The 230,686-nt window shown below is 39.8% G+C and carries 196 protein-coding genes, 6 tRNA genes, 1 pseudogene and 1 riboswitch (2 of these 204 cut by a window edge); of the genes and pseudogenes, 105 read left to right on the top strand and 98 right to left on the bottom strand.

Features of this window, described 5'->3' with window-relative positions:
• Positions 1-720, bottom strand: partial view of a siderophore-interacting protein gene (locus tag FH971_RS11800; protein WP_140234424.1) — the 5' portion only. It extends 72 nt beyond the left edge of the window; the window shows 720 of its 792 coding nt (coding positions 1-720); its start codon is at positions 718-720; the stop codon falls past the left edge of the window.
• 200 nt (positions 721-920) lie between these two features.
• Here FH971_RS11800 and FH971_RS11795 point away from each other — a divergent pair, with 200 nt between their 5' ends.
• Complete coding sequence (locus FH971_RS11795) at positions 921-1,352, top strand: MarR family winged helix-turn-helix transcriptional regulator (RefSeq protein WP_137226830.1); 432 nt, start codon at positions 921-923, stop codon at positions 1,350-1,352.
• Between the two features lie 73 nt (positions 1,353-1,425).
• Here the strand turns inward: FH971_RS11795 and FH971_RS11790 are convergent, their stop codons facing one another.
• Positions 1,426-1,935, bottom strand: a complete 510-nt coding sequence (locus tag FH971_RS11790; protein WP_137226831.1) for a DUF2062 domain-containing protein — start codon at positions 1,933-1,935, stop codon at positions 1,426-1,428.
• Between the two features lie 31 nt (positions 1,936-1,966).
• Here FH971_RS11790 and FH971_RS11785 point away from each other — a divergent pair, with 31 nt between their 5' ends.
• The 5 genes from FH971_RS11785 to FH971_RS11765 all read left to right on the top strand — a co-directional run bounded on the left by FH971_RS11785 (position 1,967) and on the right by FH971_RS11765 (position 8,499).
• Positions 1,967-4,462, top strand: coding sequence for a DNA internalization-related competence protein ComEC/Rec2 (locus tag FH971_RS11785; RefSeq protein WP_140234423.1), 2,496 nt, complete (start codon positions 1,967-1,969; stop codon positions 4,460-4,462).
• 37 nt (positions 4,463-4,499) lie between these two features.
• Entirely contained in the window at positions 4,500-6,302 is a 1,803-nt protein-coding gene (gene msbA, locus FH971_RS11780; RefSeq protein ID WP_137226833.1) for a lipid A export permease/ATP-binding protein MsbA, read from the top strand.
• A 16-nt stretch (positions 6,303-6,318) separates the two neighbouring features.
• Positions 6,319-7,326, top strand: a complete 1,008-nt coding sequence (gene lpxK, locus FH971_RS11775; RefSeq protein WP_140234422.1) for a tetraacyldisaccharide 4'-kinase — start codon at positions 6,319-6,321, stop codon at positions 7,324-7,326.
• A complete protein-coding gene (locus FH971_RS11770; RefSeq protein ID WP_137226835.1) occupies positions 7,316-7,492 on the top strand; it encodes a Trm112 family protein in 177 nt (58 codons plus the stop codon). The genes lpxK and FH971_RS11770 overlap by 11 nt, the downstream gene beginning before the upstream one ends.
• 275 nt (positions 7,493-7,767) lie before the next feature.
• On the top strand, positions 7,768-8,499 hold the full coding sequence (locus tag FH971_RS11765; RefSeq protein WP_140234421.1) for a BUD32 family EKC/KEOPS complex subunit: 732 nt from the start codon (positions 7,768-7,770) through the stop codon (positions 8,497-8,499).
• 113 nt (positions 8,500-8,612) lie between these two features.
• Here FH971_RS11765 and FH971_RS11760 read toward each other — a convergent pair whose 3' ends face one another.
• The 5 genes from FH971_RS11760 to FH971_RS11740 all read right to left on the bottom strand — a co-directional run bounded on the left by FH971_RS11760 (position 8,613) and on the right by FH971_RS11740 (position 18,779).
• Positions 8,613-9,494, bottom strand: coding sequence for an MBL fold metallo-hydrolase (locus FH971_RS11760; RefSeq protein WP_140234420.1), 882 nt, complete (start codon positions 9,492-9,494; stop codon positions 8,613-8,615).
• A gap of 143 nt (positions 9,495-9,637) precedes the next feature.
• Positions 9,638-12,712 carry an efflux RND transporter permease subunit gene (locus tag FH971_RS11755; RefSeq protein ID WP_140234419.1) on the bottom strand — a complete coding sequence of 1,025 codons (3,075 nt, stop codon included), beginning with the start codon at positions 12,710-12,712 and terminating at the stop codon, positions 9,638-9,640.
• The gene (locus FH971_RS11750) at positions 12,709-15,960 is read right to left on the bottom strand and encodes an efflux RND transporter permease subunit (protein ID WP_140234418.1); all 3,252 of its coding nucleotides are present in this window, start codon (positions 15,958-15,960) and stop codon (positions 12,709-12,711) included. The genes FH971_RS11755 and FH971_RS11750 overlap by 4 nt, the downstream gene beginning before the upstream one ends.
• Before the next feature lie 12 nt (positions 15,961-15,972).
• Positions 15,973-17,046, bottom strand: coding sequence for an efflux RND transporter periplasmic adaptor subunit (locus tag FH971_RS11745; RefSeq protein ID WP_137226840.1), 1,074 nt, complete (start codon positions 17,044-17,046; stop codon positions 15,973-15,975).
• A 446-nt stretch (positions 17,047-17,492) separates the two neighbouring features.
• A complete protein-coding gene (locus tag FH971_RS11740; protein ID WP_137226841.1) occupies positions 17,493-18,779 on the bottom strand; it encodes a citrate synthase in 1,287 nt (428 codons plus the stop codon).
• A 411-nt stretch (positions 18,780-19,190) separates the two neighbouring features.
• On the opposite strand from FH971_RS11740, the gene sdhC reads away from it, so the two are divergent.
• The 9 genes from sdhC (at position 19,191) to FH971_RS11695 (ending at position 29,777) form a co-directional block, all read left to right on the top strand.
• Positions 19,191-19,586: a succinate dehydrogenase cytochrome b556 subunit gene (gene sdhC, locus FH971_RS11735; protein WP_140234417.1), complete on the top strand. Its 396-nt coding sequence runs from the start codon at positions 19,191-19,193 to the stop codon at positions 19,584-19,586.
• Positions 19,580-19,927, top strand: coding sequence for a succinate dehydrogenase, hydrophobic membrane anchor protein (sdhD, locus tag FH971_RS11730; RefSeq protein WP_137226843.1), 348 nt, complete (start codon positions 19,580-19,582; stop codon positions 19,925-19,927). The genes sdhC and sdhD overlap by 7 nt, the downstream gene beginning before the upstream one ends.
• Positions 19,928-21,694 (top strand): succinate dehydrogenase flavoprotein subunit, encoded by a 1,767-nt coding sequence (gene sdhA / locus FH971_RS11725; RefSeq protein ID WP_140234416.1) that lies wholly within the window; start codon positions 19,928-19,930, stop codon positions 21,692-21,694.
• 15 nt (positions 21,695-21,709) lie between these two features.
• Positions 21,710-22,417 (top strand): succinate dehydrogenase iron-sulfur subunit, encoded by a 708-nt coding sequence (locus FH971_RS11720; protein ID WP_137226845.1) that lies wholly within the window; start codon positions 21,710-21,712, stop codon positions 22,415-22,417.
• A 201-nt stretch (positions 22,418-22,618) separates the two neighbouring features.
• Complete coding sequence (gene sucA / locus FH971_RS11715) at positions 22,619-25,441, top strand: 2-oxoglutarate dehydrogenase E1 component (RefSeq protein ID WP_137226846.1); 2,823 nt, start codon at positions 22,619-22,621, stop codon at positions 25,439-25,441.
• Positions 25,442-25,469: 28 nt separating this feature from the next.
• Positions 25,470-26,663: a 2-oxoglutarate dehydrogenase complex dihydrolipoyllysine-residue succinyltransferase gene (odhB, locus tag FH971_RS11710; protein WP_137226847.1), complete on the top strand. Its 1,194-nt coding sequence runs from the start codon at positions 25,470-25,472 to the stop codon at positions 26,661-26,663.
• A gap of 76 nt (positions 26,664-26,739) precedes the next feature.
• The gene (sucC, locus tag FH971_RS11705) at positions 26,740-27,906 is read left to right on the top strand and encodes an ADP-forming succinate--CoA ligase subunit beta (RefSeq protein ID WP_137226848.1); all 1,167 of its coding nucleotides are present in this window, start codon (positions 26,740-26,742) and stop codon (positions 27,904-27,906) included.
• Entirely contained in the window at positions 27,907-28,779 is an 873-nt protein-coding gene (gene sucD / locus FH971_RS11700; RefSeq protein ID WP_137226849.1) for a succinate--CoA ligase subunit alpha, read from the top strand.
• Between the two features lie 71 nt (positions 28,780-28,850).
• A complete protein-coding gene (locus FH971_RS11695) occupies positions 28,851-29,777 on the top strand; it encodes an AEC family transporter (RefSeq protein WP_140234415.1) in 927 nt (308 codons plus the stop codon).
• Between the two features lie 88 nt (positions 29,778-29,865).
• Here the strand turns inward: FH971_RS11695 and fur are convergent, their stop codons facing one another.
• Positions 29,866-30,297: a ferric iron uptake transcriptional regulator gene (gene fur, locus FH971_RS11690; protein WP_137227469.1), complete on the bottom strand. Its 432-nt coding sequence runs from the start codon at positions 30,295-30,297 to the stop codon at positions 29,866-29,868.
• Between the two features lie 352 nt (positions 30,298-30,649).
• Between fur and cobB the strand changes: the two genes are divergently transcribed.
• Positions 30,650-31,381 (top strand): Sir2 family NAD+-dependent deacetylase, encoded by a 732-nt coding sequence (gene cobB, locus FH971_RS11685; RefSeq protein ID WP_137226851.1) that lies wholly within the window; start codon positions 30,650-30,652, stop codon positions 31,379-31,381.
• Positions 31,382-31,424: 43 nt separating this feature from the next.
• Positions 31,425-31,850, top strand: coding sequence for an AAA family ATPase (locus tag FH971_RS11680; RefSeq protein ID WP_140235581.1), 426 nt, complete (start codon positions 31,425-31,427; stop codon positions 31,848-31,850).
• Positions 31,851-31,909: 59 nt separating this feature from the next.
• Here the strand turns inward: FH971_RS11680 and FH971_RS11675 are convergent.
• The 9 genes and pseudogenes from FH971_RS11675 to ggt form a co-directional block, all read right to left on the bottom strand.
• A pseudogene (locus FH971_RS11675) lies at positions 31,910-32,563 on the bottom strand (2',3'-cyclic-nucleotide 2'-phosphodiesterase); the annotation flags it as partial.
• Positions 32,564-32,771: 208 nt separating this feature from the next.
• Entirely contained in the window at positions 32,772-34,082 is a 1,311-nt protein-coding gene (locus tag FH971_RS11670) for a cytochrome c (protein WP_140234414.1), read from the bottom strand.
• 11 nt (positions 34,083-34,093) lie between these two features.
• Entirely contained in the window at positions 34,094-35,866 is a 1,773-nt protein-coding gene (locus FH971_RS11665) for a GMC family oxidoreductase (protein ID WP_140234413.1), read from the bottom strand.
• Positions 35,867-35,868: 2 nt separating this feature from the next.
• The gene (locus tag FH971_RS11660; RefSeq protein WP_206194419.1) at positions 35,869-36,582 is read right to left on the bottom strand and encodes a gluconate 2-dehydrogenase subunit 3 family protein; all 714 of its coding nucleotides are present in this window, start codon (positions 36,580-36,582) and stop codon (positions 35,869-35,871) included.
• A gap of 1,234 nt (positions 36,583-37,816) precedes the next feature.
• On the bottom strand, positions 37,817-39,994 hold the full coding sequence (locus tag FH971_RS11655) for a M3 family metallopeptidase (RefSeq protein ID WP_140234412.1): 2,178 nt from the start codon (positions 39,992-39,994) through the stop codon (positions 37,817-37,819).
• Positions 39,995-40,198: 204 nt separating this feature from the next.
• Positions 40,199-40,594: a type 2 periplasmic-binding domain-containing protein gene (locus FH971_RS11650; RefSeq protein WP_140234411.1), complete on the bottom strand. Its 396-nt coding sequence runs from the start codon at positions 40,592-40,594 to the stop codon at positions 40,199-40,201.
• An 11-nt stretch (positions 40,595-40,605) separates the two neighbouring features.
• Entirely contained in the window at positions 40,606-41,829 is a 1,224-nt protein-coding gene (locus tag FH971_RS11645) for a porin family protein (protein ID WP_140234410.1), read from the bottom strand.
• Positions 41,830-41,906: 77 nt separating this feature from the next.
• On the bottom strand, positions 41,907-43,523 hold the full coding sequence (locus FH971_RS11640) for a methyl-accepting chemotaxis protein (RefSeq protein WP_140234409.1): 1,617 nt from the start codon (positions 43,521-43,523) through the stop codon (positions 41,907-41,909).
• A gap of 440 nt (positions 43,524-43,963) precedes the next feature.
• Positions 43,964-45,715, bottom strand: a complete 1,752-nt coding sequence (ggt, locus tag FH971_RS11635; RefSeq protein ID WP_140234408.1) for a gamma-glutamyltransferase — start codon at positions 45,713-45,715, stop codon at positions 43,964-43,966.
• Between the two features lie 112 nt (positions 45,716-45,827).
• On the opposite strand from ggt, the gene FH971_RS11630 reads away from it, so the two are divergent.
• Positions 45,828-47,012, top strand: a complete 1,185-nt coding sequence (locus FH971_RS11630; RefSeq protein ID WP_140234407.1) for a GNAT family N-acetyltransferase — start codon at positions 45,828-45,830, stop codon at positions 47,010-47,012.
• 36 nt (positions 47,013-47,048) lie between these two features.
• On the opposite strand, the gene FH971_RS11625 is transcribed toward FH971_RS11630, so the two are convergent.
• From FH971_RS11625 to FH971_RS11615, 3 genes are all read right to left on the bottom strand, one after another.
• Positions 47,049-47,666, bottom strand: coding sequence for a LysE family translocator (locus FH971_RS11625; RefSeq protein WP_137226857.1), 618 nt, complete (start codon positions 47,664-47,666; stop codon positions 47,049-47,051).
• A gap of 103 nt (positions 47,667-47,769) precedes the next feature.
• Positions 47,770-48,810 carry a 4-hydroxyphenylpyruvate dioxygenase gene (gene hppD, locus FH971_RS11620; RefSeq protein ID WP_137226858.1) on the bottom strand — a complete coding sequence of 347 codons (1,041 nt, stop codon included), beginning with the start codon at positions 48,808-48,810 and terminating at the stop codon, positions 47,770-47,772.
• 71 nt (positions 48,811-48,881) lie between these two features.
• Positions 48,882-50,042 (bottom strand): homogentisate 1,2-dioxygenase, encoded by a 1,161-nt coding sequence (locus tag FH971_RS11615; RefSeq protein ID WP_140234406.1) that lies wholly within the window; start codon positions 50,040-50,042, stop codon positions 48,882-48,884.
• A 218-nt stretch (positions 50,043-50,260) separates the two neighbouring features.
• Between FH971_RS11615 and FH971_RS11610 the strand changes: the two genes are divergently transcribed.
• Together FH971_RS11610 and FH971_RS11605 are read left to right on the top strand one after the other, a co-directional pair.
• Positions 50,261-51,190 (top strand): LysR family transcriptional regulator, encoded by a 930-nt coding sequence (locus FH971_RS11610; RefSeq protein WP_140234405.1) that lies wholly within the window; start codon positions 50,261-50,263, stop codon positions 51,188-51,190.
• A gap of 116 nt (positions 51,191-51,306) precedes the next feature.
• Entirely contained in the window at positions 51,307-52,095 is a 789-nt protein-coding gene (locus FH971_RS11605; protein ID WP_137226861.1) for a TIGR00266 family protein, read from the top strand.
• 110 nt (positions 52,096-52,205) lie between these two features.
• Here FH971_RS11605 and FH971_RS11600 read toward each other — a convergent pair whose 3' ends face one another.
• A complete protein-coding gene (locus FH971_RS11600; protein WP_137226862.1) occupies positions 52,206-52,619 on the bottom strand; it encodes a YccF domain-containing protein in 414 nt (137 codons plus the stop codon).
• Positions 52,620-52,816: 197 nt separating this feature from the next.
• Here FH971_RS11600 and FH971_RS11595 point away from each other — a divergent pair, with 197 nt between their 5' ends.
• Positions 52,817-53,794, top strand: coding sequence for a 1-aminocyclopropane-1-carboxylate deaminase/D-cysteine desulfhydrase (locus tag FH971_RS11595; RefSeq protein ID WP_140234404.1), 978 nt, complete (start codon positions 52,817-52,819; stop codon positions 53,792-53,794).
• Positions 53,795-54,032: 238 nt separating this feature from the next.
• Here the strand turns inward: FH971_RS11595 and FH971_RS20405 are convergent, their stop codons facing one another.
• The 4 genes from FH971_RS20405 to FH971_RS11580 form a co-directional block, all read right to left on the bottom strand.
• Positions 54,033-54,206 carry a hypothetical protein gene (locus FH971_RS20405; protein ID WP_167496011.1) on the bottom strand — a complete coding sequence of 58 codons (174 nt, stop codon included), beginning with the start codon at positions 54,204-54,206 and terminating at the stop codon, positions 54,033-54,035.
• A gap of 708 nt (positions 54,207-54,914) precedes the next feature.
• Entirely contained in the window at positions 54,915-55,610 is a 696-nt protein-coding gene (locus tag FH971_RS11590; protein WP_140234403.1) for a ChrR family anti-sigma-E factor, read from the bottom strand.
• Positions 55,603-56,265: a sigma-70 family RNA polymerase sigma factor gene (locus FH971_RS11585; protein ID WP_140234402.1), complete on the bottom strand. Its 663-nt coding sequence runs from the start codon at positions 56,263-56,265 to the stop codon at positions 55,603-55,605. Before FH971_RS11585 ends, FH971_RS11590 begins: the two co-directional genes overlap by 8 nt.
• Positions 56,266-56,434: 169 nt before the next feature.
• Complete coding sequence (locus FH971_RS11580) at positions 56,435-57,025, bottom strand: LON peptidase substrate-binding domain-containing protein (protein WP_137226866.1); 591 nt, start codon at positions 57,023-57,025, stop codon at positions 56,435-56,437.
• 495 nt (positions 57,026-57,520) lie between these two features.
• Between FH971_RS11580 and FH971_RS11575 the strand changes: the two genes are divergently transcribed.
• Complete coding sequence (locus tag FH971_RS11575; protein WP_137226867.1) at positions 57,521-58,462, top strand: chemotaxis protein CheV; 942 nt, start codon at positions 57,521-57,523, stop codon at positions 58,460-58,462.
• A 14-nt stretch (positions 58,463-58,476) separates the two neighbouring features.
• Here the strand turns inward: FH971_RS11575 and FH971_RS11570 are convergent, their stop codons facing one another.
• Positions 58,477-59,139, bottom strand: coding sequence for a hypothetical protein (locus FH971_RS11570; RefSeq protein WP_137226868.1), 663 nt, complete (start codon positions 59,137-59,139; stop codon positions 58,477-58,479).
• Between the two features lie 69 nt (positions 59,140-59,208).
• Positions 59,209-59,568, bottom strand: coding sequence for a DUF2750 domain-containing protein (locus FH971_RS11565; RefSeq protein WP_137226869.1), 360 nt, complete (start codon positions 59,566-59,568; stop codon positions 59,209-59,211).
• Positions 59,569-59,808: 240 nt separating this feature from the next.
• On the opposite strand from FH971_RS11565, the gene FH971_RS11560 reads away from it, so the two are divergent.
• From FH971_RS11560 to FH971_RS11540, 5 genes are all read left to right on the top strand, one after another.
• On the top strand, positions 59,809-61,110 hold the full coding sequence (locus FH971_RS11560) for a lytic murein transglycosylase (protein ID WP_140234401.1): 1,302 nt from the start codon (positions 59,809-59,811) through the stop codon (positions 61,108-61,110).
• 86 nt (positions 61,111-61,196) lie between these two features.
• Positions 61,197-61,679 carry an FKBP-type peptidyl-prolyl cis-trans isomerase gene (locus FH971_RS11555; protein ID WP_137226871.1) on the top strand — a complete coding sequence of 161 codons (483 nt, stop codon included), beginning with the start codon at positions 61,197-61,199 and terminating at the stop codon, positions 61,677-61,679.
• 104 nt (positions 61,680-61,783) lie between these two features.
• Positions 61,784-62,011: a DUF3389 domain-containing protein gene (locus FH971_RS11550; protein ID WP_140234400.1), complete on the top strand. Its 228-nt coding sequence runs from the start codon at positions 61,784-61,786 to the stop codon at positions 62,009-62,011.
• 191 nt (positions 62,012-62,202) lie between these two features.
• Complete coding sequence (locus FH971_RS11545) at positions 62,203-62,871, top strand: alpha/beta hydrolase (protein WP_137226873.1); 669 nt, start codon at positions 62,203-62,205, stop codon at positions 62,869-62,871.
• A 492-nt stretch (positions 62,872-63,363) separates the two neighbouring features.
• A complete protein-coding gene (locus FH971_RS11540; protein WP_167496010.1) occupies positions 63,364-65,286 on the top strand; it encodes a bifunctional metallophosphatase/5'-nucleotidase in 1,923 nt (640 codons plus the stop codon).
• A 132-nt stretch (positions 65,287-65,418) separates the two neighbouring features.
• Here the strand turns inward: FH971_RS11540 and FH971_RS11535 are convergent, their stop codons facing one another.
• The 7 genes from FH971_RS11535 to FH971_RS11505 all read right to left on the bottom strand — a co-directional run bounded on the left by FH971_RS11535 (position 65,419) and on the right by FH971_RS11505 (position 70,099).
• Positions 65,419-66,264: a D-hexose-6-phosphate mutarotase gene (locus FH971_RS11535; protein ID WP_140234398.1), complete on the bottom strand. Its 846-nt coding sequence runs from the start codon at positions 66,262-66,264 to the stop codon at positions 65,419-65,421.
• 251 nt (positions 66,265-66,515) lie between these two features.
• The gene (locus FH971_RS11530; RefSeq protein ID WP_140234397.1) at positions 66,516-67,124 is read right to left on the bottom strand and encodes a DUF938 domain-containing protein; all 609 of its coding nucleotides are present in this window, start codon (positions 67,122-67,124) and stop codon (positions 66,516-66,518) included.
• Positions 67,124-67,786 (bottom strand): response regulator transcription factor, encoded by a 663-nt coding sequence (locus FH971_RS11525; RefSeq protein WP_137226877.1) that lies wholly within the window; start codon positions 67,784-67,786, stop codon positions 67,124-67,126. The genes FH971_RS11530 and FH971_RS11525 overlap by 1 nt, the downstream gene beginning before the upstream one ends.
• A gap of 182 nt (positions 67,787-67,968) precedes the next feature.
• Positions 67,969-68,406 carry an acyl-CoA thioesterase gene (locus FH971_RS11520; protein ID WP_140234396.1) on the bottom strand — a complete coding sequence of 146 codons (438 nt, stop codon included), beginning with the start codon at positions 68,404-68,406 and terminating at the stop codon, positions 67,969-67,971.
• Positions 68,407-68,540: 134 nt separating this feature from the next.
• Positions 68,541-68,804: a Rho-binding antiterminator gene (locus FH971_RS11515; RefSeq protein WP_140234395.1), complete on the bottom strand. Its 264-nt coding sequence runs from the start codon at positions 68,802-68,804 to the stop codon at positions 68,541-68,543.
• A gap of 18 nt (positions 68,805-68,822) precedes the next feature.
• Complete coding sequence (locus FH971_RS11510; protein ID WP_137226880.1) at positions 68,823-69,353, bottom strand: SixA phosphatase family protein; 531 nt, start codon at positions 69,351-69,353, stop codon at positions 68,823-68,825.
• Positions 69,354-69,358: 5 nt separating this feature from the next.
• The gene (locus FH971_RS11505; RefSeq protein WP_140234394.1) at positions 69,359-70,099 is read right to left on the bottom strand and encodes an SIMPL domain-containing protein; all 741 of its coding nucleotides are present in this window, start codon (positions 70,097-70,099) and stop codon (positions 69,359-69,361) included.
• A gap of 294 nt (positions 70,100-70,393) precedes the next feature.
• On the opposite strand from FH971_RS11505, the gene FH971_RS11500 reads away from it, so the two are divergent.
• On the top strand, positions 70,394-71,623 hold the full coding sequence (locus FH971_RS11500; protein WP_137226882.1) for an HD-GYP domain-containing protein: 1,230 nt from the start codon (positions 70,394-70,396) through the stop codon (positions 71,621-71,623).
• 126 nt (positions 71,624-71,749) lie between these two features.
• On the opposite strand, the gene FH971_RS11495 is transcribed toward FH971_RS11500, so the two are convergent.
• Together FH971_RS11495 and ppsR are read right to left on the bottom strand one after the other, a co-directional pair.
• Entirely contained in the window at positions 71,750-72,817 is a 1,068-nt protein-coding gene (locus FH971_RS11495; RefSeq protein ID WP_140234393.1) for a 3-deoxy-7-phosphoheptulonate synthase, read from the bottom strand.
• Positions 72,818-73,011: 194 nt separating this feature from the next.
• Complete coding sequence (ppsR, locus tag FH971_RS11490; protein ID WP_137226884.1) at positions 73,012-73,824, bottom strand: posphoenolpyruvate synthetase regulatory kinase/phosphorylase PpsR; 813 nt, start codon at positions 73,822-73,824, stop codon at positions 73,012-73,014.
• Positions 73,825-73,950: 126 nt separating this feature from the next.
• Between ppsR and ppsA the strand changes: the two genes are divergently transcribed.
• The 7 genes from ppsA (at position 73,951) to FH971_RS11455 (ending at position 84,463) form a co-directional block, all read left to right on the top strand.
• Positions 73,951-76,320 (top strand): phosphoenolpyruvate synthase, encoded by a 2,370-nt coding sequence (gene ppsA, locus FH971_RS11485; RefSeq protein WP_137227472.1) that lies wholly within the window; start codon positions 73,951-73,953, stop codon positions 76,318-76,320.
• Positions 76,321-76,449: 129 nt separating this feature from the next.
• On the top strand, positions 76,450-79,497 hold the full coding sequence (gene ydiJ, locus FH971_RS11480; protein WP_140234392.1) for a D-2-hydroxyglutarate dehydrogenase YdiJ: 3,048 nt from the start codon (positions 76,450-76,452) through the stop codon (positions 79,495-79,497).
• Between the two features lie 11 nt (positions 79,498-79,508).
• Positions 79,509-79,961, top strand: a complete 453-nt coding sequence (locus FH971_RS11475) for a DUF1285 domain-containing protein (protein WP_140234391.1) — start codon at positions 79,509-79,511, stop codon at positions 79,959-79,961.
• Positions 79,962-80,108: 147 nt separating this feature from the next.
• Positions 80,109-80,528, top strand: coding sequence for a MarR family winged helix-turn-helix transcriptional regulator (locus FH971_RS11470; protein ID WP_140234390.1), 420 nt, complete (start codon positions 80,109-80,111; stop codon positions 80,526-80,528).
• Positions 80,529-80,982: 454 nt separating this feature from the next.
• Positions 80,983-81,252: a DUF211 domain-containing protein gene (locus FH971_RS11465; protein ID WP_140234389.1), complete on the top strand. Its 270-nt coding sequence runs from the start codon at positions 80,983-80,985 to the stop codon at positions 81,250-81,252.
• 6 nt (positions 81,253-81,258) lie between these two features.
• Positions 81,259-81,843, top strand: a complete 585-nt coding sequence (locus FH971_RS11460) for a VIT1/CCC1 transporter family protein (protein ID WP_137226889.1) — start codon at positions 81,259-81,261, stop codon at positions 81,841-81,843.
• A gap of 1 nt (position 81,844) precedes the next feature.
• Positions 81,845-84,463 (top strand): cation-translocating P-type ATPase, encoded by a 2,619-nt coding sequence (locus FH971_RS11455; protein ID WP_140234388.1) that lies wholly within the window; start codon positions 81,845-81,847, stop codon positions 84,461-84,463.
• Positions 84,464-84,465: 2 nt separating this feature from the next.
• Here FH971_RS11455 and FH971_RS11450 read toward each other — a convergent pair whose 3' ends face one another.
• Positions 84,466-84,915 carry a hypothetical protein gene (locus tag FH971_RS11450; RefSeq protein ID WP_140234387.1) on the bottom strand — a complete coding sequence of 150 codons (450 nt, stop codon included), beginning with the start codon at positions 84,913-84,915 and terminating at the stop codon, positions 84,466-84,468.
• A gap of 977 nt (positions 84,916-85,892) precedes the next feature.
• On the opposite strand from FH971_RS11450, the gene FH971_RS11445 reads away from it, so the two are divergent.
• The 3 genes from FH971_RS11445 to FH971_RS11435 all read left to right on the top strand — a co-directional run bounded on the left by FH971_RS11445 (position 85,893) and on the right by FH971_RS11435 (position 87,471).
• Positions 85,893-86,246: a hypothetical protein gene (locus FH971_RS11445; RefSeq protein ID WP_140234386.1), complete on the top strand. Its 354-nt coding sequence runs from the start codon at positions 85,893-85,895 to the stop codon at positions 86,244-86,246.
• Between the two features lie 209 nt (positions 86,247-86,455).
• Positions 86,456-86,761: a hypothetical protein gene (locus FH971_RS11440; RefSeq protein ID WP_140234385.1), complete on the top strand. Its 306-nt coding sequence runs from the start codon at positions 86,456-86,458 to the stop codon at positions 86,759-86,761.
• A gap of 305 nt (positions 86,762-87,066) precedes the next feature.
• Entirely contained in the window at positions 87,067-87,471 is a 405-nt protein-coding gene (locus FH971_RS11435) for an NUDIX hydrolase (protein ID WP_140234384.1), read from the top strand.
• Here the strand turns inward: FH971_RS11435 and FH971_RS11430 are convergent.
• Both FH971_RS11430 and FH971_RS11425 read right to left on the bottom strand, forming a co-directional pair.
• Positions 87,433-88,455 (bottom strand): Gfo/Idh/MocA family protein, encoded by a 1,023-nt coding sequence (locus FH971_RS11430; protein ID WP_140234383.1) that lies wholly within the window; start codon positions 88,453-88,455, stop codon positions 87,433-87,435. The two genes, FH971_RS11435 and FH971_RS11430, sit on opposite strands and share 39 nt — an antisense overlap.
• Before the next feature lie 3 nt (positions 88,456-88,458).
• Positions 88,459-88,773, bottom strand: coding sequence for a putative quinol monooxygenase (locus FH971_RS11425; protein ID WP_240778291.1), 315 nt, complete (start codon positions 88,771-88,773; stop codon positions 88,459-88,461).
• A gap of 129 nt (positions 88,774-88,902) precedes the next feature.
• Between FH971_RS11425 and FH971_RS11420 the strand changes: the two genes are divergently transcribed.
• Positions 88,903-89,772, top strand: a complete 870-nt coding sequence (locus FH971_RS11420) for a LysR family transcriptional regulator (protein ID WP_140234382.1) — start codon at positions 88,903-88,905, stop codon at positions 89,770-89,772.
• A 29-nt stretch (positions 89,773-89,801) separates the two neighbouring features.
• Here the strand turns inward: FH971_RS11420 and FH971_RS11415 are convergent, their stop codons facing one another.
• Genes FH971_RS11415 through FH971_RS11400 form a run of 4 tightly spaced genes read right to left on the bottom strand, consistent with a single transcriptional unit; the run spans position 89,802 to position 92,092 of the window.
• A complete protein-coding gene (locus FH971_RS11415) occupies positions 89,802-90,206 on the bottom strand; it encodes a CBS domain-containing protein (RefSeq protein WP_140234381.1) in 405 nt (134 codons plus the stop codon).
• Positions 90,203-90,553: a P-II family nitrogen regulator gene (locus tag FH971_RS11410; RefSeq protein ID WP_137226896.1), complete on the bottom strand. Its 351-nt coding sequence runs from the start codon at positions 90,551-90,553 to the stop codon at positions 90,203-90,205. The genes FH971_RS11415 and FH971_RS11410 overlap by 4 nt, the downstream gene beginning before the upstream one ends.
• Positions 90,554-90,556: 3 nt before the next feature.
• The gene (locus FH971_RS11405) at positions 90,557-91,309 is read right to left on the bottom strand and encodes a DUF1538 domain-containing protein (RefSeq protein ID WP_137227475.1); all 753 of its coding nucleotides are present in this window, start codon (positions 91,307-91,309) and stop codon (positions 90,557-90,559) included.
• A gap of 45 nt (positions 91,310-91,354) precedes the next feature.
• The gene (locus FH971_RS11400; RefSeq protein WP_140234380.1) at positions 91,355-92,092 is read right to left on the bottom strand and encodes a DUF1538 domain-containing protein; all 738 of its coding nucleotides are present in this window, start codon (positions 92,090-92,092) and stop codon (positions 91,355-91,357) included.
• A 247-nt stretch (positions 92,093-92,339) separates the two neighbouring features.
• On the opposite strand from FH971_RS11400, the gene FH971_RS11395 reads away from it, so the two are divergent.
• Positions 92,340-93,443, top strand: a complete 1,104-nt coding sequence (locus tag FH971_RS11395) for an energy transducer TonB (RefSeq protein ID WP_140234379.1) — start codon at positions 92,340-92,342, stop codon at positions 93,441-93,443.
• A 19-nt stretch (positions 93,444-93,462) separates the two neighbouring features.
• On the opposite strand, the gene FH971_RS11390 is transcribed toward FH971_RS11395, so the two are convergent.
• The 6 genes from FH971_RS11390 to FH971_RS11365 form a co-directional block, all read right to left on the bottom strand.
• Positions 93,463-93,807, bottom strand: a complete 345-nt coding sequence (locus tag FH971_RS11390; protein WP_137226899.1) for a hypothetical protein — start codon at positions 93,805-93,807, stop codon at positions 93,463-93,465.
• Between the two features lie 472 nt (positions 93,808-94,279).
• On the bottom strand, positions 94,280-95,740 hold the full coding sequence (focA, locus tag FH971_RS11385) for a formate transporter FocA (RefSeq protein ID WP_140234378.1): 1,461 nt from the start codon (positions 95,738-95,740) through the stop codon (positions 94,280-94,282).
• 498 nt (positions 95,741-96,238) lie between these two features.
• Positions 96,239-96,643 (bottom strand): CBS domain-containing protein, encoded by a 405-nt coding sequence (locus FH971_RS11380; RefSeq protein ID WP_167496094.1) that lies wholly within the window; start codon positions 96,641-96,643, stop codon positions 96,239-96,241.
• 163 nt (positions 96,644-96,806) lie between these two features.
• Positions 96,807-98,546 (bottom strand): bifunctional ornithine lipid synthase OlsF, encoded by a 1,740-nt coding sequence (gene olsF, locus FH971_RS11375; RefSeq protein WP_140234376.1) that lies wholly within the window; start codon positions 98,544-98,546, stop codon positions 96,807-96,809.
• 13 nt (positions 98,547-98,559) lie between these two features.
• Positions 98,560-99,462 (bottom strand): UDP-2,3-diacylglucosamine diphosphatase, encoded by a 903-nt coding sequence (locus tag FH971_RS11370; RefSeq protein WP_140234375.1) that lies wholly within the window; start codon positions 99,460-99,462, stop codon positions 98,560-98,562.
• Positions 99,463-99,654: 192 nt separating this feature from the next.
• The gene (locus tag FH971_RS11365; protein WP_137226904.1) at positions 99,655-100,686 is read right to left on the bottom strand and encodes a Leu/Phe/Val dehydrogenase; all 1,032 of its coding nucleotides are present in this window, start codon (positions 100,684-100,686) and stop codon (positions 99,655-99,657) included.
• Positions 100,687-100,968: 282 nt separating this feature from the next.
• Between FH971_RS11365 and FH971_RS11360 the strand changes: the two genes are divergently transcribed.
• Positions 100,969-101,409 carry a DUF4826 family protein gene (locus FH971_RS11360; RefSeq protein ID WP_137226905.1) on the top strand — a complete coding sequence of 147 codons (441 nt, stop codon included), beginning with the start codon at positions 100,969-100,971 and terminating at the stop codon, positions 101,407-101,409.
• A 127-nt stretch (positions 101,410-101,536) separates the two neighbouring features.
• Here FH971_RS11360 and FH971_RS11355 read toward each other — a convergent pair whose 3' ends face one another.
• From FH971_RS11355 to FH971_RS11330, 6 genes are all read right to left on the bottom strand, one after another.
• A complete protein-coding gene (locus FH971_RS11355) occupies positions 101,537-102,679 on the bottom strand; it encodes a ribosomal protein uL16 3-hydroxylase (protein ID WP_140235578.1) in 1,143 nt (380 codons plus the stop codon).
• Between the two features lie 93 nt (positions 102,680-102,772).
• Positions 102,773-104,143 carry an adenylosuccinate lyase gene (purB, locus tag FH971_RS11350; protein ID WP_137226906.1) on the bottom strand — a complete coding sequence of 457 codons (1,371 nt, stop codon included), beginning with the start codon at positions 104,141-104,143 and terminating at the stop codon, positions 102,773-102,775.
• A gap of 39 nt (positions 104,144-104,182) precedes the next feature.
• Positions 104,183-104,815: a high frequency lysogenization protein HflD gene (gene hflD / locus FH971_RS11345; protein ID WP_276611776.1), complete on the bottom strand. Its 633-nt coding sequence runs from the start codon at positions 104,813-104,815 to the stop codon at positions 104,183-104,185.
• A gap of 3 nt (positions 104,816-104,818) precedes the next feature.
• Positions 104,819-105,937, bottom strand: coding sequence for a tRNA 2-thiouridine(34) synthase MnmA (gene mnmA, locus FH971_RS11340; protein ID WP_140234374.1), 1,119 nt, complete (start codon positions 105,935-105,937; stop codon positions 104,819-104,821).
• 234 nt (positions 105,938-106,171) lie between these two features.
• Entirely contained in the window at positions 106,172-106,645 is a 474-nt protein-coding gene (locus FH971_RS11335; protein ID WP_140234373.1) for an NUDIX hydrolase, read from the bottom strand.
• Positions 106,646-106,678: 33 nt separating this feature from the next.
• A complete protein-coding gene (locus tag FH971_RS11330; protein ID WP_140234372.1) occupies positions 106,679-107,350 on the bottom strand; it encodes a pseudouridine synthase in 672 nt (223 codons plus the stop codon).
• 380 nt (positions 107,351-107,730) lie between these two features.
• On the opposite strand from FH971_RS11330, the gene FH971_RS11325 reads away from it, so the two are divergent.
• The gene (locus FH971_RS11325) at positions 107,731-109,956 is read left to right on the top strand and encodes an NADP-dependent isocitrate dehydrogenase (protein WP_140234371.1); all 2,226 of its coding nucleotides are present in this window, start codon (positions 107,731-107,733) and stop codon (positions 109,954-109,956) included.
• A gap of 157 nt (positions 109,957-110,113) precedes the next feature.
• Here FH971_RS11325 and cspD read toward each other — a convergent pair whose 3' ends face one another.
• A complete protein-coding gene (gene cspD, locus FH971_RS11320) occupies positions 110,114-110,320 on the bottom strand; it encodes a cold shock domain-containing protein CspD (RefSeq protein ID WP_137226911.1) in 207 nt (68 codons plus the stop codon).
• A 196-nt stretch (positions 110,321-110,516) separates the two neighbouring features.
• Between cspD and clpS the strand changes: the two genes are divergently transcribed.
• Positions 110,517-110,825 carry an ATP-dependent Clp protease adapter ClpS gene (gene clpS, locus FH971_RS11315; protein ID WP_137226912.1) on the top strand — a complete coding sequence of 103 codons (309 nt, stop codon included), beginning with the start codon at positions 110,517-110,519 and terminating at the stop codon, positions 110,823-110,825.
• A 42-nt stretch (positions 110,826-110,867) separates the two neighbouring features.
• A complete protein-coding gene (clpA, locus tag FH971_RS11310; protein ID WP_137226913.1) occupies positions 110,868-113,126 on the top strand; it encodes an ATP-dependent Clp protease ATP-binding subunit ClpA in 2,259 nt (752 codons plus the stop codon).
• 376 nt (positions 113,127-113,502) lie between these two features.
• Here the strand turns inward: clpA and infA are convergent, their stop codons facing one another.
• The 3 genes from infA to aat all read right to left on the bottom strand — a co-directional run bounded on the left by infA (position 113,503) and on the right by aat (position 115,214).
• Positions 113,503-113,721, bottom strand: coding sequence for a translation initiation factor IF-1 (gene infA / locus FH971_RS11305; protein WP_011496276.1), 219 nt, complete (start codon positions 113,719-113,721; stop codon positions 113,503-113,505).
• A 76-nt stretch (positions 113,722-113,797) separates the two neighbouring features.
• Entirely contained in the window at positions 113,798-114,517 is a 720-nt protein-coding gene (locus FH971_RS11300) for an arginyltransferase (RefSeq protein ID WP_137226914.1), read from the bottom strand.
• A complete protein-coding gene (gene aat / locus FH971_RS11295) occupies positions 114,507-115,214 on the bottom strand; it encodes a leucyl/phenylalanyl-tRNA--protein transferase (RefSeq protein ID WP_140234370.1) in 708 nt (235 codons plus the stop codon). Before aat ends, FH971_RS11300 begins: the two co-directional genes overlap by 11 nt.
• Before the next feature lie 51 nt (positions 115,215-115,265).
• On the opposite strand from aat, the gene FH971_RS11290 reads away from it, so the two are divergent.
• A complete protein-coding gene (locus FH971_RS11290; RefSeq protein ID WP_240778289.1) occupies positions 115,266-115,754 on the top strand; it encodes an outer membrane lipoprotein in 489 nt (162 codons plus the stop codon).
• A 97-nt stretch (positions 115,755-115,851) separates the two neighbouring features.
• On the opposite strand, the gene FH971_RS11285 is transcribed toward FH971_RS11290, so the two are convergent.
• The gene (locus tag FH971_RS11285) at positions 115,852-116,193 is read right to left on the bottom strand and encodes a hypothetical protein (RefSeq protein WP_140234369.1); all 342 of its coding nucleotides are present in this window, start codon (positions 116,191-116,193) and stop codon (positions 115,852-115,854) included.
• A 397-nt stretch (positions 116,194-116,590) separates the two neighbouring features.
• Between FH971_RS11285 and FH971_RS11280 the strand changes: the two genes are divergently transcribed.
• Complete coding sequence (locus FH971_RS11280) at positions 116,591-117,343, top strand: Nif3-like dinuclear metal center hexameric protein (protein WP_167496093.1); 753 nt, start codon at positions 116,591-116,593, stop codon at positions 117,341-117,343.
• A gap of 135 nt (positions 117,344-117,478) precedes the next feature.
• Complete coding sequence (locus tag FH971_RS11275; RefSeq protein WP_140234367.1) at positions 117,479-119,386, top strand: cation:proton antiporter domain-containing protein; 1,908 nt, start codon at positions 117,479-117,481, stop codon at positions 119,384-119,386.
• A gap of 126 nt (positions 119,387-119,512) precedes the next feature.
• Here the strand turns inward: FH971_RS11275 and metG are convergent, their stop codons facing one another.
• Positions 119,513-121,564 carry a methionine--tRNA ligase gene (metG, locus tag FH971_RS11270; protein ID WP_140234366.1) on the bottom strand — a complete coding sequence of 684 codons (2,052 nt, stop codon included), beginning with the start codon at positions 121,562-121,564 and terminating at the stop codon, positions 119,513-119,515.
• Positions 121,565-121,720: 156 nt separating this feature from the next.
• Between metG and apbC the strand changes: the two genes are divergently transcribed.
• The 9 genes from apbC to FH971_RS11225 are packed head-to-tail and all read left to right on the top strand — an operon-like array spanning position 121,721 to position 128,816.
• Positions 121,721-122,836, top strand: coding sequence for an iron-sulfur cluster carrier protein ApbC (gene apbC, locus FH971_RS11265; RefSeq protein ID WP_137226919.1), 1,116 nt, complete (start codon positions 121,721-121,723; stop codon positions 122,834-122,836).
• Between the two features lie 10 nt (positions 122,837-122,846).
• Positions 122,847-123,485 (top strand): uridine kinase, encoded by a 639-nt coding sequence (udk, locus tag FH971_RS11260; protein ID WP_140234365.1) that lies wholly within the window; start codon positions 122,847-122,849, stop codon positions 123,483-123,485.
• A 23-nt stretch (positions 123,486-123,508) separates the two neighbouring features.
• Positions 123,509-124,093 (top strand): dCTP deaminase, encoded by a 585-nt coding sequence (dcd, locus tag FH971_RS11255; RefSeq protein ID WP_137226921.1) that lies wholly within the window; start codon positions 123,509-123,511, stop codon positions 124,091-124,093.
• The gene (gene pabC / locus FH971_RS11250; protein ID WP_140234364.1) at positions 124,093-124,926 is read left to right on the top strand and encodes an aminodeoxychorismate lyase; all 834 of its coding nucleotides are present in this window, start codon (positions 124,093-124,095) and stop codon (positions 124,924-124,926) included. The genes dcd and pabC overlap by 1 nt, the downstream gene beginning before the upstream one ends.
• Positions 124,927-124,931: 5 nt before the next feature.
• The gene (mltG, locus tag FH971_RS11245) at positions 124,932-125,936 is read left to right on the top strand and encodes an endolytic transglycosylase MltG (RefSeq protein WP_167496092.1); all 1,005 of its coding nucleotides are present in this window, start codon (positions 124,932-124,934) and stop codon (positions 125,934-125,936) included.
• A complete protein-coding gene (tmk, locus tag FH971_RS11240) occupies positions 125,933-126,580 on the top strand; it encodes a dTMP kinase (protein WP_140234362.1) in 648 nt (215 codons plus the stop codon). The genes mltG and tmk overlap by 4 nt, the downstream gene beginning before the upstream one ends.
• A gap of 27 nt (positions 126,581-126,607) precedes the next feature.
• A complete protein-coding gene (holB, locus tag FH971_RS11235; protein WP_140234361.1) occupies positions 126,608-127,591 on the top strand; it encodes a DNA polymerase III subunit delta' in 984 nt (327 codons plus the stop codon).
• Between the two features lie 55 nt (positions 127,592-127,646).
• Positions 127,647-127,973, top strand: coding sequence for a PilZ domain-containing protein (locus FH971_RS11230; protein ID WP_140234360.1), 327 nt, complete (start codon positions 127,647-127,649; stop codon positions 127,971-127,973).
• 54 nt (positions 127,974-128,027) lie between these two features.
• Complete coding sequence (locus FH971_RS11225; RefSeq protein WP_140234359.1) at positions 128,028-128,816, top strand: TatD family hydrolase; 789 nt, start codon at positions 128,028-128,030, stop codon at positions 128,814-128,816.
• Positions 128,817-129,140: 324 nt separating this feature from the next.
• On the opposite strand, the gene rsmF is transcribed toward FH971_RS11225, so the two are convergent.
• Positions 129,141-130,592 carry a 16S rRNA (cytosine(1407)-C(5))-methyltransferase RsmF gene (gene rsmF / locus FH971_RS11220; RefSeq protein WP_140234358.1) on the bottom strand — a complete coding sequence of 484 codons (1,452 nt, stop codon included), beginning with the start codon at positions 130,590-130,592 and terminating at the stop codon, positions 129,141-129,143.
• A 123-nt stretch (positions 130,593-130,715) separates the two neighbouring features.
• On the opposite strand from rsmF, the gene FH971_RS11215 reads away from it, so the two are divergent.
• The gene (locus FH971_RS11215) at positions 130,716-131,942 is read left to right on the top strand and encodes a nucleoside recognition domain-containing protein (RefSeq protein ID WP_140234357.1); all 1,227 of its coding nucleotides are present in this window, start codon (positions 130,716-130,718) and stop codon (positions 131,940-131,942) included.
• Between the two features lie 124 nt (positions 131,943-132,066).
• Positions 132,067-132,675: a hypothetical protein gene (locus tag FH971_RS11210; protein ID WP_240778288.1), complete on the top strand. Its 609-nt coding sequence runs from the start codon at positions 132,067-132,069 to the stop codon at positions 132,673-132,675.
• A 122-nt stretch (positions 132,676-132,797) separates the two neighbouring features.
• Here FH971_RS11210 and FH971_RS11205 read toward each other — a convergent pair whose 3' ends face one another.
• From FH971_RS11205 to FH971_RS11195, 3 genes are all read right to left on the bottom strand, one after another.
• Positions 132,798-135,449, bottom strand: coding sequence for a PqiB family protein (locus tag FH971_RS11205; protein ID WP_140234356.1), 2,652 nt, complete (start codon positions 135,447-135,449; stop codon positions 132,798-132,800).
• On the bottom strand, positions 135,436-136,032 hold the full coding sequence (locus FH971_RS11200) for a paraquat-inducible protein A (protein WP_137227481.1): 597 nt from the start codon (positions 136,030-136,032) through the stop codon (positions 135,436-135,438). The genes FH971_RS11205 and FH971_RS11200 overlap by 14 nt, the downstream gene beginning before the upstream one ends.
• Before the next feature lie 109 nt (positions 136,033-136,141).
• Entirely contained in the window at positions 136,142-136,768 is a 627-nt protein-coding gene (locus FH971_RS11195; RefSeq protein ID WP_137226931.1) for a paraquat-inducible protein A, read from the bottom strand.
• Between the two features lie 213 nt (positions 136,769-136,981).
• Here FH971_RS11195 and FH971_RS11190 point away from each other — a divergent pair, with 213 nt between their 5' ends.
• The 13 genes from FH971_RS11190 (at position 136,982) to FH971_RS11130 (ending at position 157,863) form a co-directional block, all read left to right on the top strand.
• Positions 136,982-137,275, top strand: a complete 294-nt coding sequence (locus FH971_RS11190) for a YebG family protein (protein WP_140234355.1) — start codon at positions 136,982-136,984, stop codon at positions 137,273-137,275.
• A 50-nt stretch (positions 137,276-137,325) separates the two neighbouring features.
• Positions 137,326-137,784, top strand: coding sequence for a GAF domain-containing protein (locus tag FH971_RS11185; protein WP_140234354.1), 459 nt, complete (start codon positions 137,326-137,328; stop codon positions 137,782-137,784).
• Between the two features lie 278 nt (positions 137,785-138,062).
• Entirely contained in the window at positions 138,063-138,674 is a 612-nt protein-coding gene (proQ, locus tag FH971_RS11180) for an RNA chaperone ProQ (protein ID WP_140234353.1), read from the top strand.
• Between the two features lie 21 nt (positions 138,675-138,695).
• Entirely contained in the window at positions 138,696-140,747 is a 2,052-nt protein-coding gene (gene prc, locus FH971_RS11175; protein ID WP_167496009.1) for a carboxy terminal-processing peptidase, read from the top strand.
• A 129-nt stretch (positions 140,748-140,876) separates the two neighbouring features.
• Entirely contained in the window at positions 140,877-143,438 is a 2,562-nt protein-coding gene (gene pepN, locus FH971_RS11170; protein ID WP_140234351.1) for an aminopeptidase N, read from the top strand.
• A 90-nt stretch (positions 143,439-143,528) separates the two neighbouring features.
• The gene (locus FH971_RS11165) at positions 143,529-143,744 is read left to right on the top strand and encodes a DUF2835 domain-containing protein (protein WP_137226937.1); all 216 of its coding nucleotides are present in this window, start codon (positions 143,529-143,531) and stop codon (positions 143,742-143,744) included.
• A 316-nt stretch (positions 143,745-144,060) separates the two neighbouring features.
• A complete protein-coding gene (locus FH971_RS11160) occupies positions 144,061-146,109 on the top strand; it encodes a DUF1302 domain-containing protein (protein WP_140234350.1) in 2,049 nt (682 codons plus the stop codon).
• 13 nt (positions 146,110-146,122) lie between these two features.
• Complete coding sequence (locus tag FH971_RS11155) at positions 146,123-147,487, top strand: DUF1329 domain-containing protein (protein WP_140234349.1); 1,365 nt, start codon at positions 146,123-146,125, stop codon at positions 147,485-147,487.
• 55 nt (positions 147,488-147,542) lie between these two features.
• Complete coding sequence (locus FH971_RS11150) at positions 147,543-148,553, top strand: WD40/YVTN/BNR-like repeat-containing protein (RefSeq protein ID WP_140234348.1); 1,011 nt, start codon at positions 147,543-147,545, stop codon at positions 148,551-148,553.
• A 49-nt stretch (positions 148,554-148,602) separates the two neighbouring features.
• A complete protein-coding gene (locus FH971_RS11145) occupies positions 148,603-150,909 on the top strand; it encodes an efflux RND transporter permease subunit (protein ID WP_140234347.1) in 2,307 nt (768 codons plus the stop codon).
• Positions 150,910-151,235: 326 nt separating this feature from the next.
• Positions 151,236-156,080 carry an NAD-glutamate dehydrogenase gene (locus FH971_RS11140; RefSeq protein WP_140234346.1) on the top strand — a complete coding sequence of 1,615 codons (4,845 nt, stop codon included), beginning with the start codon at positions 151,236-151,238 and terminating at the stop codon, positions 156,078-156,080.
• Positions 156,081-156,141: 61 nt separating this feature from the next.
• Complete coding sequence (gene pyrD / locus FH971_RS11135) at positions 156,142-157,161, top strand: quinone-dependent dihydroorotate dehydrogenase (protein WP_140234345.1); 1,020 nt, start codon at positions 156,142-156,144, stop codon at positions 157,159-157,161.
• A 168-nt stretch (positions 157,162-157,329) separates the two neighbouring features.
• A complete protein-coding gene (locus FH971_RS11130) occupies positions 157,330-157,863 on the top strand; it encodes a cell division protein ZapC (protein ID WP_140234344.1) in 534 nt (177 codons plus the stop codon).
• A 364-nt stretch (positions 157,864-158,227) separates the two neighbouring features.
• On the opposite strand, the gene FH971_RS11125 is transcribed toward FH971_RS11130, so the two are convergent.
• Positions 158,228-158,545: a hypothetical protein gene (locus FH971_RS11125; protein WP_137226945.1), complete on the bottom strand. Its 318-nt coding sequence runs from the start codon at positions 158,543-158,545 to the stop codon at positions 158,228-158,230.
• Between the two features lie 210 nt (positions 158,546-158,755).
• Between FH971_RS11125 and FH971_RS11120 the strand changes: the two genes are divergently transcribed.
• The gene (locus FH971_RS11120; protein ID WP_140234343.1) at positions 158,756-159,250 is read left to right on the top strand and encodes a putative 4-hydroxy-4-methyl-2-oxoglutarate aldolase; all 495 of its coding nucleotides are present in this window, start codon (positions 158,756-158,758) and stop codon (positions 159,248-159,250) included.
• Positions 159,251-159,275: 25 nt separating this feature from the next.
• Positions 159,276-161,093, top strand: coding sequence for an AsmA family protein (locus tag FH971_RS11115; protein ID WP_140234342.1), 1,818 nt, complete (start codon positions 159,276-159,278; stop codon positions 161,091-161,093).
• Positions 161,094-161,415: 322 nt separating this feature from the next.
• Here FH971_RS11115 and FH971_RS11110 read toward each other — a convergent pair whose 3' ends face one another.
• Both FH971_RS11110 and gloB read right to left on the bottom strand, forming a co-directional pair.
• The gene (locus tag FH971_RS11110) at positions 161,416-162,969 is read right to left on the bottom strand and encodes a lytic transglycosylase (RefSeq protein WP_140234341.1); all 1,554 of its coding nucleotides are present in this window, start codon (positions 162,967-162,969) and stop codon (positions 161,416-161,418) included.
• A 145-nt stretch (positions 162,970-163,114) separates the two neighbouring features.
• The gene (gene gloB / locus FH971_RS11105) at positions 163,115-163,894 is read right to left on the bottom strand and encodes a hydroxyacylglutathione hydrolase (protein WP_140234340.1); all 780 of its coding nucleotides are present in this window, start codon (positions 163,892-163,894) and stop codon (positions 163,115-163,117) included.
• 172 nt (positions 163,895-164,066) lie between these two features.
• Between gloB and FH971_RS11100 the strand changes: the two genes are divergently transcribed.
• On the top strand, positions 164,067-164,846 hold the full coding sequence (locus FH971_RS11100; RefSeq protein WP_140234339.1) for a class I SAM-dependent methyltransferase: 780 nt from the start codon (positions 164,067-164,069) through the stop codon (positions 164,844-164,846).
• Positions 164,847-164,897: 51 nt separating this feature from the next.
• On the opposite strand, the gene rnhA is transcribed toward FH971_RS11100, so the two are convergent.
• A complete protein-coding gene (rnhA, locus tag FH971_RS11095) occupies positions 164,898-165,371 on the bottom strand; it encodes a ribonuclease HI (RefSeq protein ID WP_140234338.1) in 474 nt (157 codons plus the stop codon).
• 77 nt (positions 165,372-165,448) lie between these two features.
• Between rnhA and dnaQ the strand changes: the two genes are divergently transcribed.
• The 3 genes from dnaQ (at position 165,449) to FH971_RS11080 (ending at position 167,902) form a co-directional block, all read left to right on the top strand.
• The gene (gene dnaQ, locus FH971_RS11090) at positions 165,449-166,177 is read left to right on the top strand and encodes a DNA polymerase III subunit epsilon (protein ID WP_140234337.1); all 729 of its coding nucleotides are present in this window, start codon (positions 165,449-165,451) and stop codon (positions 166,175-166,177) included.
• Positions 166,178-166,187: 10 nt separating this feature from the next.
• Entirely contained in the window at positions 166,188-167,534 is a 1,347-nt protein-coding gene (locus FH971_RS11085; RefSeq protein ID WP_140234336.1) for a TIGR03503 family protein, read from the top strand.
• A 291-nt stretch (positions 167,535-167,825) separates the two neighbouring features.
• Positions 167,826-167,902, top strand: a tRNA-Asp gene (locus FH971_RS11080).
• Between the two features lie 342 nt (positions 167,903-168,244).
• Here FH971_RS11080 and FH971_RS11075 read toward each other — a convergent pair.
• Complete coding sequence (locus tag FH971_RS11075; RefSeq protein ID WP_140234335.1) at positions 168,245-170,389, bottom strand: TonB-dependent receptor plug domain-containing protein; 2,145 nt, start codon at positions 170,387-170,389, stop codon at positions 168,245-168,247.
• Between the two features lie 257 nt (positions 170,390-170,646).
• Positions 170,647-170,746: riboswitch (TPP riboswitch) on the top strand.
• A 206-nt stretch (positions 170,747-170,952) separates the two neighbouring features.
• On the opposite strand from FH971_RS11075, the gene thiC reads away from it, so the two are divergent.
• From thiC to FH971_RS11035, 8 genes are all read left to right on the top strand, one after another.
• The gene (gene thiC, locus FH971_RS11070; RefSeq protein WP_140234334.1) at positions 170,953-172,953 is read left to right on the top strand and encodes a phosphomethylpyrimidine synthase ThiC; all 2,001 of its coding nucleotides are present in this window, start codon (positions 170,953-170,955) and stop codon (positions 172,951-172,953) included.
• Between the two features lie 5 nt (positions 172,954-172,958).
• Positions 172,959-174,638: a bifunctional hydroxymethylpyrimidine kinase/phosphomethylpyrimidine kinase gene (locus FH971_RS11065; RefSeq protein WP_140234333.1), complete on the top strand. Its 1,680-nt coding sequence runs from the start codon at positions 172,959-172,961 to the stop codon at positions 174,636-174,638.
• Complete coding sequence (locus FH971_RS11060) at positions 174,635-175,447, top strand: HesA/MoeB/ThiF family protein (RefSeq protein ID WP_167496008.1); 813 nt, start codon at positions 174,635-174,637, stop codon at positions 175,445-175,447. The genes FH971_RS11065 and FH971_RS11060 overlap by 4 nt, the downstream gene beginning before the upstream one ends.
• Positions 175,434-175,661, top strand: a complete 228-nt coding sequence (gene thiS, locus FH971_RS11055; protein WP_140234331.1) for a sulfur carrier protein ThiS — start codon at positions 175,434-175,436, stop codon at positions 175,659-175,661. Before FH971_RS11060 ends, thiS begins: the two co-directional genes overlap by 14 nt.
• A 2-nt stretch (positions 175,662-175,663) precedes the next feature.
• Positions 175,664-176,473 carry a thiazole synthase gene (locus tag FH971_RS11050; RefSeq protein WP_140234330.1) on the top strand — a complete coding sequence of 270 codons (810 nt, stop codon included), beginning with the start codon at positions 175,664-175,666 and terminating at the stop codon, positions 176,471-176,473.
• Between the two features lies 1 nt (position 176,474).
• Positions 176,475-177,590, top strand: a complete 1,116-nt coding sequence (gene thiH, locus FH971_RS11045) for a 2-iminoacetate synthase ThiH (protein ID WP_140234329.1) — start codon at positions 176,475-176,477, stop codon at positions 177,588-177,590.
• Positions 177,591-177,666: 76 nt separating this feature from the next.
• Positions 177,667-177,954: a chemotaxis protein gene (locus tag FH971_RS11040; RefSeq protein ID WP_140234328.1), complete on the top strand. Its 288-nt coding sequence runs from the start codon at positions 177,667-177,669 to the stop codon at positions 177,952-177,954.
• Between the two features lie 2 nt (positions 177,955-177,956).
• The gene (locus FH971_RS11035; RefSeq protein WP_140234327.1) at positions 177,957-179,198 is read left to right on the top strand and encodes a putative metalloprotease CJM1_0395 family protein; all 1,242 of its coding nucleotides are present in this window, start codon (positions 177,957-177,959) and stop codon (positions 179,196-179,198) included.
• A gap of 230 nt (positions 179,199-179,428) precedes the next feature.
• Here the strand turns inward: FH971_RS11035 and FH971_RS11030 are convergent, their stop codons facing one another.
• From FH971_RS11030 to cmoA, 8 genes are all read right to left on the bottom strand, one after another.
• Positions 179,429-180,328: a LysR family transcriptional regulator gene (locus tag FH971_RS11030; RefSeq protein WP_137226963.1), complete on the bottom strand. Its 900-nt coding sequence runs from the start codon at positions 180,326-180,328 to the stop codon at positions 179,429-179,431.
• Positions 180,329-180,431: 103 nt separating this feature from the next.
• On the bottom strand, positions 180,432-181,562 hold the full coding sequence (locus tag FH971_RS11025) for a DUF3541 domain-containing protein (protein WP_140234326.1): 1,131 nt from the start codon (positions 181,560-181,562) through the stop codon (positions 180,432-180,434).
• Positions 181,540-183,351 carry a hypothetical protein gene (locus tag FH971_RS11020; RefSeq protein ID WP_140234325.1) on the bottom strand — a complete coding sequence of 604 codons (1,812 nt, stop codon included), beginning with the start codon at positions 183,349-183,351 and terminating at the stop codon, positions 181,540-181,542. Before FH971_RS11020 ends, FH971_RS11025 begins: the two co-directional genes overlap by 23 nt.
• On the bottom strand, positions 183,314-184,270 hold the full coding sequence (locus FH971_RS11015) for an alpha-L-glutamate ligase-like protein (RefSeq protein ID WP_137226966.1): 957 nt from the start codon (positions 184,268-184,270) through the stop codon (positions 183,314-183,316). Before FH971_RS11015 ends, FH971_RS11020 begins: the two co-directional genes overlap by 38 nt.
• Positions 184,270-185,778, bottom strand: coding sequence for a UUP1 family membrane protein (locus tag FH971_RS11010; protein ID WP_137226967.1), 1,509 nt, complete (start codon positions 185,776-185,778; stop codon positions 184,270-184,272). The genes FH971_RS11015 and FH971_RS11010 overlap by 1 nt, the downstream gene beginning before the upstream one ends.
• An 8-nt stretch (positions 185,779-185,786) precedes the next feature.
• The gene (locus FH971_RS11005; protein WP_140234324.1) at positions 185,787-186,557 is read right to left on the bottom strand and encodes an ATP-dependent zinc protease family protein; all 771 of its coding nucleotides are present in this window, start codon (positions 186,555-186,557) and stop codon (positions 185,787-185,789) included.
• A gap of 25 nt (positions 186,558-186,582) precedes the next feature.
• The gene (gene cmoB, locus FH971_RS11000; protein WP_140234323.1) at positions 186,583-187,575 is read right to left on the bottom strand and encodes a tRNA 5-methoxyuridine(34)/uridine 5-oxyacetic acid(34) synthase CmoB; all 993 of its coding nucleotides are present in this window, start codon (positions 187,573-187,575) and stop codon (positions 186,583-186,585) included.
• Positions 187,572-188,303 (bottom strand): carboxy-S-adenosyl-L-methionine synthase CmoA, encoded by a 732-nt coding sequence (cmoA, locus tag FH971_RS10995; RefSeq protein WP_140234322.1) that lies wholly within the window; start codon positions 188,301-188,303, stop codon positions 187,572-187,574. Before cmoA ends, cmoB begins: the two co-directional genes overlap by 4 nt.
• 448 nt (positions 188,304-188,751) lie before the next feature.
• On the opposite strand from cmoA, the gene FH971_RS10990 reads away from it, so the two are divergent.
• From FH971_RS10990 to ruvB, 6 genes are all read left to right on the top strand, one after another.
• Complete coding sequence (locus tag FH971_RS10990) at positions 188,752-191,577, top strand: transporter substrate-binding domain-containing protein (RefSeq protein ID WP_140234321.1); 2,826 nt, start codon at positions 188,752-188,754, stop codon at positions 191,575-191,577.
• A gap of 170 nt (positions 191,578-191,747) precedes the next feature.
• Positions 191,748-193,523 (top strand): aspartate--tRNA ligase, encoded by a 1,776-nt coding sequence (aspS, locus tag FH971_RS10985; protein WP_140234320.1) that lies wholly within the window; start codon positions 191,748-191,750, stop codon positions 193,521-193,523.
• A gap of 124 nt (positions 193,524-193,647) precedes the next feature.
• Positions 193,648-194,400, top strand: a complete 753-nt coding sequence (locus FH971_RS10980; RefSeq protein WP_137226973.1) for a YebC/PmpR family DNA-binding transcriptional regulator — start codon at positions 193,648-193,650, stop codon at positions 194,398-194,400.
• Positions 194,401-194,407: 7 nt separating this feature from the next.
• The gene (ruvC, locus tag FH971_RS10975) at positions 194,408-194,929 is read left to right on the top strand and encodes a crossover junction endodeoxyribonuclease RuvC (protein ID WP_101087026.1); all 522 of its coding nucleotides are present in this window, start codon (positions 194,408-194,410) and stop codon (positions 194,927-194,929) included.
• Positions 194,926-195,543 carry a Holliday junction branch migration protein RuvA gene (ruvA, locus tag FH971_RS10970; protein ID WP_137226974.1) on the top strand — a complete coding sequence of 206 codons (618 nt, stop codon included), beginning with the start codon at positions 194,926-194,928 and terminating at the stop codon, positions 195,541-195,543. Before ruvC ends, ruvA begins: the two co-directional genes overlap by 4 nt.
• 32 nt (positions 195,544-195,575) lie before the next feature.
• Positions 195,576-196,580, top strand: a complete 1,005-nt coding sequence (gene ruvB, locus FH971_RS10965; protein ID WP_140234319.1) for a Holliday junction branch migration DNA helicase RuvB — start codon at positions 195,576-195,578, stop codon at positions 196,578-196,580.
• A 160-nt stretch (positions 196,581-196,740) separates the two neighbouring features.
• Here ruvB and gloA read toward each other — a convergent pair whose 3' ends face one another.
• The 5 genes from gloA to FH971_RS10945 all read right to left on the bottom strand — a co-directional run bounded on the left by gloA (position 196,741) and on the right by FH971_RS10945 (position 201,528).
• Positions 196,741-197,151, bottom strand: coding sequence for a lactoylglutathione lyase (gene gloA / locus FH971_RS10960; protein ID WP_140234318.1), 411 nt, complete (start codon positions 197,149-197,151; stop codon positions 196,741-196,743).
• 777 nt (positions 197,152-197,928) lie between these two features.
• On the bottom strand, positions 197,929-198,207 hold the full coding sequence (locus tag FH971_RS10955) for a hypothetical protein (RefSeq protein WP_140234317.1): 279 nt from the start codon (positions 198,205-198,207) through the stop codon (positions 197,929-197,931).
• A 239-nt stretch (positions 198,208-198,446) separates the two neighbouring features.
• Positions 198,447-199,079, bottom strand: coding sequence for an ATP-binding protein (locus FH971_RS20465; RefSeq protein ID WP_206194418.1), 633 nt, complete (start codon positions 199,077-199,079; stop codon positions 198,447-198,449).
• A 47-nt stretch (positions 199,080-199,126) separates the two neighbouring features.
• The gene (locus FH971_RS20460; RefSeq protein WP_206194417.1) at positions 199,127-200,266 is read right to left on the bottom strand and encodes a helicase HerA domain-containing protein; all 1,140 of its coding nucleotides are present in this window, start codon (positions 200,264-200,266) and stop codon (positions 199,127-199,129) included.
• Positions 200,263-201,528: an SIR2 family anti-phage-associated protein gene (locus FH971_RS10945; RefSeq protein ID WP_140234316.1), complete on the bottom strand. Its 1,266-nt coding sequence runs from the start codon at positions 201,526-201,528 to the stop codon at positions 200,263-200,265. The genes FH971_RS20460 and FH971_RS10945 overlap by 4 nt, the downstream gene beginning before the upstream one ends.
• Before the next feature lie 321 nt (positions 201,529-201,849).
• On the opposite strand from FH971_RS10945, the gene FH971_RS10940 reads away from it, so the two are divergent.
• The 4 genes from FH971_RS10940 (at position 201,850) to FH971_RS10920 (ending at position 205,987) form a co-directional block, all read left to right on the top strand.
• Entirely contained in the window at positions 201,850-202,638 is a 789-nt protein-coding gene (locus FH971_RS10940) for a hypothetical protein (RefSeq protein WP_140234315.1), read from the top strand.
• A gap of 1,001 nt (positions 202,639-203,639) precedes the next feature.
• A complete protein-coding gene (locus tag FH971_RS10930) occupies positions 203,640-204,509 on the top strand; it encodes a DUF2971 domain-containing protein (RefSeq protein WP_140234314.1) in 870 nt (289 codons plus the stop codon).
• 142 nt (positions 204,510-204,651) lie between these two features.
• Positions 204,652-205,290, top strand: coding sequence for a hypothetical protein (locus FH971_RS10925; RefSeq protein WP_140234313.1), 639 nt, complete (start codon positions 204,652-204,654; stop codon positions 205,288-205,290).
• The gene (locus tag FH971_RS10920; RefSeq protein ID WP_140234312.1) at positions 205,280-205,987 is read left to right on the top strand and encodes a class I SAM-dependent methyltransferase; all 708 of its coding nucleotides are present in this window, start codon (positions 205,280-205,282) and stop codon (positions 205,985-205,987) included. The genes FH971_RS10925 and FH971_RS10920 overlap by 11 nt, the downstream gene beginning before the upstream one ends.
• A 196-nt stretch (positions 205,988-206,183) precedes the next feature.
• Here the strand turns inward: FH971_RS10920 and FH971_RS10915 are convergent, their stop codons facing one another.
• Entirely contained in the window at positions 206,184-206,660 is a 477-nt protein-coding gene (locus tag FH971_RS10915) for a hypothetical protein (RefSeq protein ID WP_140234311.1), read from the bottom strand.
• 1,289 nt (positions 206,661-207,949) lie between these two features.
• Between FH971_RS10915 and FH971_RS10910 the strand changes: the two genes are divergently transcribed.
• The 8 genes from FH971_RS10910 (at position 207,950) to FH971_RS10870 (ending at position 215,545) form a co-directional block, all read left to right on the top strand.
• Positions 207,950-208,750: an FRG domain-containing protein gene (locus tag FH971_RS10910; RefSeq protein ID WP_240778498.1), complete on the top strand. Its 801-nt coding sequence runs from the start codon at positions 207,950-207,952 to the stop codon at positions 208,748-208,750.
• A gap of 507 nt (positions 208,751-209,257) precedes the next feature.
• A complete protein-coding gene (locus FH971_RS10905; protein WP_140234309.1) occupies positions 209,258-209,941 on the top strand; it encodes a hypothetical protein in 684 nt (227 codons plus the stop codon).
• A gap of 578 nt (positions 209,942-210,519) precedes the next feature.
• On the top strand, positions 210,520-210,924 hold the full coding sequence (locus FH971_RS10900; RefSeq protein WP_140234308.1) for a hypothetical protein: 405 nt from the start codon (positions 210,520-210,522) through the stop codon (positions 210,922-210,924).
• Between the two features lie 89 nt (positions 210,925-211,013).
• Positions 211,014-211,763 carry a DUF4145 domain-containing protein gene (locus FH971_RS10895; RefSeq protein WP_140234307.1) on the top strand — a complete coding sequence of 250 codons (750 nt, stop codon included), beginning with the start codon at positions 211,014-211,016 and terminating at the stop codon, positions 211,761-211,763.
• Positions 211,764-212,156: 393 nt separating this feature from the next.
• Positions 212,157-213,008: a hypothetical protein gene (locus FH971_RS10890; protein WP_140234306.1), complete on the top strand. Its 852-nt coding sequence runs from the start codon at positions 212,157-212,159 to the stop codon at positions 213,006-213,008.
• 101 nt (positions 213,009-213,109) lie between these two features.
• On the top strand, positions 213,110-213,610 hold the full coding sequence (locus tag FH971_RS10885) for a hypothetical protein (RefSeq protein WP_140234305.1): 501 nt from the start codon (positions 213,110-213,112) through the stop codon (positions 213,608-213,610).
• Positions 213,611-214,184: 574 nt separating this feature from the next.
• Positions 214,185-215,216, top strand: coding sequence for a glycosaminoglycan attachment site (locus FH971_RS10875; RefSeq protein ID WP_240778285.1), 1,032 nt, complete (start codon positions 214,185-214,187; stop codon positions 215,214-215,216).
• A gap of 83 nt (positions 215,217-215,299) precedes the next feature.
• Positions 215,300-215,545: a hypothetical protein gene (locus FH971_RS10870; protein WP_140234304.1), complete on the top strand. Its 246-nt coding sequence runs from the start codon at positions 215,300-215,302 to the stop codon at positions 215,543-215,545.
• A gap of 294 nt (positions 215,546-215,839) precedes the next feature.
• Here FH971_RS10870 and nth read toward each other — a convergent pair whose 3' ends face one another.
• The 13 genes from nth to FH971_RS10805 form a co-directional block, all read right to left on the bottom strand.
• Positions 215,840-216,466 carry an endonuclease III gene (nth, locus tag FH971_RS10865; protein ID WP_140234303.1) on the bottom strand — a complete coding sequence of 209 codons (627 nt, stop codon included), beginning with the start codon at positions 216,464-216,466 and terminating at the stop codon, positions 215,840-215,842.
• Between the two features lie 51 nt (positions 216,467-216,517).
• Complete coding sequence (locus FH971_RS10860; protein ID WP_137226978.1) at positions 216,518-217,213, bottom strand: electron transport complex subunit E; 696 nt, start codon at positions 217,211-217,213, stop codon at positions 216,518-216,520.
• Positions 217,206-217,829 carry an electron transport complex subunit RsxG gene (gene rsxG / locus FH971_RS10855; RefSeq protein ID WP_167496091.1) on the bottom strand — a complete coding sequence of 208 codons (624 nt, stop codon included), beginning with the start codon at positions 217,827-217,829 and terminating at the stop codon, positions 217,206-217,208. Before rsxG ends, FH971_RS10860 begins: the two co-directional genes overlap by 8 nt.
• A 26-nt stretch (positions 217,830-217,855) precedes the next feature.
• Positions 217,856-218,908 (bottom strand): electron transport complex subunit RsxD, encoded by a 1,053-nt coding sequence (gene rsxD / locus FH971_RS10850; RefSeq protein ID WP_140234301.1) that lies wholly within the window; start codon positions 218,906-218,908, stop codon positions 217,856-217,858.
• 2 nt (positions 218,909-218,910) lie between these two features.
• Positions 218,911-221,454 carry an electron transport complex subunit RsxC gene (gene rsxC / locus FH971_RS10845; protein ID WP_140234300.1) on the bottom strand — a complete coding sequence of 848 codons (2,544 nt, stop codon included), beginning with the start codon at positions 221,452-221,454 and terminating at the stop codon, positions 218,911-218,913.
• Positions 221,448-222,026 (bottom strand): electron transport complex subunit RsxB, encoded by a 579-nt coding sequence (rsxB, locus tag FH971_RS10840; RefSeq protein ID WP_140235572.1) that lies wholly within the window; start codon positions 222,024-222,026, stop codon positions 221,448-221,450. The genes rsxC and rsxB overlap by 7 nt, the downstream gene beginning before the upstream one ends.
• 2 nt (positions 222,027-222,028) lie before the next feature.
• On the bottom strand, positions 222,029-222,607 hold the full coding sequence (gene rsxA / locus FH971_RS10835; RefSeq protein ID WP_137227484.1) for an electron transport complex subunit RsxA: 579 nt from the start codon (positions 222,605-222,607) through the stop codon (positions 222,029-222,031).
• A gap of 140 nt (positions 222,608-222,747) precedes the next feature.
• On the bottom strand, positions 222,748-224,646 hold the full coding sequence (locus FH971_RS10830) for an EAL domain-containing protein (RefSeq protein WP_140234299.1): 1,899 nt from the start codon (positions 224,644-224,646) through the stop codon (positions 222,748-222,750).
• Between the two features lie 288 nt (positions 224,647-224,934).
• Positions 224,935-225,010 (bottom strand) — tRNA-Asn (locus tag FH971_RS10825).
• Between the two features lie 33 nt (positions 225,011-225,043).
• Positions 225,044-225,119: transfer RNA gene (locus FH971_RS10820), tRNA-Asn, on the bottom strand.
• Positions 225,120-225,147: 28 nt separating this feature from the next.
• Positions 225,148-225,223: transfer RNA gene (locus tag FH971_RS10815), tRNA-Asn, on the bottom strand.
• Between the two features lie 23 nt (positions 225,224-225,246).
• A tRNA-Asn gene (locus tag FH971_RS10810) sits at positions 225,247-225,322 on the bottom strand.
• A 32-nt stretch (positions 225,323-225,354) separates the two neighbouring features.
• Positions 225,355-225,430: transfer RNA gene (locus tag FH971_RS10805), tRNA-Asn, on the bottom strand.
• 1,335 nt (positions 225,431-226,765) lie between these two features.
• Here FH971_RS10805 and uvrB point away from each other — a divergent pair.
• The gene (uvrB, locus tag FH971_RS10800; RefSeq protein ID WP_137226983.1) at positions 226,766-228,787 is read left to right on the top strand and encodes an excinuclease ABC subunit UvrB; all 2,022 of its coding nucleotides are present in this window, start codon (positions 226,766-226,768) and stop codon (positions 228,785-228,787) included.
• Positions 228,788-229,066: 279 nt separating this feature from the next.
• Positions 229,067-230,026 (top strand): Gfo/Idh/MocA family protein, encoded by a 960-nt coding sequence (locus FH971_RS10795; RefSeq protein WP_140234298.1) that lies wholly within the window; start codon positions 229,067-229,069, stop codon positions 230,024-230,026.
• A gap of 145 nt (positions 230,027-230,171) precedes the next feature.
• Here the strand turns inward: FH971_RS10795 and FH971_RS10790 are convergent, their stop codons facing one another.
• Positions 230,172-230,686, bottom strand: partial view of a peroxiredoxin-like family protein gene (locus tag FH971_RS10790; protein WP_140234297.1) — the 3' portion only. It continues 136 nt past the right edge of the window; 515 of the gene's 651 nt are visible here — the last part of the coding sequence; its start codon lies off the right edge, out of view — the gene reads right to left on this strand; the stop codon is at positions 230,172-230,174.

Below are 230,686 nucleotides of genomic sequence, written 5' to 3'. Positions count from 1 at the left end.
ACTGATAGCGCTTAACGCTAACGACTGCTGTTCTATGAGGTGTTGCTTCACTAATCTAACTTGCGATGCTTCTAAGCCTATAAATACTTGTGTCTGTGCTGTTAAGTCCTCAAGATGTTTTATTCTATCAAGTAGCCAAGCAGCTTGTTGTTCTGCGGTTGTATTTGTCTTTACCACTAGCCATTGAATTTGTATTAGTGGATGTGGCGCCAATAATTGTTTCTCTCGTTCACTATTCACTAACATTATAATGTAACCCGTTGTTGTTAACGAAAGTCGGTTAATTATTCCATTGACTGCATTAATTGAGGTTGAGTCACCCAATAATAGATAGTTATTAGCATCGAATTTATTCATTTTGAGTAGTCCTGGCCCCGCAATGGCAAGCAAATCTCCAATATTAGCTGATTTAGCCCAATCAGTGGCTGGCCCATGATGTTTGTTAATGACAAAATCTAAGCTGAGTTGTTTGTGAATAGGATCAAATTCTCTAATCGTATATGATCGTTTAATGGCAGCGTTAGGGCCATTGAATGTCATATTTTCTGCCGATGAACCGGGTCGTGGCAATAGCACTTTCACATGAGCCCCTTGTTTATCGGCAGGGAAATCGCTTAACTGCTCGCCACTTAACACCAATCTACGAAGATAAGGGCTGATTTCGATGATGTCACTGATATAAGTTAATCTAGGTGGTTTTTTTTCTTTTGGGCTATTCATGATAACTGGCCTATCGTTGGGTGTCGCAAATAGTTGAGATTAAGTTTTGGGTATGTAGTGATTGTGTTAACATTGTCTTTGGTTGATAATATCAACTATATTGATAATTGTTGATAAAGTCAACTAGTTTGTATTGTTGCCGCTCTCTTTAACCTGATGCCGTTGTTGGTGAGGTATTTAAATGAGCTTGAGGATGTCTTATGTCTGAAAATATTAAAGAGCCACTGTTTAATTTATTGCACAGTGTAAAACGTTCATTGCGACAAGCTATTGATAGTGAAGGGTTTGGTTTAACACCTTTACACATGCGCGTGTTGAAACTCATTGCTAGCCAAGATAAAGAATATACAGCAAATGATATAGTGCAGAAAACCTTGATTGATAAGGCGCAATTGGCGCGATTAATCAAAGAACTGATTCAGTTGGAATATGTTGTAAAGATAAATAATCCACATGATAAACGCAGTTATTTTTTAGGATTAAGTCCTGCAGGTTCTGACGTTGTTACGGTTTTGTCTGCGGCAGAATCTCGCGTTAATGAAATAATGAAAAGCGGATTAACAGACCAAGAGATTGCAGATTTTTCTCGTTTGGCAAAGTTGATGGCAAAAAATTTAAATCGACATCTGTAAGTGATAAAAATATAACCCATAAAAAAGTCACGAGAGTGACTTTTTTATAATAAATGAATCAATTTGTTGAACGTTATTGGCCTTTACGTTTTTGCCATTTAAATAGAATTGAATAACGCCACATGCTTTTTATGACAATAAAGCCAATCAATGCACTAATAATACCTAACGCAATGCAACCAACGAGGAAGGGCGGACCTATAGTTGATAACGAAGCTTCAATCCATGCCCAGCTGGCTTCAAATTGAAATGCCTGTGCTTTATGCCCGAGGATTTTAGTGCCTAATAAATATGCACCATAAAACATAATGGGCATGGTTAGCGGATTAGTTATCCACACTAGTGCCACTGCAACGGGAAGATTTACGTTAAACAGTATTGCCAGTCCAGCAGCAGCTACCATTTGAAATGGCATCGGTAGCCACGCCACAAATAGTCCAACCGCAAATGCCCCAGGGGCCGATTTACGATTTAACGCCCAAAGATTAGGCTTGTGTAATAGCGTGCCAAACACCCGTAAATACTTATGATTACGGAGTGTTTCTGGTTTTGGCATATATTTTTGTATAAATTTTTTTGGCATATTTGTCGATTAATGTCTTAACTAATTCATTATGAATCGATTTATCTATGGCTTTTGCGCCTGTTCTTTATCAGCGATGTTGTGGCCTTCGCTGGCACCTATGTGGTGTGTGCCTATTTTATTCTTAGTTATGCTTGTTTGCATTCGCAAAGGGCCGCTTATGGCTGGTTGTTTATTCGCAGTCATTTGGCTTAGCCTGTTGTTTCATAGCTTATATATGCATCAATATGCTGAAAAGTCGCAACAAATCGAGTTTAAGGCGCAGATAGTATCACTAGTTAGCCAAAACAGCGACTGGATTAGTTTTGATGTGCGCGTTATTGCCGAACCAAAGCAAGACGCTTTTTTTGAGACGTTGGCGCTTAACAATGTGCAGCGATATTACCGATTAACATGGCAAAAGCCAGATAAAATTGTGATCGGCCAAATATGGCAATTTAGTGCGAAGTTGAAAGGGATCACAAGCATCCAAAACCAAGGAGGTTTTAATCAACAAAAGTACTTCATTAGTAGGCACATTATTGCTAAAGGTCGAATTAAGCAAGCTGAGTTGATTAGCAATAGTGTGTCTATGCGCCAACAAGTCATGCTTGTGTCATCGCCGATACTGTCACAATTTTCTCAGGGCGACATTTTACAAGCGTTAATCTTTGGCGATAAAAGCATGTTAACCGCGCAGCGTTGGCAACAATTACGCCAGACAGGAGCAGGGCATTTAGTTGCTATTTCAGGTTTACACTTATCGGTCGTCTTTGGTTTATTTTACGCCATAATGATTGGATTGAGCCGTTATGCTTTTTCTTGGCAACATTTAGGTAAAATACAACTCGCGATGTTGATTGCGGCACTATTTACGTTGGGTTATGGCTATTTATCTGGTTTTGCTATTGCTACACAACGTGCGTTATTGATGCTATTTTTATTGCTGATATTTAGTTTTATAAAACAATTTAGCCATCATTGGGATCGGCTGGCATATGCCTTATTTTTTGTACTATTAGTCGACCCTTTCGCATCACTTGGTGCAGGATTATGGTTATCGTTTTGCGCATTGATGATCATTTTATTATCGGTTAAGTCCGATGTCACTGAGCAACAGGCAATCTTGGATGCAGATTATACCCATCAAAGCATTGATTCCCTCCAACCCCATAACGCAAAATTTTGGGTAAATAAATTCAAGTTAATAAAAAATAAAATACTCCGTGGACTGAGTGTATTGTGGGCTATTCAATGGCGTTTAGCGCTATTACTTGGTGTATTGCAGGGCATATTGTTTGGTGGGATCTCCCCTCATAGTATTTGGCTCAATATGCTGTTAGTTCCCTGGTTTAGTTTGGTGGTTATTCCGTTAACCATGCTGAGCTTCTGCATTTGGTTGGTGGCTTTGTCTGTTATGTTGTTAGCGGGAGTTGATGCTGGGGCACATCAAAATATTGGCCTGATGATATTTCAATGGGCCAATTTAAGTCTGGAGCCATTTGGATGGTTATTACAGCTGAGTGATCACTTGCCCCTAAAACAACTGGTGTTGACAGAACAAGAACTGGCAGGGTTATTATTTTTTATTTTGGCGACCATGTTATTGATGTTGCGCGGCTATGTACCTAACAAGCTTAGATCTGTTTATCGTTTAATCGTCGTTATTTTGGTGTTACCGATTATCATGGTGAAGCTAGTCGCTCATGATCTTTTACCTACGCCTAAGTCGACATTACGCTCAACACCTTGGCAGCTGCATGTGATTGATGTAGCTCAAGGTATGGCCGTGGTTTTACAGCAAGGACGGCACGGTGTTATTTACGATACTGGCGCAGCATATGGAGATTTTAGCTATGCGCAACGCGCTATACTGCCATTTTTGGCTAGTCGAGGTATTCGTTATATTGATTTTATTGTGATAAGCCATGATGATAATGATCATGCTGGTGGATTGAATGTGTTATTGAAGCAATTTCCGCAGGCGGTATTGATAGCTGATTTCCCTATGGCTGCATCGACCTTGTCAGGTTTATCACGACCCGTGAAAACTTGTGACGGTCAGTTAAACTGGCGTGGGGTACAATTAGGTTTTATCAGTAACCAGTTAACGACAAATAGTAATGATAATAACCGTTCATGTGTTGTTAAATTGTTTGATGGTCAATCATCGGTATTGTTAACCGGCGATATTGAAGCCCCAAGAGAACATATGTTACTGATGGATAATGCTAATATTCAGGCCGATATCTTATTGGTTCCGCACCACGGTAGCCGAACTTCATCTACAGCGGAGTTTATCGATAGCGTTAATCCTCAATTAGCCATTTTTACTGCTGGCTTTTCTAATCAATACGGTTTTCCTAAGTCAGATATTGTGGATAGGTATCAACTTCATGGCAGCAACATTTTACAGACGGGCCATGTTGGCCAAATTAGCATCAGCTTTACTTCTGACGGCTATAAAGTCGCCACTTATCGTCAACAAATTGCCCCATTTTGGTACAACCGTTTGTTTAGATTTGGTGAGTCACTTAAAGCAGAGTAGAATATCATTTATGTTTGTTAGTTAAGTATTGGATTCAATGTCAGCATCACCTAAAAATGAAATGTGGGTCGTTTTCAAACGTTTGATGACCTATGTCGTACCAATGAAAACCATGTTTATTATGGCTGTACTAGGTCTTATCACCTATGGTGCTGTAGATGCGGCGTTTATTGCATTTATTAAACCATTTATCGACGAGGGATTTAGCCAAACACCGACAATAGTTGCGGGTGTCGACTTGCCGACTCATGGTGGTTTTAACGCCAACAAAGACATTATGTTAATGGCTCCAATTGCGGTCATTCTGATGTTCAGCTTACGTGGCGTGGCTAACTTTGTATCGACTTATTGCGTGTCGTATATGAGTGCACAACTCATTATGGATATGCGCCAACAAGTGTTTGAGCATTATCTGCGATTACCCGTGAGTTATATCGACCGTGAAAATAGCGGTAATTTGATTTCGCGCGTTACGTTTGATACGGAGCAAATAGCCCGTGCATCTGGTAGTGCGTTAATTTCAATTGTCCGTGACAGCATGACAGCCATCGGTATGTTAGGCATTATGTTTTATTATTCTTGGAAACTATCATTATGCATATTGGTAATAGGCCCAATAATGGGAATAGTGATCAGTATTGTTAGTAAGCGCTTTCGTAAAGTGTCTAAACAGATTCAATCTGCAATGGGTGGGGTGACTGCTACTACTGAGCAGATGATTAAGGGACATAAAAACGTATTAGTGTTTGGTGGCCAAAAAACAGAGGTTGATCGTTTCTTCCAAGTTAACGATCGTAATCGCTACCAAAATATGAAGCTTGCAGTCGCACAGTCAGTTAGCCAGCCGCTTATTATGGTAATTGGTTCGTTCGCATTGGCATTTGTACTGTATGCAGCCACTTGGGATAGCATGAAAACTGATTTAACGGCTGGTACATTTGCAGCTATTTTAGGTGCCATGCTAGCTATGTTGCAACCGATTAAAAACTTAACTCGAGTTAATGCTGAATTTCAACGCGGTATAGCAGCTTGCACAACAGTTTTTGAATTATTAGATACCGCGCCAGAACCCGATAATGGTGAGTTTAGTATTGACCGAGTACAAGGTAAGTTGACCTTTGATAATGTCACCTTTACCTATCCTGGCCAAGAAAAGCCCGCTTTAAATGGGATTGACTTTGAGGTTAAGCCGGGTAAAACCGTCGCACTCGTTGGACGTTCTGGTTCTGGGAAATCGACTATCGCCAGTCTGATCACCCGCTTTTATGGTAATTTATCAACCGGTGACATTCGTCTTGATGACACCAGTATTTATGACTATCAGCTTAAATCATTACGTAATCAAGTCGCGTTAGTGTCGCAACAAGTGACCCTGTTCAATGACACCATTGCCAATAACATTTCTTATGCCTATCCAGGTGACGTCACACGAGAGCAGATTATCCATGCCGCTGAATTAGCTTATGCGATGGAATTTATCGAAACCTTACCAGAAGGACTAGATACTCAAGTTGGCGAAAATGGCGTGTTGCTTTCTGGCGGTCAACGTCAACGTATTGCTATTGCTCGCGCCATGCTCCGTGATGCACCGGTATTAATTTTAGATGAAGCAACTTCGGCTCTGGATACCGAATCAGAAAAAGCGATTCAAAAAGGCTTAGATAATCTGCGTCATAATCGTACTTCGATTGTGATTGCCCATCGCTTATCAACCATAGAAAGTGCTGATGAAATTTTGGTTATTGATCAAGGGAAAATTGTTGAACGCGGTAATCACAGTGAGTTAATCGCTCAAGCAGGTATTTACGCTAATCTTTATCAAATGCAGTTCAGTCAATAATGATTAGGTGTTTGTGATGCAACAGCTTATTCATCGCATTTGGTACCAAGGTCATCAAGCCAAGTGGTTCTTATTACCTTTGTCTGGATTGTTTTGGTTAATATCCACGATTAGGCGAGCCCTATTTAATTACGGATTTAAGCACGCACAAGTGTTGCCTGTACCCGTAATTGTTGTTGGTAATATAACGGCGGGTGGGAGTGGTAAAACGCCCGCGGTGATTTATTTAATCGAGTTATTGCGCCAACATGGTTATAAACCAGGTGTGATAAGTCGAGGTTATGGGGTTAATATTGATGGCGTTGCTGCCGTTAATATTAATGCAAAAGCCAGTGATGTAGGTGACGAGCCTGCAATGATTGTTGCTCGTACTCAAGTACCTATGGTTGTAGGCAGTAAAAGAATAGCGGCTGCACAAACGTTATTAGCAGACTTTGATGTTGATGTGATTATCAGTGATGATGGTTTACAACATTATGCGCTAGGACGCGATATTGAAATAGCACTCGTTGATGGTGAACGGCGTTATGGAAATCACTGCTTGTTACCCGCAGGTCCCTTGAGAGAGGGGTTATGGCGGTTAAATTCAGTTGATTTCGTGATAAACAATGGCGGGCCTGCTCTGAACGGTGAAGTGCTGATGACACTAGAGCCAGCTGCACTTTGTCAGGTTGATAGCAACCTACACGATGAATTTAGTCAACAGCACAGTGTCGTGGCTATGGCGGGCATTGGTAATCCGCAACGTTTCTTTAATAGTATTAGCCAGTTAGGTTATAAAGTAGTACAAACAATTGAATTTACAGACCATCAAGCTTTTGACCCAAAGCAATTAAATGAGTTATCTGTGCAGCATTCATTATTAATGACTGAAAAAGATGCGGTTAAATGTCGCGATTTTGCACAATCAAACTGGTGGTATTTACCTGTAAATGCGAAGCTTAACTCAGAATTTGATCACGCAATGTTGAGCCGATTACAACAAGTGGCTCAAACTAAAAAAGGATTGTCTCATGGCATTTGATAGAAAATTACTCGAAATTGTGGCCTGCCCAGTATGTAAAGGAAAGCTAGAATACGACAAAGAATCACAACAGTTGATCTGTAAGTTTGATAAGTTAGCTTACCCAATTACTGAAGGCATACCAGTATTATTGGAAAATCGCGCTACGGCACTGGTGATAGAGTAACTTATTTATCGCTTTTTTGAGTAGAGATGACTAAGCGCCCGGAAGGGCGTTTTTTTGTTGGTCAATATTTAAAAAGTGAATGTTATTGCAATTAATATCAGCGGTGAAAAATGTATCTTTTGTGTTTTTAGATTGTATAAAAGGTATGTATAGATTTGCTATTGAAGGCTATAAATTCATAAATAAGCATTAAAAAACATTAATTTAATTGAATGTTTTAAAACTGAGGAAGATAATTTAGCAATCAGTAATAGTAAGTTGTTGAGTAGGTTTTTATGGCTGAAAATGATAGCTTTCAACAATGTGTAGCGAGTGTCTTTCGCGAGCATCGTGGCGAGCGAGTGGTGTCATTTGAGTTTCAGGGGAAACGTTATTGGTTGAAACAAGTTGAACAGCTTGCCGGTGCAATGCGTTTGTTAAAGCAAAACTCTGCGGAGGCACTAAATAAAGAAATTGGGGTGTTAAACACCTTAAGTCATTTAGGTGCTCCTGTGCCTGCCGTTGTTGATTTTGGCGACGGTTATATGGTGGTCGAGGATGCTGGTGAGACCATTAATCATCTTCTTGAACATACAAATGAAATTTTGTGGCAACCAATTTTAAACGATGCCAGTGCTGCGTTGGCTAAACTTCACAGTATGCAGCTTGCTCATGGTCGTCCTGCATTGCGAGATATTAGCTGGCAAGCCGGTGAGGTGAAGTTTATTGATTTTGAAGCGAATCAACAACACAAATCTGTTGTTTCTCAACAAGTTCGTGATTTGTTAGTCTTTATCCATAGCTTATATCGTTACATTGGCCCTAAGAATAGTGCGATTAATCTAGCTATTGATTGTTATCGTAAAGCCGGTGGAGAAATGATATGGCAAAAAGCCAAGCAGTTTTTAGCTTCTTGGCAATGGTTATATTATTTCGCTAGACCATTTCGTGACATTGGTGGAAAAGATTTGAAGCCAGTATATTGGGTATTATGGCATTTCAGACAGGCGCCTTTGATACTGGCATAGTGGCTGTTCTGTCTTTAATTATGTTGATGTTTATACAAAAAGCTTGCTTAGAACAGCAAGCTTTTATATGTAAGTTGACAGTGATATTTATTTTACCGAGATAGGTTAGCCATTTAAGTTTTTGTGGATAGGTCTTGATATAAGGTTTCAATCCATTTGTCTGCAGAGATAAATCCCCAAGCCCAATTAGCGTATTTTGCTGGCACGCCCTGTTTTTTGATGGTAGCTAAATCATGGCCCATTTCTATTTCACCACGCATCCAATTAATACTGTCATCAAGCATATGCTTAAATTTTAACAGTGCATTTTTATCGGCTAACGCGCCATGACCGGGTATCACTTTAGTCTTATTGTCTAAACGGTCGAGTATTAAACTAACATTTTCTCGGTAACCCGTCACAGAACCTCCCGCCGCTAAATCAATGTACGGAAAGCGGTCTTTAAAGTATAAATCGCCCATGTGAATGATATTTGCTTTCTCCCACATTACAACACTGTCTCCGTCGGTATGGCCGGGGCCTAGGTGGATAACTTCTAAAGTATCGTGATTGAAATGTATTGAGATGTTTTCTTCAAAAGTGATAACAGGCAGTGCTGAGGTGGGCGTACTGTTATCTTCACTAAGACGTTTGAGCACATTATGATGGGCTAGGATTGTACCTTGCTCGCCAAAATGAGCATTACCACCAGTATGATCACCATGGTAATGAGTATTCACTATGTATTTCGGTACACCGGGTTGAATTTGATTGAGGGCGGCAGTAATTTTATCGGCTAATGGTGCAAATTGGTCATCGATGATCAATATACCGTCGTCCCCTGCAGAAACACCAATATTGCCACCGGCACCCATAAACATATAAGTATTATTATCTAGTTTTTTCGAGGTGATAGTAACATCACTCATGGTGTCATCTGCCACTAAAACGTTGCTGAAAGCCAACATTGCAAAAGCACTTAATCCAATAATTTTTCGTTGGAATCTCAGTTTCATGTTTGTCCCTTTTATTTACTGTCTTAGCGAGCTAGTTGTTATCAATACTACTAATTCAACGTATTAGATCACATAGCTGTTAAGGCTTTGTGATAGCTTGTCGTTAACGCAATAGCTAATGTAGTCGCATTATTCTAAGACGATTAACGATTAGTATTAGTCCAAGGTAGCAGTTTTTGAGCAAAAGTGTTGGCTAAGCCTAATCGAATAGCTGCCTTATGCCTCATTAAGTAAAGAGCTTGGTAGCACAATGGCACTAAATACAAACTGGTTACCGTTGAAAAAGTTAACCCACCAATGATCGCAATGGCCATTGGTGAATAAGGTGGTCCACCACCACCTATTTGGGTGTCTCCCATGGCTAACGGAACTAAGCCTAACACTGTTGTTGCAACTGTCATTAATACTGGACGCAAACGGGTAATACACACGGTGACAATAGTGTCGCTTAGCTTATCTAAATCCGGAGTCATTTGGTTGATTTGATCAACCAACACAATACCATTATTCACCACAATACCCATTAAAATAAGTATGCCAATCATAGACATTACCGACATCGGCGTACCTGTTAACCACAGTGCCCAAAATACACCAGTTATGGAGAACATGATCGAGGTAATGATAGCTGTTGGTAAAAGCAGTGATTCAAATAATGCCGCCATAACAATATAAATCATCGCAATGGCTAAGATCATATTCACCGCCATGATTGACTGGTCTTCATCTTGACGTTCAAACCCACCCCGAAGCGAATAGCCGTATCCATTTGGAAAGTTTACTGAATCCATTACTTGAGTTATTTTGGTTTGTGCTTCTTCTGTGGTGAAGTTTTCTAAGTTTGCACCGATTGATAAAGCTGTTTGGCGATTAAAATGTCGAATGGTATCAAAACGTGGAACCACGGTTGCTTCAGCTAAACTGTCTAGGGTATAAACTCGGTCACCTTGACGAATAATCGGTAGTTGCTTAAGTTTTTCCAGCGATTTTTGCCAGCTTTTGTCATAGGCCAGTTCGATACGTAATTCGCCGCTAAGATCATGACGAAATGAACGTAGTTGTGAACCTCTTAAAGCAATTGCAATGTTCGATGCTATATCACTTAAGGTCAAATCCAGTCTGGCAGCCATTTCTCGGTTAATGACGACAATAACTTCCTGTTGTGAACCATTTACTTCAGAACGTACATCGACTAGGCCTTCTATATCTTCGAGTAGTGGCATCACTTGCTCACTGATACGAATTAATTCGGTTGTTGAGCGTCCAGTTAACGTCACACGAATACCGTTATTTTCGTTGCCCCAACCAAATTGTGGCGTAGCAATCGAAAACTTAGGAAAGCCTTCACGGATCATTTTCTTTAACTCACCAATGTCTATTGGGATGTCTTTTTGCAATAAAATGGTTGATTGTGCATCTTGTGGGGCGTAGTAACTGTAAACCGCATCAATATAAAACTTGTCTTTATTGCTGTATAAATACGTTTCCATGCTATTAATCATGGCTTCAGTGACCGCTAGATTATGGCGACCTTCTAGCTGGTAATTAATGTATAAACGGTCATTACCTTCACCATCACCTTGATCTTGTTGCACCATGCTTAATGGCAATGCTGTAGATACCAATATCATCAAAGCGATGATACCAGAACGTTTCGGCCGGGTTAAAATCCAGGTGAGGCTGCGTTGATAAAAACGCCCTAAGTGATTATTGCCATTAGCGGCTTTCACTTCAAAATGAAAGTGATTAAGCATAAGTGGAATAAGGGTTTTTGCAACTAACAATGAAGCCGCCAGCGAAATACAAATGGCGACAGCAACGTGTTCTAAAAAGATGGTCAGTTGAACTTTAACACCAAAAATATTGGGTAAAAATACAATGGCGGTGGTTAATGTGCCTGCTAACACTGCCAATGAAACTTTTTCTACGCCGGTTAACACGGCTTGTTGGTTGGCTTTTAGCTGGCAAGTGTCGTCAATGTGTGCTGCTTGTTTCTCTTGCAGTACGCTTTCGGTCACCACCACCGCATTGTCAATCAACATGCCGACTGCTAATAGTAGTCCCATCATCGACAAAATATTTAAGCTGTAGCCTAAAAAGTACATACCAGCCAATGTCATACATAATGAAATCGGCACAGATGAGATAACCACTAAGGTCATTTTAAGGTTACGTAAAAAAAGATACAGCACGCCAAATGACAATACCGCACCCATTAAGCCAGACAGTAGTAAGTCTTTTAATGACGATTTAACACCATAGGCTTGATCTTCCATGATAAACAGTTTGATGCCATTAAATTGCTGATCTTGCTTAACCTGTTCGATAACGTTTAATACTCGATCAGACACCTCCACTAAATTAGCACCAGACTCTTTAAATACGTCAATGCCCACTGCATATTTTTGGTCTAAATGTCGTCCTTCTATTTTCTCGGGCAGGGCATAATTCACCATCGCAATATCTTGCAGGCGAATACCTGGCACTATGACCAAATTGTTAATATCATCGAGACTGGTAAATTCGCCTTTGGGTGATACTTGATACACTCTTGAGTTTTCTCTAAGGGTGCCTGCACTGATGACGAAGTTTTCAGCCAGCAAACGCGTGCGTAGATCGAGACTATTAAGGTTTGAAGCTATTAATTTATCGGCATCAAGCCGGATTTCAATCTGCTTTTGTTCAACGCCATAAAGGGTGACTTTTGATATGCCATCAACGCGTTCAAGTGGCTTACGCAATTGTTTGTCTAATAAATCAAATGCATTAGAGAGTTCACGCTCGCTTGATATGCGAATGGTCAGAACCGGCATATCGGCGGTAGAAAACTGTTGGATCATCACGCGTTCGACATCTTTTGGTAATAAATGTCTTACCGAGTCGATTTTCTCACGTGCTTCAAGACTTTTGGTGGCAACGTCTTGACCCCATTTCATGTTGAGTCGAATAAAAGCACCGTCTTGGGTTGAATCTGAACGCACCTCTTCAATACCACTCATGGTGGCAAGTGATTCTTCCAGAACTTTAGTGATATCCCGTTCAACTTCTGCAGGACTGGAGCCTTTATACGGAACTTGCACCACAATTTGTGGAATATCAATCCCTGGAAACATTTCTAATGGCAACATTCGACTGGCCGCCATACCAAATAACATGATGGCCAAGAAAAACATACAGGTGGTGACAGGGCGCTTTATCGCCAGTTGAGTTATGTTCATGCTGGCGTCTCCGCAGTATTAAGCTCAACGTCGCTTTGGATATATTGTTTACGATCAAATAACGCATATAAAGCAGGGATAACTAACAATGTAAGCAAGGTTGACATGCTTAAACCGAAAATCACAGTAATCGCCATTGGCGCACGAACTTCACTGCCATCGCCAATCCCTATTGCCATGGGCAATAAACCTAAAGTAGTGGTTAGGGTTGTCATCATGATAGGACGTAAACGAGATTGCGCAGCATCATTAATCGCAGTTAGCTTATCCTTGCCTTCTTGGCGTAATTGATTAATACGGTCAACTAATACAATCGCATTGTTGACCACAATACCTGCCAGCATAATTAAGCCTATAAATACCACCACACTTAAATGGGTTCCGGTAATAAATAAACCAATAATGCTGCCTGCAACGGCCATAGGCACTGCAATTAAAATTAACAGTGGATGTAACAATGACTCAAACTGACTGGCCATCACTAAATATACTAAGAAGATAGCTAGAACCAAGGCTATTTTTAACGAATCAAATGATTGTTCCATTTCTTCATTTTGACCGCCAAATCTGGCCTGTATCGAACTCGGGAACTGCTGTTTAGTCAGTATTTGTTGTGCTTGAAGCACCGCTTCACTTAAATCACCGTATGCCAAATTAGACGACACAATAGCGACTCGCTGTTGACTGATACGATTAATCGCTGAAGGACCCATTTGCAAATCTATTGTGGCGATAGCACTTAATGGGATCGGTTGGGCGCTATTGGGATTAATAATTAACGATTCAATGTCGCTGATCTGATCGCGTTCGCTTAACTCACTGCGCACCAAAATATCCACTTTACGATCACGTACCGTAAACTGGCTGGCAATAGTCCCACCTACGCGTTGGGCTATACGGTTAGCGACTGTCGGCGCATCCATTCCTAGCGCTGCTAAACGGGCATGATCAAAGCGAATACTGATCTCTGGTTGGCCATCACGTAAGCTAGTATTGATGTCACTAAAACGGTCAGACTCAGACAAGGCATTAACCAATTGGTCTGCGCTTTGTTTGAGTTGAGCTAAATCATAACCTGATAATTCAATTTCAAGTGGGGTTTTAAAACTGAATAACTCAGGATGTTCAATTTTAGCTTCTAGTTCAGGAATGTTTCTTGCTGTGTTTCGCAATACCTGACTAACAACGTTAAAGGCTAAAGGGTCTGCGAGTACCACTTGTAATCGGCCCCAGTTTTCACCGCCGCGAGCGGTATCTGATGTCATTAATCCACCGCTACCCGCTTGGCTATAAGCATGTTTCACATCTTCACGGTCTTTAATCGACAGCGCTAGTTTTTGTAATACGGCATCAGTTTCACTGACTTCGGTGCCTGGTGGTAATAAAATTTCGACATAAAACTCACCTTGATTCATCGGCGGGATTAACTCGACACCTAACTTAGGCAGTAAACTGCTTGAGGCTAGGGTCACCATTAGTGCTAACACAATGGTGAGTACTTGGTGGCGTAGGGCGTGATGTAACACTCGGAAATAAATTGATTCTACGATGCGATATAAGTAGTTAAAGCCAGCACAGATGGGTTTGAGTAACAGCCCAAATACACTACTTATAAAACGGCTAATGACAATAATTGCGGTTAACAATCCTGAAGGTAAATAGCTAAACAAGAGTTTAAAGGGAAAACTCAGCACTGCCAGTAAGTAATAAGCTATTTTTCCTTTGCGACTTGTTGGTTTAGGCTTTTGGGTCACTTCAACCGGTTGCGGCAGGCTAGTAAAACCTTGACGTGATGCCAACATGGGAATGGCTGTTAAAGCGACAAATAATGAGGCGAGTAGGGCGAACGTGACAGTGAGAGCTTGGTCGGAAAATAAGGCTCCAGCAATGCCATCGACAAACACTAAAGGTACAAATACTGCCAGCGTGGTAAGTGTAGATGCAAAAATGGCACCAGAGACCTCTTTACATCCAGTGACGGCTGCCTCAACTTTACTCATGCCTTGAGCTTTATAACGGTCTATGTTTTCTAAAACCACAATGGCATTGTCGACCAATAAACCAATCGCTAACGCAATACCGCCTAGTGACATAATGTTTAAACTGATATCAGCAAAATACATCATATTAAAGGTGGCAATAACCGAGAAGGGAATCGAGATAGAAATAATCAAGGTGGCAATAATATCCCGTAAAAATAGGTAAATCACCAGCATTGCCAGTAAGCTACCAAATAACGCTGCAGAAGTTACCTCATTCACTGCACTTTCAATAAACTCAGATTGGTCATAAATAACTTTTAATTTATTACCTTCATTAGCTTGGTTGATTTTTTCAAGTTCAGAGCGTAGCTTTTGCGCAACAGCAACGGTATTGGCGTCGCCTTCTTTGTATATTGCTAGCTCAATCGATTCTACCTGGCCGATACGAGTAATATCACTGCGTTCTTTGTAGGCATCACTAATCACCGCAATATCAGATAATCTGACTAAGGTTTGGCCATCTCGGTAGATAATGACTTGACCTAACTCATCGAGTGAGTTGAATTGATTTAAGGTTCTGACCAAGTATTCTTTATCACCCTGAATCACTTTACCTGCTGAAAGGTTGATATTTTCTTCATTGATTCGACGCTTAACCTGGTCGGCATTAAGATTCAATTGGCTTAGTTTTTGTTGATTTAATTCAATGTGAACTTCTTGCTCCAACCCACCGGATAACCTTACGGCAGCAACACCGGATAAGGCTTCTAAACGTCGTTTTAACTCTTCATCTGCAAAGGTTCGCATTTGCTTTAATTGTTCCGCATCGGCATTGGGTACAGAAAAAGCTAAGCGCATGATGGGATCAAGATTGGGGTTAAAACGCAGTAATAATGGTTTATTAATGTCTAAGGGAAGTTCGATAGTGTCGATTTTTTCACGTACTTCAAGGCTTGCCATATCCATGTTGGTGCCCCATTCAAACTCGAGCACAACATCAGACATGCCAGAACGTGAAATTGAACTGATTTTCCGGAGTCCTTTTACCACCCCTACAGCTTCTTCAATAGGTTTTGATACCAGCTGTTCAATTTCAACCGGAGCGGCACCGTCATAGGCTGTGCGTATTGTCACGCTGGGATAGCTTAAGTCTGGTAACAATTTTACCGCGAGGCGAGAAAACCCTACCATGCCAAAAAGCATTACAGCTAACATGAACATCCATACAGTGACGGGGCGTTTAACTGAAGTGTTAATTATTGACATTATCCCGCTCCGTTATCGAATAGCTGCGAAGCTAAGTGGGGTAATAATTTCCACTAATGATTGATCTTTGAGATTTTGTTGGCCACGGATGACAATTTGTTCACCATCTTCCACACCCGATAAAATTTCAACCGTGTTATTTTCACGGTAGCCCAAGGTGACTTCACGTCGTTGTGCTTTGGTGTCTTTAATGACATACAAAGCCTGGGTGTTGTCTTGGTTGATTAATGCGTTATAAGGCACGGTAAGTACATCAAGGTGGGTGTCGTATTTAAGTTCAACCCGAGTAAACATGCCTGCTTTTAATGTTGCATCTTGATTGGGTACTGCTAGTGTTACTTTAAACGTACCACTTTGAGCATCCACTATTGGACTGATGCGTAACACGTTAGCGTTAATAATTTTGGCGTTTGCAGTTTGATGTTGTTGAATAATACTGGCTTGCTGACCAACTCGTAAACTCGCAAGCTGTTGTTCTGGTAGGTGTAATATACCGTGAAGTTGGTCTTGGTTAACGACATAAAATAGCTCTTGGAACTCTTTGGCCATATTGCCTGTTTTAACATAGCGTTCAGCAACAACACCATTAATGGGTGAGGTTATTTGGCTTTCTTTAACTTGTAGCTCTGCTAAATCTCGTTGTGCCTTGGCTGCTTGTAAATTAAATTCGAGTTTGGCCATAGCATCTTGGCTAATAAACTCTTTGTTATTCATTTTGTTTAAACGATTTAATTCTTGCTGAATAATCTGCACTTCGGCTTCTGAACGATTGAAATCATAGCGTTGACGCTTGGCATCAATTACCGCAAGTATTTGCCCCTTGGTAACCCGATCGCCTTCCTCAACGTTAATTGTTTCGATTATCCCTGCGATGCGGCTCATCACATGTGACTCTTCTGGAGCCTCGAGAGTTGCTGTCGTGCTGTAAAAAGAGGATACATTGCCTGTAGTGACCAGTGCGGTTTCAACTGGGATAGCAAATTTTTCATCTTCTTTTACTTGCTCTGTTTCGTCACCACAACCGCTAAGTGCTGCTATACAAAATAAAGGAATTGCCATTTTTTTTATGTTGATGAACCTGTCCATGGGAGTACCTGCCAATTATTATTTTTTGAATTAAATGACGCTAATGTACTTAGTGTTATATTTAAGCAGTTAAACGTCACGTTATCATTTGTAATCAATGTTAATTACTCACCATATAGCATTAACCATGCCATGTTAAATACATGTTATACAGCAATGATTTATGTTGGCTTAATGTTTGGTGTTAGTGAGTTTGGTAATGTTAAATTAGTTAAAATGGTTAACTTATGGTGTGATTGGTTATTCCTGCATGATGGGTTATGAAAAAGATTTAATAACACGATCAATAAAAAAGTAAATTAATTAGGGAATAAGAGGTAGAACGACTTCGAGGCTATGGTTGCATGCTAGTAGTAAGTGTATTTAATTCAATGGGGACAAATGAATGGGCTTAAAATACAAAAAAAGCGCCTTTCGGCGCTTTTTTATCACATTAATCAAAACGATTAACGTTTATCAAGACTCACAAATTCACGTGCCGATTCACCAGTGTATAACTGACGTGGACGGCTGATTTTATGGCCTGGTTGATCTAACATTTCTTTCCAATGTGAAATCCAACCAACAGTACGTGACAATGCAAATAGCACAGTAAACATACTGGTAGGGATACCAATGGCTTTCATGATGATACCAGAGTAGAAATCAACGTTCGGGTATAGCTTCTTAGAGATAAAGTATTCATCTTCAAGGGCGATACGCTCAAGTTCCATTGCTACATCTAATAATGGATCAACCACTTTAAGTTCTTTAAGCACGTCATGACACGTTTCACGCATCACTTTAGCGCGTGGGTCGAAGTTTTTGTAAACTCGATGACCAAAGCCCATTAAGCGGAATGGATCGTTTTTGTCTTTCGCTTTCTCGATAAACTCAGGAATGCGATCAACGCTGCCGATTTCTTCTAGCATTTGCAGACAAGCTTCGTTAGCACCACCATGAGCTGGGCCCCACAACGAAGCTATACCCGCTGCAATACATGCAAATGGATTAGCGCCTGATGAACCTGCTAAACGTACTGTTGATGTTGATGCATTTTGCTCATGATCAGCATGCAGTACAAAAATACGGTCCATTGCTTGTTCAATCACTGGGTTGACCTTGTACTCTTCACACGGAGTAGCAAACATCATCGACAAGAAGTTACCTGCATAACTTAAATTGTTACGTGGGTAAATAAATGGCTGCCCCATTGAATATTTGTAGCACATTGCAGCAATGGTCGGCATTTTAGACACTAAGCGATAAGCTGCAATTTCTCTGTGCTCTGGATTGTTAACATCTAGAGAGTCTTGATAGAAAGCAGATAATGCACCTGTTACACCACATAGCATTGCCATTGGGTGTGCATCACGACGAAATCCTCTGAAGAAGAAAGCAATTTGCTCATTAACCATAGTGTGTTGTTTCACTGTGGTGACAAATTGTTCGTAATCGACTTTAGACGGTAATTCACCGTAAAGAAGCAAGTAGCATAAATCTAAGTATGTCGATTCAGTTGCAAGTTGCTCAATTGGATACCCACGATGTAACAAGATACCTTTATCACCATCGATATAAGTAATTGCTGACTCACAAGATGCAGTAGCTAGAAAGCCTGGGTCGAAGGTAAAATACCCTTTTTTTCCAAGTTTACTGATGTCGATAACATCAAAACCTTCAGTACCTTTTTTAATAGGTAGGTCGATTGAATCGTTTCCTGGTAACTCTAATTTGGCTATATTATCAGCCATACCCCGTTCTCCTTACTTCATTCTTTATATGAGTGCGGCATGTTAAGCGGTCATTACTTTACAGTGGATCGGGATCACATTTCAATTTAAATAAGCGTTTAAATTTGTTAGACCATGGTATATGTCCTCTGAAAACCGCTCTGCGCTTGGATTAGAATAAAAAAAACACTAAAAAAACTTATTTTGCATAATGTGAGGTTTGTATTTGACAATTCCCACGAGTATACTTGCCTGCGTCCCTAATGGCGACGAGCGTCACAGTTTGGAAATGATTAAATTATAAACTAATTGTTGTTTTCTCAACTGTTTTAGGCGTTAAGAGCAGTCTATTTTTTGTTTAGAGAATGCTTTGCTATATGCAAATTATTAATGGTTAAGCAAAGAATAGATTTATAACAAAAATAAGGCTCAATGGAGCTGAGTGAGCAGAACGTGAAAAAGCAAAGACCTGTCCATCTAGACCTGCAGACGATTCGCTTTCCTGCGACAGCGATCGCGTCAATACTGCACCGCATCTCCGGTGTGATCATGCTATTTGCTATTGGTATCCTTCTTTGGTTGTTAAATTCGACTTTAACATCAGCAGATGGTTTCGCTAGCGTACAATCCTTGTTCGATAGTTTCGTGATGAAGTTCATCCTTTGGGGAATTCTAACTGCGTTGGGTTATCACTTATTAGGTGGCATACGCCATTTGGTAATGGATACTGGTCGTTGGGAAGAGTTAGCTTCAGGTACTGCATCAGCTAAGGCTACTTTTGCTATAGCAGCGGCCTTTTCAATCATAGCGGGGATTTGGGTATGGTAATAAATGCATCAAGTTTTGGACGCAGTGGTGTTCATGACTATATTCTATTACGCGCAAGTGCAGTGATTCTCGCTTGTTATACTATTTTCATAGTTGGCTTTATCGCGTGTAGTGCCCCATTAACTTTTGAAATTTGGAGTGGTTTGTATAGCTCACTTCCGATGAAAGTCTTTACCCTAATAACCTTGCTTGCTTTACTTATTCATGCATGGATTGGTGTATGGCAAGTATTGACTGATTATGTCAAAAATACTGCATTACGCGGGGTTTTACAGTTTACCTTTGTTTTGATCGCATTAAGTTATGCTGCATCAGGCATTGTAATAATGTGGGGTGTTTAAGTGAGTATTCCAGTACGCGAATTTGATGCAATCGTAATCGGCGCCGGCGGTGCGGGTATGCGAGCAGCATTACAGATTTCTAAAGAAGGTAAGAGCTGTGCGCTTTTATCTAAAGTGTTTCCAACTCGTTCACATACCGTTTCTGCTCAAGGTGGTATCACCGTAGCATTAGGTAACGCGCACGAAGATCATTGGGAACAACATATGTACGATACGGTTAAAGGTTCCGATTTTATCGGTGACCAAGAAGCCATTGAGTTTATGTGTCAAACCGGTCCTGAAGCCATTATCGAACTTGAGCAAATGGGATTACCTTTTTCTCGTTTCGAAGACGGCACTATCTATCAACGTCCTTTTGGTGGCCAATCAAGAAACTTTGGTGGCGAGCAAGCAGCACGTACTGCAGCAGCAGCTGACCGTACAGGACATGCACTGCTTCATTGTTTATATCAACAAAACGTTAAACATAAAACTGACGTTTATTCTGAGTGGTATGCCTTAGATTTGGTTAAAAACGATGATGGCGTGGTTGTTGGTTGTACTGCAATTGAAATTGAAACAGGCGATATTGTTTATTTCAAAGCCAAAGCAACAATTCTAGCAACAGGTGGAGCAGGGCGTATTTATGCTTCTACCACTAACGCTCATATCAATACTGGTGACGGTGTGGGTATGGCGGCACGTGCTGGTGTTCAGTTACAAGATATGGAAATGTGGCAGTTCCACCCTACGGGTATTGCTGGCGCAGGTGTTTTGGTTACTGAAGGTTGTCGTGGTGAAGGTGGATATCTTCTAAACAAAGACGGCGAGCGTTTCATGGAACGTTATGCACCAAACGCGAAAGATTTAGCATCACGTGACGTGGTTGCACGTTCAATGATGACTGAAATTCGTGAAGGTCGTGGTTTAGACGGTCCATTAGGTCCGTATTTGTTGCTGAAGCTTGATCATTTAGGCAAAGAGACCCTAGAAGCTCGTCTTCCTGGTGTTTGTGAATTGTCACGTACCTTTGCTCATATCGATCCAGCCGATGGTCCAATCCCTGTATTACCAACGTGTCACTATATGATGGGCGGATTACCGACTAAAGTGAGTGGTCAAGTTATTCGTAAGAATGATGATGGCACTGAAGAAGATGTATTAGGTTTGTTTGCTGTCGGTGAGATTGCTTGTGTATCCGTACATGGAGCGAACCGTTTAGGTGGTAACTCACTGCTTGATTTAGTGGTATTTGGACGTGCTGCAGGTCAGCATTTAGGTAAAGCGTTAGATGCAACACCTGATCCAAAAGCAGCATCAGACGAAGACATTAGTGCTTCACTTGCTCGTCTTAATCGTTGGGAAAGCAACAAAGACGGTGAAGACCCTACGGTTATCCGTAAAGATCTTCAATTGTGTATGCAGTTAAATTTCTCTGTTTTCCGTAGTGGCGAAGCCATGGCAGAAGGTTTAGAACAGCTTCAAGCGATTCAAAAACGCCTTGAAAATGCTAAGTTATCTGATAATTCTACCGAATTTAATACTCAACGTATTGAGTGTTTAGAATTAGATAACTTAATGGCAACTGCGCTCGCAACAGCTTATGCCGCTAACTTCCGTACAGAAAGCCGTGGTGCGCATTCTCGTGAAGATTATTTAGAACGTGATGATGAAAATTGGTTATGTCATAGCTTGTTTAATCCAGTGACTAAAGCGATGAGCAAACGCGATGTCAACATGTCACCTAAATTACGTGAAGCGTTTCCACCGATAAAACGGACCTACTAGGCAGGAGTTGCAAAGATGAAATTAACATTTGCATTGTATCGTTACAATCCTGATGTAGATACCAAGCCTTACATGAAGGATTTCACCCTGGAAGTGCCTGATGGCTCTGACATGATGGTGCTGGATGCGTTAATTAAACTGAAAGAACAAGACCCAACGCTTGCGTTCCGTCGTTCATGCCGTGAAGGTGTGTGTGGTTCTGACGGTGTTAACATGAATGGTAAAAATGGATTAGCGTGTATCACGCCATTATCGACCTTTAAAGGGAAGAAAATTGAAATCCGTCCTTTACCAGGAATGCCAGTAGTTCGTGATTTGGTCGTTGACCTCACTCAGTTCTACAAGCAATACGAAAAAATTAAGCCTTATCTGATCAATGATGAAAAGGCGCCTGTTCGCGAACATTTACAATCACCTGAAGAGCGTGCTCATTTAGATGGTTTATATGAATGTATTTTGTGTGCATGTTGTTCTACCGCTTGTCCATCTTTCTGGTGGAATCCGGATAAGTTTATCGGTCCAGCTGGTTTATTACATGCTTATCGTTTCTTGATTGACAGCCGCGATACGGCAACTGAGGAGCGTTTATCTGAACTAGATGATGCTTACAGTGTGTTCCGTTGTCATGGCATTATGAACTGTGTTGATGTTTGTCCTAAAGGATTAAACCCAACTAAAGCGATTGGTCATATCAAGTCAATGTTACTTAAGCGAGCCGTATAATGCATAAAGAAGAGCAAAATAGTCTGACTTATTAGCTCTGTTGAGAGTCATCTTCATTATGGAGATGGCTCTTTTGTGTATTTATGCAATACCTCCTGACATTATCTTGTTAAGATAATGTCAGTCTACGTGTGATGTAACTTAAGTTACTCACTGTTATGTTTATGGCTAGTACGTGTATCAAGTTTGAAAGGAATAACAATGCACCAAGGCATCATGAAAGCCTGGCTCGAGTCGTCATATTTAAGTGGTTCGAACTCGACCTACGTAGAAGAGATGTATGAAGCCTATCAAGAAGATCCACAGTCAGTGTCTGCTGATTGGCAGGTCGTTTTTGATAATCTCCCTCCGGTTAATGGTACTTCAGTAGATGTACCCGAAACTGCCCACTCTAAAGTTCGTGACTATTTCCGTAGCTTAGCCCTAGAAGGTCGCTTAAAAAACGCTAACAGCGTCAGCGATCCAGAGCTAGATGCGAAACAAGTTAAAGTCCTGCAATTGATCAATGCCCATCGTTTTCGTGGCCATCAAAATGCCAATTTAGATCCATTAGGATTGTGGAAACGTGAAGTTGTTCAGGAGCTCGACCCTGCTTATCACGGCTTAACCGCTGAAGACATGCAGCGTCAGTTTAATACTGGTTCATTCGCCTTGGGCGGAGAGACCATGAAGTTGGCTGATATTATTCATGCATTAAAGAGCACTTATTGTGGCTCAATTGGTGCTGAATACATGCATATCACTGATACCGATGAAAAACGTTGGATCCAGCAACGTCTTGAGCCGACATTAGGTAAAGCCAATTATGATAAAAACGTTAAAAAGCGAATTCTTGAAGGGTTAAATGCGGCAGAAGGTATCGAAAAATACCTAGGTGCTAAATTCCCTGGAGCTAAACGTTTTTCATTAGAAGGTGGTGATGCGCTTGTTCCTATGATGCGCGAAATCATTTATCGTGCTGGCGAAGCAGGTACTAAAGAAATCGTTGTAGGTATGGCTCACCGTGGTCGTTTAAACTTACTTATTAACGTGCTAGGTAAACGTCCTGCTGAACTGTTTGATGAGTTTGCGGGTAAACACGCCGACATCCATGGTTCTGGTGACGTTAAATATCATCAAGGTTTCTCATCTGATTTTGAAACACCAGGCGGCAATGTTCATTTAGCCTTAGCCTTTAACCCATCTCACTTAGAAATTGTTAATCCTGTGGTCATTGGCTCTGTGCGTGCGCGTCAAGACCGTCGTGGTTGTAAAGATGGTCTTCAGGTAATGCCTATTACCATTCATGGTGACTCTGCTATTACCGGGCAAGGTATTGTGCAAGAGACATTTAACATGTCTCAAACACGTGGTTTTAGTGTGGGCGGTAGCATTCGAATTGTTATCAACAACCAAGTCGGTTTTACCACATCTAATCATGCTGATACACGTTCAACTGAATACTGTACTGACATTGCTAAGATGGTTCAGGCGCCGATTTTCCACGTCAATGCTGACGATCCGGAAGCAGTTGCGTTTATATCTCAACTTGCCGTGGATTACCGGAATGAGTTTAATCGTGATGTGGTCGTTGATTTAGTGTGTTATCGCCGTCATGGTCATAATGAAGCTGATGAACCTAGCGCTACACAGCCGCTAATGTACGCTAAAATCAAAAAACACCCTACGCCACGTAAAATCTATGCCGATAAATTAATCGCTGAAAATAGTATTCCAGCCGATGAAGTGACTGGTTTGATTAATCATTATCGTGATGCATTAGATGCTGGTGATTGTGTGGTGAAAGAATGGCGTCCTATGACGTTGCACACCGTTGACTGGACACCGTATCTTAATCGCGAATGGGATGAAGAATACGCTGGTTCAATGTCTATGGAGCGCTTACAGAATTTAGCCAATAAGTTGGTTGATATTCCTGAAAGCCACACATTACAGTCACGTGTTGCTAAAATTTGTGCTGATCGCGCCTCTATGGCGGCAGGAGAGAAATTATTAGACTGGGGTTTTGCTGAAACCTTGGCTTATGCTTCTATCCTTGAAGACCAAAAACGCGTACGTATTACTGGTCAAGACTCTGGTCGCGGCACATTCTTCCATCGTCATGCTGTGTTGCATAACCAAAATGACGGTACTACCTATTTACCTTTGCGTAATGTGGCAGATGAACAAGGGCCAATTGATATTATTGACTCAGTATTATCAGAAGCCTCTGTATTAGCGTTTGAATACGGTTACGCAACTGCAGAACCGGGTGGATTAACCATTTGGGAAGCGCAGTTTGGTGACTTTGTTAACTGTGCTCAAGTAGTGATTGACCAGTTCTTATCATCTGGTGAGCAAAAGTGGGGCCGTTTATGCGGTTTGACTATGCTGTTACCTCATGGTTATGAAGGTCAAGGCCCTGAACATTCAAGTGCACGTTTAGAGCGCTTCTTGCAATTATGTGCTAACCACAACATGCAAGTGTGCGTGCCATCAACTCCGGCGCAGGTTTATCACATGTTGCGCCGTCAAGTTGTTCGCCCTATGCGTCGTCCATTAGTGGTCATGTCGCCTAAGTCTTTACTTCGTCATCCATTGGCTGTGTCTAGCCTAGAAGAGCTTGCTGAAGGGACTTTCCAAAATATCATTGGTGAGATTGATACTTTAGATGCCAGCCAAGTGGACCGCGTTGTATTTTGTAGCGGTAAGGTTTATTTCGAGTTACTCGAAAAACGTCGCAAAGAAAATGTCACCAACGTTGCCATTGTACGTGTTGAGCAGCTGTATCCGTTCCCTGATGTGGAACTGCGTGCAGCATTAGCAACATATCAACATGTTACTGATTTTGTTTGGTGTCAGGAAGAGCCGCAAAACCAAGGTGCATGGTACTGTAGTCAACATCATTTCTGGGCTAATATTCCTGCAGGTGCTCAATTAACTTATGCCGGTCGTGAAGCTTCTGCTGCACCAGCATGTGGTTATCCTGGGTTGCACGTACAGCAGCAAGAATCATTAGTAAATAGCGCATTAAAACTGTCGTAATAGATAATTTATATAAGGGAAGCTTTCCATGAGTATCGAAATTAAGGTACCCGTATTACCAGAATCTGTTGCTGATGCAACTATTGCTACTTGGCATGTTAAACCTGGTGAGCAGGTGACTCGCGATCAAAACTTAGTTGATATCGAGACTGACAAAGTTGTATTAGAAGTGGTTGCGCCAGAAGACGGTTCAATCTCTGAATTGTTATTCCAAGAAGGTGACACCGTCTTAGGTGAACAAGTTATTGCTAACTTTGTTCCTGGTGTTGTGTCTGGCCAAGAAGTGACTAAAGCTGAAGCATCAGCGCCTTCTGCTGCTGCCTCTGACGCTTCTACTGATGAATCTAATGATGCATTAAGCCCATCAGTTCGTCGTGTTATTGCTGAACATAATCTTGATGCCAGTAAAATTAAAGGCACTGGTATTGGTGGACGTGTGACCAAGGATGATGTTGATGCATTCCTTAAGTCAGCACCAGCGAAAACAGCTGCGCCAGTTGCACCTGTAGCGCCATTAGAAGGCCGTAGTGAGAAGCGTGTGCCAATGTCACGTCTTCGTAAAACCATTGCAACACGTCTTTTAGAAGCGAAAAATTCTACGGCTATGTTGACGACGTTTAACGAAGTCAACATGAAGCCAATTATGGATATTCGCAAACAGTATCAAGAAGTTTTTGAAAAACGTCATGGTATTCGTTTAGGCTTTATGTCTTTCTATATCAAAGCCGTGACAGAAGCGTTAAAACGCTTCCCAGATGTTAACGCATCTATTGATGGTGATGAGATTGTTTATCATAACTATTTCGATATCAGTTTTGCCGTATCAACACCTCGTGGGCTGGTAACACCTGTCTTACATGATACTGATACCATGAGCTTGGCTCAAATTGAAAAAGCAGTTCGTGAATTAGCCATCAAAGGTCGTGACGGTAAATTGTCTGTTGCAGACATGACTGGCGGTAACTTCACTGTGACTAACGGTGGTGTTTTCGGCTCACTAATGTCGACGCCAATTTTGAACCTGCCACAAAGCGCAATTTTAGGCATGCATGCCATTAAAGATCGCCCTATGGCAGTTAATGGTCAGGTTGTTATTCAGCCTATGATGTACCTAGCACTCTCTTACGATCACCGTATTGTTGATGGTCGTGAGTCAGTTGGCTTCTTAGTTGCTATTAAAGACTTCTTAGAAGATCCAACTCGTCTACTACTTGATTTATAAGACAGTAGATAAACCCCTCGTCGCTGGCTCAATATGAGCCAGTTGGATTTGATTTGAAGTATATGGATAGATCATCATGAATTTGCATGAGTATCAGGCAAAATCTTTATTTGCCGAATATGGTTTACCAGTCTCTGAAGGCTTTGCATGTGATACTGCTCAAGAAGCAGTTGAAGCAGCTGGTCACATTGGCGGAAATTTATGGGTTGTTAAGTGTCAAGTACACGCTGGCGGCCGTGGTAAAGCAGGTGGCGTAAAAGTTACCGGTAGTAAAGACGAAATTAGAGCATTCGCTGAACATTGGCTAGGCAAAAATTTAGTAACATACCAAACTGATGCTAAAGGTCAGCCAGTTGCTAAAATTCTTGTTGAAAGCTGCACTGACATCGCCAATGAATTGTACTTAGGTGCAGTTGTTGATCGTAGTAGTCGTCGCATTGTGTTTATGGCGTCGACTGAAGGTGGGGTAGAAATTGAAAAAGTGGCTGAAGAAACGCCAGAACTTATTCATACCGCTATCATTGATCCGTTAACAGGTCCTCAGGCTTTTCAAGCTCGTGACCTTGGTTTCAAGTTAGGTTTAAACCCAACTCAAATGAAGCAGTTTACCAAGATCTTTATGGGTTTAGCGAACATGTTCACTAATTATGATTTCGCATTATTAGAAATCAACCCACTTGTTATCACAACTGAAGGTAACCTTCATTGTTTAGATGGCAAGATTAGTATTGATGGTAACGCGTTATTCCGTCAACCAAAAATCAAAGCGATGCATGACCCATCACAAGATGATGCTCGTGAAGCGCATGCTGCTAAATTTGAATTAAACTATGTTGCTTTAGACGGTAACGTAGGTTGTATGGTTAACGGTGCCGGCCTAGCAATGGGTACAATGGACATCGTAAACTTACATGGTGGCAAGCCAGCAAACTTCTTGGACGTTGGCGGTGGGGCAACTAAAGAACGTGTTGCTGAAGCCTTTAAAATCATTCTTTCTGACAGCAATGTTAAAGCAGTATTAGTTAACATCTTCGGTGGTATCGTACGTTGCGATATGATCGCTGAAGGTATTATCGGTGCGGTTAAAGAAGTTGGCGTTAAAGTTCCAGTGGTTGTTCGTCTTGAAGGTACTAACGCCGAATTAGGTCGTGAAGTATTGGCTAAGTCTGGTCTTGATATCATCGCGGCTTCAAGTCTAACTGACGCGGCTGAACAAGTTGTTAAAGCTGCGGAGGGCAAATAAATGTCTGTTTTAATTAATAAAGATACCAAGGTGATCTGTCAAGGTTTCACTGGTGGTCAGGGTACTTTTCACTCTGAACAGGCGATTGCTTATGGCACGCAAATGGTTGGTGGTGTTTCTCCTGGAAAAGGTGGTCAAACTCACCTAGGTCTTCCAGTATTCAACACTGTTAAAGATGCCGTAGCTGAAACAGGTGCAACTGCAACTGTAATCTATGTACCTGCACCTTTTTGTAAAGACGCTATCCTTGAAGCAATCGATGCAGGCCTTGAGCTAATCGTTTGTATCACTGAAGGTATTCCTACACTTGATATGCTTCAAGTGAAAGTGAAGCTTGAAGAAACTGGCGTTCGCATGATCGGTCCTAACTGTCCAGGTGTTATCACTCCTGGTGAATGTAAGATTGGTATTATGCCTGGTCACATTCACAAGCCTGGTAAAGTCGGTATTGTTTCTCGTTCTGGTACATTAACGTACGAAGCGGTTAAGCAAACTACTGATGAAGGTTTCGGCCAATCTACTTGTGTAGGTATCGGTGGCGACCCAATTCCTGGTACTAACTTCATCGACGTATTGGAAATGTTCCAAAACGATCCACAAACAGAAGCGATTGTAATGATCGGTGAAATTGGTGGTAATGCTGAAGAAGAAGCGGCTGAATATATCAAAGCACACGTGACTAAGCCTGTGGTTTCTTACATTGCTGGTGTTACTGCACCAGAAGGTAAGCGTATGGGCCATGCTGGCGCTATTATCGCTGGTGGTAAAGGTACTGCTGCTGATAAGTTTGCTGCTTTAGAAGCTGCTGGTGTAACTACTGTTCGCTCTTTAGCTGACATTGGTAAAGCATTACGTACTAAAACTGGCTGGTAATTAATTACCTTGCTAGATAAAAGGCGCTTAGGCGCCTTTTTTATTACCTTTTTACATGAGTTTGATTATTTATGGCCATCATGAGTATCATTTTTCCAATCATTTTTATGGTGGCTTTAGGCTATTTATTAACTTGGAAAGGCTTTTTTACTAAAGAGCACATTGCCGGAATTAGCAAATTCACTTTTTTTGTCTGCATCCCTGCTTTTTTATTTACTAATATGCTGGCGGCACCACTAGCGCAAAGTATCGATTTATATTCATTAGTGGCTTTTTACCTCCCTGTGTTGGTGATATTTACGTTGGGTTATCAACTTAATCACTACTTCAGCCCTAGTGATCAGCAAACACGTGATGCTAGTGCGGTTTTCGCCTTAGGGTGCAGTTATTCCAATACGGTTTTAGTTGGGTTGCCCATTATTACCGCTTCGTTAGGTGAGGCGATGATTGGGCCTGTATTGATGATCATTACTTTTCATAGCGCATGTTTGTTCGCGTTAACGTTTGTTTTAGCGGCTCGGGCGGAACAACAAGGGTTTTCTTGGCGTCGCTTTACGCGCTCTATGGTATTAAATCCAGTGGTGTTAAGTATTGGGCTTGGCATCATCGCTAATGGGTTAAGCATTGATTTAGGCAAACAACTTGATGATGGGTTAGCGCTATTAGCTAAGCCTGCTCTGGCATGTGCATTATTTGTACTCGGTGCCAACCTCAGTTTCTATCGAGTAGGTGAAAGTTGGCGCTTAGCATTAATGGCCAGTTGTATAAAAATTTTATTGTTACCCGCCTTTGTTTACGTAATGGCTGCAGTGGTATTTCAACTTTCGGCACAAAATACGGCTATGTTGGTGTTATTGAGTGCTTCACCGTTAGGTATCAACGCTTATTTCATTGCAACTGAGATTAAACAGCATGAATCAACTTTAGGTAGCACAGTGGTATTATCAACATTACTATCTGTATTGAGCTTTAGCTTATGGATTACTTGGTTGGTATAAGGTATCGAATTCGTGTAAACAGGTATTTGAACCAATAAAAAACCAGCATATACGCTGGTTTTTTGTTGATTAACATCTCGGGAGAGATTTATTCATCTGCATGGTCGCAAGTATCGTTAGTGCAGTGACCATAAAGATACAAACTATGGTGAGTGAGTTTAATATTATGACGCATCGCAATTTCATCTTGGCGACGTTCAATCACATCATCAGTAAATTCAATCACTTTGTCACAGGTTAAACACACCAAATGGTCATGGTGTTGCTGTGTTGACATTTCAAACACCGCTTTACCACTTTCAAAATGATGGCGATTTAAAATGCCTGCATCATCGAATTGGTTCAGTACTCTATATACGGTAGCAAGGCCAATTTCTTCACCTATTTCGAGTAATTTTTTATATAAGTCTTCCGCACTGATGTGCTGATTTTCTGGTTCTTGCATCAGTTCTAGAATTTTAACTCGCGGCAGGGTTATTTTTAATCCGGCTTTTTTGAGCGCTTGATTTCCATCTGTCATTGCTAATCTCTTGATTGCAGAACCCATCGGTTCATCGGTGGATAATGTAAGCATTATATGTCTTGAATTTAAAAACATAAACCTCTTAAGGCGCTTAATCAACTTATATACAGAATATTTAGTAAAACACGCACTTATGTTGATATTATTTGCGATATATCACTAAAAGGTATTCAATAAACTTACTTATACTAAGGGATTATTGCACCACTTAGGTAATAATATATGATCAATTGGCTAGACCATATGTCCATTTGGGGAATTAATTGACAAATGTGCTCGATGATCTTGTACGATAAAGAGATATATTTACAGAATAAAAGCGGTGTTTAATAACAATAAAGGACATAACATGTACCGGCGAATAGTGGTACTGACCGGCGCGGGGATTTCTGCTGAGTCAGGGATTAAAACATTTCGAGATCAACATGGATTATGGGAAGAACATCATATTGAAGATGTTGCAACACCCGAGGGATATGCTCGAGATATCGATTTTGTTGAACGATTCTATAATACACGTTTGGAGCAATTAAATGGTGGTGACGTTGCCCCTAATGCTGCGCATGTTGCTTTAGCTAAACTCGAAGCTGAATTTGATGGTGAATTGTTAGTCATTACTCAAAATGTCGACGATTTACACGAACGAGCAGGCTCGCTGCGTCTCTTACATATGCATGGTGAACTTGCCAAAGGGCGTTGCCCACAATCATTACAAACTTTTGTGTTACGAGAACCTTTTGGTGTCGATAATTGCTGTACGTGTTGTATTCCGGCAAAACGTTTACGACCTCATATTGTTTGGTTTGGTGAGATGCCATTTGGTATGGATAGAATTCATGATGCATTAGACCACTGTGATTTGTTTATTGCCATTGGCACATCTGGGACCGTATATCCAGCTGCCGGTTTTGTCGATGCAGCTAATCACCATGGCGCGCAAACTGTAGAGGTTAATTTAGTCGAAGCCGATAGGCACAGTCAGTTCCAATACCATTTAACCGGTAAAGCAGGGGAGATTGTCCCACAATTAGTAGAACAAATTTTGGCAGGCAAGGTGATAGGCAGTGACAAACCAGACTAGTCATTCAACATGTGATACTAATAATCCGAAAGTGGCGATCATTATGCGTGGCCTGCCAGGCAGTGGTAAGTCACATTGGGTGGAGCATTATATTGATTCATTAGGCGCAGACTTGTCGATTCATATTCGTCAGCACGGTTACTTTTCAACTGATTTTTATTTTTTTCATCAAGGTGAGTATCGGTTCAATCCGCAAAAACTTCCTCGATATCACCAAGCTAATTTAACGGCTTTTATTGTGGCATTAGCCCGTAGTGAACCTGTAGTGATTTGCGATAATACTAATGTTGCTAAGTGGGAGTTTATGGCTTATGAAGCTGCGGCTCGAGCGTTAGGTTATCAAGTTAGAGTGGTGTTAGTGGGTCAGCCTAAAAATGCTGAACATCAACAATTGTGTGCATTACGAAACCAACATCAGGTGCCCCTAGAACATATTCAAAAGATGGGTCATTTGTTTGAGTTAGATTAGTCGCTAAAGATATAAAAAAAGGCGCATAAAGCGCCTTTTTGAATTTAGTCCGCGAGTAATTACTTCGCAGCAACAGGTGTAGTTAGATCGATGCTATAAATTGCAAAGCCAGCTATAACATCTGCCGTTGTAGGCAACTTAACCATTTTACGTTGTTGATTATCAGCAACAAACTGATCAGCAACAGCACTATCTTGAGTTTCAAAACGAATATCTAATGCAACAGTGGCATTGTCTATAGTTTTAAAATCCCAGTTGTAATCAGCTGTTGGATCAACCATTGCGTCATATCCACCGGTTGCATTAGGTTGTGATTCTGCAGTGATATAAGCAGATAGTGCATCTCGGTTAGTGTCTGGAAGTTCAAGCACTACGTGGTCAGAGCCCGTAACCGCAAATGAGCCACCAAAGGCACGGTAGTTATTTGATGCGACTACAAAAGACATCGTCGCTAACTCTTCACCCGTAATAACCGTTCCATCAGCCGAGGTATATGCTAAGTCGACAATGCGATTGGCATCAGCGTCAACCACTTCACAATTGCGATCAAACTTAGTCGGTTGAGTGTCATCAATTTTGTAAGTTAAGCCGTCAATAACGTCAAAGTTATAGGTTGGATGACCAGTGCGGTTAATCAGGTTTTGTGGTGCACTGACGCTTGGGTCAATTTGATTAAATTGATTAGCAGAACATTCTAACCAATTTTTTAAATCAACAGCGATTAAGATGCTTCAACATTTAATAAGTGAATCACAAACATCCTATTAAATAAGTGGGGATCCTTCAGAATTTGACCCACTTATTGTTAAGGTAAATCTACAACAAAAGAAAGGTTTATATTTATCAGATAGAAATGGAGTAGCAGGTTTAAAATTAACGTTTAAAAACCATACTACCCATAACTTTTGTTAATATGAATTATCAATAAACTTGAGGTGCACTTTTATTTAATACTTCACTGGAGATTGTTTGCCTTATTTCTTTAACCTCATCAGCGTCAACTTTTGTTGCATTATTTCTCCATGATTGACGAACAAATGTCGCCAATGTCGCAACTTCCTTATCGTTTAACCGCCAACCAAAGCCGGGCATTTCGATTGCTTCAGGGGCATTCGTTGTTGAGGGTAATCGTGCGCCCGCTAAGATGATATGAATTAACCCATCTGGATTTTCTGCATTCACCAAAGAATTGTCATCAAGTTGTGGGAAAACATGTGGGGCACCCGCACCATCAGTAAAGTGGCATGCATTACAATTATCTAAATACAATCGTGCACCGGAGTTAATATCAACCTTAGCGGAATTAAGTAACTTTGTGGTGTTTCCTGGGGCAGAAGTGTCTTCGCTTTTTGCACTCTTCTGGCCTGATTGACTTTTTAAATAAATTGCCATGGCGTGCAAATCATCTTTAGTTAAGTGACTTAAACTATATTGAATAACATCGGTCATTTCACCTGCTACTGCTGAATAATAATTTCGTCCAGTGCTAAAGTAATCCATTAGATCTTGTACAGACCAATGTTCTAAATTGGTGTTGTTTCCTGCACGCAAGCTTGGAGCATGCCAAATACCAATATCTGCACCAGATAAGAAGCTTTTATTAGCATGGTCGTAAGATTTTTCCTGATAGATAATGCCCCTTGGTGTGTGACAACTACCACAATGACCTAACCCTTGAACTAAGTAAGCCCCACGGTTGTGTTCTTCCGATTGTTTAGGATCAGCCACAAATGCGCCATCATCTGTCGCTACCCAATCCCAAAAACGGATCCCCCAACGTTGATTAAAAGGAAAGCTTAGAGATGTTTCTGTCGCTTCAACATCGACAGCTTTAACCCCATGCATGAAATACGCATACATGGCTTTAGTATCTTCATCAGTTATTTTTTGATAACTAGGATAAGGCATTGCAGGGTATAAAAAAGCACCGTCTGCACGAATACCGTGCCGCAAAGATTGTTCAAATTCTTCGTATGTGTAATTACCGATCCCGGCCGTTTTACTTGGGGTTATATTGGTGGAGTAAATGGGACCAAAAGGGCTGTCAACGGCTCTTCCGCCAGCAAATTTTTCACCATTTTCACTGGTATGGCAAGCAACACAGTCGCCAGCATTAGATAAATATTCCCCTTTTTTAATGAGATCCTGCTGTAAATCTTGAGCCATAGACGTACTACTATAACTCCCCATTGCTATTGCCAAGCTTAGTAATGAGAATAATGATAACTTCATGTTCACTGCTCCTATACTTGTACCAATGGGCCAGGGTTAGGTAAATATTTTTCTCGAATTGCCTTTGCAGACCAATAGGTTAACGCACCGACTAACCCTGTTGGGTTATATTGAATGTTTTGCGGGAACGCACTGGATCCCATGACAAATACATTATGTACATCCCAACTTTGTAGGTAGCGATTTAATACGCTCGTTGCTGGATCCGTACCCATAACAGCGCCGCCAACATTATGAGTGGTTTGATAAGGACGGACATCGTATTCAGACCCAAAGTCTTTAAAACTATAATCTACATGATCAGGCTTCATAACCTCGACGATACCTTCAATTTGTTTTTTCATAAATTGAGTCATGCGGATATCATTTTCTTTCCAATTAAAAGTCATCGATAACATTGGCAAGCCATGTTTATCTTTATAGGTTGGATCCAAACTTAAATAACAATCTCTATATGACATATTGGAACCGTGTGTTCCTATCGTCATAGTATGACCATAATTAGCTTTAACGGCCTTTTTCCAATCAGCTCCCCAGCTCGGAGTTCCTGAGGGCAAAGGCATATTTCTAATCGGCTGGCCGTTTGTCATTGCGGCAAAAATATACGAACCACCAATGAAACCTTCTTTTTTAAAATCAATTTGATTGGTACCAAAATCATCTATTACGGTAGCATTGCCACCCGCACCAATAAATGGATTAAAGTTTTTGTCTTTAAAAAATAACGTTGCTCCACCTACCATTTGATAAGCGTAATTACGTCCAACGACTCCTGTATTACTGACAGGGTCGTAAGGTTTACCTATCTCAGATAATAATAATAAACGGACATTGTGATAAGCGTAACTACCAACAATGACTAAATTGGCGGGTTGAAAGACTTCGTCACCATTGGGATCAATATAAGTAACGCCAGTTGCTTTTTTACCAGAACTGTCTTTATTGATTTTGATCACCTCACACCCAGTTCGGTATGAGAAATTTTTACGTTGCTTTAATGCACCTAACACACAAGTTTGAGGAGAGGCTTTTGAGTTGTTAATACACCCATAACGTTCACAGAATCCACAATAGTTACAAGGGCCTAATTGCATTCCATAAGGGTTTTTATAGGCTTCCGATGCGTTCGCAGCAGGCAGAGGGAATGGGTGAAAACCTTTTATTTTAGCTGCATTTTCAAAAACAGTATCATTGAGGGTTCGTTGTAATGGGGGAAGCGGAAAAGGTGCTTGTCTAGGGCCTTCAAATATGTTGCCTCCGGGTTGTATTTCACCTTTGATGTTACCCGCTGTACCTGACACACCCAAAATCTTTTCAAAGAAATCAAAATGAGGCTCTAATTCCTCATAGGAGACTCCAAAATCCTGAATTGTCATATCTTCAGGAATAATATCGGCACCAAATTTCTCTTCTACATAACTGCGTAAACGTAATTCTTCTGGCATTGGTCGCCAAGTATGACCATTCCAGTGAGTTCCGGCCCCACCAACGCCATTACCAGGTAAAAAGGAGCCTAACTGACGATAAGGTACGGCAACATCTTGAGATGAGTGGCGAACGGTTACTGTGCTGTCAGCAGGGGCTGACATCAATTTATAACGTACTCCATAAGTCAATTCATCTGCCATTTGAGGATAAGCAAAATCGGGTACAGTATTTTGATCTTTACCACGTTCAAGAGCGAGTACCTCTAGACCCGCTTCAGTCATTTCCATTCCCATAATTGAACTTGTCCAACCAAGTCCTACTAGTACAACATCTACAGGTTTATTTTGACGAGTCATATTTATCCCCTCTCTCCTTCAATACTTACAGGTCCAAGTGGGTATTCAACATTAGGGTAAGCTACCCATTCTTTGAATGAGGCTCTAGCCCCTGGAAAACCAATCATTTTCCAACTCGCTAAATTTTTATTGCCGCTATGAATAGGATCTGCAAAGTAGCCTTCTTTGGTATTCTGTAATAAGAAAGAGAAAAACTGCATTGAGCTAAGATCAGAAAATTGAATTTCACCTAATTGTAACTGACTAAGCACCATGTCTTTTTCACTGTCTGATAGTTCTGCAAAGGATTTTTGATAGGTTTGATGGCAGTAATCTTCTGTTGCTTTAATCCCTTGTCTGTAGGTTTGCGCAGGTGTAAGAGATGATTGATAGCCCATTTCTGGTTTAGCAGATAAAAATGGCGGTTGCATATACCAATCTAGAGCGTTACCGAATCTCCCTTGCATTTGCTTGTCAATAAATACCGGAACATTAGTGTCTAAAGCACCGGGTCCAGTAGCATCTGCAGGTATAAGGCGATCGGTTGCTGCTAGGATGAATGCCCATTCATTAGCAGAAAAGTAGCTTGGTTTATATTCCCCTAAATCAATATCTAAAGGTTGAGCAAGGGTTGGTATAACTAGATTCGGGGCCATAGCGACTACTGAAATAGCGATTGTCGCTTCTTTTAAAAATTTTCTTCTGGAGTTGTTTAGAGTTTTTTTTATATTCATCATCTTTCCTAAATAGATAACGTACCAATATAGATACCGTACCAATATAGAACACTATATTTACTATATAGAACACTATATTTACTATATAGAATAATAAATATAGTGTTTTCAATCAGTATACGAAATCAGGCTAAGCTAATAAATACATTAATGAGTTAATATGATTATTCTCGATTAATAATTATTTAACTGAGTGCTTTTGTAAATTCCCGGTGTTATTTAATTCATCTATGTAACAAAAGTAATAATATTTATAAATTATTTAACATTATTAATGTACCAGTTAGTTTTTGCCATTAGCTATAACGTTGATAAAATTATAAATTAAAGAATAAACTGATATTTAAAGATAATCACGGAAGTGTCAGAATGTAAACTTAACTGTAATTTAAATAGTTAAGCTGGCGTACATATGAGTAACCTATTGTTTTTGTGAAGATCTAACGCTGCTCAGTACCTTCACTGTTAATTAGATTAGCGTGAAGACTGTTCGTGTTTATCATTTTTGTTACTCATTAGAAACTTAATTTCATAAGATATAACTTTTATTAATATAAAGAAGTTGTTTTATTTTAATCTGATTATCATATCATTTTTGTCGCTAGTTAAGTTAACCTATTCCCACTTATATTTTTGAAACCTTTAATAAGTTGGCCTAGAGAAAGTTTATTCTACTTTTTAAAGGGTGTCCCATTTTCTTTGTGGATATGCGGAGTCAGGCCCCGAGGCGAATTCTTTTCATTTAAGCCTCTTACGCAATGTTAGCATTCCTTACCTATATTAATAACAAAATGAAAAAATTCGTATTATAAGCATAATTAATGAATCAATTGTGGTGAAGCCCTAAATATACTTATTCAAACAATTATCTGGTCATTCAACGGGAGTTCTGCGCCTTTTGGGCCAGTAATCCCAATCTCATTAAATATCTGGTCAGTTCAGAGTCACTCAGGTTTTTCAATTCAAGGCGCCTCAAACTGAAAAACTGAGTCTGTTTGCACAATTAACCAGCATCAAAGATGATGGGTGACAAGGGGATTGTTTTAATGAATATTAAATGTGTGATTTTTCAGTAGAAGCGGACTGCTATATGCAAAATTTATTCGTTGTGATAAATATCGTTAAATGTAAATTGTCTTTTAAAGAGGAAATTTTTAACTTTAATGATAAAAAAATTCGCAATGCTACAAAAGCCATCACGAATAATATTGTAAAAAAGAGTTAAGTCAAAATATTAAGACTTGTCTTTTAATAAACCTCTGCTGCGTAACAGTGGTTCTATGCCGGCTTCTTTTCCTCTAAATTGTTTATACAACAACATAGGGTCTGCACTGCCACCTTTGGATAAAATATTGTCACGGAACTTTTGTGCGGTTTCAGGATCAAATATGCCATTTTCTTTGAAGGCTTCGAAGGCGTCGGCCCCGAGAATATCAGACCACAGATAGCTATAGTATCCAGCCGAATAACCGCCTGCAAAAATATGTGAAAAGTAAGTACTACGATAACGGGGTGCTATTTCATTAATCAATCCCATTTTGTTTAATGAGGCCATTTCAAACTTGGCCGCATCACGAACGTTGCTATCTTGCAGCGAATGCCAATCAAGATCTAAATAGGTTGCCGCCATGTATTCAACCGTGGAAAATCCTTGGTTGAATTGGCTTGCAGCTTGAATTTTTTCAATCAATGACTGTGGTATTACTTCACCCGTTTGGTAGTGTTTAGCAAATTGGGCCAACACTTCTGGTTGCGTCATCCAGTTTTCCATTACTTGTGAAGGAAACTCAACATAGTCGCGGGGCACAGCGGTACCAGATTGTGAGCGATATTCCACATCTGACAACATGCCATGTAAGGCATGGCCAAATTCATGGAACAGGGTACTTGCTTCATCAAAGGTTAATAACGCAGGTTCGTTTCCGGCAGGGCGTGGAAAGTTAAGTACATTAACGACAATGGGTTTTGATTCAACATCGTTCATATTATATTGACGGCGGTACGAGTTCATCCATGCGCCACCGCGTTTACTTTGACGGACAAAATAGTCCCCCATAAATACCGCCATCAAACTACCATCTTTATCGTATATTTCCCAGGTGCGAACGTCTGGGTGGTATTTGGGCAAATCTGTACGTTCTTTTACGGTAATACCATATAAACGATTAGCAGTGTAAAACACGCCTTTTAATGTACTTTCAAGTGAAAAGTAAGGCTTGGTTTGTTGCTCATTAAAACTGTATTTTGCCACTCGAATTTTATCTGAATAGTACCACCAATCCCATGCTTCTATGGCGAAGCCTGCACCTTGAGCATCGACAAGTGCTTGCATATCGGCCACTTCATTTTTAGCTTGATTTAATGCAGCTGGCCACACTTTATCTAATAAGCCATAAACATTTTCTGGGGTCTTAGCTGTACGTTCTTCTAACACAAAATGAGCATGAGATTGGTAACCCATAAGTTTAGCTCGTTGCGCTCGTAATGAGGCAATTTTAGCGAGAACTTTTTTGTTATCGAATTCATTATTGTTATTGGCTTTAGAAACATACGCTTTGTAAAGTGTTTCACGCAACTGTCTATTATCTGCATAGGTCAAAAAAGGGGTTATTGACGGACGATGCGGAGTAAAAATCCATTTACCAGGATGGCCAAGTCTAGTTGCTTTGCGTGCTGCAGTGTCAATCACATCTTGTGGTAGGCCAGATAAATCATCTTGGTTATCGATGATAAGTTGAAAGTCATTGGTTTCGGCTAATACATTGTCGCCGAATGTTAGACTTAGCTTACCAATTTGTTCATTTAAGCTTCGAAGTTTCAGTTTATCATCTGCAGATAAATTGGCGCCGCCGCGGGTAAATGATTTGTATGTATCGTCGAGTAACTTAGCTTGTGCAGTATTAAGCGGCAAGTTATCACGTTGCTCATAAACGGCTTTAACTCGTTTAAACAGCTTATCATTAAGATAAATATCATCTTGTGATGATGAAAGCTTGGGTGAAATCTGCTTGGATATTGCCTGTAATGCGTCGTTGGTGTCTGCACCCGTTAAATTAAAGAAGACGTTGGCCACTCGAGTTAATAAGTCCCCTGAAAACTCCATCGCTTCAATCGTATTGGCAAAGGTTGGCGTTTGTGGATTGTTGGCAATAGCACTAATTTGTTGTTGTAGTTCGGCTATGCCGGCTTCAAAAGCGGGAAGATAATCGTCTGTAGTGATGTTTGCAAAATCAGGTATTTCGAAAAATGTACCATAAGGTTTAAAAAATGGATTGTCAGCATGTTGTTGTTTTATTTGCGCAGCAGATAAATTCATCGCGGTGGTTTGTTCTGTCGTTTGGGAAGAACAGGCGCTTAAAGCAAATACAATGGCAATGCTGGCGAAAAGTGGTTTAAGGGATGAGCCCTTCATAATTTTTCCTTTTTTTTTAAGCCTTTTAGTCACAATAAAGCGGCTATTAAACGAACTTAATTTTTAATGTATATTTCCAGGATAAATTCTACCTATTTTTATTCACTATTTTGTGATTAGTTTGTAACAAAAAAAGCCGAGCAACCATTAGGTTGCTCGACTGATTAATAATACATTTATTGGTGTAATTAACACCGCATTATATTATGGCTTTAAAATGACCTTTACCGAAGCATCGACATCTGCCTCATCAATATAGCCAATAGCATTTGGATTAGTCGCAATTGCAGATTTCATTGCGCTTGCACCAGTAACAGTCGCTGGTGGAGTACCTTTACCAGTAAAAACTTGTTTAGACCAAAATGCTTTGAGCTGTGCATCTGACTTACCAGTGACAGCTTGATGAAATTCACTGCGAGTAGGATTACCTTCTTCTAATTCGTAAACTACGACTGAAGAATCACCTTTGCCTAAAAAGGCTTTTTTAGCATCATTTGCTGATAAATCACTAGCAGCAGGATTGCCAATTACAACGACAGCCGCATTAGCTGATACAACAGCTGATAGGCTTATAGCTAAAACAGTTAATAACTTCTTCATTGCTATACTCCTTAAAATACTGCATCGAATTTAACGGTGTAAACTAAGGTGTCATCATAGGCAAATTGGCCAGTAGATGAATCGTAGCCATTTGAACTTAGGCCCCCAGAAGTATCACCAAAGTCATCAGCGTAAGTGAGATCAAATTTAATCGCGACGTTATCGATAGCGTCCCAACGTAAACCTAAACTATATGCCGTACGTTCAACATTAAAGGCAATCATTTGTGTTGCGGCAGCAGTAGATAACGGTAAACGTTCATCATTGTCTTGTGTTTTGGTATAGGCAACAGTTACGTAAGGAGTAAATGCTTTAATACGGTAACCTAAAGTTAAATAACCTGAGTCGGTATCTGGAAAGGCATTATCAATTTCTTGGCGAGTCCATTCAGTTATTGCAATGACTTCACCATTGTCGTAACTTGCGCCAACACCAACGAATGATGCCGTTTCATCATCAAGTTCTAACACAGTGTAGTTAGCTTGAGTGATTACATTCGGTGCCAAAGTTACATCAACTTCATCGACAACAGGCCCATCTATCTGTGCTTGAGCATATACTGCACGTAGAGTCCAAGTTTCATCAGTCCAACTTACGTTAGCACCCATAAGGTTACTTAGTTCAACTGCTGAGTTTTTAATATCTGACTCACCACCAAAGGCTTGCATGGTTAATGTTGAGTCATCGTATTCAACATCGTATGACACACCAGCACCTGTATATGAAGAAAATGGGATTGAGCCATATACTTCTACTGGAGGACGGGAAAAGAGTTGTGCATAACCAACATCTAAATAGTCAGAATACATAAATAAAGGCACGCGTAATTTACCCGCGCGCACTTTAACACCGTTTTCGAAACGATGAGAAAGATATGCCCACTCAGCCTCAACTTCCCAATCGTATTGACCGCGCATCATTAACTGTAATACAGCTTGAGTGCTGTCAGTAATGTTAAAAGTGCCTTGAAAACCTAATTTACTGTCTTGATTGAAATCAGCACTAGTATCGGCTCCGTTGTAGCCAGCATCATTATCAGAGCTAATATAAGCTCCGCTAATAAAGCCATTAAAATTGAATTTATCGGCTAAATTGGCGTTTTGTTGCGACTGCAAAGTTTGTACTTGTTGCTCGAGTTTAGCTATTTTAGCATCAGCAGCTTCATCCGCTATCGCTAGGCTAGGGATCATAGCCATCGAAACAGCAACAGATAATACTTTTACATTAAATTGCATGGTGTTACTCCTTTATCATCATTCATACGCCCTTTGGGCTTATATTTTTGTTTTCGGTACTGCATTTACAATCAATCTCATACCTTAAATTGATTTGTAATTGATTGTAGCCTTTCACTTATATTTTGGATATCAACACTAATACCCCCCATATCAGCGGTTGTCGCCCTGACTTTTTGTGCACCACTTTCCATTTCGGTCACATATTGCTGGATCAAAACAGAAGTATTGTGTTGCTCTTCAGTAGCGGTGGCAATTTGGTCGTTTACTTCTGATATCGCACTCACTTTATGTGTAATACTTGTAAGGGCATCACCTGCCATAGAGGTTGATTTAACACCTTTATCCGCAGTTTTAATGCCTCGTTGCATAGCATCAACAGCTTGCTTTGAGGTCGTGGTTAATTCTTTAAGTACTTTTTGTATTTCTTGTGTCGATGTTTGTGTGCGAGAAGCTAATGTTCTTACTTCATCAGCAACTACGGCAAATCCACGACCATGTTCACCCGCTCTAGCTGCTTCAATGGCCGCATTTAAAGCCAATAAATTTGTTTGGTCTGCAATGCTGCTTATGCTCCCCAAAATATCGTTTACTTTATGGGTAAAAGCATCTAATTGGTTCACCACAACGGCTGTTGTTTGCACTTCATCAGCCAACTCTTTGATGGTATTTACCGCATCATTGACGATGACAAACCCTTTTTTTGCTTCTGTGTTGGCATTCTCTGCTTCCAATGCAGCACTCGATGCGTATTCAGCTATATGAGTCACACTGACAAACATTTCTTTCATAGCATGAGAAATCTGTTCGATAGCCGCATTTTGCTGAGTCACATTGACTTCACTTTGTTGACTGCCGTTAAGTAATGCACTGGCTACTTCATTTAAATGTTCTGTCGTGTGCTTAGTATCGGCAAAGGAAGATTGAAGTTTAGTAATAAATTGATTAAACCAATAAACAAGGTCAGCTATTTCATCTTTACCTTGGTATTTAATTCGTGAACGTAAGTCTCCTTCGCCTTCCGAAATGTTTCGTAATGACTGTGTCACATTGTCGATGGTACTGATAATAGATCGATTGACTAAAAGGCCCACGGCAATCATCACAACCGTAGCCACAATACCAATTAGCATTACACTGTTTTCTGCTTGTTCAGTACTGGCGATAGTGGTTTGTATTTGTTGTTCAAACTGCTTAGCTAATTCTTGTTTCTTTTGTGCAAATTGTTTTACTAAGGTTTGGTAGCGTTTAGCGTTATCAGCGGCTTGGATTTTTATTTTATTGAAATCGACATCATCTTTAATAAACTCAGCTGCTAGGCTTCTGGCATTATCATAATAAAGTGTAATATCGCGAACCCATTGTTGGGTATTATTAGCTTCAGTTGGCAGTAATATGGCTAACTCATTTAAGTTATCGGTAATTTTTTTAACCATCGTTTTCGCAACGTCTAAACTGTCTTCTTCACCAGTGGTTATTGCTGACTGAATTGTCTGATCTAATTGCAGTAATAACCCTTGGTTTATGGTCGCGAAATTAAGGGCTGGATATAACTGAGTTTGAAGTCCATTTAATCGTTGTGCATTATCTTCCCCTGTTTGATGGTTGATTATTAATGAAATAATAAATGACACAATAGCGACAAGTGTTAGTAGGGCAATTCTATGCCTGATTTTAAAATTAATTAGTTGCATGGGTCCTTTATTTATTTAAGTGTTGAATATTGATTATAATAACAGCTTCAATAATTACATAAAATTATTAATTATTACTTAATAGTGAATTAACTTAATCAAAGGGGTAATTATTCTGACAGTAAATATTTAAAAAACTAGCGCTGCGTTTTAAACAAAAAAATATCATTTGTCTTATTAGATTTTTTGCATGCAACCTCTTGATTTGCAGTTTATTATAAATCGATTATTTATTTTTAAATTCCGATTGATAATCTTGAACGTTTATTTGGTATTGTTACTCACAAGGTTTATACAAAATAATTCTTATTATAAAAAATTGATTTTAAATATCGATATCGGAAAAATAATAATTAAATTGTATGAATTATAAACAATAATGATAACGACTTTAGATAAATAAAAATCGTTATCATTCTATAATTGGCCGTTTACGAAGGTTAGTAGCCGATAGCAGCAGAACCTGAACGTCTTGGATCTGAAGCGCCAAAAAGGCCTTGTTCGGTCATCATTATTGATTGGGTACTACCAATGGCGTTTTGGACTTTAACTTTATGTCCTTTGGCTTCAAGTAATGAAATAGTATCTTGATTTAATGTGTGTTCTACCCAGATAAAATCAGGTAACCATTGATGATGCATTCGTGCCGCGGCTGTTGCTTCTGCAATATTGAGATGATGGTCGATAACATTCATAATCATTTGCAAAGTGATATTAATAATTCGCGAACCACCTGGACTACCTGTAACAATATATGGTTTGCCATCTTTCATTACCATAGTCGGACTCATTGAACTAAGAGGGCGCTTATTTCCTTCTACAGCATTAGCGTCACCACCAATTAAGCCGTAACCATTGGGGGTGCCGGGTTTAGCCGAAAAGTCGTCCATTTCATTATTTAATAAAATGCCAGTACCTTTAGCGACTAAGCCAGAACCATAACTGAAATTAAGGGTATAAGTGTTAGCAACTGCATTACCCCATTTATCGATAATCGAAAAGTGGGTGGTTTGATCGCTCTCATATGGTACCAGATTTCCAGGTTTGATTTCACTACTTGGTGTGGTTTTATTGATGGCGATTTTACTGGCAATATCTTTAGCATATTGTTTACTAATCAATTGTTTAACTGGCACGGTAACAAAATCTGGGTCACCTAAATACTCACTTCGATCTGCATAGGCATATTTCATTGTTTCGGCCATAAGATGCAAAGTGTTTGCGGTATTGTGGCCTAATTTATCAATGGGAAATTGCTCAAGTACATTGAGCATTTCGATAATATGAATACCACCTGAAGATGGCGGCGGCATCGATACCACTTCATAGCCTCGATAATTACCCCGTACCGGTTCGCGCTCAACGACTTTGTAGTTAGCTAAGTCTGTTAAACTCATTATGCCGCCAGCATTGTTAACTGCAGTCACTATTTTTTCAGCCGTTTCACCTTGATAAAACCCTTTACTGCCTTTTTGTGCAATTAACGATAATGAATGCGCTAATTCTGGCTGTTTAAGGATTTCATTAACTTGATAATCGCTTCCATCGGCATGATAGAAAACCTCTGCAGAACTAGGCCATTGGGTGATGCGTGGCTTAAGGCCACTAAGAGAATTTGACAAATCTGAGGTGACCGAAATACCATTTTTAGCTAATGTCATCGCAGGGGCGATAACTTGTTTCATGCTCATGGTGCCATATTGTGTTAACGCAAGCTCCATTCCCATGACGGTACCCGGAACGCCGACGGCTAAACCATGTTCACGGCTCAGTTTCTCTACGGCATTGCCTTGTTCATCAAGGAAGATATCTTTGTGTGCTTTAGCTGGTGCAGTTTCTCGGTAATCGATAGCAATGGTTTTATTTTGCTCGGCTAAATGCACTAGCATAAAACCACCTCCGCCAATATTACCCGCTCGAGGTAAGGTTACTGCTAGTGCGTATGCTACCGCTACGGCTGCATCGACTGCGTTACCACCTTGTTTTAAAATATCTACGCCAATTTGACTGGCTAATGCTTCTTGGCTTGAAACCATGCCATGCTTAGCATAGATTGGCTGAGCCGTTGCTGTTTCGCTGAAGATTGAAGTTTCATTTGCTTGGCTGTCAGCAATATGAAGCGCAGGATAACAAAGCGTGAGTGTTAATGCGGTGCTCAATAAAAGCGGTGTTAATTTAGGGAATCGTGTCACGATCAATCCTTGGTGTGTATTGAGAAGATACTTTGATAGAACATGCCACATGATAGCAATAATTGGTATGAGTTTTAACGCTTGAGTGTTAATTATTATAGGGTAGGTGTGGGTGGAACAAACACAAACGCAAGTGTATCAATATAAATTTGTTGATAGTATTAGCAATATAGATCTTTCAGTATGGAATACCTTTTTCGGGTCATCTCATCCTTTTACCCGGCATGAATATTTATCTGCTCTGGAAATGAGTCGCTGTGTTAGTGCTGAAACGGGCTGGACATCGATGCACCTTATGGTGATGGATGGTGATAATATTATTGCATTGATGCCCTTGTACCTTAAAAGTCATTCTTGGGGTGAATATGTTTTTGATTGGGCTTGGGCTGAAGCATATGAACGCCATAATATAGGCTATTACCCCAAGCTTGTGAGTAGTGTACCTTTCACTCCCACTTCTGGGCGGCGTATTGGCATTGACCCAAGATTACCAAAACACGATCAGCAATCCTTGATTGACGGTATTCAAACCTATCTATCACAAACTGTCGTAAAATATGGTTGGTCATCTTGGCATTGTTTATTTACCAATACCGAGCAACATCGACAGTTTGCACAAGCAGGGGTAATGGAGCGTGTTGGTTGTCAGTTTCATTGGCATAATCAAAATTATGCCGATTTTAATGACTTTCTGAGTACATTAACGTCACGTAAACGTAAAAATATTACTAAAGAGCGAATTTCTGCAAGGCAACAACTACAATTTCGATTTATTGATGGCGATAAGGCAAGTGCAGAGCAGTGGCAGAATTTTGTACGTTGTTATCAAAATACTTATTTAAAGCGGTCTGGTCATAAAGGGTATTTGTCGGCAGCATTCTTTGAGCAAATTGCAGCAACTATGGGCTCAATGATACGACTATTATTGATTGAAAATAGTGACGCACAATTAGTGGCATCTGCATTATATTTTGTTTCAGACACACATTTATATGGTCGCTATTGGGGAGCGTTAACTGAATGTGACCATGTCCATTTTGAAGCATGTTATTACCAAGGCATTGAGTTCGCTATCGCTAATCAATTAAGCGTTTTTGATGCGGGTGCACAAGGCGAACATAAAGTAGCGCGAGGATTTCGCCCGGTTAAAACTACCTCAAGTCATTTTATTGCTCATGAAGGCTTTAATGATGCTATCGGTGATTTTTGTAAACAAGAACAATCTCATAACGACATTTATATGCAACAAATGTGTGAACAACTACCGTATAAGTCAATTGATAATACAAAAACATAATATGGAGCAATTTACACATCCATTGCTCTTTAAGGGTTAGCTTAGTGCTAACCAAATACCAACCAAAATCATCAAGCTTCCGGCAATACGATTCATCCAGCGGATATTATCGCCACGGCTTAAAAATAACCGTAAGCTTTTACCGCCGCTAGCATAAGCCAGCATAGACACACTTTCGGTGATCATTATTATACCAAGCAAAACGGCGAGTTGTGGCCCGACGGCATTATCGACATTTATAAATGGTGGTAATAACGAAATCATAAAAGCCCACCCTTTAGGGTTGGCAATCGCGGTAATAAATCCTTGGCTGATTAAACTCATGCGGCTGGTTTTTACTTCAAGGCCAGTAATGATGGCCATTTTGCCTTTTGCGCGCCACATATTAATGCCAATGTAACCAAGGTATGCGCCACCTACCCATTTAAGAATATCAAAAACCTGTGGGTAATTTAGCATAATGCTGGCAACCCCAAGTACTGCTGCAATAGCGACCAAGGCCACGCCAACTAATTCGCCTAACATCATCCACAATGTTCTACGGACACCAATGCTCATGCCCAGGGTCATGGCTAATGTCATGCACATACCGGGGGTGATAGACACAAAAAAGAACGTTGGAATAAACACGGCGAGAACGGCGTAATCTGGCATTGGAAAGGTCTTTGATTAGAATGTAGATGGCAGAGTGTAAAGGCCTAAAATGATAAAAACCAGCATTTTGCTGGTTTTTCTGTATCACTTCGTGTCTATAAAATTACAGCACGCCGCGTTTCATTTGGTCGCGTTCAATCGATTCAAATAACGCAGTAAAGTTACCTTCGCCAAAGCCAAGGTTGTTTTTACGTTGAATGATTTCAATGAAGATTGGACCAAAAAGGTTTTTTGTGAAAATTTGCAATAAATATCCATCTTCATCACCATCAACCAAAATCTGGTGATGTTTGATACGGTCGTGATCTTCGGTCACCTGTGGCAACTTCTCGAAAATGGTGTCGTAATATTCTGGAATAATATCTAGAGTTTTGATTGACGTACCTTCCATTGCATCGAGTGAGGCCACAATATCACGACTTCTAAATGCGAGATGTTGAACGCCAGGGCCATTGTATTCGCCTAAGTATTCATCAATCTGATTTTTGTCATTGCCTTTACCTTCATTAATGGGGATACAGAAGCTGCCATCCGGTGAACGTAGTGCATAAGATACCAATGCGGTTTGTGCGCCGCTGATATCGAAATAACGCACTTCGGTAAAACCAAAAATGTCTTTATAAAAGTTAGCCCATTTTTCCATAGTGCCTTTGTAGACATTATTGGTTAAATGGTCGACTTCCATAAAGCCTTTCTCTGGCGTTACGATAGGTAGCTCTAAATCAACAAAGTCAGTTTGATAGATATTGTTTTGTTCACCAAAAATGTCAATAAAATAAATTAAGCTATCGCCGATACCGTAAATAGCTGGGTAGGGCATGTCTTTATTAGCATCATCGGCTGGTTTTGCACCACGGGCTACCGCTTCTTTAAAAGCAAACTGTGCATCCTCAACACGCCAGCCCATTGAACAAATAGCTGGACCATGAGATTTGGCAAATTCTGCAGAAAACCCTGCACGGCCTTTATTCAAAAGAAAGTTAATGTCGTTTTGTTTGTAGTAAACAATGTCATTATTTTTGGCTTTTTTTAACATCGAAAAGCCAAAATCGATGAATACTTGATGCATGTATTCAGTATCTGGACTAGCAAATTCTGTGAATTCAATGCCTAACAGGCCCAGTGGATTTAGTTCGCTTGCCATGTTGTTTTCCTTTATTTTTATGTCAACACGCCATCACTCTTAGGTGACTTGGGTTAGTTATAAATGTGGTCTTAGTTTTCTAACCAAGAGCGGTTGTAATCATTACTCATGCAATTTTTGACATGAGTGGTTAAATTCAGTGGGGCGAAGGTATCAACCATCACCGCATATTCGTATGTTTCGGTTTTGCCGATAGAGGCTTCTGTGCGACCAGGTTGAGGCCCATGCGGCACACCTTTTTGGTGTAATGTCATGTAGCCCGCTTCAATACCTGTTCTGCTCATAAAGTCACCATCGACGTAATACAGCACTTCATCGCTGTCGATGTTGTTGTGGTAATAAGGTGCAGGTATCGATTTAGGATGAAAATCGTATGGGCGTGGAACAAAGTTACAAATGACAAAATTGTGTGCAGTAAACACTAAATGCTCAGACGGTGGTAAATGAATTTTGCCAACTTTTGGCGCGTATTCACTGATGTTAAATGCCCAAGGATAGACGCAACCATCCCAGCCTACTAAGTCAAATGGATGCCATTGCAGTGTCATTTTTTGATAGCGCTCACCAAATTTACACATTAACGGAAACTCACCTTTTTCAACCACGGCATCAACCAAAGTTGGCGTACGAATGTCTCGTTCACAGTAAGGTGCGGATTCAAGCATTTGGCCGTATTCGTTTCTGAAATGCTTTGGCACTTCGACCATTGAAGATGATTCAATAACAAACAAGCGTACATTTTGATAATCGGTAAATTTAAGTTGGTACGTGGTCCCGCGTGGAATAATTAAGTAATCCCATTTATTGGTTTCAATGACACCGTATTCACTCAATAATTGGCCTTCACCCTCGTGAATAAACACCACTTCGTCAGCATAGGCATTTCGATAAAATTCATTGGTGTCTTCAGTCACCTTAGCCGTGTACATGGCGACATCATTATTGAAAAATATTTTATTTCGGGCGCTAAAAAAGTTGCCTTGGCAGTCGGCTTGGCGAGAGTCTAATTTGTAATTTTGAATTAAAGAGTCTTGCCATTGCTCACCATGAGATAACGAGTAAGGTTGAACGTCTATCGCTTTGGTTGGCATATTATGATGATATTTATTGGAATAAATATTGGAAAAACCATGGGTTGAAAATAATTCTTCACGGTACAACTCGCCATTGTCTTTTTCGAAGGCAATGTGGCGTTTGGTCGGGATTTGACCTTGCTTAACATAGAATGGCATGTGATTGTCCTATGGTGAATCGACTGCGAATGTCGTGGCGTTTATGTTATTTATTGTTATGGCCTAATCGCATTAGGTAACCAATATGTGATCTAACTAACAATTTAGTGGTAAAGATCAACAAAAAAAAGAATAATAAATAACTCAACTTAATCAATTTTTTAGATAGTTGTGTTAACTTTACGTTTGTGTATTGATAATGAGACAGCGGAAATTTTATGCGGATAGATATAGATGCCTTTAATGTATTGCAAGTGCTTGTTGAAGAAGGAAGTTTTTCAAAAGCTTCAGAGCGATTACACAAGGCACAATCGGCGGTAAGCTATCAGGTAAAAAAACTGGAACAACATCTCGGCGTGACATTATTTAATCGAGATCATTATCGAGCAGAATTAACACCGGAAGGTAAGGTGATTTTGGCTGAAGGACAACGCTTATTACAGCATTTAGCCAATATTGAACATCTTGCAAGTCGCTTTAGTCAGGGGTGGGAACCTAAGCTTGAGTTAGTGATAGACGGTGCTTTGCCGATGGAACCAATTATGACCGCCCTTAAGCGAATGTCTGAACATAATATTCCTACTAAAATTCAACTCAATATGGAGTTTTTAGGCGGAGTGCAACATCGCTTTGAGCGTGAGCAAGCAGACTTAATGTTAGTCAAAGATTACCGTACTGGCCCCTCGTATCATCCTAAAGCTCTGCCAAGCATTACCAGTGTGCTGGTGGCATCATCACAACATCCATTAAGTCAGTTAAAAGCCATTAGTTTGCCTGAGTTACAGCATCATGTTGAGTTAACCATTGAAGACTCATCTCCAGGTAAACGTGACCGAGATGAAATGCAATTCGGTGGAGACAAAGTATTCTATCTTTCAGGTTTTATTATGAAGAAAAATGCGTTGTTAAAAGGATTAGGTTTTGGCTGGATGCCTGATTTTTTAATCTCCGAAGAGCTAGCCATTGGAGAATTAATCGCAATCGATTTTATTGGCGGCAACCGATTTAGTTTTACGCCACAATTAGTATCAACTTTAGAGCGTCCGCTTGGACGAGCAGGGCAGTTGTTTACCGAACTGATTTTAGAAGAGTTTGCACAATATCAACAGCAACAACAATCAGGATTAAGTGGTGCTGGATTGGGTTAACATTGCCTGCTAAAGCAACTATTTAACCGAATACAACAACGACTTCAATCGCGTTTACTCCAATTGGTTGTTGTCGTTATTAGCGTCATTATTATATTTATTTGAAGGAGCAAAAGATGACCAAAAAATGTCACGAAGTAGATTACGAAATCATTGGTTCAAGTATGCAACTAGTGGAAGTGGAACTCGACCCCAATGAGTCGGTGATTGCAGAAGCGGGTGCGATGACTTATATCGAAGAAGATATTTGTTTTGAAGCCAAAATGGGTGATGGATCTGAGCCTGAATCTGGTTTTTTTGGCAAGTTACTTGGCGCCGGTAAACGGGCTATTTCGGGTGAAGGCATTTTTATGACTCACTTTAGTAATGAAGGTCAACTTAAACGCAAAGTGGCATTTGCCGCGCCATTCCCTGGTACCATTTTGGCAATTGATTTATCCGAGCATCAAGGCGAACTTATCTGCCAAAAAGACAGCTTTTTAGCGGCTGCATTGGGTACTCAAGTTAGTATGAAATTTAATAAACGTTTAGGTACTGGTTTTTTTGGTGGTGAAGGTTTTATTTTGCAAAGCTTAAAAGGTGACGGTATGGCGTTTGTCCATGCAGGCGGCACTTTAATTAAAAAAGAGCTTCGGGGTGAAACATTGCGGGTCGACACTGGTTGCTTAGTGGGTTTTACCCCAGGAATAGATTATGACATTCAACGTGCAGGTTCATTAAAATCAATGGTTTTTGGCGGCGAAGGTTTGTTTCTTGCGACCTTACAAGGCCATGGTACGGTGTGGTTACAAAGCTTACCGTTTTCTCGAATGGCTGACAGAATTATTGCTCATGCACCTTCTAGTGGCGGTAAAGACCAAGGTGAAGGTTCTGTCCTTGGCGGCATAGGCCGAATGATTAACTAATTTTATTTTGCCATAGCGAAGACATTAAGAATTAGTTTTTAATAAAAAAGCCGACAACATAAAGTTGTCGGCTTTTTTATAAGATTTACATTATAAGATTAACACTATTCTTAATAGGTCGGTTTGGCAATAACGGTTTGACCAATAGGGGTTAAACTTAATAAGGCCAGCTTCATGTGTTGTATCGCAAAAGGAATACCTATAATGGTGATAAAGCAAGCCAATGCATGCACTAAGTGACCAATGGCCAACCAGATCCCAAAGAATAAAAACCACACAATGTTACCCACTAAGCCCAATGTACCCGTGCCAATGTCTTCTTCACCAGAAACGTGTTTACGGTTAACTGTTTCTTGTCCAAATGGCCAAAAAGCCAATTCGCCAATAACAAAACATGCACGACCAAATGGGATACCTATGATACTAATAAAGCATAATGCTCCTACAAACCACCAAGCGAGGCCCATAACAAATCCGCCCATTAAAAACCAAGCAATATTAAAGATTAAGCGTAAAAGTGACATTTTCATTCCTATCAGTAGTCAATATTGATTAATATATAGCGATATCCATGCCATGTTTTTAAGATATTGATTTTATGCATTAAAGTATGGTTTTACCTACTCGATTTTCTTTGGTAGTTATCATTAATACAAATGAATCGATGAAATTTGTCATTTTTTAGTTAAAATGCTCATATTACAGTTGATTGAGACAATGCATGTTTTCGATAAGCCCAGTACAGCCAATGAACTTTGGCAGACAGATTATCTATGTCAAACGGGATGATTTATTACATCCTGATTTTAGTGGTAATAAAGCACGTAAGTTTTATCATTTTTTACATCATGATTACTCACATGTTACTCAGTTAGTGGCTTCTGGATCAGCGCAGGCTAATTCATTATATTCAATGTCAGTACTTGCTAATCAGCAGGGCTGGACGTTTAATTATTATGTTAGTCATATCAGTGATTTCTTATTGCAAAACCCACAGGGTAATTATGCTGCCGCGATACAAAATGGCGCTAATATTATTGATATTGGAAATTTGGCTTATGCAGAAAATCTTGCTGGTATGCATTTAAACGATGCGATGAACTATATTGTGTCATCAGATCCCATCTACGCTGATAAAAAGCATTTATTGTATATTCCAGAAGGTGGACGTTGTCAGTATGCTGAAACTGGGATCGCGCAACTGGCTGCTGAAATAATTCAATGGGCACAAGAACAACAGAAAAATAAGCTAATGGTATTTTTACCGTCTGGTACGGGGACTACTGCAGCATATTTAAATAAGCAATTAATTCAACAGCTCGCTCAATTATCAATAGTGGATGTATTTACTATAGAGGTCATAACTTGCAGTACTGTCGGGGGTGATGAATATTTACGTCAACAATTCTCAGAGTTAGTTGACGAAATATATTATCCAAAAATTATTAATGATGGTCATAAATATCATTTTGGAAAATTATCACGACGTTGTTTTGATATGTGGGAAACAGTATGTCAGTCAGGAATTGAATTTGAATTATTGTACGATCCCGTTGGATTTTTAGTGTTACAACATTATTTAAATGAGAATGCTAACAGCGCAACAGAAATTTTATATATACATCAGGGTGGGGTGTTAGGAAATAAAACAATGTTACCTAGATACCAACGAAAGTTTTCTCGGATAGTACAAACTTAGAATGAATGTTGGAAAGGTACACTACTTTTAAGTGGTTGATAAATTTGTGTTTAAGGTGTGTTTAAGGTGTTTTTGAGGTGTTATTTGAGAGTTAATACTGAGGAATTATTTAAGATTATGTTGATGAGTAAATTCATTTTACTCTGTTTTAATAAACATCCGGTAATTGAGAGGAGAATACCGAGAAATGAGTTTATTAAATAACAGAGTAAATGATTAACGCAAAGCGTTAGGGATCTTACTTATTGGCAGAGATTAACCATTTCATGAAGTTGATTGCTTCAATGCGCTTTGAAAATGTTTTTTTGTTTTTACCAAGGCTGTCGGTAAAAGCAATTGAGTTTTTATTTGACGAAATAGAATTAACTGGAAAGTTAACTGAAATATCGTGTCCATTCATGTTGTATGACATTGGTCACACTCCTTCTTGTATATTCACCATTTGGTGAGAAAATTGTTCAATAAAATATCCTTGGCATTTTTTAGTGTTGCAAAAGATTAATGTTTCGAGATTTAACTTAACCTATCTTTTACTCACTAATCAAGTGTTGTGATGTAAATAGTTGATTAAGGTTTATTTTATGTTAGCAACATTGATGTTACTTCATAACCTTAAGATACTTGATACACACTGAGCACTTAATTTTGTAAGTTGAACATAGTTTTATGACAGCAAGATTACGTGGGTATAACTTAAATCACCAACATAATTAATTGAAAATCAAAAACGATGTACAGAAGCTTGTCTTGGGTTTATTTACGAAGTGAAGTTGAGCAGACTTACAGGTAGGTAACCAAAATTAACAAGAAAACTAAATCTGTGTGGATAATATACTGAGTGTTTGCATATGGCAATAGTCTTTTTCAAATTTTAAGCAAATAAATACTGTTTTAGATCAAAATATGTCTCGGTGTGATTCATATCACTAATAAAGACAGTCAATCGGGATGCTATTTATGCACATACAGAGTAAAAAATTAACACGGATGATGAAGTCTTGATCATCCGTGCTCAAAGGTCATGGGTTAACGCTATAAGCTATGCCAACGACTCAATTAATCAACCAGTTCTAATTCGTCAATACTTAACTGCAATTTATTACGTTAATTAAGCTAATGGCTAATACAGTAAATCGCCAATTGGATTGAGTAACTTACTGAATCCTTTAGTGAAGTATAAAGGCGCATCAACTATGGTGTAACACAAACACCCTTCAAGTGTTTTAGGTGAATGTTGATGCTCTTTATCAAGCAACATAAAATCACCAGGTTTATAAGTGTTATAACAATCACTGAATTCTCCAGCGAGTAGCAAGGTGAGTTCAGCCCCTTTGTGGGTATGTTCAGGAATTTCACCATTGGCAGCTATGTGTAACAAGCTTGCTCTTGCTTGTGGTTCTCCTGTATCGAGTCTTAAACGACTGACTTTGCCAATACCTTGCCACGATGCATTAATTTGTTTGCGAAATACCCGAGGTAGCGGGTAATGCTGACCTTTGATATTGACACTGTTATCTTTACTTTTTTCTTCACTATGTTTATCTGTATTAGGTTGCTCAATGTCTAACGTATCTAGGGTTGAACTCAATAATTGATTAAGTAATGCATCTAATTGGAGATCATTAATGTTGTCTGATTCAGGCATTGTGACCGAGTCAAATTGTTGTACAGACATCGCAATGGTCATCTGATCAAGTTGCTGTTGGCAATGTGAGCAAAATTCGGCGTGGGCAGAAATCGCAATCGACATTGATAACGGCAATTCACCTTTTGCATGGAGAGACAGCAGATGCTGATCTGGGTGGTAATTAATCATAGTGTTTCTCCATAAAGCTTTTTAATTTTTCCAAACCTAGTCTAAGTCGAGACTTAACCGTGCCAATAGGAATATCAAGTTTGTCTGCTAATTCTTGTTGCGTTAGCTCTTGCATGTAAATACCTTGTACTACTTGGCGTTGTAGTGGTGGTAATTCTTTTACGTGTTGCAATAATGTCGAGGATAGTAAGAAATCATCATCTTTGTTTTCAGCTTCATCAGACTCAAATAATGGCCAAATATCATCACCAAATGAATCTTCGCGGTTATGTTGTACTTTACGAAGCATGTCAAAACATTGATTACGCATAATGGTAAATACCCAAGTACTTACCGCGGCTTTATCGGCATTGTAAAGGTGTGCTTTGGTCCAAACTCGTGTCATCGTCTCTTGAACTAAATCTACGGCTAAACCTTGCTGGCTTAGGCGCTGAACGCCAAAAGAATTAATTTTGGGGCCAAAATGCGAAAAAAGTTTTGCAAAAGATGTTTTGCATCGATGGTTAGCCACTTGCATCATTAATGCTGCAAGTTCATCTGCCATTGGATTAGGTTCTTTTGATTTCATAGCACCGTTTCGTTTAATTAGGGATCTTTGTGCAAGATGACCCTTATCATAACGATTTTGTGCGCTTTGTAATTGAACATTTTCCATTATTTCACTCGCATTCAATAAATAAGTCATTGAGCATAAGTAATTTTGTCATTTATGCCGTGGCTAATCTCTGCTAAAACCTGATCTAAATTCTTTTAAAAAATAGTTAAAACAAGTTCGATTGGTTAGTTTATACGTGACATTCTTGTGTTCGGATCACTGCTGAGTATTATTTTATAATATCGATTAACAATGATTTAGCTAATTGATGGTCATGACTATTTATACACTGGTATTTTTCTTTTGAACTCAATGGGATAATTTCAAGCCAACGCTGACATACCCAAGAAATATCATTAAAGTTTTCTTCAGTATAATGAGCGAGGTGTTGTGGATATTGTTGTAAAATTTGCTTCAATGTATTGCTAAGCACCTTATCTTTTTTATGCTCAATTGATGCTATTTGTGACTGCGATGTTTGTGGTTCAATGATATCGCTCGGCCAAGTGTCGATTAAACTAACGTCAGCACGCTTTAAACCGTCTGGTTCTATGGTGATTTGATCAATAGTGAAAGCTTGTTGCCCCTGAACACTGATACCGAGTAAACCGTCTTCAAGCGTTTCAAAGTCAATAATTTTAGTCAGTGTGCCTATGGGTAAAATGGTTTTATTATCGTCGGCCAACATGCATAAACCAAATCCAGTATCACTTTTGAGTGATTCAGACACCAATCGTTTGTATCTAGGTTCAAAAATACGTAATTGAGTATATCCCTGTGGTAATAAGCAGATGGTTAAAGGAAATAGTGGGATAAGCATAACTGCCTCTGTATGAATGTAATCAAATAATCTGAAGTGTTATACGTTCACAAGCGGATTATCGATCACCTTGTGCTGCAGTCTATACACCCAAAATCAGATTTTCAGGATCTACAACCCAAACAGATAATCTGATCATATCGTTGTCAGTTTCAGCATTAATGACAGCTGTTGTTGGCAATTTCCTTCTGTATAGATCGTAACCTGGAATGTTGAGTATTTTATCAATTAGCTGCTTAAGTGTTGTTTTGATAAGAGAGTTGAACCAATTGGAGTCTCTATCCTTGTAGAAGCAAAACAAATACACAGATGTGTAAAAATATATGTAAAGTGCTATTTTGCTGACTATTTTGCTGACTATTTTGCTGATATTTTTATTTTTTGTGGCATAAGTCTTGGTTCGACACTGATAATTAATATTTTTTTAGTATAATCAGCTTTATTATTGTCAATACAGCTTTGATATTGCTGGTTTGTTTTAGGTGGAACTCATTCATGAGAAAAGTACTCGATACGGTTGATCAAAGAACTAAGTTAGTGGGCGAGAATCGTTTAGAACTATTGTTATTTCGCATTAACTCAACCCAGTTGTTTGCCATTAATGTATTTAAGGTAAAAGAAGTGGTTAAGTTACCGCCGTTAAGTTCCTTACCAGGCAGTAATCATAATATCTATGGTGTGGCTAATATTCGCGGCATATCAATTCCAGTAATCAATTTACGAGAAGCAATAGGCTTTTCGCCGATGCCTGTAACAGAAGACAGTAACTTGATTATTACCGAATACAATCGCAGCGTGCAGGGTTTTCTAGTCGGTAAAGTCGAGAATATTGTTAATATGACGTGGAGCGATATTATGCCGCCACCTAAATCGGCTGGAGGGCATAATTATTTAACGGCGATAACTCGTATTGAAGAAGAAGGACAAGCACGGTTAGTGTCTATCATTGATGTTGAAAAAGTGTTAGCAGAAATCATTGATTATGATGTGAAGATATCTGATGGTGTACTTGATGAATCACTTATCTCTTATATGCCTGGTCGTAAAATCCTCATCGTTGATGACTCTTCCACTGCTCGCAAACAAGTCAGAGACACATTGAGTCAGCTTGGACTTGAAATTATTGAAGCATCTGATGGGTTGCAAGCATTACGATTATTGCAATCGTGGGCAGATGAAGGCCGAGATGTTACAGATGAATTATTAATGATGATTACCGATGCTGAAATGCCAGAAATGGATGGCTATAAGCTGACATCAGAAGTACGTCATGACCCTCGAATGGCGAAGCTATATATTACTCTCAATACCTCTTTAAGTGGAAGTTTCAATCAAGCAATGGTGGAAAAGGTTGGTTGTGATAAATTTATCTCTAAATTCCAACCTGATTTATTAGTGGGTGTAGTCCAAGAGCGTTTGCGTACTATTCTTGGCTAGACGTTGCTGAGTTTTTAGGGCTTTTCTTGGTCCATATCTTCGATTAGCTCATCAAGAATTTGTCGCTGATGCCCAGGAGTAATACCGATATTGATCCGAGCTATTTTTACGGCATGACCAAATTTTGCTTTGCCGAGTAAGGTAATCAACCGCTGTAAAAAACCACTGTCTAAAGACAATGTTTGGCTATAGTGACTAATGGCTTTTGTTAATGAAGTAAACAAAATACCGTCAAATTCAAAACCAGTTTGATATTGACTGACATCGCCTGCTATTTCGCCCTCGAGTAATACTCCATCAAGACTGAGAGGCCATCCCTGTGCATTGATTCTGCCTTGGGCTATTTGATACATCATCCAAGCACTTTTTTTGAAACCACCAAAAATCATACAATCAAATTCTGACTCTTCGAGTTCTTGTTTGGTCCAGTTAATGCCAATGGCTAAGTCTTTACGATATAGATGCATTAAATTGTCTTTGACCGCATCTCGACAATCCCAAATAGAGGTCAGCAGATTCTTTTTGGCTAACATATGGCATTCTTTACAAGCAGGAATACCTAAAGAGGGATGGGGGGTATGAGTCATTCTATAGTAATCAAAAATATGATTACTGGGTTCGTTACAAAACCAACATATGTGGCGTTTGTCAAAAGGAATATCAATCAGTGTAGGCATAGGCACTATAATATCAAAAAGCTGTTCAATGGCTGAACAGCTTAAGTAGTAAGATCAAATTAGTAATGATTATTCTTTTTCGAAATCAACTAATTCTTTGGCTAATACGATAGGATCAACCTCTTGGCATTCTTGATCAGCTTCCCAATCAACGCCAATTAATACGCCATCATCATTTAAATCACTTACCCAGTATTCTAAAAAGTCGGTGAGTGTAATCGTCACCGCTTTGTAGTCAGCCCATTCATCAGTGCAGTGGCTTGTTGCAGCTGCTTCGCTTGACCAAAGTGGCATAACATCAGTTTCTTCAAATTCAGATGAGTCGCATACAACCCAACCTTCACCAGTTTCATCCTGTAAGCCCCATAAGACTTGGTGTTGTTTTACGTTTTCGATAAAGCTTGTTGGTGCTGCTGTCTGTTCAGTCATGATAAATCGCTTAAATGAGTGAGAATTAGTTTCATTATACGGACTCAATGAATAAGGAAAAGGCTTAATTAATGACAATTTTGTTTAATAAGATTTTAGCTGGGTAATTTAGCAGCATTTTTATTTTTAATGATGTATTTAGCATAAATAAACAGGGATTAATGTTACTAGCTCTTGTTTCCTGATGGGCGATGAGTCACGATATTCATCATTCATTTTGTCTTAATTAAGTGTTGTTTCATGACCAGAAAAAGCCGTGTTGCTGTATTTGTTGCTTCAATCATTTTATCTTGCACGGTGTTGAGTGCTTGTGCTGCTTCGGCGGCTCCTGCGACATCAACCCCTACAACGACTCTAACATCAACGCCGATACCCAAGGCTGCTGCTTTGGTCAAGATCGCCGACCCCATAATACCGACAGAAAGTTTTGCCCAATGTGTGGTGCGATTACAACAAAAAGCCAGGGATGCAGGGATTTCACAACACATTATAGATACTACGGTAGCAAACTTAAAATATGTCCCTCGAGTCATTGAGCTAGATAATCAACAGCCAGAGTTTACCACCACTTTTGGGGATTACTTTGATAAACGTGTGACCCCTTGGCGAGTCGAGCAAGGCCGAAAATTAATGGCTAAACATCATCAATTGCTAAGCCAATTAACCAAAGAATATGGCGTTCCTGGTCAGTATATTGTTGCTTTTTGGGGGCTTGAAACTAATTTTGGTGGTTACAAAGGCAGTATGCCAGTACTTAATTCACTTGCTACTTTGGCGTGCGACCCACGCAGAAGTGATTATTTTACTGGAGAACTATTACAAGCATTAAAATTGAAACAACAATACCAATTTGCTGACAGTAAAATGGTTGGTTCTTGGGCTGGCGCTATGGGCCACACTCAATTTATGCCAACTAACTATCGAAAATATGCCGTTGATGGTGATGGTGATGGTATTGCCGATTTATGGAACAGTGAGGTGGATGCATTAACCTCAGCAGCAAATTTTCTACAACACTTAGGTTGGAAAGCGGATGAACGGTGGGGGCGTGAAGTACTGTTGCCTGCTCATTATTCATTTGCTTATTTAGGCGGTAAGCAACCGTTGCCATTAGTGAAATGGCGTGAGCTGGATATAAAGAAATCCAATGGGCAACCACTTTCTACACCAGACATGCAGGCGGCATTGTATTTACCTGCTGGGCATACCGGACCTGCTTTCTTAGGATATGACAACTTTAACGTGATCATGCGTTGGAATCGTTCAGAATTTTATGCCATTGCAGTAGGGCATTTAGCCGACCGAATCAACGGTGGTGCAGCACTCACTCGTGCGGTACCTAAACAACCAAGATTAAGCCGGGAAATAGTAACGCAATTACAACAAAAGCTAAATAATGCAGGATTTGATGTAGGTAAGCCAGATGGTATTTTGGGCCGTAATTCAGTGTTAGGTTTACAAGCCTTTCAAAAGCAAAATGGGCTTATTGCAGACGGTTTCCCCGATCAACAAACATTTACTGCGTTAGGTATCAAACTATGATGCTCTCTAGTTAATGGGTACTTTTTTGTGGATGCATAAGCAGGCTTTTGTTAAGCTTCGGCAAATTTTTGAGTTAAGGAACAATAATGAGCATTAAAGACGATATGATAGTGCAGTTTAATTACACGCTACGTGATGAAAAAGGCGATGTGATTGAATCAAATGAAGGTCGTGAGCCGATTGCATATTTGCATGGTCATGACAACATGATGCCTGGTATCGAAGCTGCTATTAATGGTAAAGAAATCGGCGACAAGTTTACCATTACTCCTCCAGCAGCCGACACCTATGGTGAACGTCAAGCTGACGCTGAACAACGCGTATCAGTGAAACATCTTGTGGGCGCAAAGGTATGGAAACCTGGCATGGCAGCCGTTGTGAATACTGAGGAAGGCCAACGTCAAGTCACCATCATCAAAGTGGGTAAATTTATGGCAACGGTAGATGTTAATCATCCTCTATCGGGTCGTGAGTTAACATTCGATATTGAAGTTGTCGGTGCTCGTGATGCCTCTGATGAAGAAATTGCCCATGGTCATGCCCATGGTGCAGGCGGTCATCACCACTAATCTGTTTGATTGAACGACGGTTAATATTAATTAGAGCCGTAGTTTAGTTGATGTGTAAATCCCAAGTTTATACTTGGGATTTTTTGTTTCTATAGTGAGTTATTATGGTTATCGATTTTTCATTGGGTAAAATTATTGTCACTGTTCATGAGATTCAGTGCCGATTTCATGATAGTCAATTGGTGCTTGCTGCATCAGTGGATGATATTAGTTGTTTTCATCAAGGTTTAGTGGTTGTTGCAGATGCTGGCACAGTAAGATGGAGCCTCAAGCTTGATAATCCGGAGCAATTAGAAGCGTTACTTGATGTCACAGGGATACATGCACAATAACTGTTTGTATTAAGTTTATATGAACCAACCAATCTAACAAAGTATATTTAGGCTATAACCGTGCTAATCAAATAAAAGGCCATTAAATTAGGTTTTTTGTTTGGTTAAAGAGCGTGAATAGTTCGATGTTAAAAATCAATTAACGTAAGATAACCAATAATATTGTTACTGTATTGATAGGATTGATGAATATGTCTACTCCGTTAGAAAAAATAGTGGTTGAACCACAATTAGCTGCTACTTCTTGTGTGATTTGGTTACATGGCTTAGGTGATTCTGGCGCGGGTTTTGCCCCTGTTGTGCCAGCATTAGGCCTCAATAGCCAGCATAGTATTCGCTTTATATTTCCCCACGCACCAGAACAAGCGGTGACAATAAATGGCGGTTTTGTGATGCGGTCATGGTATGACATTAAAAGCATGGATTTGCATGACCGTGCAGATCTACAAGGTGTTATGGCCTCAGAAAAAGCAATCCAGCAGTTAATTCTTGAACAAATAAACAGTGGTATCCCTGCAAATAAAATTATTTTGGCTGGGTTTAGCCAAGGTGGAGTCATGAGTTTGTTCACTGGATTGCGTTTTGATCAACAGCTTGCAGGCATCATGGCGCTTTCTTGTTATTTACCCGGTGGTGACAAATTACCTGAGCATCTTGCAGAGGCCAATCGTACGACGCCAATATTACAACATCACGGTGAGCAAGATGATGTTGTGCCGTTATATGCAGGCAAAATGGCAAATGATGCCCTCAATGCAGCGGGTTACAGTACCATTTGGAAAACCTTTCCGATGGCGCACAGTGTTTTACCTAATCAATTGACCGAAATAGGTCAATGGTTACAGCAAGTATTACGTTGATGTTAATTTAATGGCTGTTGGTAAAGCTTTTGTTGTTTTACTTAGAAAACAATCAGCCTTTTGGGTGCTTTAAGTAAATATCTATATAAATTTAATGGTTTAGTTGTTTAAATTCCGCTAAACCATTTTTTTAGTAGTTTAAACCTCACCCTGAACGTGTCACTGTTTTTAAATAAAGATAATGCGTGTTGTAACTGCTTGTTAGTATTAAATTAAATGTCACATTTTGTTATAAATTCGTCACATATCCCCGCTATATTTTGCTATTATCTAGCCGGTAAAAATGAGAGTCTCTAATTTTCGGGATAATGTTTGCAGTTGCTTATGGTTAATTTAGATCATGGTTTTGTTGATACAGTGTCTTTGTTTTTTTGTATTAAACCTCCTTCTTTAACCAAAAACTATTTTATCTCAAACAAATAATTAAACTCGAAAGTAAAGCTGATTCATATCAAGCAAAAATAATAAATTATCTAAATAATGGGGTCTTACATGAACAAAACGATGTATAAAGGTTTACTGGCAACGGCTATTATTGTTGCATTAACAGGCTGCAACAGTAGTGATGATGATGCTACCGTTAACATTGACACGTTTAACTTACGCATTGCACATATCAACGATACTCATTCGAGTTTTGATCCAACATCATTAGATTTTACCGCCCAAGTTAATTCTGAAGATATGAGTATTAACACTGATGTTGGTGGTTATCCACGTGTTGCTACAGCATTAAACAATGCTAGAACGATGGCTGCTGATGAAAATAAGCCTTTCCTCGCTTTACACGGTGGTGACGCTTTCCAGGGTTCACTTTATTTTAACGTCTTAAAAGGTGCTGGAAATGCCACTTTATTGCGTGAAATGAACCTTGATGCAATGACGATTGGTAACCACGAGTTTGACCTTGGTGATGGTCCGTTGATTGAATTTGTTAATAAGGTTAACTTTCCTCTTCTCGCTGCTAACTTAGATACTAGTGCAGACTCTCAAATGTCTGGTGTGACTAATATTAAGCCTTACATTATTAAAGAATACGGTGACGTTAAAGTTGGTATTTTCGGTTTAGTATTAGAAGACATGAAGTCGATTTCTTCTCCAGGTGAAGATTTAGTTTTCAATGGTGAAGTGGTAACTGCTCAAGCCACAGTTGATGCGTTAAATGAGATGGGCGTGGATAAAGTTGTGATGGTAAGTCACATCGGCTTAGATAGAGATATCCGCATTGCTGAAAGTGTTAACGGTGTAGACGTCATTGTTGGTGGTCACTCTCATACGCTATTAGGTGACTTCACTAATATTGGTAGAGGCATGGGTTCAAGCATTGCAAGTTATGCAGAGATGATTACTAATCCTAACGGCACTTCTAAAACATGTATCGTACAAGCTGGCGAGGTTGCTCAAGCTGTTGGCCAAGCAGATATTACTTTTGAAGATGGTGATGTGACAGTTTGTCAAGGTAATAACACCCTGTTAATTGGCGATAACTTTACGCACGAATATGTCGAGGATACAAGTGAGTCATTGACTGAAGCTGATCAAAGTGCTGTAGAAGCCTTTGTTGCTGAGCAAGATAATATTGCCATTACTGAAGAAGATGCTTTACTGCGCAGTATTATCGATATCGACTACAAACCACTTATTGAACAGTTTGAAGGTAAAGTGATCGGTCAAGTATTTGATGCCAACGATCCAGTTGATACTGGTATGTTAGATCATGTGCGCCAGCCAGGTGTTAAACGTAACGGCGCTTCATTACCGGTTACGGGATCAGAAGCAGGTGCCCATGTTGCAGCATCTATGGTTTGGAAGCTAAATCAACATGGTTATGGTGTTGATATGGCTATTACAAACACTGGTGGTGTGCGTAATGATATTAAAAATGATGAAAATGGTGATTTAACTGCAGGTTATATTATTGGTTCACTTTTATATTTCAGTAATGAGTTAGCTATTGTTGAGTTGAAAGGTAGCGATGTGACTCAACTGCTAGAAGATACCATTAATTACTCATTGACTACTTCTTCAGGTTCATTCCCAACATTTGCTAATGTGGAATTTACTTTCAATGGTAAAGCCGTTGCTGGTGAACAAATTGAAGACTTACATATATGCCCTAACGGTGTAGCTGCTGGTAGTTGTACCGATATTGATCCTGATATGACTTACAAGATTTCTACCAATGCTTATATTGCTGGTGGTAAAGATGGTTATGATATTTTTGACACTAAGAAGCTTTCTCCTGTTATTAAGTCTGGCTTTATTGATAACGAATCTATGATTGAATATGTAGAAGCGTTAACTCTGGCTGGACAGAAATTAGAAGAAATCCCAACAGGTTTAACTTTCATTGCACCAACTAGCTTTGAAGCTAATCTTGATAATCCAGTGTTTAAACCAGAAGATAATCAATAATATAAAATCATGTAAAACTTGAAATGGATTAATTAAAAATTAATCTTAGAAAGTGACAAAGGCAGCTTAGGCTGCCTTTTCTATGGTTGTGTTTTATCGTTATGACTGCGTATATCACTCGATTAAGTGTTTTTATTTCCAGCCAATATGAGTTGTTAATGTATGGCTTTGCCCTGGAGCCATTACCACACAGTCTTCCCGCACATTAGCTGCTTCTAAGCACACCATGGTTAAGTAATCTTCAGCGTTAAACCGAGATAAACGCGTTGATTTTTCAATCCAAGGATTCCATAACACCGAAGATTGGCTGTTTTCACGGCTAACCACAATAGTGCCATTGGGTGTATGTAACTCCTGAGTATGACCTAATTGGGTATACACTCTATCAGTCTCTTGCTTAAAAGTGATTACATCATCATGTTGTTTGAAAGGGCCTTCACCAAATTCAATGTATGCAGAGTCACTAAAACCACTGACGTTAAGTTGGTGAATATCTTCGATGGGGAAGTAGCTGTGTAATGCTTGGGTAAGCTTTATGTCATAATCTGCGTTGTTAGTATTCACTATGCTTACCGATAAGCTTTCGCCTAAGGTAAATAACACTTTTATTTGGCTATCGTGAGGCCAATAATTCTTATCGATTTCACTGGCAGGTAGAGTGAAAATTAAATCAACGAGTTCATTACGCATATTAACGGATTCAAGCACCCAAATTTTATTGCGGGCAAAACCATGTTGTGGAAATCCTTTGGTATCACTCATGCCAAACCAAGGCCAGCAGATGGGTATTCCACCTCTAATGCCATTACCCGGTTGGTAATCATCGGCACTTGACACCCATAACAGCGGTGCTTTACCTACAGGAGTAAATTGATCTATTTGCGCCCCCTGCATAAAAATTCTAGCTTGGCAGAGTGCTGTATCTATATCGACATAATCAAGACCATTGGGATGTCTTTTAGTGGTAACCGAACCCATAATGTGTGTCCTTGTGTATTTTAATTCCAGTCATTAGCTTATAAATTTTGGATCGAGTCTGTCACTCATCAAATGGATACTGTTCGATGGGTTGACCCAAGCTTTGGTAATAAAATTATTGTTAAATGGTTTGAGTGAGGCCGTACTAGCCGTACTAACTGTATTGCATCACTGGTAATCAATAAACTGTTAGTGTGACATTATCTTGTTAGCAATATAAATTGCAGTTTGAACAATATTTAGATTTGAGATCACTTAATAAAATGCAACATACGATTATTGGCGGGCATAGCAATATCTTCTTGGAGTGTTAATCCTTGCTGCTGTGCTAAGTGACAAATCCATTCAATATCACGGATGCTACTTTGTGGATTATTTTGTTGCAGCCATAAATTGAATTGTCGATTGCTGTCACTGGTAAATTGACCTTGGTAATTAAATGGGCCATAAATCACTAACGAGCCTGAATTAACCAACACACTCCCGACACCAGTAAAAAAGGCTTCCACCATTGCTTGACTCATAATATGCAGAGTATTAGCACTGAATATAGCATCAACGTTCGATGTTAGTAGTGGCCACTGCTGGGTCACATCAAGAGAGATTGCTTGTTGTAGATTGGGTGAGGCTTGCAAATTGAGCCGAGTTTGCAATGTATCTAAATAATGTAGTTGATCGCTTGGTTGCCAACGCACATGAGGAAGGTTTTTTGCGAAATAGACACTGTGCTGCCCTGTGCCACTGCCTATTTCAAGAATATGTTGCCTATTGTTCAGCCACTGTATCAACAGGGTTAAAATAGGCTGTTTATTATTTTCACATGCTTGTGAAAAAGGCAGTTGTTCTAGTGTTTGAGGCATTAAGATATATCGATTCTATCCATTTCGAGTTGTTGTAATGCTATCACCGCTTGAGTACGATTGCGAACACCAAGCTTACGAAATATTGCAGTTGCATGCGCTTTGATGGTGGCTTCAGAAACACCAAAGTCATACGCAATTTGCTTGTTGAGTAACCCTTCTGCGAACATTTGTAATACTCGATATTGTTGCGGCGTTAAATCGGTCAGTCGACTGGCCATTTGGTCCGATGGATCATCTGGGATAGGAACGACTTGAGTCCCTTTTGGTAACCAAATATCACCATATAACACGGCATTTAATGCTTCTCCCAATACTTCCATGGAGGCAGATTTAGGAATAAATCCACTGCTACCGTAATGTACCGCACGGCTTATTGTATTAATGTCCTCATGGGCTGAGATCACCACTACTGGGATGTCAGGGTAATGTGTACGAAGGTGGATAAGGGTAGAGTAACCGTGAGACCCCGGCATTTGTAGATCAAGCAGAATTAAATCAAAAACTATCTCTTTTTGATCAATAACACGTTGCAGCGCTTCTGCACTATCAGCCTCAAACCATTGAGTTTTTTCAAAGGTATTACTCAATGCCAATCTTAAAGCATTACGGAATAATGGGTGATCGTCGGCAATGATGATATTTAAATTTTCAAGCTTCATGGCATTTTTTATTCTATGTTGCACGCGAAGATAAATTTAATGTAACAGAAAAGTAATCGAGTGTTCTATGGCTTTATGTCATATTATTAATGATATTGAACAAAAACAGCAAAACTATAGACTTTAGTCGAATAAATAACAAAACAATGCAGCCTAATGACTGCATTTATATGGGATTAGTTCTAGCCGTGTGGCCATACCTGAACGGGATTTCTCTCTTCGTCTACAGCAACAAAAGTAAATACCCCACGAATTGCATGTTCGCGATGATCTTTATACATGTCTTCGACATATATATTAACTTCAACTTTTAATGAGGTATTTCCCACATGGATAACATTAGCGATAAGCTCTGCTAAGCTGCCAGCGGGTATCGCTTTTTTAAAATCAATGCGATCAGAACTGACCGTGACTAAGGCCTTACGACAAAAACGAGTGGCGGCGATAAAAGCGGTTTCGTCCATCCACGCTAACGCATCACCACCAAACAAGGTGTTATGGTGATTAGTGTTAGAGGGGAAAATAGCTTTGATAACTCGCGCTTCTGATTGAGCAATGCGTGCTGCTATATCATCAGGGAAATCAGTTTGGGTTTGTGCTGGATTTAGAGCAAGGGACATACAACTACCTAGTGTTATGCAAATTAACAAGGAATAAAGCGAAAAATGCTGCGCATTGTAATGTATTGGACTAAGGGGTGTCGAATATTAGTGCGCCAAAGTGGATATTTTTATTTTGTTTGATCCAATAAGGACTAAGTGAGTATTAAATGGTCAAATTTGGCTTTGTCACTCAGTACATCTATGCGGGTTATGTCAGGTAGAATAACAATGAGTGGTTGTTGGATGTCACTTACTCCAACGATGGCTTCGTATCTTTGATTGTTGTTATTCACTAAGGTTGTAGCACTAAATTTGCCAATAAATACATCACCAGAGTGTAATGTCAGTTTTACCCGATATTGATACAGGCACAGTAATTCAATGTAGTCATAGTGCGTGCATTTTATCGGGTTCATCAGTTTGCCTCGGTATCATTAATAACGCAGTAATACTGTTGATACCATACGGTTATTACCATCAACCGTGACAATATAGAGACGATCGAATTCGTTGTTATCATCAATCGGAGGTTGTTTATCTCCACCAAGCATTTCAACCAATTCGGTGGTGGTATTACTATGGCCGACGACTAAAATGTGTCCTTGTTCGTTAAGTAATGTCGTTGCTACCGCTTTTAAATCTCGTGGGTCATATATGTTTGGTTCTGCATGTTGAGCTTGAGCAACCGCAAGTGCAGTTTCGCGTGTGCGTTTATAATCGGTGGTATAAACCTTGGATAAAAGTGTGCTTGATAATACTTTTGCTAATCTAACGGCTCTAAGTTGACCTTGAGCGGTTAAACCTGGGTTGTCACCCTCAAGTTTTTCAGTGTGTCGAACTAGATAAAACACTTTGTCAGCACCTACTTTCTTAATAGATTCAGGGCTGATGTCATTCGGTTGTGCCATCAGCATAGCGCTGAATAGTGCCAATATGGGTAACAAGACTTTGGTTATGGTTTTCATTAATGTTAATCCGCTAAATAATATTCAATGGTAGATACGACACGTACACGCTTAATATAAGGTGTATTTTTATCACGATTATTAATACTAAATTGGCCTTGAGTGGCTTTCTTTATTTTACCCAGTCGACTTTGTGAATCCTTGGCAAATTTGTTTGCGACAAGGCGTGCATTAGTGGTGGATTCTTCAATCATGTCAGGTTTAACATCATTTAATCGACTGAAAATATACTCAACTTGAGTATCATAGTTACTTTGAGTGAAGACAATCCCCATTTTACCGAGTTCAGTTAACAGGGGCATCGCATTGCGTACCTTGTCAATGTCATTAGAATACACTGTGATGGTTTGTGATCCTGTGTAGCGTAATGTGACCGGTTGGTTGCCACCATATTGTTGGGCCAATTTATCTGTAATTGTTGGTGCGGTAAGAGTGATTTCTTTTGGGTTGATATGCTGTTTGGTTAAAAAATTCACTACTTGGGTGTTTTGTGCATCCAGCTGTTTATAGAGTTCATCAAGATTATTATTCGCCGCAGTAAATTGAATCGGCCAGATAACAACATCGGCAGGATATTCGTTTTCTGCTAAACCTTTTACCGTGACACTACGGTCGAGTAATTTGTATTCAATGATGGCTTGTTTCAGCAATAAGCCTAATGCACCTAACCCTATCGCTAACAGTAAACCTGCGATGATCGTGCTTTTATTTAAACCAGATGAGGCAGGGGGTAAAGACGCTTGCATTTAATATCCTTATTTTAATAAGTCATTGATTAAATTAAAACAAGATTAAACCTATTTTGATACTGTGACAGTATTAATTTTATATAATACTAATCTCTGATAATCATACTCAATCACTCCATATATATTAAGTGACTATCATAATTTAACAATGGGCCTATGTTGAATTTATGGATTATTTTTAATTCTTATTTTGCTAGTTCACCGTTATACAACAATACTTAACATACGCTTATTATTTTACTGCTCTATATACCAATATTGCAATTAAGGATGATTAACTAAGGAAAGGTTATGTCAGCTTCGTTAGCGGCTCAAATTATTCAACACGATCTAGATGATAGCTTACCTTTGTGGCGAAAAGTCATCTTCCAACGCTTGTTTGGTGTATTAGCGCTGTTATGCATACCTGTTTATATCACCAGTGTGTATCTGTGCATTACAGAAGGTATTTGGTATATGGCAGTGTTTGACACTGCCGCATACGGTGTCTTGCTGATTATTTTGTTGTTCCCCAAAATGACAGATAAAAGCCGGTATGTCATTGGTTGTTACTTAACTTTTTTTATTGGCGCCGCATTCTTAGTGGCTATTGGCCCGTCTGGAGCTGGTTTTTTTTGGTTGTTTGTTTTTCCTCCATTAGCCAGTATTTTACTCGGAGAAAGGTGGGCTTTGTTTGCACAGTTTGTTAATGCATTATTGCTTATAGGTATGGGGATAGCGTTCCACTTTAGGTTGCTTAATTGGCCTGAAATTCATAGTTTTTCGACATTAATTTGGTATGTGGTGGTGATTAACTTTGTGGTGACTAATGCCATCGTCACTCAATCGACTTCGTATTTACTCGGTAAGTTAAGTCATTCGTTGCAGTCGACATTAGCGTCTAGGCAGGCGACAGTGATTGGCTTAGCAAAGCTGGCAGAGTATCGAGATAACGATACTGGGGCTCATCTAATTAGAATGCAACAATATGCCAATATGCTAGCAAGGCAAAGATTAGATGAACAACAAGTGCCAAGTGAATTAACTGAAGCTTTTATTCATGAAATTAGTCTGTCATCTATTTTGCATGATATTGGTAAAGTGGGGATCGCGGATCATATTTTATTAAAACCTGGTCGATTAACCCCTGAAGAGTTTGATCAAATAAAAGCACATCCGGTAATTGGTGCAAAAGTGATAGACAGTTTGCTGGCCTTTGCACCGCAATGCGAATTTTTGTTGATGGGACGAGATATTGCTGGAGGTCATCATGAAAAATGGGATGGCAGTGGCTACCCGAAAGGGTTGAAAGGCGAGTCTATCCCTTTGTCTGCCAGAATTGTGGCACTGGTGGATGTATACGATGCGCTAACATCACCACGTTGTTACAAAAGACCCTTTTCCCACGACGAAGCCATCAAGATTATTATTGATGGACGGGGCTGTCATTTTGATCCGGCTTTAGTCGACAGCTTTATGGTAATTGAGCAACAATTTGCAGAACTGGCACAATTATCACTTTTAGCCCATGAGCAAAAGTAGCATGTTAAATGAGTGAATGTGTCAGAATGAGGTGATGTGAGTATGTAACAAGTATTATCTTGATATACACAATAATGCCAGCCTATTTTTAGGCTGGCATTATTGTGTAACCGTTTTATATATTAATTACGATTTAGCAAGCAATGTTTGGCGTTCTTTAGATGCTTGAGCCAAATCACGTAGCAGTTTTTCTGAGTCAGCCCAATGTAAACACGCATCAGTAATGCTTTGGCCATAAATTAATGGTTCGTCTTTAATTACTTTTTGATTGCCTTCAATCATAAAGCTTTCGGCCATAATACCTGCTATTGCAGTACTACCATTACGAAGTTGTGCCATGATGCTGTCGGCAACATTCAATTGGTTTTTATGTTTTTTCTGGCTATTACCATGGCTAAAATCGACGACCATACGTTGAGTTACACCCACATCTTCAAGTTGGGCTCGAGCCACTTCAATATCTTCGGCTGAGTAATTAGGGGTTTTACCACCACGTAAAATGATATGCCCATATGGGTTACCGTGAGTGCGGTAAACAGCCATCGCACCATCTTTATCCGGAGAATAAAAAATATGAGAAGCTTGAGCCGCTCGTACCGCATCAACTGCAATATTGATATTACCGTCAGTACCATTTTTAAACCCAACAGGGCAAGATAGAGCGGAAGCCATTTCGCGATGAATTTGGCTTTCAGTGGTTCGCGCGCCAATAGCGCCCCAAGTAATTAAATCGGCAATGTATTGACCGTTAACCATATCTAAAAATTCAGTCGCGATAGGTAACTTAAGCTCAGTGATTTGTTGTAATAATTGACGCGCCATGCGTAAGCCTTTGTTAGGGCTAAAGCTGCCATCTAAATCAGGATCTGAAATTAAGCCTTTCCAACCGACAATGGTACGCGGCTTTTCAAAATACACCCGCATCAAAATACATAAGTCATCTTTTAACTCATGGTGCAAAGCAGATAAACGCTCTGCGTATTCTAATGCTGCTGTAGTGTCATGAATCGAGCAAGGGCCGACAATAACTAATAAGCGTTGGTCTTCACCGGCAATAATAGCTTCAACTTCATGACGTTGAGCGACAAGGTAATCGGCGGCATCTTGGGTTAAAGGAAATTCTGAAGCCAACTGAGCAGGAGAAATAACTTTGCTTAATAAGGTTGTTCTGAGTTCATCTGTTTTAATTGTCATGCATATTACCGAAAAATCGTGAGATGCATTTGCATCATATTGCTCGGGATTATATACCCAAAGAAGTTCAAGATGCGAGGCTTAGCCACGTAATCTGGCTGCAAAAAACAGATTGCTGTAAAAGACTGGGCCGAATTAAATGAATAAAAACGACTTTTATAGCCTTTATACAGCGCTTTTTGATTGTTTATTAATTAGAACATATGGCGTTTTAAACCGGTGATATGGAGAATTTTTGTAGCAATTTCTTCAACCGAAAGATTGGTTGTATTAACGAATGGAATGCGCTCTTTTTTATACATCATCTCGACTTCTTTTACTTCGAGGCGACATTGTCTTAATGAGGAGTACCGGCTGTTTTCCATACGGCTTTGGCGAATTTCGTGTAAACGATTAGGGTCAATGGTCAAGCCAAATAATTTGGGTTTATTGCGCTTTAACGCCTCAGGCAACTTAAGATTATCCATGTCATCTTCAGTAAAAGGGTAGTTTGCAGCTCTAATAGCAAATTGCATTGACAGATATAAGCTTGACGGCGTTTTACCACAACGAGAGACACCTAATAAAATAATATCGGCTTCATCCATGTGTTTCATGGTTTGGCCGTCATCATTATCCATAGTGAAGTTAATCGCATCAATGCGGGTTTCGTAACCTTGGTTACTTTTACCATGTGTTCGGTGTAATAAAGGTTTCGCTTTCACACCTAAGTGTTGTTCGAGTGGCGCAACAAAGGTGTTCAAGAAATCGTAATCGACACATTCACTCGAAAAAATCACATTACGAATTTCAGGATTAATGATTGAGTGGAACACTAGTGGTCTTACACCTGTTGTAATAAAACAATCATTTATTTTTTGCTTAACTTTCTCTGCTAGAGGGATCGTTTCGACAAATGGAATTGTAAGTGATTCAAATTCTATAGGAAATTGTGAAAGTACCGCATGACCAAAAACCTCTGCCGTGATCGCGGTTCCATCTGAAATGTAGAATACTTTTGGTGTCATTATGACCTCTTGTAGTAATAAAATTACAAATAAAATTATAGATTTACGCGTCTTGTATGGGAGTGTAAGATGCTATTGCCCTTATGTGAAGTGGCCATTGAAATAAAAACTTGCGGAGATAAAACTGTGCAGCAATACGTACTCTGGTATCAAGATTTAGGCATGGGTGATGTAAACAAGGTCGGCGGAAAAAATGCATCCCTTGGTGAAATGATCAGCAATTTGGCTAATGCTGGGGTTCAAGTTCCTGGCGGTTTTGCGACGACGTCTCATGCGTTCAATGAGTTCCTTGAACAAAGCGGAGTTAACCAGAAAATTAATGATATTCTGGATACATTGGATGTTGATGATGTTAATGAACTGGCCAAAGTAGGTGCACAGATCAGACAATGGGTTATCGATACCCCATTTCAGCCTGCATTAGAAGTCGCCATTCGTGAAGCATATGAAAAATTGTCGAGCGAAACTAAAGACGCATCATTTGCAGTGCGTTCATCAGCGACCGCTGAAGATATGCCTGACGCATCTTTTGCCGGCCAACAAGAAACATTCTTAAACGTTAAAGGCTATGACGCCGTCATGTTAGCGATTAAGCATGTTTACGCATCATTATTTAATGATCGTGCAATTTCTTATCGTGTCCATCAAGGTTACGAACATCAAGGTGTTGCTTTATCTGCTGGCATACAACGTATGGTACGTTCAGACAAAGCGGCTTCTGGTGTTATGTTCACCATGGACACAGAATCTGGTAACAACGACGTTGTCTTTATCACTTCATCTTTTGGTTTAGGTGAAATGGTTGTACAAGGTGCGGTTAACCCTGATGAATTCTATGTCCACAAACCGATTTTAGCGCAAGGCCATCAAGCTGTTGTGCGTCGTAATATTGGCAGTAAGTTGATTCAAATGGTTTACTCTGATGATAAGGCTCATGGTAAACAAGTTAAAATCGAAGACGTTTCTGCAGAACAACGTCGTATATTCTCTCTTAATGATGCAGAAGTCATGGAACTTGCTAAGCAAGCTGTGATTATTGAAAAGCATTATGGCCGTGCGATGGATATCGAATGGGCTAAAGATGGAAACGATGGCAAACTTTATATTGTTCAAGCTCGTCCTGAAACCGTTCGCAGTCGTGAAGATGTGCAGTTAATTGAACGTTACCATTTAAAAACTAAAGGTGACGTTGTCTGTGAAGGCCGCGCTATTGGTCATAAGATTGGTGCTGGTGTTGCGAAGGTATTAACTTCGATTGACCAGATGGATCAAATTGAGCCTGGTGACGTGTTAGTTACCGACATGACAGACCCAGATTGGGAACCTATCATGAAACGCGCGAGTGCGATTGTGACTAACCGTGGCGGACGTACTTGTCATGCAGCAATTATTGCACGTGAATTAGGCGTACCTGCAGTTGTAGGTTGTGGTGATGTTACTGACCGTATTAAAACGGGCGATATTGTCACAGTATCTTGTGCTGAAGGTGATACTGGTTTGATTTATGCGGGTAAACAAGAGTTCGACGTTGTCACAAACCGCGTAGATACATTACCTCCTTTGCCAATGAAGATTATGATGAACGTCGGTAATCCTGATCGTGCATTCGACTTTGCCCGTTTACCTAACGAAGGTGTCGGTTTAGCGCGTTTAGAGTTCATCATTAACCGTATGATTGGTATTCACCCTAAAGCCTTGCTTGATTTCGACGGTCAAACTGCCGAGTTACAAGCTGAAATCAACGAAATGATATCTGGTTATGATTCTCCTGTTGAGTTTTATATAGCACGTCTAGTTGAAGGTATTGCGACTATTGCTTCAGCGTTTTATCCGAAAAAAGTTATCGTACGTATGTCTGACTTTAAGTCTAACGAATACGCAAACTTAGTCGGTGGTGATCGTTACGAGCCAGATGAAGAAAACCCAATGTTGGGCTTCCGTGGTGCCAGCCGTTATATTTCTGAATCATTCCGCGATTGTTTCGCGCTTGAATGTGAAGCGATTAAACGTGTTCGTAGCCAAATGGGCTTAACCAACGTTGAAGTTATGATCCCATTTGTACGTACGGTAAGCGAAGCATCTAAAGTAATCGAATTACTGAAAGAGCAAGGCTTAGAGCGCGGTAAAGATGGCTTGCGTGTGATTATGATGTGCGAAGTCCCATCGAATGCCTTGCTAGCAGATCAGTTCCTTGAGTATTTTGATGGTTTCTCTATCGGCTCAAATGACTTAACTCAGCTAACGTTAGGGCTTGATCGTGACTCTGGAGTTATCAGCCATTTATTTGATGAGCGTGATGATGCGGTTAAAATATTATTAGCCATGGCCATTAAAGCAGCTAAAGCCAAAGGTGCCTATGTGGGTATTTGTGGTCAAGGTCCATCAGACCATTCTGACTTTGCTGCATGGTTAGTTGAGCAAGGTATTGATTCTGTTTCACTTAACCCTGATACAGTCATCGACACTTGGTTATATTTAGCTGAACAGAATGCATAATCAAGCATAATAATTGCAATTTAATGTAATTTTTAAGTTGAATTTTATCAAAATGTTAGAAAAGCCGCTTTTTAGCGGCTTTTTTTTGTTTATAATGATCTTAATATACCAATAATTAATAAGTCCTCTATGTTACCTTTGCTATCACATAAACAAACATTAGAACCTATCTATCTAGAGTATCTTGACGCGCTAGAACAAAGCGAATTTGAAGGTGAAATAGACAAGCGTTACAGTGCGCGGCTTATTCAGGCAACCGATAATTCGGTATATCAATTCCTACCGCAAGCGGTTATTTATCCACGACATCAACAAGATGTTGAGTTGGTGTTATCACTAGCGGCGCAGCCCAAATACAAACAAGTCACCTTTAGTGCTCGCGGCGGCGGAACAGGCACTAATGGCCAGTCATTGACTCATGGACTGATCCTCGATGTGTCGCGGCACATGAACCAAGTACTTGAGATCAACGCCAAAGAGGGCTGGGCAAGGGTACAGGCTGGGGTGATTAAAGATGCATTAAATGATGCATTGCGTCCTCATGGTTTTTTCTTTAGTCCTGATTTATCTACTTCAAACCGCGCGACCATTGGCGGTATGGTTAATACCGATGCATCTGGTGCTGGTTCATTAGTTTACGGCAAAACGTCTGATCACGTGTTAGGGATCACCAGTGTACTCATTGACGGTAGTGTACTGACCACAACACCAATAGCTCATGACAACGTTGACCAACAACCTTTCGGTGATAATCAGCTTGGTAATACCATTGCTAGCAAGGTGGCAGCAGTATGTTTGCAAAAACGCGACACTATTATTGAGCGTTTTCCAAAGTTGAATCGTTTTCTAACTGGCTATGATTTAAAGCATGTGTGGAATGATGATTTAAGCCAGTTTGATTTATCGCGTATTTTAACGGGCTCAGAAGGTACGCTTGCGGTCATTACCGAAACTAAGCTAAATCTTACTCCGTTACCAAAAACTCGCATGATGGTGAATATTAAGTACGACTCGTTTGAATCAGCATTACGTCATGCACCCTCATTAGTACAAGCCAATGCTACCGTAGTTGAAACCGTTGACTCTAAAGTGCTTAACCTTGCCCGCGAAGACATTATTTGGCACTCAGTTGCCGATCAAATTAAAGCCGTGCCCAATAAGATCATCGAAGGTCTTAATATGGTTGAGTTTGCCGGTGAAGACGATGTCGTAAAACAGAAACTCGCACTGTTAGAAGAGATGCTGACAGGACAACTGAACCAACAGCAGTTCGGTTTAGTTGGTTTTCAAATTATTAGTGAAAGAAGTGATATCGACAGTATTTATGCGATGCGTAAAAAAGCGGTGGGCTTATTAGGTGCCACCAAAGGTAATCGTAAACCGCTAGCATTTGCCGAAGATACCGCCGTGCCACCAGAAAACTTAGCCGACTATATTATGGAGTTTCGTGCGTTACTCGATAGCCATAATTTACAATACGGTATGTTTGGTCATGTTGATGCTGGTGTATTACATGTTCGCCCAGCATTAGATATGTGTGATGTCGCCGATGAGCAATTACTTAAAGTGATATCTGACCAAGTGGCAGCATTAACACTTAAGTATGGCGGTTTAATGTGGGGCGAGCATGGTAAAGGTGTGCGTGGTGAATATGGTCCAGCGGTATTTGGTGACGAACTTTATGGTGTGCTTGAACAGATTAAAGGCTTGTTTGACCCTGATAATCGTTTAAATCCAGGTAAATTAGTCGCTCCGCCTCAATCTGGTCCATTGATGTTTAATGTCGACAGTGCAAAACGTGGCAGTTTTGACAGACAAATTCCGGTGCAAACCCGTGAAGCTTTTCCTGATGTGATGAACTGTAACGGTAATGGGCTGTGTTTTAATTACAGCAGTTATTCTCCTATGTGTCCGTCGTTTAAAGTCACAGGAGATAGAGTTCAGTCACCCAAAGGCCGTGCTGGATTAATGCGTGAATGGTTGCGTTTACTTGAAGCAGAAGGCGTTGATCTTGATGCACTAGCGAAGTCTAAATCATTGGGCTTGATGCAACGAATTCAAAATACCATCAACAACCAACGGGACTATGACTACTCCCATGAAGTCATGGAGTCGCTTAAAGGCTGTTTAGCCTGTAAAGCCTGTTCGGGGCAATGTCCGGTTAAAGTTGATGTGCCAAAGTTTAGAGCACAGTTCTTTAATATTTATTACAAACGCTACTTACGCCCAGCCAAAGATTATTTAGTTGCTGGTATTGAAGACACATTACCGCTGATGGCAGCTATGCCAAAATTAACTAATATAGCTTCGCAAAATCCGCTGAGTAAATGGGTGATTAAAAAAGCCATTGGTTATGTCGATGCGCCGAAGTTATCCGTGCCTACGCTAAAACAGCGTTTAGACGGTCATTCGAGTCGAGGCTATGATTTGGATTGTTTGTCTGCCATCCCAAAAGCGCAGCGCAGTCAATATGTGTTGGTAGTACAAGATCCGTTTAACAGTTTTTATGATGCCGATTTGGTTTATCGGTTTATTCAATTAATCGAAAAGCTTGGCCTTAAGCCGGTATTATTGCCATTTAAACCCAATGGTAAACCGACTCACATTAAAGGCTTCTTAGACAAATTTGCTAAAACTGCGCAAAACAGTGCTGACTTCTTAAACCGAGTGCATGCCCTTGGTATGCCAATGGTGGGAATCGATCCTGCTTTAGTATTATGTTATCGCGATGAGTATAAAGAAGCCCTAGGCCAACGCCGTGGTCCATTTGAGGTGCTGTTGGCCAATGAATGGCTAACTGATGTTGTCGCGAGTCGAAATGAAGCCTCTGCATTATCAGATGATGCGCCGCAATACACTTGGTTTAGTCACTGCACAGAATCAACAGCAAAACCAAATACTGCAAATGAGTGGAAAGCGATTTTTAGTCATTTTGGGGCTAAGTTAAACAGTGTCAATTTAGGCTGTTGCGGCATGGCGGGCACTTATGGCCATGAACTAGAAAACCTTGAACGTTCAAAGCAATTATTTGAAATGTCTTGGCAGTCAAGTATTGAAAAAATGACTGAACAGAGTCAAATATTGGTTTCGGGCTATTCATGTCGAAGCCAGGTGAAACGTTTTTCCGGCTTTAAACCCCAACATCCGATAGAGGCGTTGCTTAAGTTACTGGCATAAGGATAAGCATAATGACAGATGAAACAGCAGCATTAAGTACATTTACTCAACCTGATGGTGTGGCGCTGTGCAGTGATGATGTGCTGTTTCATATACAAGCCAATGGCGATTGGCTGTATCTAGACAGTCCGTTGCCTGCAAAATTTTCGGCCTTGTTCAGTAGTATTTTGCATTGTATTGATGACGAGTATTTCTTAATTACGCCAGTCGAAAAAGTCAAAGTCACCGTTGAGGCATATCCATTATTGTTAGTGGATTATCAAGCTTCGCCTTCGGATACTCATTCAAATGATGAGCTGATATTTACCAGCAGTATAGGTACTCAACTTTCTGCTATTAATGTCGCAGATATTATCATTACAGACAATGGCATATACGCACCTTTAGTGCGGGGCTTGGTGGGACAATTAAATCGAGCCTGTTATTACCGCTACATAAACGAGTATGTATCTTTTGACTCTTAAAATAGCTTCTATTAACGTATAGAGATGGTAATCTAATCCGTGTTCAGGTGTGTTTTACCTAAGTATGGATATTGTGGCTTACTTAAAAGCCGGTAAGGTCTGTACATTGAGAGATAATGACACGGCTGACGATGCAGGAGATATCATTTGGAACGTTTTGAAAGTTTAAGTTATTTGATTTCCCATTTAAATATTGCCTTGCAGCAAGAACTCGATACTCGTTTAAAGCGCTATGAGTTAGACAGTAAAATTTGGCCTGTGCTATTTACGTTATGGCAAGAAGAGGGCATTAGTCAAACTGAGCTATCTAAACGTTGCGACGTAGCCAATTACACCATGACGCGGCTGCTCGATAATCTACAGGTTCAGGGGTTTATTACTCGTCATCAAGAAGCGGACAATCGTCGCTCATTTCAAATCTTTTTAACCGACAATGGTAAAGCGCTCGAACAAGATTTAATTCACGAAGCAGAGTGGGTTAATCAACACTTTTTAACGGCATTAACCGACAGTGAACAAGTTGAATTTATGCGTTTGCTGAATAAAGTGAATCAGTTTAGTCAATAATATTATGGCCAGCGTTCACTTAGGTTGTGACGCTTCGTCTACACCAGACTAAGAGGAAGCCAACAGCTGTTTACTCTTCACTCTTTGTTGAGTAAAAGTTCTTAGATTGCTAGGCCGCAATCCACTCGCCTCGATTAAAACGTTTTTATCTAGAACAAAATTCAAGCCGCTAAGATCAACATACCCTAAGTTTAGAAAAACTATTCCGTGTTAAATCTATCTTTTTAGATCTAAAAATCATCATACAAATCTAGCGTCATCCACGCTGACAAAACCTATATTCATTATCCTAGCAATGCTAGATAAATGGGTACATATTAGTCAGTATGATTTGAAACGTTGACAAAAGCGTTAGGTTTCCAAGTTAACTAAAAACCATAGACACCTCACGACAAATTATTCATGAGGGGTTAAAATATAATCAATAAGACTAAAATTTATAGGACTATTTATTATGGTTAATGTCAAAAGGGTTGTTCTGGATGTACTTAAACCTCATCAACCTAATGCACTTGAGTTTTCTCAAGCTATCGCCGAAGCTGGTGTCGATTATCGAGTTAAATTGATTGTTCTTGAAATGGATGAAAACACTGAAACGGTGCAAATAGAATTGGCTGGTAGTGCAATTGATTTTAATGCCATTCAATCTGTCATTGCCAATATGGGAGGATCTCTTCACAGTATTGATGAGGTTGAAGTTAATAATGAAACGGTTGCTGGTTAACATATTATGAGTCCGTTAAAGCAGGCCAGATTTTTACTCGATATAACCAACTCACGGGGAATTGTACGTCGTTATTTTGTTGTAAATGGCTTTGATGGTGCACTTACCATGCTCGGGTTGATAATGGGTTTTATTGTCAGTAAACCTGCCGATTTATCCATGGTTATTGGTGTCTGTCTCGGAGCAGCGATTGCACTGAGCATGAGTGGTATTAGCAGTGCTTACATCAGTGAATCTGCGGAGCGAAAATATGCCCTGGGAGAACTGGAGAGGGCAATGATTAGTGATCTCCATAATAGTGCGCATGGTGTCGCCTCGCGCTGGGTTCCCTTGTTGGTAGCATTGGTTAATGGCCTAGCACCGCTGGTCATTTCATTGTTAATCTTGTCGCCACTCTGGCTGGCCATGGCAGGCGTTAATCTTCCTCTTTCACCTCTTTATTCTGCCGTCTTTGTGGCATTGCTACTCACTTTTTTATTAGGTGTTTTTCTTGGCCGGATATCAGGGGTGACGTGGTTACGCAGTGGTATACAGGCATTGCTAGTTGCTGTATTAACCGCTTCGATTATTTACTTCTTTGTTGGAAACTAAAATGTCATCACCCAAATGGCACAGTTTACAATCTGCAGATGTTCTACAGCGGCTTGACTCATCGTTAACGGGCCTGACCATAGAACAGGCAAAAAAACGCCTAATTGAATATGGGCATAATGCGATTATCCAAAAAAAACGACGTTCGTTGCTGTTCATTTTACTCGGGCAATTTTCTGATTTCATGATTATTGTGCTGTTGGTCGCGGCAGTGATTTCGGGGTTTTTAGGTGAGCTACAAGATACTATTGCTATTCTGGTAATTGTATTACTAAATGCAATTATTGGCACCGGACAAGAGTATAGGGCTGAACGAGCTGTGGCGGCACTGCGAAAAATGGCAGCGCCAGATGCACATGTATTGCGTGATACTAATGAAGTAACCATTGACACAATAGAGCTAGTACCGGGTGATATTGTCATGCTGGAAGCAGGAAATATTGTGCCTGCTGATTTGCGTTTACTAGAAGAGGAAGATCTACAGGTTGATGAATCAGCACTGACTGGTGAATCGAGTGCAATAGAAAAGCAAACAGAACCGTTAGTTAATACTGAGTTGGCCATTGGAGACCGTTTAAATCTAGTCTTTAAGAGCAGTATGATTACGCGTGGACGAGGCAAAGGGGTCGTGGTTGCCAGTGGTATGGAAACCGAAATAGGCCAGATTGCTGGGTTGCTGCAAGATGAAACGAATGTAAAAACACCCTTGCAAACGCGATTGTCTCGTTTTGGCCGTTATCTTGCTTTGGCTGTGTTGGCAATATGTATAATGGTGTTTGTTGTAGGCTTGCTGCAAGGACAACCAATATTACTGATGTTTTTAACCTCTGTAAGCCTGGGAGTTGCAGCGATACCGGAAGCACTTCCGGCGGTGGTGACCATTTCACTAGCCCTAGGGGCGCGTAAGCTGATTCGACATAATGCGCTAGTGCGTAACTTACCCGCGGTGGAAACCCTAGGTTCAGTTACTTATATCTGTACTGACAAGACCGGCACTCTGACACAAAACCTCATGACTGCTGAGTTATTTTACGCCGCTGGTGAACTGCGAAAAGCAATGCCTGAGTCAGAAGCAAGTATTCCATGGACCGAACTGGGCCAAGCCATGGCACTAAACAATGACATCATGGTTAAAGATGGCAAACCTGCTGGTGAACCGACCGAGCTGGCATTGTTCGAAGCCGCTCACATGGCCGGTTTTGACAAGTCTATCCTTGAGCAAGCAAAGCCACGTATAGCTGTTATTGCATTTGATAGCCAACGAAAACAGATGACAACCTTGCATCAAACATCCGATGTTGTGACTGCGTACATCAAAGGCGCGCCAGAAAAAGTACTACAACAATGTATTCAAGGATTAAATAATGATGGCGCTACAGCGTTTGAAGTAGCGACTGTGTTGGCAGAGGCAACACAGTTAGCGAGTAAAGGTTATCGTGTTCTGGCATTTGCAAAGCGTGAATTTAATCGCTTGCCAGATCCACTAGAAGCAGACGTTGTAGAACGAGAACTCACTTTTTTGGGGCTGGTGGCGCTGATTGATCCGCCGCGGCCGGAAGTACCTAAGGCTGTGAATGATTGCCTTACAGCGAGCATTATTCCAGTAATGATTACTGGAGATCACCCTGGTACCGCGTTTGCGATAGCACAACGTTTGGGTATTATTGATGACGATAGTGCGATGCTAAGTGGTGATCAGCTTGCTAAAATACCGGATGAAGAATTCTCCCGCCTAGTTGACACGATACGGGTGTACGCAAGGGTGACACCTGAACAAAAATTACGTATTGTCAAAGCGTTGCAGGAAAAAGGTGAATTTGTCGCTATGACCGGCGATGGCGTCAACGATGCACCCGCATTGAAGCGTGCGAGTATTGGCGTGGCCATGGGGCTGAAGGGAACCGATGTGGCCCGCGAAGCTTCTGATATGGTATTGCTGGATGATGATTTTTCCTCGATCGTTCGAGCGATACGGTCGGGACGGCGCACCTTCGATAATATTCGCAAATTTATCAAATATACATTGAGTTCCAATTTTGGTGAAATATTAACCTTGTTTCTAGCACCTTTTTTCGGGTTGCCTATTCCTTTATTGCCGATTCATATCCTGTGGATTAACTTAGTAACTGATGGCTTGCCGGGCCTTGCATTAACGACCGAGCCAGCCGAACCGAATATAATGAATCGTGCGCCAACGCCTCCAAAGGAAAGTATTTTTTCTCATGGTATGTGGCAGCATATTATCTGGGTGGGGTTATTTATTGGTGGAATATCCATTGCTACTATGGCTTGGGCTATTTCTCGTGATCTAGTTTACTGGCAAACGATGGTGTTTACCGTATTAACCGTATCGCAGTTGTTTCATGCACTGGCGGTTCGCAGCAATAGTACTTCATTATTGCGTACTGGTTTATTCAGTAATTTACCCATGTTAGGGGCATTTCTGCTGACGTTGTTGTTACAGATGGTGGTGATTTATACACCTGTATTGAACACTATTTTCCATACCCAGCCTTTACCAATGGCCGATCTTGCTGTCTGTATGTTTATATCTTCACTTATTCTGTTTGCCGTCGAAATTGAAAAATGGTTAATACGCCGCGGTGTTATTTACGCATAGTGCTAAAGAGGAATAGTGTTATATAAATAGTGCGTTACCGCTATGGCCTGCGGCCACTCATGTCGTGGCGCTTCACCCACACCAGTTTTTTCAAACTCCGTTTGAATTAACATCGCAAGGTTCCACCCTGCACGGGCCAAAAGGGGATCAACAGCAATCCCCTCTTGGATCACCCCTGCCGTTCCGGCAACATTTTCAAAGAGCGAAAAGGTCGCGACGGAAATTAATCCAGATTTTAACTTAAATTGTATGCTGCTTCGGCCCATCTTATTAATAAAGAGTGAAAATGCTAACGCTTCCGATGGTACATCTGATGTGAATGGATTCACGAATGTCGTGATGGCAGGACGCCAAAGAACGACCTGTACCGCGAAAGCTAAGCTCACATCTGATAGGCAGGATGCCTGAATGCCTTGTAGCACATGGATGTGCGAGAAAGGCCATGTGAGCATCACGCATTCTTGTATAAAGAGCCTTCAACGACCTCAAATTCAGAGTTGAATTTATCCATTTATAGGTTACAGGAACTAACTCTTTTTTGGACATAAACGTTTTAAAAAGCCAGTGTTTAAATTTACTTTTTATAAAAGTTTACCCTGACCCCACTAAATTTTTTAGCAGTCAAATTATCGAGCTCTTAGAAATAAAAGTGGGCAAACACACATAGAGGCTCTCTTAGTGCGATTTACTTTAAAATAAAGAATGCTACCTGACGCTTTTCATTCCTTTGAAATGTCAGGGGCACTACGACTAAATGGATTTAGGAGGTAGAGCGACTCAGGAGGCAAAGCCGAGACATTTATCGGTTAACCCTAAGATGGCACTATTCAAGTCAGAGGTGCTTTGTACACAGTTAGTTTTAGGCTCATTTAAGGTGTAAACGACTTTGTTGATTGCATTTATTAATGCGCACCAATAAGGTGTTATTCTTTGTAAAATCAACAGCAGGCAATGTAGCTTAAATAGCATTTGGCATAGTGATGATGGAAAGAAGTCATTGCTTCATTAGCCACATCATTCACGGTCATGCTCGCTTCTCTTTTTAAGAGTATCTAGTTAGACGTTCAGCTCACCTTATTGCGCGACTTATCCTTTCAAGAATTGTTGTTCATCAAACAGCGTTTTGTTCTTCAGCATGAAATAGACACAGCGGCCAAGCTTATGTGCGAGTGCAGGTCACCATAAAATGGGTGGTATTGTTTATTTGCTTGGTACATAACATCAAAAAGTTAAGGCATAGTCTGAGTTAATAGACTCTAAGAGTCTTTGTCGCTATCTTTCCCTCCGTAACCGTCTGCAACAGTTCATCAAACTCTCCAAAACCCGATTCAATAAATATAATCAAGGAAAACAGCGCTTTCAATTGAATGACTACTGAAAGTCAGTTAATGTTTATTCCAATAATAACTTACTTAATCATGGAAGATTTATGAACATCAAAAAGTGGATGTGGGAGACCGCGACAATATCGGTTGTCTGTGTATTGCTACTTAACCCAGAGTTAGTGTCTTTAGCTTTGTTTGTTGACGCTGTTGGGCTTGATATATTCTTATTACTTGTTGAAGTACAGATAGTGGCTGTAAGTGGGTATTACTTTCATAGTTGGTTTAAGCCCATATTGATGCCTTTCTATAAATGTTTACTTAAAGTTGATCCCTATTTTTTTATCCCAACGAAGGATTCTGTTGGCAAGTATCCGATGATTTTGTGCCATGCAGTCCCTTTTTTGATGTTACTCATTATCGGTGTCACTGTCGCTAAACCAGTGATTGATATGGCGTGACGTAAGTTAACAAGTCTCTGAATTAAGATTTTTTTAAGGCTTTCATGCCATTTTCTGAGCAAATCGCCCGCCAGTACTTGGTTCACTTATTAGGGGGCGTTATGAGTATTAGGGATGATTGAGTTTTTAATATTTCTTCTGCCAATAATCACGGCAGGAATTGGAATATATCAAAAACGATATTAGATGAAGGTTCTGCTATTTCCTTTGTGGACTATGCAAATAAACATGGTGCAAAAGCTAGAACGTTAAAATCACCCCGTTTCTTTTTACAATTGACCGCCTATATTATTTCGCCTTTTTACATCACTTTTGGCTGGGTTTGGATGGCACTAGGCGTTATTTTATTAATTTGGATGGGGGCATATTTTATATTTGGTGATGAAAGAATTATTACACCAAACCTATGCTCTTCTGACTTTGATAAGCTTGTGCTAACAAAAAGAAAGCAAGCATTGGTAAGTTCTGGAATAATGATCTTATGGGTTGTGAGTTGGGTGGTTGAATACTCATAACTAAGGATAGGCCGCGCGAAGCCGCGTCCTTATCCCAAGTGTTGAACAAGCCCGAACTCGTGAGATGTGACTCTTTATTATGTCAATGACAGTTCGAGAAAACGCGCTGTTTGATGTGATTGTTAGCTAGCTACTTTTCAGTAGTCAGCAAGTTCCCTTAGCCTCTTTGCTAATTAGTTAACTCGCTATATTTCAGTATCTTAAATTAATCCTTCACGGTATTCAGTTAAGCCATTATCATTTTCAACGTTAGGTTGTGAGCAATAAGTTTGTCGGTCGCTTCACTTTATAATAGGAAAACCATCATGGCTTTTAATGATTTATTTAGACTCAGTTCTCATGCGGTAATTACTAATGACGATGGGAAAGTGCTGTTGTTAAAAGCCACTTATGGTGACAAACATTGGGGTTTACCGGGTGGTGGACTTGACCCTAATGAAACGATTCATCAGGCATTACAACGTGAATGTTTTGAAGAGTTGGGCTGTGAGGTTGACGTGCAATATCTGTCTGGGGTGTATTTTCACAGTGCGTATCAATCGCAAGCTTTTATCTTTCGCTGTGCGTTACCCCAAGCAGCGACAATACGTTTAAGCGATGAACACAGCGAGTACGCTTACGTTGCTGTTACTGAATTATCTAACATTCAGCAACAGCGAGTAAACGAATGTTTAGCGTTCAGTGGTGTGGTTCGCAGCGCAGCTTTCTAATGCGGCTTTATGCCATGTGGTTAACATTTGCATAATATCAACAGAGTCACTGAGCTGTACCAAAGGTCTAGGTACTGTGTATTGCTTGGTTTCTAATGCGTTAAGCACAGCTTCTACTTGATAGTAAAACCCATTGCCTTTAGTTTCAACATTCACTACTTCAGCTTGTTGCTCATATAATCTCACCGTAAATTGATTACCCTGAGATTCTGGTAACCAAGGATTTGAAGTGAACTCAATACTTCCTAAGCTGCCTAAAATAGTAAAGCCTGCGTGCAGACCATAGTCTTCAGCGGTATGCAGATGACATTGCACGCCGTTGTTATAACTGACAATGGCGGTTGATTCGCAAATATTACCGTCTTGGCCGCGTCTTCCGATTGCTTCAATTTGATAGTGTTGGCTTTGCTCGGTACCAAATTGTTGCTGCATGACTAATTGCATTAATGATGCTGGGTAGCAACCTAAGTTAAATAACGCCCCAAGGCTGGCGGGATTCACAAACTGGCTTATGGCTGCGCAATATTGGCCGCGGATACTTTTTACTTCACCTATCACACCAGTGGCTAATGTTTTGCTTAGCTGTTGCATTAATGGGTGAGCTAAATACATTAAGCCTTCAAGGAAAAACACCTTGTTTTGCGATACAGCATCAAGGCTTTCGATGGTTTTTGGCATATCTACAGACAATGATTTTTCACATAAAATCGCTTTGCCAGCATTAGCCGCTTTGATTATGTATTCATGATGTAAGTGATTTGGCAGAGCAATGTAGATAACATCGACTTCAGGGCTGTTGATTAACGCATCAAAATCCGTAAATTGATGTGGAATTTGATACTGAGTGGCAAACTCTGCCAATGTTATGGTGTTGCGTCCGGCAACACCATAAATTGTACTTTGACCTTGTGCTTTAATCGCATCAGCCATTACCCCAGAGATAAAACTGGTGCCTAATATTGCCCATTTAATCGATCCAGACATTCATTATCCCTCTGTGGTTAATAGTTGATAGTCAAACGCTTGCTTTAGATCGGTTAATGCCGATTTGATAAACGCTTGAGTATGATCGGCTGCAAAGTGGGCTTCAAACGCCGATTGGTCATCATAACGTTCCCAAAACACAAATTGCTTAGGATTGGTTTTATTTTGCAGAGCCATTGCAAGTGAACAACCTGGTTCGCTATTCATATCCACACAGAATTGACGGACAGCTGCGATGCCTTGTGCCAATGGCACCTCATCTTTAATGTGAATTTCGGCAGTGATAAACACGCCTTGTTGATCCAGTTTGTTGTTCATAACGACTCCTAATTAATATCACGTCATCGTAAACCACTTAAGCGTGTCCCTAAATAGTTTAATGGTGTTTACAGAAAACACCATAGGTTTATAATTAACACTGAATTGATAATGCATTAAGGATGTTTGGTGGATAAATTAACCGCGATGAAAGTGTTTAGTCATGTGGCCGAGCAGGGCAACTATGTCGCAGCAGCTCATCGGTTTAACATCAGCCGAACTATGGTGAGTAAGCACATTAATCAGTTAGAGTCTTACCTAGGGGTTAAGTTGATTAACCGTACTACTCGTCAACAAGAATTAACGGAATCGGGCCTCGTTTATTACCAAGAATGCCAGCCAATTTTGATGGCCATTGAGCAAGCTGAAAACACGCTGCAGTCGATGAGTTCGACGCCAAAAGGCACCATTAGAATTAATGCGCCAGTGAGTTTTGGCAATATTGTGCTGGCACCGATAGTGAATCAATTTTTACTGCAGTATCCGCAAATTGATGTGGAATTGCGACTTGATAATAATCTCATCGATCCCATAGTGGATCATGTTGATGTAGTGGTAAGGATTGGCAATCTTGATGACTCTGCGCTAATTGGCAGACATATCATGAATTATGAAATGATATTTTGTGCTTCGCCTCACTATTTAGCTCAACACCCGCCAATAGAGTCAATTGACGATTTACCTCATCATGATTGTTTAGGCTTTAGCTATTCTAAAAGTGCGTCATTATCGGTTGCTCACAGCCAGTTGTTTGGTAAACGCAGCTTTAGATTGTTGTCCAATAGTGGCTTGGTATTAACCCAAGCAGCGATTGATGGATTGGGTATTATTTTACAGCCACAGATTGTGGTGAATGAGGCCATTAAAGCAGGATTATTAACAAATCTCAGTGTATTAACACCTCCAGAAGCAATGCCAATACACTTATTGTATAAAGACAAAAACCTGCCGTTAAAAACACGAACCTTGATTGACTTTATTATTCGCCAGCTCGAATAACGACAGGGGCATATAATGCTAAATGCATATTATGACTTGGCTATCATGCCTTTAAGCACAATATTGTCATAAGTGACAAACCCTAAAATCTCACCCGCTTCAATCACAGGCGCCTTATTAATATTAAAGCGTTCAAAAAGTCGTGCCGTGTAGCGTACGTCCATATCTATAGGCACGGAAAGCACTGGCTTAATCATTATTTCGTAAATATTGGTACGTTCAGGTGATTTATTTTTGGCTAGCACTTTGCGGGCGATATCGCTCATGAGTACCATGCCGTATTCATCATTCTCATTGCGTTTATTCACTACTAGTATATTCACATTATGACTAATGGCTTCCTGGATCGCTTCTGCCACAGTGCGCATGCCGTCAACCATGACGAAATGGTTATTCATTACGTCACGATTACGAATAGGGGTTTTGCTATTCATATTTGATCCTCAATGTCTTTACTCAATTTTTGAACTTGATGGGCCACACCAACAGCATCTTCAACATCAATTTGAATCGCAATACCTTTGCCTGAGTTAGTGTCAAATTCGCCTACGTGAGAAATGGTTTCTAAAATGTGACGGCTCATGTGCTCTTCTACTAACCATAAAATCACATCACGTTGTACCTCTAAGGTTAATCCCATAAAGGTGGTCTTTTTTTCTAATCCTTCACCGCGAGCATGGTTTATGACTGTCGCGCCTGTTGCGCCTGCAATACGCGCTGCATCGAGTACCTTGTCAGTACAGTCATCATCGACAAAGGCGACAATTAGTTTAAAGCGCATAGGTTACTCCTTAATGGTTTTTCGTTTGGATAAATAGTCAACTATTTGGGCATAACCCATCACAGTGATCATCGGAAATAAACTGGCAAAGGCAATTAGCCCAAAGCCATCAATTAACGGATTACGGCCTTCAACATTGGTGGCGAGTCCAAGTCCTAATGCCGCAACTAATGGCACGGTTACCGTTGATGTGGTTACCCCACCAGAGTCATATGCTAAAGGGACAATCATTTTTGGGGCGTAAAAGGTTTGAATAACCACCACCACATAGCCCGCCATAATGTAATAGTGAATGGGATCCCCAACCACAATACGAAAACAGCCTAAAGTAATACCAATCGCTACGCCAAACGCCACTGACATTCGTAAGCCTTGGATACCAATAGTGCCACCCGATACTTGGTTGGCTTTGATTGCTACTGCAATTAATGACGGTTCTGCAATGGTGGTACTAAAACCGATAGCGGCGGCAAACACATAAACCCAGAAATAGTCTTGCCAAATATACGGTTCGTTGCCGCCATCAGGGTGTAAAAACTCGCTGGTGGTCAGTTGATTGGCCATGCTCTCACCGATAGGGAATAGTGCCATTTGTAAACCCACGAGAAAAAAGGTGAGGCCGATAATCACATAAATAAATCCGAGTAATACTTTACGCCACTGGTTAATAGGGCGTTTAAGTACGCCTAGCTGAAAGCCAAACAGAATTATAGCGATAGGAATGACATCTCGAGCGGTCAGTAATAGGGTGCTCATCAGTTCATTAAGCAAACGTATTCCTCGTTTTGTTGGTTATCTCAATCATTTAAGAAACACCATGCCGTACAGTAATACAAAAATCATTGGGCTAAGACTGGCGAATGCTATTAAGCCAAAGCCATCAACCATGGGATTACGGCCTTTAATGACACTTGCTAGACCAACGCCAAGTGCGGTGACTAATGGTACCGTAATGGTCGATGTGGTGACGCCGCCAGAATCATAAGCAATACCTATAATGTTGGCCGGAGCAAAGCTGGTGAGGATCATCACCAACACATAACCACCAATAATGAGGTAATGGATTGGCCATCCCTTAAGAATACGGATCACGCCGACTAAAATGGCCAGACCCACCGAAATGGCAACGGTTAATCGTAAGCCCATTGCATAGGAACTCATGGCTTGTTTGTTTGACTCTATCGCACCGGCATTTGCGGCAACTTGAGCAGCTTCATTCGCCACGGCAGTAAGGGCTGGTTCTGCTAATGTGGTGCCAAAACCTAACGAAAAAGAGAAAATAACTAACCAAAATACACTGCCTTTTCGTGCTAATGCTTCCGCAAGTGATCCGCCAATAGGAAATAAACCCATTTCCAAACCGAATACAAAAAAGGTTAGCCCTAATACAATAAAGATTACGCCTACCAGAATTGAGCCAAGTTCGGCTGGCGCTTGATGTAATACAAAAATCTCAAAAAAACTGACAACTAAAATAATGGGAATAAGGTCTTTGAAACTGCTCAGCATGGCCTGGAGCAATTTTACGATGGCTGACATCTTGGCTCCTGTAATTTGTGGTAATAATTGTTATTGTTGTATCGCCAGTTAGCAATATCACAAGCTGTATATCCAGTTTGGGCTTTGATGATTATTACGCAACATATTATTTACAATAAAAATCATTAAGTTGATGTCGATCATAAAAATGATTTAAACTGAGACTCGCATTGTGCAACTTATATTCGACCAGTATTCTATATAGCCTGAGAAGGGGCAAGGATAAAATAAAAAGGACTTTAATTGTATGAAAACACTTTTACGCTTATCAATAGCAGCAGCGTTTGTGGGTCAATTTGCTTATGCTGAACCCAGCGATATAGATGGTTTTGCTCAAGCTTACCAGCAGTACAATGCTTCTCTTGAAAGTAATAACAACCAAGATATTATTAACTATGCGCAGCAAGCCTATGAGTTAGGTCAAATTAAATTTGGTCAAGACAGCTTTGATAGTGCCAAGTTAGCGATGAATTGGGCTAATGCGTTAATAGATGAGTCAAAAAGAAATAACAATGGACGAATAATTAAAGATGCCGAAACAATGCAGGCACTTTCATTGTTTGATTCAGCGTTGAGTGGATATCGCAATAATGTTGCTGAAAATGATATTACTTTGATTGATCCATTATTAGGGTTAGCTCAAGCCACTACCGATGATAAATTTGCAAAAAAGCTTTTGTTTGAAGCTATCGACATTGCTGAAAAAGCCGATAATGCATTAACGGTGGCCGAAGTTAAACTCGTCGCCTTTCATCGTTTATCGGGCACTGAGTTTTATACGCCTAAAGTGAGAGATTTCCTCATTGATGCCAACGATATCTATGTTGAGAAACTACCGGAAAATTCAATTAAAAGGGTTAATTCAACCTATCTTGTAGCCGTACTCTATTCAGCTATGAATAAACCTGATGCTGCTCCTTTATTACTTGAAGTTATTAAACAATACCAGGCATTACCTTATAGCCACCCATATGAGTTACGTGCACATGCTTTATTAGTTAACATTTATGCACAACAAGACCAAGCTGATAAAGCCACAGAACATTGTGTAGCAATAGGCAAAATGACGCCATGGGATGATCAGCAAGAACAAACCCCGTTATATAGAAAAGCACCTGATTATCCAAGTTCATATGCAAAACATCGCAAAAGTGGTTGGGTGCAAATTGAATTCACAGTTGATGAGAATGGATTTGTTAAATCGCCTGAAATAATCGATTCACAAGGTGGTAGCCAATTTGAAAAAGAATCGATAGAAGCGCTTAGCCAATGGCGTTATGCGCCTAAGTTTGTTGATGGTAAGCCAACAGAAGCAAAGTCGATGGTGAGACTTGATTTCACCATAAGCTAATGATTTATAGTGGGCTAGGCTAACCTAGCCAATACAAACTCAACATACCTACACATATAATGACAAAGCTGGTTTCAATGAGAAACTGGCTTTTTTGTAGCTGTTTTTTACCTTGTTTTAAAATGGTGACCAATTGATTTTGTTTGTAGACCCTGCAAGAAACTAATTCAGTTTGTGGATCGACAACTAATTGAAAACGACATTTTTTACCATTATTAAGCAAAACGTCATGCATGCTTTGCAAGCCAAAATTGAATTTTCGCGACACGACTTTGCCATTAATAAAGACTCGTTCTAGCCCGCACCAATTACTCGCTTGTAACTCAATATTGTCTTGATTGAGGTGGTATGTAAACTTAATCATAATGCTGTCCTTATCACATGATAGCTGCGAGCCTTACCTATAATAAAAGCAGAGTTATGTGACATTTTCCAGCATAGAAATATGAACAATTTACTAAATCAAGCTATCTAATTGGCATGCTTAGTAATATTTATTTTTTTATATGCTATTGCTAAATGGGCTTTTATCGACACTTCAAAACAGGCATTAGGTTATTGGTGTTATTCTATGAAAGGTCTATTTTTTATTGATGTTTTTATCTCTATAACAGAATGAATGATGAGTTAAGCATTAGTGTTTGAATAGGCAAGCAATTGGCTTTAATAAACATTTTAAATAGAGAATAAGTAAACTAGGAAGTTTTTTTGTGGGCTCAAAATACTTATATTAAGGGCAATGATTACCAATAGGGTATGCGATTAGCTGTTCTTTGTACCTCTTAGTCGCTTTTAATCAGGAACAGGGTCAAGTTTATTGCTTGACCCTAATATTGTTATGCTGTTTCGGTAGTCTGAGCATGATGTACTGGATCCAGACTTGCGGCATAGATAGTTCGTAATGCGGTTATAATATCCATCCTCGATACGACACCGACTAAATGACCCTCTTTTAAAACCGGTAGATGTTGCGGTTTGTTATTTTTAATATATTGACCTCTTTGCTCTACTGAATTCGAAGCCTGCTGTGATGCAATATCGTTTTCTGTATTAGGATACAGGTGATCTTTATCAATACATAAAAACTCGAGTAAATTAACCAAAGACTCGGTGTGGTTTACAGCAATAACGTCACGTGACATTAAGTCCATCACTTTTTGACCTTGTGGTGGAATATAATCTTGGCGCCATAAATTGACCATGGTGTCATGTATGGAGAAAAATCCCACGAGTTTACCCTGGGCATCAACCACTGGAGCGCCATGAATTTTTCTGTCGTTAAATGCATCAATAGCCAGTTCGGTTAGCATTTCTGCTGTTAGCGTATAATAATCAGCATTCATAATATCAACTGCCGTAAGGTTGGTTTTCATCACAACCTCTTTTAATGATGCAGGTAGTTGTGTTGATTTAATTAACTGTGATTGAACTGATGTTAACTCTGGGCGAACGTAGATTGACCAATTCGCTAGGCCTACCAGAACCGAGCCTCCAACGATATTCCCAAGCGTTACAGGAATTAAATTAGCGGTAATAAAATGGGATAAAGTTAAGTCTGAAAATTGAGCTGACGTTGCTCCGACTTGTAACCAAAACGATTCTGGCGCAGTTGATTGGATTACAATGCCAAGCGGTACCATAAACATGTTTGCTACGCAGTGTTCAAAACCACTACTTACAAACATTGCCACTGGCAGCATGACCATAAACGCTTTGCCAACGGCATTTTGAGTACTAAATGTTAACCAAACCGCTAAACATACTAATAGATTACACAGAATACCAAGCGCGAAGGCTTCTACGAAGGTGTGGTGCAGTTTATGTTGGGCAATATTGAGTGCATTTAACCCCCATTGGCCGCCATCTAATTTATAAAGGCCTGCTGCGGCAACCAAAATAACCAACAAAATGGCACCAATAAAGTTGCCAACATACACTTTGCCCCATATGACCACCATTCCCTTGAAGCTAATTTGTCGATTAGCCCAGGCAATACTTGATAACACCGAACTGGTAAATAATTCGCCGCCCATCAATACAATAAGAATCAGTCCCATACTGAAAGCGATACCACCAGCAAATCGGGTGATTCCCCAACTGGTTGATGTACTTCCTGTCGTAACCGTAATATAAAATAAAAATGCTAAGCCAATAAATACACCTGCCATTATTGCTAGGCTGATTGTCATGTTGGTGGTTTTCATAATTTTGCTTGTTGCAAACTGTTCCGCTTGGCTCATCATTTCCTTAGGAGACAGTAGCGGTTTCAATTCCGGAGATTGATTTGAAGAGCTCATATCGTGCTCCTAGTTTGTAATCGCATATTTTGGTTCTCTTTAAGCAAATAGAAAATCTACATTTTTTTATGATAATTTATCTACACGTTAGGCCTATATTTGACCTCAAGTGCAATTGGTGAATTTTTATAAAACAATCAAAAAGAGAAGAATAATAACATATAATTTACATGGCAATAGATGGGTAAACTGAAGATGTTGATGTTATGTAATTATAATTGACACAGATCACTTATTTGTATTTAGCCTATTAAGTAGGCTGTTTTAGTCAAAAAAATAGGTATATTTCTGATATATCCAGTTGGTTGTTAGCAAGTTTTTTACTTAGTTAAAAAAGATAATTTAAAATACAAACAATGGCAGCAACACTTATAATTGAATTCGAGAATATTGGTATGACTATGATTAATAACGTTTTAGTTTGTGGGAGGAAATGACAGACTTTAATTGACTCGTGCTAAGCAAAGTCGAGGTTCGAATAGATAGAATGTTGATAATTTATCTAATACAGTAGGCGTTTAATAAATCTTTCCAAGTAATAATACCGACAATGGTGTTGTTATCTAGAACGGGTAAACAACCAATATTATGATCTAAAATCAGTTTACAGGCTTCATTGATGTCGCAATGAGGGGCTATGGTGAATGGGTTTTTAGTCATGACTTGATGAACCCTTTTTTGCAGGGTTTCGGTGTCTCTTATTAATTCAGCAGCGGTGCCAATGTTAGGACTGAGAGCGCGTAAAAAATCCCGATGAGACAATATCCCTTTTAGATGGTCTTCAGTATTGACGACTAATAAGTGATGGAAACTGACATTATCAAAAATTTCTTTGGCAAGTGTCAGCCTGTCATCCATGTCAATGGTAACGACTCGGGTTGTCATGATGTCAGCGACGCACATATGTTTAGTCGCGTTATTCGCTAACGTTTCAGTTGATACATCGGTAGACGTTGTCATAAATGATTCTCCACGTATTTATTCATTTATATCAGATAAATATCAGTGTAACAATCATTTAACGTCTAATGACAATTGCTTTTGCAGGTTAAATTGATTCATCTGGTTAGGATGCAATTTTGTTTTCGGGTAAATGCCCTGCCAAATACTTTTGATATTTGATTGGCTTTAATTGGTGAATGTCGACTAACACTAAACCATCGATACAGTCACCAAACTCTGGATCAATGCCGAAGTCGAGGAACTGTACGCCATTGTTGTCACACAATTCACCATATTGCTTAAATAACGTAGGTACTGATACACCCATATTCGCTAGCGTCCGTTTGAGTATTTTAAAATTCTCAGCATAGGCATCGCCATTGAATAACTGGTGCAATTGATGCTGACGTTCGTCGGTGAATTGATATGAATTAAATGAAGTTGCTAAAACATGTTTTGTGGCGAAGTGGTGTTGGTAAAAAAACACCAGCATTTCTTTGGCGGGGATCGGTAGACTATCGCTTAGTGAAACAGGTCCAAAGAGGTAACGATACTGCGGGTTTTTAATTAAAAACGCACCAATACCTTGCCACAAATATTCTAAACTGCGGCGGCCCCAATATTTAGGTTGTACAAAGCTACGGCCAAGTTCGAGTCCTTGGTCAAAATAGGGGGCAAACGCATCGTGGTATTCAAATAATGATTGGCTATACAGAGCATTTTCACCAATGGTGTCGTGAAGCATTTTGGCACTGGCAAAACGATAGGCACCAACAATCTCTAATTCGTCTTTATCCCATAACACTAAATGAAAATAGTGATTATCATATTTGTCGGTATCACGACGTTTACCGGTACCTTCACCCACGGCTCTGAAGGCGATTTCACGAAGCCGGCCAATCTCACGCATAATTGCACTGCTGTGAGTATGCTTATATAAATAGATTTGTTTATTATCTTGGGTTTTACCTAACAATTCGCATTGTTGTAACGCTTGTTGTAGCTCACTGCGTTTTTCAGGATGAGCAATGGCATTTTGAGTGATAAATAACGGACTGCGATTTTTACCAATGCGGTATAAATGATTTTTAAGCAATTTTACTTTGGTTTTAAGCGGAAAATCTTGAGTGCAGACAACTTCTTTGGCGATCAGTTGGCCAATCCGCACTGGCATCACATGATCCATTTGTTTGAACATTTCCTTTACCAGTAATAGCGTTGCCAATGGTTTGTAAATCATTGATGCACCATAAAAGGTGGCAGAGTTTTTCGCGTCAACGAACATAGGCAAAAGGGGAGCATTGCAGGCGCGAGCCATTTTTAAAAAGCCGCTGTGCCAATGTAAGTCTGTGACGCCAGTTGGACGTAACCGTGACACTTCACCCGAGGGGAAAATCAGTACCGCGCCTTCGTTTTTAAGGTGGTGATGGATTTCATTTAAATGTTGCTTAGGTGTGCCGCCAGTCATATTGCGCACGGGTAATAAAATAGAGTGAAGCGGTTTAATGGCCATTAGTAATTCATTGGCAACTACTTTTATGTCTGGTCTCACTTGGCTAATCAGTTTGATTAATGCCAGCGCATCAAGTGAACCAATAGGGTGATTTGCGTAGATCACCACTCTGCCTTCAATGGGAATATTTTCAATTTCGTTATTGGGGACGCTGTAACTGAAATTTAAACAAGCAAGAATTTGTTCAACAAAATCGACACCGGATAAATGCGCGTGTTCGTTAGCAATATCATTACATTGCTTTTCATGAAGTAAGTAGCGCAACATAACTTTCGTCGGCACGGCTAACCAAGGTTTGTTATGCACATTAGGCAGGTTTTTTTCTACCACATTATCGACAGTAAATATCATATTTTAGCCTTATTTATGCAACATGCTGTTTTTGGGGCGTGATGATTGATTTAGCCACTGAATGACTGAAATCAATTGTTTTTACTGCGGTAGCTTGTAACGTTTGTTCATCCCACTTGAGCAACTGAACATCTCCAGATTTTGTTTCTGCAATGAGAGTACAATTTTCAACCCAATCGCCGTCATTGGCATAAGTAATGGTGTGATTGTTAATTGTGTGCTGGGATAATTCAGGCTGGTGGATATGACCGCAGATGACCATATCCACCTGTTGTTTTATCGAATATCGTAATACAGCATCACGATATTGATTAATGGCTTGTTGGGCTTTATTGACCCTTAACTTGATGTAACTGGCTAGTGACCAATATGGATATCCTAGGCGGCTTCTTACCCTATGTAATTGACGGTTTAGCCACAACAACACATCATATAAATGGTCACCTAATTTTGCGTAGGTACGACTAACACAAACTTGTGAGTCAAATTGATCGCCATGAAGCATTAAAAAACGTTTGCCACTCAGAGACTGATGAATATGCTGTTTAACGAGGGTAATACCTCTGAAATGACTGTCGGCATAATCTTTGAAAGCTTCATCATGATTACCTGGTATGTAAATAACTTGGGTGCCACTACTGGCTAGTTCGAGGATTTTTTGTATTACTTTATTGTGGCTATCAGGCCAATAAATACGTTTTTTTAACGCCCAAATATCGACAATATCGCCAACCAGATACAAATATTGGCATTGACTATGATTAAGGAAATGTAATAAGAATTCGGCCTTACAATCAATGCTGCCTAGATGAACATCAGAAATCCACAGTGCATGAAAGTGCTGAACTTTGTCACTATGAGTTAAGTGAGATAAAGGTTGCCGTTGTTGATTACTTTTTTTGCTGTGTGAGATCATCAGTCATTCACCCTAATACACAGATAACGTCAGTGTTGATATAGAGTAGGGCTGTTATTTGACACTAAGGTGAACGATTTATTGCAACTTGATTAAAGTTGTTGGTTTTTGGAGGGGCATAAAAAAGGGAAATGCGTTAGCATCTCCCTTGAATGTTAAGGCATTAAATAGCCCTAATATAAAACTGATTAACTATCTCGCAGCATCAATAATAGCTTTAGCCATTTCATCGGCTACAGAGCCTGTGGTACGGTCTTCTGCATCTGCACGCTCGAAGATTGTGAGTAGGGTGTTGTAAATCTGCTCAACCTTGGCTGTTGAAGCCGCTGCGTCATAGTTTTTCTCAAATGACACGTTGATAATGCCACCAGCATTAATAACGTAATCTGGCGCATACAGAATACCCATTTGCTTGAGTTTTTCGCCGTGGCGAGTTTCAGCTAACTGGTTATTGGCGCAACCTGCAATGATGTTAGCTTTTAATAATGGTAATGTCGTGTCGTTAAGTGTTGCGCCTAATGCGCACGGTGCATATACATCAACATCCTGGGTGTAGATATCTTGCGGAGCAACGACAGTTGCTCCAAATTCATTGGCAACGCGATCTAGTGAGGCTTGATGAATATCGGTAACGATCAGTTCGGCACCTTCATCGTGCAAATGCTTACACAAGTAATAACCAACATGCCCTACGCCTTGTACAGATACTTTAATGCCTTTAAGGCTATCGATGCCACGTTGATGTTTTACCGCGGCTTTAATGCCTAAATAAGTGCCTAATGCGGTAAGTGGCGAAGGATCACCAGACTTGCCTTCAAGACCTGCTACAAATTCAGTTTCACGGTTGGCAATCATCATATCAGATGTTGAAACACCGACATCTTCGGCTGAATAATATTTACCGCCTAAGCCGTTTACAAAGCGTCCGAATGCAAGAAACAACGCTTCACGATCGGTGGTTTTAGGATCAGCAATAATCACCGCTTTACCGCCACCCATAGTAAGACCGGCTAATGCATTTTTATAAGTCATTCCACGAGAGAGGCGTAATACGTCTGTTAAGGCTTCATCGTCCGATTGATAATTCCACATACGGCAACCGCCTACGGCTGGGCCGAGGTTAGTGTTATGCACGGCAATAATGGCTTTTAAACCAGTTTGCTTGTCATTACAAAAGACCACTTGTTCGTGTTCATCGAACGAAACATGATTAAAAACTGCCACGAGACATCTCCGCTTGCTAGCTAGTTAAAATGAAGTTATTACACCTTGCTAAATTTGATTACATTAAGGTGTAAACGACTGCTTGTTATATTTATTGCAGCACGATAGCATTTAGAGATACTCTCAACAAAGCATGATTTAGTTATTTTTGTGATTAGTGTGGAAATTTAGCTTGCCACTTACGTAAACGTAAAGAAATTTGGCTTAATGTAATTGTTTTTGATTAAAATAGCAGATATTTATTATTCTAATCTGCATTATAACAATAAGATAGGAAGTATTATGACTGAAGAAGTTGCAGAACAGGTTGCACCACCAACACCAGAACAAGAAGCCCAAAGACAAGAATGGGTACGTACTCAGTTTCAAAAAGCGAACCGCTTTTTAGCTGAGAAAGGGGTGATCCCAAGTAAAGTACTTGCTGACGAAAGCCGTTATCTTGCGCCTTATTTAGCCATTTGGAAGATGGAAACAAAGCAACCTAAAAAACAAACTTTTTGGGTGATGTCAGGTGATTTACCATCAGATTATGTCGATGTTAAAGTGGCAGCAACGGCTCGCGATGCAATTAGGCACTTTTCGATGATGTGGCAACTTAAAGCTGAAAACTTGCACAAGTCGGGTGTTACAAAAGATCCAACTCAACAGAAGTTTGCACAACTGTTAGTGTCTCGAGCTGAAAGTTTATATAAAATGCATCAAGATGAGAAACTGTGGGCTTAAGAACCTCTTAAGCTACTGACATAAAAAAGGCACATTAAGTGCCTTTTTTAATGTCAGTAGCTTGATGGACCATGTTGATGAGCTATGTTGAATGCCACCATCAAACTTAGTTATTTATAGTTCACGATTATTCGCTATCGTCTTCGGCTAAGTAGAATAATCCCTGATTGAGTAATTCAGTCAGAACATCCATAACTGCTGCGTTGGCCGTAAATAAACAGGCTTCTTCAGGTGTGATCCTTGCCTTGTTAGCTAATAGTTGTAACATTTCAGAGGTGGCATTAGTAAAGGTGTGCACTTCACCATTGATAAACAAACGTTGCTCACTATCATTTTCTAACTGTAATACTTTCAACCCACCAATACGTTGAATAATCGCGCCTTGTTCAATGGCTTCCAATAACTCATCAGTCGTTAATGGCTCTTCATCTTCACAGATATCAAGCTCAAATCGATTTTGGCTCAGTAGTTTACCTAACATGGTTTGATAGCTGGCCGGATCTTGTGCCAATTGGGTCAATAAATCCATTATCCCTTGTTGATGTGATTGGCTAACCATACCCGGTGTAGCGGGCTCATCCACAGAATTAAAACGTTTGTGGCCTTGGTTGCTGTCGATTAAATTATCTGCGAGCTCAGTTAATAACTCTTGCTGGCTGGGCGCTCTAAAACCAATTGAATACGATAAGGCTAGCGATATTGTTTCGCCGCAATGTGGGTATCCTGGTGGAATGTAGAGTACGTCGCCTTTTTGTAATACCACATCGATAATCGGTTCAAAGTCGTCAACCAATGGTGAGTTCGGGTTATCACCGCGACGTTTATGTTGACCTTTGTCGCCCACTTTCCAACGGCGTTCGCCATCACCTTGAATGATAAACACATCGTAGTTATCGATATGCGGTCCAACACCACCACCAGGGGTGGCAAATGATGCCATTAAGTCGTCAAAGCGCCAGTCTGGTAAGAATCGAAACGCTTCGACTAAAGCCTGTGAGTCAGGGTACCAATGGTTCACTGCTTGAACTAATAGCTGCCAGTTGTCTTCGCCAAATTGGTCGTAGTCTTCAAATGGACCTTGGACTACGTCCCAGTCATCACCTTTTGTAACCACGACGCGTGATGATATTTCTTCTTCACATGCTAGGCCGGCAAGTTCATCTGCGGCGATAGGATCTTCAAAGTCGACAAAAGCCTGTTTGATCACAAGCGGTTTTTGTTGCCAATGCTGTTTAATAAAGGCTTGGGTATCAATATTTAATGTGTACATCATTGACCTCAGGTCGAGATAATTAACGAATGGTAATACAATAAAAAAGCGGTCACATATGCGACCGCTAATGTTATATATAGGCTTATAGGACTATTTTAGCTCATCAACAAAGGCTTCTGCACGGCCAATGTAGTTTGCTGGAGTCATTTTTTTCAATTCAACTTTAACGTGTTCTGGTAATTCAAGACCATCAATGAATACCGCAAGTTGTGCGGCATCAATACGTTTACCACGTGTCAGTTCTTTTAACTTCTCATACGGTTTTTCAATTCCGTAACGACGCATTACTGTTTGTACTGGCTCTGCCAATACTTCCCAGTTTTTGTCTAGTTCAGCTAAAAGTTGTGCTTCATTCACTTCTAACTTGCTAATGCCTTTCAAGGTCGCTTGATAAGCAATTAACGAGTGAGCCATACCAACACCTAAGTTACGTAATACGGTTGAGTCAGTTAGGTCTCGTTGCCATCTTGATACCGGTAATTTAGCGGCTAAGTGTTGCATTAGCGCGTTAGCAATACCTAAGTTACCTTCAGAGTTTTCAAAATCAATTGGATTGACTTTGTGTGGCATAGTTGATGAACCAATTTCGCCAGCGATAGTGCGCTGCTTAAAGTGGCCTAGTGCAACATAGCCCCAAATATCACGATCAAAATCGATTAGGATAGTGTTGAAACGGGCAATGGCATCGAACAATTCAGCAATGTAATCATGCGGCTCAATTTGAGTGGTATAAGCGTTCCAATTAATGCCAAGACTGGTGACAAAACGTTGTGACAACTCATGCCAGTTCACTTCTGGGTAAGCAGAGATGTGAGCATTATAGTTGCCCACAGCACCGTTAATTTTACCCATAATCTCAACAGCGTTGATTTGGTTTAATTGACGTTCTAAACGTACCGCAACGTTAGCCATTTCTTTACCTAGTGTAGATGGCGATGCTGGTTGGCCGTGGGTGCGTGACATTAACGGCACGCTTTTATTGTCGTGAGCTAATTTTTTGATCGCATCAATGATTTGCTGACAATGCGGCACCAATACTTGTTCGCGTGCTTCAGTTAACATTAAACCATGAGATAAGTTGTTGATGTCTTCTGAGGTACAGGCAAAATGCACAAATTCATCGATGGCAACTAACTCTGCATTATCGGCAATTTGTTCTTTAATAAAGTATTCAACCGCTTTTACGTCGTGATTGGTGGTGCTTTCAATCGCTTTAATACGCAATGCATCTTGTTCGCTAAAATTGTCCTTGATACTGTCTAACAAGGCTAATGCGGTTTCGCTAAAAGGGGGAACTTCTTCAATCTCTGGGCAGCTAGATAAAAGCTTTAACCAGTTAATTTCAACTTGAACACGGTACTTAGTAAGACCGAACTCGCTGAAAATCCCTCTTAATGAGGCGGTTTTACTACCATAACGACCGTCTACCGGAGAAATAGCAGTTAGTGCGGAAAGATCCATTTGAAGCTCCTTGATGAACTTAGTTGTAGGGTGATTCGATTAATTGTTATTTTGGCTTTGTTTTGCTGTATCAAATATTGCTTTACGGGCAAACACTAAATGGCGGCGTTTGCCACCTAATTGACGCCATAATACTGCGCTGCGCATAGCTGCAAGCAGTAACGCACGAATTTTGTGTTGCACCTGAGGCTGCTTTAAGCAATCAGGATTACCTGATATTTGTAATTTAGGGCCTAACTCACTGATGATATCACTGTAAATACTGGCAAAATTGGCAAGGACTTGTTCATCGGTAATTGCAAAATGTGCCAGTTGGCGATGCACTTGATTAATTCGTTCCGCTAGCATGCCTAAACCGTTTGGCGAGCGGGCAAGCTTGCGTTCAAGGGTTAGCACGCCGACTAAGTAACGAGTGGTTTCGACATCTTTATTTTTGCCATCGCCGAGCTGATTTTGAATAAGCTGATAACCTTTATTCAAAATCGCTTTATCTTGATATACGTCAGCTGTTGATTCAGGCTCTGTCACTAAAATAGTGTTGAGTGTAGCGGCTAATGCTTCTTTATCGCTTTCACCGTGGCGAGCTAAATACTGTACCTGGCCTATAGCCTGTAAAATACCGGCAAAGGCCATAGTGCGTTCAAACAAGATGTTGTCTGGTGATTGGCTCACGGATTATCCTCGGATTAAGCTATCAATTATGCCGCCACCTAAACAGAGTTCACCATCGTAAAATACCGCTGATTGCCCTGGAGTAACGGCTGCAACAGGTTGGTCGAACATGACCGTGATGTTGTCTGCATCATCATAGATAAGTGAGCATCCCACATCATGTTGACGATAACGCGTTTTAACTGTGATGTGACTGTTATTCGCTGGCCCTTTACGATCAACCCAATGCAATTGATTAACGGTCATGCCTGTTGACATAAGGCGAGGGTGATTCCCCCCTTGTGCGACAATGAGTACATTACGGATTAAATCTTTTTCGACCACATACCATGGGTCTTCACTGCTGTTTTTCAGCCCACCAATGCCAAGGCCTTTACGTTGACCAAGAGTGTGGTACATCAATCCTTGGTGAGTACCAATCACTTCACCTTCGGCGGTTTCAATCTCACCAGGTTGTGCAGGTAAATAAGTCGCTAAAAAATCGGTGAATTTACGTTCACCAATAAAACAGATGCCAGTGCTGTCTTTCTTGTCGTGAGTAATGAGCCCCAGCTTTTGGGCTATTTCGCGTACTTGGTGTTTTTCAAGTTCACCCACAGGGAATAAACTGCGACTCACTTGTTCGTGGCTTAAGGTATATAAAAAGTAGCTCTGATCTTTATTACCATCAACGCCACGGAGCATTTCTACGCTACCATCGCTATTGTCACGACGACGAACGTAGTGACCCATGGCAATATAATCGGCATCTAAAATGTCGTCGGCAAATTCAAGAAACGCTTTAAATTTAATTTCTTTATTACACATTATATCGGGATTAGGGGTGCGGCCAGCTTTGTATTCTGCTAAAAAGTATTCAAACACGTTATCCCAGTATTCAGCAGCAAAGTTGACAGTATGCATTTTAATGCCTAGCTTGTCGCAAACTGATTGTGCATCTTTTAAATCATCAGCCGCCGCGCAATATTCATCGGTATCATCTTCTTCCCAGTTCTTCATAAACAGCCCTTCAACCTGATAGCCTTGCTGCATTAACAAGTAGGCTGATACTGAAGAATCTACACCGCCAGACATGCCGACAATGACTTTTTTACCGTTTGAAGTTGGGTTGATTGATGTCATAAATCCTAAAAACCTTGAAGATAGATAATGTGTATATTGTACCGAAACGCCATTGTTTCAAGGCATTGTGCTAGTTTTTTGCTAGTCGGAATCCTGGACGTTGTTACGTGCGCATATTAGACAAATTAATTTACATAATGCTGAATAAATATGATATTTGTGCGGCGCGTATTCTATCATGCATTCGCTTAATGGGCTATCTTGAGGCTCATAGAAATAGCCTAAACCAAGCCATTAAAAGTAATCAACATTTAACAGTGTTAATGGGGTGTGCTGTGGCGGGAGCTTTTTTTCTATTTGCTGTAAATAATCTTCAATACTTTTTAACACTAGTGGGCTGCGAAGTTTGTTACCAAGCGCTTTGATTTCAGTAAGACTAAGCCAGTGTGTATCAGTAATGACATTATCACGCGGTGTTGCATATTGTTGTGTGGCTAATTCGCTGCAAAATGTATAGCGTATAAAGGCGAGATCTGCGGATGCACTAAATTGATAAATTCCCACTAAGGCTTGTGGGGTTAATTCAAGCCCTGTTTCTTCGGTTATTTCTCGAGCACACGCATCAATAAGTGATTCATTAGCCTCTAAATGCCCAGCAGGTTGATTAAATTTGGTTTCACCATTAATACATTCTTCCACTAATAAGAATTTACCTTGGCAGTGGATCACGCAAGCGACAGTCGTATTAGGTTTATAACGTTCGGTCATCCTTTTCTCCTGCTTTAAGCCAATTCTTGATGATTATTTTCTAGTACTGAGCACTTTATATTCGCCATTGGGTAAATCATCTAGACACCATTGACCTATTTTATAACGGATTAATCTTAGGGTTGGATGGCCAACATGAGCCGTCATTCTTCTCACTTGACGGTTTCTACCTTCGCAAATTTGAACTTCAAGCCAAGTTGTTGGAATTAATTTCCGTTCACGCACCGGTGGATTTCTAGGCCAAATATCAGGGGGTGTCATTACGCGAACTTTTGCTGGTAAGGTCATTCCGTCCTTTAACATTACACCATTAGAAAGGGCCTCAATGGCTTCAGTTGATGGCTCACCTTCAACTTGCACCCAATAAGTTTTAAAGGTTTTTTTATTCGGTTGAGTTATTTGAGCTTGTAATTGCCCGTCATTAGTCAGTAATAACAAGCCTTCACTGTCGCGGTCTAATCGTCCTGCGGCATATACATCGGCTACTGGAATAAAGTCTTTCAATGTTTGCCGGCCAGCTTCGTCGGTAAATTGGCATAACACATCAAAAGGTTTGTTGAATAATACGATGACGGGGTTTTCTGGTCGTGGTTTTTGTGGGGGGCGCGACTTTGCCTTGTTTCGATAGGCTGGTTTTGTCGGCGTATCAACTCTATTTGTAGTTGATTTTTTCGTGAATGAGTTGAATTTACCAATTTTTGACATAAAGGTGTGGTTAACATCCCTTGTTAATAAGAGTGAGTGATAAGTGAACGAATATAAATCATTTTGTGATAGTTTACTGCGTATTCGCCCTTAGTGGAATTTGAAAATTATTAAGAATGATCTATGATGTCCGCCTAAAAATTGTGATCTGTACCTAATTTATCATTCAGGGATAGTGGGTATTTCCACCAAATCTCACAGTTTTGAGAACAAAATATAATAATAAATGGGACCGGGGATTTTATATACTTGGCTTACAAATTAAGTGCTTTGGTGACAAATCAAGGTACATTAATGCGAGTGTTATCCACCTAAGCCTGCAATATGCTTACACAATTTATTCTAATAAATTATTAATTTACAATAATGTAGGAAATAAAATGAAAGATAAGACTCCAACGATCATCTATACCGAAACCGACGAAGCGCCGGCGCTGGCCACGCTGTCTTTATTACCTATAATCCGTACTTTCACTAACGCAGCCGGCGTAGCAGTGGAAACCCGTGATATTTCTTTATCAGGTCGTATAATCGCTAACTTCCCTGAAAAACTAACCGCAGAGCAAAAAATTGCTGATGCATTAACAGAATTAGGCGAATTGGCTAATCAGCCAGAAGCCAACATTATCAAATTACCAAACATCAGTGCATCTCTTCCACAGTTAAAAGCCTGTATTGCTGAACTTCAAGCAAAAGGTTATGACATCCCCAATTATCCTGATGAACCTAAAAATGATGCTGAAATCGAAGCTCAATCACGCTACGACAAAATCAAAGGTAGCGCAGTAAACCCGGTATTACGTGAAGGTAACTCAGATCGTCGCGCACCGACTTCAGTTAAAAACTATGCTAAGAAAAACCCACATTCAATGGGGAAATGGGCCAGCGATTCTCAGTCTCATGTGGCGCACATGGACGAAGGGGACTTTTATGGCAGCGAACTGTCTGTCACTTTACCATCAGCTGATAAAGTCAATATCGTGCTGACGCAACTAGACGGTAAAGACGTTGTGTTGAAAAGTGGTTTGACGCTATTGGCTGACGAAGTCATTGATTCATCTGTGATGAGTAAAAAAGCGTTGGTTGCTTTTTATACTCGTGAAATTGAAGCGGCAAAATCTGAAGATATTTTATTATCTTTGCACCTTAAAGCCACCATGATGAAAGTGTCTGACCCAATATTATTTGGTCTTGCAGTAAAAGTGTTCTTTAAAGAAGTTTTTGACAAGCACGATGTTTTATTTGCTGAGCTTGGCGTAGATGTTAACAATGGCTTTGGTGATGTGTATGCCAAAATCAGTACGTTACCAGAGGCCAAGCAAAATGAAATTGAAGCTGATATCGCTGCGGTTTATGCCGCACGTCCAGCGCTTGCAATGGTTGATTCAGACAAAGGAATCACTAATTTACATGTACCTAGTGACATCATTATTGATGCATCTATGCCTGCTGCAATTCGTTCTTCAGGTCAAATGTGGGGTCCTGATGGTCAGTTACATGATACTAAAGCCATGATCCCCGATCGTAGTTACGCTGGTGTTTACCAAGAAACGATTTCGTTCTGTAAAAAGCACGGTGCATTTGACCCAACTACGATGGGCAGCGTGCCTAACGTAGGCTTAATGGCTCAAAAAGCAGAAGAATACGGTAGCCACGATAAAACCTTTGAAATTCAAGCCGCTGGTACGGTTAATGTGATTAACCAAGCTGGTGATGTGTTAATGAGTCATAAGGTTGAAGCTGGCGATATTTACCGTATGTGCCAAGTAAAAGATGCGCCGATCCGCGACTGGGTTAAACTGGCCGTTAAGCGTGCTCGTTTAAGTAACACGCCAGCGGTATTCTGGTTAGACAGTAATCGAGCTCACGATGCTGAGTTAATTAAAAAAGTGACTCAGTATCTAGCAGAGCAAGATACTGCAGGTTTAGACATTCAAATCATGACTCCTGAAGACGCGACTCGTTTTACGTTAGAGCGCATCATCAAAGGTGAAGACACTATTTCAGTAACGGGTAACGTATTACGTGACTATTTAACGGACTTATTCCCAATTCTTGAACTGGGTACAAGTGCTAAGATGTTGTCTATTGTACCGTTAATGAGTGGCGGTGGTTTATTTGAAACGGGTGCCGGTGGTTCAGCGCCTAAGCATGTTCAACAAATGCAAAAAGAGGGTCACTTACGTTGGGATTCATTAGGTGAGTTTTTGGCGTTAGCAGCTTCTTTAGAGCATTTAAGTCAAACGACTAACACGCCTAAAGCACAAGTATTAGCTGATACGTTAGATGTTGCTATTGGTGAGTTCCTTGACTGTAATAAATCACCTTCTCGACGTGTAGGTGAACTTGATAACCGTGGAAGTCATTATTATTTAGCGATGTATTGGGCACAAGCATTGGCTCAACAGACTGTTGATCCTGAGCTGGCCGCACACTTTGTGCCATTAGCTCAAGCATTGGCGACCAATGAAGCTGTGATTTTAGCTGAATTGAATGGTTCGCAAGGCCCTGCAGTGGATTTAGGCGGTTATTACCGTTTAGATGCCGCTAAAGCTGAACATGCAATGCGTCCAAGTGCAACGTTAAACCAATTTATTGTTGGTTAATTGGGTGAGTGTTCTCTGCTCATTAAGCGAAGCGTGAGCGATTGAATGAATACACCTTCACCTGAAGGTGTATTAAATTGACCTAATTGACGCTTTTTTAGGTAAAAAAAAAGACAGGGATTAAAATCTCTGTCTTTTTGTTTTATAATCTCCCCAATTACTTTGTTGGCGAGATGGCCGAAGCATGCATTCCTTTAGGGCCTTCTTCAATCTCGAAGCATACAGGTTGACCTGCTTTTAAGGTACGATAACCTTCCATTTCGATAGTTGAATAGTGCGCAAATACATCTTCGCCACCCTGATCAGGGCAAATAAACCCGAATCCTTTGGCGTTGTTGAACCATTTAACAGTTCCGTTTGCCATACTTCCACTTCCTTCTGTTGTCTACTTACCAGTAAGATAGTAAAACTTATTATCCAGCGGTCTAGTATTTGCCGCCTAGCAAACAGAATGAAATTTGTACGAAAAGATGTCAAGCGGTAATTAACAAAAAGCTAACATTTAATTAATTTAATAACATCAAGTGGTCGGGAACCAAACGAGAGGCTAGTATTAAACTATGGCTAAATTAGGTAGTGTAGAGAATATTAAAGAAAAGGTTGAATCTGAACTACAACCACCCAATATGTATAAGGTGGTGCTAAACAATGATGATTACACCCCGATGGACTTTGTGGTAGAAGTATTACAACGTTTCTTTGAGAAAAATGAAGAGCAAGCTGTAGAGATTATGTTAGCGATCCATAATCAAGGTAAAGGGTTATGTGGTGTGTTTCCATTTGGAATAGCTGAGACAAAAGTTTTTCAAGTAAATCAGTTTGCAAGAGAAAACCAACATCCGTTACTGTGTCTATTAGAGAAAGCATAATATCGATTTCTCACAGTCAGTGGCAAAATTAAAGGGGTGCTTATGCTGAACAAAGATCTGGAAGTCACCTTGAACCTAGCGTTTCAGCAAGCTAGAGATTCACGTCATGAGTACATGACGGTAGAACATTTATTATTAGCGCTGATTGATAATCCCGCTGCATACGAGGCGTTAGTGGCTTGTGGTGCGGATGTTAATCGTTTACGAGAAGAAGTGGCTAATTTTATTCAACAAACCACGCCCATTATTGCCGAATCAACTGAAGAACGTGAAACTCAACCAACCTTGGGATTTCAACGAGTTTTGCAACGTGCCGTTTTTCATGTGCAGTCGTCTGGTCGTAACGAAGTTTCTGGCGCAAATGTGCTAGTGGCTATTTTTAGTGAACAAGAATCGCAAGCGGTTTATTTACTCCGTCGTTGTGATATTTCTCGCTTAGATGTCGTTAATTACATTTCTCATGGCATGGCTAAAGAAGACGATTCTGGTGAAGCACATGATCATGAGCGTAGTGACGATCAAGCTGAAAACTCAGAAGACCGTAGTATGTTGGCGCAATTTGCCGCTAATTTAAATCAATTAGCCCAAGACGGTATTATCGATCCATTAATTGGTCGAGATGCTGAAATTGAACGTGCTATTCAAACTCTCTGTCGTCGCCGTAAAAATAATCCTTTGCTAGTGGGTGAAGCTGGTGTAGGTAAAACGGCTATAGCAGAAGGTTTGGCTTATCGAATAGTCAATAAACAAGTCCCTGATGTCATGGCTAATGCGACTGTGTATTCGTTAGATTTAGGTGCGTTATTAGCGGGTACTAAATACCGTGGTGATTTTGAGAAACGCTTTAAAAGCTTACTAAAAGAATTGGCTGCGGACGAACATGCTATTTTGTTTATTGATGAAATTCATACCATTATTGGTGCTGGTGCCGCATCTGGTGGCGTGATGGATGCGTCTAATTTACTGAAACCATTATTGTCCAGCGGTAAATTACGTTGTATGGGGTCAACCACGTTCCAAGAATATCAAAGTATTTTTGAAAAAGATCGTGCCTTAGCGCGTCGCTTCCAGAAAATTGATATCAATGAACCATCGGTAGCCGAAACCACCAAGATTTTGATGGGACTTAAGTCTAAGTACGAAGAATATCATGGTGTACGCTATACCCAAGCAGCCATTAGTAGTGCCGCTATTTTATCGGCCAAACACATTAATGATCGTCATTTACCTGACAAAGCTATTGATGTGATTGACGAAGCGGGCGCTCGTATGGTGATGATGCCGCAAAGCAAACGTAAAAAAACCATTGGTCAAGCCGAAATTGAGGCCATCATTGCTAAGTTAGCTCGTATTCCTGAGAAGTCGGTATCGTCGACTGACAAGGATATGCTGCGCAACCTAGAACGTAACCTTAAGATGGTTGTCTTTGGCCAAGACAAAGCGATTGAGAGCCTTAGTGCTGCCATACGCTTGTCTCGTAGTGGTTTAGGTTCTGAGAAAAAGCCTGTTGGTAGCTTTATGTTTGCTGGTCCTACTGGTGTGGGTAAAACAGAAGTCACCAACCAATTGGCCAATTGTCTCAATCTTAAACTGATCCGCTTTGATATGTCTGAATACATGGAACGTCATACCGTGTCACGTTTGATTGGTGCTCCTCCTGGTTATGTCGGTTACGATCAAGGTGGGTTGCTAACGGATGCTGTGCTTAAAAATCCACATTGTGTGGTGCTACTTGATGAAATTGAAAAGGCGCACCCTGATGTATTTAACTTGCTTCTGCAAGTGATGGATCACGGTACCTTGACCGACAATAATGGTCGCAAAGCTGACTTTAGAAATGTGACTTTAGTCATGACAACTAATGCCGGTGTACAAGAAACTATTCGTAAATCGATTGGTTTTAGACAACAAGACCATACTCAAGATGCGTTGGCTGAAATTAATAAAGTCTTTTCACCAGAATTCCGTAATCGATTAGATTCAATCGTATGGTTTAATCATTTGGATATGACGGTAATCGCAAAAGTGGTTGATAAGTTCTTAGTTGAGTTACAGGCACAACTTGACGATAAACGAGTCACCTTAGATGTTAGTGATGAAGCGCGGACCTTGCTTGCTGAGAAGGGTTATGACAAGTCGATGGGGGCTCGTCCAATGGCGCGTGTAGTGACTGAATTGATTAAACGTCCGTTAGCAGATGAAATCTTGTTTGGTGTACTTGAGCGAGGTGGTATTGCGCATATTGATGTTAAAGACGGTGAGATCAATATTGATTGCGAGTCGTTAGAAAAAGTCTCGTAAATCGTTTAACTCGCATAAAAAAGATGACCTATGGGTCATCTTTTTTTATGTGTGTTAATTGCGCCTAACCAGACTTCAAAATTAAATTATCAACTCAAAGCATTTCTTACTGTTCAATTCAATGGATATTGATGGAAAATGGGCATGCCCTTTTTTATCAATACAACATAGTAGTGGACCGTATGACGAGCTTCTGCAAAACGGATTACAACCATTACTGTATTTGGTTGAATGTTCTGATAAGGGGATACCCATTACGTTGAACACACGTCTTGTATCATGCGTGTAGCTTTGCGTTGAATAGCTTTATATGCAGTTTGGTATAACAACAAAAAAACCGACAGGCAGTCGGTTTTTACATTGTTGAGGCTAGCGATTAACGTGCGCGGAAGACGATACGACCTTTTGACAAGTCATAAGGAGTCAACTGTACAGTGACTTTGTCACCCGTTAAAATACGGATGTAGTTTTTGCGCATTTTGCCAGAGATGTGGGCTATCACCACATGTCCATTTTCAAGCTCTACGCGGAACATTGTGTTTGGCAAGGTCTCAAGGATAGTGCCCTGCATTTCAATGTTGTCTTCTTTCGCCATTAAGTTATCCCATTAGCCTTCAAATATGAAAAAATCGGGCGTATCATGCCCCAAAAATGCCGAACTGTAAAGGGCGTTAAACAGAAATAGGTGTAAGATTTTCACCTATTTGCCAACCTTGTACCGTTAAAATTTGATATGGACGGTATTGGCGTTTGTAGCACATTTTCCGATTCTGATCAATTTGATAGCCCAAATACAAAAAATGCTTACCTAAAGATTTCGCTAATTGACATTGGATTAAAATCATCAATGACCCCAATGAACGCTCAGCATAATCAGGGTCGAAATAACTGTAAATCGCTGAGAAACTCAGTGCCATTTCATCGGTTACTGCCACCCCAATTAATTGGTCTTGATCAAATAATTCAATAAACATTGGTGGTAACCAGTCAGATAATAAAAAATCATCATATTGGGTTTGTGATGCTGGAAACATTGGCCCATCGTTGTGACGTTCGTTGATGTAACGCTCATACAAGTCATAATGCTCAGGTCGTGATATATGACTGACTTTCCAATGCAAATCTTGATTGTTTTTCAAGGTTCTTTTTTGACGTTTTGATAGGGTAAAATCATTTACATTCAATCGAATAGGTTGACATTCTTGGCAACTTGGACAACGAGGTTTATAAATGGCACTTCCGTTACGACGAAATCCCATTGCAAGAAGTTGTTCAAACAGTGCGGCATCTATTTGAGGTTCTTGGATGACCAATAATTGTTCTTTGTTGCCTTCGATATAGTTGCAATCAAAAAGTTGGCTTATCCCTACACTGACAGATTTAGAATTCAATAAACACCTCTTGTTTAGACCACATTAACGGCGACATGGTTTGATCTCGAGAGCGATGGAGCCTCGACAGAAATTCGCTTCTCGGTATTGCGCTAGCGCCAAGACTGTCTAAATGTGGATTCATCACTTGAGCATCAATTAATTGAAAATCATGTTTCACCAAGTGTTGGTTAAGTATAGCGAATGCAGCTTTTGATGCATTGGTTTGTTTATGAAACATTGATTCACCGCAAAAAACACCTCCTACTGGAACGCCGTACAAACCTCCGACTAACATTTCACCGTCCCATACTTCAATGGAATGAGCACGACCTTGGAGATGAAGTTCATAATAAGCCATTTGAATTTCAGGCGAAATCCAAGTTCCATCTTGTGCATCACGGGGTTGTGCGCAAGCTGTGATCACATCCAAAAATGCATGATTAATGGTATATCGCCATGTGGATTTTTTAAGACTTTTTCTTAAGCTTTTACTGCCAAAAGGATGGCTGAGTGTGAATACGGCTCGAGGATTGGGTGACCACCACAAAATAGGGTCATCGGCATTAAACCAAGGGAATATACCTTGATAATAAGCTTCCGCTAAGCGAACAGGGCGTAAGTCACCTCCAATCGCTAATAAGCCATTAGGACTAGTGAGGGCTTCTTCTGGAGAAGGAAAGCCGATGGATTGATTTAAATAAGACAGTGAGTTCAAATTGGGTATATTATTTATTATATCTTGTGGTTAATTTAGCGGAAAAAAGCCATGTTTAAAATGATAACGGTAAGTTTAAAGGTATTTTTTGCAATATTGTTGAGTCTTTGTCTGTTTTGTGGGCAAAGCCAAGCTGCTTATGAGCGCAACCAGGCTGTTCCTGTTGAGAAAGTCGTTTATGGTCAGATTGAATCAGTTAAGCATGTCACCCAAAAACAGCTTGTTGAAGATAGTCATAGTGGTTGGAAAACCTTTGGTGGCGCATTAATAGGTGGTGTTATAGGTCATCAGTTTGGTGGCGGTTCAGGGCAAGATGTTGCAACAGTGCTTGGTGCATTAATTGGCGGTGGCATTGGTAGTCAGCACGGAAATCAACAATATTATCTTGAAAACAAGTTAGTTGAATTGATGATAAAACAAGATGATGGAACTGAAGTCATGGTGATTCAGGATGTTGATCCTGGTATGAGTTTTAATGCTGGTGATGAAGTTAGGGTGGTTTACTTAACGGGTTATGTCAGAGTTGATCTGGCGATGTAATATTAGATATAAAACAACAGGAGACTGGGCTCCTGTTGTTTTATATCGCAGTTTGTATCTTTATTAAACTAACCGCGCTAGCTATGATTAAAGATAATTAAAACCCTCGAGGTAACGTTTGCTTACCTGTTGTATTTTCGAGTTTTTGACGCCATAACTGCTTAGGTGTTAATCCGCCTGAGGTTGATTCAACTTTGTTAACTGCTACTTTTTTTGCTGTCTTTACCGCAGGTTTACTGGTCGTTTTCACTGGCACTTTTTTAGCTGACGATGCCGTTAACTCAGCATGCATCGATTCAAGTTCGCTAAAGCGTACTGACTTGCCACCGTCGATTTTGTACCAGCTCCCAGCTTGCTCAATAGAAACAGCTTTGCCAGACTGCTGTTCAAGTGCTGTTTGTAGCTGGCTGATGACTTCTTCTTTAGTCAATATTGTCATAGTTAATAACCTATTTGTGATCATGTTAAATTAAGGTTGCTATTAATTTTAAAGTGTTAATACAACAAAAGTCCAATTCAATGCAAAAAAATGGGATTTTTCACAACAAAACGGCTCAAACTTGTGATTTTTTTACGATGTATTGGTAATCATTGACGTTAATTATGTTGCAGGCTTTTGTACGTTATTTATTGTGTTAATTTTGTTGTTTTAAATAATTATATTGAGTTAGATAAACTTCGCGAAGGCTCAAATAATTGAGTAAACTAATATTGTTGTCACTCAACAACGAGTGATAATATAATTATTATTATCAATAACCTTATGTTGTCTTCCATTTAGGTTTAGTTCTTTTTTAGGATTTATTATGTCCACAAGTCATCAACATTCATCGATTATTTTACGTCAAGAATTGGCAACGTATCTTGATACTTTTTTAAATGTTCATGCTTTTAAAGATTATGCGCCAAATGGCTTACAAGTCGAAGGTAAGTCGAACATTCGCACTATTGTTACTGGTGTTACAGCTTGTCAGGCGTTAATTGATGCAGCGGTAAAGGTTAATGCCGATGCAATTTTAGTCCATCATGGTTTTTTTTGGAAAAATGAACCAGAAATTATCACTGGGATGAAATATCGCCGAATCAAAGCATTAATGGATCACGATATTAGTTTATTTGGCTATCATTTACCCTTAGATGCCCATCATGGTGTGGGTAATAATGCTCAATTGGCTCAAAAATTAGGCATTATCAGCCCAAGAGTTTATGAGCCTGTACCACAAGATTTGTTATGGCAAGGCCATTTAGAGCATTCATTAACGGTTGCCGAATTTAGCGACTTACTCAACAAAGTGTTAAAACGTAAACCGTTGCACATAGGCGATGATACTAAAATGATCTCGACTTTGGCATGGTGTACTGGTGGTGCGCAAGATTACATCGACTATGCTGCACAAATGGGGGTTGATGCATTTATTAGTGGCGAAGTGTCAGAACGCACCTTCCATGCTGCAATTGAACAAGGGTTACATTACTTTGCTGCCGGCCATCATGCTACGGAGCAATTTGGCATCCAAGCTTTAGGTGAGCATTTAGCGGAAAAATATAATATCGAACATCATTTTATTGATATTGTTAATCCAGTGTAATCATCCAGTAATATACTGATGTTTTGTGTTTTTGTCGTTCAGGCAAGCCGAGATAGCCGATATCTAAAGTACCAGATGTCTAAATTTAATAGATGTCAAAAGTGACGATGAGCTTTTATTGTTTGGGATAAATAAATGACCGAGTATTTTTTACAAGCTTTTATCTATTTGACAGCTGCGGTAATTGCTGTGCCTTTAGCCAAAAAGCTGGGATTAGGTTCTGTATTAGGCTATCTCATTGCTGGTGTGGTTATTGGGCCTATTATTGGTCTAGTCGGCAGTGAAACCAATACAATTCAACACTTCGCCGAATTTGGTGTGGTGATGATGTTATTTTTAGTGGGCTTAGAACTCGAACCCAAAATGCTATGGGCGATGAGAAACCGCTTGTTAGGGTTAGGTGGCTTACAAGTTTTAGGATCTGTATCGGCGGTATTGGCGTGTGCTATTTATGCTGGTTACGGTTTTAGTACCGCACTGACAATTGGATTGATTTTTTCATTATCATCCACAGCAATCGTGTTGCAAACCTTATCCGAAAAACGATTGAATAAAACCAGTGCCGGTAAAAATGCATTTTCGGTGTTGTTGTTTCAAGATATAGCCGTTATCCCTATGCTAGCTTTTATTCCATTATTAGCGTTGCCGGAATTGGTTGAAAAGGCGCAAGGGGCGATGGCTGTTGCTAATGAGCAGCATGACTCATTATCTTTGGTGGCTAATATGCCTGGATGGGCTTATGCCATTGTGTTACTGCTTGCCATCGGGGTGGTTGTATTAGGCGGACATTATCTCAGCCGGCCATTATTTAAAATGGTCGCTGATTCAGGTGTAAAAGAGATTTCTACTGCGGCAGCGCTTATGTTAGTTATTGGTATTGCTGCCTTAATGAGTTTAGTTGGGATTTCACCTGCTCTAGGCACTTTTTTAGCAGGTGTAGTGCTTGCCAATAGTGAATTTAAACATGAACTTGAAGCCAATATTGGTCCTTTTAAAGGATTATTATTAGGGTTGTTCTTTATAACCGTTGGCGCAGGTATTGATTTTACAGTGTTATTTGCCAATTTCGCTGAGATTATATTAATGACCTTAGGTGTCATGTTAATTAAAGGCATTGTACTTTATCTGTTGGCATTGATTTTTCGAATTAAAGGCAGTGATCGATGGTTGTTTACGCTAAGTCTTGCTCAAGCTGGTGAATTCGGATTTGTATTATTAAATTTCAGCGTGCAGCAGCACGTGTTGCCAACAGCAATGGCGCAAACATTATCAATAGTGGTTGCGCTGTCGATGTTTTTAACTCCTGGTTTGTTTATTTTATTCGACAAGGTCATTTCTCCCCGATTTCAGAATAAAACCAATCAACGCACCCAAGATGATATTGAAGAAGTGGGTAGTGTGATCATTGCCGGTATTGGTCGTTTTGGCCAAATTGTTAATCGATTATTGATTTCTAATGGCATCAAAACGGTAGTGCTTGATCATCAAGCTTCACAAATTGACTCAATTCGACGTATTAACACTAAAGCTTACTATGGTGATGCGACTCGTCCTGATTTGTTAAAAATGGCAGGTGTTGCCGAAGCTTCTTTGTTTGTGGTTGCAATCGATAATCGTGAAAGCAGTGTGGAGTTGGTTAAATATTTAACTCATACTTATCCAAAGCTTAAAATAGCGGCCAGAGCCTTTGACCGTGGGCACGGACATTTATTGCGTGCAGCGGGTGCCGATATTGTTGAGTTTGAAACGTACCATTCTGCTTTAGAGGTGGGGGCCGAATCGCTGCAATTATTGGGGTATTCAGACGCTTCAGTGGCGAGAAGAAAAGCGACTTATCAACGTATTGAAAAAGAAGCTTCAAAACGTTTATATGAAAATTGGCTAAGTGAATCGGGCGGTAAAAGTTTTAGTAATGATTTTATTAAACTTTTCCTGCAATATGAGGAACGGTTAAAACAGGCGATGGATGAAGATACTGATGAAAACGAATTGAAGCTTCCAGAATCATTTGATGCTAACAATGAAGCAATAGATAAAGTGTAAAGACTGAAATGATGATTACTTATTTTATCTATTTATCTGAGTTGAAGGCCGTTAAGTGTTAAATACCAAGATTAATAAAAAAGACTGCCTAGGCAGTCTTTTTTTATGTGGGCAAAAGAGAGTAGATTATTTAACTCTCATGCCAGGCTCTGCACCTTCATGAGGTTCGAGTATGAACAAGTCTTTACCGCCAGGACCTGCAGCTAATACCATGCCTTCAGAATCACCAAACTTCATTGTACGTGGGGCAAGGTTTGCCACCATGACGGTGAGTTTACCTACTAAGTCTTCAGGCGCATAAGCCGATTTTATACCTGCAAATACCTGTTTAGTTTCGCCACCTAAATCTAATTCAAGGCGAAGTAACTTTTTGGCTTTTTCGATATGTTCAGCTTTGCTGATGCGTGCAATACGTAAGTCAATTTTAGCAAAATCTTCAAAACTGATTTCAGGGCTAATAGGGTCTTGCTCTAATTGATTAACAGTTTGCTTTGGTGCATCGGTGATAGGCGCATCCGTATTAGTTGCTTGTAAGTTCTCTTTAGATGCATCGATGATAGCTTCAATACTCTTAGGTTCGATACGTTGCATTAATGCTTTAAATGTCGCTATTTCATGACCAGCCAGATCTTGATCTAAATTGTCCCACGTTAAAGTTAACTGTAAAAAACCTTCAACATTTTCGGCAAGTTTGGGTAATACTGGCTTAAGGTATGTCACCAAAATTCTGAACAAGTTTAATGCATTACTGCAAACCTGATGGGCTTCATCTTGCTTGTCTTCTTGCTTGACTAATTGCCATGGTGCAGCGTCAGCAACATAAGCGTTAGCAATATCTGCTAATGCCATAATTTCACGCATCGCTTTGCCGTATTCGCGAGTTTCATATAATTCGGCAATCACTTCGCTTTTGGCTAAGAATATTTCGGTCAAGTTGCTGTCTGTCACTTTGGCTAATTTACCATCAAAACGTTTGCTGATAAAACCAGCTGTACGTGAGGCGAGGTTAACCAATTTGCCGACTAAGTCTGAGTTAACTCGTTGGGCGAAATCTTCTAAGTTTAAATCTAAATCATCAATACGGCTGTTTAATTTAGCAGCGTAATAATAACGTAGATATTCAGGATCTAAATTATCTAAATAGGTGCGCGCTTTAATAAACGTCCCTTTTGATTTAGACATTTTTGCACCGTTTACGGTGACATAGCCATGGGCATAAACACTGGTCGGTTTGCGAATGCCGGCGCCTTCAAGCATTGCTGGCCAAAATAAACTGTGGAAATAAACAATGTCTTTACCGATGAAGTGATATACCTCGGCGGTAGAATCTAAGCTCCAAAAATCGTCAAAGTTTATATCATCGCGCTTGTCACATAGGTTTTTAAATGATCCCATATAACCAATCGGCGCATCTAACCATACATAGAAAAATTTACCAGGTGCGTCGGGGATTTCAAAGCCAAAGTAAGGGGCATCGCGTGAGATATCCCATTGTTTTAGACCTTGTTCAAACCATTCGGTAAGTTTGTTGGCCATTTCTTGTTGCAAGGAGCCTGATTGAATCCACTCTTTTAGCATGCCTTCAAACGCAGGCAGGTCAAAAAAGAAGTGTTCGGTGTCTTTCATTATTGGTGTTGCGCCAGATACCGCGGATTTAGGGTTTATTAGGTCGGTTGTACTATAGGTTGCACCACAGTTGTCACAGTTATCACCGTACTGATCTTCAGACTTACATTTAGGGCATGTGCCTTTAACAAAGCGGTCTGGCAAGAACATTAACTTTTCTGGGTCATATAATTGTGAAATGGTTTTGGTTTTGATGTAACCACCATCACGAAGTTTTAAATAAATATCACAGGCTAAAGTGCGGTTTTCTTCACTGTGTGTACTATGAAAATTATCAAACTGGATGTTGAAATCGGCGAAATCTTGCTGATGTTCTTTTTGAACTTGGGCAATCATTTCTTCTGGTGTAATACCTATTTGCTGTGCTTTAAGCATAATAGGTGTGCCGTGAGCATCATCTGCACAAATGTAATAGCACTCATTGCCACGTAATTTTTGAAAACGTGACCAAATATCCGTTTGGATATATTCAAGCATATGGCCTAGATGAATTGGTCCATTGGCATAAGGAAGGGCACTTGTGACCAGTATTTTACGCTGTGATTTTGTCATTTTATCTCGATATCAAATTACACCAAAAATATTGCCTGATACTAACTGATTAGGAGATTTTTTTCATCAAAACATGACCTAAAAAGGCTTATTAGTCGCTATTTTTTTACTAAGTTCTGATACACTTGTACAAATTTCTTGTTCGGAGACGCCGTTTTGGTTAATACGCATACAGATTATGAATTAAATGATGAATTATTGTCACCAGTGTTAGATATTTTAGAGGCATTTGTTGATCCTTATTTGCAAAAAGGTCTGGTCAGTGCAGGATGTGTGACAGCATTATCGATGGAAGGAAAACGTCTACAGTTAGGATTAGTTTATCCTTATCCGTGTATGACCCAATACCGTGATACCGTGATGGCCATAACGAACAAGCTTGCAGTGCTTGATGCCATAGATGAAGTTGAATGTGAAATTGATTTCCAGCCTCGTGTATATTCTGCGCTTCCTGCTATTGCTCCACTGCCTAATGTAAAGCAAGTCATTGCTGTTGCTTCTGGTAAAGGTGGGGTGGGTAAATCAACGACAGCAGTAAACCTTGCGTTAGCGTTAAAAGCTGAAGGTGCTGAAGTGGGTATTTTAGATGCTGATATTTATGGGCCGTCTATTCCATTGATGTTAGGTATCCCTAATTTTCGTCCGCAATCGCCAGATGGCAAACACATGACACCAGCGTTGGTTCATGGTATTTCTGCACAATCTATCGGCTTTATGCTCAGTGGCGATGAAGCTGCTGTGTGGCGTGGTCCTATGGCAGCCGGTGCATTAGCTCAACTACTGAATGAAACCCAATGGCCTGAACTGGATTATTTGATCATCGATATGCCACCAGGAACCGGTGATATTCAACTAACCTTGTCACAAAAGGTACCTGTGAGTGGGGCTGTGATTGTTACAACACCACAAGATATTGCTTTAGCCGATGCTAAAAAAGGTATCACCATGTTCAATAAAGTGAATATTCCTGTATTGGGTATTATCGAGAACATGAGTTTTCATCTTTGTCCTGAATGTGGTCATAAAGAACATCCATTTGGTACTCATGGTGGAAGTAAGATCGCCGAGCGTTATAACGTGCCGCTACTAGGCGCACTGCCATTACATATCAATATTCGTGAGTCTATGGACAATGGTACGCCGAGCGTGATGAGCGAACCAGAAAGTGAAGTCTCAGGTATTTATCGTGAAATTGCTCGTAAACTTGGCGCTGAGTTGGCACTCCAACAAGTACAATCGACCGTAAAAATTAGCATATCAGACGACGAGTAAGGTTTAAGAGATGAATTCTCAGCAGTGTGTCATTATTGGGATCGCCGGTGCGTCGGCTTCAGGTAAAAGTTTAATTGCTAAGACAATTTTTGAAGAATTATGTCGAGACTTAGGTACCAATCAAATTGGTGTGATTAACGAAGATGCCTATTATCACGATCAAAACCATTTAAGTATGGAGGAACGTGTAAAAGCCAATTACGACCACCCAAAAGCGTTAGACCATCAGTTGTTAGCTGTTCATTTAACTCAGCTAAAAAGGGGTGAATCTGTTGACATCCCTTGTTATAGCTATACAGAGCATACTCGCACCAGCGAGACGCTTACTATGCAACCGAAAAAAGTGATAATCCTAGAAGGTATTCTATTATTAACAAATCCTAAATTGCGTGAGTTAATGGATGCGAGTGTGTTTATGGATACACCGTTGGATATTTGTTTTTTACGCAGATTGACCCGTGATGTTGCTGAACGTGGCAGAACGATGGAGTCTGTGATTTCGCAGTATAAAAGAACGGTACGGCCTATGTTCTTACAATTTATTGAGCCATCAAAACAATATGCAGATATTATCGTTCCTAAGGGCGGGAAAAATCGCATCGCGACTGATATTTTAAAAGCTAGAATTCAGCATTTATTGGCTAAATAACTTTATCTTGGAGAGAGTGCAGCATGCGTTTAACCGATATTGAAATTGAGCAATGTTTAGATAATGGCACCATTATCATCGATCCTCGTCCTGGTATTGAAGCCATTTCGGGCGTGAGTGTGGATGTGCGTTTAGGCAGCCAATTTCGAGTATTTAAAGACCATACTGCACCTTATATCGATTTAAGTGGTCCCAGTGCAGAAATGCAAATAGCACTTGATCGAATAATGAGTGACAAAATTGAAATTGCTGATAATGATGCTTTTTTCCTGCATCCTGGTGAATTAGCCTTAGCAGTAACCTATGAAAGCGTGACCTTACCAGCAGATATAGTGGGTTGGTTAGATGGTCGCTCATCTCTTGCTCGTTTAGGGTTGATGGTGCATGTTACTGCGCATCGAATTGATCCCGGTTGGCAAGGTAAAATTGTGCTTGAGTTCTTTAACAGTGGTAAATTGCCATTGGCACTTCGTCCTGGTATGACAATCGGTGCGCTTAATTTTGAACGCTTAAACTCCGCTGTTGCTCGTCCTTATAACACCCGTAAAAGCTCGAAGTACAAAGATCAACAAGAGGCTGTTGCAAGTCGGATTAGTCAGGACAAATAATGGCACCGGTTTGGGTTAACTACGTTGAAAACGGACTAATAAATCCACTTGATCGTGGTGTTGCTTATGGTGATGGTGTGTTTGCGACAATGCGCACTGCATCAGCTGATATGCTCGCAGAGGTGCTATTCCTTGCCGAGCATATTGCTCGTGTGCAACAAAGCTGCGAGCGTTTGGGGATTGAGTGGCATGCCAGTAACCAATTATTACAGCAGTTGAACCAGCTCGCTCAACAATATCCACAACATTGTATAAAGCTTTTGCTGACGCGTGGCGTAGGCGGTCGCGGTTATCAGGCTCCTTTAAGCGCAAACGTGACTGAAGTCTTGTCAGTGCATCCCATTCCTGAGCATTACCTTGACTGGCAGCAAACTGGTATTTCGCTAGCATCATCACCTATATTTCTTGGTAGACAACCTCTTCTAGCGGGAATAAAACACCTTAACCGATTAGAACAGGTGCTTATAAAGTCTCAACCGCTATCTAGTCACCATCAAGATTGGTTAGTATTTGACTGTGATGGTAATGTGATAGAGTCATCTATTGCCAATATCTTTATCGTCAAAAATGATCAGGTATTTACCCCGGCTATTACCCATGCTGGTGTGAGTGGTGTGATGCGTGAAGTAATGATTGATAGTTTGCTTGGTCATGATATAGCGGTTATGGCAACACAACTCACAATTGGAGATATTCAAACAGCTGACCATATATTTATAACGAACAGTTTATTTGGCATTATCGATGTAGCCGCCATAGACGATTTTCAATTTAGCCGTTGGACGCAAACATCGCGATTCAGGCACGTTCTGAGTGTAAATTTATCATCATGATTAAAATAATAAAAACATTTCTATTAGCCAGCATTATACCTTTATTTGCCGTTGTGTGCCTCAGTGGGTATTGGCTTGTATCAGGTTTAATTAGTTACCAAAAACAACCATTACAGTTAACTGAAATCCAAACTTTGACGGTTGAACCTGGTACTACGGTAATAAAGCTTGCGCAACAACTTGAGCAACAATCATTAATTACAGATAGTTGGAAAGTTAAATATCTCGTAAAACTTGAACCTAAACTTGCCAATATAAAGACAGGCTTATATCAAGTGATCCCCGGTGATACTTTAGAGACATTATTAACTCGCTTATATTTAGCCCAGCAAATAGTTTTCAGTGTCACGCTAATTGAGGGTAAAACGATTGCGGAGTGGCAGAAAACATTAGCTAGCACTGAGTATCTAGTACAACATACTGATGATTTTAACCAAGTGTTATTAAATAATGGTGATACTTCTGGTTTGCCTGAAGGTAAATTTTATCCTGAAACTTTTCATTTTCATGCAGATGATAGTTTACAGACAATTTTGAATCGAAGTTACAACATGATGCAGGAGAGCTTGGCACAAGCATGGGAAGGAAGAGACCCTGACTTAGCATTATCATCGCCATATGAATTGCTAATTATTGCCTCGATTATTGAAAAAGAAACCGGTAAACCTGAAGAGCGTGATTGGGTGTCGGCAGTCTTTAATAATCGATTGAAAAAGGGCATGCGCCTACAAACAGACCCGACAGTAATTTACGGTATGGGTGATCGTTATAAAGGCAATATTACTCGTAAGGACCTACGTGAAGCAACGGCATTTAATACTTATAAGATTGATGGTTTACCTCCAACGCCAATTGCTGCACCTAGTCGGGCATCATTATTTGCGGCAGCCAATCCAGCTAAAGTAAATTACTTATATTTTGTGTCTCGTAATGATGGTAGTCATGTGTTCTCATCCACATTGAAGGCTCATAATAATGCTGTAAACGAATTCCAGAGAAAAAGAAAATGAGTCAACAAAAAGGCAAGTTTATTGTCATTGAAGGATTAGAAGGTGCTGGTAAATCGAGTGCGATTGCGCTAATTAACGATATTATTAGCCAATACATTGGCCAGTCACCTGTGTGTACACGTGAACCAGGTGGCACTCCATTAGCAGAAAAAATACGTGACTTAGTTAAAATTGCCGATGAGTCAGATCCGTTATGCGACGAAGCAGAATGCTTGCTTATTTATGCTGCCCGATCACAGTTAATTGCCAATGTTATCAAACCTGCTTTGTCTTCAGGTAAATGGGTTCTCGGTGATAGGCATAATCTGTCATCTTTAGCTTATCAAGGTGGTGGTCGTGGTTTAATGCCATTAGTGAAAGCGGTAAGCGATGCATGCCTACATGGGTTTAAGCCTGATCTCACCTTGTATTTGGATATTGATCCTACACTAGGATTAAGCCGTGCAGCGAGTCGTGGCAAGCTTGATAGAATTGAACAACAAGCCATTGATTTTTTTGAACGAGCTAGAAAAACCTACTTAAAGTTAGCCCATGAAGATGACAGTATTATCGTTATTGATGCCAGCCAATCAATGGAACAAGTTCATGATGATATTCGGCTTCAGTTGCAGCGTCTATTACCCGCTCTTATGGGTGAGCAGTGATGGGCATCAAGAGGATAATGTCGCGACATGAGTGATTATCAGATTGACCAATTACCGTGGTTAGCGGATCCGCATCAGAGGTTTGTCGATCAACATTATCGTGGTAAAAGCAGCCATGCACATTTGTTTAATATTGATAAAGCACTGGGTGGAGATAAGATAGCGAAGGCTGCTGCTCAGGCAGTGCTTTGCCAACACCTCACGCCAGTGGGCGCTTGTGGACAATGTAAAAGCTGTTTGTTATTGGCTGCTGGTAACCACCCTGATTTATATGTTGTCGAGCCAGATGGTAACCAAATTAAAGTTGATCAAATTCGTCAGTTATGCAAAGCGTTAACTCAAACGGCCCAACAAGGCGGGGCGCGTGTCGCAATCATTATTAATGCTGAGCGATTAAATTTAGCCGCAGCTAATGCACTACTGAAAACTCTTGAAGAACCTGGCGATGATGTCGTACTCATCCTGCAAACGAATACATCAGCGCAGTTATTAGCGACCATTACCAGTCGCTGTCAAACGCTTAAATTTGTTGCCCCTACTAAGTTAGAAATCCATCATTGGTTAGCGGTACAGCAACTGTTACCAGCAGCTAACTCGGAGGGTAAAACCCATGATGTTACTTGGTGTCTTAGTGTCGTCGGTGGGCCTTTGGCATTAGCCAATAGTTTAACCTCTCAACATTATCAACAACTGCTGACATTTCGCCAAGATTGGGCTCAAAGTTTAAAAACGGGTCATTTAAGTAATAGTTTATTGAAAGTGTCAGATCAACAAATTGTTGATGCACTTAATGTTTTGTATTTGTACTTACGCCAATATGTGTTAAAAAGTAATAAGATAAAAACTGATAATGCTGACAATCAAACATTAAACCCATTGGTTCAAGCTAAAATAATTGAGCTGGCAGGGCGCGTAATGAATATGTGTCACAAGCTTGAAACAATGCCAAGTGTCAATACTCAAGCATTGTGTCAACAATATGTACTCGCATTCAGACAGTTAACTCATTAAATTCATTTTTTGTTATACATATTTTAACCTGTTAATGGGAAGATAAGAATCATTTATGGTCGATCTTGTTGCCAACTACGATACATTACATAAGCTTTATCGTGCTTACATGCCGTTTATTAAGCCAGCAGGCTTATTTATTGCGACTACCGAAAGTCATTTCTTAGGCCAAGAGCTTACTATTGCTTATCGATTACCCGATGCCACCCAAACCAACGAATTTAAAGGTGCTGTTGTTTGGATTAATCCATTAGGTGCATCCGGCGGGCGACCTGCGGGTATTGGGGTTAAAATCAAAACCGATGTTGAAAGTCATAAACATCATATTGAAAAGTTATTATCAAGTGAACTCGCCTCTAGTGATTTGACCTGTACCATGTAGCTAGGTATTCTTGCACACCTGTTTATTTGTTAATGTAGTTGCGAAAGAATTCCCATGCTAATTGATTCACATTGCCACCTTGATCGCTTAAAAGCGGCCCCAGACTCTGCCAGTTTACAGACTATTATGAACAATGCTAAAGCCCAAGGCGTTGATTACTTATTATGCGTCAATGTCCGTCAGCAGGGCTTTGAAGCTATGCGCGATAAAGTGGCAGCATTTAATAATGTATTTTTGTCTTCTGGTGTGCATCCTCTTGATGTACAAGAAGGTTTAAACATCGAAGACATTAAACGTTTTGCTGAAGATCCGCGTGTGGTTGCTATCGGCGAGACAGGCTTAGATTACTTTTATTCAAATGACACTAAAATATTACAACAGCAGTGTTTTGAACAACAAATTGCGTTAGCTGTAGAGGTGAACAAGCCATTAATTGTTCACACTCGTGATGCCCGTGAAGACACCATTAATATGCTTAAAGCCGGTAATGCTGACAAAGTGGGCGGTGTATTACATTGTTTTACTGAAAACTGGGAAATGGCTAAAGCGGCTATCGACTTAGGTTTTTATATATCGGTTTCTGGTATCGTTACTTTCAAGAATGCTGGTGAGCTGCGTAGTGTGATCCGGCAAGTGCCTAAAGATAGGTTATTAGTAGAAACAGATTCTCCTTATTTAGCGCCAGTACCGCATAGAGGTCAAGAAAATCAACCTGCATATGTGCGTGATGTAGCTGAGTTTGTCGCTGAATTACGCGGTGAAAAATTTGAAGAGTTAGCTCAGTACACCACAGATAATTTCTTTAACTTATTTAACGATGCAGCTAAATTAGTTGGGCGTTAGTCACTTAACCTTTTCTCCTGATTCTATTATGTTTATTGAGTCAAACTTAAAAAATAGATAAAAAAAGACCCAAAACTATCCAATTGTTTTGGGCCTAGGGAAAGGGCTCAGTTAAGAGCCTTGCGCTACTGTTGCGGCATTTTAATTTGAATTAAGATGCCAAAGACTGAATAAACTGTTAAATGAACTATGAACTATGAACTATGAACTATGAACTGAATTATAGTCAGACATTTTTTGTTTGCACAAAAAATATCAAAAAGTTGATCAATATCTCGCTTTTAAATCTTACCTTATTTCATGTAATCATAAATGTTACTGTTTTCATAAACTTAAGTTTACTTTGTCACGAACAAGATCCCGCGGTAAATTGTTTTTCAAACGATGACCTAAGTGTTTAACTACACCTAATACCACTCCGTGATAGCTGACTAACATTTCCCCTTGTGCCAGTTTTGCTAAATATTGCTGTGCAGCTTCTTCAAAAGACTGTGTTGCAATGTCTCGACCCATTAAAAAGTCTTGAGCTTGTGCAGCCTTTAATTCAATGGTTCTAGGCGCACCACTTGCTGTCGACAATGCAATAATAGCTTCATGCTTGGCTTTATAGCCTTTTTTCATGGCATCGGCCAGTTTGATCCCAATGCGTTGAAAACGCATTTTGCCAATAAAAGTCATAAATTGCGCCGGGAATAACCAATATTCATCGTCTCGTAACATAATGACATCGTCATGTGGTAGTTCGATTGAGAAAGTCTCTTTAAAATATTGTCGTAGTTCGTTTTGCTGTTTTTCACCCGCAACGGCGAAAGGAAAGTTCTTTTGCTGTTTTGGTTGATTTTTATTACGTTCTACTGAAGCTGTTTTGCGGATCTTGGCAACAAAAAAACCTTCGCTGTCATAAATCTGTGGCCATACGTGTAAAAAACCTTCTTCAGTACAAGCTTTATCTGCACCATTAAATAAATCGGCGAGGGACACAAACTCGACGGCATCAGGATAAACTTGTTGTAAATGTTTACAGATATGCTGATTTTCAAGCTGACTGAGTGTGCATGTTGAATACACTAACGTACCACCGGGTTTTAGTGCTAAAAAAGCTGATTCGATGAGATCTTTTTGAGTTTCAGCAATGGCAGTGACATCTTCAATGTCCCAGTGCTTTAAAGCCAATGGATCTTTGCGCACTGTGCCTTCGCCGCCACAAGGGGCATCTAACAAAATGGCGTCAAAAGACTCAAACAAATATTCACCAAATACACGGCCATCAAAATGGGTTAGTGCTGTATGGCTAGCGCCCATTCTGGACACGTTGGCGTGCAACACCTTAACCCGGCTGGCAGAATACTCATTGGCTACCAGCAGACCACTATTATTCATTAATGCCGCTATTTGAGTCGTTTTAGAACCTGGCGCAGAAGCAACATCTAGTACTGTTTCTGGTATGGTGCTATCAGCAAACAATGCTGTTGGCGGCAACATAGAGCTCGCCTCTTGGATATAAAATAATCCTTGTATATGTTCAATCGCATTACCTAATTGAATATCCTCATTACCTTCAATCCAGAAACCATCATCACACCACGGGATCACCGATAATTGCCAACCAGCTTGTGTCATGATATCGACAAAATTTGGAGTAGTAATTTTTAAGGTGTTGACCCTAATCGACTTTCGAAGCGGTTGATTGCAATAATCAATAAAGTCAGTTAATGACAGGTGTGAAGGGAGTTCATTTTGAATGTGACTAATAAAGTTTGGATGTAATGGGATCATAATAAGGAGAATCATTTCTTATTTAGCTGAATTAGCATGATCATAACACGGAATTGTTACCCCAGAACGTCAATGATTACTGTATATTAACGGGAATATTGAGACAGTGTAATGGAGCGGCGCGTGTTAAACAGAGTATGGCTGTTATTTTTTATTGTGGCTGCAATTTCTATTATTATCCAATTGATAGGTGGTAATGCAGATGTGCTTAGTGGATCTGTTACTGCATTGTTTGCCAGTGCAAAATTAGCCGCAGACATATCATTAGGACTCATCGGTGTATTGGCATTATGGATGGGCCTAATGCAAGTGGGTGAAAAAGCGGGAGTAGTTGGATTATTTGCTCGTGCTTTTGAGCCATTATTGTCTAAATTGATGCCCGATGTTCCACGCGGGCATGTTGCCTATGGCAGCATTAGCATGAACCTAACTGCCAATATTTTGGGATTAGACAATGCTGCGACTCCTTTGGGCTTAAAAGCTATGCATGACTTGCAGAGCCTTAATCCTGTTCAAACGGTCGCGACCAATGCTCAAATTCTATTTTTAGTATTGAATACATCGTCTGTCACTTTAGTACCCGTCACCGTGTTTTTATACCGTGCACAACAAGGTGCAGCAAACCCTGCTGATGTTTTTTTACCTATTTTACTTGCGACCAGTGCATCGACTGTTGTCGGTCTGTTGGTGGTTGCTTTAGTACAGAGGATCTCATTATTTAACAGTGTTATTCTAGCTTACGCTGCATTGATTATTGGCACGCTTATGGCTGGGGTTGCTTACTTATTGACGCTATCGGCACAAGCGATAGGGCAAGTATCAATGGTTTTGGGTAACGGAATTTTATTAATACTGATTTTAAGCTTTATTTTGGTAGCGGGTTATCGCAAAGTCGCTGTATATGATGAGTTTGTCGAAGGGGCGAAACAAGGTTTTGGCCAAGCTATTACATTGATACCATATTTACTTGCCATGTTATTAGCAATTGGTTTTTTAAGGGCATCTGGCGCATTAGATTATGCTTTGCAGCTATTAGCTTCAGGCATTAGTGCTCTTGGTTTCGATACACGCTTTATTGACGCTATGCCAACGGCATTTATGAAACCCTTTAGCGGCTCCGGTGCTCGAGCTATGATGTTAGAAACCATGGACCATAATGGTGTAGATTCATTTGCCGGCCGACTTGCTGCTATATTACAAGGTAGTACTGAAACAACATTCTATGTGTTAGCCGTTTACTTTGGTTCGGTAGGGATCCGCAATGGTCGTCATGCATTAGGTTGTGGTTTAGCGGCAGATTTTGCCGGCATTACAGCCGCTATAGGTGTGTGTTATTGGTTTTATGGTTAGTTACATTTACCCTCTATACCTTCATTGTGAGTGTCGCAGTTATTTTTTGGTTTGCTTGTTTGTAATTATCAATTCATTCGCCGAGTCTGTTTGATTAATACCATGATTAAAAGGATGCAATCTGTTGGATAACAAAAATCGAATAACGCCCATATATATTTTAATGGTTATTGCATTAGTGTATTTGCCATTTATCGATAGTTGGTTTAGTGGGATTTTTTCGAGTTTAAATTGGCAATCTCCAATATTGATGGATCAGTTAAGTGACCATTTTAGAGTTATCAAACTCATTTTTGTATGTCTAGGTGGATTACTTCTATACAAAAAAAGTGGCAAAATAAGGAAAAAAATTGGCAGTGTATTGAGCAGTAACTGTTTTATATATTCTGGCTATTTGCTTATATTACTTCAAGTACCCTTTCTCTACTTAGGCATATGGCTTGAAGGGGCTTCATCATCAGACCTTAATTATATGCATAAAGAAAAGACATTTGATGACCGTACCATTTATGTGTATACAGCCGATCCTGGTGCAATGGGAAAGGCTTACCACTATTTTTACTTGAAATGTCGGTTACCGTTTGATCGATATGAACTGAAGATCATTACTAAAATGGATTGGATGCATGAATATAGCTTTGAAGTAAAGGATAACGAACTAGTAGTTATAAATAAAAATGAACAAGGTAAAATAGAAGGGATTAATTTAAGTGATATTAATTGCGACCTGTAAGTATATCGGTGATTAACGGTTAAAGTGCATGAGTGTTTTATATTTGCAAATTCATATTAAGTAAAAGGCCGATAATGATATCGGCCTTATGTTTTTACAGAACCAAATAACCACAATTGAGGTTATTTAGTTTGTGTTGGTTGCCACTGTGCCCATTCATCTTGCATATTCTCATGCAATGGGAAACGTTCGGTGGTATTGATACGGTTACTGTCTGATGTTGTTTCTTGGGTCGCAAATGCGATACCACCGGCGAGTATCGTTTCTAATGATCCGGTTTCTAATTGTGCGCCCGAAAATAAACCGACGTCTAATTTTATACCCGAAGCATCCCAAAACTGACTTGTTTGGTTAACTAAGTGACTATATTCAGCATTAACATGGGCAAACAAGCTAATTTCGGTACCTGAGTCATCCAATTGATATCCATCTATTTGTCCGACTTTAATTCCGCGGAAAAACAGTGGTGTACCGACCTTAATTGAACCTAGTTGATCATCAACTAATTGGAATGCTAATGCATCTTTCGGTACGGTAGCCTCAAAGCTTGAGTGTGGTTGAGAAACAAAGTTATCAACAATCTCTTTGCTATTGCCTGGGATAACACCAATGTATGGACCTGTTAACAGCGTTTCGGGGGCATTAATGCCCGCTAAAGAAATTTGTGCATCGACAATGAAGTATTCACTGTCACTAGTACTAAAATGGTTGGCATATTTACCAAAGATATATGCTTGTGCATTAAGAGTATTTAAATCTTGATTTAGCTTCACATGTGAGACTTCACCAATTTTATGACCTTGATAGCGAATAGCGGCTTTATCGGCTACTTTTGTGCTAACAGGAAGGGTGAGATTGATGACTTTAGCCTGCATCAGCGCCAGTTGTTTGGTGTCATACAAACGAAGATTAGTTTGATCGCTGTGCTCATCAACTATGTCGTCTATATGTCCAAGGGTAATACTACCTTTTATTGCGCCTTTGAGAGGCGCTACATTAATGTCGACTCCGGCAAGACTGGCATTGATAGCAACAGCATCATTTCGCCAAAACACAGTCTTAGGATTTACTAAGGGAGCAAATTTATTATCGATATTAATATCAATACTAAATTTATCCGTTTTAGCAAACCAATTAACTTTATTCACCGCACCAATTTGCATTTTCTTGTAATAAATAGGTGAACCTTCAGCTAGGTCAGCACCATCAATACTGGTTAGTGAAAAGTGCGTCATTTGTTGTTGGGCATAAAGTGTCTGGGCTGATTCAATTGATTCATGCAGTGTTAATTTACTGTTGGCTGGAATCAATGTTTTGTTGTTACCAGGAATTAAGCTAATTGCCCCTTCAAGCATAGTGGTCACGTCACGAGTGTTAACGCTTATTCCATCTAATGAAGCATTAATGGCTAAGGCACTTTCTGGAATAAAGAAACTGCCTTTTGTGAGTAGATTTTTAAATTCGGGAAGAATTTCAATATGATATTCGACCGCAGAAAAATCTTGGCTTAAATTGATGCTGGTAATACTTCCTATAGGTAGCTGTTTATATCGCACTTGTGCGCCATTGCTGATACCTGTATGGGTATTGGCAACCACTGTCAGGCTAAGTTTATCTTGCGTGAGCAAATCGGGAGCTTGTGATGCTAAATTAAACTGCATCGTCTCCGCCTCCGCAGAGTCCTGAGTCCCGGGTAATACATTAATGACACTCCCAGTCACCAAACGCCCAAGGTGCTTGACACCTTTTAACGATAATTCAGCGCCGCTTAGCCAAAATTGGCTGTCATTGGTGATTAAGGCTTGGTACTGATGTTCTACTCGAGCGAGAAATTCGACACCAGTCTCGGTTAACGTTACTTTTTCAATTTCACCTATAATGACACCACGGTAAATGATGGCTGTACCTTCATTAACATCTTCACTGTCAGCAGCGGTTAACCTAAAATGAACCCCACCAATAGCGGTGACTTCATCATCATAGAGGGTGTAAACATCACCATTTTCGGCTTTTAAAGTGTTGCTTCCGGTATCAAAGCTGATGCCGCCGGCCAGAATAGACGCGATACTTTCAGTACTGACTTTTACCCCAGATAAAGAAGCATCTATTTTTAAGCCTGACACGTTCCAAAAGTGGGAGTCTTTATTGACTAAATGAGCATATTGCTCTTGAACAAATGCGCTGATAATAATTTGTTTATTTCCATCTAGACGATAGCTAACAACACTTCCTACAGGAGCTTGACGGAAAAATACTGGCGAGCCGACATCAATCGATCCTAGTTTGGGGGATTTCAGTTCAATCATTATTCCTTCACTGCCGGGAAGAATCGCTGGGGCTTCACGTTGTGCTTCAAAAATAGTGGCAGAACGTCCATCTCCAGGTTGGATTGCAATGTAATTTCCCGAAAATAAGGTATCTAATCCTTCAACCCCGGTGATACTGGCTTTAGGTTTAACTAACCAAAAAAGGGTATTTTTATTCAAAAATGGGTCAGCGCGGTAATCCATGACTACTTTTACGTTAACGCCTTTAAGATCATCATCAATGCCTATATCGGTTACTTTACCTACCGACAAACCTTGGTATTTTACCAAGGTTTTACCGATATCAATTCCAGCGGCACTGGGAAAGTGGATCAAAATTTCAATGCCTGACTCTTTAATGCTTTTTACACCTAACCAAGCGCCTAATATCAAGGCGACAACAGGTAATAACCATATTGGCGAGAATAATTTTTTCTTCACAATTTTCGGCGATTCAATTTCTGTCATTTGTTTGTTCCAAGCGGTCCCAGAGTAAACGAGTATCTAACACTTTTGCCGCGAGTTGCGTTAGTAATATAACTAATGCAAATGCTGTTGCGGCGGGTGCAGGTTTGGCGTCTAAAAGTTGCCCCATATTCACTAAGGCAACCGTTAATGAAATCACGAATAAGTCGAGCATTGACCAACGGCCAATCCATTCAATGATGTGAAAACCAACCATTAACTTTCTTTTTGATATTGGTAGGTTAAAACTGATAGCAGACAAATAAGTAGCTAAGCCAATAATTTTTAGCCAAGGTACTAAAATACTCGCTGTAAAAACGATAATGGCAATCGGGAACATGCCGGTTTTGACTAAATGGCTAATACCACTGAAAATAGTGTCATTGGTAACTACACCACGGTTAGTTAATAACGTGATGGGATAAATATTGGCGACCACAAGTAAAATAGTTGCCGTGATCAATAAAGCCCAGCTTTGCTGGATACTGGCATAATTACGGCTGCTTAATTGGCTAAAACAACGTCTACAATGACCATTACTAAGCAGATTAAGTTTACGACACACAGGGCATAGACATAAGCCCATTTGTTTTCCTTGAAAATTCGATGGGGTCTTTTTTGTTGTATCGTCGTTCGTATTCTCAACGGTCTCTGCACTGCATTTTGTGATTTCACCTGCAATGGTGGTTGGATGATTAGGCATCAACATAGCTCCACATGTGTTCTAGGTTATATTCACGTTGTAAGAATAAAATTATGATAAACAACATGGTAAAACACAAGGTGCCCATTCCGAAATAAACATCGGAAAAATCAGAAAGTTGAAATGCGGACACTAAAAAACTGATGACGTAAATTTCTAACATGGTCATTTGTGATATCAAACCATGATTTTTTAAAAGTGTACTGTAAGTTCTTTGCCAAAATGAACTATGAAGCTTTAATTTTACAATGACCACTTGGGTTAGAATCGACAATATTAAGAGTCCAGGTGCGATAACCGCCGCGACCATTACCGCTAAGCCTACAACCCAATATCCTTCTAACCACACTGTAATAGCAGCCTGCAATACGGTTGTCGTTCGCACGCTACCAAGAAAATGAATTTCAAGTACAGGTAATAAATTAGCGGGAATAAAAATAATCAGCGCCGCGATACACAATGCCAACATGCCATTAATTGAGCAATAAGGAGCGTCATATAATGCAGTGTGACAGCGTGGGCACAACGCTCTAGCACTTGAAGGCAAAGCTCGTCTCCTCACTACCAAATCACATGATTGGCATAAAATTATTGAATCATGGTCATCAAGTTCATGCATGTAGAATTAATCTAATCCATATTGAAACGCATTATTGGGGGAGCGAAGAGTTAAGCCTCTCTGCTTTGCCTTATATTGGTAAATAAATGTATCAATTGTTAAAAAGTCTCAATTTTCTTCACTTGATAATATCAGAATAACCAGAACACTTGCATCATAAGTTAACTATGTGAGATTCTATACACTGTATATAAAAACAGTGAGGATTACATCATGGCAGTGATAACCCAGTTTGTCGTGGTCAGAGAAGGGGTGGAAAAGATGACATTTATATCGAAGAAAGAGGCAGATGCCTACGATAAGATGCTTGATATTTCCGATAATCTAGTGCCTTTTATCGCTAAGGCAGACCTCGGACTTGATGAAAATAAATGCGAACAGTTGGCATTTTACCTAGCAAACCATAAAGATGAGCTTTCTAACTTGCTAAAAGGTATCGTACAGGTTAAAAACGCTCCTGCGGCAAAAAGCAAGAAAGTGACCGCTAAAAATACATCAGCCGAATAGGCACGTTAATAGCTCACTCTTTTTGTGAGTGTTCAGCTTAAGGAATGGAAATGAAAACCGAATTTTACCAAACGTTAAATCGTCAAGCACAAGCTTTACTCGAAGGCGAAGATGATTTAATTGCGGCAATGGCTAATTTTTCAGCGTTGTTGAATGACAACCTGGAAGACCTTAACTGGGCTGGTTTTTATATCAAGCGCGGTGAGCAATTAGTCCTTGGTCCATTCCAAGGTAAAGTCGCTTGTACCCGTATCAATATGGGTAAAGGTGTTTGTGGGACTGCTGCTGCAGAAAATAAAACCCAGCGAATTGCTGACGTTCATGATTTTGATGGTCATATAGCATGCGATTCGGCGAGTAATTCTGAAATTGTAATTCCTGTTAGACAGGACAATAAGGTTGTGGCAGTGTTAGATATTGACAGTCCATTATTGAATCGTTTTGATCAAGATGATCAAATCGGCCTAGAAAACATGGTAAAAAGTCTAGAAACTTGCCTATTTGGTTAAATAGCGAACAAATTAGATTAAATCATGGTCGCATTCGCTGCCGTGGGCTTTATAATATGCCGCTATACGCATTTGTGCTGGATTTACTGATGAGCGATGATTAAGCTGAGAGTAAGTTTGGTTAAATTGTTAAGGTTTGTTTCAATGACTTTAGCTAACTGGCGGATAGTGATATTTTGTACGTTGAGCCTTAACGGTTAAGGTTTAACGAAAGATGAACGACTGCATGGCAAATTTTAAGCCGCATAATCAGTCCCTTTATTAACGTGGAAGTAAAAATGGAATCAACAGACAAGTTGACCGACACCAACGCAATATTAGCGTATTTATATGAAACCTTTCCTTTATGCTTTATTGCAGAAGGTGAAACTAAGCCATTAAAAATTGGTTTGTTTCAAGATTTGGCTGAACGGTTAGCTGATGATTCTAAAGTCAGTAAAACACAATTACGTGTAGCGCTTCGTCGTTACACAAGCAGCTGGCGTTATTTGAAAGGCGTTAAAGCGGGTGCTAAACGTATTGATCTTGACGGTAATGAATGTGCTGAATTAGAACAAGAGCACATCGACCATGCTATTTTGACGCTTAAAGAAAGCCAAGATAAAGCTAAAGCCAAACGTCAAGCTTTGGCTCCTAAAAAGCCTGCTAAGAAAGTTGCACCGAAACGTGCTCCTGCTGTTAAAAAAGAACGTCCAGCACCTGTAGCGGCTCCGGTCATTAAACTTGTACCGGCTAAACTTGAAGATTTGAAACCCAAACAACGTGTTAATGTTAAGTTAGGCGCCACACCTGTACCTGGAGTCGTGACTGATATTAATAAAGAAGATGTGCATGTTCAGCTAGACACTGGCCTATCCATCAAAGTACGTGCTGAGCACATATTGTTATAGAAATTTAAGGAGTACTTGTTGATGCGAAAACTTACTTTGGCCGCGTCAATTGCCAGTTTATTTGTCGGCTTTTCGGCATGGGCAATTTCACCAACGATTCAAATCAGCGAGTTACCTAAACTAGCACAAGAGCCACAGCATAAAGTGGCTAGCAAGCGAGTAACAACTTTGTTTACTCGCTCGCATTATCATCGTTTTAACCTTGATGATGCCTTTTCTGAAAAGATTTATGCCCGCTTTCTTGAACAACTGGATTATCGTCGTAATGTGCTGACTATGGCAGACATTGCAAACTTCGATCAGTACCAAAAACAGTTTGATGACATGGTTGAAACAGGCGATATTAGCCCTGCATTTGCTATGTACGATTTGGTGCAAAAGCGTCGTTATGAACGTTTTGCTTATGCCTTGTCTTTGCTTGATAAAGAGTTTGATTTTACTAAAGCAGGCGATGTTTATGAGTTTGATCGTAAAGATGCGCAATGGCCAAAGGATGAAGCAGAAGTTAATGAGCTTTGGCGTCAACGTGTTAAATACGATGCATTAAACTTGAAACTAACGGGTAAAAAGTGGCCTGAAATTGTTGAAGTGCTCGAGAAGCGTTATAACAATGCTATTAAGCGCTTAAGCCAAACTCAAAGTGAAGATGTATTTCAAACTGTAATGAATGCGTTTGCTCGCAGTGTTGAACCTCATACAAGCTATTTATCTCCTCGCAATGCCGAACGTTTCCAAATGGAAATGAACCTAAGTCTTGAAGGTATTGGCGCCGTGTTGCAGATGGATGATGACTACACTGTTATCAAAAGTTTAGTGGCTGGAGGGCCTGCTGCCAACAGTGAAAAACTATCGCCTGAAGATAGAATTGTCGGCGTAGGTCAAAAAGATGGTGACATAGTTGATGTGATTGGTTGGCGTTTAGATGATGTTGTTGATTTGATCAAAGGGCCAAAAGGCAGTGAAGTTGTCTTGCAGATTTTGCCTAAAAAGGGAGGGGCGAATGCCAAACCTTTTGAATTAGTGATTACTCGAGATAAAATCCGTTTAGAAGACCGTGCAGCAACATCAAAAGTTATCGAACCTACAGAAGGCCAATATGCCAATCGTAAAGTCGGGGTCATTCAGATACCTGGGTTTTATATGAATTTGTCGCAAGATGTGGCTAAAGAAATCACTAAACTCGAAAAAGACAAGGTTGAAGGCATTATTATTGATCTTCGCGGAAACGGTGGCGGGGCATTAACTGAAGCTACATTGTTGACTGGTTTGTTTATTGATATGGGCCCAGTGGTTCAAATTCGTGATGCAAATGGTGGTATCAATCAAAATCGCGATAATGATGGCGTTAGTGCTTATAGTGGCCCATTAACTGTGATGGTTGATCGTTATAGCGCATCAGCATCAGAGATTTTTGCTGCGGCTTTACAAGATTATGATCGTGCACTTATCGTTGGTGAGTCAACCTACGGTAAAGGGACTGTTCAGCAGCATAAAAGTTTAGGTCGCATCTATGATATGTACGAAAAGCCAATCGGACATGTGCAATACACCATTGCTAAGTTTTATCGTATCAACGGCGGTAGTACTCAACTAAAAGGTGTTACACCTGATATTCGTTTACCTAGTGCGTTAGAGCCTGGCGAATACGGTGAGTCAGAAGAGAAAAATGCTCTTCCATGGGATAAGGTACCTGTAGCTCAGTACACTACATTGGGGAATATTACTCCTGCGTTAATTGAAAACTTGGATGTAAAACATAAACAACGCATCAGTAAAGATGTTGAATTTAGTTATATTTACCAAGATATTAAAGAATTTAAAAAACATCATAAAGACAAAACTATCTCTCTTGTTGAGAGTGAGCGCATTGCTTCTCGTGAAGACGATGATAAGCGTGCTCTAGACCGAACGAATGCTCGTCGTGTTCATGAAGGTTTAGCTGCCGTGAAATCTTTAGATGATATTGAAGATACCGATGACAGTAAGCTACCTGATGCATTTTTGGATGAAACCGCCGATATCACTTTAGATATGGCTGATGCAGAAAAATTGGCTAAAACAACGTCTAAGTAATGAGTTGTTCTGTTAAAAAACGCGCTTAAGGCGCGTTTTTTCTTAATCACAATACTTAAAAATAATACCGATTAGTTAAAGCTTATTACTTTATTTACATTGGTATTAGTACCGCTCAAAGGATCCTGTATGAACCAAGCGCAAGAAAAACATCTTAAAGATTATACCAAACCAGCATTTACCATTACCCATGTTGATTTAAACGTTATTCTTGATGGTAAAAATACTAAAGTGACAGCTGTCAGTACAGTGCGTCGTAATGGTGAACATCAGCATGAGCTGGTTCTTGATGGTGAACAACTTTCGCTTAGTTCAGTTAAGCTTAATGGTGTGGCGGCTAACTATCGTCAACATGATAATCAATTGCTCATTAATACAGACCAAAATAATTTTGAATTAGAAATAGTGACCCTGCTTGACCCTGAAGCTAACTCTAGTCTTGAAGGTCTTTACATGTCTGATGGTGCTTATTGCACTCAGTGTGAAGCTGAAGGATTTCGCGGCATCACTTATTTCCTTGATAGACCTGATGTTCTGGCTGTTTATACCGTGCGGATTGAAGCAGAGAAGCAAGCTTTTCCTTTCTTGTTAAGTAACGGTAATTTGGTTGATAAAGGCGAGATGCCTCGTTCTGGTCGTCATTTTGTAAAATGGCATGATCCGTTTCCAAAGCCGAGCTATTTGTTTGCACTCGTCGCGGGTGATTTTGATTTACTTAGCGATACATTTACCACCATGTCAGACCGTGAAGTTAAACTGCAGGTTTTTGTTGATAAAGGTAACTTACACAAAGCTGAACATGCGATGGCATCATTGAAAAAGGCGATGAAGTGGGATGAAACGCGTTTCGGTCTTGAATATGATCTTGATGTTTACATGATAGTTGCTGTCGACTTTTTTAATATGGGCGCGATGGAAAATAAAGGCTTGAATGTGTTTAATACCAAATACGTTCTTGCAGATAAAGCCAGTGCCACAGATGATGATTATCACGGTATTGAATCAGTAGTCGGTCATGAGTACTTTCATAACTGGACGGGTAACCGAGTAACATGTCGAGATTGGTTTCAGTTAAGTTTAAAAGAAGGCTTAACCGTTTTTCGCGATCAAGAATTTAGCTCAGATGTAGGGTCTCGCGCGGTAAATCGCATTCATGCTATTCGTGTGATGAAAAACCAACAGTTTGCTGAAGATGCAGGACCAATGTCTCATCCAATTCGCCCTGAAAGCGTGATTGAAATGAACAACTTTTACACAGTAACTGTCTACGACAAGGGTGCGGAAGTGATCCGTATGATGCACACCATTTTAGGTGAAGATGGTTTCCAAGCTGGTATGAAGTGCTATTTTGAACGTCATGATGGTCAAGCTGTGACTTGTGACGATTTTGTCAATGCAATGCAAGATGCGAGCGGTAAGGATTTAACCTTATTCCGCCGTTGGTATAGCCAAGCTGGAACCCCCGTCGTGACAGTCAGTGACCGATTTGATGCAGACAAAGGTGAGTATCATCTCACTATCGCTCAGCAGGTAGTATCAAAGGGTGTTAAAGGCCAAGTATTACACATTCCATTTAGCATTGAATTACTCGGCATTACAGGGCAATCCATTGTTAATAAAGTGCTTGATATAACGAAAAGTATTCAAACCTTTGTGTTTGATGGGCTTGAAAATGCGCCTATTCCATCGTTATTACAAGATTTCTCCGCTCCTGTAAAACTGGTATATGATTTCAACATAGATCAACTTGTGCACCTTATGCGTTATGCCTCTAGTGAAGTGGCTCGTTGGGAAGCATCGGTGCAGTTAGTGAGTCAAACCATATGGAACAATGTTGCTCAGTTGCAGCAGCAACAGGTAATGGTGGTTGATTCTCGTGTTGTAGAAGCATTCAGAGGTATCATTTTAGATGCCAATATTGATCAAGCCTTAGTGGCTGAAATTCTGTCTATTCCTTCGGCATCGGCGTTAATTGAACAGGTAGATAAAGTTGATTTAGATGCATTAGCAAAAGCCAGAGAGTTTGTTGTTGAAGAGTTAGCCTCTGCTTGTGAAGATGAGTTACTGGCCCGTTATCGTGAACTTATTCTGGTTAATAATGCCGGAGCACGAGCATTTAAAAACGTTACTTTATCGTTATTATGTTTAGTGACGGATGCTCATGAGTCATTGGTACAAAAACAATACTATTCAGCAAAAAATATGACCGACAGCTTAGGCGCACTGAAAGCAGCTGCAACTGGACAATTAAGTTGTTTACCAATGTTATTGAGTGATTTTGAGTCTATGTGGGAATCAACGCCATTAGTGATGGATAAATGGCTTACTTTGCAAGCTTTAGTGGATAATGATGATGTAATAGATCAAGTTAAAGCATTAACTAAGCATCCAAGTTTTAGTTTTTCAAACCCAAACCGGATTAGATCATTAATAGGGGCTTTTGTTGCGGCTAATACCTATCAATTTCACCGTGCTGATGGTGAAGGTTATCGTTATTTGACCAAAATTTTGATTAAATTGAATAAGACTAACCCACAAGTTGCTTCGCGAATGATTACGCCATTAATTCAATTTTCAAAATTTGATCAACAACGTCAGCAATTAATGAAACAGTGTTTAGTAGAGCTAAAGTCTCTGCCTGATTTATCAAAAGATTTATATGAAAAAGTCACTAAATCTTTAGCTGAATGATGATTTAATTAGTGGCGTATTCAACGTCATTAATTGGTTTATATAACATGTTAAAAAGGAGAGCTTGCTCTCCTTTTTATGGAATAATTTATGGAAATATTTTTCTCTCTTAATGTTAGTTATGAAGCATTTCTACCTTATTACCAAGGGTTTGCAGAGAAAGTGCAAGTAAGAGACCATCATGGTCGAATATTGCACATCAATGGTAAGTATTTTAGACCGTATTTAACCCCTCAAGGCATTAACGGACAGTTTAAATTAGTGTTAAATTCAGAGGGTAATTTTAAATCACTTAATAAATTATAGAGTATTTACTTCAAACGTTCGATTGATTAGTTACGTGTAAATTAACAATTAATGAACATATATAAGTCTATGAAAATAAACTTCTTTCATTAATGGAGTAATGATTGTAATTTCCCCGCCAGTATTAATTCAAATATCAGTCCATTTTATTTTATCTAACTTAGCTCGATACCGTTAATTTTCTTAAACATTTTCTTTTTTTTGACCTTGCTCAATATAGTTAAATGCTGTAACAATAGTGTTGCCTGTGGGCTAACAAGATGTTGGTTTAAATTCTTATAACAACTAATCCAACAGGCTACGGAGATGAACTAAAATGAATATTGTTAAAAATAGATTTAACAAGTCGGCTCTCGCTTTGGGGGTGGTGTCGGCACTAAGTTTGGGGATGAGCACTTCAGCCTCAGCAGTTTCTTTTAATTGGGGAGATGTGCGAGGCACATTTGATTCAACTTGGACTGCAGGTGCGAGTTGGCGTGTAGCTGATCGTGATTGGAATGATCAGATCGGTAAAGTCAACCAACCACAGTTTGATTGGTCTGGTTATTCTGCATTTGGTGGTGCATTTGGCTCAACCAAATACACATCTGCAGAAATTTGGGCTCAACCGGGTTCTTATTCAAGCAACAATGATTTAAGTAATTTATTGTATGCGCAGGGTGATACGACGTCTGAGATTGTTAAGGGGCTGCACGAGTTATCACTGAAATATGAAAACTACGGTGTCTTCATGCGCGGTATGTATTTCTATGACCGTAAACTCAATGACGGTGATTACGGTTTTAATGATCCATTAACGGGTAATGAATTTGATCCTTGTCAAGATGACAAAGCGTCAGAAGTACAATGTAAAGACATTCGCTTATTAGATGCGTTCGTTTATGGTCACTGGGATTTAAACGACGGCAGCAATCCATTAAGTGTTCGCGTGGGTAATCAAGTGGTTTCTTGGGGAGAAAGTACTCTCATATCTCATGGTATTGCTGTCATTAATTCTGTTGACTTAAATATTCTTAATGCTCCGGGTGCTGAACTTAAAGAAGCATTCCGTCCGCAAGGTATGGTTTGGGCATCGTTAGGGTTAACTGAAAACCTAAATGTTGAAGCATTTTACCAATATGATTGGCAACCAATTTGGGTCCCTACACCGGGTTCTAACTTTGCTACCAATGATTTTGCGGGTTACGGTGGTTACAACCAAAATGCTCAATTGGGTTTCAACTCTAATCCAGACATCAATCAAGATTTCCTTATTTCAGAATATTCACGTCTATACGATGCCGCAGCTGCAAGCGGATTTAATTCTGATTATGCAGCTTATATGCTGTCATATTCTACTAAGGTGGCTTTAGTTCAAGATGCAGCAGATCCTAGTGATGATGGCCAATTTGGTGTGAAGTTAGGTTATTACTCACCAGAATTAGGTGAAACTGAGTTTGGTTTCTATTATATGAACTATCACAGTCGTAGACCTATCATCAGCGGAACCGCTTCAAACTTTACAGCAGAAGCAATTGGTCGTGATTATGGACGTTTAGCGCAAAGTGGTGGGGTTATTGATCGCGATTTGTTATTAAGTATGGAAACCTTTACTAAATCGCAAATTGTATATCCTGAAGATATTCAGTTATATGGTTTTAGTTTTAACACTTTAGTGGGTGACACCTCAGTTGCCGGCGAAATATCTCACCGTGTTGATGAACCATTGCAAATCGATGACGTTGAGTTGTTGTTTGCTGCAATGCCACAACAATTAGCTAATGCAGGTCTTCGACCAGATCTTGATGGCATTTCGCAGATGGATGTTGCTGATCCTGGTGAAACGGTAGATGGTTTCATTCTTACTGATACTACTCAAGCCCAGATGACATTTACTCACTTATTTGGTCCAACGCTTGGTTTAGATAACTTAACCATGCTTGCTGAAGTGGGGGGTGTGTGGATCCACGATATGCCAGGGTTTGACGAATTGCGCTTAAGTGGTCCCGGTACGGCTCGTTCTGGTGGTAATCCAGAGATGACCGGCATTATTGAAGCGTTGCATAATGGTCCAGAAACAAATCCATTTCCAACTGATTTCGCTTGGGGTTATCGTTTAGTGGCTAAAGCTGACTTTAACAATGTGTTTGCTGGGGTAAACATGTATCCACGAGTGATTTTCTCACATGACGTTGATGGTATTACACCGGATCCTATGTTTTTGTTTACCGAGGGCAGAAAGTCTGTTGCCTTGGGTGTAAACTTTGATTATCAAAGTCGTTGGGGCGCTGATATTTCTTACAACAGCTTCTTTGGTGGCGTAGGAACAACAAATGCTATGGCGGACCGAGATTACATCTCTTTTAACGTCAAGTATTCGATTTAAAAGGATAATAATAATGAAAAAACTGACGATATTATCGGCAGCAGTGATTATCGCACTAGGTGCACCTGCTGCGCTGGCGAAAGTATCACAAGCTGATGCAGATAAATTAGGCACAACATTAACGCCTTTAGGGGCGGAAAAAGCGGCCAATGCTGATGGTTCTATCCCTGCTTGGAGTGGTGGGATTAGTGAGCCGATTGCGGGTTACACTAAAGGCATGCATCACCCAGATCCTTTCCCTAGCGATAAAGTGTTATTTACGATCACTAACGCTAATAAAGCACAATATGCTGATTTCTTAACGCCGGGGCAAAATAAGCTATTTGAAATATACCCAGACACTTACAAAATGAATGTCTATGAAAGTCGCAGAACAGCTGCAGTGCCTCAGTATGTCTATGATGCAACTAAAGCCAATGCTGTTAGAGCTGAATTAGTTTCGGAAGGTAACGGTATTTCTGGTGCGACAATTGGGGTTCCATTTCCTATTCCTAATAATGGTTTAGAAGTCATTTGGAATCATATTTTACGTTATCGCGGAGTGGATGTAGAAACCTACCGTAGCCAAGCCGCGCCTATGTCTAATGGTTCATACACTTTGGTTGAGAATTCTGAAGCTATTCGCTTTGAATATTCTCGTCCAGAGGTGACTTTAGAAAAGCTTAAAGAAACAAATACTTTGTTTTATTTTAAACAAGTAGTAACTCAGCCAGCACGATTAGCGGGTACTGCACTTCTTGTAAAAGAAACCATGGATCAAGAGGCGCTTCCACGCCAAGCATGGACCTACAACACTGGACAGCGTCGTGTTCGTAAAGCACCTAACGTTGCTTTTGATACACCTGGTACAGTGTCTGATGGTTTACGAACTACCGATGATTTTGATATGTTTAACGGTTCTCCAATGCGTTATAACTGGGAATTAGTAGGCAAAAAAGAAATTTACATTCCTTACAATGATTATCGCTTGCATTCAGATTCATTAAAGTATGATCAGATTTTAAAACCTGGTCATATTAACCCTGAATATGCTCGTTACGAAAAACATCGTGTATGGGAAGTTAAAGCAACGTTAAAAGAAGGCATGCGTCATACCTATAAAACGCGTGTGTTTTATATTGATGAAGATTCTTGGCAAATAGCGGTAACTGATATTTATGATAATCGCGATGAGCTTTATCGTGTCGGTGTTGCGCATCTTATCAATTACTATGAAGTGCCTGCTCTATGGAGTACGTTAGAAGTATTCCATGATCTTCAATCTCGCCGTTATTTAGCGATGGGTCTAGACAATGAAGGCCGGATGTATAATTTTGATGCATCACTTTCTGAGTCTAACTTTACGCCAGACGCATTAAGACGTGCTGGTATTCGCTAATAAGCCATAAATAAAATGGGGCGCTTAGCGCCCCTATATTGTAAAGGAAGTTTGTATGACGTTTAGCATGCTTCGCAGTGCGGTGGCGATTGGGATTAGTGCATGTTTATATACTGCTTCAGTAGATGCTCAACTCGATCCACTTTCTGTTCAAATTCAACCCTTGGCTCAATCCTCTTTATTGCTTGATATCACCAATGTGGGTGACAAACTGATTGCGGTAGGCCAACGTGGTGATGTGCTTCTGCTAGAAAATAATCAATGGCATCAAGTTGCAACCCCTGTTATTTCTCAATTAACCAAGGTATTTTTTTTCGACGATAAACAAGGTTGGGCTGTCGGACATGATGCAACCATAATTCACACTCAAGACGGTGGATTAACTTGGTCGATACAAATGCAATCACCTGAAATTGAAAAGCCTTTTTTTGATGTACGTTTTTACACAGCTGTTGATGGCATTGCGGTAGGTGCGTATGGTTTATTTTATCGCACTGCTGATGGTGGTAAAACATGGCAAACAGAGTTTCACCAAGAGTTACTTTTTGAAGAAGACATATCATATTTAAATGAGCTTAAAGGAGAAGATGAAGCCTTATATTTATCCGAACGAGCGTCATTGTTACCCCATTTTAATCGTTTAATTCGTCTTAAAGATAAAAGACTATTGCTTGTGGGAGAACTTGGTATGGTGGCGGTATCAGATGATAATGGCCACACATTCTCAAAAACAAACTTTGACTATGACGGATCAATGTTCAATGCCATTTCTGTTGCTGATGATGTTTATGTTATGGGGCTTCGTGGTCATGTCTTTAAGTCAGACTTAAGTCTTTCTGCATGGGAAGAAGTAGAACTACCTGTTGAATCATCAATCAATAGCGCACTTATTACACCTAATAATGACCTTTATCTCGTTGGAAACGCGGGTATTGTGTTGTCAGTTGATAATGATAAAGCAACCATTGTTGCAAGACGTCAAGGTGAAAATATAGTCGCAATTGCTCAAGACAGTAAAGGCCAGTTATGGTTCGCCGGTTCCAAGGGACTGTTCCAGCTTGATTAGCCTTCGGGTTAGATTGGAAAATTAAAACAACAATAATAGGGCCGAAAAGATGTTAGAAAAACTGGTCAATGGATTTGAATCTCATTTATTCCGTAATCGTAAATGGGTCATCATTTCGTTTATTTTTATCACAATTTTTTTAGGGTACCAAGCCAGCCAATTAAAAATGGATGCGGCTTTTAGTAAAAATATTCCACTTAACCACTCTTACATGCAAACGTATACTAAACATCAAAAAGATTTTGGTGGTGCAAACAGTATTATGGTGGCAGTAGAAGATACCAGTGGCAGTATATTTAATCCGGTATTTTTTGATGCATTGAAAAATGTACACGATCAATTATTTTTTATTCCCGGAGTTGAACGCTCACAGGTTAAATCGCTTTTTTCTCCTTCTACACGCTTCACTGAAGTTGTTGAAGACGGTTTTGCTGGCGGACCTGTTATCCCTGCTGATTTTCGTAATGATGATTACGGGCTTAAAATTGTTCGCGATAATATTGAAAAAGCGGGCATAGTCGGTCGGCTGATTGGTAACGATTATACCTCTGCCATGGTGTCAGCACAGTTAATGGAGTTTGACCCGCAGACTGGTGAAGCTATTGATACTATTGCGTTTGCTAATCAGTTAGAGCAAGAGCTGCGCGGTAAATTCGAAAACGATCAAATTAAGATTCATATTATTGGCTTTGCCAAAATGGCAGGGGATGTTGCAGAGGGGGCTAAAGGCGTCCTGTTGTTCTTCTTGATAGCTATCGCCATTACCACCGTGATGGTGTACCTGTTTTCAAAATCGATAATATTAACTGTATTGCCATTAATGTGCAGTTTAGTGGCGGTATGTTGGCAATTAGGTTTACTCACAGTAATCGGTTTTGGTTTGGATCCCATGTCGATTCTGGTACCATTTTTGGTGTTTGCCATTGGTGTCAGTCACGGGGTACAGATGATCAATGCTGTACGGCGTCGTGTCCTTGATGGACAAACCACCAAAGCAGCAGCGGCTTCAGCTTTTCGCAGTTTATTAGTGCCTGGTGGTGTTGCTTTACTGTCTGATACGGTAGGTTTCTTAACCTTACTGTCAATAGACATTGGTATCATTCGTGAATTAGCTATTTCGGCATCTTTAGGTGTTGCAGTCATTATTTTGACCAACCTTATATTGCTGCCACTGGTGATTTCTTATTTTGAATTACCGAATAAACAAGACAATCCTGAGAAGCGCCAAAAGATTGAAAACCTTTGGCGAAGTTTGTCTAAATTCGCCACGCCAAAGTATGCCGTAGTGGTGTTAGTTTCGACTGCCGTTCTTTATGTGGCTGGGTTTCAACAAGCTTCTAAAATGAAAATTGGTGATTTACAGGGTGGAGCACCAGCACTGCATCAAGATTCTCGCTATAACCAAGACACTTTCTTTATTACCGATCACTTTTCTATTACGACAGACGTGATGACAGTGATTGTAGAAGCCACCCCCGAAGCTTGTACTTATCATTCTGTGTTATCACAAATAGATCAGTTCGAATGGATGATGGCCAATACACCAGGTGTTGAGTCAACAGCGAGTTTGGCTTCCATTGCAAAAAAAGTGAATGCTGGTTTTAACGAAGGTAACCCTAAATGGGAAGTTTTACCGCGTAATACAGCGAGCTTGGTACAAGCTGTTGGCCAAGTACCGACAACCTCTGGTTTGCTAAATAGCAATTGTTCTGTGATGCCAGTGTATCTATTCTTAAAAGATCACAAAGCCGAAACAATAGAAGTGGTGGTTGATAAAGTTAAATCAATGGCTGCTCAATTTAATTCAGACACACTACAATTTAAGTTAGCTTCTGGCCCCGTAGGTGTTATGGCTGCAACAAATGAAGCGGTTAGTGAAGCACAACTGCCTATGATGTTGTATGTTTATGGGGCAGTATTTGTATTGTGTTTGATTAGCTTTAAATCCTTTAAAGCGACAGTTGCGGTGATTATACCTCTATATGTGGTATCAACTTTAGCTCAAGCATTAATGACTTTATTAGATATAGGTCTAGCAGTGAGTACCTTACCCGTTATTGCTTTGGGTGTTGGTATCGGTGTTGACTATGGTATTTATATCTTGTCGACAATGTCCAATAAACTCAGTAACGGTATGCCTGTACAACAAGCGTATTTTGAAGCATTGGTTGAACGTGGTAGTGCCGTTATCTTTACTGGATTGACTTTGGCCATTGGTGTGAGCACATGGTTCTTCTCTGCCCTTAAGTTCCAAATGGACATGGGAATATTGCTCACCTTTATGTTTTTAGTAAATATGTTAGGTGCAATTATTATTCTACCGGCTCTTTCCGCTATGTTCTGGCGAAAAAAGTAGATAAAACATGTAATTAAACAAAAAAGGGAGCTGAGCTCCCTTTTTTGTTTTGCATAGTTAATCTATACAAACGACTTAAATGTCATTTTAAACACTTAACTATGCTGTTGACTGGATTTAGAGAGGATGTACCACTAAAATTTTCCTCGATATAGCAGCAGTTTAGTAATAAACTTTGGCCCAGATCTCAAATATGAGTTTCTTTTGTTAAACGCAACGTAGTTATTTACGTGATAGACACAAATGACTCGGACCTACTGAATCGACAAGCCGAAGCATCCATATAATGATAAGAGCGCTGCTTAGACGCTTAAGGAATCTGCAACATGGCCTTGAAAGATGCAATGCCTTCTGTACTACTGGAAAACGTAGTCAATTTAATTCACACAAAAATCCCTCATTCTCAAGCTAAACAAGTTGAGCAATTTTCCCATTGTCTCTATGCCAATATGTCAAAAGACGACCTCAATGCGCGTAATGACAGTGACTTGTATGGTGCGGTCGTCAGCCTTTGGAATGCCCTAAATAAAACGGCCCCGGACGAAACTCACATTCGGGTATTTAATCCAAGCCAAGCAAAACATGGCTGGCAGTCAACACATAGTATTATTGAAGTCATTCAACCTGATATGCCTTTTTTGGTTGATTCGTTATCAATGTCCTTAAATCGGATGGGGATTACTGCTCATGTAATGCTACATACGCCATTAGCTGTGATCCGCGAAAACAACAATGTAACAGATGTATCATTTTTGAATGATGCCACTACTGATAGTGACAATGTTGCCGTGTTCTTGATTGAAATTGACAAGCAAAACAGCGATACCGATATAAAAACGATTGAAAAAGAAATTCAGTCGGTACTTGCAGATGTTGCCGCCTCAGTAAATGATTGGCAAGCTATGTCAGATACACTGACTAACACCATTTCACAATTACCATCACGTCCATTCCCAGGCGAAAAAACAGAGTTACAAGAATCTATAGCTTACTTGAACTACTTAAACAATCATCACTTTACGTTATTAGGTTATCGTTATTACGATCTAATACGGGTAGAAGGTGATGTTGAATTAGTGCCTAATATAGACTCCAGCCTTGGTTTGATGAATCGTTCCAAAACGTCCCATGCAGAACGTGGTCTATTACTGTCGAGTTTATCGCATTCAGCTCGTAAAGAAGCATTAGATGAAAGTTTATTAGTTCTGACAAAAAGTTCAGCTAAAAGCCGTGTACATCGTCCAGCTTACGTCGATTATGTAGGTGTTAAGCGTTTTGATAAAAAAGGTAATGTCATTGGTGAAGACCGTTTCATCGGTTTATATGCCTCTAACTTGTATAACCGCAGCCCTCGTGAAATTCCGCTATTGGGTGAAAAAGTTCAGCGCCTTCTTGATAATTCAGGTTTTACACCGCGATCTCATGATTACAAAGCGTTAATGAATATCCTTGAGAACTTACCTCGTGATGAGCTGATCCAAGCAAAAGACCATGAGTTGTCTAACATTGCTCACGGTGTCTTGGAAATACAAGATCGTGATAAGTTAAAATTGTTTGTGCGTAAAGATGGTTATGGTCGTTTCTTATCGTGTTTAGTTTATGTGTCTAAAGATCGCTATAACACTAAGTTGCGTCAAGATACTCAACGCATTCTGGCACAACATTTCCAGAGTAATGAAGATGTTGAGTTCACCACCTATTTTTCTGAGTCTACTTTGGCTCGAACTCATTATTTTATCAAAGTTGATAATAACGATATGGATGTTGATGTGGCCGCTATTGAAAAAAATCTTATTGAAGCAGCCCGTTCGTGGGATGATAAATTGCACACAGCGTTAAATAATACTGTTGGCGAACAAGCCGGGACTGGTTTAACTAAACGTTATTTAAATGCATTTCCACCTAGCTACAAAGATGATGTACTTCCTAGTTCTGCAGTTGTTGATATGCAGCACTTAGAAGCATTGGATGACGATCATAAGTTAGGCATGTTGTTTTATCAGCCACAAGAGTCGGCGTTAAACGACAATAAAGTTCGCTTAAAACTGTTTCATAAAGACGAACCCATTCACTTGTCTGATGTATTGCCAATGCTTGAAAACTTTGGTTTACGTGTTATTAACGAGCGCCCATATGAAGTCAAAACTAATGATGGTGCAACGTTCTGGATTTTAGACTTCTTAATGACAGTGCAAGGAGCTGCAACTGAGAATCTTGCTGATAGCCAAGACCGCTTTCAAACAGCGCTCCTGCAGGTGTGGCAAAAGAAGTTAGAAGATGATGGCTTTAATCGCATCGTGCTTTCTACTGGTTTAAGCGGGCGTGAAGTTTCAATTTTACGTGCATATGCTAAGTATATGCGCCAAATTGATGCTACTTTCAGTCAATCTTATATCGAAGAAACGTTTAGCCGATATCCTAAGTTGGCTGACTTATTGGTTAAGATGTTCATCCGTAAGTTTAATCCTAAGCTTAAAACTCGAACCTTAAGTAAGTTCCTTGAACAAGTGGACATACAACTTGATGATGTTTCAAGCTTAGATGATGACCGTATCATTCGTCGTTACTTAGATCTAATCAACGCCACGTTACGCACTAACTTTTATCAAACTGCTATTGATGGCCAAGCAAAAGATTATATATCGTTTAAATTTGCGCCCAGCTTAATTCCTGAAATGCCTAAGCCAATGCCTAAGTTTGAAATCTTTGTGTATTCTCCTCGTGTTGAAGGTGTACATCTACGCGGCGGTAAAGTAGCTCGTGGTGGTTTGCGATGGTCAGATCGTCGTGAAGACTTCCGAACTGAAGTACTAGGCCTAGTAAAAGCACAACAAGTTAAAAATACTGTGATTGTACCTGTAGGTGCAAAAGGCGGCTTTGTGTGTAAGCAGCTGCCGACAGAAGGTGGCCGTGAAGCTTTATTTACAGAAGGTCAACAATGCTACCGTCTGTTCATCCGTGCGTTATTAGATATCTCGGACAACATTATAAATGGTGAAGTGGTTCCACCAAAGGATGTTGTACGTCATGACGAAGATGACCCATATTTAGTGGTTGCTGCCGATAAAGGCACCGCAACTTTCTCCGATATCGCTAATGAGATTGCGATTGAATACAACTTCTGGTTAGGTGATGCGTTTGCTTCTGGTGGTAGTAACGGATATGACCACAAAAAAATGGGTATTACAGCACGCGGTGCATGGGAATCAGTTAAACGTCATTTCCGTGAATTTGGTGTTGATTGCCAAACAACCCCATTTAGCTGTGTTGCTATTGGTGATATGGCTGGTGACGTATTTGGTAATGGTATGTTGTTGTCTGAACAAACCCAATTGGTTGCTGCATTTAACCACATGCATATCTTTATCGACCCAACGCCAAAGATTGCTGAAAGTTATGCTGAGCGGCAGCGTTTGTTTGTATTACCACGGTCTAGCTGGGAAGACTATAACGCGAAACTGATTTCTAAAGGCGGCGGGATATTCCTACGTTCAGCCAAGTCAATTAAATTGACGCCAGAAATTAAGCAGATGCTAGACACTGATAAAGACAGCATGACTCCAACAGAACTGATGAAAGAGCTACTGAAAATGCCAGTAGACCTAATTTGGAATGGTGGTATTGGGACTTATGTTAAGTCGAGCAAAGAATCTCATGTTGAAGTAGGCGATCGTGCAAATGACACCTTACGTGTTAATGGTAACGAAGTGCGTGCCAAAATAATCGGTGAAGGCGGTAATTTAGGTTGTACCCAACTCGGTCGTATCGAATACTGTGCTAATGGTGGCCGCATGAATACTGACTTCGTTGATAACGTAGGCGGTGTAGATTGCTCTGATAACGAAGTGAACATCAAGATTTTCTTGAATACCTTAGTTGCAGAAGGGGAGTTAACGGTTAAACAACGCAATCGTTTGCTAGAAGACATGACTGATGAAGTCAGCGAGATAGTGATTCAAGATTGTATAGATCAAACTCGAACCATTTCGGTCACCCAAGTACATGGTATATCACAGCTTAAAGATCAGATTCGGTTTATTCAATATCTTGAAAAAGACGGTAAGCTCGATCGCGCATTGGAATTTCTACCGACAGACGATGATCTCGCTGAACGTTTAGCCAATGGCCGTGCATTAACCCGCCCTGAATTATCTGTATTGGTTGCCTATGCGAAGATGGTACTTAAAGAGCAATTGGTCACGCCTGAAATCACTGAAGATCCATTTTTAAGTAAATTGCTAGTGGCTTATTTCCCTAAAAAGTTACAAGCCAAATATGCTGATAAAATGACTGCACATCCGCTACGGGGTGAAATTATTGCAACGTCATTAGCCAATGAATTGGTTAATGACATGGGCTTTAATTTTGTACAACGTATGCAAGATGAGACCGGTGCAACAATTGCTGAAGCTGCTATTTGTTACACTATGGCACGAGAAGTCTTTGGCCTTGATGAGTTAACCACTTCAATTACTGATTTAAATGGTGTAACCCCTGCAGTGGTACAAGGGGAGATGTTACATTTATTACGTCGTAATATGCGCCGCGCTTGTCGTTGGTTTATTCGCCATCGCAACCGCGCTCATGATATTGACCAAACTGTTGCGTTCTTTAAGCCTGTGTTTGAGCAACTTAAAGCCAATGTTGATCAATACATGATTGCTGCCGAAGTGGACGTCATTTCTGCTGAAATTACCGCGCTAACCGAAGAAAATGTACCGAAAGCTGTCGCACAAGTTGTGGCTAAAATGAGTACATTATTCTCTGCGTTAGACATAGCACAAATTGCACAAATCGAGAATAAGTCAGTTGAGCTAGTATCTGAAACTTACTTCAAACTCGGTGCCAAAGTTGAGCTACATTGGTTCTTAGCACAAATTAGTGCGCAACCTGTTGCGAATCACTGGCAAGCACTTGCCCGTGCCGCATTCAGAGAAGAACTGGATTGGCAACAACGTGCATTAAGTTCTGCAGTATTACGTATTTGTACTGATACATGCGATGCAGATAGTGTGATAAATCAATGGATTGAACAGAATAAGCCTTTACTTGAAAGATGGTATCACATGCTGGCGGATTTCAAGGTTTCTCAAACCCATGAATTTGCTAAGTTCTCAGTCGCCCTACGGGAACTTAACTTACTGATTTTGCATTGCGAAGGTCAGAAGTAATTCTTATAATATAAACAAACCCCGGCGATTGCTGGGGTTTTTTTTAGGTCTAGGAGAAAACATGTTTTACACACTCGCGCAAAAAGTAATGTTTCAGATGGACCCAGAGTTAGCACATCATTTAGCTATTGGCAGTTTGAAAATGACAGGAAATACTCCATTAAATTATTTCTACCGTCAGCAGGTAAAATCTGCACCAGTTAATTGTATGGGGCTAACTTTTCCTAATCCTGTTGGTCTTGCAGCCGGAATGGATAAAGATGGCGAATCAATGGATGCTTTTCATGCAATGGGTTTTGGCCATATTGAAGTTGGAACTGTTACTCCACGCCCGCAAGCTGGTAATGACCAACCTCGTTTATTTAGATTAAAGCCTGCTAAAGGGATTATTAATCGCATGGGTTTTAACAATAAAGGTGTTGATAATCTAGTTCGTAATTTGATGGCCAAAAAGTCTGACATTATGGTTGGTGTAAATATAGGTAAAAATAAAGATACACCAATAGAGCAGGGCAAAGATGACTATTTAATTTGCATGGAAAAAGTATATCAACATTGCAGTTATATTGCGGTTAACATCTCTTCTCCTAACACTCCTGGTTTACGTTCAATGCAATACGGTGAGCTACTCGATGATTTACTTAGTTCAATTAAGGCTAAGCAAACTGAGCTAGCTGCTAAATATGGAAAATACGTTCCTGTTGCATTAAAGATTGCGCCTGATTTAAGCAATGACGAAATTAGAGCCATTGCTGATTCAGTAATCAGTAATCAGTTTGATGGCGTGATAGCAACTAACACCACATTAAGTCGTGATAACGTGGTGGGCTTAAAGAATGCTGAGGAAACGGGCGGACTAAGTGGTAAACCTTTGGCCGATTTATCAACTAAAGTGATCAAACAATTAGCGATCTGTTTGCAAGGTAAGATCCCGATCATTGGTGTTGGTGGGATCAATAGTGCTGCGGATGCGATGGCTAAATTTGATGCAGGCTCAACCATGGTGCAGATATATTCAGGTTTTATTTATCAAGGACCTAAATTGATCGATCAGATAGTCAATGCGTATTGCGCAAAATAACCACTAAAACACTAAGTTATTGATCAAAAATCATGCCGCGATCGAACACTCGATCATTCGATCGCGCTAACACTTTGAAATTTATGTTATAATTTATAATTAAATTTTGATATTGAGTGAAAAATAATCTATCATATCAAGGTGTATAGATTTTAGGTGTAAACAGCTATGTTATTGATGCCAAATAAGGACTGGCAATGGGAATATAATGAAAACTTAAAGTTATTGAGTATTTCGTTAGGTTCCGAGATGGAGTTCTTAACTCCATACAAACCAAAGTTTTTAATTCCAGATGCATTGAGTGCAGCTGAATTTACACTTGAACACGCAAAATTCTATATTAAAATGTTAGAAACATTACCTAAAATACTACATATTTCAGATGCAGGTATTGTTCAAACCGCCCTCAATGCCACAGCGGCCCATTTCCTATTGCAATCGCAAATGCCGAAATCTTGGTTTTTTGATGTCAGTGATGAGTGTGTTTATTGCGATGTAGGCAAACTATTTCAACTTAACTGTGGTTACTCTAAAGTATTAGCTTTAGTGATTGACAATGGCTTACAAGCTGCCACAGTAATGATCTTGTCGCAATATTGTCAATTAACTGAAAGTAAATCATTAGCACAATTTGACACGATTAAAGTAATGCATAATCGATTACATCCTCTGCGTAAAGCTAAACAAGTTGTAGCAGCGTAATTAATCTACAGCCAAAAGTGTAATCTTCAATAACTTAAAAGCTTACTCTTGTCGCTCTAAGCAATATTGCCCTTTCTATTTATTCCATATTGTTATTTTATAAACATTAATATAGCCGAATTGATTGCGTGCTGCGCTTTGGAGTTTAATCTGGAGTTAGTTATTTTCGCATGCAGGATTCTGACTCGTTTATTTCATAATGCACTGAGATAGAGACATTCTGAAGGCTCGGTAGTATAAGCTCAGAAGTTCTATTATACCTTATTGCAACCACCGAGCTTTTGTATTTACTCGATTAACTGCTTAATTGGTAAATAGTCGCACTTCGAATTTGAATTCAGGAATATAGCTTTATCAATCAAAATTATTTATGAGATAACTGAGCCATAATATTGATGACATCTTGGTATGAGATATTATATTTACGAGATAAATTAATAATTTTTGTTTTGTAAGTTTGTATATGTTCTTGCTTAACAAGATCGAGTTGTTTTTGTTCTACAATGTCGTTAACCGACTCTTGTAAAATCTTTAAACGGCGTATACTAAAATCTAATGAATTGATGTATGCCGTCATTTGCTGTTTATTACGGGCATTTTCTAGGTTTGTGGTGGTGCGTTGTTCAAAATCTAACTCATCAAACGCATTCATCATTTTCTGTAAATTTAAATCGTTGTTCATAAGTATGATTATCTACATTATTTTTTGAAATTATATTCATATTAAATGATTAAGTCACCCTTAAACGTGTTGTTCGTTTTTTATGTAATCATTAAGTAAATGAAAAGGCTGAGGTTAATCATGTCGAGTGAAACAATGGTATATTATAACAAAACTTGTCGGATTACCTAATTATTAGTAACCTAAGATTCTGATTTACAAGGAGGACTTATGTTAGATTTATTACCTGATTTATTCGATCATTATCCTGATCAATTGACGTTATTGCTAAATCCATGGCAATCGTTTGGTGCAAAGTCGATATTTTATGGTGAGGTGGTGACTGTTAAATGTTTTGAAGATAATTCTAAGGTAAAGTCAGAATTAGCCAAAAAAGGCCATGGGAAGGTATTGGTTGTAGATGGCGGTGGATCATGTCGGCGTGCGTTACTGGGTGACATGATAGCGCTTAACGCTTATAAAAATGGCTGGGAAGGCATCATTATTAATGGTTGCATCCGTGATGCTGGAACCATCAACACCATGCAAATTGGCGTGCAAGCTTTAGGCACTAATCCAATTAAAACAGACAAAAAAGACGTAGGTGAAGTCAATGTGATTATTGAGATTGCTGGCGTCAGTATTCACCCCGGAATGATGATCTATGCAGATCTCAATGGTATTGCTGTAAGCAAACAATCATTAGACCTGTCTATTTTACAGTAGAATAAATACAGACAAGGAAGCGACAATGAAAGTAGTAAAGTGGATATTAGCAATTGGGCTAACCTTAGTAGTGGGCGTGACGGTCTACTTAACAATGTTTTTCGACCTTAATAATTTTAAACCGCAGATAGTTGATGCCGTCAAAAAACAAACGGGTCGAGACTTACAAATAACTCAAGATCTGAGTTGGAGCATTTTTCCTTCATTAGGGATTAAATTGGGTGGGATTTCACTCTCTAACCCAGATGGTTTCACCCCAGTATCAATGCTGGATGTTAATGAAGCAGTGGCTAATGTGGCACTTATGCCTTTATTTAGCCAACAAATTGAAGTTGACTTATTAAAGCTTGATGGGCTTACACTTAATTTAGTGACTCAAAAAGACGGTGAGACTAGTTTTGATGGTTTAACTGCTGAAAAATCGATTGAAACACCACAATCAGCCACAAGCAACTCAGAAGCAGTGTCTTTACAGACTCTAGATATTGGTGGTATCGAACTCACAAATACTAATATCAATTTAATTGATATGGCGAGCAATACTACTCAAACATTTAGTTTGAAAAGTTTTACTCTTGGTCAGTTTAGCCTAGGTCAATTTGCTGATTTTGCTTATGAGTTTTCAGCGACACTACCTGATATGCAGCTTGCATCATCTGGACAAGGCAAAATAAAGGTAGACCAAGCTTTAAATAACATCACTATTAATGACTTTGCTATGGTACATAAAGCCAGCGGTGACAGTTTGCCTGGTAAAGCGGTTACTGCAGAGCTCACGACACAAATGACTATGGCATTAGATGCCAAAACATTAGAGCTGCAATTAACTAAAATGTCAGCGATGACGTTAGCGGCAACTGGCGATATTAAGGTTAACTATGGCAACAGTATTCCTAAAATTGTGATGAATCTTGATGTTGGCGATATTGATGTCGATGCATTACTGCCAAAGCAAGAAGGTGATGCGAAAGAAACTGAGGGTACTCCCGAAACTGCGCCAAGCCAAGAACCTGATTTATCAGCATTGAAAAGTGTCGACTTAACACTTAACTTAACGGCTAAATCAATTAAAGTCAGTAATATGCTAACGCAAAATTGGCAAATGAAAATGGCTATTAATAAAGGCATATTGAACTTGTCGTCGCTTACAGCTGATTTATATGAAGGTAAATTAGCGCTTAGCGCAAAATTAGATGGTCGCAAAGCGGTGCCCACATATCAATTCGATAAAAAACTCACTGGTGTTAATATTCGTCCGTTATTAATTGATGCGGCTGAAGTTGATTTGATTTCTGGTACTGCTAGCTTTGAAGTTAACGGTAGTGGTTCGAGTTTACTTCCAGACAATCTTAAAAAGAATCTTGATGCAGTAGGCAAGTTTGAAGTGGCTGATGGCTCGCTTTATGGGGTTAACATTCCACAAATGATCCGCAGTGCTCAGCAAAAATTAAAAGGTGATTTGTCTGCTGACAATAAAGAAGAGTTGAAAACGGACTTTACCAGTTTGACAGGTAGTTTCACGATGAAAGATGCTGTTGTGACTAATCCTGATTTAGCGATGGCTTCACCGTTAATTCGTTTAAGCGGTAAGGGCACAGCAAACATTGCTTCTGAAGCGTTGGATTACACCTTGACTACCAGTGTAGTGGGATCTTTATCAGGTCAAGGTGATGCTGATGAGTCACTAAAAGGTGTTAATATTCCTTTAACTATCAAAGGTACATTCCAAGAACCTAAGTTTGGCATTGATACAAAAGCATTGTTAGAAGGCCAGTTTAAAGATGAAGCCGATAAAGCCAAAGAAAAGTTAAAAGATGGATTGTTCAAGAAGCTTGGACTGTAATTAATAGATTATTAATGTTTAGGGCTGTCGATCATTCTTTATGAATACTTCAGCCTTTTTTAACGTATATAGTATTTTTGATATTAAGATTATTAAATACGACTGTTGATTTAACTAAGTCAATGTCACAGTACAAGTGTGATAATGGTTTGTTTACGGTATTAAACACGGCTAAACCATTAGCGTTTATTTACGATAAAATTACAGAATAAAAAACGGACAAGTGATTCACTTGTCCGTTTTTATGCGTTGAATATAGCGCTATGGCTAATCACCAGTATTAATACAAATTATTATCATAATTATAATTGCATGAAGGTGATTAGCTATTGGTCACAATTAGCTTTAGTATTTGCCCAGGCTGGATCAAGGTACTTTTTTCTAGACTGTTCCATTCAATGAGTTCGGCCACCGTAACTTTGTATTTCAGTGCTATACGCGCTAGCGAATCGCCAGATTGCACTCGATAGTTAACCGTTTTCTCATTGCCTGCAGTATTAATAGAAACTTCATTAGGATAGATAACTAACGATTTACCAACGCTTAAGGTAGATTGTTTTTTAAGGTTATTCCACTTACTTAATTGCGCTACACTGACTTGATGAGTTTGGGCAATTTTCCATAATGAATCACCGGACTTAACGGTATAGGTTTGTTTATTTACGCTAGATTTGATCACCGTTTTACGAGCTAGAACTTGGTCTGCAATCATAGTGACTAAGTCTGGATCTTTTGCTGCAACAGGAATAATTAAAAACCTACCAGCAATAATATTATTTCCTTTAATACCGTTGCTGCTTCGTATTAAGGTGGCTGTTGTTTCAAATTGATCGGCAATTTCACTAATACTGTCGCCAGATTTTATTTTATAACGAACCCAATTAATCCTAGAGTCTGGTTCGATAGTCGCTAATGCTCGTTTGAAGGTTGAAGCTTTTTCGCTAGGCACAATTAAGTGATGTGGACCTTGCGGGGCTGTTGCCCAGCGCTTTAAACCTGGATTAATCGCTTTTAAATCACTTATGTCTATTTGAGCGAGATCTGCTGCTAAGTTTATGTCTAATTGGCTTTCAATATTGACGACTTCAATTTGAGGTAAGTTATCAATTGCCGCTAAATTGATACCGTATTTATCAGCATGTTTAATGACATCTGCCAACGCTAACAGTTGGGGGACATAGTGAGTCGTTTCTCTTGGAAGAGATAAAGACCAAAAATCTGTGGACTTTCCTCTGGCTTGGTTATGTTTAATCGCATTGAATACCCTGCCTTCACCTGAATTATAAGCAGCAATGGTGTATAACCAGTTTTGCCCCATTTTGGCGTATAGGTATTCCATTAAATCTAACGCGGCTTTTGTTGATGAGGCAACATCACGTCGTCCGTCATACCACCAATTGGTTTTTACACCAAATGACAACGCAGTAGGTGCGGTTAATTGCCATAAACCAGAAGCATTACTCGTTGAATAGGCTAGTGGATCAAAACCACTTTCAACAATAGGTAATAAAGCAAGTTCTATGGGTAAATTACGTTGTTCAAGCTGCTCTACGATGTAATATAGATATGGCTTAGCACGTTGAGTGACAATTTCTAAATGTTGTGGATTATCGATATACCATTGTCGGTATTGGTTTACTAATACATTATCAACAACCGGAAAATGCATTTGATTGTCGATCCTGAACCATAAATCATTTACCTCGGCGACTTGTTCTTCAATTTGCTCAAGGGTTACCGTAGACGATTTTTTATTTTTAACATTAGTGTTAACGGTCTTATTTGAACTATCAGAACTTGGCTCTGCAGTATGGAGTGTCTGGCACCCTGTTACAGCCAGCATACAGCCAGCTATAATAATAAAGTTAGCTTTCATTTGAAGATACATTACCCCAAGTTCTCAGGCTTACATAAAATGGAACATACCAAATGCCATTGAGACTCTTTTGGTCATGCTAATTCAATTTTGCATTGTAGATTAAATCTTTTAGCTTGTCTTATTAAACTGTTTTCATGTTAAATCAAAAACTATCCTTCCATAACCTTAGTTTAGTAAATGTTTGAATAGTATCTATTTTGTTTAATTTAAAATGAGCTGAAATTGCGAGCTGAGTCTCATTTATATGGCAACGTAAAAATGGATTGATAGCTTTTTCAATGCCTATTGAACTCGGAATACTCGGTATATTTTGTGCTCTTAAGCGTTTAACCTTATCAGCATACTCAATCAATTGCTGATTTTTGGGTGTGACATGTAATGCAAAATCAATGTTTGCCTGGGTGTATTCATGCGCACAGTACACCTTGGTGTCATCGGGAAGTTGTGCAAGCATTGACAGTGATTTAAGCATTTGTTCTGGAGTACCTTCAAATAATCGTCCGCAACCAGCACTAAACAAGGTGTCACCGCAAAATAAGCTTTGCTGCATATAATATGCAATATGTCCTAAGGTGTGGCCTGGAACGGCCATTACAGTTGTTGCTCCTAAATGGGGAATGTCGAGCGTTGTTTTCGATTCAATACTAAGAGGATATGTTAACCCTGCGATCTTCTCATTACTTGGACCATATACCTTCAGAGTATGGTTAAAATGTTGTTGAAGCAGTGTAATACCGCCAGTATGATCTGCATGATGATGGGTGATTAATATCCCGACTAACTCAAGATCGGTGGTCGCGATATAATCAATAACACTTTGACCACAGCCAGGGTCAACAACATAAGCAAAATGGCTGCTTTCTTGATGAATCAACCAAATGTAATTGTCGTTGAACGCTGGGATTGTATGAACGTTAAGCATAATCTAACTCGAGTGGTGATTGACTATCTGTTAGGGTAACGGATATCGTTAAATAACGCCAAGTGAAGTGATACTTCAAAGTATTATTAATGGTTAGCTTAAAATTAAATAAGCTGTGGTAAAGTTTGTTTAGTGAATATGATATTTTTTAAAGCGAAAGTTGGCGGGCTCAATGTTAAAACCCCTTATTTGGCAAGATTTACCTTATGGAGAATTGTTGCAAGCCGAGATAGACGCTAAGCTAGCGCCTTGGTGGCCACGGATATTCGGCTATCATTTACTAAAAGTGGGGGCGTTAAGCAGCCATCTAAACAGCTTACAATGCAATATTGCACGCCATTTTTCTGTTTATGACGGCGTCGGTGCTAGTATTCAGGCCGATACCCATTATTTACCGATACAACAAAACTCAATTGACGCAGTTTTAAGTTGCTTTTTACTTGAATTTGAATCAGATCCGTATCAGATTTTGCGTGAATTCGATCGGGTGTTAATCAAAAGTGGTTATATTTTCATTATTGGTTTTAATCCAATAAGCCCCGCTTTTATTGGTAAAATTCTGCCTAAATATCAAACTCAACTACCTTGGGATGGACAGTTTTTTATGCCATCAAGAGTTAAAGATTGGCTTGGACTATTGGGTTATCAAGTATTGGCCGACGAACGTTTTATGTACCATTCGTTATTAGGACAACGTGGCGCTAATATGTCTTATCAAGCCAACGAACCTTATCAATCTTCATGGTGGCAAAAAAGTATTGCTACCTGGTTGCCGAGTACCGGCAGTGTCTATTTAATTGTCGCTCGGAAAATGACGATTCCGCTCACTCCAATCAAAGATAAAGCAAAATTAAAAGCGCCTAACTGGTCTGCCGCACCATCAGCAGGCAGAAGTGGTTTGACTCAAAATGAGCATGTTAAAACACCTATATTGAAATCTGCAAAATCATAAACAAGCGCAACAAATAAGCAATATACGTAAGTGTTTATTAAGAGGCGTTAGTTATTCTGGCTGATAACCTTTATCGGGTTGTTGTGGTTTAGCTTCAGCGGCTTTTCTTGCCAACACGTCACAGCGTTCATTTTCAACATGGCCGGCATGACCTTTTACCCAACGCCAGTCAATTTTGTGTAATTGGCTGACCGCGTCTAAACGTTTCCATAAATCAACATTCTTCACAGGTTGTTTGGTTGAGGTTATCCAGCCTTTTTTCTTCCAACCATGGATCCACGTCATAATACCTTGTCGCATATATTGACTGTCGCTAGTTAAAATGATGTTGCATGGCTCATATAACGTCTCTAGCGCGATTATCGGCGCTAAAAGCTCCATACGATTATTGGTTGTTAATGAGAAGCCATCGGCCATTTCATGGTGCTGATGTTTATATTTCATGACCACACCATAGCCACCGGGTCCGGGATTTCCTAAGCAAGAGCCATCAGTAAAAATATACAGCTGTTTGAGTTCGGCCATCAAGTTGTTACCATAGCGAAATATTCGCGTCAGTATACTTAATTTATACGAAGGTGAGGGCTGAAAGAGTAAAAAATATGAACATTATTTCTAGTGCAAGTCGTCAAGTGATTCTTGATACCGAAACCACAGGTATGAATCAAGCGGGTGGACCGATTTATGTTGGTCATCGCATTATTGAAATTGGTTGTGTTGAAGTGATTAATCGTCGCTTAACGGGTAGAACGTATCATCAATATATCAATCCTGGTCAGGCAATTGATGAAGAAGCCATTCAAGTTCATGGGATCACTAATGACCGCGTAGCTAATGAGCCGCGTTTTCATCAAATAGCCAAAGATTTTATTGATTTTATCGATGGTGCGGAAATTGTCGCCCACAACGCTAACTTCGACGTGAGTTTCATGGACCATGAGTTTTCAAAACTCAATCCCATAGGACCGAAAACTAAAGAAATTTGCAGTATTTTAGATAGCTTGGCAATTGCAAAGCGTCTGCATCCAGGGCAAAAGAATAACCTAGATGCACTGTGTAGGCGTTATGGTATTGATAATGGCCGCCGTACTTATCACGGGGCGTTACTCGATGCGGAAATTCTCGCTGATGTTTATTTAATTATGACGGGTGGACAAATTAAGTTTAATTTGTCCAATGAAAAAGCGGGTCAAGAAGGCGGCGGAATAAAAAAAATCGATCCTGCGGCGTTTAATCTTAAAGTCGTTGGTGCATCTGCCGATGAAATACTATTACACGAACAACGACTTGACCTCATTGCGAAGTCAGGTAAATGTCTCTGGAGAGGGTAAACCAATCTTTATGAGTGCCACTCGCGCCGGTTATTTTGCTATTCCTTGTTTATTGTTGCTAAGTCTTATCTTAGTTTGGCAGCCTAATGCCCAAGCTTCTATGGTTAGCGCTTCAAAAGCTGTAGAACTTAAAAATCGTTTTCGAATCGATCATATGGTCGATAATTTAACGTTAGTGATTCAACGTAGCTATGGTTCTGCACCTGTGGTGGTGATTTTACCTGACGGTAGCAAATGGTATTCAGATCGCTACCCGCAAACCGTAAAGTGGGTCGATGGTATTGCTGGTGATATGATTTACATTGAAAATCCGATGCCTGGTCCATGGCAGCTATTAGGCAGTGTGGTTGAAGGATCTACAATTCAAAAAATTTCCAAATTAGATATTGAAGTACAACCTTTACCACAACCCCTTTATCAAGGGGAAAGGCTGAAAGTAACAGCAAAGCTTTTGGGTGATGATTTAACCATGAGAATGCCTGGGTTAGATTATATGGTGGAATGGACTGCACGTTTTGCCAGTGAACATCTTGTTAGTGATGATAATTTCGCTACGGGCACCATTATTGTTGGAGCATATAAAGATAATGGTGAATTGATGGACGAAGCACCAGACGATGGTATTTTTACCGGAAGTCATAATCTACAACAACCAACTGGCCATTATATCCTTAATATCACAGCACGCAATAATGTCTTTGAGCGTGAATATGAGATGCCCTTTGAGCTTTCTGCACAACCGATAAAAGCAACAATGGTAGCCAATAATGATCTATCAAAAGGCATATGGAAAATACAATTATCGGTCAATGAATCAGCATTAATGTTAGAACAAACTCATTTTGAGTTTGAGTTAGTTGGACCTGCAGGGTTGATTTTACCAGTTACATTACAAGCGGTGACGAGTGCGGAACAAATTTTATATTTACCTAAAGTCACTGAGTTTGGTAGTTATCGAGTCAAGGGAACTGCAGTATCAACCACAGTTGATGGCCGTGAAATAGTGCTCTACCTACCTGAAATGTTTTTTAATTTTATTGAGCCTCCCGTTTCAATTACAGCAGAAACAATTAAAGTGATCGCTGAAAAAGCGGCAATTCAAGCTGAAATGGAAGAAGAAGCCGCTAAAGATAATGCAATGTTCTGGATAATTATCATTAACGGCATACTGCTGTTATTTGGCATTATGAGTTTAATCGTGTGGCGTAAGAGACAAACACTCGCTAAAGCGATGGCGGCAGCTGAGTTAAGGTTACAACAAGAATCACAGCAACCAGAACAATCAATTGATACACTTTTAGACACTGTTGATTTGGATGACATTGATTTGAGTATACCCGATGATAAAATCGAATAAGTTGAAGTGGATGAGTTTTGTGCTAAAAAGTGTGGTTTGCGTGATTTTTAGCCAAACAAATAGGCAAAATAAAAAATAAGTTGACGATAAATAAGCACAACATTATTATTCATCGCACTTGTATGGAATGGTAGTTCAGTTGGTTATATTACCGGCCTGTCATGCTAGGGGACGCGGGTTCACTGTTTTAATATCAACGTCCGTTCCGCTATTCAAGTATCTGTTTGCATTTAATAAAATAGGTAATATTCATTCTATTTTCGTTTTTATTAAGTGTATACAAACCGTTTTGGAGCGGTAGTTCAGTTGGTTAGAATACCGGCCTGTCACGCCGGGGGTCGCGGGTTCGAGTCCCGTCCGCTCCGCCAAATAAGAAAAAAAGCCTCTACAGCAATGTAGGGGCTTTTTTCTGTCTAAAAATCAATAGAATTGGTTATTCAGCCTAGAATGCAGTACCTGCTAGATTATCAAATGTCAGCGCATTAATGTTATTCCATCGCAGATCAATAGAAACTGGCCTGGCCTGTCATGTCGGAGGTCGCGGGTTGACTGTTTCAACATCAGCGTCCGCTCCGCCAAATAAGATGAAAGCCTCTACAGCAATATAGAGGTTTTTTTCTGTTCAAAAATTACCAGAATTGGTGTTTTAGCCTAGCTAATAATGTGGTACACATTACTGGCCATATGTTTTATTACTTATGGCTGGTTAACTAGAACGCGTAACTGACATTCAATTCGAGTGAGCGACCCGCACCGGCTATTTGTTGAAAACCGTTACTGTTGTCAGCCTTATATTCAGCGATACTGACACCGCCTAGTGGCAGTTGATAATACTCATCAAGTAGATTTTTCACTGCAATAGTCATTGTCGCATCTTGCCATTTGATACTGCTGCTTAAGTTAAGCAGTGAGTAACTGTCAGTTGTATTTTCTAAACGCTGCTCATCCACGCGATCTTTATTTGCAACCCATTGCCAACTGATTCTATTTTGCCAATCCCCTAGCTGTTGTTGTAAAGCTAGCTCGGTTTGCAAAGGTTTTATTTGATACAGCGGCTGGTCGTTGTCATCTCTTTCGCCGCGTGTTGCGTTGATGTTAGCGTTAAAGAGCCATTTACCAGTGTCGTTGTCTGCTAGTTGATATTCAGCATCTATGCGTGCACCAAACAAGGTCGCGTTCACATTTGCAAACTGTAAAATATTACGACTATTACTATCGATGCTTGTGCGATTAAAGCTGCTGACCACATTGGCATCAATAAAATCGTTAATGCTGCTGTACCAAGCTGTTGCGCTAAACGCTAAATCATCTTGTACTAGCTTGTAAGCCATACTTAATGTGTGTGCCGTTTCTGCACCAAGGTCAGGATTGCCTATGTAGCCGTTTGCATCGCCGTACCAGCCAATCATAGTCGTCGCCATGGTGCTTTGGCCCCAACTGTATCGCTCATATAAATTTGGGGCGCGGTTCTTTCGGGCTAAACCAAGTTCTATCACTTCAGTATCACTGAGTTGATAGCGAGCTAGAAGGGTGGCATCGATGTTATTGTCATTGCGCTTTCGATATAGGCTATTAAATTCATCTGCGGCCATGGTATTAACATTGGTCATGCCCATCATGCTCATGGTGTTATAAGGCTGAACCTCACCCGTGCTTGTCGATACGTATTCATAACGAACACCTGCAGACAGCCACCAATCTGTATTCATTGTGTGTTGCCACTCGCCATAGAGTGCAGCACGTTGACGTTCGCCATCATTAATATTGACGTAATCATTTGGGCCCATCATGGCTGAACCTTCAATCGCTGGCCATGTATCATCAAGTTGATAAACATAATATTCTTGGCCAATTAATAAGGTGCTGTCTGAGCTCATTGGCAGCTGCCAATGCAGTTGGTAACTGTAATCTTTACCCTTAGTTTTCATTGGCATCATGCCGGTTTTCTCATCGGTAAAGAAGCCCATTTCATGCTCTACATTGTGCCAGTTTGCTTGGGCTGTGAATTCGCCTTCGTTTTCAAGCGTTCGTTGATAACGTACTAATGCGCCATAACTGTCATTATTCGTCATGTCCATATACTGGTTTGCAAAACCTTGAAAGGGGATATGTTGATGAGTCAGTTTGACTGCAACTTGTTGAATGTCATCTTGCCAAGCAGCGGTTAATGCATGATTTTGTGATTGGTACAAAGTGTCTAGTACTTTATCGCCATGGCCATCTGTATAGCTGTTTGCATCTTCAAATGATCCTTGGTAACTAAAGCTTAATGTTTTACTTGCTACAGTGGCATTTACACCTGCGAGAATGGCGTCATTAGTGCTTCGATAACCGCTAGATATGTTACCACTTTGCCATGTCACTGTATCGCTATCGGTAAATACAGGGGTTAAGCTAGTGACGTTAATTACGCCAGCAATGTTATCGCCACCGGCGCTCACCGGAGAGACTCCAGCAACAACTTGAGTCGAACTAATTTGATTGGCTGACACATATGAAAGTGGCGGGTTCATCTGGTTTGCACATGATGACGTAATGTCGCTGCCATCAATGAGCACTTTGATCCGATCGCCCATCATGCCATTTAAAATCGGTAATGCAGAAACGCCACCCGCTTCAGAAAAATCTACACCTTGTTTATTTAATAAGTTTTGGGCAGAACCGAGTAAATCGTTATTGGCCGCTTGTCCATGTACTTCAACCCGCTCAATGCCTTCACTATTTTGCTTATCGTACTGCTCAGCCATTACTGGTTGTGTAATAGCAAACATTACAGCCAATGAAATTGATGAGTAAACCCATGGGTAATTTGTATTTAATTTAATGGTTTGGATTGCTTTATTTGCCAACGTCATCACCTTTATTGTTATTTTATCAACCTTTGATGAATATATTTCAAAGGTGTTTATCAGTCTGTTAAATTATAACTTGCTAATAAATATGATGAATGCGACATAGTGTCGCACCTTGATAAATACCTGTCTGTGGTGATAAATGAATCATGGAGATATCAATGACACTGCATCAGTTTCTGACATGTGGATTGATTACTTTTGTATGAAATGATTATTTTAGTGCTTGTTATTTAGCAACAAGCTTGCTTATACTGCGTGACATCTTGTCGGAGTGCCATTATGGCTGAGACCGTTTATTCGGGATCCGTTGAACCTGATCAGGCTAGAACCTGCGAAGGAAACAAGCGTAATAATCATGATTATTGGGAAGATAAATAACGTATTAACACGATTGTAATTGGACGTTTACCTCCGAGTTTTTTATCGGTTTATATTCCAGTTACGTTATTACATTAGTATGTTCTATGTGATTATTGACGTAGGCAATAGCATTTTTTATTGTTTACTGCTGCTATCAACACCTCTCCAGACAAGCAACTCTACTCTTAATATTGAGGTTGCTAATGTCAAATCAAAACCGTCGTCAAACTCGAGCTAACGCTCAACAATTTATTGATACCCTTAAACCGTTACAACATCCTAACTCGGAAAAAGTCTATTTAACGGGTAGTCGTGCTGATATCAACGTCGCTATGCGTCAAGTTAATCAAACTGACACCGTTATTGGTGGTACCGACGCTGAACCCATTAAACAAGCCAATCCGCCTATTATGGTCTACGACTGTGCGGGTGCTTATTCTGATCCTCTTGCTGATATCAACGTGCGTGAAGGCTTACCTAAAATCCGTCAAGCATGGATTGATGAGCGACAAGATACTGAGCAATTAACGGGTGCAAGTTCGGGTTTTACCCAACAACGGCTGGCTGACGATGGACTCGATCATTTACGCTTTGACGCTCTTGTTGCGCCTAAACGTGCCAAGAAGGGCAAATGCGTGACCCAAATGTATTATGCTCGCCAAGGTATTATTACCCCTGAAATGGAATACATTGCCATTCGTGAAAACATGGCTCGCGCTGAAGTAACCGATAGCGTGTTGACTCAAAAAGCCCCAGGTGAGGATTTTGGTGCACATATTGGGCAACTTATCACTCCTGAGTTTGTCCGCGATGAAGTGGCCCGAGGTCGAGCGATTATTCCGCTGAATATTAACCATCCTGAAACTGAACCTATGATTATTGGGCGTAATTTTTTAGTGAAGGTGAATGCCAATATTGGTAATTCTGCGGTGACATCTTCGATTGAAGAAGAAGTTGAAAAACTCGTATGGTCAACCCGTTGGGGCGCCGATACGGTTATGGATTTGTCGACTGGACGTTATATTCATGAAACGCGTGAGTGGCTTATCCGTAATTCGCCTGTGCCGATTGGTACTGTGCCTATTTATCAAGCATTAGAAAAGGTTAATGGCGTTGCCGAAGAGCTCTGTTGGGCGGTATTTAGAGATACATTGATTGAACAAGCCGAGCAGGGCGTAGACTATTTTACGATTCATGCAGGGGTGTTATTGCGTTATGTCCCCATGACAGCTAAACGCCTTACCGGTATTGTGTCGCGTGGCGGTTCAATTATGGCTAAGTGGTGTTTAAGTCACCATCAAGAAAGTTTCTTATATGAACACTTTCGCGATATTTGCCAAATTTGCGCCCAATACGATGTGTCGTTGTCGTTAGGGGATGGTATGCGCCCTGGTTCAATTGCCGATGCCAATGATGAAGCGCAATTTGCGGAATTAGAAACCTTAGGTGAATTGGTCAAAATTGCATGGGAATACGATGTGCAGGCCATCATAGAAGGCCCTGGTCATGTGCCAATGCAATTGATTAAAGTCAATATGGAAAAGCAATTGGCCCTTTGTGATGAAGCGCCATTTTATACCTTAGGCCCACAAACGACTGATATTGCGCCTGGATATGATCACTTCACCTCCGGAATTGGTGCAGCCATGATGGCTTGGTACGGCGTGGCGATGTTGTGTTACGTCACCCCTAAAGAACACTTAGGTTTGCCTAACAAAGAAGATGTAAAACAAGGCTTAATTGCTTACAAGATTGCTGCCCATGCTGCTGATGTCGCTAAAGGTCATCCCGGTGCACAAGTACGTGATAATGCATTATCAAAAGCCCGCTTTGAATTCCGTTGGGAAGATCAATATAACCTAGGTCTTGATCCAGATACCGCTCGTGCTTACCACGACGAATCGTTACCACAAGAATCAGCCAAAGTGGCTCATTTTTGTTCAATGTGTGGGCCTAAATTCTGTTCAATGAAAATAACCCACGAAGTGCGTGAATATGCCGCGAATCTTGAACAAGCTGAAGCACTTAAGATTGAAGTCTCTTCGGCTAATGCTTATCAAGCTCTACATACGACTCAAGCCATAAATCCGTCCGAAGCGATGGCGCAAAAGTCGGCAGAGTTCAAAGCGTCGGGCTCGGCACTTTATCATGACGTCAAACCAGCAGCACAAGTTGATACCGACTTAGCGGTTGAGGTTGAATAATCGCCATGAATTCATCGACATTTGTCAGTGAATCAATAACGCAAACCCCACCCATTGTCTGGACCATAGCTGGTTCTGACAGTGGTGGTGGTGCGGGGATTCAAGCTGATTTACTCACCATACAAGACTTGTCGTGTCACGGGTGTAGCGTGATAACCACATTAACCGCACAAAACTCAGTCAGTGTGAGCCTTGTTGAAACCGTTTCTGAATCCATGCTGTTGGCTCAGTTCAGTAGTTTACTCGTGGATTTGCCGCCAGTGGCGATTAAAATTGGCCTGCTTGCATCCCAAGCACAGGTCGACATATTGGCTGACTGTTTGGCTCAGATGCGTGCCACTCAGAAGATGGTACCTTTTGTGGTACTTGACCCCGTCATGGTTGCCAGTAGTGGTGCGAACTTTAATTCTATCGATCTCGATTTTAGCCCTCTCATTGGTTTAATTGATTTACTAACGCCTAATCAGCACGAATTGAAGCGTTTATGTTCTCAGTATGCGTTAGCGCAAGATTGTGCTGATGTCGGCAGCAATGGTTTTCAGCAACAGCAAATGATCCGCGATGCCAAATTGTTATCCGATAAATTTAAATGCCATGTGCTCGCTAAAGGCGGTGATGCTCAGTGGCAGCAACAGCAGGCGATAGATGTATATGTGAGTAAAAACGTTAAAGGCGCCAGCCTTGCACACAGTAATGCGGTGTTTATGTTAATTAGCCAGCGGATAGCAACCACCAATAATCATGGAAGTGGTTGCACATTATCATCTGCAATAGCGTGTTTTATTGCCCATGAGTTCGTGATCCATGATGCTATTGTGCTGGCAAAAGCCTACGTCAATAAGGGACTCACTTTAGGCGTAAGCCTTGGTCAAGGACCTGGTGTCTTAGCCCGTACTGGTTGGCCTGATGATTTAGGGATGATGCCATCAATCAAGTTGGTATCTTCTGAGCATCTCGCTGATGATTCGTGCAAGCAAGCTGCACCTAATGGTTTTAAATCACTGCATCAACCCTTGGGGATTTATCCTGTTGTAGCTGATATCGATATGCTTAAAAAATTGTTAAAAGCGGGCTGTAAGACGGTTCAATATCGTGCCAAGTTAGTTATTAATATCGATACTGATGACAGCCATGTATTAGAACGATTAACACTCGAAGCGAATATCATTGAGGCCATCAAACTCGGTCGCGAATTTCATGCTCAGTTGTTTATTAATGATCATTGGCAACTGGCGATTAAACACGGTGCTTTTGGGGTTCATTTAGGCCAAGAGGATATGGCCACTGCAGATTTAACCGCGATAGCTGCTGCTGGAATGGCGTTAGGGCTATCGAGTCACAGTTATTTTGAAGCCTTGTTAGCCCACCAATGTTCGCCTTCATATATTGCTCTTGGGCATATTTTTGCTACCACGACTAAGCAAATGCCTTCCGCGCCTCAAGGGCTCAGCAAACTTAAACGTTATGCCAGTTTATTTGCGCGCCATTATCCTACTGTTGCAATTGGCGGGATAGATCTCAGTAATTTGGAGTTTATTGCGGATACCGGCGTTGGTGATGCTGCTGTTGTTAGAGCTGTAGCCACGGCTAACGATCCAGCGAAGGCGTATCGAGCCTTGCATCATAAATGGTTGCAGGTTACGCGGCCTTTGGCAAAAGCCTGTTCACCTCAGGAGGGCTTATGAATTCTCTATCTGGTCAGGATTACATTCAGTATTCACGCACCATGCTACTGAGTGATATTGGAGAAGCAGGGCAGCTTGCCATTATGAATAGCCCTGTAGTGATCATCGGTGTAGGAGGCTTAGGAAATGTAGTGGCGCATTATTTAGCTGCAGCGGGTGTTCAGCAAATACTGTTAATTGATCATGATGTGGTGGAATTATCCAACTTACCAAGGCAACTACTGTTCAGGGTATCTGATATTGGCAAAGCAAAAGTCAACATTGCAAAAAGTGCATTGAGCGATGCTTACCCTCAAATCAATATCGACGTGTTAGCACAACCCATTACATCAGCGCACTTTAAGCAGCTTGTTAAACGATTTACGGTAAAACCTGTGGTGTTTGATTGCACTGATAATGTTAGTGCGAGGCAACTGATAAACCAACAGTGTGTACAGCATCAGTTAACCTTGGTTAGTGGTGCTATCAGTGCATATCAGGGGCAGTTATTTTGTATCGATTTTTCCCACTCACATTCGCATTCATACAGTGGTTGCTATTGTTGTTTATATCCACTTGATACACCCATTATGCAAAATTGTACTCAAACTGGAGTGCTAGGGCCTGCTGTGGGTATTATCGCCAGTATGCAAGCGCTGGTGGGCCTTCAGCACATCTGCAATACCTTTACCCAATACGGTGTTCTACATCGATTTAATGGTAAGGATTTACGCTGGCAGCATGCCCAAATGAGTCAAGACCCACAATGTGAAGTATGTCATCAATATCCATTAACTGATCATCAGGAGCGGTCTAATGTCACAAACTGATCCCCTCGAGCTAATAACCCTGCACCTTAATGGTGTCGAGCAACATGTTCGGGCCAATTTGAATTTGGCTGAACTACTTATACTCAGTGATTTACCCACTCAAGGAGTGGCCATCGTGGTCAACGATACTGTTGTGCCTCGAAGTCGTTGGATGCATGTATTGTGTCAAGCCGATGACAATATCACCGTTTTTTCTGCCGTTGCTGGAGGTTAATAATGTTAACGATAGCCGATCATCCATTTTCGTCTCGGTTACTCACTGGAACGGGAAAATTTTCAGATCACAATACAATGTTACAAGCGATAGCAAGTTCTGGGTCGCAGTTAGTTACTTTAGCGATGAAGCGGATTGATTTAACTCGCGGTCATGACAACTTACTCGGTCCTTTGCAAAGTATGGGGGTTAAATTATTACCTAATACCGCTGGTGCGCGTAATGCCAAAGAAGCCATTTTTGCTGCTGAACTCGCTTATGAAATGTTGGGCACTAAATGGATTAAACTTGAAATTCATCCCGATCCCAAATACCTCATGCCCGATCCAATTGAAACATTGATTGCGGCTCAATACTTATGCGAACAAGGCTATATTGTCATGCCTTATGTGCATGCTGATCCAGTATTGTGTCGTCGCTTAGAAGAAGTCGGTTGCGCTGCGGTGATGCCACTCGGCAGTCCAATAGGCAGTAATCAAGGCTTAGCGACGGAAACATTCTTAAGCATTATTATTGAACAGGCCAATATTCCGGTAATAGTAGATGCCGGCATTGGCGCACCTTCACAAGCTTGTAGAGCTATGGAAATGGGCGCAGCAGCAGTATTGGTAAATACCGCGATTGCAAGTAGTGCCAATCCTCAGCAAATGGCTACATGTTTTGCCGATGCGGTTGCCACAGGAAGACAAGCATATCTTGCTGGATTAGGGGCAGTGAACACCCATGCGAATGCCACCAGTCCTTTGACTGGATTCTTGTTAGAACCATCAATCAATTCTCTTGCAAAGTCAGTGAATAGTAAGGGGGGCTAGCATGACGTATTCAAGCTTATTTACGCAATTAGCCCCCGATGCATTATCGATGAAGCTGTATTCGACTACCGCCAAAGAGGTTGAGCGGGCTCTACAAAATCCAAGCGGTAATCTTGATAGCTTGTTGGCATTATTATCTCCTGCCGCAATGGCATATATTGAACTAATGGCGCAACAAGCCGTTCAGCTGACTCGGCAGCGATTTGGTGCCAATATCGGCCTTTTCTTACCCTTATATTTATCAAACTTGTGCGCCAATGAGTGCGATTATTGTGGATTTAGTATGAGCAATAAGGTCAAGCGCAAAACACTTACTCGTGATGAACTAGCAGCGGAAATGGCTATCATTAAACAACGTGGTTTTGATTCGATATTATTGGTGTCTGGCGAACACGAAACTAAAGTTGGAATGGAGTATTTTGAGTCGGTGTTACCGTTAGTTAGCAAGGCTTTTAATTACGTGGCAATGGAAGTTCAACCATTGGAGACTGAGCAGTATCAGCGTCTTGGCAAATTAGGCGTTGATGCGGTTATGGTATACCAAGAAACCTATCGTGCTCATACTTATGCTCAGCATCATACTCGCGGTAAAAAACAAGATTTTATCTATCGCTTAGATACCCCTGACCGAGTGGCAAAAGCGGGTATCGATAAAATTGGCCTTGGGGTATTACTTGGATTAGATGATTGGCGCTTAGATGCATTACTTATGGGCTTTCATCTAGATTACTTGGAAAATACCTACTGGCGCAGTCGCTACAGTATTTCACTACCTCGTTTACGTCCATGTACTGGCGGCATTACACCGAAAGTTGAATTAACCGATGCAGGATTAGTACAAATGATCTGTGCATTTAGGTTGTTTAATCCTCAACTTGAAATTAGTTTATCAACTCGTGAGCTGCCGTCGTTGAGGGATAATTTACTCCCTTTAGGCATTACTCATATGAGTGCTGGAAGCTCTACTCAACCAGGTGGTTATATGGCGCCAGACAGCCAACTTGATCAATTTGAAATCAGTGATAACCGTCCAGTAGAGCAAGTTGTTGAACAAATGAAGCGACGAGGAATTAATCCAGTATGGAAAGATTGGGAGATGGGTTGGGTTAACAGCTAACTTTTGTTTGAAAACTGTACATATTAGTTGATTTAGGCCATAATAAATCGACTTTTTTAAAATCAGGAGCAGTATTATGCAAGTTCAATCAGCCTATGCGTCAGGTATGCAGGGATTGCAGAGTGCTCAACAAGGTTTAGCGCAAGCAACAACATCAGTTGCCACTCCAGAGCAACAAAAACCTGCGGTGCCAAATGCCTCGGTACAAGATACTGTAACCTTAAGTTCTCGTGCCGTTGGGCAAACTGACACCACATCTGCTTTAGTGTCCGCGACTGAATCATCCAACCAAGCTCAAGCATCTGCTAAAGTGATTGAAGTAGCATCTGAGACTGTTGGTAGTTTGATTGATATTGAAGTGTAATCATGAGTGCGGCAATGGTTTCTTCCAATACAGGGTTAGTTAACAGTGCTGCCCAAATAAACCACCGCAATTCATTATCAGCACCACAAGCTCAACCTCATACACAAGCAAAAAATAGTGCTCAAACAACAAATAGTACTCAAGCAAGTAAACCCCAATCTGCTCCGATTATTGCTGTAGACATTCAATCTAATGCAGTTGAAATCAGTTCGCTTAAATCCAGTACAACTCAAACATCGGCCTTCAAAACGCCGATAGATCTAAGCCATGGTTTATCCAGCACTGATTCTCATCACGGATTGCAAACGAATTCGGCATCTACAAATGACATCAAGCCACAACACATTGTTGATTCTAGTTCGGTTAATAGCTACGGCCTAAAAAGTGGTCCACTCAATCTCTCTGGTGTATTGAACCGTACACCTATTCAATTACAGACAACTAACACACCGACTGAAGCGTCAGCCAGTACAGATATAGTAATCAGCTCGGCAATCAGTGATGTTGAAAATACTCAACCGCCAATAGTTAATCAGCCAACCAGCCCTGTAGTAGAAACAAAGACGTCAGCGCAAAACTCATCAGTGGACGATTCAACAGTAACTGCAGACGCTGAAGTTTCAAATCGTCAGGATGACACTGCAGAACAGCAAGTAGAGCAACAAGTAAAAGACAAACAACAGCAAATAATACAAGCTGAAAAAAAGCAGATTGATCAACTAGCACAACGAGATACCGAGGTCAAAACACACGAACAAGCACATGCTGCCGTAGGTGGAAGTTTAGCGCAAAGTCCAAGTTATCAATATGAAAAAGGGCCCGATGGACGTCGTTATGCAGTGGATGGAGAGGTTAATATTGATGTGTCTACTGTTGATGGTGACGCCCAAGCAACATTAAGTAAAATGCAGAAAGTGTATGCAGCAGCCATGGCTCCTATACAACCGTCAATGGCCGATATTCGTGTGGCGGCGCAAGCATTACAGAACATGAATGAAGCAAAGAAAGAGTTAACGACAAATAATTCAGATTCTTTGTCGTCTACAACAACGAACAATGCCATTTCTCCAAATAGCCAGGTATTAACTAATGACGTACTTCATGCTGATGATGTAAACCAGAATGAAGAATTGCATTCATCTAACTATTTATTATCGGAACACCAAAGTAGTGAAAAAAATGTCAACGACATTACAGCGGCACAATCAAATCAACAGCATCAATCTTTGGAAATATACGTATAATATCGACTATAAAATGCTATTAAGACAAATTCATATCTAGGATATAAGATTGTTCTGCAATACCTATCAATACCCGTGATTATTTCTTTACAAATCAAACTGTATATTCCAAATTTACGATAATCATTGCTGAATTAAATTAACTATTAGTTTAATAACAGTAATGAAGCTTAGGATTATCAATTAGTACTAATCAGCGTCATACCGACAAAGCCAACAGCGAATGTGAGCTAAACATTAAGCGTCACATTATGTCGCGCTAAAATTAAGTTTTCGAGTAACTTACACGCAGGTCCTTGTTGATTACGATTGGGTACCACTAAATTAAGCATTATTTTACGCTGATAGCTGCCCCGTAAATGTATACGAATAAGCTGTTTATTGGCAATTTCTTGTTCGACTAGAAAACTTGGAATCCAGCAAAAACCAATATTGCGCGATAAAATTATTTTAGCCTCGTGAAAGTTTGACACTGTCCAGCGTTGTTCCGCTTTTAACCAACCAATATCATTACTGGCATTTACCCCTGTATCTTTAATCACTATTTGCAGATATTGTGCTAATTGTTTGTCATCTTCAATCAATTCAAGTTGAGCTAATGGGTGTTCAGGATGGCAGACAAGTTCAAAACTCGATTCACATAATGTTTCTGAAATATGGCCTTTAGGTGGTGTTGCACAAATGGCGATATCGACAAGGTTATTTCTAATAAGATCGTGAGTACCTGATATCACTGAATCTATTATGGTTACTCTGGTTCCACGACTTTCGGGTAAAAAGGCCGTTAGCGCTTCAACAAGTTTATCCATTGGATATACTATTTCTCTAGCAATTGTCAGGTTTGGTTCCCAACCTTGGCCTAAATTACTGGCTAATTGTTCGAGCTCTTCAACCGATTGAGTTAGATGGCGGGAGCGACGCAGTAACACTTCACCTTGTTCAGTTAAATAAGCTTTTCGACCTTTTACTTCGAGTAGATTGATACCAAGCTGTTGTTGTAACTTAGATACAGCATGATTGAGTGACGACTGACTTCTATTGAGTTTTTCTGCAGCCTGCGCATAACCTCCAAAATCGACTACAGCTTGGACAATTCGCCATTGTTCTAGAGTTGATTTAGCTCGGCTCATTAAGTGCTCTCTTTATGCGTGACAGACGTTGAGGAAACAAACCTATCTTGAAACAAAAAAGGCAAATGCAGTGCATTTGCCTCAGTTTGTACATCTTTATATTTTAGTGCAATTTTACATTACTCATAGAAGTCTTAGGGGTAACTGATTTAGGTAAATTTCTTTTAGTTGACGCTATATCATTTAAATATGGGCCTTTATGTAATGTTTCTGGCCAATCTAATAACATCATCGCTAAGACGTTTCTGTGCTCACCGCTAGATAACTCTGCTTTACCATGAGGCGATGGGATCATCATAGTGTTGGGATCGTAAGCCGCAATCACGTATTTCTTCACTTTATCAACGACAGGATTATCACCATTACCCGTGATCAAGAAACTAATGCCGACTTCAGTAATAATATCTTCAGTAGTATCAGTTAAAATGCGATCAATGTTTTTTTCAAAATAATCTAGAATCCATTGGTATTCTTTTGGGTCCACTGGGTGTTGATAATACTCACTGGCTGAAAAAATAAAGTGAGTCATGCCATAAATTTTATTTTTATATTGACCTTTTTTGAGCTTATCATCCTTGCTATTAGGGTAGGTTTTAATAAAGGCTTTTTTATAAGCTTCATAATAGTCCCCAACACCAATTTGTTTAGCCCAGTAAACATAGTTAATTAACTGTGCAGCCCAAGCTTTGATCATTTTTTTATCGGTTAAAGCAGGTTCTAGATTGGCATTTTTTAAGGTTTTTATCATTAAATCATGACAAGGTCCTGTAAAGCCAAATTCATCGACACGACTGGAATAACGTAATAAAACATCAGTGTACAGCATAAAATTAGGGTAGGGTGCGATAGCTATTTTACGAGCTTTACCACGAGGACCATTCCCTATCTTATCAGCTTCAATTTTTGATTCACTTTTAATAAAACCAGGCTTGTCCAGATTACAGGAATAATAAAGTTGACGTTCCGCAATGGTAATGAGATCGATTAATGAACCGTTAGCATATTTGTTTTCACCTGTCATACGGAACTGGCGAATAGCATAATGTGCTTGTACTCGTGGTGGTAATGAATAAAGGTTGGTTTCTAAATTAGTTTTAATACCTTGATAAACTTGTTCTGCTGTTAAGTTATGAGGTACTTTTTCGACGGTCTCTTTTGCGAAAGCCACACTACTAAACAACGTAGCTGACAATAGTAAGTACGAGAGTGTTTTACTCTTGCGTAGTTCCAGCATGTTTAAATCTCCTGATGAGTGAATGTGTGTCAATCGGTGGGCCAATAAGCCGTTCAAGTCGATCGTTTAAGGGTAAATATGTTTCGTTTATAACCAGTAAATCAAATATGTCTCTCGGTGATATTTTGGCTGGTACCTCAGCTATGATTAATTGTGTCAATGCTGTTTGCCATAAAGGAAGATAATGATTAATGCCTTCATTAGCAATAGCTTGATAACTATAAATTGCATCTGTAGCGTTTGGCCATTGTTGGCCAAAGCTCTGTTCAAATGCGGCTGACAATGGTTGATTGTTTGTTAGCCAATCATCTTTATCAGTACCTTTAAAGTTACCTTTATATTGATAAAACGTCAGTGCAACTTTTGCTCTGAATACCCATAATTGTTGCTGATATTGTGCAACTAATTGATGGCGTGCAGACAACAAAGGCAAGTCAAGTTGTTGGTTAATGTAGTGCACTAACCACTTCGTTGATATCGCATGGGTATCTAGGTTTTGTACTCTATTGCTGAGAAAATAAAACTGGCCGCTTTGCGCTAAGGATACTATTGCTTGGCTCAAAGCGTAAATTAATTTTTGTTGTTGTTGCAGCCGGGTTAATTGTCGAGGAAAACTTAGCGCATATTGTCCAAATTGATGACCAATGACAGCTTGTTTTATGAGTTGACCATCTACATTTAATCTGGATTTTAGCTTATCTTGTGGATAGGTAAAAATGTCACCAAGTAATCGTTGCTGATGCCACACGCGAATAGCTTGCATGTCAGTTAATGGATTATGTTGTTCAGCATCGGACGATGATTGTTTGTTTGTAGTCGAACTTGCCAGTGTAATTAATTCAAACTTGAGTCCTAATGGCTTAAGACTTGCGAATATTTGCTGTAAAAATTCGTTCGAAGTAATCATTTTCATCTTCGATGATTTACTTATACCACTTAATACATGGGCAATATTCCATGGCGCAATATCTAAATTAGTTGTTTGGTTGGTTAAAAATTGTTGTAATAATTGGGGATTTAATCCATAACGAGACAACTCCGATTGTGCAGTATTGTCGTATGCTTGCTGTGTTGCATATTGTTGATGTAATTGATGAATCAACTCAAGAGCGGGTGTCTGTTGGTCTCTTGAGCGAGTTTGATAAGCAAGCCACGCTTGTTTTCTGCAGTGTTCATTGGGTTGTTTAATTAAATATTTGGCAATGCTTATATCAATATTTGCATTGTTGTTAATGTCGTTATCATTTGTTTTAGATTCGCTTTTTGGGCCATTATTGAGCACACAATCCTGCTGATTAAATTGCATTGTGAAATCTTGTTGCGACAATGCTAAATGAATACTTGCTTGAGCACTGTGAAGTTTTGATTTTTCGATTAACGCCCATTGCATCTGTTTTATCGATGCCAAATGCTCCCCTAACTGGTTATAAGGAAGGGCGGCATGTTGTAATTTATTGATAAGGGATTGAGTGGATGGTGCTGCAGTTAATGCATACAGTTCATCAGCAAGATGAAGTTGGCACCACAATAAACCTTGTTTACTTTGGTTGTCGATGACGAAAGGACGATAATATTGAATTCTGTCGTTAAGATTATTTAACGCAAGTGTTTGCTTTTCAAATTCAACAGCTTGCTGTTCAACTGACTGAAAAGTAACAAGGTCATCTTGCACTAGGTTTGGTTGATATTGTAAGCACTGTTCGATGAACAGTGCTAAAGGATTTGCCACAGCATTTGCTGTGACAACAAGATTAAAAAATAGGGTTGCTACAAAAATGCTTTTTAGCATAAGCCACGCGTTCCTCAACTGACATTGCTGAGCTTTTCATCGCTTCAACATGCTTAAGTCGAGGTAGAAGCCCTCTACCATTCGCAATTTGAATTGTTAAGCCAGGACGGGCATTCAATTCTAGCAACAATGGGCCTTTATTTTTATCTAACACCATATCGGTACCTAAATACCCTAATTCACACATTTCATAAGCACTAGATGCTGTGTGAAGTAATGTCTCCCAATGAGGCACTTTAATGTCCGATAAAGGGAAGTGAGTATCTGGATGCTTATGCGAGGGTAAGTCAAATTGCACTGCATGCAAACTGTTTCCGGTCGCGATATCTAAACCAACACCGACAGCGCCTTGGTGCAAGTTAGCTTTACCGTCAGATGCCGCCGTCGATAAACGTAACATACCCATTACAGGGAAGCCTTTAAACACGATTAAGCGGATGTCAGGGACACCTTCATAACTTAAGCCTTCAAAGACAGGATCAAATTCAATTAATCCTTCAACGATTGCGACATCTGGCTTACCACCTAGAGAAAATAAACCACTTAAAATATTGGATACATGGCGATAAATTTCATTATGAGACACTTCATGACCATTGGCTTTGTAATAACAACCATTGCTCACTTTGGTGATCACCATAATCCCTTTACCACCAGAACCCTTTGCTGGTTTAATCACAAAACCACTACGGTCCAAGACCATTGCTGGAATGTCTTGGATTTTATGTTGTTCATGAACAACACCAATTAAATCGGGAACCGCAATGCCATTAGCAAGCGCAAGTTGCTTAGTGATTAGCTTGTCATCAACGCGTTTATAAAATTTACGCTGATTATAACGACCAATATAGCTAATATTGCGCCTATTCATGTTGAGTACACCACTACGGCTCAATTCCCAGGGCCAGGCGTACTTCATTATTGTTCTCCAACTAATGGTTTGAAGCGTTTTAGTTCGGTTAAACGGTAACCGGTATATTGTCCCATTACTAATACCAAGGCTAAAATCACTAAATGGATACCTAAAAAGTTGAATACCCAATATTGCACCAATTCATTGTCCATTGCTAAATACGCTAATGTTGCGACAAATAAACTACCACCACCGGATACAAATACTTTTTTAGGGCCTTCTTCTTCCCATAAAATTGACATACGTTCGATAGTCCACGCCAAGATGATCATTGGGAAGAACGTAATCGTAAGGCCTTCGCTTAAGCCTAATTTGAATGAGATTAAGGTAAATAAACCAATAATGAAGATCACCACTATTATCACCGCCGATATTCGGGATATTAAGAGTAAGTTGAGTGTCGACAGATATGAGCGGATCATTAATCCAAAAGCAACGATTAACAAGAAGCCGATTAAGCCAGTCAATAGCGTGGTTTGAATGAAGGCGAGGGCAATCAATACAGGCATAAAAGTACCCGATGTTTTGATCCCGACGATGACACGTAAAAACACGACAACCAATACTCCGATAGGAATTAACAGAATACCTTTAAATGTGCTTTGTTCTTCAAGCGGTAATTGATACAAGGAAAAATCGAACGCATCATCATTCATCATCATATCAATAGATGTTGCCAATGCAGAGCGAGTGTCTTGTAACATAGAGAAATTAACTAATGAATTAGTTCCCCCCATAACATCAAGTACAGAGTGACCAGAATATTCCCATAACACTAAGGTGTTATCACGGCCTTGTTTATTGTTAGCAACATCGAAAAGTACCCATTCGCCATCGTTATAAACTTGAACGTAGGTTGTGAGTTGTTGGCGACGACGTTGATCTTCAAGTTGTAAGCCATTAACCACACGTGCAGGTACACCTTTTGAATGCAGCATATGCAAAAAAAGATTGGTTGAGGTATTGGCCGATAACAACAATGCCATGTTTTGACTTTGATTATTATCATTAATCAAATTCATTAGTTGTTGAGCAAAGGATAAGTTAGTTGCACTGCGAGTCCATACTTCTTCAATAACTTGCTCCGCAGCTGATTTTTCTGTCGCGGGCCATAAATAAGGTTCTGGTGTAACGGGTTCTATATCCGTTTCAATATTGAGTTTGCCTGTCGGCACCAATGTGACTCGATAGTATAATGCTTGAGGGCCTGAAGCGTCACGAATTGACCAAACTGCACGACGATCCTTAGCATCAGCCGATATACTTAAGCCATAACCTGGAGAGGATGCATTTTCGACGAGTATGTCAAATGCAGGATCGCTAGGTAATGAAAAATTGACCTCAGCAGGTTGGTTTGTGCCAGTAAAACTGACTTTGGCATCGATTGCCCAACTTTGTACCTGTTCACCGGGTAAAAAAGGCACATTGTGGACTAATCCACGATAGATACTGGTACTGATCCCAACTATAAATAGCAGTGCAACGAATATATAAAACGGTTTACGAGAATGCATTACGGATCCTACTTAACTAAAGTGGTAATTTGGTTTTTGGCTTTACCATAAATGTAGCTTTGGCCTACATCAACAATGGCAATATCTTTCATAAACTTGCGACCTAGTAATAAAGGATACTCTAGGTGACTTCGATCCGTTAAGTTTAAATCGGTTTCGGCGGCATATTTACCTATTTTTAAATGGGCATGAATGACTGGACGACGGTCATCTCCCGTATCTGCATCCTGTTTAATACGTACAAAACGTTCAACTTTAGATTCAAAGGTATTGCCTGGTTGATCAATACCATTAGTCATTACGTCAAAGCGAACCCATTGTATGCCTTCTCGTTCAAATAATACGATATTACGAGCATCCAAAGAGGATGATTCAGCACCGGTATCGATACGTGTTGCAAACTTGGCTTTTACTTCATCAATATAGACACTTTCGACTTCACCTAGGAGAAATTTTTCTCCAATAATGGCTTCAGCACACTGTTCCGGAACCGCAATAGTTTTAGGCATAGGTGGTTGAACAATAACTGTTTTAGGTTTCTCATTAATTGCTGCGCTGACTTGTGTTTTCAGTTTGCGGATTTCATCAGAAAGAGCACCAATATCACTTAGTTGTTGAGCGTTTTGTGAACTCATAGCGTCAATGATCACCGTTTGCGACATTTGCAAACCGCTATTCAGATCAGCATTAGTTAGCGGAGGTGTTGTGGGTTTTTGAGTTGTTGTACAACCCGAAATAAGGGCTGCTACAATGGATAGAGCAATTACCTGCTTTAACATATCAATTCCTGTTGAATAGTATTATTTACACTAAGTCGTGATTCGGTTGGTTCTTGGTTGCAATGATAATGGCTCTTTTGGGTGCAGGATAACCTTCAATGGTTAAACTTACATCATTTGGGTCGAGGTAATCGACTAGAGATTCATTTTTCATCCAAGCAGTGCTGCGTTGTTCTGCTAACGAGGTGATATCGATGTCAACGCAACGAACATTAATAAACTCACATTTCTTTAACCATAACATTAAGGCTGCTACAGAGGGTATAAACCAAACGTTGTTCATTTTGCCATATCTATCTTGTGGCACAAGTACTGCATTCTCATCGCCATCAATCACCAATGTTTCTAATACCAGTTCTCCACCAACGCGGAGTTGATCTCGTAATTGTAGTAAATGATCAATAGGAGACCGACGGTGGTATAGGACCCCCATTGAGAATACCGTATCAAAGGCATCTAAAGCGGGTAACTCTTCAATCCCTAGAGGCAGTAAATGTATTGGATGTTGATTTCCAGCGACTCGTTTAATGGCTTCAAACTGACATAAGAATAAAGGCGACGGATCTATTCCGACAACTCGAGTCGCTCCTGCACCCAGCATTCGCCACATATGATAGCCACTACCACAACCGACATCCAATACGGTACGATTTGTTAACGGTGTGATGTAATCTTTAACTCGATCCCATTTCCAATCACTTCGCCATTCAGTATCAATTTGAATGCCATGAACTATAAATGGTCCTTTACGCCATGGTTGGAAAACAGCAAGCAAATTAGAAAGTTTTTCTACTTGTCCAGGGCTAAGTTGTTCACCGGTTCCAATGGTGACAGTACTACTAAAATCAACTTTATCAGGTTGCGGATAATGCAATTTATTGAGGACTTTTTCCCATTTAGGTAAACTCCCGTGATTATTATCTCGTTGCCATTTCCCTAAAATGGCTGGTAGCGTTTCAAGCCAATGCTGCAGATTTGAATCGGCAATGTCTTTATAAAAAGAACTGAAATTGATCATTTAATGGCTACCATAGATGCAAAGTTAAAACATTGAAACCAAATTGAAAAGTGACTAAAGCCGCTTTCGGTTATACGCTGTTGATGAACATTCAAGCTGTCTGGACGCATAACGTTCTCTAACGCGCTGCGTTTTTGACTTATTTCGAGCTCACTATACCCATTTGCACGCTTAAAATCTAAATGCTGTTCATCTAATAACTGCTGAATTTGATTATCTTCAAAAAACAACTTTTCAGAAATGATTAAAATGCCGCCGGGTAGCATACCGTCATATACACGTTTAATCAGCGCATTTCGATCCTGGATAGGCAAAAATTGTAATGTAAAATTTAGCACAACCATCGACGCATTTTGAATTTCGACTTCTCTTATATCGGCACACAGTAAATTCACTTTGATGTCGCTGACATAAGCAGCAAGATTTTCAGTACAACGGTCAATCATTGACTGGCTATTATCAATCGCATAAATATGGCACTCTCGACCTTCAATTTGTCGACGAATACTCAAGGTGGCAGAGCCTAACGAACTGCCAAGGTCATAAATATTACTTTGAGGTGTGACAAAGCGATTAGCAAAATCACCAATGGTATTGATAATTTGTGCGTAACCAGGAACTGAGCGACGGATCATGTCATTAAATACACCAGCAACACGTTGATCAAATTGAAAATCCGTTATGTTATTGGCTACATTAGCGTATATCGTATCTTGTTGAGATTTCATCAGCTGTAATATGGAAAAATTAGGATTGTATTTTAGCTAATCAAGGTGAACCGCAGCAAGCATACTATTGCAGATTTGTGAGTTTTTTTTCAAATAGTGGCTACTGTTGTTAATAAGAGCGGTTTTGAATGAGGTTGAATACTGGTATTATCAATAAAAATTCAAAAATTACGCTGTATTTATCCACTCGACACGAAACAATATAGAAAAATGATATTATTTATTTTTGTTACTACGATGTAATGTGGATGTTGGTTAATCGATTAGTAACTAATTTGTAGTGATATCAACAGACCCTAGTGTCAACCCAATTTAATATCAACATAAGTTAATGCCAACATAAAGGTGAGGTTGCTCAACATTTTATCAATGAATTATCTGCACATTTAATATAAATCAGCTTATTTAGATGAGTAAGTATAAAAAAACAAAGTATTAGGGAAAAAACTTGAAATTTATACCTTGGATATTAGCAATTTTATTTACATGGACATCATTACCAGTACAAGCAACTGATTTTGATAAAAATGACTTAGTAGATCAACAATCTCCATTAATTATTGTAATGGGAGAAGATACTTATCCGTTTCAATATTTAGATGACAAAGGTACTCCTGCTGGTATCTTGGTTGATTTGTGGCGTGAATGGTCAGTTTTTTCAGGTACTAAAGTGCAATTTGTATCTCGACATTGGCAGCAGTCACTTGAACAACTTGAACAGAATAAAGCCGATGTTCATATTGGGATGTCGCAAAATGAGGCCCGGCTTGAAAAATTTGATTTTGCCAATTCATTTACCTCAGTAAATACCTATCTTTATGTGCATAAGTCGCTCAACAGTAAAAAACAAATAAGTGATTTAGTTCCTTATCAAATAGGTATCGTGACAGGCTCATCACATGAAGCAACATTATCTGCATTAGAACCCAAGCTTAGCTTTAAACGCTATCAAAATCGTGAACAATTATTACAAGCGGCTGTTAATGAAGATTTGTTTGTTTTTGCCAGTACAGAAGGATACCAACGCAATTTAGCACTAGAACAAGATATTGCGGCAAACTTCTACAGTTCCTCACGTATTCTCATCAAAAAAATAAATCTTTCACCGGCTGTTTCGAAAGGGAACACGGAGCTTATCAACAAAATTAACCGTGGTTTTGAATTGATACCCGCTAAAATAACCAAGCAAATCGAGCGACGTTGGTTAGGTTATCATCGACAAACCTCAGGCGTTGTTATTGCGATGCAAAATAATGTAGAACCTTATATTGATATTGGAACTGATGGTTTGCCACACGGTATGTTGGTTGACTTATGGACATTATGGTCAGAAAAAACCGGTATTAATATTGATTTTGTTGCTGGCGATATGAATAGCACTATTGAAGACGTTAAACGTGGTGTTGCTGATGTTCATATTGGTTACCCAGAAAGCCAAGAAATGCGCACAGGATTAAAGCAAACATGGCATATCATTTCTGTTAAAAGTCGTTTTTTTAGTACTAACCTTAACTTAAAAAATATTAAAAATAGTGATATGCGAATAGGTGTATTCCCTACAGCTCCTTATATTAGTGATATTAAAAAAGCGTTTCCTAAGGCACAGATTCGTTTCTATGATTCATTAGACAGTATGGTAAAAGCATCCCGTAATGACGAGATTACTGGTTTTGTGTCTTCAGCTGCAATGACATCGCATTATTTATTGGCTAATAAATTATGGGCAGAGTTTCGTCAATATGATGATATAGAATTTTCGACAGATATGTATGTGTTAACTCGGATTGATGACAATGGATTAGCGGACCGTATTCAAGCTGGTTTTAATTTGATCTCTGTTGAAGAATTGATACAAATTGAACGTAAATGGTTAATTAATCCAGATGACCGTTTTTTCGCTGGTTCAGCAAATAAAATTAAACTGACTATTCAACAAAAACAATATATTAGTAGTTTAGGCGCAATTAAAATGGGTTACCTAAAGAATTGGGCCCCTATGGAGTTTCAGGGGGAAAATGGTGAGTTTTTAGGGATTAATGCAGATATTAAAAATTTATTAGTCAAGCAACTAAATTTACCCATTATTCCTGTGGCTTATGATGATTTTGGTAATATGATGAATGATCTGATTAAAGGAGAGATTCATCTTGTCGGGAGTATGGCAAAAACGACAGAACGTGAAAATTCTATTGCGTTTTCATTAGCATATTGGCCGTCGTCTTGGGCAATAGTATCTTCTTTAACACAACCTCCAATTTTTAATATTTCACAAGTTGGCGGTAAACGATTGGCAGTGGTTGAAGGCTACCACATCATGGATCAACTCCGTCAACAATACCCGAGTTTACATTTGGTGATAGTGTCAGATACCAAAGAGGGGATGAACTCGGTAATTAATGGCAGAGCAGATATGTTTGTTGAACAAGTTGCCACATTGGCTACCACCTTAAAAGGTGGTCAATACCCGAGTTTAAAGATGTCGTTATTAGCCGAACTTACTGAACATAATAGTCACATTGGTTTATTTCCAGGGGTAAAGACCTTAGTCCCATTAATCGATCGAGTGATAGCAACCATCGATGAAACCGAACAACAAAACATGTACCAAAAATGGGTATCTTTAGATCTCAATAGTGACACCTCACAATATCAACGTTGGTTGAAATTATCGGTTATTGGTTTTTTAGTTATTTTCTTCATTTCCATTATCATTTTGATGTCAAATCGACGTTTGAATGTTGAAATTCAAAAACGTCTCATAGTAGAAGATAACCTTAGATTTATTGCCAATCATGACAATGTTACCTCACTGCCTAATCGCAGTTTACTTGATGATAGATTAGTACAAGCCACACTCATTCATCAAAGGGACGATTTAAAATTTGCGTTATTATTTATTGATTTGGATGGATTTAAAGCTGTAAATGATCAACATGGTCACCATGTAGGGGATAAATTATTGCAACATATAGCCTTGTTATTAACCCAACTAGTGAGGGAGTCTGATACTGTTTCTCGCTTTGGTGGCGATGAATTTGTGGTGTTATTAAATAATATTGAAGCCAAAGAAAGTGCCCGTCAAGTGGCTGATAATATATTAGCGACATTACAAAAACCATTACTCATTGATGATCTTAACATTACTATTTCGGCCAGTATCGGTATTGCTATTTTTCCTGATGATGCCGATAACGCGACATCGTTATTGAATATATCAGATCAATTAATGTATCAGGCAAAAAAAGTAGGTGGACATCAATATAAAATGAGCTAGTTTGGTTGCTGGTTTTTCAGTCAATCAACCGGGTTTATTCGCTATAGGTCTGGTTAATTGCTGCGATCTGACTGATACTTCAATGCATAAGTTTGAGTCACGGTATATAATGCCGTTTTTATGGTTTTCGATTTCTAAAATACCGTTTTGTGAATAAAGGATAGAGTTCAATGCGCAGTCATTATTGTGGAGACATCAATAAGTCTCATCTAGGTCAAGAAGTTACTTTAGTCGGTTGGGTTAATCGTAGTCGAGATTTAGGCGGAGTGGTTTTTTTAGACTTACGCGATAGAGAAGGGCTAGTACAAGTTGTTTATGATCCAGATCTAAAAGATGTTTTTGATATAGCATGCACATTGCGCAGTGAGTTTTGTGTTCAAGTTAAAGGCATTGTTCACGCGCGTCCAGATAGCCAAGTTAATTCACAAATGAAAACCGGCGAAATTGAAATCTTAGGTAAGCAACTGACGGTTATTAATGCTTCAGCACCTTTGCCATTAAGCATGGATAATTATCAGAATAATAGTGAAGAACAACGCTTAAAATACCGCTATTTAGATTTACGTCGTCCTGAAATGGCTGAGCGTATTATGTTTCGTGCAAAAGTGACCAGTTCAGTTCGTCGCTTTTTAGACAGCAATGGCTTTTTAGACATCGAAACACCTATTTTGACTAAAGCGACCCCAGAAGGTGCGCGTGATTATTTAGTTCCAAGCCGTACTTATAAAGGTCAGTTCTTTGCGTTGCCACAATCGCCACAGTTATTTAAGCAATTATTGATGATGTCGGGTTTTGACCGTTATTACCAAATTGTTAAGTGTTTCCGTGACGAAGACTTACGTGCTGATCGCCAACCTGAATTTACTCAAATTGATATTGAAACCTCTTTTATGTCTTCTGAACAAGTTATGGAAAAAACTGAGCAGATGATGCGCGGTTTGTTTCAAGACTTATTGAATGTTGATTTAGGTGAGTTTCCTCGCATGTCATACGCCGAAGCAATGAAGCGTTATGGTTCCGATAAACCGGACTTACGTAATCCACTTGAATTAGTTGATATTGCCGATTTAGTTAAAGATGTTGAGTTTGCGGTATTTAATGGCCCAGCAAATGATGTCGAAGGCCGAGTCGCGGCATTACGCATTCCAACGGGTGCATCTTTGTCTCGTAAGCAAATAGATGATTACACTAAGTATGCTGGTATTTATGGCGCTAAAGGCCTAGCGTGGATGAAGATAAATGATTTAGCAGCAGGTATGGACGGTATTCAATCGCCAGTGCTTAAATTTTTAAATGAACCTATTGTTAACGATATCATCAGTCGTACTGGTGCTCAGACAGGCGATATCATTCTATTTGGTGCTGATAAGGCTAACGTTGTGGCTGAAGCCATGGGTGCATTGCGCTTAAAAGCAGGTGAAGACTTCAAACTTCTTGAAGGGCAGTGGCGTCCAATGTGGGTTGTCGACTTCCCGATGTTTGAGAAAATTAATGGTGGTTTCCACGCCGTTCATCATCCATTTACCGCGCCTCGTGGCATTAGTGCGGAACAATTAGCTGCCGATCCTGGTGTCGCGATTTCTGATGCTTACGATATGGTCTTAAACGGTTGTGAGTTAGGTGGTGGTTCAGTCCGTATCCATAACGCAGAAATGCAAAGCACAGTATTTGATATTTTAGGTATTGAAGCTGAAGAAGCGAATGAAAAATTCGGCTTCTTACTCGAAGCATTACGTTATGGCACACCACCACATGCTGGTTTAGCATTCGGTTTAGACCGTATTATTATGCTAATGACGGGTGCTAGCTCAATTCGTGACGTGATGGCTTTCCCTAAAACCACCACCGCAGCATGTCCGTTGACCAATGCGCCAGGATTTGCAAACCCAGTTCAACTTGCTGAGTTAGGCATTGCAGTGGTTGAAAAAGTTAAAACAGAAGAGTAAATCGCTAACGTTAGCCATTTGCTCGCTCTTAACAGGGCACTAGATACCGAGGCTTTTGCCTCGGTATGTTTTTACAAGTAGACCGTTTTACTTGGAATATCCTAGTGGATAATAAGGAGCCATAATGGCAGGACACAGCAAATGGGACAATATTAAGCATCGTAAAGCAGCACAAGATGCTAAACGCGGTAAATTGTTCACTAAATTTATTCGAGAACTGACAGTAGCTGCTCGCGAAGGCGGTTCTGATGCTGATTCCAATCCCCGATTACGCGCTGCAATTGATAAATCCTTATCAAATAATATGACCCGCGACACCGTAGAACGAGCCATTAAACGTGGGGCTGGTGAAATGGATGGGCAGCAATTAGAAACCATTATTTATGAAGGCTATGGCCCAGGTGGTACAGCTGTCATGGTTGAAACCATGACAGATAATCGTAATCGTACTGTTTCTGGTGTTCGCAATGCCTTTAATAAGTCGGGTGGCAATTTAGGCACCGATGGTTCGGTGGCATATTTGTTTACTAAATCTGGCATTATTTCCTACGACACCGACACTGATGAAGATAGTTTAATCGACAGTGCGTTAGAAGCTGGTGCAGAAGATGTTATCACCCACGAAGATGGTTCAACTGATGTTTTTACCACTCCAGATGCATTTGGCAAAGTGAAAGATGCACTTGATAGCGCTTGTTTTGAATCTGTTAATGCTGAAGTGACTATGATTGCCTCATTAAAAGCTGAGCTCGACGCTAAAACTGCTGAGAAATTTTTACGTTTAATCGATACCTTAGAAGACCATGATGATGTACAAGAGGTATATCATAATGCTGAGATTTCTGATGATGTTATGCAAGCGTTAGATAACGAATGAGGCATCAATGGCGATCATTTTAGGGGTTGATCCTGGTTCCCGTATTACTGGCTATGGTGTTATTCAATGCCAAGGCCGTCAACAGATTTACCTTGGTAGTGGTTGCATCCGAACATCAGCCGATGAGTTACCACAACGTTTACAACAAATTTATGCAGGCTTATGCGAAATTATTACACAATATCAGCCAGATGAGTTTGCCATTGAACGGGTATTTATGGCAAAAAATGCCGACTCAGCCCTTAAATTGGGCCAAGCTCGCGGCGCAGCCATTGTCGCGGCAACATGTGCGGGGTTGCCTGTTGCTGAATATAGCGCAACCCAGATAAAAAGTGCTGTAGTTGGCACAGGTCGAGCTCAAAAAACGCAAGTGCAACACATGATTAAGCAATTGTTAAAGCTACCTGCATCACCACAAGCGGATGCCGCAGATGCATTAGGGGTAGCAATTTGCCATTTTCATACTTATCAAAGCCTTATTGCCATGGGCGGTAAAGCTAGCAGCAGAACATATGGAAGATACAAATGATAGGTCGTCTAAGCGGAATATTAGTTGAAAAACAAGCGCCTGAAGTTGTGATTGATGTCAATGGTGTCGGTTATGAGTTGCAAGTACCTATGACTAGCTTCTATGAACTACCTGGGTTAAATCAAACTACGATGTTATTTACCCATTTTGTGGTACGTGAAGACGCTCAGTTGCTTTATGGTTTTATCACTAAACAAGAGCGTGCATTATTTCGCTTATTAATTAAAACGAATGGTGTTGGGCCCAAGTTAGCATTAACGATTCTATCGGGTATGACAGCATCAGAATTTATGTCATGTGTCGAACGCGATGACATTGCCACCTTAGTTAAGCTACCTGGTGTGGGTAAGAAAACCGCTGAACGTTTAGTGATAGAAATGCGTGATAAACTTAAAAGCTTGCTTGAAGCCTCTGCTGGTACAGAACGCGAATTTATGCTGCAGAGTAATTATACTCCGGCTATTGTTGAAGACAGTGCTGAAGAAGATGCTATTTCAGCTTTATTATCATTAGGTTATAAACCTGCGCAAGCCAGTAAATCAGTGGCAGCAGCTTTCAAAGAAGGTATGAGTTCTGAAACCTTAATTAAAGCTGCCTTAAAATCAATGTTATAAATAAATGATATTCATAAACAGGGTCCATAATAATGATTGAAGCTGATCGTTTAATTCAGCCGCAGGAACAAGGTCAAGATGAACTTATAGATCGTGCTATGCGTCCTAAAATGTTGGATGAATATACCGGTCAAGATGATACTCGAGCTCAGCTTAAGATTTTTATTCAAGCTGCGATAAATCGTCGTGAAGCCCTTGACCATATGTTGATTTTTGGCCCTCCAGGTTTAGGTAAAACCACCTTAGCGATGATTGTAGCCAATGAAATGGGCGTCAATATTAAATCTACTTCTGGACCCGTGCTTGAAAAGGCCGGCGATTTAGCTGCCTTGTTGACTAACCTTGAAGAGGGCGATGTACTCTTTATCGATGAAATTCATCGTTTAAGCCCTGTAGTAGAAGAGATCCTTTATCCGGCGATGGAAGATTACCAACTTGATATTATGATTGGTGAAGGTCCAGCTGCACGTTCGATTAAATTAGATTTACCGCCATTTACGCTTATTGGTGCCACAACTCGTGCTGGGGCGCTAACGTCGCCATTGCGTGCGCGTTTTGGTATCCCATTGCGGTTAGAATTTTACAATGTGAAAGATCTCACTACAATTGTGACACGTTCAGCTAAGGTGATGGAGCTTGAGGTTGATGAGCAAGGGGCGATTGAGATCGCTAAACGCTCACGGGGAACCCCTCGTATTGCTAATCGTTTATTACGTCGGGTACGTGACTACGCGGAAGTAAAACATGATGGTAAAGTGACCCAAAAAGTCGCTGAATATGCGCTTGATTTGCTCGATGTTGATGAACAAGGTTTTGATTACTTAGATAGAAAATTGTTATTGGCTATTATAGATAAATTTATGGGTGGCCCAGTAGGATTAGACAACCTCGCTGCAGCTATTGGTGAAGATAGAGATACGATTGAGGATGTATTGGAACCTTTTTTAATTCAACAAGGGTTTATCCAACGCACGCCAAGAGGTCGTATTGCCTCCCAAAGGGCATATGAGCATTTTAGTTTGGTTAAGCCTGAATAGGCATATTGCCTTGTATTACTCATTTTAGTTTGATGACAATGTCTTATTGATTTGAACTAGGGACTAATGTCGAGCTACCCAGTAAAATAAAACCAGCTTTCGCTGGTTTTATTGTTTATTGCTAGTTTAATAATAGGCTTAAGTTTACCGCTTAAATGAATTAACCTAACGCTTCAGTTGCTGAACTCTTTTGAATTAACTCAATTTTGTATCCATCTGGATCTTCAACGAAGGCAATTTCAGTTTTACCACCCGCCACAGGGCCTGGAGCGCGAGTAATTTTGCCGCCAGCGGCTGCAATGGCATCGCAACGAGCATAAATGTCTTCTTCGCCAATGGCTAAATGTCCAAAGCCATTGCCTAAATCATAGGTATCGACACCCCAATTATAAGTTAACTCGATAACGGCTTGGCCAGTTGTTTCCTCACCAAAACCAACAAAGGCAAGAGTGTACTTGTATTCAGCGTTTTCAGATTGACGAAGTAGCTTCATTCCCATCACTTGAGTATAAAATTGAATGCTACGTTCTAGGTTGCCTACACGGATCATCGTATGAAGTAATTGCGACATGATTTGCTCTCTTATAAAAATTTATCTGACTTTAACAAGCTCAGATGACAATGAAAAGTTTTGCTGTACTGATTGGTAAAAACTTAAGCCCTCAAAGATCAACTGCCATCGATTAATCTTGAATAGATATTGATTATATTTTGCTATGGCTCACATTTATTAGGTTAATTTTTGGGTAAATTAGCTTAAAGCGTTATTATTACGTTATACCCATTTGGAGGCAAGAAAATGAATACAGAATTAAAAATGGCATTAGGTACTACTGTTGTTATTGCGATTTGTTTTAGTGCATTTTTTGTGTCGATGTTTTAAGCACCAGCAAAAAATAGATAGTTTAATGAGATTTACGATATGATAAATGTATTGGATATTAATTGATGAGTTATCATCCAATACATTGATATAAAACCCCAAAGTGCCTTCGGTGCTTTGGGGTTAATCTTCTGGGTATACTTTATCTTTAAACGCGCATTATATTGACAATATCATTAACCCACATGCTATTTAGGTAAGCGAACACCTTTCCTATTGAGAGATATGGGTCTTAGCGTAACCTAAATCCATTACAAAAAATATTCATTTTGTAAGAGTAACCTTTTAAGTGAATATTTGATGTGATTTAAACTCGAAAATCCTTTACAAAAAGGCTCTCTAGTTATAAGTAAGTATGAAGTGAGTTCATATGGACCGCTTGCAAAACGGATCGCTAAATCCTTATGATTTATTTACTGTATTCCTCGAGTCTTAGAAATACTGCACGGGCTTTGCCTACGACATTTATACATTAGTGAAACCCAACGAAGCTGCCATTAAACAGAATATCGTTACTTTGAGAATTTTCCATGCTTTTGCTGGGAATATTGGTTTATTGATATAGCGAAAAAGGTAAGCAATCGTAACTGCTACACATCCAGGTAATGGTGAAAAGAAAAAAACCATCTCTGTAATGCCGACACTAAAAACTAAAAATAAATACAGGAATTGCAGATAGTGAAAACGGCGCTTGTGTTGACGGATTTTAATCGGATCTGATGAAATATCTTCCAAATTTAGCATTTTACATCCTTGTAACGATTTACTTCGTAAAGCGTAGCTGATAATTGTCAAAGCGTTGTTTAGTGAAGTTTTATCTTTGCATTAATAGTGTAGAAAATCCTAAAAGACCATTTATCCTTAAATACACTTTGCTATATGATTATGGTGACTCACTCACATAACGATAGTGCAAACCCTCTTATCTTTCCATCTAGTGACTGACTCCTTAATCGTCATCCGAATTAATATATCAAAATAATTTATGTCGACCATATAGAAGCAAATGCAGCATCTGAAGACTTAGGGCTAGGCTCCGCTTTATCAATCGTAAATCTAACAGGTATATTGAATGCAGACCCGAAACCAATAGCATCGCCTCTAGGTAAACCAGAGATTTCACTTAGAGTATGTTCGTTACCATTTTCTATCGCGTGTCTTAATGCATTGATGTCACGTTCATTAGTTAAGCGCAGTGAGATCCAATTTGAACACATGGCCAGCACTGTGGAAGATAGCTCTGAGGGGCGTTGGGTACTAACAAGTAAAGAGCAATTAAATTTGCGCCCTTCTTTTGCTAGCCTTTCGTATGCTTTAAGCTGAGTTCCTTCTTCTGCGAAGGGATCTCTAAGGTAGTGATGGGCTTCCTCTAAAAGAAGCATGGTTGGATAATTCTGATCTTGGCCTCTTTTAAATAATACATCAGAGTACATTTCTAAAAGTGAACCTAAAATCATTGGAGAATGATCGTCAGCTATATTCTTTAAATTAATGATATGAACATCCCAATCTTGTAGTTCCCCCGATTTTTTACCAAAAATATAATCGACTTCTTGTTCGATTTCTTTTCTCCACATATCAGAGACTGTTAATTCTTGTCCACCATTTAGATCCACAACTTCCTTAAATCGATCATCTTCAGAAAGCTGTTGGATAATTTTGACTAATGGCAGAACATTACTGAAATTAAATGCATCCCTTTACTTTTTCCACCATTTCTAGAATCATATGCAATGGAACCGAATTCAGAAACTAAAGCTGACAGTGATTTAAACGGGGGCCAAACAGAGGCTGGAGCTATAAGGTTAGACCTTAATTGCCCAAGCCAATAACCAAGATTCTCTTGTTCCTCTTGCCTGCAATCATCTACAAGTTGAAACCATTTATCTTGTGTACCTGTCCAGCTAGTATCTTTATCACTTCCAACAGTAACCATATGAAGAGATTTAAGAGCGTTTCGTAATGCAGGTAACTGTGTCTTGTCGCTTGGCCTTAACAACTTGATTAACCCAGCATAACCCAAAGCCTGATAGGGTATTTTATGATAGGTTGGGTATTTACCGTCAAAAATAGGAGGTGCCGGCACAGGTTCAAATATAACTGAACTAGTTGTAGAAGATGGAGTACTACCCAAAATGGTTTCTTTCACTCGTTTTTGACCAATAAATGCATCAGCATATTCACCATTTATATCGAAAATAACGAGTCTAGATTTTTTAAATTTTTCACGTATTCTTTGTGATAACAGTGCATTAAAATTTGATTTTCCATAACCAGTACTACCAAGAACAGCCAAATGTCTAGAAAGTAGAGAGTTGAGACCAGCATTGATCCTCGTCGTTTTAGTTCTTGAGTCTCGCCCTAGTTCAATAGTGGAGTCTTTTTCATCTTCATTTACGCCATAAATAGTTTCTAGATAGTCGCTCGACAGGGGAATCGCTTTTGCTCCTAATGTTGGTAATTTCCAGTTTTCGGGTATAAATTTTCGAGTTTCACCCTCCAGAAATACATAGCCAACAGAATATGCAATGAGTTGCCTTAGAGGGGTATCTGTTACATTCATTGTACCGACATTAGAAGAGTGAGCCTTGTCTGGGTCAACAAATGCCATGTCAGTGACTCTAGCAATAACAAGGTTAGTACCTGCATCTAATCCGATTAAATCACCAGGTTGAGAGACAGAACTTACTCCCCGTCTGTGAGAGGCTAATTTCCCTTTGTGTCCCTCAAGTAAGTTTATGCGAATTTTTGTTCCTTCAAGAGCTACAACATACCCAATGGAGTCGACTGTTTCTATGCTCATATCTGATTGCCACTTTGAACTAAATCATTAATTGCGGCTACAAGATCTTGTGTGGAAGTATCTCTAGGGAATAACACAGGCTTTGGAATATATTTAACAAATGAATTGAAGTAGGCCTTGTAATCTCCGCCAACAATTGTAATTTGGTTTAATGACAGTGATTTAAGTTTTTTGATGCATTTTTGTGCTTCGTTTAATTTAGCTGTATCTGTCGATATTGTATCCAGATCAGGATAGAAAATAACAATATGTAGTGAAGGATTGAGAAGAGCCCCAAGAATTATTCGATTGATATGATAGTCACCAAAGCCATATCCATTTACAAAAATGGCTGTTTGAGGTTTTGATAGGAACTCACTAAACCTGCGAAACATCTCACCGTATACAAAACCGATTGTGTGGTGATATTTATTGGCACCAGGATAAATTAAGAATTGCTTATCATATACAGGTTCACCATTTAGCAATGGATCAATATAACGGCTCTTCGCTAGAGCTGAAGGGATCTCTTTAATATCACTGTCATGTTCTTGAACCCAAGACAGGGAGCCATGCAGTTTATGCAAATAGGCATGATAGTGCCCAAATCTGGCCTCACCTTTTGCATTGACGTTTCTAAAGCTCAAGTCAAAATTTTGAGGTTGAAAAGTTCTTGTGTGAAGCCCTGAAAATCCATTCACAAGTTGAATGCCTATTTCTTCAGCAGCCCACTCTAAGGAGAGATCATAGTTGGTGGTAAATAGCATCGGAGCGGCTTGACCTGGCTGGCGATTTGAAATTAATTTTTCAAGCAGTTCTCGATGATATTTGAATTGTTCTTGAGATCCTAAGTTCTCATTCCCAAAAGATTCTCGTTCTACCAACAGTGCAGCTTTAGTTACTGATTGATATAAACAAAGGAGAATTTTTTGAAGTCGCGTAACTGGTCGAAACTCTAGAGCAGAGTCGTCATTTAATGGTGCCATTTTTTTGTAAACCGATAAATATTGAGTTACTTGGTCTAAAAGTTGCTCAACATTTACATCTTGATTAGTGATATTTTCTTGAGTTATGAGGTTAAAGTAGAGTAAATCATTGACTATGCTAGTTGAGCTGCTTATTGCATCAAGCCATACACCTTTCATTGTCATACCACCACATCCTGCTGATGCACCAGCACCTAGAAGGACACCTATGTTTTCTAATTGGCACAAAGAGCCTAAATGACTTTTAAAGTCTTTTTCAGATATAGGGCTACTGCCTTGGAAGATAAATTTACTCATTTTCGTTCCGTGATAACAATCAAATTATGTTATAAGTGTGCTTCTTTTGTAATCTTAATACAATGACTTATCTAACTCTTTAGTACCAATCGCGATTCAGGATAATGGACCTTATAGTTTTATGGCGATAGCGATGAGTGGGTATGTTTTCCAATAGGGTTTGAAGGTATTAACGCTGAATGCTCATATCATAAACAAGTGCTCCTCATTAGTTCATGATCATGCTGGGCGTACACAAGCCGTTCAAGCAGGACAAATAACAGTTGGCTCAACGGGGCGTTAACCGCCAATTATAGTATTTGGTCAAATCTTAGAGAAACTATGTCAAACTTTAGAATCAAAAGACCCAATTTCCCCAAATGGGCACCTACATCAGTCATAGCTGAGTGGGAAGAAAAAGCTACTGAAGTAGAATGTTGGTATCATAAATTTCCTATGCTTGAGCCTGAAACTGACGATGCTGATGTATTGGATCGTCTTCTAACTTATGAAGATATGAAAAGTGTGTGGGAGCGGTTACCAAAGTACAATATTAAACCCACACTGTTTTGTTCAATGGTGCAGCGTTCCTTGTTGTTCTTGGATATGAAACCCTACAACCTCACTCCCAAGGAATACTCTATTTGGCTAATTGAGGTTAGGGAAACCGCGTTAAAGTTAAAACAACTAGTTCAGCATAGTGCTTATGATCGTATCTATCAGGAGCAATACTTGGTAAAGAGACAAAAGCACATGCTCGGCAGTGTCCTAGCGCACTCTTTCAAAATACTAGATCCAGCGACAGATCCAGAACAACATAAGAAAACGAAACCATTTTATGAGTCATGGCCAGATCTATTGCCTAAATTGTTGAGTGATGCTTTATCCGACATAGCTAAAACGGACTCAGATGATGATATAGGCTTCGCTGGTGCTAAATCTTCAACATCAGTGAAGTTGGATAAACCGAATCATCCAAATGCTAAACGTAGCTATTTTGTTCGCAAGTTGACACAATTGCTTAGAGATCAAACAGGCCAACCTTTGCGTGATATCGTGACGATTACTACAGCCACGGTTTTTGACACTCCAAATTTAACTGAGAGGCAAGTAATTAGAATGGCACCCTGACACTATTCTTCTAATTTTCGTTTTTAGTGTCATGTCTGGTAGCGGATAGAACTACTTATCCTGTTCTAACTTTCACAACAGGATTGAAAATATGAAAATTAAAGTATCAGTTAGTTTAAGCATTAGTAATCAGTCATTGTTTCGTATGTATCAAGTAGCTCGCATCGTATTTATGGCAGTATGTATGTTTATCTAAGCATTGCGTATTTGGCTGCTAACAAACTTCTTAAGAGGGGCTTTACCTATTGAAATTTTAATCCGAAACTCACATGTTTGGGGTAAAATTCTAACTCGGAAATGTCCGTGCGAGTGTGTCAGGGTAGCTTAGACATAGGAAACTAAGTACATATTCAGTTGACCCAATTTTAGTAATGCTACAGAGTGACTACTGTATCGTTTGCGATTCAAAGAGAAGAATTGATAATGCAGAATACTAAACTCAATATATTTCTCTAAATGTGACGCAACAGCACCAATACCTGATGAGTTAGCTGCATGGCTTGATACTGCTTCAATCGGAAATGAGATTCTTACTTATTACGAAGATAAGTCGCTGAATTCTGATAATGAGTATCGTGTAGCTTTAAAGAAAATGGGGGGGATTGTTCGATGCAATACCTAATACCGCAAAAGGTAATGAGCTTGAAAAATGGATTTCATTGGTTGAATCATATGAAAATGAACACTTCCCAATGTAAATCTCAGTTGTCCCGTTAGAGTTTGCTCAGGATTTCGTCAACTCTGGGTTCTAAATCGAATATGTGCGCGTACTTTTAAAAATTATTTGGTATTGCATATCTGTTGGCTCAAAATTAGACCTTCCTGCATAATCTGGGGTTAACATAAGTTGAATTTTAACAAGCTCACCTTTTGGTGAAGCGTTGCTGCGGCTCAGTTAAAATCAGTTTTGACTAGGCATCGGCCAAGTCCAACAAGCGATTTATACCCAGTAAACAGCACAACGCATAAATACTAAAACGTTAACTTTACAAGGATTACCGATGCTTTATCACTACACAAGTCTTGATGGCTTAATTGGAATTATTAATGGTAATAGTGTTTGGGCTAGTCACTGTAAGTATCTGAATGATTCAGTAGAATATATCCATGCGCTCAACTTTCCAGTTTCATTCTCAAATAATATTTATATAGATGATGATTATCTGGCCCCATTCGGATTATCTATCCGTAAAGCTTTAGATAAAATGGTACATAAAAACATTTATATTCCATCTTTCAGTGAAAAGCCTGATTTATTAAGTCAGTGGCGAGGATATTGCCCTCCCGGTCGAGGCATTTGTATTGGTTTTAAGCACGATATTTTAGAGAAGTACTGTCGCGAAAATAACTTGAATTTGAATAAGTGTGTATATAGTCAAGCTGAGCAAAGCAAAGCAATGAAAAAGTTAGTCGATCAGTGTGAACGAGAATTTCCAATGCCTGCTGTTACTAGAGCTGAATATGATAAATTTGAAATTAGTGAGAGAGTAAATCATGAAATAGATTATCATCAATACGTTATGGAAGGAGATGGTAAAAATCAAGCTGATACAGCATTGAATAATTTATGTGATTCAATTACTAAGTTAGCACCTCTGTTTAAAGATAATGGTTTTCATGAGGAGTTGGAGTGGAGAATTATTGTTGATAACCCTACTTCTGAGATTCAATTTAGAGCAGGTGTTAGCCATCTGATTCCTTATATTATGTTGCCTATTTTAAGTTTCTCAAAGGATGCTATTGGAGAGGTGATAATTGGACCTAACGCAAGCTCATACAGCTGTGTTAGCTCTGTTTTAATGTTACTAGAATCTAATGGATTTAAAGATGTAAATGTTAGGTGTTCAAAAATCCCATTTAAGAGTTGGTAAAGTTAATAAGGCATTTAAAACAGAACTAAAACAGCTGGTTAGTTTTTTTATTCGCTACACTTTATAACCAATAATTTTAGTCCGCTTAAAGCGGAATTAGAGTTCAAGTATTATCAAATATCAGCATTGTTAAAGGATATAAATGCAAAACCTAGTAAAATACACACTCTATCTCTTTTTATTAATTACAGGTCTAACTGCTGCTCTCACTCTCGTCGGCATTGGTTATTCTTGGTTTTTCTCGGAAGCCAAAGAGCTTTCTCATTTAAAGTGGTTAATTGGTTCTGTCATAATTGAGATGGTTGCAGTAGTTCTCATGCTTGCAAAAAAGGGGATGAAGTACCTACCTGATACACAAACTGATAAAGCAAAAAATGACACACTCAAGTTCATGGAAGACTTTATATCTGCCGGAACAAGTGCAACAGTTGTCAGTAATAGAGTTTCTTGGCTTGCAGGTAACGATAAACTTATATCTATTCTTCAATCTAAAGCTGCGAGTGGAACTCGTATTGAAATTATAACGCCTAACGAAGTTCCTGAAGCACTGAGAGAAAAACTGAATGGAGCGTTTTTTATAGTTACAAAAGAAAGCATTTCCCCAGAAGCTAGGTTCACTCTAGTGAATGGTGACCGAAGCGGTGCTGAAAGACTTGCTATTGCACGAGGTGTGCACCCTGACCATGAAATAACAATTTTTGACAATAATTCTGGCCCCCAAATAATTGCAATGGCGAAAGATATAATTAGAAAGTCAAAGGAGTTGGCTAATGCCACATAGATGGTGTAATTCGGCTCAAATACGTCGAGAGCAAATTGAGTCAGGTGCTGACCTAACATTTAATGAGGTATTTAAACCGCTTATCGTAAGTCGTATTCAGAGTTTTTCTCCTAGTAATGTTCTGGAAGTTGGCGCTGGCACTGGTCATATATCTTATGAGTTATTCAAGTTAGGTTTTCCAGTTACAGCAATAGAGCCTTCTCTAGGTATGTATAAAGTAGCTCAACACGTTTTGTCCTCAACGGACGTTAGATTGTTCAACTGTACTTCATTCGAGCTAGAAAAAGATAAGACTTACGAAGTTGCTTTCTCTCATCTTGTTGCACATGTTGTTGATGATTTGTCACGCTTCTTTGAATCGGTTGGGTTACATTTAGAAAAGAATGGTCACTTTATTTTTTCGATTCCTCATCCTTGTTTTTATAATGAATATAAGGCTTTTTTTGGCGATGAGTATAATTATATGGTGCCAATTACAAAGAACGTATCATTTTCCATCACCAAAGATCCAGAAAATATAATATGTGGTGTTCCTTATCATCATAGGCCTTTGTCAGACTACTTTAATAATCTGGTTAAGTCGGGCTTTGCAATTGACGGATTTGATGAAACTTATCCAGAAGATGAGATACAAGAAAAATATGGAGCTAGGTGGGAGACGCCCCGATACTGCCTGTTTACATGCAAAAAGCTCTGACAACCCATGTTCGGTGTTGTCGGACTGGTTTTCCGCTGCGCTCCAGACTTGGCGCAAATGCGGGCGTTATTAATAGCGATGAAAACTACAATTTATGAAATCTCAGCGCTTAAGTTTTTTTGTATAAATTTCATTTTTGAATAATTCTACTATTTGAACGCCGTATTAATCGGATTAAAATGCTTTATTATGTGCTCTATTCAAGTTCGTTTAATCTAGTTTTTATTTCATTTATTGCGTCTATTACTGCATTTTTGTAATCACCATACGTGCTTTCAGAAAGCTTTTCTGCGCGGTGAGCAATCTCATTTCGTTTTCTACGATACTTGCCATTAGAGTCCATGAGCAATTTCAACTTGGGCACATCCCCAAAGGCTTCTTGGATATAAGAAATATCTGGTATTGACGTTGACGTATAATCCGTTTTGAAATTTCTGATGTCTTTCGGTTGTTTACCGGAAGTTAGACTATTTAAATGTGAAATCCATTGGTTTAAAGAAACTTCAAGCTTTTTACGCATACCAATTGAAGCAATCGGCTTCATAATTTGCTCAACAATAGTCCATAACGCAACATACGACATTTCATATGATGCATTTTTTTCATAGTGCTCAGATAATGCAAAATGCTTTTGTTCCAACTCTAACAACTTTCCCGATATTTCTCTTATCATAGAGCCTCATTGAATGATCCTAGCACTGGCACATAACGTTTTAGTATTTATACGTTATACTGTTTGCATGGCATAAACAGTTCGTTAGTCGATACCTAGTCCAGATTAATTGGTACGACTTATGTTATAAGAATTTACTTTTTTTATGCAGGCTCTGGGCTGCTGAGTAGTGTCGAACTGATTGTTTGGCTTGACTTGTACATATTTTATTGTCGTTGTGGTGCTCCATCACATCTGTTTAAGTGTAGCTGATTCAATGAGGATTATATACTCTATTGAGCCCTCATTTAGCTCAGTGCAGCCTCTTAGTTTAAGCGGACTAAAAGTGTTGGCGAAACTGAGCCAATTGCTTTAGTTTCGTTTAAATTTCTTATAAGAAAAACAAAGTTAAGCACAGTTAAATAGAGCTTTAGTTCTTAGTAACTTTGGGGCTAAAATGTGTTCGCTTTTGAATCCATTTGGGGAAAGAAATGAGCCTAGACGTGTAAATCACTTACGCCCAAATATTGTTAGTTGTAAACAGTTATAAAAATGTAAGACGACAACTAGAAAGCCAACTTAGCGTCAATTAGAATACGCCTCATAGGTCATTATTTCATCATGTCCTTATATCATCAAGGACAAGCCATATTGGTACTCGCTACGCTCGCATCCTTGACAATACAAGGTCTGAAGAAGATTGGTTTAGTATGAGGTGTATGGATCACCCTGCGAAGTTCATAGTCCATATAGCTCAAATAATAGACGCCCTAATTGACGCGACATCTATGTGTTAATTGACGCGATATAAAAAACAACCTCATAGCCTCATTATTCTAATAAATCTAATCTATGTACTGCGTTCCGCTATTCACTATGAATAGTATCGAGCCGCCGTTGTTGGTATTTGCCCAAAAGATTAAATCCCAATACTACAGACTGATACGCGAGACGAAGGCGGTAACGCATGAGCAATAGATAACTATTTTGGTACTATATACTGCTATGAAAATAAGAGGGCAAAATGCATGCGGCCGCAATTACCGAAATGGTTTAACAAAGCCGTTCATCATCATTCTTTACTGTGAAGAGGACTAATGAAATATGAAAATACTAAAGCAGACCAATTGATTACCTTATTAACGATGAAAAAATGACTACCTCATAAAAGCAAATTCCTATAGCATAAAGCAGAGTAAATACATGGATGTGGCAGCGGCTCAGTGCACAAGTGGTTTGTGTTTTACAAATAGAATAAATACTAAGACGTTGTGATTATAAATAGACATCGGAGTGATTAATTGAGTAAAATGATATCTTCTATTGAAGAATATATTTCAATAACAACCTCTTACAATGAAGTTTGGTTTAGAGGCGTTGGTTCTAGTGATTACAAACCTCATCCGAGGGTCCACTGGAATCAGATAAGAAAACAAGAAGAGGAAAATCTGGTTTACGCATTCTTACGTGAACACTTTAAGTATCATGAGTCCTCAAATAGTAACCCTTGGTATCTTTATGCTTTAATGCAGCATCATGGTTTACCAACTCGCCTTTTGGATTGGACTAAATCACCACTGGTAGCACTCTTCTTTTCTTTAACTCAACCAAATAAAAATGGCAAAAACCCAAGAGTTTGGGTCTTACATCCATATGTCCTCAACGAAACTGTAACAGGTCTTAATAAAGTGTTTTGTCCTTCACAAATGGAAAAGCGCATATTGGAGACAAATAATTATTATGACCAAGATGATAGAATGTTAAAAAGTTATCCTAATGATTTAAAAATAAAGAAATACTATGATTCATACCTTCCAAGTAACCTATCTTTAGATGAGCAAACAATACTTTTTGATTACCCAATGGCTATTGAAACAATTCCTCTCGATAGCCGAATGGCTGCTCAACAAAGTGTTTTTACTATTCATGGTAGAAATACATTGAGTCTAGATGAGCAATTTTCAGAAAATGTGGTTAGTTATATTGACATTGATTATGGCGTTAGGGAGTTAATGATGGAAAAGTTGTACCGCTTAGGTATTGTCGAAGACACTATTTTCTGTGATCTTGACTCACTTTCAACTCGTCTTTGTCGAGAGCAAGGTCTGTGAACATATAAGCCTAACAACCTTATACAAAAGGACTTAAAAATGCTCAGCTTATGTTCTTTTGTCACTAATTTGAACCAAGTATTTATGCATCCATTAGTAAATCGTTAATCTTAATTCGCACTACTTATCGTATTCCGACTCGAAATTAAGCGTGAACTGACTTTTGTTTATACGAGGGTTTTGGATCTTAGCTCACTCATGACCCACTGTGATTGTAGAGCTAAAGCTCCATTTAACAGTGCTTCCCTTCTTTTTGATACAAAAGTTAATCGACTTGTAATCATTATTAACTCAATAGGTTGATATTAAAGTATATATTGATGAACAGTTATTCTTTGACCGAAATATTTATGCAACCTTGGTTCGTTTTCTAATAAAGCAATGCTTTATTGTTTTATATCAACAAGATAGTGGTTTTAGCGTAAAGTTTATAAATAAGTTAAGGGACCGCCTTTACTGTGCAACCCCTTCAACGCAGTTAAGTTTTTTTGAAATTAGGATATTCAATTGAATCATTTTTATTGGAAAGCATTAAAAATAAAGTGGTATATGCTTGGAGCACTTAGTAGCTTCACTTTGGCGTCTTTTTTTGTTTTTTTTACACAGTCAGAATCACCGCTATTGGCTCAATGGGGGCTGGTCATATTTCTAACTGTTGTTGGGGTTTCTCTTTTCTATGAGTGGTATAGCGCTCCCCAAAACACCAAGTGGGGCAAATTTTGCAATACAATATTTCAGTCTAGCTATCAAAGAACTAAGCACTTGAGTCAGGAGCAGGCGTTGTTTGATATAAAAACTCTATTTGCTGCTTTAGTTGTGATCTTTGTAATTGGTCTTCTAAGCTGGATTTATCCATCTCAAACTTTCTGGTTTAAATGGATAATCACTATTTTAAGTGGTGTAATTGGTTCATATTTATTTAACGAGGAGTTCAAATCATCTAAGGAATTTGAGCAACGCTACTTATTTTCGTTTTCTATTATAGTGTTTACCATCACGGTGGTATTTGTGTATATGCTCTCAGATTTTGGGGTTAAGTATGGCGAAGATATACACGAGTTTCCCATCTTTATAGTTACAATTGGTGCATGGTTTTCAACTGGTGTTGTTGGTGCTGTCTTGAGGGCTTCTTATCAACGGTTGCGTGATAAACGGACTGCCCCTAATAACCAAAATAATAAGGATGCGTAAACTAGCCACTGTTTTAGGTATTCGCTCTAGCTCTTTTTTGTCCAGGTACGGCTTAGAGCGACCGCTCTAAGTCGTTATTGCCCCAAAGCTTGTTTCAAAGTTAAAAATGCAAGTAGGGCAAATAAAGCTTTGGCTATAGAAAAGCTAATGTGATGAGGTTACTTTCAATCTAGAAGTCATGCCCATCCGATCTTTCAAAAGCCTGCCAATACGCTTGTCAGGATAGCATCTCCCTCAAGACGGAGCGGAATGACCAACAACGAAAAGCAGCCTGCCTTATAAGCGCAAGCCTGTGAGAGGATGTGATACGAGTGTCAGCCTGAATGCGGGGGCCAAAAGGCTGTCAACCAAGTTCAATAATCAGTCGAAAGTCAGCTTGACAGAATGAGAAAGCTAAAACAATATCAAGTGATTACCCATCGAACTGTATAAAAAACAGCTATCGTATAAAAGCAAATTCCTATAGCATCATTTATACCAATTGACACGGATGTGGCAGCGGCCGAGTCCAACAAGCGATTTATGCTCTGCAAACAGCGGAGTGCATAAATACTAAGACGTTATGCATCAGGGAAGCTATGAGAGACGATTTAGAAAAAATTAGAATCGCATTTGAGAAAGTGGATAAGTCGAATCTCCCTATAACCTTCAGCAATTTCCCTCATGGGGCTTGTGGAGACACCTGCGAAGTATTAGCTGAAATTCTTTTAGAGCTTGGTCACGGAACTTTTCAATATGTAGCTGGACGCCGTGAAAATGGTAATAGCCATGCTTGGTTGCAGCGTGATTCAATCATAGTCGATATTACGGCAGACCAATTTGATGAAATATCTGAACATGTATACGTAGGGTCTTTAAATGATTGGTATAGGTCATTTGAAGTTCAGCAGGAGCATGAGGCTGGCTACAGTAGGTTGGGCGCTCGCTCAAGAGCTGAACTTTCAGGTGTTCATTCAAGAGTTTTGGCCGTATTAAATGCATAACAAACAAAGACAGCATCGCTTTGCGGGCTGGACGCGCTAATGCGAACCGCTGCTTTGGGTGTTAGGCATTACGAAAAATTTGAGGATATATGCAAGTATCAAGAAGAAGTAAGTTTTCCTTAGCACAGCTGTTGAGCGTGCTAGATAAGCCAACAGTTTTTGTGATTTTCGATAAATTTGGTTTTACTCCACAAGCAGTAGCATCTCCAACAGGGATAGCTGATGAGCTACTCTCTGCCTCCGACACGCTTTTATCTGATATTATTTTAGAGATTGTACATACAGCGAAAACGTTAAGAAATAAAACCAGTCCTAAATATCAGTTCGATGATCAATTTAGCATACTGGAAAAATCTTTACTTCTTGATGGATATCAAATTGAAGGTAACTCAGTTAAAGCGCTAGACCCTAATTTTGTGGGAAAAGAACCAGTTGAAGATGCTTTGATTAAGGAAGTTCAAGAGTCATCCATCGTAAACAAGCAAGACATTGTAGATGCTATAAAGTGTTCAGCTGATGATTTTGTAAAAGCACAACCAGACTATAACGGTAGTTTAACTAATATTCGTATCGCATTAGAAACACTAGTTAGAGAAATTGCTTTCGATAAAGGCTTCACGACAACAAAGAATGGTAACACTTGGGGGCCTTCACTTAATTACCTTAAAACGAATGGTTTTATCGACCAAAAAGACGAGAACGCTCTTTCTTCTGTGTATACATTTATTAGTAATGGGGCTCATATACCCTTAGGATTTAGTCAAGAAGAGTTTGTTCGTCTTGGGAGAAATTTATGCTATTCAATGTGTTACTTTTTTATCAAGAAGTTTAATGCCTAACAAGAGACTGTTCAAGATGGATTCGCAACGCGTGGCATTTTCACTATGCGTTGATTTAATATATCGCGTCAATTAACACATAGATGTCGCGTCAATTAGGGCGTCTATTATTTGAGCTATATGGGTTGTGAACTTCGCAGGGTGATCCATACACCTCATACTAAACCAATCTTCTTCAGGCCTTGTATTGTCAAGGATGCGAGCGTAGCGAGTACCAGTATGGCTTGTCCTTGATGATATAAGGGCCTGATGAAATAATGACCTATGAGGCGTATTTTAATTGACGCTAAGTTGGCTTTCTAGTTGTCGTCTTACAACGCATTTTTACTGTTCTAATGAGGTAAGTAAGCGCGCATTCGCACTATACAAATGTAAAGTGAGGCCAGATATAAAATGGAAAATTACATCTCAGAATTACAAGTAAGGCTTAGTGCATGCACAGCCAGAAGTCGGGATAGGCTAGAATATGCCTTCTATCTGACCATCAAATGTGATGATCTTTGTAGCTTGTACTTTGAGCACTTGAACAACACAGGCATTCGAAACAAGATAGTCAGGCATTTAAAAAATAGGGCAGGTGCAAACCAAGATAAAATTCCGCCCTGGTTTTTAGATAAGCTTATGCAAGATTTCTACGGAGCGGAGGGCCGCCACCGAATATCTCTAGGCACGGCAATCAAAGAGCTCTCAACGTTGTATAGCCAAGACAAAATAAAGACTTTTATCGAGTGGCAGATTCTATCGCATGGCATTCTCGACAGGAAACGAGCATTTGCCCTTACCGCAGTGCACTATGACCCAGACTTAGAAACCCTGCTGCTAAATTCGTGGTCTACATTTGGAGATGCTGGTTCGTTGGATGTGCTAGTAAAGCATGGATCAGACGAACAGCTAGCTCAGCTTTTCCCCGCTATATGGGCTTCAGCGCACGTCAAATCCTATATTCGCTATGTTGCTTTGAAGCGTGTGGCTAAGTTTGACTTCTCAAAGGTTGAATTTATAAAAACGGAGAGGCCTGTTTCTTATTTATCTGCTTGTGTTGCGGCAAGCAAAGATATTAGTGACGATTTTATCCTAGATGCTGCAAGATCGGTGGATTCAATCAATGATCTTGGATACATAGTTTGGTGCGCAGGCAAGCTCGAAAAAAGAAATGTACTTGATCATTTAATGGACGAAATCGAGGCAATTGAAGCAAAGATTCCACTAGAGTTCTGGGAACCGGAGTTCTATGGCGTCGCTTAACGAAGCCAAACACGGCGCCAGTTTTTCATTTCGGCTCCACTTTTACACGGCAAAGCTGCGCGTACTGGCAGCGTCAACGGTTTATTGGGTTTGGAGTTTAAATGACACAAAACGAATTAGTACAAGAAGTTCTATATATGGCTGAAAACATAACTCAAAACTTCAAACCAGTAGATGGTAGCTGTTTGTATATGAGCGCCATCCTAGCAGCAATGATTAATGACCATTTGCCTGTAGCGACTCGATTTGTGACGGGAAGTTTGTCTGTCGCAGGTTCTAAAATATTTGCTCATCACCCTATTAAACCAAAACTAAATCAAAAGTCAGGATTAATCGCACAATGGGATGGTCACGCTTGGGTTGAAGTTGACGATTTGATTTTTGATTTATCAATATTTCGAACAGTCTTTTCAACAGCAGCTTCACCTCATATTCAGACCCTCTTTGAAGAGAGATTTGATCGTGGTACGGCTTATTTAATTGGGCAAAATCATAAGCTAATCGAAATGGGTGTAGAGTATACCTCACTAGAACTATTGTCTGACGATGACGCGACCATATTTATACAAAATGCCGATAGGATTGGGTTGATAAACGGTTAAAATATTTGGTTCAGTGTAAACTTTATTTGATTACCATATATTCATAAATCCCACGACCTACCTTTAGACTCTTTGCACTAGCCCATTTCTGTCCAAAAATGAGCCAGTGAATCACTCTAAGACAGACTGATTCACTGAACCAGACTTGCCTAGTCTGGTTCAGGCGCAGAACCTAGCCATTGTGCATGGATTTTAGTGGGCAATTGGGGGGGGCAAAACTTGATTCGAGAATACTTGATTAAACTAATGCATGCCTGCTTTTTGAATAATATTTACTAATGTTAAGAGTTAGCTCAGTCTAAATGTTGATATATAGGGTTGAGGCGTCGTAAATCAAGATCATTAATCAGCCAAAAGTGCGCCTAATCGAATTGTAAAGCTAAAACGATATCAAGCAATTACCTATCAAGCCGTATAAAAAACAGCTACCGCAAAAATCCAAATTCATATAGCATCATTTATACCCGTTTACATGGATGTGGCAGCGGCCAAGTCCTACAAGCGATTTATGCCCTGCAAACAGCGCAGCGCATAAATACTAAAACGTTAAGCAGCGCATCAATATCGTGGGGTTATGATGGATTTATTTACACCTATAGCAGATGATGAAAAATTACACCCAATATTTAAAATGATGCTTCAGAAACAATACGGACCTGAACGAGAAGTTTTAAACTCATGGGCTAAAGGTTTTGAAGATAGAGATGGGAAGTTTGTGTATGAGCTCCAAACTACTTTCGAATCGTCTATGTGGGAATTGTATCTTAATGCATTTTTAAATGAACTTGGCGCTAATACGGATTTTTCCAAGTATGCTCCAGATTTTGTAACTGAATTAGACAGGCCTATTGTTCTAGAAGCAACAATTGCAGCACCACCCCAAGGCGGAGAAGGACCTGCAGGTCATTCTCAAAAATTTGCGCCAACGGATTTTGCTACTTTCAATCAACAATCAGCAATTCGAATATCTAATAGCCTTTCGTCCAAAATAAAAAAATATCGAACTAGTTACTCCAAACTAGAACATGTAAAAGATAAACCCTATGTTATTGGTTTGGCATCTTTTGATCGTCCTTATTCACACTATGCTATAAATAGAGCAATTGTCGCAGTCTTATATGGCCTATATGTTGATGAGGAAACAACGATTGCAACTGGTGCTAATGAATTAATTAAATATCCAGTTGATGCTGTGATAAAAAATGAAAGTGCCACAATACCATTAGGTCTTTTCACCACGGATGAATTCAACGATGTTAGCGCTGTAATTTATAGTTCTTTAGCTACTTGGGGTAAAATTCGTGCTTTGGCAGATAATCCGAGTGCTCAAACCGTCTATCATACTAGTCATTTACCTGTTGATGACAGTATCTTCCCAGAGATGCGTAATTCTATGAAAGCCGATTATGTAGAAGATATTGCAGATGGATTACATATTTTACACAACCCATTTGCAGAGCACCCTTTAGATGTAAGTACTTTTAATCATGAACGAGTAGCTCAATACTTTGTAGATCCTAGAACAGGAATGATGGATATTATTGCACCGGACGATTTTCTTTTATTGAGACAATTAATGAGTGCAGTCGTACGTAGCGATGCTTAACAAGAGCAAGTAGACAGACAAATTAATCGCTTAGGCTCTTAACTTGTTGCTGTTGCAAGCGTTAAATTTTACTGGAGGCTTTAATGCATCGCAATACAATGCAGTATAAGAAAATATTTGATTCAATGTCTCCTGAACACATTGAGGAAATGAATCAACGCCAAGAAGAAGAGCATATAAAGCAAGCTTATGCTTTCAAAGTTGGCTATGAGCAAGATATTTGCTATCTGTGTGGAAAATCTTTTAAAACTATAAGCAAAAATGAACCTTGCTTACATTGGTTATTGCGCCAATGTAAATTTAAAAAGAAAGATTTTCCAGAGTATTAAAAGCTGGAGTTTGTGTTGATATACTCTGAGTAAGTGGGGAGTTATGATTTCCGTTAAGATATGCGTTTAGATACAAACAGGCTGGGAATATACCGTTTCTAACCACTACGGGAAAAGGTGAGCCGGCTATATCTTTAAAAACTCTAATCTGTATTTTATCCATTACAAAATCAAATGAGAAAGAACATAAATTAACTATATGTGCATTTCAAATTTTGTAAAGCTGAAAAGTATAAAAATGACTTATGACCTAACAACTACGTGGTATTGAGATAGTTTTATTCTTTACAAATATTATTTTCCAGAGAACTCACATAAATCTTCAATTATACAGCTACCACATCGTGGCTTTCTGGCTAAACAAGTATATCGTCCTTGTAAAATAAACCAGTGATGTACATCTACTTTAAATTCACTCGGCACCACTTTTAACATCTTCTGCTCGACTTGATCGACATTCTTTCCTGGGGCAAACTTAGTCCGATTAGCAACTCTAAATATATGAGTATCAACTGCAATGGTAGGCCAGCCAAATGCTGTGTTGAGTACTACGTTTGCTGTTTTGCGACCTACGCCTGGTAAAGCCTCTAGTGCTTCACGATTTTCTGGTACTTCACCTGCATGTAAATCAATCAACATTTTACAAGCGTTAATGACATTAACGGCTTTGTTATTGTATAAACCAATGGTTTTTATGTATTGTTTAAGACCGTCAACCCCTAAGTCGAATATGGCTTGAGGTGTATTAGCAACTGGAAATAGTTTGGCGGTCGCCTTATTGACACTGACATCAGTCGCTTGTGCTGATAACGTGACAGCTACGAGTAACTCAAACGGACTTGAAAAGTTCAATTCGGTTTCAGGCTTTGGATTATTGTCTCTTAATCTTTTAAGGATTTGAATTCGTTTATCTTTATTCATAATAATCGGTCAATGTAGGGTTAATTAACAATGAGTAACAACGGATTATCGTTAGCTTACTTTGGTGATCCGTGCGCGCGTAACACCAACACTTTCAGCTTTAGGCTGTCTGGCTTTTACGCGACTATCGATGACATTTTTAAGGGCAATTAGTAATCCCATGCCAATAAATGCCCCAGGCGGTAACATCGCTAATAAGAAGGGCGTATCTACATGCCATACATGTATGGTTAGCACGCTGGCCCAATCACCTAATAATAAATCCGCCCCACCAAATAGAGTACCTTGACCGAGCAATTCACGACTGGCGCCTAACACCACCAAAACCGCGGTAAAGCCTAATCCCATCATTAATCCATCGAATGCCGAATGAGCTAAAGAATTACGAGAAGCAAATGCTTCAGCACGGCCGATGATGACGCAGTTAGTCACAATCAGAGGTAAGAAAATACCCAATGATAAGTACAAGTTATAGGCATAAGCGTTGATCAGTAATTGCACACAAGTAACGAGTGCCGCAATGATCATCACAAAAACGGGGATCCGAATTTCTTTAGGAACAAAATCACGTACCAATGACACTAAAATATTAGAGCCTATCAATACCAACAGTGTTGCAACCCCCAAACCTAATGCATTGGTGATGGTTGCGGTAACAGCAAGCAAGGGACATAAGCCAAGCAGTTGAACTAATCCTGGGTTATTTTTCCACAAGCCTTGTGCAGCGATTTCACGATAGTTACTCATGGTTGGCCTCACAGGTATAATGACTTTGGTAAAGTGTTAGACGATGTTGCTCAACATATGTCAGCGCATTAGCAACCGCTTTTACATAGGCTCGCGGTGTAATAGTTGCTCCGGTAAATTGATCAAACTGGCCACCATCTTTTTTCACTTTCCAGATGTTGAGATTGTCTTTAAATAATTTACCCGTGAAATGGGTTACCCAATCAGATTTTCGTAGATCAATTTTATCACCTAACCCCGGGGTTTCTTGATGCGAAAGCGTACGTACACCCAAAACGACTCCTTGATTATCTACACCGATAATCAGTTTTATCGCGCCGTTATACCCATCAGGAGCTATGGCTTCAATAGCGATTGCAACAGGAGATTTGTCTTTATAGGCTATATAGGCGGGTAGGTCGCTTTTAGTGCCTAATAATTCAGGTGAATTAACGAAAATACACTGTTCACTGAGCACATTATCGTGTAATTCAGTTGGAATAATTTGATTTAAAATTAAGGTTAGTTGTTTTTGTTGTTGTAATAATATGGTGTCACTGGTTAACGCATTCACCCATGCAACAAGCCCAGTACAGCATAAGGCAAATAGCCCGAGTAACAGACCATTTTTAACCATAGGGTTAGTTGTTAAAATAGACATAGTTAATTTCCTGCTCGATGGCCATAACTGCGTGGACGAACATAATAATCAATAAATGGCGCGCACATATTGGCGAGTAATACTGCAAATGCAACGGCATCAGGATAACCACCAAAGGTACGGATTAGGTATATGAGTAAACCAATCATTGCACCAAAAATAAGCCTGCCGCGAGTACTAGTAGCAGCTGTAACCGGATCGGTAGCAATGAAAAAAGCGGCAAGCATTGTCCCACCTGAAAATAAATGCATCATTGGGCTAACGAAGGTGTCCGGACTCATTAAAAAGCCAATACTGGCGCAAATAAACAAACTAACCAAAATTGATCCACTGATTTGCCAGCGGATAACCTTAAGCTTTAGCATTATTAGTCCACCTATCAGGTAGGCTAAATTAACCCAAAACCAACCTTCGCCAACACTGCCAGAGAAGATCGTCTTAGTCATACTTTCTGTTGTGGTTAGCCCCATAGATAGGTCTGTTTTTAATGTGTCTAGCGGCGTTGCCATGGTGGTGCCATCAGTCGCCAAATGGAAAAAATCTGCAGCATAGCCACTATTTAGTTGAAAGATGCTGTTGAACGTATGCAATATATCCGCACTATGTAAGCTTAATGTTTGTGGTGCAACCCATGAGGTCATTTGCACCGGAAATGAAATCAACAACAAAACGTATGCGGCCATTGCTGGATTAAAGACATTATTTCCCAATCCACCATATAGTTGTTTAACGATAACGATGGCGAACAATGTTCCGATGACAATCATCCACCAAGGTGCTAAAGGTGGAATCGCTATCGCGAGTAAGCTTGCGGTAACTAATGCACTATTATCGGTTAACGTGGCAATAACATTTTTATTGCGTAATTTCATCACTGCTGCTTCTGCTAAATAAGCCACAGTAATGGCGAGCAATAATTGTACTAAGGTCCCATAACCAAAATAATAACTTTGTACAGCAATACCTGGAAGAAGGCATAACGCGACACGTTTCATCACCGTATTGGTGTGCAATGTTGTGCCGACATGTGGAGATGAGGCAATTTTAAATGCCATAGTTATTGTTCCTCTTGCTTAGCACTGTTTGCCAGCTTTTTAGCTTTTGCTTTGGCAACTGCGGCGGCAATCTTAGCTTTTTTATCATCGACAGGATTGGTTGAATTAAGGTCTTCAACTACGGACGGTGTGTTAATTTTATCCTCTATTACCGTGTCATCGACAGGGTCGCTTGTATCGATAACTTCAGCATCGGTTGATGTCTCGGTGGTTTTATCACTGTCAGGTTCCGATGACGTCGGGGTTGACTCATTAGCTAAAGCTGCTTTTTTGGCTTTAGCTTTAGCCACTGCGGCAGCAATCCTCGCTTTTTTGTCATCGATAGGGTCGCTTGTATCAATAACTTCAACTTTAGTTGATGTCTGGATAGTAGTATTGTTGTTTAGAACTGCTGATATCGGGGCTGACTCATTAGCTAAAGCCGCTTTTTTTGCTTTAGCTTTAGCGACTGCGGCAGCAATCCTCGCTTTTTTGTCATCACCAGGGGCGCTTGTATCGATAACTTCAGCATCGGTTGATGCCTTGGTGGTTTTATCGCTGTCCAGTTTCGATGATGTCGGGGCTGACTCATTAGCTAAAGCTGCTTTTTTTGCTTTTGCCTTAGCAACTGCGGCAGCAATTTTAGCCTTTTTGTCATCACCTGGGGCTGCTGTTTCTGTGGTATTCGTTTCATTTAATGGTTTATTTGCATCATCCACTGCCATGCTATCTGGCTGAGTAGACTCATTAGCTAAGGCTGCTTTCTTCGCTTTAGCTCGTGCAACAGCCGCCGCAATTTGTGCTTTCTTGCCATTGATAGGGTCAATACTTTCATCAGCAGATCCATCAGTTACACTCACCACCGTATCTTGTTCACTCTGCTGTGATTGTGCTGCCAATGCCGCTTTTTTCGCTTTAGCGCGCTCAATGGCAGCACTAACAGCAGCTTTCTTAGTGTTTGAACTGTCGATTGCTACTTTTTCTGTGTTGATGCTTGGCGTTACTACAGCATCTGATCCTATTGTTGCATCTTGTGCTTTTTTAGCGGCAATACGTGCCATGGCTGCTGCAACAGCATCTTTATCACCAGATTTCATATTTGCTTGGCGTTTGGCGGCAGCTTGCTTGGATTTTTCTTCACGCGCATTTTTTTCATCTTCAAGTCGTTGTAAGCGAGTTTCAAATCGAAGCTTGGCTTTTTCGGCTTGAACTTTTTCTTCGGCGCTATTTTTTAACGCTGATTTCGCGACGCGATAGTATTCAACCAAAGGAATATCACTTGGGCATACATAGCTGCAACAACCACATTCAATACAGTCTTTTAAGTTAAAGCTCGCAGCTTTATCGTATTCCTCTGCTTTTGCATGCCAGAATAATTGTTGTGGTAACAACAATGCAGGGCAGGCAATAGCGCACTCTCCACAACGAATACAGGCCTTTTCATCTTGATCAGGGGCTATTTCAGCTTTGCTTGGTGCCAGTAAACAATTGGTGCCTTTTAATATAGGCACATCAAGATCGGCTAATGCGTATCCCATCATAGGGCCGCCCACGATGACTTTTTGTGAGCGTTCTGGCTTGAAGCTGACTTGACCGAGGGCGTCAGCTACCGTTGTGCCTATTCTAAGCCAGTAGTTCCCTGGTTTATCGACGCGCTCACCCGTTAACGTTACTACGCGCTCAATCAGTGGTTTACCGTGTAATACCGCATCCTGGATGGCATAGGCGGTCCCAACGTTATGCATAACAATACCAAGTTGGGAAGGAATGGCACCACTTGGGACTTCTTTGCCGGTAATAATTTGAATCAGTTGCTTCTCGCCACCAGATGGGTATTTGGTCGGAATAACCGTGACCCGAACCATGTCATTAGGCAATGAACTACGCGTGATAGCTGATTGCATTGCCTGTGCGGCTTCTGGTTTATTGTCTTCAATGGCAATGACGATGCGCTGTGGATTAAGCAAATGCTCAATAATACTCACACCCGCTAAAATTTCATCGCTGTGCTCACGCATTAATCTGTCGTCAGCGCTGATGTAGGGTTCGCACTCAACACCATTAATAATAACTAAGTCGATTTCACTGGCAGGGTTTAGTTTTACATGGCTAGGAAACGCTGCGCCGCCCATACCTGCAATACCGGCTTGTTTTATTTTCTCTAAAATAGCCGTCTTTGACAGTTGCTCTAATTGATTTGCTTCGAGTTCACACCAAGTATCTTGACCATCAGCTTCAATAATACAGCTCAACACGGGCAATGAAGACGGATGATTACTGGTATGTTGTTCAATTGCAACCACGGTTCCTGAGCTAGGGGAATGGACGGGCAAATAAGTAAATCCAACTCCATCAGTGAGTCTTTGGCCTTTTAATACTTTGTCCCCCACCTTGACACTGAGTGTTGCTTGTTGGCCCACAAGCGGAACCGGCACAATAAACCGAGACAATAAGGGAAGAGATGAAATTGCTGTTTGATTAGATAATGTTTTAAGCTCAGGCGGGTGGATCCCACCTGGAGAATGCCACAATGTGCCTTTATCTAATTGCTCTAAAAATGTTAGCACCGTTTATCCTCCTGTTCAGGATGGATCACGTTTACAGGGATCGCGCGTAACTTCCAGTCCCAATTTTGTATTGTTGTTTCTACCGGGATCATATCAATACAATCGACGGGACATGGTTCAACGCATAAATCACAACCAGTACAATCTTTGGCTATGACGGTATGCATTAATTTACCGGCACCTAAAATGGCATCGACTGGGCAGGCTTGAATGCATTTGGTGCAACCAATACATTCATCCTCGCGTATGTAGGCTACTTTTTTTATGCTACTTTGGGCGGCTTCCCCCAAAGGCTCAGGCTCTACACCCATGAGCTCAGCGATTTTTTCCATAGTGGCAGTTCCACCTGGAGGGCATTTATTAATCTTATCGCCATTAGCAATTGCTTCGGCATAAGGCCGACAACCAGGATAACCACATTGACCGCATTGGGTTTGTGGCAGCAAGGCTTCAACTTGATCGATGATTGGGTTTCCTTCGACTTTAAATTTTTTCGAAGCAAAACCTAAAATGACGCCGAATACCAGCGCCAAAATACTCAGCACGGCTACGGCAATTAATATACTCGTTATCATTAGTTAACTAGCCCCGCAAACCCCATAAAGGCTAATGACATTAAACCGGCAGTGATCATAGCAATTGCGCCACCTTGGAAAGGTAATGGCACATCTGCAGCAGCTAATCGCTCACGCATCGCTGAAAATAAAATCAACACTAATGAAAATCCCACCGCAGCGCCAAAACCGTATATTGCAGATTGAATAAAGTTATGATCTTCATTGACGTTAAGCAATGCAACGCCTAATACCGCGCAGTTAGTGGTAATTAGCGGTAAATAAATGCCTAAGGCTCGGTGTAAGGAAGCACTGGTTTTTTGGACAACCATTTCAGTAAATTGAACTACGACGGCAATCACTAAGATAAAGCTCATGGTACGTAAATAACTGAGATCGAATGGCTGTAACAGAAATTCATTCGTTAGATAACTTAGGATGGACGCTAAAGTGAGTACAAATGTGGTTGCCATGGACATACCAATGGCCGAGGCAAGTTTGCTCGACACACCCATAAAAGGGCATAAGCCCAAGAATTTTACCAGAACGAAATTATTTACCAGCACTGTGCCGATCAAGAGGAGAAGGTACTCTGTCATTGCTACAATTTTTTTGACTAATAGATCCCAGTATTATCTTAGGTTTGACGCAGATAAACAACGGATAAAAAATAAGGTTAAACAATTAATGTTCAACCTTAGAAGAAAATCGCATTTTTTAAGCTTTATTAATACTTTTTTTACTGTTTATTTAACAATAACTCAGGTTTAGCAATATAATATCCTTGCAAACCATCTACTAAGAGTTTTTCTAAGATAAGTTTTTCATCTTGTTTTTCGACACCAGTAGCAATAACACGAATGCTAACGCGTTTAGCGATGTCGACGATCATCCGAATGAAAAACTTATTGTTGTTATCTTGTTCAATATTTTGGCTATAACTGCTGTCTAATTTTATAAAATCAGGTTTAACTTCACGGAAAAACTTAAATGATGTAAACCCTAAACCGAAGCGTTCAATGGCAATTTTTGCGCCCACTTTATGCATTGCGGTGACAAATTGGTGGCTAGCATCTAAATTAGTCTGCATTCCAGATTCATTCAGTTCAAACACTAATCGAGCCGCTATGTTTCTATGTTTAGACAATATGTCTTTTAACCACATGGTAAAATTTTCTTGAAGCGCCGAAGAAGCACTAATATTGACTCCCAATGCCCCTGAGATACTTGGGTTATCACGCAGAAGTTTAATGCTCTGAATAACAATCATTTTATCTAAATCAACACTCATCTCATAACGTTCAGCCATTGCGATAACAGTGGTGGTGGGCAAATTTTTACCTTCGGCATTGTAAAATCGTGCTAATAATTCGCGGTAAACGGCAGTAGCATTATTACAGGGCTGAATAGGTTGTTGATAGAATTTGATACTTCGACGATTAATTAAATCGTCAATAGTGACTTTCCAATGATCATTACCGAATTGTTCATTACCCGTTAACTTTTCTAATTGATAGTAATGATTTGGTCCAAGAGTCTGTGCCACGCTAACAGCACTATCAGCCAAAGCCATTAATGCTAATGGTTTATTTCCTTGTTCATAAGGCACCATTCCGGCATGAGCGATAGTGTCACTTTTGGTATTTTGAGCATATTCATCGAGATAACATTTAAGTTGCTCTAAAAATCGTTCACCTTCATTAAGCGTCATGCGGTCAATAAAAATTGCAAAATCACCACTTGATACTCGAAAACAAAAACTTAGTCCAAGAATAGATACAGCTTTACGGATACAGGTAGCAAGTTTTGCTAAATAATCATCTCCCGCAGCATGGCCATATAATTGATTAATGGTTGCTAATTCTGTCGCCCTAACAAGCACCAGAACACCATATTGTTGTTTATTGGATTTGCTTATCGCATCAATATGTTGTGTAAAACGCTGCCGAGTTGAAAACCCAGTGACCGGATCTTGATAAGCTGCTTTAGTTAATTCGTCGTTCTCCTTACGTACACGTTCTAAACTGAGTTTTAATTGGCTGCGGCATATTTCTAATGCACTTCCTATGGGACTAAGTACCCCAGGGAAGCGAGATTTTTCAAGTGCGAGAAATGATAAGTCTGGGATGTGAGTAATGTATTCTGTTGCATAGTTAATTCTTCGACGATGCAATTGCATTAATAGTGCGAATAACAACATCAAAGACGCGTAAGCGACAATGAGTAACGTTGTGGTTTGTTCAAAATCATTAACACTAGGCGACAAAATGTTTGTGGTATCTAGTCTAATTTGTAAACGTCCGTCAGGGAAGTTGTGCACTTGGCCGAGTTCAATATTAAAGATTTGACTCGTAATATCGTCAGAAGAGCTTATTAAACTGCCATGGGTAAAATTGTTATTATTATCGATATCATGAATATATTGAAAAAATTGCAAAGGAAAGTCTTTCGATATCTGTTGGTATAATACCTCTCCACTACCATTCCAATTATCAATGGTTTGTACATATTGTTGATAATTAGCGAGTGCTATTTCACCTTGAGCTTGTATTTCACGATTTTCTACCGTGTAGATTCGGAATATTAATAAACCGAAAACGATAAAAAGCACAAGTTGAAAGGATCTCGATAAGCCCATAAAACATTTATTCCCATGAGTCCGTTTGGCTTAATCCGCTCGATTTGGCACCACTCTAGTGCAATCAGTATTCGAACAACATCTTTAACCAAAAAGTTAATAGTCAACAATAGTGCATATAATAACCAAGATTATAGCAGATTAATTATTAATCTAAGGCATTATTTATAATAGAGAATGGGGATTAAAAAAGGATATATTATGTGATCAATAAATTGCTGGTTATTCAATGTGAAAGGGGGGTCTTTAGAAGCAGAAGTCTGTATCGATAGGTGTAATAATTATTAATGGCTCCCCAAACTGGACTCGAACCAGTGACATACGGATTAACAGTCCGCCGTTCTACCAACTGAACTATTGGGGAAGCGTGTTATTACTAATAATGTAGATTTTGAAATGGCTCCCCAAACTGGACTCGAACCAGTGACATACGGATTAACAGTCCGCCGTTCTACCAACTGAACTATTGGGGAAGCGTAATATTTCAAATTTTTGTATCGATGGCTCCCCAAACTGGACTTGAACCAGTGACATACGGATTAACAGTCCGCCGTTCTACCAACTGAACTATTGGGGAATTATTTTCGATACAGTAAACGTTGGCTCCCCAAACTGGACTCGAACCAGTGACATACGGATTAACAGTCCGCCGTTCTACCAACTGAACTATTGGGGAATTACGCTTACATCTCAACTTATATTACTAATTGGCTCCCCAGACTGGACTCGAACCAGTGACATACGGATTAACAGTCCGCCGTTCTACCAACTGAACTACTGGGGAAACGTTTTTAGCAATGTATTGCTGAGAACGGAGCGCATAGTAAAACGCTCTGGTAACTGAGTCAACTCGAGTTATAAAAAAAAACGCATTTATGTGACTAATTGGTTATCAAATACACATCGTGCACGACTTTTGGGCATTTATGTCAATATTTAACAATGAATTTAAAATTAATCACTTATCTTAAATTTCACACGCTATGCCGTTACGAGGATATTTTTGTGAATGTTCAAATATGGGATAAAGATAAATAGCTGTCTATTACAACATTTTTGAGCCCTAAATTCGAAGCATAAGGAGCATCTTAAACGATATAAATTAATTACAGTATTGAGACATTCTGTCATCATAATCTTGATGGGTAGACTGAATGACAATACCTTAGTGAAAACTACATTAGTTGTTATATCTTAATGGTGTGTTTCAATGAAATAGAATCGATAAATGAAATAATTAGAAACCTCAATAATGAACATAGGGCGTGAGTTTTGCTAGGTTAAGCAATCCTCTGATGGATATTCTTTGAATATTGACTAGCTAAACTTAATGAATTACGCGTTAAGTTGTGACGCTTCTCGTTAAAAAAGCTGGTAGTTGCTGATCAGAAACTTCAACTTTATAGCGGTGATCGTAGTGAGGATCGTCCATGAAGTATTTTTAAGGTAATGCTTAATAACTTAATTCGCATTATTCATAACCAATTGTCGTGATCATTCGTATTAATAGTCAAATGTAATTAAATTTCATCATAACTTTCTTACACTTTTTTGAATTAGACTAGGGCGCTACCCCGCAGCAGTATTGAGCTTTAGTGAGTTATCCACTAAATCTGTGGATAAACTTGTGGACTTCTACTGTAAATAAGCTGCAATCCCTTATGGCGCTTGGGTCGGACTTAAAATGGTACAATTAATTGGCGGTTAATTAAGTTGTTTTTAATCAATAGTATATAGAAATCAATAAGTTTTTTTGTTCACTGTTCTGTCAGTTGCAAAATTGTAATATCTTTAAATTAAAGATTGTGTATTAAATTATGCTTTAGTCATGTTTATCTGTGGATTATAGGTGTTTTTAGGCGATCTAAAGGTGTTGTTTGTAACTTTCATATAATGATCATTATTTTGTCATATTGATGGGTTAGGTAATCAATAATGAGCTTAATTAAATATCTTAAAGTAAATCTTAAATATCTCAAAGTGAATCAATATGATGAGTCTTTATCATCAAAATAACGACTGTTTTAGAGTTAGTAGTAACAGTGCAATACTATTACCTATCGCCATTTACCCGTGTTTTGGTATATGATTATGAGTCAATAAAATAGGAAATTGTGTAGTGTCAGAGTCAGTATTTTCTCTAGAGTCCAAATTCGAACCCGCCGGTGATCAACCTACAGCGATAAAAAAATTAGTCGATGGCTTAGAAGCGGGTGTTGCCAGTCAAACACTATTAGGCGTAACGGGTTCAGGTAAAACTTACACTATAGCTAATGTGATTAAGCAAATGGGTAGGCCAACCATTATTATGGCCCCCAACAAAACCCTTGCTGCGCAGCTTTATGGTGAAATGAAAGAGTTTTTCCCACATAACGCGGTTGAATATTTTGTTTCTTACTATGATTACTATCAACCAGAAGCTTATGTACCTGCTTCTAACACCTTTATAGAAAAAGATGCATCTGTGAATGCTCACATTGAGCAAATGCGTCTATCGGCTACTAAAGCGCTATTAGAGCGCAAAGACGTGGTACTTATTGCCTCAGTTTCAGCCATATATGGTTTAGGCGATCCTGATTCATACATGAAGATGTTATTGCATTTGCGCCAAGGTGATTTTATGGGCCAACGAGACATCCTCATTCGGCTCAGTGAATTACAATACAAACGCAATGATATTGAATTACAACGCGGGACTTATCGAGTCCGCGGTGAAGTGATTGACATTTTTCCGGCAGAATCTGAACGCGAAGCCATTCGAATTGAATTATTTGACGATGAAATTGAGCGCTTAAGTGAATTTGACCCATTGACAGGACAGATTAACAAGCGGATAGCGCGCACTACTATTTATCCTAAAACCCATTATGTGACACCTCGAGAAAAAATCATTGCAGCGACAGAAGATATTAAACAAGAACTTCGGGAACGTCGTCAATATCTACTCGACAACAATAAATTGATTGAAGCTCAACGCATTACCGAGCGTGTACAATACGATATTGAAATGATGGTTGAGTTAGGTTATTGCTCTGGGATTGAAAACTATTCGCGGTATTTATCTGGCCGTGCACCTGGTGATGGTCCACCAACTTTATTAGATTATTTGCCGGCAGACGGTTTATTAATTATTGATGAATCCCATGTAACAGTGCCGCAAATTGGCGCTATGTACAAAGGTGATAGAAGTCGAAAAATGAACTTAGTGGAATATGGATTCCGATTACCGTCAGCTTTGGACAATCGCCCGTTGATGTTTGAAGAATTTGAGCGGTTAATGCCGCAAACCATTTTTGTTTCAGCGACCCCTAGTTTATATGAACTTGAAAAAAGTACTGGCGAGATTGCAGAACAAGTTGTCAGACCAACAGGATTACTTGATCCTGTGCTTGAAGTTCGCCCAGTTGGCATTCAAGTTGATGATCTCTTGTCTGAAATCCACAAACGCGTAGCGGTAAATGAAAGGGTGCTGGTCACCACATTAACCAAACGGATGTCAGAAGATCTTAGTGAATATCTTGACGAACATGGGGTGAAGGTTCGTTATTTGCATTCGGACATTGATACTGTTGAACGAGTTGAAATTATTCGAGATCTTCGTCTAGGTCGTTTTGACGTGTTGATAGGTATTAACTTGTTGCGTGAAGGTTTGGATTTACCAGAAGTGTCATTGGTGTGCATTTTAGATGCAGACAAAGAAGGTTTTTTACGTTCGGAACGTTCATTGATCCAAACCATAGGTCGTGCCGCCCGTAACGTTAACGGTAAGGTTATTTTATATGCCGATAGAATTACCAACTCTATGGCTAAGGCCATGGGAGAAACTGAACGCCGTCGTGAAAAGCAACACCAGCATAACCTTAAACTCGGTATTGTGCCTCGTGGCGTAGTGAAGAGTATTACCGATGTGATGGATGTAGGTGATACTAACTTCAGTAAAGGGACCCGTAAAAACCATTCTAAATATGCTGAAGTGGCTGAAGAACGGGCAAAATACAGCAGCATTGCCGATTTAAGTCATCAAATAGATAAACTTGAAAAACAAATGCACGAACATGCTAAGAACTTAGAGTTTGAGCAAGCTGCAGCCGTACGTGATGATGTTAAACATTTACGCGAGTTAATCATTGTAAATAGTTAATAGCCACTAAAAATAAACCTAATCATGTGTATCATTATCGTCCCCTTGCCAGAAATGGCTGGGGATTTTTTTAACAAAAAATCTAATGACTTAATTAAAATACCAGCGGTTGTCACCGGAGGTAATGATTATGGCCTAGATATTATTATAGCGTTAATGTCATTTTGTATTACTTTGTATCAATCGACTTGTGGTTTTTGTTAACTTAAACAGCCAATAGCGTTTGTTCGATTACTTATCTGATGATGGATTTATAGCACACTTAAATAAGGATCATTTATGGCAAAATTAAATTGGGGTATCGTCAGTGCCGGTCGTATAGCAGCGTTATTTTGTCAGGATTTAACCTTTTCGGCTAACAGTCATTTATATGCTGTTGCAGCGCGGCAACAAACGGATGCCAATGCATTTGCGAAGCAATACGGCATCGAAAAGGCCTATCAAGGATATCAAGCATTATTTGATGATCCAGAAGTTGATATCGTGTATATCGCCACACCACATAATTTTCATTTTCAGCAAGCTTTTGATGCCTTAATGGCTGGTAAGCATGTGTTGTGCGAAAAGCCGATGACGGTGTCGATTGAAGAATGTCATATTTTGGTTAAGCTAGCTAAAGACAAAGGCTTGCTGTTGATGGAAGCATTATGGACTTATTTTTTACCGGCAATGCAACAAGCCAAAAAATGGCTAGATGAAGGCCGAATTGGTCAGCTTAAACACGTTAAAGTCGATTTTGGCTATCCGATCCCATTTACGCCAGATGGACGTGAATACAACCCGCATTTAGCCGGTGGTTGTTTATTGGATATGGGAATTTACCCATTGGCGATTGCCGATTATTTTGTTAAAGCAGATATCGATATTCTGTATGTTCAAGCACATGTATGTGAAACAGGTGTTGAAGATGATGTGATTATTATTGGTAAAAGTGGTGATGTCACAGTGAGTTTAGCCGCGACGTTTCTGTGCCGATTAAGTAATAATGCTTATCTTATTGGTGACAAGGGGTACATTGTTATTCCGGACGCATTTAGGGCATATGAATGCAGTTTGTATCATCTAGATGAGTTGGTTGACTCATTTACTGATAACAGACAATCATTGGGATATCATTTTGAAGCCGATGAAGCATGTCGACTTATCGAACAAGGTGAGCAAGAAAGTATGGTGGTAACACATCAACATAGTCTATTATTTCAATCACAAATAGCCAGAGTTAGCGCATTAATAAAATAATGGCTCATCTCTTAGTGCTTGTACTAAGAGATGACTACAAATTGTGGCGCTATGATGGTGTTAGCGTAGTAAACACCATTAGCCAGCACATTGGTTAGCTAAACTATTTTTTACAGACAAGGGCTATTGATTAGGTCAGAAGTCATTACGTTAACTTTTTTAATGCCTCGATAATATCATCCGGCTCTGAACGTGTTCTGTAGTCAACGTCGACATAGCGCCAGGTGACAACTCCGTCACGGTCGATGACAAATGTAGCGGGAATAGGTAATACACTGCCATTGCCGTTATTGATTGCCTCAAGATCAAGTTTGCGATCTACTCGCATATGCTGAGAGAGAAACGCCGGTACTTCCCAAGCAACACCATATTGTGAGGCCACTTTTGCGTCTTGATCAGACAATACAAAAAAGTCTAAATTATTCATTTCATCTTTTGTCATAGAGCCATCTGGTACTTGCGGACTGATGGCAACTAATTGAGCTCCAAGGGCTTGAATATCTGCTAAACGTGCTTGTAATGCTCTAAGCTGTAGGTTGCAGTACGGACACCAACTGCCACGATAAAATGTCACTACAACAGGGCCTTGTTGCAGTAAATCAATTAAGGATATTGATTGTCCATCTGAATTAGCTAATGAAAAATCAGGCGCTTTTTGGC

Origin of the sequence: Shewanella polaris (assembly GCF_006385555.1) — a bacterium.
Lineage (GTDB): Bacteria > Pseudomonadota > Gammaproteobacteria > Enterobacterales > Shewanellaceae > Shewanella > Shewanella polaris.
The sequence above is the reverse complement of the archived record's forward strand: the minus strand, read 5'-3'. Positions and strand labels throughout refer to the sequence as shown.

What these genes read in the sequence shown, in the direction of transcription:
- FH971_RS10895 (WP_140234307.1), top strand. Translation starts at nt 211,014, where the DNA reads ATGCAAGTATCAAGAAGAAGTAAGTTTTCCTTAGCACAGCTGTTGAGC.
- FH971_RS11150 (WP_140234348.1), top strand. Translation starts at nt 147,543, where the DNA reads ATGACGTTTAGCATGCTTCGCAGTGCGGTGGCGATTGGGATTAGTGCA.
- FH971_RS11585 (WP_140234402.1), bottom strand. Translation starts at nt 56,265, where the DNA reads ATGGAAAATGTTCAATTACAAAGCGCACAAAATCGTTATGATAAGGGT.
- FH971_RS11405 (WP_137227475.1), bottom strand. Translation starts at nt 91,309, where the DNA reads ATGAGCACCCTATTACTGACCGCTCGAGATGTCATTCCTATCGCTATA.
- FH971_RS11410 (WP_137226896.1), bottom strand. Translation starts at nt 90,553, where the DNA reads ATGCGCTTTAAACTAATTGTCGCCTTTGTCGATGATGACTGTACTGAC.
- FH971_RS11120 (WP_140234343.1), top strand. Translation starts at nt 158,756, where the DNA reads ATGTTAGATTTATTACCTGATTTATTCGATCATTATCCTGATCAATTG.
- rsmF (WP_140234358.1), bottom strand. Translation starts at nt 130,592, where the DNA reads ATGATCCCATTACATCCAAACTTTATTAGTCACATTCAAAATGAACTC.
- FH971_RS11565 (WP_137226869.1), bottom strand. Translation starts at nt 59,568, where the DNA reads ATGACTGAACAGACAGCAGCACCAACAAGCTTTATCGAAAACGTAAAA.
- FH971_RS11160 (WP_140234350.1), top strand. Translation starts at nt 144,061, where the DNA reads ATGAATATTGTTAAAAATAGATTTAACAAGTCGGCTCTCGCTTTGGGG.
- proQ (WP_140234353.1), top strand. Translation starts at nt 138,063, where the DNA reads ATGGAATCAACAGACAAGTTGACCGACACCAACGCAATATTAGCGTAT.
- holB (WP_140234361.1), top strand. Translation starts at nt 126,608, where the DNA reads ATGAGTGATTATCAGATTGACCAATTACCGTGGTTAGCGGATCCGCAT.
- FH971_RS11605 (WP_137226861.1), top strand. Translation starts at nt 51,307, where the DNA reads ATGACCAAAAAATGTCACGAAGTAGATTACGAAATCATTGGTTCAAGT.
- FH971_RS11655 (WP_140234412.1), bottom strand. Translation starts at nt 39,994, where the DNA reads ATGAAGGGCTCATCCCTTAAACCACTTTTCGCCAGCATTGCCATTGTA.
- FH971_RS11540 (WP_167496010.1), top strand. Translation starts at nt 63,364, where the DNA reads ATGAACAAAACGATGTATAAAGGTTTACTGGCAACGGCTATTATTGTT.
- FH971_RS11205 (WP_140234356.1), bottom strand. Translation starts at nt 135,449, where the DNA reads ATGACAGAAATTGAATCGCCGAAAATTGTGAAGAAAAAATTATTCTCG.
- thiC (WP_140234334.1), top strand. Translation starts at nt 170,953, where the DNA reads ATGTCAAATCAAAACCGTCGTCAAACTCGAGCTAACGCTCAACAATTT.
- FH971_RS11600 (WP_137226862.1), bottom strand. Translation starts at nt 52,619, where the DNA reads ATGTCACTTTTACGCTTAATCTTTAATATTGCTTGGTTTTTAATGGGC.
- FH971_RS11525 (WP_137226877.1), bottom strand. Translation starts at nt 67,786, where the DNA reads ATGAAGCTTGAAAATTTAAATATCATCATTGCCGACGATCACCCATTA.
- FH971_RS11530 (WP_140234397.1), bottom strand. Translation starts at nt 67,124, where the DNA reads ATGCCTCAAACACTAGAACAACTGCCTTTTTCACAAGCATGTGAAAAT.
- FH971_RS11665 (WP_140234413.1), bottom strand. Translation starts at nt 35,866, where the DNA reads ATGACTCGTCAAAATAAACCTGTAGATGTTGTACTAGTAGGACTTGGT.
- FH971_RS11495 (WP_140234393.1), bottom strand. Translation starts at nt 72,817, where the DNA reads ATGACAATTAAAACAGATGAACTCAGAACAACCTTATTAAGCAAAGTT.
- FH971_RS10910 (WP_240778498.1), top strand. Translation starts at nt 207,950, where the DNA reads ATGATATCTTCTATTGAAGAATATATTTCAATAACAACCTCTTACAAT.
- rsxG (WP_167496091.1), bottom strand. Translation starts at nt 217,829, where the DNA reads ATGGTTAAAAATGGTCTGTTACTCGGGCTATTTGCCTTATGCTGTACT.
- olsF (WP_140234376.1), bottom strand. Translation starts at nt 98,546, where the DNA reads ATGATATTTACTGTCGATAATGTGGTAGAAAAAAACCTGCCTAATGTG.
- FH971_RS11560 (WP_140234401.1), top strand. Translation starts at nt 59,809, where the DNA reads ATGACCAGAAAAAGCCGTGTTGCTGTATTTGTTGCTTCAATCATTTTA.
- FH971_RS10940 (WP_140234315.1), top strand. Translation starts at nt 201,850, where the DNA reads ATGTCAAACTTTAGAATCAAAAGACCCAATTTCCCCAAATGGGCACCT.
- FH971_RS10830 (WP_140234299.1), bottom strand. Translation starts at nt 224,646, where the DNA reads ATGGGCTTATCGAGATCCTTTCAACTTGTGCTTTTTATCGTTTTCGGT.
- FH971_RS11275 (WP_140234367.1), top strand. Translation starts at nt 117,479, where the DNA reads ATGACCGAGTATTTTTTACAAGCTTTTATCTATTTGACAGCTGCGGTA.
- FH971_RS11185 (WP_140234354.1), top strand. Translation starts at nt 137,326, where the DNA reads ATGAAAACCGAATTTTACCAAACGTTAAATCGTCAAGCACAAGCTTTA.
- FH971_RS11475 (WP_140234391.1), top strand. Translation starts at nt 79,509, where the DNA reads ATGACAGATGAAACAGCAGCATTAAGTACATTTACTCAACCTGATGGT.
- FH971_RS11575 (WP_137226867.1), top strand. Translation starts at nt 57,521, where the DNA reads ATGAGAAAAGTACTCGATACGGTTGATCAAAGAACTAAGTTAGTGGGC.
- FH971_RS11400 (WP_140234380.1), bottom strand. Translation starts at nt 92,092, where the DNA reads ATGTCAGCCATCGTAAAATTGCTCCAGGCCATGCTGAGCAGTTTCAAA.
- FH971_RS11290 (WP_240778289.1), top strand. Translation starts at nt 115,266, where the DNA reads ATGTTTAAAATGATAACGGTAAGTTTAAAGGTATTTTTTGCAATATTG.
- FH971_RS11025 (WP_140234326.1), bottom strand. Translation starts at nt 181,562, where the DNA reads ATGCTGGAACTACGCAAGAGTAAAACACTCTCGTACTTACTATTGTCA.
- clpA (WP_137226913.1), top strand. Translation starts at nt 110,868, where the DNA reads ATGCTGAACAAAGATCTGGAAGTCACCTTGAACCTAGCGTTTCAGCAA.
- FH971_RS11590 (WP_140234403.1), bottom strand. Translation starts at nt 55,610, where the DNA reads ATGATTAATTACCACCCAGATCAGCATCTGCTGTCTCTCCATGCAAAA.
- sucA (WP_137226846.1), top strand. Translation starts at nt 22,619, where the DNA reads ATGCACCAAGGCATCATGAAAGCCTGGCTCGAGTCGTCATATTTAAGT.
- FH971_RS20460 (WP_206194417.1), bottom strand. Translation starts at nt 200,266, where the DNA reads ATGAGCATAGAAACAGTCGACTCCATTGGGTATGTTGTAGCTCTTGAA.
- FH971_RS10980 (WP_137226973.1), top strand. Translation starts at nt 193,648, where the DNA reads ATGGCAGGACACAGCAAATGGGACAATATTAAGCATCGTAAAGCAGCA.
- ydiJ (WP_140234392.1), top strand. Translation starts at nt 76,450, where the DNA reads ATGTTACCTTTGCTATCACATAAACAAACATTAGAACCTATCTATCTA.
- aspS (WP_140234320.1), top strand. Translation starts at nt 191,748, where the DNA reads ATGCGCAGTCATTATTGTGGAGACATCAATAAGTCTCATCTAGGTCAA.
- FH971_RS11610 (WP_140234405.1), top strand. Translation starts at nt 50,261, where the DNA reads ATGCGGATAGATATAGATGCCTTTAATGTATTGCAAGTGCTTGTTGAA.
- FH971_RS11050 (WP_140234330.1), top strand. Translation starts at nt 175,664, where the DNA reads ATGTTAACGATAGCCGATCATCCATTTTCGTCTCGGTTACTCACTGGA.
- FH971_RS11330 (WP_140234372.1), bottom strand. Translation starts at nt 107,350, where the DNA reads ATGTCAAAAATTGGTAAATTCAACTCATTCACGAAAAAATCAACTACA.
- FH971_RS10795 (WP_140234298.1), top strand. Translation starts at nt 229,067, where the DNA reads ATGGCAAAATTAAATTGGGGTATCGTCAGTGCCGGTCGTATAGCAGCG.
- FH971_RS11360 (WP_137226905.1), top strand. Translation starts at nt 100,969, where the DNA reads ATGACTGAAGAAGTTGCAGAACAGGTTGCACCACCAACACCAGAACAA.
- ppsR (WP_137226884.1), bottom strand. Translation starts at nt 73,824, where the DNA reads ATGACACCAAAAGTATTCTACATTTCAGATGGAACCGCGATCACGGCA.
- FH971_RS11670 (WP_140234414.1), bottom strand. Translation starts at nt 34,082, where the DNA reads ATGAAGTTATCATTATTCTCATTACTAAGCTTGGCAATAGCAATGGGG.
- FH971_RS11325 (WP_140234371.1), top strand. Translation starts at nt 107,731, where the DNA reads ATGAAAGATAAGACTCCAACGATCATCTATACCGAAACCGACGAAGCG.
- dnaQ (WP_140234337.1), top strand. Translation starts at nt 165,449, where the DNA reads ATGAACATTATTTCTAGTGCAAGTCGTCAAGTGATTCTTGATACCGAA.
- FH971_RS11085 (WP_140234336.1), top strand. Translation starts at nt 166,188, where the DNA reads ATGAGTGCCACTCGCGCCGGTTATTTTGCTATTCCTTGTTTATTGTTG.
- FH971_RS11390 (WP_137226899.1), bottom strand. Translation starts at nt 93,807, where the DNA reads ATGATTAAGTTTACATACCACCTCAATCAAGACAATATTGAGTTACAA.
- thiS (WP_140234331.1), top strand. Translation starts at nt 175,434, where the DNA reads ATGTCACAAACTGATCCCCTCGAGCTAATAACCCTGCACCTTAATGGT.
- odhB (WP_137226847.1), top strand. Translation starts at nt 25,470, where the DNA reads ATGAGTATCGAAATTAAGGTACCCGTATTACCAGAATCTGTTGCTGAT.
- FH971_RS10860 (WP_137226978.1), bottom strand. Translation starts at nt 217,213, where the DNA reads ATGAGTAACTATCGTGAAATCGCTGCACAAGGCTTGTGGAAAAATAAC.
- FH971_RS11720 (WP_137226845.1), top strand. Translation starts at nt 21,710, where the DNA reads ATGAAATTAACATTTGCATTGTATCGTTACAATCCTGATGTAGATACC.
- cobB (WP_137226851.1), top strand. Translation starts at nt 30,650, where the DNA reads ATGTACCGGCGAATAGTGGTACTGACCGGCGCGGGGATTTCTGCTGAG.
- FH971_RS11760 (WP_140234420.1), bottom strand. Translation starts at nt 9,494, where the DNA reads ATGAAACTGAGATTCCAACGAAAAATTATTGGATTAAGTGCTTTTGCA.
- sdhC (WP_140234417.1), top strand. Translation starts at nt 19,191, where the DNA reads ATGGAGCTGAGTGAGCAGAACGTGAAAAAGCAAAGACCTGTCCATCTA.
- FH971_RS11660 (WP_206194419.1), bottom strand. Translation starts at nt 36,582, where the DNA reads ATGATGAATATAAAAAAAACTCTAAACAACTCCAGAAGAAAATTTTTA.
- FH971_RS11115 (WP_140234342.1), top strand. Translation starts at nt 159,276, where the DNA reads ATGAAAGTAGTAAAGTGGATATTAGCAATTGGGCTAACCTTAGTAGTG.
- FH971_RS11030 (WP_137226963.1), bottom strand. Translation starts at nt 180,328, where the DNA reads ATGAGCCGAGCTAAATCAACTCTAGAACAATGGCGAATTGTCCAAGCT.
- FH971_RS10925 (WP_140234313.1), top strand. Translation starts at nt 204,652, where the DNA reads ATGCAAAACCTAGTAAAATACACACTCTATCTCTTTTTATTAATTACA.
- FH971_RS11430 (WP_140234383.1), bottom strand. Translation starts at nt 88,455, where the DNA reads ATGTCTGGATCGATTAAATGGGCAATATTAGGCACCAGTTTTATCTCT.
- FH971_RS11455 (WP_140234388.1), top strand. Translation starts at nt 81,845, where the DNA reads ATGTCATCACCCAAATGGCACAGTTTACAATCTGCAGATGTTCTACAG.
- FH971_RS11520 (WP_140234396.1), bottom strand. Translation starts at nt 68,406, where the DNA reads ATGTCCCTTGCTCTAAATCCAGCACAAACCCAAACTGATTTCCCTGAT.
- FH971_RS11755 (WP_140234419.1), bottom strand. Translation starts at nt 12,712, where the DNA reads ATGAACATAACTCAACTGGCGATAAAGCGCCCTGTCACCACCTGTATG.
- cmoB (WP_140234323.1), bottom strand. Translation starts at nt 187,575, where the DNA reads ATGATCAATTTCAGTTCTTTTTATAAAGACATTGCCGATTCAAATCTG.
- FH971_RS11005 (WP_140234324.1), bottom strand. Translation starts at nt 186,557, where the DNA reads ATGTTAAAGCAGGTAATTGCTCTATCCATTGTAGCAGCCCTTATTTCG.
- FH971_RS11125 (WP_137226945.1), bottom strand. Translation starts at nt 158,545, where the DNA reads ATGAACAACGATTTAAATTTACAGAAAATGATGAATGCGTTTGATGAG.
- ruvA (WP_137226974.1), top strand. Translation starts at nt 194,926, where the DNA reads ATGATAGGTCGTCTAAGCGGAATATTAGTTGAAAAACAAGCGCCTGAA.
- sucC (WP_137226848.1), top strand. Translation starts at nt 26,740, where the DNA reads ATGAATTTGCATGAGTATCAGGCAAAATCTTTATTTGCCGAATATGGT.
- FH971_RS11190 (WP_140234355.1), top strand. Translation starts at nt 136,982, where the DNA reads ATGGCAGTGATAACCCAGTTTGTCGTGGTCAGAGAAGGGGTGGAAAAG.
- FH971_RS11155 (WP_140234349.1), top strand. Translation starts at nt 146,123, where the DNA reads ATGAAAAAACTGACGATATTATCGGCAGCAGTGATTATCGCACTAGGT.
- fur (WP_137227469.1), bottom strand. Translation starts at nt 30,297, where the DNA reads ATGACAGATGGAAATCAAGCGCTCAAAAAAGCCGGATTAAAAATAACC.
- FH971_RS11465 (WP_140234389.1), top strand. Translation starts at nt 80,983, where the DNA reads ATGGTTAATGTCAAAAGGGTTGTTCTGGATGTACTTAAACCTCATCAA.
- purB (WP_137226906.1), bottom strand. Translation starts at nt 104,143, where the DNA reads ATGGATCTTTCCGCACTAACTGCTATTTCTCCGGTAGACGGTCGTTAT.
- FH971_RS11580 (WP_137226866.1), bottom strand. Translation starts at nt 57,025, where the DNA reads ATGCTTATCCCACTATTTCCTTTAACCATCTGCTTATTACCACAGGGA.
- FH971_RS20405 (WP_167496011.1), bottom strand. Translation starts at nt 54,206, where the DNA reads ATGTCATACAACATGAATGGACACGATATTTCAGTTAACTTTCCAGTT.
- focA (WP_140234378.1), bottom strand. Translation starts at nt 95,740, where the DNA reads ATGAGCTCTTCAAATCAATCTCCGGAATTGAAACCGCTACTGTCTCCT.
- FH971_RS11075 (WP_140234335.1), bottom strand. Translation starts at nt 170,389, where the DNA reads ATGACGTTGGCAAATAAAGCAATCCAAACCATTAAATTAAATACAAAT.
- ruvC (WP_101087026.1), top strand. Translation starts at nt 194,408, where the DNA reads ATGGCGATCATTTTAGGGGTTGATCCTGGTTCCCGTATTACTGGCTAT.
- FH971_RS11040 (WP_140234328.1), top strand. Translation starts at nt 177,667, where the DNA reads ATGCAAGTTCAATCAGCCTATGCGTCAGGTATGCAGGGATTGCAGAGT.
- rnhA (WP_140234338.1), bottom strand. Translation starts at nt 165,371, where the DNA reads ATGGCCGAACTCAAACAGCTGTATATTTTTACTGATGGCTCTTGCTTA.
- ruvB (WP_140234319.1), top strand. Translation starts at nt 195,576, where the DNA reads ATGATTGAAGCTGATCGTTTAATTCAGCCGCAGGAACAAGGTCAAGAT.
- infA (WP_011496276.1), bottom strand. Translation starts at nt 113,721, where the DNA reads ATGGCGAAAGAAGACAACATTGAAATGCAGGGCACTATCCTTGAGACC.
- cmoA (WP_140234322.1), bottom strand. Translation starts at nt 188,303, where the DNA reads ATGAAATCTCAACAAGATACGATATACGCTAATGTAGCCAATAACATA.
- FH971_RS10900 (WP_140234308.1), top strand. Translation starts at nt 210,520, where the DNA reads ATGAGAGACGATTTAGAAAAAATTAGAATCGCATTTGAGAAAGTGGAT.
- FH971_RS11750 (WP_140234418.1), bottom strand. Translation starts at nt 15,960, where the DNA reads ATGTCAATAATTAACACTTCAGTTAAACGCCCCGTCACTGTATGGATG.
- FH971_RS11625 (WP_137226857.1), bottom strand. Translation starts at nt 47,666, where the DNA reads ATGCCAGATTACGCCGTTCTCGCCGTGTTTATTCCAACGTTCTTTTTT.
- FH971_RS10920 (WP_140234312.1), top strand. Translation starts at nt 205,280, where the DNA reads ATGCCACATAGATGGTGTAATTCGGCTCAAATACGTCGAGAGCAAATT.
- pepN (WP_140234351.1), top strand. Translation starts at nt 140,877, where the DNA reads ATGAACCAAGCGCAAGAAAAACATCTTAAAGATTATACCAAACCAGCA.
- dcd (WP_137226921.1), top strand. Translation starts at nt 123,509, where the DNA reads ATGCGTTTAACCGATATTGAAATTGAGCAATGTTTAGATAATGGCACC.
- hppD (WP_137226858.1), bottom strand. Translation starts at nt 48,810, where the DNA reads ATGGCAAGCGAACTAAATCCACTGGGCCTGTTAGGCATTGAATTCACA.
- FH971_RS10885 (WP_140234305.1), top strand. Translation starts at nt 213,110, where the DNA reads ATGACACAAAACGAATTAGTACAAGAAGTTCTATATATGGCTGAAAAC.
- FH971_RS11650 (WP_140234411.1), bottom strand. Translation starts at nt 40,594, where the DNA reads ATGAAGAAGTTATTAACTGTTTTAGCTATAAGCCTATCAGCTGTTGTA.
- gloB (WP_140234340.1), bottom strand. Translation starts at nt 163,894, where the DNA reads ATGCTTAACGTTCATACAATCCCAGCGTTCAACGACAATTACATTTGG.
- cspD (WP_137226911.1), bottom strand. Translation starts at nt 110,320, where the DNA reads ATGGCAAACGGAACTGTTAAATGGTTCAACAACGCCAAAGGATTCGGG.
- FH971_RS11435 (WP_140234384.1), top strand. Translation starts at nt 87,067, where the DNA reads ATGGCTTTTAATGATTTATTTAGACTCAGTTCTCATGCGGTAATTACT.
- FH971_RS11230 (WP_140234360.1), top strand. Translation starts at nt 127,647, where the DNA reads ATGGTCGATCTTGTTGCCAACTACGATACATTACATAAGCTTTATCGT.
- FH971_RS11110 (WP_140234341.1), bottom strand. Translation starts at nt 162,969, where the DNA reads ATGAAAGCTAACTTTATTATTATAGCTGGCTGTATGCTGGCTGTAACA.
- FH971_RS11680 (WP_140235581.1), top strand. Translation starts at nt 31,425, where the DNA reads ATGCGTGGCCTGCCAGGCAGTGGTAAGTCACATTGGGTGGAGCATTAT.
- FH971_RS11795 (WP_137226830.1), top strand. Translation starts at nt 921, where the DNA reads ATGTCTGAAAATATTAAAGAGCCACTGTTTAATTTATTGCACAGTGTA.
- FH971_RS11165 (WP_137226937.1), top strand. Translation starts at nt 143,529, where the DNA reads ATGGAAATATTTTTCTCTCTTAATGTTAGTTATGAAGCATTTCTACCT.
- FH971_RS11145 (WP_140234347.1), top strand. Translation starts at nt 148,603, where the DNA reads ATGTTAGAAAAACTGGTCAATGGATTTGAATCTCATTTATTCCGTAAT.
- gloA (WP_140234318.1), bottom strand. Translation starts at nt 197,151, where the DNA reads ATGTCGCAATTACTTCATACGATGATCCGTGTAGGCAACCTAGAACGT.
- FH971_RS11695 (WP_140234415.1), top strand. Translation starts at nt 28,851, where the DNA reads ATGGCCATCATGAGTATCATTTTTCCAATCATTTTTATGGTGGCTTTA.
- FH971_RS11510 (WP_137226880.1), bottom strand. Translation starts at nt 69,353, where the DNA reads ATGAAAACCATAACCAAAGTCTTGTTACCCATATTGGCACTATTCAGC.
- FH971_RS11380 (WP_167496094.1), bottom strand. Translation starts at nt 96,643, where the DNA reads ATGTGCGTCGCTGACATCATGACAACCCGAGTCGTTACCATTGACATG.
- FH971_RS11765 (WP_140234421.1), top strand. Translation starts at nt 7,768, where the DNA reads ATGGCTGAAAATGATAGCTTTCAACAATGTGTAGCGAGTGTCTTTCGC.
- sdhD (WP_137226843.1), top strand. Translation starts at nt 19,580, where the DNA reads ATGGTAATAAATGCATCAAGTTTTGGACGCAGTGGTGTTCATGACTAT.
- FH971_RS11355 (WP_140235578.1), bottom strand. Translation starts at nt 102,679, where the DNA reads ATGTACACATTAAATATTGATACCCAAGCCTTTATTAAACAGCATTGG.
- FH971_RS11225 (WP_140234359.1), top strand. Translation starts at nt 128,028, where the DNA reads ATGCTAATTGATTCACATTGCCACCTTGATCGCTTAAAAGCGGCCCCA.
- FH971_RS11535 (WP_140234398.1), bottom strand. Translation starts at nt 66,264, where the DNA reads ATGGGTTCGGTTACCACTAAAAGACATCCCAATGGTCTTGATTATGTC.
- FH971_RS11065 (WP_140234333.1), top strand. Translation starts at nt 172,959, where the DNA reads ATGAATTCATCGACATTTGTCAGTGAATCAATAACGCAAACCCCACCC.
- rsxD (WP_140234301.1), bottom strand. Translation starts at nt 218,908, where the DNA reads ATGGCATTTAAAATTGCCTCATCTCCACATGTCGGCACAACATTGCAC.
- FH971_RS11515 (WP_140234395.1), bottom strand. Translation starts at nt 68,804, where the DNA reads ATGAACCCGATAAAATGCACGCACTATGACTACATTGAATTACTGTGC.
- FH971_RS11595 (WP_140234404.1), top strand. Translation starts at nt 52,817, where the DNA reads ATGTTTTCGATAAGCCCAGTACAGCCAATGAACTTTGGCAGACAGATT.
- lpxK (WP_140234422.1), top strand. Translation starts at nt 6,319, where the DNA reads ATGCAACAGCTTATTCATCGCATTTGGTACCAAGGTCATCAAGCCAAG.
- tmk (WP_140234362.1), top strand. Translation starts at nt 125,933, where the DNA reads ATGAGTCAACAAAAAGGCAAGTTTATTGTCATTGAAGGATTAGAAGGT.
- rsxA (WP_137227484.1), bottom strand. Translation starts at nt 222,607, where the DNA reads ATGACAGAGTACCTTCTCCTCTTGATCGGCACAGTGCTGGTAAATAAT.
- FH971_RS11060 (WP_167496008.1), top strand. Translation starts at nt 174,635, where the DNA reads ATGAATTCTCTATCTGGTCAGGATTACATTCAGTATTCACGCACCATG.
- FH971_RS11285 (WP_140234369.1), bottom strand. Translation starts at nt 116,193, where the DNA reads ATGACAATATTGACTAAAGAAGAAGTCATCAGCCAGCTACAAACAGCA.
- FH971_RS11460 (WP_137226889.1), top strand. Translation starts at nt 81,259, where the DNA reads ATGAGTCCGTTAAAGCAGGCCAGATTTTTACTCGATATAACCAACTCA.
- FH971_RS11505 (WP_140234394.1), bottom strand. Translation starts at nt 70,099, where the DNA reads ATGCAAGCGTCTTTACCCCCTGCCTCATCTGGTTTAAATAAAAGCACG.
- FH971_RS11395 (WP_140234379.1), top strand. Translation starts at nt 92,340, where the DNA reads ATGAAAACACTTTTACGCTTATCAATAGCAGCAGCGTTTGTGGGTCAA.
- FH971_RS11570 (WP_137226868.1), bottom strand. Translation starts at nt 59,139, where the DNA reads ATGCCTACACTGATTGATATTCCTTTTGACAAACGCCACATATGTTGG.
- FH971_RS11425 (WP_240778291.1), bottom strand. Translation starts at nt 88,773, where the DNA reads ATGAACAACAAACTGGATCAACAAGGCGTGTTTATCACTGCCGAAATT.
- FH971_RS10890 (WP_140234306.1), top strand. Translation starts at nt 212,157, where the DNA reads ATGGAAAATTACATCTCAGAATTACAAGTAAGGCTTAGTGCATGCACA.
- mnmA (WP_140234374.1), bottom strand. Translation starts at nt 105,937, where the DNA reads ATGACATCAATCAACCCAACTTCAAACGGTAAAAAAGTCATTGTCGGC.
- FH971_RS11740 (WP_137226841.1), bottom strand. Translation starts at nt 18,779, where the DNA reads ATGGCTGATAATATAGCCAAATTAGAGTTACCAGGAAACGATTCAATC.
- FH971_RS11550 (WP_140234400.1), top strand. Translation starts at nt 61,784, where the DNA reads ATGGTTATCGATTTTTCATTGGGTAAAATTATTGTCACTGTTCATGAG.
- FH971_RS11615 (WP_140234406.1), bottom strand. Translation starts at nt 50,042, where the DNA reads ATGCCATTCTATGTTAAGCAAGGTCAAATCCCGACCAAACGCCACATT.
- FH971_RS11370 (WP_140234375.1), bottom strand. Translation starts at nt 99,462, where the DNA reads ATGATCTCACACAGCAAAAAAAGTAATCAACAACGGCAACCTTTATCT.
- FH971_RS11020 (WP_140234325.1), bottom strand. Translation starts at nt 183,351, where the DNA reads ATGCTAAAAAGCATTTTTGTAGCAACCCTATTTTTTAATCTTGTTGTC.
- nth (WP_140234303.1), bottom strand. Translation starts at nt 216,466, where the DNA reads ATGAATAAAGATAAACGAATTCAAATCCTTAAAAGATTAAGAGACAAT.
- FH971_RS11195 (WP_137226931.1), bottom strand. Translation starts at nt 136,768, where the DNA reads ATGCATGAACTTGATGACCATGATTCAATAATTTTATGCCAATCATGT.
- FH971_RS10955 (WP_140234317.1), bottom strand. Translation starts at nt 198,207, where the DNA reads ATGCTAAATTTGGAAGATATTTCATCAGATCCGATTAAAATCCGTCAA.
- thiH (WP_140234329.1), top strand. Translation starts at nt 176,475, where the DNA reads ATGACGTATTCAAGCTTATTTACGCAATTAGCCCCCGATGCATTATCG.
- udk (WP_140234365.1), top strand. Translation starts at nt 122,847, where the DNA reads ATGAATTCTCAGCAGTGTGTCATTATTGGGATCGCCGGTGCGTCGGCT.
- FH971_RS10870 (WP_140234304.1), top strand. Translation starts at nt 215,300, where the DNA reads ATGCATCGCAATACAATGCAGTATAAGAAAATATTTGATTCAATGTCT.
- FH971_RS11545 (WP_137226873.1), top strand. Translation starts at nt 62,203, where the DNA reads ATGTCTACTCCGTTAGAAAAAATAGTGGTTGAACCACAATTAGCTGCT.
- pabC (WP_140234364.1), top strand. Translation starts at nt 124,093, where the DNA reads ATGGCACCGGTTTGGGTTAACTACGTTGAAAACGGACTAATAAATCCA.
- clpS (WP_137226912.1), top strand. Translation starts at nt 110,517, where the DNA reads ATGGCTAAATTAGGTAGTGTAGAGAATATTAAAGAAAAGGTTGAATCT.
- FH971_RS11100 (WP_140234339.1), top strand. Translation starts at nt 164,067, where the DNA reads ATGTTAAAACCCCTTATTTGGCAAGATTTACCTTATGGAGAATTGTTG.
- FH971_RS10915 (WP_140234311.1), bottom strand. Translation starts at nt 206,660, where the DNA reads ATGATAAGAGAAATATCGGGAAAGTTGTTAGAGTTGGAACAAAAGCAT.
- pyrD (WP_140234345.1), top strand. Translation starts at nt 156,142, where the DNA reads ATGTTTTACACACTCGCGCAAAAAGTAATGTTTCAGATGGACCCAGAG.
- FH971_RS11645 (WP_140234410.1), bottom strand. Translation starts at nt 41,829, where the DNA reads ATGCAATTTAATGTAAAAGTATTATCTGTTGCTGTTTCGATGGCTATG.
- FH971_RS11500 (WP_137226882.1), top strand. Translation starts at nt 70,394, where the DNA reads ATGTCAGCTTCGTTAGCGGCTCAAATTATTCAACACGATCTAGATGAT.
- FH971_RS11010 (WP_137226967.1), bottom strand. Translation starts at nt 185,778, where the DNA reads ATGCATTCTCGTAAACCGTTTTATATATTCGTTGCACTGCTATTTATA.
- FH971_RS11770 (WP_137226835.1), top strand. Translation starts at nt 7,316, where the DNA reads ATGGCATTTGATAGAAAATTACTCGAAATTGTGGCCTGCCCAGTATGT.
- FH971_RS11640 (WP_140234409.1), bottom strand. Translation starts at nt 43,523, where the DNA reads ATGCAACTAATTAATTTTAAAATCAGGCATAGAATTGCCCTACTAACA.
- FH971_RS10945 (WP_140234316.1), bottom strand. Translation starts at nt 201,528, where the DNA reads ATGAGTAAATTTATCTTCCAAGGCAGTAGCCCTATATCTGAAAAAGAC.
- FH971_RS11445 (WP_140234386.1), top strand. Translation starts at nt 85,893, where the DNA reads ATGAACATCAAAAAGTGGATGTGGGAGACCGCGACAATATCGGTTGTC.
- FH971_RS10875 (WP_240778285.1), top strand. Translation starts at nt 214,185, where the DNA reads ATGATGGATTTATTTACACCTATAGCAGATGATGAAAAATTACACCCA.
- FH971_RS11140 (WP_140234346.1), top strand. Translation starts at nt 151,236, where the DNA reads ATGGCCTTGAAAGATGCAATGCCTTCTGTACTACTGGAAAACGTAGTC.
- FH971_RS11790 (WP_137226831.1), bottom strand. Translation starts at nt 1,935, where the DNA reads ATGCCAAAAAAATTTATACAAAAATATATGCCAAAACCAGAAACACTC.
- FH971_RS11555 (WP_137226871.1), top strand. Translation starts at nt 61,197, where the DNA reads ATGAGCATTAAAGACGATATGATAGTGCAGTTTAATTACACGCTACGT.
- FH971_RS11130 (WP_140234344.1), top strand. Translation starts at nt 157,330, where the DNA reads ATGTTATTGATGCCAAATAAGGACTGGCAATGGGAATATAATGAAAAC.
- FH971_RS11200 (WP_137227481.1), bottom strand. Translation starts at nt 136,032, where the DNA reads ATGGGCTTATGTCTATGCCCTGTGTGTCGTAAACTTAATCTGCTTAGT.
- FH971_RS11745 (WP_137226840.1), bottom strand. Translation starts at nt 17,046, where the DNA reads ATGGACAGGTTCATCAACATAAAAAAAATGGCAATTCCTTTATTTTGT.
- FH971_RS10930 (WP_140234314.1), top strand. Translation starts at nt 203,640, where the DNA reads ATGCTTTATCACTACACAAGTCTTGATGGCTTAATTGGAATTATTAAT.
- prc (WP_167496009.1), top strand. Translation starts at nt 138,696, where the DNA reads ATGCGAAAACTTACTTTGGCCGCGTCAATTGCCAGTTTATTTGTCGGC.
- FH971_RS11035 (WP_140234327.1), top strand. Translation starts at nt 177,957, where the DNA reads ATGAGTGCGGCAATGGTTTCTTCCAATACAGGGTTAGTTAACAGTGCT.
- FH971_RS11415 (WP_140234381.1), bottom strand. Translation starts at nt 90,206, where the DNA reads ATGAATAGCAAAACCCCTATTCGTAATCGTGACGTAATGAATAACCAT.
- sucD (WP_137226849.1), top strand. Translation starts at nt 27,907, where the DNA reads ATGTCTGTTTTAATTAATAAAGATACCAAGGTGATCTGTCAAGGTTTC.
- FH971_RS11335 (WP_140234373.1), bottom strand. Translation starts at nt 106,645, where the DNA reads ATGACCGAACGTTATAAACCTAATACGACTGTCGCTTGCGTGATCCAC.
- FH971_RS11785 (WP_140234423.1), top strand. Translation starts at nt 1,967, where the DNA reads ATGAATCGATTTATCTATGGCTTTTGCGCCTGTTCTTTATCAGCGATG.
- msbA (WP_137226833.1), top strand. Translation starts at nt 4,500, where the DNA reads ATGTCAGCATCACCTAAAAATGAAATGTGGGTCGTTTTCAAACGTTTG.
- metG (WP_140234366.1), bottom strand. Translation starts at nt 121,564, where the DNA reads ATGACAAAATCACAGCGTAAAATACTGGTCACAAGTGCCCTTCCTTAT.
- FH971_RS11015 (WP_137226966.1), bottom strand. Translation starts at nt 184,270, where the DNA reads ATGAAGTACGCCTGGCCCTGGGAATTGAGCCGTAGTGGTGTACTCAAC.
- FH971_RS11450 (WP_140234387.1), bottom strand. Translation starts at nt 84,915, where the DNA reads ATGCTCACATGGCCTTTCTCGCACATCCATGTGCTACAAGGCATTCAG.